This window comes from Archangium violaceum (assembly GCF_016859125.1).
GTDB lineage: Bacteria > Myxococcota > Myxococcia > Myxococcales > Myxococcaceae > Archangium > Archangium violaceum_A.
In genome coordinates this window covers 11743163-11973848 of sequence record NZ_CP069338.1, presented here as the reverse complement: position 1 = coordinate 11973848, position 230686 = coordinate 11743163, and the positions used below count along the sequence as shown (strand labels likewise).

The following is a 230686-nucleotide window of genomic DNA, read 5'->3' as shown; positions in this document are numbered from 1 at the left end:
GTACATCGAGGAGAACGGCATCGTGTCGGTGTCGGCCACCCAGACGAGTGCGACGTGGGGCATTGATCGGATTGATCAGCAGAGCCTGCCGCTCAGCAAGACCTACACCTACGACTTCGATGGGACGGGGGTGCACGCGTACATCATTGATACCGGCATGCGGCTGACGCACTCGCAGTTCGCCGGGCGGGTGGGCGCCGGCTTCGACTCCATCACCACCGGAGGCACCGGAGCGGACTGCCACGGCCACGGCACGCACGTGGCGGGCACGGTGGGCGGCACGACCTGGGGCGTGGCGAAGAACGTGACGCTGCACCCGGTGCGCGTGCTCGACTGCTCGGGTTACGGCTCGGACGCCCAGGTCATCGCCGGCCTGGACTGGGTGACGGCCAACCACATCAAGCCGGCCGTGGCCAACATGAGCCTGGGGGGAGACGCGTCGCAGGCGTTGGATGACGCGGTGGAGCGCACCATCGCCGCGGGCGTGGTGGTCGCCGTGGCAGCGGGCAATGACAGCTCGAGCGCCTGCGACTATTCGCCGGCGCGCACGCCCAACGCCATCACCGTGGGCTCCACGACCAGCAGCGACGCGCGCTCGTACTTCTCCAACTACGGCACCTGCCTGGACATCTTCGCGCCGGGCTCGAGCATCACCTCGGCCTCGAACTCCAGCGACACCGGCAGCACGTCCATGAGCGGCACCTCCATGGCCTCGCCGCACGTGGCGGGCGCGGCGGCCCTGTACCTGAGCGCCAACCCCTCGGCCACCCCGGCCCAGGTGACGGCGGCGCTCACCGGCGGCGCCGTCACGGGCAAGGTGACGAGCCCGGGCACCGGCTCGCCCAACAAGCTGCTCTACACGATGTTCATCACCGGAGGAGGCGGCGGCGGTGACACCACGCCTCCCAGCACGTCCATCACCGCTCCGGCGGCGGGCTCCACGGTGAGTGGGACCACCACCATCAGCGCCAACGCCTCCGACGACGTGGGCGTGAGCAAGGTGGAGTTCTACCTGAATGCCAACATCATTGGCGTCGACACCACCTCGCCATACAGCTTGGAGTGGAACACCTCGAGCGTGGCCAACGGCAACTACTCGCTGACCACCAAGGCCTATGACGCCGCCAACAACGTGGGCACCTCGTCCGCGGTGTCCGTCTCCGTGAGCAACGGAACGAACGGTAACTGTGGCACCACCGAGCAACTCCTGGCCAACCCTGGCTTCGAGAGTGGCAACACGGGCTGGACGGGCTCCTCGAGCGTCATCGACGGCTCCACCTCGGGCAGCGCGCCGCGCACCGGCAGCTACAAGGCGTGGCTGGATGGCTACGGCTCGGTCCACACCGACACCCTCTACCAGCAGGTGACCATCCCCTCCACGGCCTGCGGCGCCACGTTCAGCTTCTGGCTGAAGATCACCACCTCGGAGACCACGGCCACCACCGCGTATGACACGCTGACGGTGCAGGTGCAGAACGGCTCGGGCACGGCTCTGGCGACGCTGGCCACCTACAGCAATCTGAACAAGTCCTCGGCCTACGTGCAGAAGTCGTTCGACCTGAGCGCGTACAAGGGCCAGACCATCCGCGTCTACTTCAAGGGCGTGGAGGATTCCTCGCTGAAGACGAGCTTCCTCATCGATGACACCGAGTTGAGCATTACCCGGTAGTCGCCCGCTCCAGGGCTCGAGGTTCCCAGCGGCGCGGGGCGGCAACAGGGCCCCCGCGCCGTTTTCGTTCTACTTCTGGGTGAACGTCGTCAGCCATTGCAGGTTGGGATCGATCGACCACGAATAGGTCCCGGCGAGCCACTTCTGGTCCAGCATGTTCTGGCTGGCAAGGCATCCGCCCTGACGCATGTAGCATGGTCGCCGCGACGTAGCCGCGGCTCGCCATCTTGTCGACCGCGTTCAGCGCCGAGGCATTGTCATACGACTCCGAGGTGCCCACCAGGTAGACGAAGACCGGGTAGGTGCCCGTCGAAGCCGGCTCCTTGCCCCGGATGTTGTATGTCGTGTTGCAGGAGGAACTGCCGCCCAGGTACGTCGCCGTGAAACTGTTCAGGGTTTGCGCCCCAGCGGAGTTGCTCCACGCCATCGACACGAGCAGCCCCGGAACGATGTTTGCTCCGACCGTTCCCCTCATGATTTCTCCGTTTCTCATGATACGAGAATGGCCGGGATGTAAGGTCAAATCAGGTCAGACGTCAAACTCGGGTTTTCCATGGCGGATGGCGTGGCGCGTCACATCCCCGGTGTGTCTGGGCTTCGCCTCGGGGTCCGGCTCGGTCACCGGCTCCGAGCAGCGGGCGGAACGCAGCAAGATGTCTCGTGCATGGAACCACTCTCCGAAGAGCAGCGGAAGACGTTGGAAGCCCTCTACCGGCGCATCGACGAGCGGGTGTCGTCCATCACCGGGAGCCATGCCTGGTGGCCCTGTCGGAAGGGGTGCGATCACTGCTGCCGCCACCTGGCGGCGCCGCTGACCGTCACCCGGATGGAGTGGACGTACCTCTGGGAGGGTTTCCAGGCGCTGTCCGCCGAGGCGCGAGCGGAAGTCCGGGCTCGCGTGACGGAGCTGCACGGCACGCAGCGGCCCTATACCTGCCCATTCCTCGAGCGCGAGTCCGGCGGCTGCCGGGTGTACGCGCACCGGCCCCTGGTCTGCCGCTCCTATGGCTTCTACATGAGCCGGGGTACGGGCAACTGGTGCCAGCTCATCCAGGGGCTGCTCGAGCAGCACGGGGACGGAGACATCGTGTGGGGAAACCAGGACACGCTGGAGGAGATCCTGGCGCGCCTGGGGGGCGCCACCCTCTCGCTCTTCGAGTGGTTCGAGGCTCCGCCTACAACGGGGTGTTGAGCTCCTTGAGGACCTCGCCCGCGTGCCTCGCTTCTCCCGGCACCATGGCCAGATCGTCCAGGCTGATGAGGCCCACCGGCTTCTTGTAGCCATCGAGCACCACCAGACGCCGCACCGCCTTCTCCTCCATCAGGTGCTCGGCCTCGGAGAGGGGGGCATCCGCGTCGCAGGTGATGACGGCGTGGGTCATCGCCTCTCGCACCAGGGTCCGGTTGGGATCCTTGCCCGCGGCCGTCGCGCGCACGGTGATGTCCCGGTCCGTCAGCATCCCCACGAGCTGCTCTCCGTCCATGACGGGCAGGGCGCCGATGCCATACGAGCGCATCCGCTCGGCCGCCTCGCGCAGGGATTCACTCGCCTCGATGGTCTCCAGGCTCTTCGTCATCAGGTCGCTGATCCGCATCTGGTGCCGCCTCGGTGCGCTCCGGGTCTCCGTGTGTTCCTTCATGCTCACGTGCGAGTCCTCCACCCTGTGTGTCCCGTCCCGGCTCAGGCCGGTGCATGCAGCCCGGGCTCCGCGCCCAGCCACGTGAAGTCCGGCATCCGCTCGTGCAGGTACTCCCGCATGCTCGAGATCAGCCCCGCCTCCACCTGGCGGGCCCGCTCGCGGCTGACGTGGAAGTGTTGGCCGATGGTCCGCAACGTCTCGGGCTCCTCGGCCAGCAGCCGGTGCTCCAGGATGTAGCGCTCCCGCTCGTCGTGCAGCTCGTGGGCGAACGAGTGGACCTTTTCCTGGAACCAGTGCGTGAGCTCCCGTCGTCCGAGCTCCTCATCCACGGCGGGCGTTCCCGAGGGCAGCGCACGTCCCGGAGTGGGGCGGCCGTTGTCGTCCTCGGGGGAGACATCGAGCCGGACCTCGTCGTGCCGCAGCCGCTGGTCCATCTCGACGACGTCCTCCTCGGAGACGCCCAGGCGAGCGGCCAGTTGCCGGGGGGTCGCCTCCTGCCCCGCGGCGAGCAGGCGGCCCTCTTCTTCCCTCATCCGGAAGAAGAGCTTGCGCTGCACGTCCGTGGTCCCCAGCTTCACCAGCCGCCAGTTCTCGATGATGAAGCGCAGCAGGTAGGCGCGGATCCACCAGGCCGCGTAGGTGCACAGCCGCACGCCGCGCTCCGGTTCGAAGCGCTCCACGGCGATGACGAGGCCGAGGTTGCCCTCCTGGATGAGGTCCATCAGGAGGAGGGGGGCGCGGTGGTGCTCGCGTGCCAGCTTCACCACCAGCCGGAGGTTCGAGGCCACCAGCCGGCCGCGAGCCTTCGCGTCGCCGTCCCTCCGGGCCCGCCGGGCGAGCGTCGCTTCCTCCTCCCGGGACAGCAGGGGATGGCGCCTCACCTCCGCCAGCCACGGCTCGAGCAGCATGCGATCATCGGGCGTCAGCTCCCCGCGGTGGGAGCGGCGGGACCGCGATGACCGCACCAGTCGGGCGGGTCGGAAGTGGGGGACCGACAACATGCGTGCACCTCTCGCCGGGTCATGGTCGATCTGCGACCGCCACCGCCCTGATGCAGCAAGCGTGCGAGGTGCGGCTCCTTCGAAGAGGTGCTCGGCCGCCCGCAAATCCTGCATGCGTGCGTGTGGCCGAGCGCAGAAGGTGCGGAGGCCCCGTCAGGCGTCGGTGAGGGCACCGTCGCGGACGCGGAGGGCCTTGTGGGTGAACTTCCCGGCGAGCGCTTCCGGCTGGTTCGCGTAGTTGGTCTTCACCTCGGAGTTGGGGATGAGGTGGAAGGTGGCGAGCGCCTCGTCGGCGCGGACCTCGAGCACCACGAAGCCATGCGCCTCGGCGTTGGTGAAGGCGATGCCGGGGTTGTTCGCGCGCAGGGTGGACTCCATGTCGGTGACGACGCGCCGGTAGACGGAGCTGTCGGCGGGGAAGCCCGCGGCGAGCACCGCGGCGCCGGCCATCTCCTTCACCGAGGTGGACGAGATGGCGGGAGCGGTGAGGGTCGGCACGCCGCCCTCCACCGAGGCATGGGAGGAGTGGATGTCCCCGGAGATGAAGAGCGCGTTGCGCACGTTGTTGTCGCGCAGGTACTGGAGCAGCTCGGCGCGCTTGTTGGGGAAGCCGTCCCACTGGTCCACGTTGAAGTAGAAGCGGGTGCGCAGGTTGGCGGGGACGTCCGTGAGGTCGCTCAGGTTCCACACCATGGAGGTGAGCGACACGGAGCTGACCACCACCTTCCAGGTGTTGTCCGAGCGCACCTTCTCGCGCAGCCAGGCCTCCTGCGTGTCGCCCAGCGCGTTCTCACTGGCGCGCAGCGACTTCGCGTAGCGCCAGCCGGAGTACAGGTCATAGGTCTGCTTCACCACGATGTAGCGGGAGCCCAGCTGGCCGAACAGGTCCGTCTTCCCCATGTGCGCGTAGGCGAGCCCGCGGGGCTTGTCGGTGGGGCTGATGGTCGTGGCGCTCACCTGGGCGAGCACCTGGTTCACGTACAGCAGGGCCAGCTTGCCACGCACATGCTCCCCGGCCTGGGCGGTCGCCGCCCCGGCGTCGAGCCCGGCATCGAGCGCGAGCTTGCCGTAGACCTGCTGCAGCACCGCCTTCTGCTCGGCGTACTCCGGCGCGTCGATGTCCACATAGGCGTAGTCATCGGACGTGAGGACCGTGGCCACGCCCGCCTCCCCGAGCGCCGTGTCGTCCATCACCACGGTGCCGGGGTAGGCGTTCTCGGGGATGAGGTGGTCCGGCCGGTAGGTGCGGTAGTCGGTGAGGAGCAGCCGCAGGTGCTTGCCGTAGTCGAAGTCCCGGTAGATGCGCGTGTCGGGGTAGCGGGGCGTGCTGTCCACGTCGATGGCGCCCGCGCCCGACTGGGTGGTGTCCAGCGGGATGTATTCGAAGAAGGCCTGCTCCGCGTTGCGCTTGCGCTCGTCGGAGCGCTCGTTGGCGCGGCCATCCGAGTACGTCGCCGTCGAGCCCCAGCTGTCGTCGGAGAACTCGTGGTCATCCCAGACGACGATGAAGGGGTAGCGCTCGTGCATCCGCTGCAGGTGGCGGTCCGAGCGCAGCGTCTTGTAGATATCGCGGTAGTTGGAGAGCGCCGCCGCGGCGTGGTACTGCCCTCCGCCCAGGGGCAGCGCCGAGGCGGTATCGCTGAAGCTCACCTTGCGGGCCTCGTCGGGCGTCTGGAACGAGGTGTCGCCGGTGGTCTCGTAGATGTAGTCGCCGAGGAAGACCACGAAGTCGAGGTCCTCGTCGCGCTGCAGCAGGTACTGCCAGGTGTTGTAGTAGCGGCCGATGAAGTCCTGGCAGCTGGCGAAGACGAATCGCACGGGGACGTTCTCGCCCTGTGCCGGCGCGGTGCGGGTGCGGCCCACGGGCGAGGCGTACCGCTTGCCGTCCTGCTCGTAGATGAAGCGGTAGTAGTAGGTGGTCCGCGGCTTCAGGTTCGTGACCTTCACCTTGAGGGCGTGGTCATGCGCGGGCATCGCCTGCAGGTCGCCCAGCTCGAGCACGAGCGTGGCGAGCCCGGCATCCGTGCCCACCTGGAGCGAGAGCGGGGTGGCGGAGTCCGGGCGCTGGGGATCCACGGCGCGTGTCCAGAGCACCACGCTGTCGGAGCGCGGGTCACCGGACGCGACGGACTGGGGGAAGTGCTCCGGGCTGGGAGTGAGAGGGGCCGGGGAGTCGTCTTCGTCCGGGGAGCAGCCGAAGGCGGTGCTGGCGGCGACGGCGGCGATGCACTGCAGGATGGTTCGACGGTGGAGTTTCTGGCTCACGTGGGCCTCCGCTGAGAAGGGCCGTGAGCGTAGCGCAGCCCTTCGCGAGGCATTCGTGACACACGCCTCTCGGTCCGGTGACTTCCGGGAGACCCGCCATGTCGCCGTGCGTCAGGCGCGGTGACGCACCTTCGAATCGAGGCTGTAGGGCCCGGCGCCGATGAGCATGGCCGCGAACAGCACCGAGAAGTAGAGCAGCGCCAGCTCCATGCGCGCGAAGGGGTCCGCCCGGTGGCGGTAGAGAGCCACCACCATGGTGAAGGTCGCGAACGCCGCCGCCGGCCGGGTGAAGAGTCCCAAGGCCAACAGCAGGCCGCCCAGCAGCTCCGCCAGCGCCGCGCACCATGCGAAGAAGGTGGGGTAGGGGAAGCCGAGCGCCGCCACGCCCTCGGCGAAACGTCCCATGCCCCCCGTCACCTTGGGCAGCCCATGAAGAAGGGCTAGCGTCAGGCCGAACACCACCCGCACCACCGTCCACCCCAATGTCGCTCCACGCGAGCCCATCATGACTCACCTCCGCCCGAAGCCGTGTCCTTCTCGCCACCGCGGCGGAGTCCCAGGGCCTTCATCTTCTTGAAGAAGTCTCGCACGTGCACGCTGTTATCGCGTGTTGCTTCCTCTGTAAATGCGGTCACTTACGAGTCCGGCCGGGTTGACGGTGTTGCCGCGTGTTCCTCCCCCGTTGTTGCTGGTGAGCACACGGCGCGCACACAGCCGGCCTACTGGCACGGGGGCGCTCCGGGGCTGAAGGTCGGCGAGTTCATCCTCCCGCCGTCCTCCACTGGCACCACCATCACCCTGGCCGCCTACATGGACGAGGGCGAGAAGGCCCGCGCCGGCTACCGGTCCGATCGGGTGTACGTGGCGACCCAGCAGGAGGTGGCCGAGCTGTACGCCGCCCTGTACCCCAACGGGGGTTGGGTCTACCGCGTCGAGCCGTGGATGCCGCTGGAGATGGACCCCGACTGCACCGAACCGGGCGTGAGCTTCGCGTGCATCGGCGCTCGCATCGTCAAGGCGGTTCCGCTCGACGCGCTGACCGCGTTTCTGATCCTCAAGACTGTCGCCGAGGCGAGCACGTCCTCCGTCCCGGCGGCTCTGCGCTCCCCCGCGAAGACGAACAGAGGTTGACCATGGACTCCATGAAGAGGACGCCCGCGAAGGAGCGCGGGACGGGGGAGTCGTGTGTTCTGACGGACGCGAGGGCTCAAGTCATTGAGGCCGAGCTGGCGGCGGAGCGCAGCGCGGCGGGAGGTGCGGCATGACCTCGCCTCGCTGTGCGCACCAGGCGAACGCCCTGACGCTGGACATCGAGCTCCGGGAGGCCCGGGCCGAGGTGCGGCGGCTGGAGGCTGCCCTGGAGAGCTCGAAGGCTGCCCGGCAGCTGGCGAGCGACAACGCCGAGGAGCTCGCGGACAGGCTGCACCAGGAGTCTGCTGACCACGAGCGGACCCGACAGCTGCTGTCGGATGCCGGGCGCGAGCGGGAGCGGCTGCTCTCGGTGGCTGTGGCCGCGCACCTCGTCCTCGGGGTGACGGACAACCCCACCACGCTCGAGCATCAGTCCGAGCGCCTGCGGGAGCTGGGCGTCGCCCTCGCCAACCTGCGCGCCACGCTGCAGGGGATGGACGTGCCCGCGCTCACTGAGGAGGTGGTGTTCAGCCTCATCATGTTCTCCGCCATGCGCGACGGGGCCCAGGGCCGGGACTTCAACGCGCGGACGGCCGCGAAGCTGGTGGTGGCCTGGCTGTACAGGCGCAATGCCCTGTCCCTGACGCGTGGCCCGGGAGGCAGCTGCCCGCCCGTGCCTGTGAGTCCCGGCAGCTTCGTGCGCACCGACGCTGTCGCCCTCTGGGGCGCGGACGACCCGCGCGGCCTGGTGCCCGACGTCCACGAAGGAGTCAGCCCGAAAGGAGGTGAAAACAATGGCTGAGAATTCCTCCATTGAGTGGACGCACCACACCTTCAACCCGTGGAGAGGCTGCTCGAAGGTGCACGCGGGCTGCACCCACTGCTACGCCGAGAAGAACCAGGGCGTCGCCATGCAGGGCATTACCTGGGGCGAAGTGTGGCAGGGCGGCCAGCGGGTGGTGAAGGCCGAGAGCGGCTGGCGCGAGCCGTTGAAGTGGGCCCGAGACGCGGCCCGCGCGGGCGAGCGGCGTCGGGTGTTCTGTGCCTCTCTGGCCGACGTGCTCGAGGTGCCCCAGTACCCGCCGTCCGGACAGCAGAACCTGGAGCGGATGGCAGCCGTGGGCCGTGCCCAGCGCACCCTCGACGCCGCCCGCGCGCGCCTCTGGGACGTCATCCGGCAGACCACGTCCGTGTGCGGCGAGTGCGGTGGTCGCGAGTCCACCCACGTGTCGCGCGGCTTTTGTGCCAGGACTCGTCCGGGTGAGACACGTCGCCTCGGTGGCCTGGACTGGCTGCTCCTCACGAAGCGGCCGGAGAACTGGCGCCTGGTGCCCGAGGACGTGCGCCCTCTGGTGTGGCTGGGCACCTCCACCTCCGACCAGAAGACGGCGGACGAGTGGGTGCCGCGGTTGCTGAAGGCGGAGGGCTTCCGGCTGCGCTTCCTCTCCGTGGAGCCGCTGGTGGGGCCGGTGGACCTCGGCCTCCTTGGGACTGCACCTGCTGCGTGGGGCTATGGATACCGCCCAATCAGCGACCTGCTGAACTGGGTGATCGTCGGTGGGGAGTCCGGCCCCAAAGCCAGGCCCTGCAACGTCGAGTGGGTGCGCGACATCGTGCGCCAGTGCCGCGAGGCCGGGGTGCCGTGCTTCGTGAAGCAACTCGGCGCGTACCCGACAGACCTCGCCGAGCCGCCAGGGTACGTCCAGAAGACCCTTCGCCGCTGCTCGCTCTCCGACCCCAAGGGCGGGGACATGTCCGAGTGGCCCGAGGACCTGCGCGTCCGCGAGTTTCCGGAGGTTCGGCCATGACGTGCCCGCCCCTGCCCACGCCTGAGCAGCGCCGCGCTGCCGTGGCCGAGCGCATCGACCGCACCCCCGTGGCCGAGCGCGTCATCCTGCGCGCCCGCCTCTACGAGGAAACCCCCGCCGTGGGGCTGCTCGAGGAGATGGGACGCGAGCCCAAGTGCAGGTGCGCCGTGTGCTGGGTGGTGCGGCCCGCACGGTTGCAGTGGAAGGACCAGGACGGGACGCACCGATACACCTGCGAGTCCGACGACTGCCGCCAGCTGTGGCGTCGGCTCTCGTACGCCGAGGACAAGGCCCACGCTCGGGCCCAGGAGCGCCTCGTCCAGGCCGTCCGTGACGGGGTGCCCGCGTGAAGCCGCTCCACCCTCTGGAGGTGGCCTTCCGTCTGGCCACCTCCGTCTTCCTTCTCTCCTGGCTGCCCGCGCTCTTCGGGAGCCGGGTGGCCCACGTCGTCCTCTTCCTCGCATGGCCGGTGGTTGCCGGCTTCGCCCTCACCATCGCCTTCCGGAGGTCCCCGTGAGCTGCGCCACCCCATCTTCCGTGTCACGCGGCCCCGGGCGGGGCTCCAGGCGTAGCCCGAGTATCGCGCGAGGCCTCATCGTCGACCTCTTCGCCGGAGGGGGCGGCGCGAGCACTGGCATCCGGGCCGCGTTGGGGCGCTCGCCCGATGTGGCGCTCAACCACGACGAACTCGCCATGGAGGTACATGAGGCCAACCACCCCGGGACGCGGCACATGCCCGAGGACGTGTGGAAGACGCGCCCGCGTACCGTCACTGCGGGAAAGCCGGTGGCGCTGCTCTGGGCCAGCCCTGACTGCACGCACTTCTCCAAGGCCAAGGGAGGGAAGCCGAAGGTGAAGGGCATCCGCGCCCTCGCTCACGTCGTCACCGAGTGGGCCCGGGAGGTGCGGCCCGCCGTCATCATCGTGGAGAACGTGGCCGAGTTCCTTGAGTGGGGACCGTTGTACGAGGAGGGGCACCCGCTAGAGGGGCATCCCATCCCCGAGCGCAAGGGGGAAACCTTCGAGCAGTGGCGCGGGACGCTGGAGTTGCTCGGGTACGCGGTGGAGTGGCGGGTGCTCGACGCCTCCCACTACGGGGCGCCCACGCGCAGGAGGCGGCTCTTCATCATCGCCAGGTGTGACGGCCAGCCCATCCACTGGCCCGCGGCTACGCACGGTCCCGGCCGACTGCCGTACCGGACGGCCGCCGAGTGCATCGACTGGAGCTTGCCGTGCCCGTCCATCTTCGGGCGGAAGCGTCCGCTGGCGGAGAAGACGCTCTGGCGCATCGCAGAAGGTGTCCGACGGTACGTTCTGGAGAACCCACGGCCCTTCATCGTGAAGGTGAACCACGGGAGTGAGTGGTTCCGAGGCCAGGGCCTCGATCGGCCCCTGTCCACCGTGACGGCCCAGGGGAATAGCTCGGCACTGGTTGCGCCCACGCTCATCCAGACGGGCTACGGCGAGCGGGTGGGGCAGCGGGCGCGCACGCTGGACCTGCACCAGCCCATGGGCACCGTGGTGGCCCAGGGCACCAAGCAGGCTCTGGTGGCCGCCTTCCTGACGAAGCACTTCGGCGGTGTGGTGGGCCATGGTGTCGACCAGCCCGCCAGCACGATCACCGCCACGGACCACCATGCATTGACTGCGGCCACGCTCGTGAAGCTCCGCGGCGAGTGCCACGGGGCGGACGTTGCCGAGCCGCTACCGACCGTGACGGCCTCCGGGACACACATCGCTGAGGTGCGCGCCTTCCTCATGGCCTACTACGGCAACGGATCGCAGCTGCAGGGGCTCGGCTCCCCTCTGCGCACCATCACCGCAAAGCACCGTCTGGGGCTGGTGACGGTGGACGGCGTCGAGCACCAGATCGTCGACATCGGCATGCGGATGCTGGAACCCGAGGAATTGCTCCGCGCCCAGTTCGGCCGCTTCGCCGACGAGTACGACCTGCGCGCAGCGAAGAGCAAGGCGGCGAAGGTCCGGCTCATCGGAAACAGCGTCGCCCCCGAGGTGGCAGAGGCCGTCGTCCGGGCCAACTTCGGCGACCGCGTCTCCGAGCGGAGGGCGGCATGATGCCTTATCCGCGCCGCATCGCCCTGGTGGGCTGTGGCAAGTCGAAGCTGGAGCAGCCCGCGCCAGCGCGCGAGCTCTACACGGGCCCGCTCTTCCGGGCCGCGCTCGATGTGGCCCAGGCGGAGTTCGGCGCCGACGTCTGGATTCTCAGCGCCAAGCACGGACTCGTGGACCTGGATGAGGACGTCGCGCCCTACGAGCTGGCTCTCGGCGACCTGACCTCAGAGGCGCAGGAGGCATGGGCTCGGGATGTCATCCGGAACCTCAGGGACGACGACGACGGCAGCCCGGCCCACCTCACCGTGTACGCGGGCTCCGCCTACGTGGAGGCCCTCCGCGCGCACCTCCCCAGCACTTGGACCCTGGACGACCCGATGAAGGGGCTCAGCCAGGGCGGGCGCCTGGCGTGGCTCTCCGCCCGCCGCGCTGCCCTCTCCGCCAACCCGGCTGCCGCGAGATCGGCGGCCTCTCTTCCTTCGGCGGGACCCTCGGGCCCCGCCCCCGTGGAGCACTCGATGATCGCCACCGCCAACCGACTCACTGACGAGCAGCGCCAGGAAGCCTTCGCCAGGGCCCTGGAGACGGAGCGCGCATTGAAGGAACTGCCCGAGCTGCGGGCTCGGCTGCTGGCCGCGCTGGAGAAGCAGGAGGCAGGCTGGCGGGCGGAGCACACCCGGCTGATGCACGCCGCCATCACAGGCGAGAGCGCCGAGGGTGCGCAGCAGCCGGAGTTGCCACTCGCCGCGCATGCGCTGGCCGCGCTCGTCCAGGCCCCGGCGGCCGTGGCCTCGCCCGACAAGCACGCGCCCTCGGAGCCGCCGAAGGGCAAGCGCCGCACCCGCTCGCGCAAGGAGCCCGCTGCGGAGACCGGGGAGAAGCGCGTGGAGTCCGCGGAGTCGGCCCGGACGGCGATGGAGTCGCCGGCCACGGCGAGCCAGGTGACTGCGGAGGATGACCTCGTTCCCGCCCCGCGCGTGCCCTGCTGCACCTGCACCCATTCGATCGCGGACCACAAGCTCGGCAAGGGCCGGTGTGAGCGCTGCAAGTGCCGAAAGTTCAAGCCGACTGCTGTGGCGACGCCTGAGCAGTCCTCCACGGCCGACTCCACCCCGTGCGAGTGCGATGGGTGCGGCAAGACGTTCAAGGCCTCGGAGCTCGCGCCGCTCGGGCCCGAAGACGCGCGCGGCTACTACTGCGCCGGGTGCAAGGCCGAGGTCGAGGAGATGGACGACGATGCGCCCGCGACGCCGGCGCCCGAGCCGTCGGACTCGTCGGCTCAGGTGGATGCTGCGCCGCCGGAGCCTCCCGCGGAGCCCAAGCGCGCCCGCTCACGCGCCAAGTCGAAGGCCAGATCTCTGCCGGCGGAACCCGCCCAGGCCGAGCTGCTGCCTGTGGCCCAGCCCGTCGCCGCCGAGCCGGGGACCTGGCGCGTGGAGCTTCCGGAGCGGTGCGAGGGCCGCATCGTCCTGCTGTGGTTGGTGAACGAGTCCACCGGAGAGCGGCGAGCGGCTTCCTGGTGGGGCGGCACCAGCTCACTGAAGTGCGGCCACCACCTGGCCGGGAAGCTGGAGGGAGCCGCGCTCGCCGCGCACCTCGAACTGGATGCGTGGTGGAAGGCCAACCTGGAGAGCGTCGTGGCGCCGCTCGAGCAGGCCTGCCGAGACGGGAAGGTGCCCGGACTCAAGGTGTACGAGCCGGAGCCCTCCGCGGACGGGCCGTACCGGTACGCCCTCTCCAATGGCTGGGTGCTGGAGGTGTGGGACACGGGGGAGGCGAGGGTGGCTGCGTACTTCGTCGGCCCCACCGAGCGCGCGGACACGCAATGGCGCTCCGGGCCCTTTCACCTGAATGGCGAGCTGCTCGTTGCCGGCGCGGTGGCTGACATCTCCTGGTCCGCCGACAACGAAGAGGTGGTGAGGGAGGCCGAGGACCTCATCGCGCGGGGCTTCGTCGCCGAGCTGCGGAAGGCGGCTTCGAGATGAGCACCTGCGCCGAACGACATGGCGAGACCTATGGGCAGACGCAGACCCGGGGGGTTCTGGTGAAACAGCACCGCGCCAGTGGGGTTGGCGCACGCTACCCGATGGCTCGAGTCGAGCATTCGGGGGGGAACTGACATGCGACTTCCATTTCTTCAGGTGCCCCAGCAGTCCGTGGCGTGCTCACGCATGCTGGCGCGTGCTCTCCGGGTGCCGGAGTTCCAGGGCATCGGCATCGCCGTGGCGCTGGATGCCTGGGCGCTGGAGATGGCCCCCGAAGGGGACCTGTCCGGCAACCTCCCACCGGGTGAGCCGGCCGCCCTCCTGGCCCTGGCTGTCGGCTGGGAGGGTGACCCGGCGGCACTGCTGTCCGCCCTGCTCACCACGGGCTTCCTCGTACGCGAGGGCGACACGGTGCGCTACCCACACCTCGCCAAGTACGAGGGAGCGCTCTCCACGTCTCCGTCCCGCCGCTCTGCCCACGCGAAACACGCTGCGGAAGCACGTTGGAGCAAAGCCCGAGCAATGCCCAACGATGCTCCAGCATGCCCGAGCATGCCCGAGCAATGCTCAACGATGCCCGGCGATGCCAAGACGCAGACGCAGACGCATATAACTACTCCCCCCTTAGGTCCCCCCTCGCGTTCCGCGAAGGGGGAAACCCCTTCCGGTGGCGAAGGGTCGGGCAATGTCGTACCACTGGCGCCTCCGTCCCCGGTGCGCCGGGCAAGGCCCGAGGCCGCGCGCACGCTCGCCGTCGCCGCAGTCTCGCCGCCGGTGGCCGAAGTCCAGGACGAGACGAACCTGCTGCCCTTCGAGTCCGGCCCGCCTGCGCCCGGGGAGGACCTGCCCAGCCAGCTGCGGGGGGCCTTCCAGGCCGCGCTCGGCGCGCCGTACCGGTGGGACATGCGCCGGGACGAGCGGGCCGTGAACGAACTCCTCGCGGCCGCCGGGGCGGACGGGCCCGCCGAGGTGCTTCGTCGCTGGAGGATTGGCCTGGCCAACCAGGGCTTCCCCCGGGTGCGCTCGCTCGCGGACCTGGTCAAGCGCTGGAACGACTGCGCCCAGTCGGCCGACAGCGGGGCGAAGGCCAGCCCTTCGCGCGCCAGCGACGGGGTGAGCCAGGGCAGCTCGGGCGTGTGCGAGGCCTGCGGCAGGGCAGGGCAGGGCGCCGAGTACGGCGGCGGGACTCAGGGGCGCGTGTGGCTCGGCTACCAGTGCAACTGCTCGGCGACGTGGACGGCCCTGGTTGAGCAGGGGCGCCCGTACACCGAGGCCGCGGCCTGGGCTCGTGAGCGCCGGGCGAGAGGTGCGCCATGAGCTGCGCTGCCATTCCGGCCACGCTGCTCGTCACGCAGGTGCTGGCCGTGCTGCAACTCGCTCGAGAGCGGGTGGTCCACGGGTGGCCGTCCATCCCGCAGGCCCTGGCCTCGGGCCCGGGGGCGAGCGTCGAGGCGCGCCTGGATGCAGCTCGCGCTCGGCCCTCGCCGGGCACCTACGTGCCGCCCTGGGTGACCGTCCTCGCCGAATGCCTCCGGCGCGTCGAGGAAGCCCGCGCGCTGTGGGCCGGCGCCCCCGACACCATGCCCCCGCTCGGGGCGGGACTGGCCCCCTGCGCCATGGAACTCCGCCAGCACCTCACGGGCGCCCGGGCTTGCGCGGAGAAGAGGCTCGCCTGGAGCGACGAGGGCGGGCTTTCCCGGCCCCAGGCCCTGTGCGTCCTGCACCTCGCGGTGACGCTGGCGAAGTGGGAGTCCCAGCAGCAGCGCGCCACCGCGGCCTCGGTCGCCTTCGAGCTTACGCCGCCCCCGCCTCGGGCCCGCCCGGAGCCGAAGCCCCGGCGGCCAGCTCGCGAGGACACGGGCCCGCGGAGCCTGCGCGACCTGGCGCACGTGACGGACGCCTTTTCTGCCTGGGTGGAGGACGAATACCCATGACGCAGATACGCCTCACCCTGCCGTACCCACCCAGCGCCAACACGTACTGGAAGCCCGCCCGTGGCCGGGGGCTGGTGCCCTCGGACGAGGCGCGCCGGTACAAGGCAGCCGTCGCCCAACTCGCCAAGGCCAACGGAGTGCAGCCGTTGAAGGGGCCCGTCCGCCTCACCCTCCGGGCCTACCGCCCGCGCAGGGTGGGGGACCTGGACAACCTGCGCAAGGTGCTGCTCGACGCGCTCCAGGGCTGGGCCTTCCTGGACGACGACCAGGTGTCCGAGGACCACGGGTACCGACTCGACGACGCGAAGAACCCGCGCGTGGAAGTCCTGCTCGAGGCCGACGCCGTTGCCACCCCCGAGGAGGCCCAGGCTCACCGCCACGCCCGCGAGCAGCGCGCGGCGAAGGCCCGAGCCACCCGCAACCGCAACCGCCTCCTGAAGCAGCGCCAGCAGGCGCGCCTCTCGTCCGCCACCCACCGCCCTCGGAGTCCTCGATGAACTGCGCAAGGAAGATGGTGCGGCCCACCACCGTTTCGTGCGGATGTGGCGCCACCCTCAAGGTGAAGACAGGGGGCGGTCCGCTGCCCTCCAAGTGCGCCCGGTGCAAGGAGCTGGCGAGGGCACCCAGCCGGAAGCGGGCCGTGGCGAAGCGGCGCAAGCGACGCCTGCTCCAGCGGGATTCCACCGGCGAGGCCGCGGTGGAACTCGACTGGGCTGAGCAACTGGCGGACGAGCGCGTGGCGCTGGGCTGCGCCTTCGAGAACTTCCGCGCGCAGGTGCTCGCGCTGGCCCGCGACTGGGGACTCCCGGCTCCCGCTGTGCCGTAGCTGGGAAGCGCCCTTGGCCAACTCCGTGCACTTTTTCGCGCCTGTGGCACGGATAGGGAATGGCCTGTCCCGCTCCGTCCCTGTCCCGAGCCACACCGCCCGCGTCCTCTCGCGTGAGGACAGCGCGGCCGCAGGCGCTGGAGTCTCCCACCCAGCTGTCCCTGCCGATCTCCGTCCCCACGCGCCAGGTGCAGCGCAGGGAGCGGGCCCATCGGCCCCACCTGCGCCAGCGCACCCTCCCCGGGGTGGACACCCGACAACGGGTGTTGCCCTTCCGCCGCTCAAGGAGTGACAGCCTCCTCACGCCGGAGCTCGCCGAGGCCATGGAGACGGCCCTCTCCGAGGTGCGCTCCGCGGCGAAGGGTGGCCGCCGCCAGCGCGCCGCCGAGGCCCTGCTGCTGCAACTGCTCACCCCCTTCCTCAGGGGCGAGGTGGAGCACGCCCTGTCCCACCACGAGCGCACCCACCTGGACAGGGACGACCTGATGCAGGAGGCCCTCCTCCGCGCTCAGAAGCTGTGGAAGGGCTTCACCCCCGGGTGGGCCGGGCCGGGCCGTACCCTCTACCCGGCGTACGTAAAGAAGGCCGTCCGGCAGCACCTGGGGAACGTCCTCGAGGACGGCAAGCTGATCGGCCCCACCCACTGGGGCCGCAAGCTCGCCGCCCGCGCGCGCCGGCGCATGAATCGCGAGCCGGAGGTGACGTACGAGGAGGCCCTGAAGACGGAGGGGGCGGACCACGCCACCACGCTCGGGCTCACCCTGGGGGCCACCCGCGCCGACGAGCGCGAGGCCGAGTTGCTCGCCGACGAGCGGGACGAGGAGCAGGCGGAGGAGATGCGGCAGCTCGAGCTGGGCTCCGCCGCGGTGGCCGCTCTCCGACGCCTCCCCCAGCGCGAGCGCCTGGCCGTGGCCGTCCCCCTGGGCCTGTCCCGGGTGCATCTCTCCGATGCCGAGCTCGCCCGTCGCCTCAAGTGCTCCCTCCAGGAGTTGCTGGCCGCCCGGGAACGCGGGCTGGCGACCCTTCGAGAAGACATGAGGAGGGCGGTATGAACATGTCGATTCGAGAGGTGGCCGCGATGATGCTGGGGATGGCGGTGTCCGACCCGGACACGCGGCTCGGCTTCGTGGCCTCGTCCAGGGAGAGCGCCCGGCTCACCGGCTTCGCGGTGGCCACCCTGCTGAAGAGCGCGGGCGTGACGTGGCACCCCGCCTACCAGGAGGTGCGCTGGCCGAGCGGTGCCAAGGCGACGTTCCTCTCCGTGAAGGAGCCGGACAGGATGCGCGGGTACCGCTGGGCGGGGGCCTTCATGTCCGCCGCCGCTGCCGAGCTGGCGGACGACTACGCCCGGCACGTGGTGGACTCCAACGCCCGGCCACCCAGCACCGTCGTCTCGGGGTGCGCCGAGGCAGCCTCCCGGGGCGAGCTCAACGAGTTGCTCCGCGAGGCGGCCTGACGTGCCGATCATCATTGCCCAGAGGGACGGTACCTGCCGGGCCTGCGGAAAGCTCGTCCGCAAGGGCGAGGAGGCGGACTTCACCTCCGAGCTGGGCCTGGCCCATCCCGAGCCCCAGTGTTCCACGGCGCCCGCGCGCCACCGCCCCAATCGCCGGGCGGGGACATGTCGCTGTGGCCAGGCCGTGGCGGCCGGCTCTGGCCGTCTCCGTCTCCTCGAGGACAGGGGCGCCCAGGGCGGCGGGAAGCGCTGGGGTGTCGACTGCGCCCAGTGCGCGAGCTTGTGACGCACTTGGCCAGGCAGATAGGGTCCCCGCCAGGAGGGGACCAGTGCTTCGAACCACGTGCGTCCTGATGATGTGCCTGTTGACGGGTTGCTACCGAGTGGTCGTGGATTCGCCCGCTGCGCGCTCGGGACAACGGGGCTCAGACAGCGGTGTGAGCTTCGTCGGGCTGACGACCGTGACGGCAGATGCCCGGTTGTGCACCTATGGAGTCGCCAAGGTAGAGACGCACATGCCTTTCTGGGGCTGGCTGCTCGGCGTCGTCACGTTTGGAATCGTCCCGGCGATGAGGACGGAGTATCACTGCGCGGCTCCCGCATCGCTTGCTGAGCGAGATGCCCTCCGTGCCGCCCAGCGGAACTCTGAAGAGGCCAAGCGGGTAGCCGAGGCGGCTCAGCGCAAGGCAGAGGATGAGGCCAAGGCGGCGGAGGCGGCGCGCCGCAAGGCCGAAGAAGAGCTCGATGAGGTGCGACGGCAGCTTGAGGCGGTGCGCGCGACAAGCGCGGCACCCCAGCCGACCCCGGTTGCTACCAACGTTGCGCCTTCGCCTGACACGTCCAGCACTCCAGCGTCTGATGCTGTGCAGTCACCGCACAGCGAGGGCGCGGCGTGTGATCCGGGCAGCGCCGCTGCTGCTCTTCAAGGGGGCGTGCGGCCCGCTGCTCCGGATCGCGTAACCCTCATCGAGGAGGCAGAGGTCTATGCCGCATCGAGAGGCGTGCTGTTGCTATGCAAGACTGAGCACAAGGAGCAAATTGTCGCCCCTCGAGCATATGGTTACAGAACCATCAATGGAGTCCGGGTCAGCGTGATACAGTTCCACACAGCAAAGGCCGCATCGCGTTATCGTCAAGCATTTGCGGATGTCCCCCTTGGGGCAGAGACGCACATCCAATTGGGTCGCATCCTCTTCTCTGTTTGGGGGGCGACGGACGCAGAGCGGCAGGCCGTCATTTCCGCTCTTGAGTGAGCCGCGACGTGTCTTTTCTGTGTTCGGCACCTCATGCAGCCCGGAAGCTGATACCGCAGAGGCTCGTCCACGTAGCGGAACCAGAGACAATCCGCACGTCGCCGTTCGATGAGACCTCTGCCCATCCCGGTCCGTCGCTGCAGACGAGTGGAAAAGGGCGGGTTACAGGTGGGCGGTATCCAGAGGGGAGGGTGAATGCGACGGTGTTGCCGATGCCTCCACGAATCATCCCCTCAATGTGCACGCGTCCAGCACCGTCACGATAGTAACAGGCCCCACTGCCGTTGGTTGCGTAGGCTGTCCAACCGTTCTGGTAGCCGTTGATGGTGGATACAGAGGTTGGGGTCTCCTCGACGCTATCAACCTGTGCGAACACAACGGAGTCCACCCATGCGAGAGCCCCGTTCCCGTTCGGTTTGAAGAGACGCACTCTCGCGTATCGCGCCCCTGCGGGAGCTACCACCACCGTTCGCACGTACCCCCACGTGTTGGCCGCGATATCGGCGGATTGCGGATTGGAGCTGTCGATTGTGGCCAGGGTCGCACTCAGCCAGTCCACATTCACCAGCAACCCGGCCAGGGTACTTGCCACCTTCGCCGCCATGTCGATGGAGTAGCGCCCTCCAGGGCGCACGCTGACGGCTCCAGACACCAGCGCTCCTCCGTTGTTCACAAGCACCACCGATCGAGCGCCTGTATAGGCGTCGCTGGACAGTGTGATGTCCGTGCCCCAGGTGCCAGCAGCCATGGTCCATGCATCCGGTGGAGCCCCTACGTCATTGGCGGCCTCGAAGTCGCTGTTGAGCAGCAGCGACTGGGCCAGGGACACGAGTGGCTGGAGCAGTCGAGGTTCCACGTACCTGGGCGTTAGCGCAACCTCGTCGGAGGGCAGGCCGACATTGCCCTTTCTGTCCCGCGAGCGGACCCGAGCGTAGCAGGGGACCCCGGCCGCGAGTCCCGTCAGGTCGAAGCGCGTTGAGCTGCTCACCGCCTTCAACGTCGCCGCGGAGAGCGTGGAGCCGGGCGCAGTGTAAACGTGGAGCTCATACTCCTCAGGTACGGAGCCCCCGGAGGTGACGTTGGGCGCGGTGAAGAGCAGCACTGCGCCCGACACCGAGTTCGTCACGACAAGCCCCGAGGGCGGCGCCGGCCCGGTGAATGCCACCGTCGGCGCCGTGTACCCATCCGCATTGCGGTTGAGCCACTGCCGCGCACCGAGCGAGGGCTTCCCGTTGACGGCTAGGCGCGTCTTCCCGTCCGTGCTGGTGAGGGTGTGCGTCACCTGGCGCACCGCCAGCACCTGGGCCGTGGTGAAGTGGGAGCCGTTGGGGGCGAGCTGCACCAGGTCGGCGAGCTCAATGCCAGGATGGAAGCGCACCTCCACGAAGGCTCCAACGTCCTCGGTGGAGAGGTCCGCGAGCCCTGCCTCCGCGAGGCGTACGGCCTCGGCGTGGGTGCGGATGCCGCTCGTCGTGGCCTCCGCCAGCCACATGGTCCGCGGGAGCGCGACGCCTGCGGAGGTGATGTACCCATAGCGCTTCGTCGCCTCTTCGTTCTCCCGTGGCACCGTCTTGCGCTTGGGCTGACCGGCTGCGTCCAGGTCCTCCTCGTCCGAGTACGTCACCTCCACCCGGGTGCGCACGTTCTCCAGCGAGGTGGTGAACTCACCGAGGTACTGGTAGTCCCTCGGCCCGTACGTCCACACGGGAGTTGTCCCTGCTCGGTCGGGGCCCCACAGCCAGAGTCCCCAGTCCCCGGTGTCCGGCCGAAGCTTCCAGCGCACCTCCCAGCCGCGGCCAATCGCCCGACTCGACAGGGCATCCATGGCTGGCTGGCGCTCCTGCTTGTACTTGCCGAGCAGCTGCCGCGAGGCCTCGGGTGTGTACAGGGCGAAGTCGGAGAGCTGGGCGGCTACGAGAAGCTGGTTGCACACCGTCTCCAGCGGGGTACCCCCATCGCTGCCGTACGTGCCCTCGGGTACCCATACGTCCTGGAGGACACCCGCCATGTCCCGGCCCGTGAAGGTGATGAGCTCCGGGCCGGAGTCCACCCGATCGATTCGGCCGAAGAACAGGGGGCGCCAGGCAGCGGCCTGCGGCTCGAAGCCCAGCGGCACCACCGCCGCCTCCACGCGGAAGGGCCGCCCTGCCTGCAGGAGCGGTGCGTAGCTCCCGGGTAGGTTGTTGGCTCGCGACGTCTCCATGAGTGGGGCGAGGCTGAGCCCCTGCAGCTCGCGCATGACGCGCACCGAGGCCTGCCCCACGGGGTTGTCGAGCCCCTCGTCCACGTCCACGCTGTCGAGGAAGTCGCGGCCGAAGAGGTTGGACAGGTCGTACCAGGTGCTTCCCAGCAACACGCGCACCCGGCCACGAATGGAGTAGGGCGCGGGCGAGCGGAGAAGCCTCAGTTGCTGCTCGAGGAGAGGGCGCATGCCCCGAAAAAGGGGCGCGGGCTCAGGTGCCGTAGAGGGTGAAGTCGAAGCGCTCGGAGATGCTGGTGAGTCGTGGGCCTGCCTTCGCAGTGCCGGCCTGTCCAACGCACAGCAGACCGTTGGGGGGGAAGCGGGGACCCCAGGCATACACCTGAGAGGGCCCGGGCCACGCGAAGAGGCTGTGGAAGTAGTGAAGCCCGGGCACCCATGACTCGGGCACCTCGAATGGCAGTGCCACCACGTCGTCGTAGGCCGTGGCCACACCCTGGCCGTCAATGTCACCGATGAACAGCGAATCGCCCGAGATGTACCCGAAGAGCCACTCGTCAGAGTTCGCCACCCCATCGATATACAGGCGGCCCGCCGTGTTGATGACGTGCCTCCACAGGCCCGTGCCTTCGCGCACCCAACCGATGAACGTTCCAGCCACGTACAGGCTGAAGCCGAGATTCCAAACCACCAACTGGTTGGCCGGGACGGTGAGTCCGGCAAACCCCTTCCTTCGCGCGGCCGTGGACCTCGCCACACCAGCGCCTACAAACGAAGGGGGAACCTCCCGAGAGGTGTAGAGGTGCGACGTCGACGACGAGTTGTCCTCGAAGGTCAGTACGTGGCCCTCGCCGTCAATGAGCGCCCTAAGCGCCTCTGCCTCGCCCTCGGGCAGGGGGCCGGTGGTGAAGCGAAAGTTGCGCTTCGTTGAGATGAGCTGCGTAGAGCGCGGGATGCCGTTGATGCTACGCACCACTTCGCCCAACCGCACCGGCTCCCACTCTGAGTCGGTGCACTCCACCTCCACGCCGTTGAGTGTGACGAGTGCCATGTCAGTCGCCTCCCATTCGCCTGGCTGCGCCCAGGATCCCGCTCACCGAGCCTCGGTGGCGGTACGCGATATCGCCCAGTTTGGTTTGCAGGTCCTGCAGGCCGGAGAAGAGATCGCGCGTGGCAATATTCACGACGCCCACCAACGGAGCCGAGGATGCTGGCGAGCTGCCCGCAGCGGGAGAGGCAGAGGGCGAGCTCGCCGGCTGCGTCGGCGTGACGTACGTGTCCACCGGAAGAGGGCCACGGCTCGTCTGTCCGTCCCGCTCCCTCTGGGCGTTGAAGCGAGCAAGCGTCACCTTCCAAGTGGTGGGCACATTGGACAGGCTCTCGTTTGCCTTCTCCAATGCCGCGCGATTCTTCAAAACCTCCGCTGTCTCATCAGCCTTTGCCCGAGCCGCGTCCCAGGTCATGTCCTTCAGCTTGGAAAGGGAGTCGTTGAGCCCGGTGGTGGATATCTTCGCGTCGTTGAGGGAGCGCGCCCAGTCGTTCATGAAGTCAAACGGTTTGATGCCGGCCACCTCAATGTCTCCAAGGGCCCGAAAGACGCGCTGCACAGCCTTGATGATTCCGTTCCACACGCCAGCGATGCCCTTGGCAATCTCGAGGATGCCGATGGCCAGCCCGCGCACCAACTCGAAGAAGAGCCGCAGGGCCACCTCGGCGAGCAGCCGCAGGGGCACCTCCGTGAGCTGGAGGACACCCGCGAGCATCTGGAAGACGGGCTGCAGCGCCGCAAACACCTCCCCCAGCCCGACCAGGACGGGGATGAGCGGATCCACGGCTTCGAGGAGGTACTGCAGAATGGGTGTCAGGGCGCCCATAATCGACTGCACCAGATAGCCGATGGCGCCCACCAGCGGCTGCAAGGGGCCGAGCAACTGCCCTAGCGAGTCGGCCACCAGCTGGATGAGGGTGTTGATCATCTCAACGAGCGTTCTGAAGCCCTCGGAGCGGGTGAGGATGTCGGCTAAAACCGCAATCACGCCGCCCCAAATCCCGCCCGCGGCCACGCCCTGAGCGAAAGAGTTGAGGATGTCGGCGATGTCACCGATGCGGCTCACCAGCTTGCTCTTGAGACTGTCGCGGGCGTCACGCATGGCCTGGGTGATCTCGTCCGACTTCTTCTTCACCTCCAGCGCGGCCTCCACGAGCGCCCCCGTCACCAGGCCGGCGGCGCTCAGTGCCTGCTTCGCGAACATGGAGAGATAGGCGTCCATGATGTCGTTGCTTCGCTGGACCAGGCGCTTGAGGTAGTCGCTCTCCACCTCTCCGACCGTCTCCGTCTCCATCTCGGTGGGTACCGTGACGGAGTTGGGGTCGCCCACCTCGGGCACAGCACCGAGCAGCTTGTCCTTCAGCGCCAAGAGTTCCTCGAGGTGCAGCGCCTTGACCAGCTCCCGGCCCAGCATCTCCGCACCTTCCAGGCTGTGCTTCAGGCCGTATGTCACGTTCTCCCGGGCGGTCTTTGTTGACTCCGAAAGGGCCTTGCCGGCGGCAGTGGCTGTGTCGCTGATGACGCCGCCGATGGCTGCGACCCCCTCCTCAAGCCTCTTCATGAAGGCCTCGGCTGAGAGGTTCTGAACCTGCGCGAGGTTCTTTGCCAGCGTTTCGGCCTGAAGTCTCCAGGCCACCGCCTCGAGGTACTTGGCGACCGCCTTCACTCTGTCGAAGACGGCGTTGAGCATGGCCGTGGCGAGCTTCGAGATGAAGTCTGTCACGGAGCCCATCAGCTTGCCGAAGAAGTCGGCAGCCTTCTCTCCGAGGTCCTTCATCTTGTCCACGATGTCGGCAGTGCTCTCCTTCCAGAGAAAGACGATGTTGTCCCAGCTCTTGTAGAGCGACCCTGCAAAGAGGACGATGGCGCCAACCGCTGCGGCCACGGCGAGCAGTGGGAGCGCGACGGCTCCGATCTTCGGCAGCAGCGCCGTGAAGGAACTGCCCAGCCCCTTTGTGGCGGAGGGTAGTTCCTTGAGTGTGGCGGTGAAGGACGTCAGTCCCGAAGTCATCTGCGCGAAGACTTGCCCGACGGTTGCCTGTCGCAGGTAGACGAGCGCCCACCCTGCCTTCTCGACAGAGCCGGTGAAGAGCGTCGTCACCGCCTTCGTGGCCATCATGCTGGTGCCCAGGACACGCAAAGCGCGGACGAGCACCACCGTGCCCTCAAAGAAGGACTTGGTGAAGATGAGCGCCCGCACCATGGCGAGACCCACGCCACCGACGATGGCGGAGTACTTCACCATGTCCACGATGTTCTGCTTCTGCGTCTCGGAGAGATTCCGCCACGTAGCGATGGCCGTCTTGACGAGCGTGGTCATCTCTCGGACGAGCGGGAGGAAGACTACCCCCACCTCCCGGCCGAGCAGCATGGTGGCGTCCTTGAGCTTCTCGATCTCCTGCGAGGCCGCGTAGGACGTCTGGCCCGCCACCGCGACGGATGCGGCAGCGAGCCCTGCAACGGACAGCAGACCCTCGGAGAAGTCTCCCAGGGCCGCTGCCGCCTTGCTCATGTTCTCTTCGATCTGGTCCGCAGCCTCTTCGACGGCGTCCACCACCTGGCCGAGCGTCTTCACCATCTCGCCGATGGAGGCCGTGACGGAGACGTAGAGGTCTCCGACCTTGAGCCCGCCCGGTCCATTGCCAGCTCCAGCCACGTTGCTACTCCTCGCGCTGCTACGCCGCGCTGTACTGCGTGGTACGGGTGACCCGTCTGCGTCCCGGGGTTGGACTTGAGGTGACGCCAGGCGGACCGCTGGTGGCGTCCATCCCGTCGCCCTCTTGCTCGAGCAGGTGATCTGCCGCGATGGTCGCAATCCACTCGAAGGACTGGGCCGCCGTCTCCTGCTCCGTCCATCCTTGGATTCTCGCGACCCTGATCTCTAATGCTCGATCGGGGTCGCTTCGGAGTTTCCCTTCATCTTCTCCACCACCGCTCCCGATGCGCCGAGCGCGGCCGTCGCGTCGTCCGAGATGTCCAGGAGCCACGGCGCCGTGGTGATGGTGGTGATGTCTTCCTCGTTCGTCCTGTCGAAGAGCGGCCGCACCGCGCCCGGCTCGAAGAGCACCGTGGCCACCATGCGCGCGAGGAGTCGCATCGCACCGCTCTCGCCCTTGGGATTGTTCTCCTCGTCGACGTCGCCTGTCTTTCTTGCTTCCTCCAGGACCTGCACTGCCACGCCGGGAGGCGCGCGGCGGATGACGACCGCGAGTTCCTCGCCGTCGACATCGATGGTGGTGTCCTTGTACTTGCGCCAGTTGGCATTGCCCAGCTTCGACTTGAGGTCGGTCATTGCGTACGTCTCCTGTGTGAGGGATTGAGAGTGCTGCGGTTAGAAAGGGACGGGGCCGCCCTTGAACCTGAGCGGATAGTTGAACTTGAGCGTGGTGCCGGCCTCGTAGTTCTTCTCGTCGGACTCGATGAAGACCTCGAACCGCTGGCCCTTGCTCCCGGCCACGGCAGCGGGGTTCTCCACCACGTGAATGAAGAAGCTCTCCTTGGCCTTGCGCGCGGCCTCCATCACCGCTTGCGTGGCACTGTCCGACTTCCGCGTGCCGGCAATGGTGCCGGTGATATTCGACCACACGGGCACGTTCTCCGTGTAGCCGTCGGAGTTGAGGTGCTTCAGCTCCTCAAACTCGGTCGCATCGGTGATGTTGAAGGATGAGCCCGCCTCCAGCTTGTTGGCTTCGGAGAGCACCTCGTCGGGTTCAGCGGTGACGTGAATAGGGACCTTGTGCGTGATGATGTAGCCAGACATGTGGTTGCCTCACTTCTGGGGGAAGAGCTTAGCCAGGGACTTCTTCAGCTGAGCTGCCACGCCCTTGCGCAGCAGCGAGCGCACACCGCGTTTGAAGGCGTTGCGCAGCCAGTTGGGCGGGGGATTCTTTGTCTGCTCACCGAAGTGCCAGCCCGCATGGATGGGTCCAGCCTGCGGGTGCGCGTAGCCGCCCGTTGCGGTGGTGGACATGCGCTGCGCGTTGTGGTGCGGAAGGCTGACAAAAGCGGTGTCAGCCAGGTCGAGCGGATCGTTCGGAGCTCCGCCACGCGGGACGCTGAATGCTGCCTGATCCATGCCGCGCTGGGTCGCATCGAGCACGGCGCGATCCAGGTCGCGAAGGACGACTTGGGGTTGCGAGCGCAGCCTTTCTAGGTCGGAGGTATCCACCTCCACCTTCACTCGCGCTCGGTATGCCCGGTTACTTGCCATACCCCTGAGAAGGGGCGGCTCATCAGCGACGAGGGACGTCTTCCGGTGCGAGTTGGGGCACCACGGCGCCCGGGGCGCTGGCGCTCAGGTACTCCAGCTCCACGGAGAAGACCCACCGTGGCCGCCCCTCGTCGTCTGGTGGCTGCCGGGTGGGTCTGCCCTCGGTGGGCTCTACCCGCACGTATCCGTCGGGCTGCAGGTCGTACAGTGCAGACCAGGCCGCGCGCGCCCGGTCCCCCGTCTCCTTGTCGCTGCCCGGCGAGCGGGTGCCGCGCACCAGCACCGTCACCGTGTCCCGGTGGAGGCTGAGTCCCGTGTCGGCGAGGTACTTCTCCGGCGGGTCGCCGCCTGCGTCGATGATGGCAATCATCTCGTCCGGGGCGCTGGTGGGGAAGGGGCCCGGGTACAGCGTGGGCGTGTCGCCGGAAAGCGTGCCCAGGCCCGCGGCCTCGAGCAGCGTGGCCACGTCGAGCTCGATGTCCCGGAGCCTCACAGGACGACCTCGCTGTGGTCGAAGCTGCCGGTCTCCAGGTCCTTGTGGACGAAGCTCTGCACGGGCTTGCGGCTGCGCTTGTAGTCGGCGGGGTCCGCCCCCGGTAGCCAGATCAGCACCTTCTCCAGGTCCTCCTGTGCGATGACGGCGGTGGTGTAGAGGGTGCCAGTGGCCACCACCTGCTTTCCCTCGGCAGACTGGACGCGACGAGCGCCCGGGGCCCAGCGGCACGGGTGCGGCTCGACTGGGCCGTACTCCTCGCGACGGTTGTTGTCCGTCATGCGCAGGAACCGCCGGAGGTGAAACGTCTCGCGCATGTCCTCGAGGAAGAGGCTCATGACTGCTTTCTCCGGGTGGACTTGTGGTGGGGGCGCGCGAGCTGCTGGGCCAGGGCGGGCACCGCGGTGCGGTCAGCCGCCCAGGTGACGGAGCCACCGCCGATGCTCCGGCTGATGACGTTGGGGTCTCTCCCTGCGCCCGAGCGCAGCGCCGTGAGGGTGATGAGCGCGGCTTCCTCGAGCGGCGCCGGCAGGTCGCTGGTGAGGGTGCTCGCCGGGTCCGCCGCGAGGGCCAGGGCCTCCTGGCCGGGCGTGCGCCAGCCCGCGTCGTAGGTGACCACGATCTCTCCCGTGTCGTGGGCACGGAGCGGCATGGGCGCGACACCGTCCGTCCACTGCCCGGTAAAGGGCCAGCCTCCGCGGCGGTTCAGGATGCGCCCGTACCTGGGGCTCTCCAGGAAGTACTCGCTGGCGGGCACCTCGGCGCCGGCCACGGTGACGGACACGATGCGCCGCACCGCCCCGGCCCGGAGGAACAGGACGCGGCCGCCCTCGCTCGGCACCGTCTCCTGGACGTTCTCGCGCAGGTGGGCCTCGTAGCCCAGCCAATCCGCCAGGGCCTGGCTCGCCGCGGTGATGAGGGCTGGCAGCTCGGCGTCCGAGGTGGGCACCTTGAGCCGCGCGGCCGCGCGCGCCAGCGTGGTGAAGTCGAGCTCGCTCGCCATCACACCGCCCCCGAGTATTGCGACGCCAGGTCCTTGCGGATGCGCGTCCAGTCAAAGTTGTCCGCCGGGTCCGTCTTCCGGCCCGGGGCCACGTCGCGATGGCCGAGGACGTACCCACGGTGCCCGCGAGCAGTGGGAATCAGGTCAACCGTGACGCCGTACATGAATGTGGCGCAATCCCACTCCAGCCTTCGCACGATGTCCGACACGAGCCAGGCGAGTGCCTTGTACTGTGCCTCGGTGAAAGGCGTGACGCCATCGCCGGGGTTCACGATCTCGATGCCGATGGAGCGGTCGTTGACGCTCTCGCCCTTCTTCGGCTCCTCCCACGGCATGTGGCTCTCGCCCGCATGCCACGCCTTCAGGTCCTCGGGGACGAGTCGGTAAACGATTCCGCCCGTGGTGATGAGGTAGTGGGCGGACACCATGCTGCCCTTGGTGCATAGCCAGGTGAGCGCACTTTGGTTGCTCCACCGCCCATTGACGTTGCCCGTGTGGTGGATGAGCACCGTGTCCACGCGCACGTTCTCCTCGCGGGCGGAGCGGTTGGGGCTGGAAAAGTCGATGACGAGGGGGATGGTGGGGGAGGGGGTGTCCATGAGCAGCCTCCAGAAACGGCGACGGGGAGACACCCCAGAAAAGGGGCGCTCCCCGGCCGGGAGGGCTGCGTGGGTATTGCGTCAGACGGGCAGGGTGGAGGAGCCGCCCAGCACCAGGAGCGCGCCCGTCACCACGGTGGGGGTGGTGCCGTCGGTGAAACTCACCGTCTCCACCACCCGCAGCTCGTCGTGTCCCACGGGGATGTACTGGAAGTCGATGTCCAACTCGACGGCCTTGGACGCCTGGATCACCGTGAGCTCCACGGCGGCCCCGTCCATGTTCTTCAGCGCCACCCATTCGTTATCGGTGTCGCTGCCGTCCCGCGTCTCCACCTCGTAGGTGACTTCGAAGCCCGTGGGAGTGCCGGTGGTGGCTCCAGTGAGGCCGACCAGCACCGCCGACCCCCAGCGCCCGGGAGCGAAGGTGCTGCCCTGGCGCGTTCCGGCGGAGCGAGCGGCGGGGGCGAGCGCCAGGTTGTCCGTTTTGACGACGGCGCCGATGTTGTTCCTGACGATGAAGTTCATCTCTCGTCTCATCCTTCTCGGGGCGTGCCCGGGTTAGTACTTGACCTTCTTCTTGAACGCGAAGGCGGTGGTGTGCCGCAGCTTCCAGTCGGCGTAGCCCACCACCCGCAGCGTCTGCATGTCGTTGACGAAGTCGCTGGCGTTCTCGCCGATCGTCATCTCCATCTCGGCGGCCGAGCCGAAGTAGAGCTGGGAGGCCAGGCCGAATCCGATGTGCTCCCAGCCGAAGAGGAGCTCGGGGTTTCTCTCCACCGGGAACCCGTTGATCGTCGGGTTCTTCAGGTCGCGCAGTCCCTCGAACACCCACCCGGACGCATCCCGCAGTCCCCGCAAGTGCCAGAAGGTGTCACTGGGCATGAAGTAGAATGCCGAGTCATCCAGCTTGTGCTTCTTCTTCTCCAGCGCAGCCGGAAGGCTATCGAGGTCAGCCAGCTTCTTGGTCGCGTCGGTATCGGAGAGCGCACCCGTGGCCTCGGAGATCATCTCCTTCTCGACCTCCTCGAGGATGCCCAGCGGCTGCTTGTTGCCCTTCCCGAAGAGTCCGGCCTTGTCGAAGAGCAGAGCCATCTCCTGCTGCAACTCGGCGCCGACGTCAGCAGAGGCGGACGAATCCCCACGACGCATCAGATCGTTGGAGAGGCCTACCCGGCCCACGGCCTTGTGCGCACCCAACTCCATCAGCCCGTGCTTGATCTCCGTCTTCTCGACGGGCTCGCCCTCGGCCGCCCAGTACACGACCGCGCGCTCGTTCTGCCTGCCGACCACGAACTTGCCGCCGTACCCGGAGGCTTTGCGCAGTCCCGGCCGGCTGACGAGGAGCGACGGCCCCTTCAGGAATTCGATGATCTCGGCGGACTCCACCACGGGGAGGCGCTCACCGCCCTGGCCGAAGATGCTGGCGAAAGCACCCACTGCCTTGCAGCGGGTCACGTACTGCTCCAGGCGCTGGAAGTGCTCACCCTTCGCCACACCGAGGGCCTTGGCCCGGTCGAGGTAGATGATTTTGATGGCCACGCCCGCGCGGGCCTGCCAGAGCCGCCCCTCGGGCGGGTCCATCTGCAGGTCACGCACTCCGGTCACCACGGGCGTGGGGGCAGCGGGCGCGGCAGCGGCGCGGGAGGCCATCGCCGCCTCAACGGTCTTCACCACGATGGGCTCGATGGCGGCGGCCACCGCAGGAGGGATAGGCGGCGGGGCAGGGGGCTGGGGGTTGGCAGGCGACGGCTGGGGTTTGGGAGACATTGCACGCGGCTCCGTGTGAGAGGGAGGTGTCCGTTCGTCGTGGAGAAGGGGCGGGTGGTTACGCGGCGAGGCTGCGCAGCCATTTCGTGACAGGGTCCTCGTCCTCCGTGCTGGGCGGCGCCTCGTTCTCGCTGGCGCTCTCGTCCTGGGGCACGTCGGTCTGAGGTTTGTCGTCCTTCGTCGCGGGCGGCTCGGTGGCCTTGCCCTCGGACTCGGGCGGTTTCGCCTCGCTCTCGGGCGGGAACATCTTCGCGTGGATGGCCTTCACCATCGTGTAGAGGTCCGCCATGTCGACGGCTGGTGGCTCCGGCTTCTTCTCCTCGGGCTTCTTCGGTTCGTCGGCCATCTTGATCCTCACGGCGCCAGCCTTGGCGCCAACATCGACAAGGCTCACCTCGAGCAGCCTCGCCTCGTGAACGTCTTCACCCTTGCCATCGGGGCCCTTGCCGTTGGGCGTGGCGCGGACGGTCCGGTACCCAATGCTGCAGGCGGCGATGTCGCCCGCGTCGACAGCGCCCTTCACCTTCTGGGAGAGGTCCGTGAGGAGGTTGAAGCAGGGGACGAAGTACCACTGCCCCTCTTCTTCCCAGACGGTGGCGGAGCCCACGGGCAGGCGCTGCTCTGGCGAGGCATCAGGGACGATGCCTACGTGGTACGAGTGCACCCAATAGAGGGGCACCTCGTTCACGCCCTCGGGCAGGCGTAGCGCTCCGGCGTCCATGGTGTCGCCGTGGGCGTCGTCAACGCCTGGCGGGTCCAGCATTGCGAACACGGGCCCCTCCGCCGTCGCAACAGAGAGCCGCGGCGGAGACTCCATCCGCTTGAGGGTGATGCCTCGGGTCCTCATCTGACCCTCACCCAGCCTTGGCGGCGATTCACCGGGATCGCGCTCAACATCCACCAGCCCCTCCCTTTGCGCCGGTAGAGCGCGACTCCATGCCGGGCGCGGTCCAACTGGAGACCGCGGCGCATCTGACGACACGCCTTGCGGCCATCGGGGTGCTTGCGGTGAATGACCCAGAGGTCGCGAGCAGCATCAACGCGTTCGACCGCCGAGGTGCGCTCAATGCCTAATCTGTCCAGGTAACAGCCGCTGATGAGCATGATGAAGAGAAGCGGCGGCTACCTGCGCTCGGCGTCGCTGCGGGGCGGCGGCGGGTTGCTGGGGGTAGCTGGCGTGTCGAGCACGGGCTGGGCCCCAGGCAGCGGGCGCGGGCGCTTCCCTTCGAGCTCCGGGTCCGGCGGGAGCCCTCCCAAGGCGCGCACCTCGTTCCAGGTGACGCCTTCGTTCGGTGCCGACGTCACAACCTTGAAGGTGCGCTCCCAGGACTCTGGGCGCGGGTCATCCGCGATGAGCACCGCGTCCGGGTCGACGCGCGGGACGAGCCCGTGGTTCAGCTCGGCCACGAGCTTGTCGAGCCACGGCGCTATCGCCCTGTCGGCCAGCGTGTACTTCTCCTCCTCTGCGCTCGCGCGCGTGCCGGCGGCTGAGTCGCCCATCATCCCCGGGGGGATGTTGAACACCTTGCGCGCCAGGTGCTCGAGCCCTGCGGCGGCTTCGTCCATCTGGAGGGCGCGGAAATCCTGTTGGATTTGGGAGAGCGTCACTTTCCCGCTCACGAACCAGACGCGTCCGGCGCTCTCCGGTTTGGTGAAGCGTTCCTCGTAATCCGTCTGGAGCTCCTCCGCCCTATCGTCCCCGGCAGTCCCCTCGTCGACGCCCACCACGGCGGCGGGCAGTCCACCCCGCTTGAAGGTGGCCTTGCGTGCGGCCTGAATGGCGGCGCTGGTGTCGAGTTCGTCAGCCAGGGCGGTACCGCGGCCCAGGCCTCGCCCGGCCGGGTTGCGTGGATCCAACCCCTTGAGCCACACGATGTCCGAGGCTGGCACACGCCCAGCGAACAGGTTGTACGAGACGAAGTAGTACGGGTCCTGCGGTGTCGGCGTCATCGTCACGCAGTGGGGCGGGATGGGCTCGTACCCGACGACGGCGCCCGTTGCGGAACGGCGCAGCCACATGAAGGCCTCGCCAGGGAGCATCCGGTACACCGCCAGCAGCTTCAGACAGGACTGCCCTGGGTAGTCCGGGTGGGGCGCGTAGAGGATTCGCAGCAGCTCGTGGTCTTCCAACTCCACCCACTCGCCAGAGGCGGACGCGTCGGCGAGGTACTTCGCGCGGAGTTCCGGTGCCATGGCCCTTACCGAAGCCTGGGCCGCCTTGGCGCGAGAGGAGCCCGGCTGGTAGCGGAGCGGGTTGGGCTTGAAGACCCGGAAGCGGGTGGCGGCCAGCGGGTCGGCCACCGTATCCACTACTGCCTGGAACCACGCATCCTCCGCGTATGCGTCGAGCACGGCGCGGCTGTCGCGGCGCGGGTGGAACGTGGTGATAGGGATTGCGTGGATGACGGGCTGCCCGGTCCCAGGGCCGAGCAGCAGGGCCGACAGTGCGGCACGGAACCGGTAGCGCAGAGAGGAGCGGGCATGCCCGAGAGAAGGGCGCGGCCTACTCGTCGTCCTCGTCCTCCGTGCCAGCCTGGGCCTGCTGCGCACCTCGGCCAGCTGCTCCAGCGTTCTGCCGCTTCGGGCACACGTAGAGATAGATCGGCCACGCGAATGCGTCCGCCCGGTCGTCGCGGCCGTGGCCGCCTTCCTGTCCGGTGAACTCGGAGAGCTGTTTCTCCAGCTTGTGGTGCTTTCCGACCATGTGCACCAAGCCCGCCTCGCACTGCGCCGTCACGGGGGCGGCGCGCTCGGCCTTCGACTGCATGGCGCGCATGCCCTTCACCTTCACCTTGGCATCCACGCCCCGGATGGTGCTCTTCACCATCGACCCGCCCGTGTTTGTCTCGGCGAACACGAACGTCTTCTTCGGCGGCGCCAGGTGCTTCCAACGGTGGACGGCGTCCACGGCGACTTTCGCCCAGGCCGTGGGCTCAGGCTCCTGAAGCGACAGGTCCTGCAGTACGTACGTGTGCAGCAGGCCGTCGTCCTCCTCGCGAATCCCCACCACGACGATGCCGTGCAGGTCCGCGCCCTTCTTCTCGCCGGTGGCCGGGTCCACACTGACCACGACCTTGTCGAAGAGCGGCTTACCCTGGCGCGCTGGGATGGTCTCAATGCTCTCCACGCGGGCGGCGTCCCAGTTGACGCGTTTGTAGAGCGTCGCGTCCATGGGGAAGAAGAGCTCGCCGCCGTACTCCCGCCGGCCATCCGTGGAGTTGGCGAGCGCCAGCGCCTGGCGGATGAAGGACGGATCGAGGTTGGCTGCGTTGTCGAAGGTGGTGGACTGCGCGAGGAAGAGCCTGTCCTTGTCCTTGAGGATTTGCCGGAAGAGCGGGGTGGGCGCTGGCGTGGTGGTGATGACGACGCGCGCCGGCAGGCCCAGTCGCTCCATGCGCGGGGTGATGATGCGCGCGCACTTCGTGCGGCACTGGTCGTAGACGTCCTCGGGGTGCTTCTTCCAGGCCACGATCTCGTCGGCCCAGACGAAGGACACGTTGTAGCCGCGGAACTTGTCGGGGCCGGCCTGGGCCGGCACGTAGTGCGCGACTGCTCCGTTGGGCCATACCAGCATGCGCTTGCTGCGCTTGTGGGCCGGACGGAACCAGGGGGGCGAGAGGGTGAGGATTCCGGACGAGCCCTCGAGCTGGTTCTTCCGAATCTCTGAGTCGGTAGGCCCGACGATGAGCATCACCGCGTTCGGGTCGGCGCGGGCCTCCTCGATGACGGCCGAGGCGCCGGCATGCGTCTTCCCAGTGCCGCGGCCGCCCAGGAAGAACCACGTACGCCACACCTCCGAGGGCGTCTTCTGGACCGGCCGCAGCGAGTAGCGCGGCTCGTAGTACAGGGCGAGCACCTCGGCGGGCGTGAGGCCGAGCGCGTGGGTGAGGGACTCCTTGATGCGCGCGGCCCGGTGCTTCAGGACGAGCTGGTCGAAGAGCGAGAAGCGTCCCTGCGTAGCCGAGGACAGCAGGGTGACGCCCTTGTAGAGGTCCTCCCCGGACTGCTGTATCGCCGCGCTCGCCACCATCACGCACTCTCGGGGGTCGCGTGCTCGGGCTCAGCAGCCGCAGTGGCCTCGGCGATCATCGCGGCGCGCTTGTCCTCCAGCTCGAGGAACTTCCGGGCCTTCTCCTCCAAGGCCTGCATGGCCTGCTCGGGCGTGACCATCTCGAAGGCTGGGCCGAGCGCATTGCCCTGCTGCGCTGCATTCGCCTCTCGCGGAACGGTGAAGACCTTCGGCTCCGTGACGGCCAGCAGCCACGTGGCGAAGCGCGGATTCATATGCCGGTCCGTGATGGACCGCTCGCCGAGGTTGATGAGGTACGCCCGCCGGTGAGCTCGGGCGTACTCGCACTCCATGTAGAGCTGGGTGTAGAGGCTGCGCTTCTTCCGCGCGGCCGCGTCCTTTCCCCTCCGCAGCCATTTATCGAGGCAGTCCTCGGTGGTGCCCGCCATCGCAGCAGCGGAGCGGAGGAGCCCCGTGCGGGCGATCTCTCGCGCGATGACGAGCACCATCTCCGGTGTGAGGGACGTCCGAGGCCCGCGCAGGCCTGTGGGCTCGTACCCGTCCAGAGGGTCCGGGGCGATGGACGCATCCCCGCCGTCGCCCTCCACCGGGCCATCGAGCAGCTCCGGCGGCATTCCCCTCGGACGAGCCATGTCCCGGAGAAGGGGCGGACCTACACCGCCCCTCCCAGGCGGCTCGTCAGGCGTCGGACGGCAACTGGGCGAGGGCCTTCACCCGGGTGTGCAGCGCCTCCGTCACGTCGTCGATAAGCTCGGCGACGGGGCCGTCGCTGTCATCGCAGGCAGCTATCGCCCGCTGGGCCTCGGCCAGGTCGCGCGTGGCGGCGGCGATCTCCGAAAGCCCCATGAGGAACGGGTCGATGCGGCCCTCGTCCTCGACCACACCAGCGGGCACGCTGCCCTGAGCGAGCCTGACCACCGCCGCTCCGGCCTCGGGCGTCCAGGCCGTCAACGTCATCGAGGCGACGGGGCCAGACTCCGGCGTCTCCTGCGTCGTCGTGGCGGCGGTGCTGGCCTCGGACGAGCCGAGCTTCTCCGACAGCGAGTTCGCTCTCTCCAGGGTGGCGCACACGGACGTGGCCCGGGACTCCAGCTCCGCCAGCGACTCCATAGCCTGGGACGCATCGACGTTGATGGTGCCGACGTAGACGGGGCTCTTCGGCCTGGCAGCGGCCTTGCGGCGCTCGTACTCGGCGATGATCGCCTGCGCCGCCACATCCCAGCGCTCCTGGGTCAGGGCACCGCTGCCCGCGGGGATGTTCTGGCCCAGTTCGTTCCAGCTCGGCATGGGCCGACCGTCGAAGGTGGCCCACTTGCCGTAGGGACCCGGGTGGTTGCCGTAGGCGTCGAAGCCGATCTGCCCGAAGCTCACGGGCTCGGTGCTGTGGGTGGGGCTGCTGCTGGTCGGGGTCGTCATGGGTGCCCTCCATGGGCTGACTGCGAGGTGACACCCGCGAGAAGGGGCGTGGATCGCTCCGGTTTTGCGCCGATCAACACCCCCTCCGGGCAGACCCAGGGACGTGATTCCGCGCGTTTACGGCCGGGGTAGGGCCTCAGAACCCAAAAAAACGGGGGGTCGTCCGACAGTTTCGGCTGAAGTGCCCGCAGGGGTAGCGTGGGGTAACCGCGAGCGCAGGATTGCAGGGCGCCGAGCAATCCTGATTTTGGCCCGCAGGCCGTTTTTTGAGGGTGGGGGTGCCCCGGTGTCGCACATGCGCCTCTGCGCGCGCGTCCCACCTCCGGACCGCCCTCCGGCCTAAACTTACCCGGTGAGGTAGGCGGGGCTACATCTCGGGCATGCCAAAGCCCACCCGCACGTCTCTCGAGGTCCGCCGCTTCTCGCCGAGCATGAGCACGCCCCCCGCCCCTGAGTCCAAGCCCTCGCCGTGGCTCACCATGGCCGTGCCCATCGTCGTCACGCTGCTCGGGCTCGCCGCGCAGTGGGGCACGCTGGGCGCAGACGTCCGCAACCTCGAGCGCCGCGCCGCGGTGAGCGAGAGCGAGCTGGCCCGTGTCACCACCGCCCAGTCCAACGCCCGCGAGCAGGCCGCGCGCATCGAGGCCCAGCTCGACGCGATGAATCGCGAGCTCGCCCGCCTCGCCCGCGCCATCGAGAAGCTGGCCGACTCCCCCCGCGCGAGCCGGTGACCCATTCCCAGGCCCGGCTCGCCGAGGCCCCACTCCTGCGGAGGCCGTCAACCATCGGCGCACCGATGTCGTGTCGACTCGCGGGCAGACTTGGAATGCACGCTTTCGTCGGGCACGCCAGCACCTAGTGCGCCTGCCTCAATGCGCTGAAGGCCTGGAGCCCGTGGGCCGGGGCGGCTCAAAGGTTCGAGAGATCGTCGAGCGGCAGCTCGTAGTTCTTCCCGTACCTGGGCACCGCGCGATCGAGTTGTCTCACGAACGTCTTGAAGTCGGGGCTGATCCGCATGAGCGCGCAGACGACGGCCAAGTGCTTCCCGAGATGCTCGTGGCCAATGTCGACGCTGAGGAACTGGTGGTGCTTGTGGCGGCGGCGCCCGTCCTTCACGACTGGGTTCTTGCGCTTCAGTTCGTCGAGCACACCCTCTGGCAGCCGCTCATAGACCAGGTTGTTGGTCAGCTTGCCCACGAGCACCGGCCGCTGGCTGAGCGGATCCGCCTTCCAGCCCAGGAGCCGGAACATCTCCGTGTAGAACTCATCCGGGAAGCGCTTCGCCCAGGGCAGGAGTTCCTTGGCGATGTACGCCTCAAGAATCTTGTGGAGCTCGCCGCGGCGCCTCTCGGCTTCGTAGCCAGTGGCTTCGTCGACCAGCGCCACGATGCCGACACGAGAGAAACCACGCACGAGCACTTCGGCTTGGCGGGCGATGTGCTGCTGCTGCGTCTGGAGGACGCCGGCTGCCCGCGCCTCAAGGATGGCGTCACAGAGATCGACGAGGGCCGACGCCTCGAAACCGAACGCCATTCCGCCGCCCGGGAGGCGAAACTGAAACGGCGCCTGGATCAGACCCGCTAACCCCTCGGAAATATAGGGGGAAATGCTCTTTCCGAGCGAAAAATTGGTGAGTCGATCATACCCCTGCTTGGGGTTGCTGCCGCCCTTCATCCCGAGCGTCGAGATCATGCCAGCACGCGAGAGCACGCGCCGTCCGTCGTTGAGGACGAAGCAGGGAATGACCAACTCGTCGGGCCCACCAGAGGGGATGCGCAGCTCGCCCTCGTGCGTAGCGCGCGGGGTCCGTTCCGTCCCCGGCGACTTCGCCCACCGGGCCTCGGCCGCCGCCTGCGCGATTTCACGGCGGCGCTCAGTAGATAGGGCCGCAGCTCTCGCGCGACCGCCCTTCTTGCCACCGCGTTCGCCCAGCTCCTTGGCTGCATCCTTTGCTTGCTCGGTCATGCATTGAAGCCAATCACCTTATGCCTACTCGGTCAAGCATGGTCCTCGCGCGACGTTCTACGAGCGGCACGCGAGCCGGGGTAGTGCTTGTGGTGTGATGCCAGCCCTCCCCGCGCATCCGTACGGAGTGCGCCACGCGACTGGGGGCGATGGCGCTCGGCCAGCGGTCCGGAGGCCATGGTGATGGCCTCCACGAGGCTGAGCCTGTCATCCCATCGGTTCCGGGCTTGGCACCCATCGTGAAGCAGGGCTCTTCTCTTTACTGCCGCTCCTTCTCCTGGCCGGGGCACACCCGCCCCTCACAACACGGAGCGCCCATGCGTCGCCTGTCCCTGCCGTCCCTCGCCGTCCTGTCGCTGCTGTCCCTCTCCACCCCCGTCTTGGCCGACACCAGCCCGCCCTCGTCCACGGGCGCGGCCGCCGTCACCGCGCACCTGGTGCAGCAGGCCCAAGCCACCCCGCGCACCGTCGCCACCCGCGCGCCGCAGGTGGTGGCCCAGGACGAGGCGCCGCCCGCGACAGAGGTGGGGCTCGGCGAGTGGCTGAAGCTGGTGGTGCAGGCCGTCGCCTCTCGCAACTGGGGCCTGCTCGCCTGCGCGGTGGTGCTCGGCGCCGTGTTCCTGGTGCGGAAGTTCCTGGTGGGCCGGGTGCCCTGGCTGGCCTCGGACGTGGCCGGCGTGGCCCTGTCCATGGTGACGGCCACCGTGCTCTCCCTGGTGGGCGCGCTGAAGACGGGGACGCCGCTCTCCCTCTCGCTGGTGCTGGGCGCCATCCTCACGGCCGCCGGGGCCTCGGGGCTGTGGAGCTGGGGGAAGAAGCTGACCGCCGCGGCGAAGACGTCGAAGGTGGCCCCCCGGACGGCGCTGCACTGAGCCGCGCCTCCTGCTGAAGCACGAAGGGCCCGGTTTCTATCTCGGAGCCGGGCCCTTCGTGTTGAGTCGTCCTCAGGCATATCGCGCCTATTGGGCTGGATTTACCCAGTGCCGTCCTTGCTTACGTACCTGCCTTGTCGTCTGTTGCCTTCGTGTTGTTGCTTGGCTCCGTGGTTTCACTGTCAGGATTGTCGGGATTCTTTGCCTCAAGCAACTTGAGCGGGTCGCCTGAAAACAGGCGCTCTATAGCCTTAGGCGTGGGGAAGTTCGATAGAACCTCGTTAGGTGATGCAGGCGGTGGCAGGAAGAGCATGCGCTTTTCGAGCAATTCCGTCCCCTGTTGAACTGCCGCGCGAAGCGCCGCCTCTGTCTCCCCGTGCACCTTGGAGAAGGGCCTCGTCGTCTTCAATTTCTTAACCGCATCATCGAGCAGATGGGTTCGGATTGTATCGTTGTGTCGAGCAATCGAATCCATCTCCTTGACTAACGTTTCCGTGACCGCGACACGCGCTTGGGCCTGCTTCCACGTTTCCCACACCACAATTGTTTTGAAGGCAGCATGAATTACAGCCCCAACAATCGCGATAGCAGTCGCCGAGGGGAGCAACAACTCGAGGTAGAACGAGCCTGAGTCGAAAGCCATGACATCAGGCCGCACATCCACACGTTCGCCGTTATCAGTCTCGGCCTCAATTTTGGTGAGGATGTCGAAGAACCTCCGGAGGTCTCCCACCTGCCTCTCAAGCTCTTCAATGGGGCCGGGCTCTGGGATCTGAACGACCAATTGGGTTGGCTTTTCTGGAGGGAGAGCACGCCCAAGAATCTTGCGCAGCAAGCTCACAGTTCGGGCTAGCGTGGTGAGGTGCATCACTACCGGATCAAGGTCATTACGCACCCCTACTACAGTATCCCTGCTCTGCCCCATGAATACGCGATTGTCTTCAAGTGGCTTAATGAAAGGCTCCAGCGCGGGCACTTGCCGGAGGGTGCGTAACGCAAGCTTGATCTGATTGGCATCATGTATCCCCACCTCGAGAGAACTGCCTGACGTCGGGCTATATCGCTCGATGTTAAGCTGTTCTGGCAGGGCGGCCGTTTCTATAATGTGCTGGATGTCGCGAAGGCGCATATGAGGGGTCCCAGCCTCTAGTGCACGGCTCGGCGGTTCGCAAGAGGCGGGGAAGCCATTTCAGTTGCTTCGTGCCTGCCATAGGGGGGCACGTAGCCAGCCCCGTGTAGGTGTCGCACCCTGATGAGAGGGGGGCGGTGAACGCAGGGATGGAAGGCCCCTTTCCAGCGCCATTGAAGTCGTGGCAGCGGGTGCGACCCCGAGCGGCGGAGCGGCAGGCGAGGTAGAGTTCCAGCTTGAGTCGCTCGCGCATGCTCCCGACGTCCACGCCCAGGAGTCGTTCACGCTTCCGGTCGGCTCCCCCTCGCGAGTTCCGCCCGCGCGGCCAGTTCCTCCACCCCATGCTCTGCCCGGGCCCTCGCGTACCTCGTCCAGGCATGGGGACTGCCATCCGACCCACGCGGCGCCTGCTGCAACTCAACCTTGGCACCTCCTGATGCGCGAAGGGCCCGGTCTCCATTTCGGAGCCGGGCCCTTCTCATGCCCTGCGTGCTCGCTCAGAACGCCCAGGCGGGCGAGGTGACGAGGAGCCCGATGGCTGCGGCTGCGATGGCAGCGGCCTCGGCCGGGGTGGGCGCACGCCCCTTCCCAATCTCCTTCAGCTCGTCGAAGCGCTCCTGGATGAAGGGCCGCACGATGCTGCGCACCCTCCCGAGCGACTTGGCGATCTTCGTCGCGCCGGCACCGCCACCCTTGCCCTTGCACCACTCGTCATTCATCGACTTCAGGATCTTGCTGGCCTCCTCATGGCCCGCGAGGGTGGTGTCCGGGCCGAAGATGTTCCCCTCCAGCGCCTTCTTCGTCTCCTCGAGGAAGCGCTCGGCTGCGGTGATCTTCCCGCACTCCTCCTCCGCAGGCGTGAAGTTGGTGACCCGCTTCGCCTCCTCCACCAGACGCTTGGCCGCCTGATAGAGGTCCCGCTGGATGTCCGACGACTTGAGCCCGAGCTTCGTGGAGCTGGTGTAGGAGGCGGGAGGCTCGGCGAGGGCGGCGGTTCCGACGACGAGAGCGGCGACCGCCACGGCACTGAACAACGTCTTGAACGACAGCATGTGCAACCTCCTGGAACGCCCGGCTCGCGGAGTGCGGCCGGGTACACGCCCAGAAGGGGTGGTGGCACCACGTGAGGAACGCTGAAGCACGAAGGGCCCGGCATCCGAGGTGGAGGCTGGGCCCTTCATGTTGCCTAGGGTGAAGGCGAGGCCAATACCCCAATTACAGATTGGCGACGAGGTCGTCGATCGCGCCGATGCAGTGCTTGCGGTACTCCTCGTTGACCCTGACGCGTTGGCCGACCAGCGCGACTCGGCCTGCCTGGAGCTTGGTGAAGGGGGCGCCCTTGGCGAATGCCACCACTCCGGTCGTCTGGAAGTCGCGCACGTCAGCGAACAGCTTGTTCTGGGTCGTCGGGACGAACAAGGCGGGCTGGTTCTGGTGAAGCTCCATCACGTTCTTCTCGATGGAGGAGAGGACGTCGGCGTAGGCCGAGGCCGGCCCCATGTACTGAGTCAGGCGATTCTTCACGATGAGACGAATCTTCGGAAGCGGCCTGCCCGCCGCCGTCAAGCGTGTTCCAAACGCATGTTGCGTGTAGATCTCGGACGGAACCTTCAGCCCGTACACCAAGGAAAAGACATTCTGCACGGCACGCCGGGATGAGTCGTCCGCCATGACAGGCAGAACGAGTTCGTCCGCCGCCGCGAGCGCCATCTGCGTGTAGACGGAGAAGCTCGGGTTGGCATCGATGAAGATCATCGTGTAGCGGCTGCGGATCGGTGCGAGGAAGTCCCTGAGCCAATCCATGACAGCGAGCCACGTGTTCGTGCCCGGGATCTGGGCGTTGGACAGCGTCGACATCGCGTTCACCTGAAGCTCAAGTAGCGGGTCGCCGCAGACGAGATCGACATTGCTGGGCACACTGCTGTTGGATCCAGCGGGATTGACGATGAAGTCGTCGCTATTGAACTGCGGCGGAGTGTACGGGCTGGGCAGGCGCAGCTGGAAGTACCCGCCGATCGTTGAGCGGGGAATCGCCCCCTGGAACTTCAACAAGTTGTCCGAGCCCTTGTTGGTGAGCCCCCCGAGGAGGAGTTCGGAGAGATTGGCCTGGGGGCACATGTCAATCGCAAGGATCCGTTCCTCTGGACGCTGTTCGGCATACCGACACAACGACTGGAACACGAGGCTCGTCTTCCCCGTACCTCCCTTGTTGTTCCAGAAGCAGCAGATGGCCGAACGGGGGGGGTTCTTGGTCTTCTTGATGGTCACGGTCATGGTGGCCACTGTAGCGTCCATTTTGGACGCCTGCAAGGCCCGCGAGGCCAGCGTGGCGTCCCGTGGAGCCGGGGATTATCAGGCGCCGGAGGCCGACCTGGCCACGAAACCAGTCCCTTCGCAGGAGTCGCACCCCGAAGGAACGAGGCAGGTGCCTGCATCGAGCATTTCGCCCTCGCCGGTACCGCCGCAGTCCCCGCAGAGCTGGCGGCCCAGGGTGATGGAGCGGCGAGCGAGGTAGACCTCCCGCTCCAGGCGCTCGCACATGACTCCGACATCCACGCCCAGGAGCCGCTCCTTGCTCCGGAGACAGACGGCGTCGCTGTGGCGCTGAGTCCACTCCTCGTAGGCGGCCTGGTCGAGAGTCACCCGCTGCAGCTCGGCCTCGGCGGTGGCGAGCCGGGCCCGGACGTCGGAGAGGCGATTCTGGAGGGCTTCTACCTCAGGGCGCAGGTGCTCGGCGCTGGCGGGGTTGACTGCGGCGAGCTGGGCGAGCAGCTCGGCCAGGGTGGGCGGGGACGGTGGGGCGGGGCAGGGCATGGGCTTCCTCCTGGTGGTGGGCCGGAAAGACACGGGCCCCGGGAGGAGGGGGGATGTCCTCCCGGGGCCGCGCGGAGGCCGGGGCTAGTCGGCCATCAATCGTGAGAGAAGTTGGGACGGCACGGGCTCATCTGGACGCCATGGTCCGGGCACTTCCACCCGGGCGACTGGCAGTAGCACTGCTCCGCCACCGCCTTCTCGCAGCACCGCGGGGGCCCGGGCGGCGGTGGCGTGTGCGTCTCCTCGGGCTCGGGCAGGCCCATCAACCGGAGTTGGCGCTTCGTGAAGAACGTCCCCATGCCGAGGAGAAGGGGTGGCCTCCAGGGGCAGGTGAATATCCACCCGCAGACATCGTCGGTGCGGGAGTGGTACAACCGGGCGCGGGAGGGCCGCGCCTTGGAGAACAACAGCCACCAGCAGAGGGGTAACCAGCTCGGGCAGTACCGCCTCGGGTCGAGGTACAGGAACACGGGAGAACTGGGCCGCGTCTACCGCGCCCACCACGTGGAGACGGGCAGGCCCGCTCTGGTGGTGCAGCGCACGGAGCGCCAGGCCGATGACGCCCCCCTCGCCGACTGGCAGGTGCGCGTCGTTTCCTCCGTGTCCCCGTCGTACCTCGCCCTCGAGGTGGAGCGCGCGCCTGAGGGTGGGGATCCGCTGGATGTGGCTGGGGAGCTCGTGTTCATGCTTGAGGACGCCGCCCAGGTCGCCGACACGACCATCAACCGCCCGGAGACGATGGGGCACCTACTCGGCGCTGCCCGGCCCACTCCGCGCACCTCCCAGGCCCCTCGCGCGGAGCGGGCCTCCTTGCGGCGCCCGGCATTCGCAGCAGCAGCCGCGGCCCTGGCGGCTGCTGCGCTCCTCCACCTGAGTGGCTCCTCCTGGCCGGGCCCGGCCGGGCTGGATGCCGGCGACGAGTTGGCCCTGGCGGATGACGCGGGGTGGGGCGGTAGTGCCGACGAGGTGGCCAATGACCTTGTTCTGACCGCGATGCCTGATGAGGCGCCATTCCTCCTGGCGAAGGCACTTCCTAAGAAGCCGTTTAGCAACCAGAAGCGCCCGCCGTGCGACAAGCAATTGGAGGTCGAGATGAATGGCGGCTGCTGGGTGCGGCTCAAGGTCGATGGCACATGCCCGCCCGACAAGGCTTATGAGCATCAGGGGGAGTGCTTCCTTCCAGCCGCCAAACCAACGGCGTCGCCTGCAGCCGTCTCTCGCCAAGCTCTTGCGTTCGACCGGCAGTAGTAGTAGCTGTTCCCGTTAGTTTCTGCTTCACCGTCGCCGACCCACCTGTGGCCTAGCAGGTACCGGCGCCGCCCCACTAAGACATGGCCGACCGTTTTGTTTCTTTGGTCGGCCCCGAGAAGCCCGCCCCTATGGACTGCCCTGGGGGTCGGCCCAGGACGCCTCGCATCGGTCTAGGCCCCGATGCTGAGGCGTCTGCTTTTTTGGGGTGTGCGATGGGTCGCGTCGGAGGTGTTCAGCCCCCTTTATTCACCCGTTTTCGGCGGGTCTGCTGTCTAGCAGCAGCGGCTCGTCGGCAGTGCACCGGCAGGTGTCTAGCCGCACCTGTCGGTGCGCTGTTTTTCTTGGGCGGCTACCCTCATGTAGCGTCCGCGTGGCACGTCCGCATCGACCGCCGCGCGGCGGCGCAACGAGCGGTGCGTATGGTCTTCTCAGGCCAGCTCATTGCCTTGCATCGCAATCGCTCGCGTCATGGGTCCTCACTGACACGTGGCGCGCTGCGTCCGCCCAAACTCGTCACCACTGCGAGCGCAGCCGGTGACCCGAGCGTCCGAATTCCGAGACAGGTCAGCCAGCCCGTGGACCCGGTGCGCCAGAACGGTGCAGTCACGTGTCCCGTTCTGGCGCAAGTGGATTGGCACACAAGTTGTTACCCGGTGAACACCGCGTAACGTGGGCAGCGCGGGGGAAAGCGGGGGAATCACCAACACAGAGCAGCGCTGGCGCGGAGCCCCCACTCCGCGCGCTGCCGAGGACCGCGTGACGACGATGACGAACTGCAACAATAGCGAGAGGAAGGTGGTTCTGGTGCCCAAGGGAGGGCTCTGGGACTGCGAGCAGGTGGCGGACTACCTGAACGTGTCGAAGTCGTGGGTGTGGAAGCAGTGCCGGGAGAACCTGGGCCTGCCCTTCGTGGAGCTCGGCGCGCGCAACTACCGCTTCGACCCAGAGAAGGTGAAGGCCTGGGTGGACGCGCAGTCTCGGCAGTCCCAGCAGCAGGTGCAGGTGGGCTGACCCGTGACGAGCGCGTACTTCCGGCCCAACAAGAAGGGGAAGGATGTGGTGGCCGCGGGCAAGCGCCTGCAGCGGCGCGCCCCCGACTTCGGCACGTGGTGGATCCGCTACCGGGATGCGGCCGGGCGGACTACCCGCGAGCGCACGGCCGCGCGCATGGAGGCCGAGGCCGAGCGGATGGCACAGGAGAAGGCCCTGTACGCGGAGAAGGTGGCGGGTGGCTTCGCGAACCCAGCGCCGGTTCCGATGACGTGTGAGGAGCTCTTCGAGAAGTACCTCGACGCGAACAAGCACCTGGGCTCGCAGGCCCCCATGCGCTCCCAGGTGAAGAACTGGCTGGTGCCGCACTTCAAGAAGAAGCCGGTGGCCGCCGTGACGCCGGCCGACTGCGACGCGCTGCTGACGAAGTCTCGGGACGCGGGACAGAAGCCGGCCACGGTGCGGCAGCTCCACATTCGCGCGCGACTCGTCTTCAAGTACGCCATGCGCCTGGGCGCCGTCCGGGAGAATCCCTGGGACCGCGTTCCCCGTCCCAAGGTGCCGGTGAAGAGCCCGCGCTTCCTGTCGCGGGACCAGGTGCAGGCGCTGCTCGGTGCTGCCGGCCAGTACCGGCTGCTCCTCCTTACTGCGGTGCTCACGGGCCTGCGCCGCGGCGAACTGGCGGCACTGGCCTGGACGGACATCCACTGGGATGAGGGTCCGTGCGGTGTCCTCCATGTGCGCCGCAGCTGGGATCGTGACACCACCAAAGGCGGCAAGGAGCGCGTGGTGCCCCTCCACCCCGTGCTCCGCGGAGAACTCGAGGCGGCATTCCAGAAGGTGGACCGGGACGAGCGCGGTGCACTCGTGGAGCCTCTGGTGTTCGCCTCGCCTGAGGGCGGGTTGCGCAACGAGGCCTGGCACACCGCCAAGTTGGTGCGCCGCATCGGAGAGCGCGCCGGGGTGGACCTTCCCGAGGGCTTCACGTTCCACGACTTGCGGAAGACCTTCCTCACCCACCTCCTGTCGGACACGGCGGGGAACATCGGCGCGGGCCAGCAGCTGGCCGGCCACTCCACGCCTGCTGTCACCTCCACCTATTACCTGGGGAAGAACCTCACCTTCCTCGCCGAGGCCGTGCAGGCGCTGAAGCTGGTGGAACCAGCCTCGCCGCCCGAGCACACCGCGAGCACACGGCGTCTCCAGGTCGTTCCCACTCCTTCCCGTAGTGCCATGAAAGGCTAGTTATGTCGCGTACTTACGTTTCGCCGCCGCCGCGCTTCAGCCCGAGGGCCTTCATCTTCTTGTAGAAGTGGCCGCGCTCCAGGTCGAGCAGCCGCGCCGCCTCGGTGACGTTGTCCTGCGTGTGCGCGAGCGTGAACTGGATGATCTCCCGCTCGGCGTCCTCCACCTGCTCGCGGAAGGTCCGGTCCACGCGGGGCCGGAAGCCGCTGGCGGGCGTCGCCACGGGAGCCGCCGGAGCCGGAGCCGCCGGAACCCCAGGGGTTGGCATGGCGGGGGAGCTGGTGGGAAGAGGCGGAGGCACGGTGCCCTTGCCGCGAGGGAGCAACTCGGCGGCCTCGTGGCCGGAGACGACGGGGCCCTCACAGAGGATGGCGAGCCGCTCCACCAGGTTGCGCAGCTCGCGCACGTTGCCCGGGTAGTCATAGGCTGCCATCACCGCCAGCGCCTCCGGGGAGAGTGACAGCGGCCGGCGCCCGTTGCGCGCGCACGCCTCCTTCAGGAAGGCGTCGATCAGCGCGGGGAGATCCTCGCGCCGCTCGCGCAGGGGCGGCGAGTGAATCTGCACCACGTTGATGCGGTAGTAGAGGTCCTCGCGGAAGCGCCCCGCCTCGATCTCCTTCTCCAGGTTCTTGTTCGTCGCGGCGATGACGCGCACGTCCACCTTGAGGGTCTCCGTGCCGCCCACCCGCTCCAGCTCCCCCTCCTGCAGCACGCGCAGCAGCTTGGCCTGCATGGCCTGGGGCATGTCGCCGATCTCGTCCAGGAAGAGCGTCCCTTCGTGGGCCAGCTCGAACTTGCCCCGGCGCACGCTCACCGCGCCGGTGAATGCCCCCTTCTCGTGGCCGAACAGCTCGCTCTCGATGAGCTCGTGCGGAACCGCCGCGCAGTTGAGCTTCACGAAGGGCCCGTTCTTGCGTTTCGAGTTCTGGTGCAGCGCCCGGGCGATGAGCTCCTTGCCGGTGCCATTCTCCCCCGTGATGAGGACCCGGCCCTCGGAGGGCGCCGTGCGTTGGATGAGCGAGAAGATGCGCTGCATGGCGGGGCCGCTGCCCACCATGTCGTAGCGGCCCACCTCCGCACGCAGCGCCTGCAGCTCCTCCATCACCGCCTGGTGCTTGAGCGCGTTGCGCAGCGCCACCAGCAGCCGGTCGCGGGCCAGGGGCTTCTCCAGGAAGTCCCGAGCGCCGAGCTGCGTGGCCTTCACCGCCGTGTCGATGGTGCCATGCCCGGACATCATGATGACGGGCAGCTCCGGTTTGAGCTCCATCAATCGGGCCAGCGCCGTGAGCCCGTCCATGTCCGGCATCTTCACGTCCATCAGCACCGCGTCCACCGGGCGCGCGGACACCACGTCCAGGGCCACCTGCCCGCTGGCCGCCAGCTCCGTGCGGTAGCCCGCGAGCTGGAGCGACGTCTGGAGCGTCAGGAGGATGTTCTTCTCGTCATCGACGATGAGGACGGTGGCGGGCATGTCGAGGCACCTTGGGGCGGGACAGTGTGGTCGCCCGGCCACACCGTTCCGGAAATCCGGCCGTCGTTCAAGGATGACGCCATGCGTCATCCGGCGGAACCCGAGCGCTCGTGGAGCGGGAGAGCTGCCCGGGAGGACGGTGCCTCTTCGTCTCGCGGGCTCTCCGTGCTCGGAAAAGGAGCACGTTCCCCCTCTCGTGTTTTGAGATTTTGAATTTGATTGATTTGAGGTGTTCTCGTGTTTTGAGAGATTGGAAGTGATTGACTCGGCAAGCAAGGTTTTGATTGTTCACTGCTTGTCAGCCTTTACGCTCTCGTGATATTCGAACAGGCTCGGCGGTGTGCGAATTGCGAGTAGGCCGGTTCTTCCGGTTTCACCAGCGAAAGCAAAGCACCCGCCGGTTTCACCCGGGCGAAGCCACGAAAGAGCGTGGCCCGCCCGTCTCAACAAGGGGCAACAGCAATGACGGAATCGGCGTACCGGCCAACCGGTATGCGCACTCGCGGCCGTGCCGCGGGGGTGCTTGGCGTGGCCTGACTCGCGACGGCGCTGGCGTGTGGGGGCTCGGGGAGTGAGCCAACCAACCAGCAGCGCATCGAGGGCTATCGTTCGAAGGCGCCGTTCCACAAGGTGCAGTTGAGCGCGGAGAAGGCCGCGGCGCTCGAGCAGAAGGGCGCCAGGGTCATTGGTGACTACGGCTCCTACAAGCTGGTCGAGGTGGATGATGCCACCCTGGACTCGCTGCCCGCTGCACAGGATGTGGAACTGCGCGACGACTACGATCAGATCCTGCTGAACGCGGGGGTGATCGACACCTCGTCCGAGCACGCGAAGTCGATGCGCGGCATGAAGAAGATGGCCGCCGGCAAGAGCTTCCACATCGTGCACTTCGACGGCCCGGTGCGGCCCGAGTGGTACAAGGCGCTGGAGGCCACGGGCGTCCAGGTGGTGTCGTACATCCCCAACAACGCCTACCTCGTCTACGGCGATGTCGCCGCGATGAGCAGCCTGCAGAAGCACATCACCGCGGCCCCGGTCATCCGGTGGGACGGTGAGTACCTGGATGACTACAAGCTGCACCCGACCGTCAACACGGTCACCACGGCCGCCTACACCATCCAGCTCATCGAGGACGACGAGACGAATGGCGAGACGCTGGAGCTGATCCGCAAGTTCCAGACGCGCGAGCCCGTCATCCGCAAGTCGCTGGGCTACGTGAACGTGGTGGCCTATGTGGACCGGAAGGCCGTCAACGAGATCGTTCAGCGTCCGGACGTCCTGTCCATCCAGCCGCGCATCCAGCCGAAGAAGTTCGACGAGCGGCAGAACATGATCCTCGCCGGGCAGGTGACCGGGACCAATCCGACCGGTCCGGGCTACCTGGCGTGGCTGGCGTCCAAGGGCTTCTCCCAGGAGCAGTTCACCGCGTCCGGCTTCGGCGTGGACGTGAGCGACAGCGGCCTGGACAACGGGACGCAGTCGCCCAACCACTTCGGTCTGTACATCGACGGAAACATCACCGGCACCAGCCGCGTCGTCTACAACCGTCTGGAGGGCACGCCGAGCTCCGGTAGCACCATCTCCGGCTGCGACGGTCATGGCAACATCAACAGCCACATCGTGGCGGGCTACGTCAACCTGACCGGCGCTCCCTACGCGGACACTGCGGGTTACAACTACGGCCTGGGCGTGGCGCCCTTCGTGAAGGTGGGCTCGTCGGTGGTCTTCGACCCGGGCTCCTTCACCGAGCCGGACTACGAGGACCTGCAGTCGCGCGCCTACCGCGACGGCATGCGCATCAGCACCAACAGCTGGGGCGCGAGCACCAGCGCGTACACCACGGACGCGCAGCAGTACGACGCGCTCGTCCGCGACGCGCAGCCCACGGGCTCCGCGGTGGCCAATTCGGGCAACCAGGAAATGGTCATCCTCTTCGCGGCGGGTAACGACGGCCCGACGACGAACTCGGTGGGCAGCCCCGGCACGGGCAAGAACGTCATCACCGTGGGCGCCTCGGAGAACGTCCATCCCTTCGGCGGCGCGGATGCCTGCGGCACCACCGACTCGGACGCCAACAGCCTCCACGACGTGGCGGGCTTCTCCAGCCGCGGTCCCACCGATGACGGCCGCAAGAAGCCGGACATCATGGCGCCGGGCACGCACGTGTCGGGTGGCGTGGCCCAGGCCGATGGCCAGCATGCTCCCACTCCGGGCAACCCCCTGGGTCAGGCGCTCTCCTGCTTCGACGCCTCGGGTGTCTGCGCTGGCTTCAACAGCGATTTCCACCCAGCGGGCCAGCAGTGGTACACGGCCTCCTCGGGCACCAGCCACTCCACCCCCGCGGTGGCCGGTGGTACGGCCCTGCTCCGTCAGTACTTCATCAACCAGGGCATGGGCGCGCCCACCCCGGCGATGACGAAGGCCTATCTGATGAACTCGACCCGTTACATGACGGGCTCGGGGGCCAACGATTCGCTCTTCTCCAACAACCAGGGCACGGGTCTGATGGACCTGGGCATGGCGTTCGACGGCGTCCCGCGCCTGCTGGATGACCAGAACCCGGCCAACCTCTTCACCGCCTCCGGCCAGACGCGGACCTTCTCCGGCGTGGTGGGGGATTCGACCAGGCCCTTCCGCGTGACGCTGGCGTGGACGGACGCGCCGGGCTCCACCACCGGTAGCGCCTGGAAGAACAACCTGGACCTCACCGTGACGGTGGGCGGCAACACGTACAAGGGCAACGTCTTCTCCGGTGCCAACTCGATCACGGGCGGCACGGCGGACAGCGCCAACAACGTGGAGAACGTCTTCCTGCCCGCGGGCGTCGAGGGCGCCTACACCGTGACGGTGACGGCGACCAACGTGAACTCCGACGGCGTGCCGAACAACGGCACGACGCTGGATCAGGACTTCGCGCTCATCGCCTACAACTCCTGCGCCACCGCCACCGTTGCGCCCACGGGCGTGACGGCCGCCGCGAGCGGTGACAACACCATCGAGGTGAACTGGGCCACCAACGGTTCGCCCTCGTACAACATCTACCGGGCCACCACGCCGGGCGGGCCGTACACCCGCGTGGGCACCGCGTCGGCCGCGCCGTTCGTGGACTCGGGCGTGTCGGGCGGTACGACGTACTACTACGTGGTGCGCGCGAAGGAGTGCGCCGAGTCTCCCGCGTCCAACGAGGCGTCGGTGACGGCCACGGGCGTGTGCGCGCTGCCTCCCTCCTTCGAGGGCCTGGCCTCCGTGACCAACGCCGCCGCGAACACCTGCGCCACCACCCTGAGCTGGTCCGCGGCCACGCCCATCTGTGGCGGCAGCATCACCTACTCGGTGTACCGGAGCACCACGGCGGACTTCACCCCCTCGGCGGCCAACCGGATCGCCACGGGTGTGACGGGCACCTCGTTCGCGGATGACCAGAACCTGGCGAGCGGCACCGCGTACTACTACGTCGTGCGCGCCACCGAGGTGAGCTCGGCCACCATCGAGGATGCGAACACGGCGCGCAAGTCGGCGATCCCCACCGGCATCATCACCCCGGGGACGTTCTTCGACGACTTCGACGCCAACCGGCCGGCCAACGCTTCCGCGTACTGGGTCCCGACGGCGGGCACGGGCAACGCGGCCACCATGGCCATCGTCTCCGGCTGCCACTACCAGTCGGCCACGAGCGCGTACCGCATGGGCGCGACCACCACGAGCTGCGGCGGCACCTACCTCTCCAGCCAGCAGCACACGCTGGTGCTGGGTGGTAACGGCTCGGTCGCGGCTGGCATCAACGGCTTCCGCATCTCGGAGGGGGGCAGCCCCCAGATGACGTTCAACGTCTGGTACGACTTCGAGAACCGCTACGACGGTGCCTGGCTCGTCTACAGCACCACGGGCGCGAGCGGTCCCTGGACCAACGTGCCCGACGCGGTGTCGGCCACGCAGCCGTACATCTCGGCCGGTGGTTATGACGACACGCTCCGCAGCAGCACGACCACGCGCATCTGGACCTCGGCGAACAAGGGCGCCAACGGCTCGCTCAAGGCGGTCACCGTCAACCTGGGCGCGCTGGCTGGCAAGACGGTGTGGTTCGGGTTCAAGTTCTACAGTGACTCCACCTCCAACGCGGAGGGCTTCTACGTGGACGACGTCCGCCTCCCGATGGACTCGGCGGCGAGCTGCTCCACCCACGTGCCTCCTCCGGGCCCAGCCGTCGCCTACAAGGTGACCGGTCTGCCGGAAGCGGTGCCGATCGACCGTGCGATCTCCTTCAGTGTCACGGCGGTGGACTCGCTGGGTCTGGTGGCCACCGGCTACACGGGCACGGCCACCTTCACCAGCACCGATAGCGCGGCGACTCTGCCGGCGAGCGCGGCCTTCTCCGCGGGCGTGGCGAGCGGCTTGTCCGTCACCTTCAACACCCTTGGCGATCAGTCCATCACCGCGAAGGACGCGGCGGCCCCGTCCATCACGGGCACGGGGAGCACCCTCGTCACCACCGCGAGCAAGCTGGCCTTCACCGCGCAGCCCTCCAACGCGGTCGCGGGAGCCACCCTCTCCCCGGCGGTGACGGTGAGCGTGCTGGACAAGGATGGAAACCTGGTGACGACGGGCGCGTTCAACGTCTCGCTCGCCATCGCCAACAACCCGGGCTCTGGCACGCTGTCGGGCACCACGACCGCGACCACGACCGCCGGTGTCGCCACCTTCAGCAACCTGTCCATCGACAAGGTGGGCACGGGCTACACGCTGAAGGCCTCCGGCCGCGGCTTCGCCGAGGCCACCAGCTCGGCCTTCGACATCTCCGTGGCGGCGGCGTCGAAGCTGGCCTTCGTGACCCAGCCCTCCACCACCGTGGCGGGCTCGCCCATCACCCCGGCGGTGCAGGTGACCATCCAGGACGCGTTCGGCAACCAGACCACGTCCACGGCCGAGGTCACCCTCTCGCTGGGGACCGGCAGCCCTTCGGGTAGCGTGCTCTCCGGCACCACCAAGGTGGCGGCGGTGGGCGGCGTGGCCACCTTCAGCGACCTGTCCATCAACAAGGTGGGCACCAGCCACACGCTGGTCGCCTCCTCCGGCTCGTTCACCACGGCGAGCAGCGAGGCCTTCGCGACCACGCCTGGCGCGCCCTACCGGGCGATCATCACCCAGCAGCCCTCCAACGTGCTCGCGGGTTCCCCCATCGACCCGGCCGTGCATGTCTCGTTCTTCGACAAGGAGGGCAACCTGGCGACGCAGTCCACCGCTTCGGTGACGATGTCGCTGGGCAACAACCCGGGTGGTGCGAGCCTGAGTGGTACGACCACGGTGAGCGCGGTGGAGGGTGTGGCCACCTTCAATGACCTGAAGGTGAGCCGCCCTGGCATCAACTACACCCTGCTGGCGGGCACGAGCGGCATCTACTCGGACACCAGCGTCGGCTTCGACGTGAGGGCGGGCGCGGCCTCGCGGCTCGTCTTCACCAGCACGCCGGCTGACAACACGGCCGTGGGCTCGGCGTTCACGGTGCGCGTGGCGGTGCAGGACAGCGCCGGCAACATCATCTCCGGTGCGACGCCCGAGGTGACCCTGTCGCTCGAGAACGCGGCGGGCGCCACCCTGGGCGGTACGACGACGGTCACCGCCTCCGGTGGTGTGGCCACCTTCTCGGGTCTCTCCGTGGACAAGGTGGGCACGGGTTACGCGCTCAAGGCGGAGGCGGCGGGTCTGGAGTCCGCCATCTCGCCGGCCTTCAACGTCGTCCCGAACGCCTCCGAGACGGGGCGCCTGGTGTTCCGCGGCTCGCTGAGCGGCGTCGCGGCGGGTGCCTCCCTGGGCCCGATCGAGGTGGAGTTGCAGGACGCGCACGGCAACGTGCTCACCGGGAGCAACGCCCTGGTGATCCTGAGCCTCGGCGCGAATCCGACGGGTGGCTCGCTGCTGGGCACGGCCTCGGTCTCCGCGGTCAACGGCGTGGCCACGTTCGATGGCCTCTCCCTGCGCACGGCTGGCACCGGCTACACGCTGGTGGCGGCTGCCCAGGGCTTCACGGGTGCGACGAGCGCGGCATTCGATGTGACGTCGGGTTCGGCCGTCAGCTTCTCGCTGGCGCTCCCCGCGAGCCTCCCCGTGGACCAGGAGATCTCCATCTCCGCCAAGGCGTTCGACGCCTACGGCAACCTGGCCACCTCCTACTCCGGCTCGGTCAAGGTGACGAGCTCCGATGCGGAGGCGGTGCTGCCGTCCAACACGGTCTTCGCGCAGGGCGAGATCTCCGACCTGAAGGTGACCTTCAAGTCCCTGGGTCTGAAGACGCTCACCCTGACGGATACCGAGTCGGCCACCCTGACGGGTGCCGCGCAGACCAACGTCACGCCGGCCAGCACGGGCGGCGATGGCAACGGCGACGGAGACGACAACGGCAGCTGCGGCTGTGGTGCCACCTCGGGCACGGACGCGAGCCTCTACATGGGTCTGTTCGCCCTGGCTCGGTACGTGACCGTGCGTCGGCGTCGTCAGGCGAAGAAGGCCGCCTGAGACGTGACGCGGTCCCGGGCGCCCGCTGAGTCGGCGCGCCGGGACCTGGCCGGGCGGAGAGGCTCGCTCCGCCCGGTTGTCGGGTAGATGAGCCGGTTGACCGGAACGCGCTGGTGTGGGCTCCTCCCATCCGGCGCGTTCTGCTTTTTGAACGAGACGGGGAGGTACTCCATGGCGTTGAAGACTGTCCGGAGGAGCGCGTGGGTGGTGGCGCTGCTGCTGGTGGCGGCGGGTGGGGCGGAGGCGGGGAAGGGCTCGAAGGCGGAGAAGGGCTCGAAGGCGAAGCAGCGGGCCGAGACGCTCGCGAGCGAGGCTCGGGCGCTGGCCAATCCGCGCGGGTGCGGGAAGGTGGAGGAGTGTGAGGTGGCGGGGTTCGGCCACAAGCCCTGCGGCGGGCCGCGCGAGTACATCGCCTACTGCTCGCGGACGACGGATGTGGTGGCGCTCCGGGCGAAGCTCGAGGCACTCGAGAAGGCCGAGCGCGAGTGGCAGGCGGAGGCGGACCTCAAGTCCAACTGTGGCCTGACCCGCAGGCCGCGGCCGCGCTGGGAGGAGGGCGAGTGCCGCGCCCGGTAGAAATGCTTTGTATTCTCAGGGGTTGTGTGGACACTCGTGGGGCCTGGGTGCAACCTTGCCGTCGGGACAAAAGGCTTTGACTCCGCATTCAGGGCCGGGCTAGACGCGGACAGGTCGACTCGTCCGTTGGACGACATCTAATTATTCGGAGGAGAAATGCGTCGGATCTCGATGGTTGCGGGGCTTGCCCTCGCCGTGGCGGTGCTGGCCGGTTGTCCGCCGACCTACCCCAACTGCAAGAGCGACGAGACCTGCCAGGAGCGGGGGGAGGTGTGCGTCAATGGCACCTGCCAGGAGTGCGCCACCGACGCCAACTGCAAGGAGGGCTTCGCGTGCCAGGGCAGCAAGTGCGTGCCCAAGGGCCCCGAGTGCACGACCGATGATCAGTGCACGGGCGGGAGGATCTGCGAGGCCGGCAAGTGCGCGGAGCCGCAGTGCACCTCCAAGGCCCAGTGCCAGGGCGCCCAGGAGTGCCAGAGGGGCCGCTGCGCGCTGCCTCCGGGCGCCTGCAACTCCAGCACGGACTGCGCCGAGGGCCAGGAGTGCCAGGGCAACCAGTGCGTGGCCTCCGCCCAGAAGGCCGAGTGCAACTGGGAGCCGCTGCGCTTCGGCTTCAACGAGGCCTCCCTGACCCCCGAGGCCCAGAGCCGGCTGAGTGAGCTGGCCGAGTGCCTCAAGGCCGGTGGCACCGGCAGCCTGGAGCTCGCCGGGCACGCGGACGAGCGTGGCACCGAGGAGTACAACCTCCAGCTCTCCCAGAAGCGCGCCGCCGCGGTGAAGAAGTACCTGGTGGACCTGGGCGTGCCGGCCAGGCAGATCAAGTCGGTGGGTTACGGCGAGAACCGGCCGGTCGAGCAGGGGGCCACCGAGGAGGCCTGGGAGGCCAACCGTCGCGTCGAGTTCGTGCGCTAGCCGTCCTTGAGGTAGGCTGCGCGCGCAATGGCCTCGACCGAGACCGAGACACGGCAGTCCTACCTCGTATTCGCCTGCGGGAGCAGCTGGTACGCCGTACCGGCTGAATGCGCGGCGGAAGTGGTCAGCTTTCCCGAGCTGACGCGGGTGCCCGGAGCTCCCGGGCACCTGCTGGGCGTGTTCGCCCACCGCGGAGAGGTCATCCCCGTGGTGGACATGAGCATGCTGGTATCTGGAGAGAGTGAGCCCACGCGCCGCGCGGTGCTGGTGCGGCTGACTCGAGGCACCCTGGCGCTCACGGCCAGCCGGGTGGCCGGTGTCTCCCAGGTGGATGGCCGCCTGGAGCCGCTGGGCATCAACGGGGTGCACCTCCACCTGCGGGGGCCTGCCCGCAGCGCCCAGCGCGACGTGGCGGTCATCGATCCCGAGGGCTTGTTCGATCACCTCAGCCAGGGGGTCTGAGCCATGGCCCCGGGCAGCCGCAGTGTCACGGGCATGCTCCTGTGTCGGGCGGGCACCAATCGGGTGGCGTTCGCCGCGCACGAGGTGGCCACCATCGAGTCTCCCAGCACCTTCGGGGGCCGGGCCGGTTGCGCGAACCAGGCCTTCGACGGGGGCGTGGGTTCCGAGCGCATCCTCGTGGCCGCCACGGGTGAAGCGGTGGGCGTGGACGCGCTGGAGATCGACTCCGAGCCGCTCACCGTGTTTCCCGCCCCGGCGTTGCTGGGCCGGGTGGCGGGGGGCAGCCTGCGTGGCTTCGTCCAGGTGCGCGGCGCCTTGTGGCCGATGATGTCGCTGGTCGACTTCGGGCGTTTCCTGGCGCCCTCCACCCAGGAGGCCGCTTGAGCGCGCCGGAGGGACAGACGGGCCCCGAGGGACTCGAGGGCCTGGCGGTCTGGACCACGCGTCCGGCCTGGCTGGCCGGCACGGTGGGCCTGTCGTTGGCGCTGCTGTACGGGCATCTCACCCACTCGGTGCCCGCGGGCAGTGGCTGGCTCTTCCTCGGGTTGCTGGCGGCGGTCCTGGTGCTGCACACCGTCCTGTCCGGCGCCCAGGAGCGGCACGCGCTGCGCGTGTTGAGGGCGGTGGAGCAGGGGCGTCTGCCCGTCAATCCGGAGAATCTGCGCCGGGCCTTGCTGGAGGTGCGTCGCATCCCCGGGCGCTGCTTCTGGTTCACCCTCCAGGCGTGGCTGGGCGGCACGCTGATGCTGGCGGTGACGTTCTCGCCCCTGGCGGACGCCCCCTGGAGCACGGGACTGCGCATCGGGCTGGTGGGCCTGTCGCTCGGGCCGCTGTCCGCCATGCTCGTCTACCTGATGGTGGTGCGCCGGGGCCGCCGGGCCGCCGAGCGCATCGCCGCGCAGGGGCTGTCACCGCAGGAGGTCATCGCGGCCATCCCCGCCGAGCGGCTGCGGCTGCGGCGGCGGCTGGTGATGTTCACCGCGGTGGCGGTGCTCAGTCCGTCCTTCTTCATCCTCGACGTGTCGGTGAGCCGCACCGTGAGCACGCTGGATCAGATCCTGGAGACGAAGGATCCCAAGGTGCAGAAGGAGGTGGTGCACCGGGCGCGCCGGGCCACCGGTCTGCCCCTGGGGTTGCTCGCCGGGCTGGTGGTGTTGTGGGTGGTGGGCACGGCGTACGTGGCCGGCACCGCGCTGGCCGAGCCCCTGCGCGCTCTCTCGGAGGACGCCACCCGCATCGCCCAGGGCGAGGTCCGTACCCCCCGCTTCATCCCCGCCGAGGACGAGGTGTGGGCCGTGTCCGGCGCCTTCACGCGCATGCAGGCGCAGCTCGCCCAGGCGCTCGTGCAGTTGCAGCGCGCGGGACTTCAAATCTCCTCCACCACCGAGCAGCTGGTGGCCACCTCGGCGGACCAGGAGTCCGGGGCGGGGGAGCAGGCCATCTCGCTCAACGAGACGCGCGCCACCACCGAGGAGCTGGCGCGCTCGGCCCAGCAGATCGCCGTCAACGCCGAGTCGGTGTCGGCCATGGCGGAGACCACCTTCGCGGCGGCCCAGAGCGGGCAGCGCAGCGCGGCGGCCTTCCTCGCGGCCATGCACCGCATGAAGGGCGACAACCAGGCCATCGCCGACGCGGTGGTGCGGCTCAACAAGCGCGTGCAGCAGATCGGCAAGGTGGTGGAGTTCATCAACGAGATCGCCGACAAGTCGGACCTGCTGGCGCTCAACGCCGAGCTGGAGGGCACCAAGGCGGGCGAGCCGGGCCGGGGCTTCTCGTTGGTGGCCGCGGAGATGCGCCGGCTGGCGGAGAACGTGCTGTCCTCCACGCTGGCCATCGAGCGGCTCATCGATGAAATCCGCGACGCCACCCAGGCGGCGGTGATGGCCACGGAGGCGGGCCTGAAGACGACGGAGCGCGGCGCCTCGCTGGCGGCGCAGGTGGACCAGAGCCTGGGGCTCATCCTCGAGCTGGCGCGGCAGACGTCCCACGCGGTGCGCTCCATCTCCCTGGCCACCCAACAGCAGCAGACGGGCACGGATCAGCTCGCCACGGCCATGGGCGACATCCTGCGTGTCACCGAGGAGAACGCCGCGGCCACGGAGCAGATGGTCGCCGCCAACACGGACCTGTCCGCGCTGGCGAGGGATCTCAAGGCCACGGTGCAGCGCTTCCGTGTGGCGGAGAAGGAGGGGTGATGCGGGGCCTGCACTACCTCCTGTCCCGGCGCCCCTTCAGCCGGCGCCTGTTGATGGCGATCATCTACGCCAACCTGACCACCTCCGTCCTGGGCGCCCGCTACTCGCAGCTCACCCTCGCGGAGCAGTTGGGCGACCACTTCCCGCGTTTCCTCGAGCTGACAGGGCTGTTCACCCTCGTCACCCTGGGTGTGTCGGTCGCCCTCTGCATTCGCCGGTTGCGCGTGCTGCGGAGCCTGGAGGCGGCGGGAGGGCGGGGCGAGCCGGAGCGGTTCGGGCAGGCGATGCTGGAGGTCCACGGCCTGGCGGACTTCGCCTTCGTCTCCACGCTCGTGCTGTGGCTGTTCACCTCCGTCTTCGTCAACCTGGGGCTGTGGGCGAGCGGCGCGTCCACGAGCCTCCAGCTGGCGCTGCGCGTCGGCTGGCCGGGGTTGCTCTTCGGCCCGCTCTCCGCGCTGCTGACGTACTGCCTCGTCACGCTGCGGGCCCGGCGCGTGACGCTGGAGATGTGCGCCCAGGGGTTGACCGCCGAGCAGGCCATCTCCGTGTTGCCCCGGCGCGCGGAGATCCGTAAGCGGCTGGTCATCTTCACCGCCATCGTCGTGGTGACGCCGGCGGTGCTCATCTGGGACGTGTTCTCATCGCTGGCGGAGCGGGCCTTCGATCAGGTGCTGGCGGAGAGCAGCTCGTCGCGGCAGGCGGAGCTGGCCGAGTTGCTGCGCACCGAGGCCCTGCTGTCCGGTGGAGCGCTGTGCGTGCTCGTCTTCGGGGTGGCCCTGGCGGCCGCCTATCTGGGCGGCACGCTCCTGGGCCGCCCCATGCGCCAGCTGGGCGAGGAGGCCCACCGCATCGCCGAGGGAGATCTCAGCCGTCCGAGCATCATCCCCGCCGAGGACGAGGTGTGGGCCGTCTCCGCCGCCTTCACCACCATGCGGACCCACCTGGCCAATGTGCTGGCGCAGCTGCGGCGTGCCGGTACCCGCATCGGCTCCACCACCGAGGAGATCATCTCCACCTCCGCGCGCTACGAGGCGGGTGCCGCCGAGCAGGCCAGCTCTCTGGACGAGACGAGCGCCACCACCGAGGAGCTGGCGCGCTCGGCCCGGCAGATCGCCGAGAACGCCGGCTCCGTGGCGGAGATCGCCCACAAGACGCTCGCGGCGGCCAAGGGCGGTCAGGCCAGCGCCGAGTCCTTCCTGGAGACGATGAACCGCATGCGCCACGACAACCAGGCCATCGCCGCGGCGGTGGCGAGGTTGAACAAGCGGGTGCAGCAGATCGGGAAGATCGTCGAGTTGATCAACGGGGTGGCCGACAAGTCGGACCTGCTGGCGCTCAACGCCGAGCTGGAGGGCACCAAGGCGGGCGAGGTGGGGCAGGGCTTCTCGCTGGTGGCGGCGGAGATGCGCCGGCTGGCGGAGAACATCATCGAGTCCACCAAGGAGATCGAAGGCCTCATCGAGGAGGTGCAGGACGCCTCGGGGGCGGCGGTGATGGCGACCGAGGGCGGCGTGCGCGCCACCGAGACGGGCACCACGCTGGCGCAGCAGGTCTCCGAGTCGCTGCGGCAGATCGTCGAGCTGGCCGGGCGCACCTCGGACGCGGTGAGGGCGATCTCCCTGGCCACCCAGCAGCAGCAGGGCGGAACGGATCTGCTGGCCGAGGCCATGGCGGACATCCTGCGCATCACCCAGCAGAGCCACAATGCCACCAAGCAGGTCATCAGCGCGAATGGGGATCTGTCCTCGCTGGCGCGTGACCTGAGGGGCGTGGTGGAGCGCTTCCAGATCGACCCTCCGGCCCCTGGGAGCAACGGGTGAGCGCGCGGGAGAGGCTGCTCAAGCAGTTCCGCGAGCTGGTGGGGGTGCGCCTGGAGCGCATCAACCGCCGCATCGTGGAGCTGGAGGCGGGAGCGAGCCCGGAGGCGGGCCGTACCGTGCTGCGCGAGCTCCACGGCTTGAAGGGCGAGGCCCGGATGATGGGCTTCGACGACATCAACGCCGTCGTCCACGAGATGGAGGAGCTGGTGCGCGCCACCGAGCGCGCCGAACATGCGCTGTCCGCCGGCTCCATCGACGCGCTCCTGCATGCCGCGGACGCGGTGCTGGTGCTGGCGGGGGCGTCGCCCGAGCCACAGCAGGAGCCTCCCGCGGTGGGCAAGCTGGTGCGCTGGCTGCAGGAGTGCACCCGCGCCGAGGCTTCCGGCCAGGCGTCCACCCCGGGCGCGACACAGGCTTCCCCGCCCGCGCGCAAGGAACAACCCCAGGAGCGGGACGAGCGGGACGAGGTCACGCCCGCGTGGGGCTCGGCTCCGCTGGGCATCCTGTCCCCTTCGCTGGTGTCCCGGCAGGCGCCTCCCCCGGTGCCGACGCCCGTCGCCTCGCCCCGGACATCCATGCAGGGCCGGACGGTGGCGGTGGAGCCTCCGCGCGCGCAGGGCTCGGCGGCGGCCACGGCCAGCACCACCATCAGCAGGATGCCCCCGGCGACGCCCGAGCCACCACCGGCCCGGACCTCCTCCGTGTCGGGCCTGCGCACCGGGGACAGGGCGGATGGCTCGGTGCGCATCGGCGTGACGAGCCTGGATCGGCTCACGAGCGCGGTGACCAACCTCACCCAGGTGTCGCGCCGCCGCGAGCTGGCCACCACCCGGCGCCTGGAGCTGGCGCGGGAGCTGAGCCTGATGGCGCGGGCGGCGGAGGACCTGGGGCCCGCGGGTGTCATGTTGGCCGAGCGGCTCGGCAAGGCGAAGGAGCTGGCGGCGGCCCTCCACCGCGAGGCGAAGCTGCTGGCCAACGAGGAGCTGCGCGACCTGGGCTACGTGGCCGACGAGGTGCAGCGCCTGCGCATGCTGCCGCTCTCCGTGCTCTTCGAGCCCTACCCGCGCATGGTGCGGGACCTGGGGCGCGAGCTGGGCAAGGAAGTGGAGTTGGTGGTGGACGGCGAGGACACCCGCGCCGACCGGGCGGTGGTGGAGGCCCTGAGGGATCCCCTGCTGCACCTGGTGCGCAACGCGCTGGACCATGGACTCGAGTCGCGGGTGGACCGGGTGGCCTCGGGCAAGCATCCGCGCGGGCGGCTGACACTGGGGGCCGCGCGCGACGGCAACCGGCTGGTGCTCCGGGTGGAGGACGACGGTGTGGGACTGGAGCCCGCGCTGCTGCGCCGGGCAGCGGTGCGCAAGGGCTTCCTGGACGAGGCCACGGCATCGGCGCTGACGGACCAGGCGGCGCGCGAGCTCATCTTCCTCTCCGGCTTCACCTCGCGGGAGGTGGCCACGGACATCTCCGGGCGCGGCGTGGGGCTGGACGCGGTGCGCAGCTCGCTGCGTGCGCTGGGGGGGGACGTGCTGGTGGAGTCCACGCCGGGCCGGGGCACGCGCTTCGAGCTGCGGGTGCCGGTGTCCCTCACCGTGTCCCCGCTGCTCTTCGTGAAGGTGGCCGAGGAGACGCTCTGCCTGAGCGCCGCCCATGTTTCCCGAGCCGTGAAGGTCGAGGCCTCGCAGGTGAAGGAGGTGGCCGGGCGCGCGGTGCTGGAGGTGGATGAGCAGCCCATGCCCTTCGCCTCGCTGGGCGCCCTGCTCGGGTTGGGTCCCGAGCAGGTGGCCAACGAGGGGGCGCTGGTCCTGGTGGTGCGCAGCCAGGGAGCCACGGCCGCGCTCGCGGTGGACCAGGTGCTCGAGGAGAGTGTCCAGGCCATCCTTCCCCTGAAGGGTCTGCTGGCGCGCTTTCCGCACCTCACCGGAGCCACCACCCTGGCGGACGGCCGGCTTGCCATGGTGCTGTCGGCGGCCCACCTGATCGCCAGCGCCCAGGGCGCCATGAGCCTTCGGGTGCAGCGCGCCACCGCGCGGGCCCGTCCCCCTCCCGCTCCCCGCCGCCGCATCCTGGTGGTGGACGACTCGCCCCTCACCCGAGAACTCATCGGCTCGCTGCTGGAGGCCGTGGGGTATGACGTCGTCATGGCCACCGACGGCATGGAAGCCCTGGAGTTGCTCAACGGCACCCGGGTGGACCTGGTCTGCAGCGACCTGGAGATGCCCCGGGTGGACGGGTTGGAGCTGACCCGCCGACTCAAGGCGCATCCAACCCACAAGGTGCTCCCCGTCGTCATTCTCACCACCCGTGGAGGGGAGGAGGACCGGCAGCGTGGGCTGGCGGCCGGCGCGGACGGTTACATCACCAAGGGGGACCTGGTGCGTCAGGATCTGGTGGACGTGGTGGGCCGGCTCCTGGGCTGACGAGCCGCTGGGGGACTCTCGGCCACATTGGGTATACTCGGGGCGCCGCGCACGGGGTATGGAAGCCACATGGGCAAGAAAGTTTCGGTGCTGGTCGTTGACGACTCGCACATCTGCCGACAGCTGATCTGCGAAGCACTGGGTCGGGATCCGGATCTGGAGGTTGTCGGGACTTGCACCAACGGCAAGGAGGCCCTCGAGGCCGCGCGTGAGTTGCGTCCGCAGGTCATCACCATGGACGTGGAGATGCCGGTGATGGACGGGCTCACGGCCGTGGAGCACATCATGGCCGAGGTGCCCACGCCCATCCTCATGCTCACGGCGGATCCCCGGCAGCAGGCGCCGGAGCTCACGTGCCGGGCCCTGGAGCTGGGCGCGCTAGCGCTGCAGATCAAACCGTCGATCGACGCCGGGGCGGAGGCGTGGAACCTGTCGCGCGAGGTGAAGCTGCTGTCCTCGGTGCGGGTCATCCGGCACATCCACAGCAAGCGCCGGCCTCCGCTGCCGGGCAGTGGGACGGTGACTCCGGCGCCGGTGGGCATGCCCTACGGCGTGCTGGCGGTGGCCAGCTCCACGGGCGGCCCGCAGGTCCTCTTCCGGATGCTGTCCGAGCTGCCGGCGGACTTCGCCACGCCCATCGTCATCGTGCAGCACATCAACGCGGCCTTCTCCGAGTCGCTGGCGGGCTGGTTGGCCAACTCCTCGAAGCTGAAGGTGCGGCTGGCGCAGGACGGTGAGCAGCTGCTGCCGGGCAACGTGCTGATCGCCCCTCCGGGACAGCACATGACCATTCCCTTCCGCGGCCGGGTGGCGCTGCGCTCGGGCGTGGAGCGCGACGGGCACATGCCCTCGGGCACGGTGCTGCTGGAGAGCGCGGCCAAGGCGTACGGGCGGCGCACGATGGGACTCATCCTCACCGGCATGGGCGAGGACGGGGCGGACGGCATGCTCGCCATCAAGCAGGCCGGTGGCCTGACGCTGGCGCAGAACGAGGAGTCCTGCGTGGTATTCGGCATGCCGGGCGCGTCGGTGGCGCGCAAGGCGGTGGATCACCTCGTTCACGGCGATGACATCGCGGGAGCGCTGGTGAGGCTGTCCCGCGGTGAATCCCTCGCCGTGGGGCGCTGAGGCCCGGTGGCCCCCACCGCTCCGCCCTACCTCGGTCCCGTCCACGCGCTCGTGGCGCGGCGGACGGGCATGGCCCTGAGCGAGCTGCAGTGCAGGCGGCTCGACGAGAAGCTGGCGGCGCGGCCGGGGGGGATGAGCCTGCAGTACCTGGTGCACCTGCAATCCTCGTCGGGTGCCGCGGATCTGGCCGAGCTCATCGACGCCATCACCGTGCAGAAGACGGAGCTCTTCCGGGACGAGTCGCAGCTGGCGGTCTTGCGCTCCTGCGTGCTGGAGCCGATGGTGGCGCGGCTGCACCGGCCGCTGCGGCTGTGGAGCGCGGGTTGTGCCACGGGCGAGGAGGTGGCCACGCTGCTGGTGCTGCTCGCCGAGGTGGGGGCGGCTCCCTCCAGCACGGTGCTCGGCACGGACATCTCGGAGACGGCCATCGCGCGAGCGCGGGAGCTGTGCTTCACCTCGGAGCAGTTGCAGCGGGTGCAGCCGGGGGTGCGCGATCGTTGGTTCGTACCCGTGGGTGGAGGCCGCTTCACCCTGGTGGGGCACCTGAAGGATCGGGCCAGCTTCCTCTGCCACAACTTGATGGACCTGCCGTACCCGGCGGCGGCGGAGGGGCAGGGCTTCGACGTCATCCTCTGCCGCAACGTCCTCATCTACTTCACCCCCGAGTCCTTCGAGCGGGTGGTGGACTCGCTGGCCGGGCGGCTGGCGCCCGAGGGGCTGTTGGTGCTCTCCTCCGCCGAGCCATTGCTGCGTGCACCTCCGTGCCTGCGCACGGTGCGCTTCGACCAGGCCTTCTTCTATGCCCGCGCGCAGCCGTCCACGCCCTCCACTGAAGCGGTGCCGCCCGGGAACGTGAGGACGCCGAGCTCCAGTGGCCTGCCGGCGGTGGGTGCTCGTTCATCCCCGGGCTCGGGGCGCTTTCCGGCCGTGGGGTCCACGAAGCCCTCGGGCTCCACCCCTTCGGGGAGCTTTCCGGCGGTCCCCGCGAAGACGGAGACTCCCACCGCGGTCCCAGGTGGGGACGCGACTCCTCACGAGGCGGATGCCCTCTTCGCCCAGGTGCTGGAATGGGCCGCTGGAGACGATGCGAGTCCCCAGACGGCTGAGAAGCTGCGGCGCTGCCTCGAGATGGATCCGGACCTGGCGGCGGCGCGCTACCTGCTGGGGATGTTGCTCGAGCAGTGGGGGTCCCTGGCCGAGGCCGCCGCGGAGTACCGGCGGGCCCTGCGCTCGCTGGAAGAGGGGAGGGCCCGTGCCACGCCCTTCTTCCTCAACAACGCCCGGCTCCAGGTGGCCTGCGCGCGCGCCATCGAGCGGGTGGAGCGGGCCTCCGGTTCCACTCCGCCGCGTTGACGGGCAGGCAGGCGGGCCCTGGACGTGAAGAAGCCCACACGGGCCGGAGGGTTTGCCCGTAAGATGCGCCCCCTATGCGAAGGCTTGCACTGATCGCCCTCCCTCTCGCGCTCTCCGGCTGCTTCTACCCCGCGGATCGCGGGCGTGCGCTGGAGACCCGTATCGAGAAGCTCGATGCCTCCCAGGCGCAGCTCCAGGAAGAGCTGAAGCAGACGCGTGCGCAGCTCGACGCCACGCTGCCGCGCATCGACGAGAAGATCTCCGAGGTGTCCAAGGCCCTGCGGAGCCTGGACACCGCCTCGCGCCGCACGGGCGCGGACATCGGCATCCAGCTGCAGAAGACGGTGGAGGACCTGGCCCAGCTGCGCGGCCAGGTGGAGACGTACCTCCACAAGATTGGCGAGCTGGAGACGGCGCTCGCGCAGACGAACGAGGCCACGGAGAAGCGGCTGCTGGCGCTCAAGGGCGAGGAGGCCCTCAGGGAGGCCGAGGCCCGGAAGAAGGCCGAGGAGCTCAAGCGCCCCACGGACAAGAAGGAGTTCCTCGCGCTGGCCCAGGAGAAGGCCAAGGGTGGGGACGTGGCGGTGGCCCGGCAGCTCTACTCGGAGTTCCTCAAGAAGTGGCCCAAGGACGCGCTGGCCGCCGAGGCGCACTTCGGCCTGGGCGAGACGTACTTCGCCGAGGACAAGTGCCGCGAGGCCCTCTTCGAGTACGGCAAGCTGCTGCAGGAGTACCCCAAGGCGGATGCCACGCCGTCCGCGTACCTGCGCTCGTCGGACTGCTTCAAGAAGCTGAAGATGCAGGAGGAGTCGCGGCTGGCGCTCGAGGAGCTCGTGAAGGGCTACCCGAAGTCGGACGCGGCGAAGACGGCGAAGGCCCGGCTGGCGGAGCTGGACAAGGCGAAGAAGGCCGAGCCGAAGAAGGGGAAGAAATGAGGCTGCGTCCGGTGCTGCTGGCCCTGCTCGCGCTGCTGCTGACGCCCCTGGTGGCGGGCGCGGCGCCCCGGCAGGTGGTGCTCCTCTTCACGGGAGACAACGGGGGCGAGATCGCCCCCTGTGGTTGAAGCCACAACCCGTCTGGCGGTCTGGCCAGACGAAAGACGGCCCTCTCGCAGGAGCGCGCGCGGGGTGTGCCGGTGCTGGTGTTGGACTCGGGCAACGCGCTCTTCAAATTCCCCACGCCAGGAGCGGACCCCAAGGAGAAGGAACGTGCCGGGCTGTTGCTCGAGCAGATGGACGCGCTGGGCACCACGGCCATGGCCGTGGGCGCGCGCGACCTGACGCTCGGGACGGGCTTCCTCCTCCAGAGGACGAAGGGCAGGAAGATGAAACTCCTGTCCGCCAACCTGGTGGACGCGAAGGGCAAGCGGCTCTTCCCCGCCTCCACGGTGGTGACGGTGGGCGAGGTGAAGTTCGGTCTGGTCGGCATCTCCCCCGAGGGGCCGGTGCTCCAGCAGGCGGGCGTCGTGGGCCATCCACCCGCGAAGGCGGCCATCGCCGAGGCTCGCAGACTGCGCGAGGCGGAGAAGGTGGACGTGGTGGTGGTGCTCGCGGCCGTGCCCTACGACGAGGCCGTCCTGCTCTCCAAGGAGGCGGGCAACGCCGTGGACCTCATCCTCCAGTCGCACGAGAGCCGGAGCCCGGGCGTGCCGCAGCGCAATGACTTCGCCTCCCTGATCTCCTCGGGAGAGCGGGGACGGCAGCTCGTCCGCCTGGCGCTCTCCGTGGGTGGCAAGGGCCCCTTCGTGGATCTCGGCGAGACGTCGCGTGCCCAGCAGAGCCTGCGGATCCTCGACAAGAACCTCCAGCAAGCCCGGCAGAGCCTGGCGGCCGCGAAGGACGAACAGACCCGCAAGACGTGGCAGGAGACCATCACCAGCTTCGAGGCCCGACGGAAGGGCCTGGCGCTGCAAGCGGAGGGGACCGGGCAGGGGTCCGAGCGCACCCTGAGTCTCTCGACGCTCACACTGGGGAGCGGCTTCGTGGATGATCCCGAACTGAAGAAGCGGGTGGAGCGAATCCAACCCCCGGGTTCCGCATCCCACTAGTCCTGGACGGGGCCCGGTCTGCGGGCCTTGTGCCAGGGCCGGTCCGCCGTTATAAGCGCCGGCCTACCTCTAGAACGCCAGACCTCCCACTTTTGGGGTGGGGGCAAGGCTCAGGAGTCGAACATGAAGGCTGAACTGCACCCGGTCTACCCGCCCTCCCGCATCACCTGTGCGTGCGGCAACGTGGTCGAGACCAAGTCCACCCGTGGCTCGTTCACGGTGGAAGTCTGCTCGAACTGCCACCCCTTCTACACCGGCAAGTACAAGCTGCTCGACACCGCGGGCCGCGTGGAGAAGTTCCGCAAGAAGTACGAGGCCAGGCCGGCCGCTGGCGCCGCCAAGGCCGCCGAGGGTGGTGCTGCTCCCGCCGAGGGCGCCGCTCCCGCCGCGAAGAAGACCGCCAAGAAGGCCAAGGCCTAGTCTCTTCACTGCGGCTTCGCAGCACCCGCCGAGCACGGCGCTGGAGGCCTCTCCCCGAGGCACCCCGCCGTGCTCGCGGCGTTTCTGGCGCTCGCGTTTCCGCGTCAAGTTTCAGGGTGCTACAGACCAGAAATTGGACGTAGCAGCGTGTTGACCGCACAGTCCGACCCGTCACGACGACCCCTGACGGAGGCGAGATGTCCGCGGAAGCCGCTCCTGCCCTGAAGCTTGTCCAGCAGCCCTCGCTGCGTGAGAGCCTTTTCGCCAAGAGCGATGCGTACCGGCTCTATCACGGCGACAGCCTGGCCCTGCTCGAGCAGTTCGAGCCTGGAACGTTCGACATGGTGTTCGCCGACCCGCCCTACTTCCTGTCCAACGGTGGCTTCACCTGCAAGAACGGCAAGCGCGCCGCGGTGAACAAGGGAGGCTGGGACGTGTCGCGCGGAGTGGAGGAGGACCACGCCTTCACCACGGCCTGGCTCAAGGCGTGCCAGCGGGTGCTCAAGCCCACGGGCACCATCTGGGTGAGCGGCACGCAGCACGTCATCTTCTCGGTCGGCTTCGCGATGCAGAAGCTCGGCTACAAGCTGCTGAACACCGTCACCTGGTACAAGCCGAACGCGAGCCCCAACCTGGCGTGCCGCTACTTCACGCACTCCTCCGAGCTGCTCATCTGGGCCTCGCCGAAGCCGGCCTCGAAGCTTCAGCACACGTTCAACTACGCCAAGATGAAGGCGGAGAACGGCGGCAAGCAGATGCGCGACGTGTGGGCGCTGCCGCGCACGGGCGACGAGGAGCTTTCCGCCGACGAGTCCGGCCGCGTGTGGACGATGACCGCGCCGCGCCGCGAGGAGAAGGCGCACGGCAGCCACCCCACGCAGAAGCCGGTGTCGCTGCTCGAGCGCGTCATCGAGGCGAGCACCCCCGAGGACGCGCTGGTGTTGGACCCCTTCAACGGCAGTGGCACCACGGGTGTGGCGGCGCTCAAGCTGGGCCGGCGCTACGTGGGCATCGACATGGACGAGCAGTACCTGAAGCTGTCCCAGAAGCGCCTGGCCGAGGCCGAGCGCGCGGCCCGCTGAGCCCTCACTTCGTGACGAGCTGGAGGGGCTGTCCCTCCGGTACGTGCTTCATCGCCACCGAGTTCATGCAGTAGCGCAGCCCCGTGGGAGGCGGGCCATCCGGGAAGACATGTCCCAGGTGGCCATCACACCGGCCGCAGCGCACCTCGGTGCGAATCATCCCGTACGAGCGATCCTGGTACTCCGTCACCGCGTCGGCCTGCACGGGCTTGGTGAAGGAGGGCCAGCCGGTGCCGGACTCGAACTTCTCGCCCGACTTGAAGAGCGGGTTGCCGCAGCCGGCGCAGACGTACGTGCCGGGCTCCTTCGTCCCGACGAAACAGCCCGCCCAGGGGCGCTCCGTTCCGTGCTGGCGCAGCACCTGGAACTCCTCGGGTGTCAGACGCTTCCGCCATTCCTCGTCACTGAGGACCAGTTTGTCGACCATGCGGTCATCCTGCGTTCCTGCCCGCTCGGGGGCAACGGTTTCCGAGGCCCTCCAGACCGGGCGTTGACACAGGGAGCAGGCGGGTTCATTTTCGTTGGGTAGCTCGCGCATTCGGACCTCGCGCGGCGGGAGGTGTGCCATGGGACGTGTGCGAAACGGTGTCTCGGGACTCTCCACGCTGCCGCTCGTGTGACCGGGCGCGTTCCGTTTCATCGCTAGAACGGACCGCTGACTCCGGCGCCCTCGCGCCGGTGTGGAGCCTCGTCTTTTCCTGACTCAGCGCGCCGTGCCCGGGTCCGGGTGCGGCGTCCAGGGAACCGTTCGCTCCATGAGCTCGAAACCCCGCCGTACCCGTTCTTCCGAAGAAGCTTCCGTTCCGGCGCGCCACCTGCGCCTCCAGTCCACCCTCTTCGAGGAGGTGTCCCTCCTGTTCCGAGGTGAGCTGTCGGACCCTCTGCTCGAGGGCGTCGTCGTGACGACGCTCGAGCTGTCGCCCGACGGCCGCCATGCCCGTATTGGCTTCACCCTCCCTCCCGAGCGCCAGGAGTCCGGCCCGGCCCCAGTGGAGGAGGCGCTCGACCGCGCGATGGGCTTCATCCGCTCGCAGCTCGCGCTCGGCTTGAACCTCAAACGCGTCCCGCACCTGCGCTTCGTCTGCGTGGGCGTGGCGCCGCGCCTGGCCCCTGGCGGGGAAGGAGACGAGTCATGATGCCTCATGTCCTCGAGAGCCCGCCCGGAGCCGTCCCCATCCTCGCCTGGGCGCGCGAGGTGCCCGCGGGGGCGGTGAAACAACTCCAACACATCGCCAGCCAGCCATACGTGGTGGAGCACGTGGCGGTGATGCCAGACGTCCACGTCGCCCAGGGCGTGGCCGTGGGAACCGTCTTTGCCACCGAGCGCACCGTGGTCCCGGGTGCACTCGGGGGCGACCTGGGGTGCGGCGTCAGTGCGCACCGGTTCGCCTTCCCGGCGGCGTCACTCGGGAGGGCGGACCTGGAGCGGCTGATGGCGGCCGTGGCGCGGCGGGTGCCCGTGGGAGACGCCGTGCACCGGGGCGCGGGCCTGCCCCTGCCTCCCGAAGTCCAGGCCGCGAGCCTGTCCACCCACCGGCTCCAGAAGGACTGGGAGCGCCTCGCGCCGAGGCACCTGGCGACGCTCGGGGGTGGCAATCACTTCCTGGAGCTGGACCGGGACGCGGGGGGAGACCTGTGGCTGCTCATCCACTCGGGCTCGCGAGGCATTGGAGGAGCCATTGCCTCGCACCATCTGCGGGTGGCGACCTCGATGGGAGAGGGCTCGCTGCCGGGCCTTCGCACCGACTCTCCCGAGGGAGCCGCGTGCCTGGCGGACATCGCCTGGGCCTGCCGGTTCGCCCGAGCCAACCGGGACGCCCTCGCGGCACGAGCGGTGGATGTGCTGGCCGAGGCGCTCGGGTGCGAGCCGGAGCCGGGAGCGAGCGTGGACGTACACCACAACCACGTGGAGGAGGAGACGCACTTGGGCCGGGTGCTGCTCGTCCACCGGAAGGGCGCGGTGGGGCTCGAGGCCGGACAGCGGGGCTTGATTCCCGGCTCGATGGGAACGGCCTCGTACGTGGTGGAGGGGAGGGGAGAGCCGAGGGCCTTCCGCTCGTGCTCGCACGGGGCGGGGAGGGTGCTGACGCGAGGAGAGGCCCGTGCGCGCATCCGCCCTGCGGCGCTGGAGCAGGCGCTGCGCCGGGTGGTGTTCGACCGGGGCCGGGTGCATGACCTGGTGGAGGAGGCGCCAGAGGCCTACCGTGACATCGCGGAGGTGCTGGAAGACGAGGCGGAGCTGGTGACGCCCCTCCTCCGGCTCACGCCTATCGCCGTGCTCAAGGGCTGAGACCTGAGGGGGCGGCGGGAATCGTTCCCGCCTCTCGGCGCCCCCCGGCAAGATCAAACCTATTAGGACGGCCTGCGCTGGCGTGTCAGGCCGGGCGGCACCCGTCAGAGCCCGCCTCGGCTCCGCTGCGCACCAGCCCGCTTCCCCCACAATCCTCTCATTTTTCGCTACGTCGCTCGGTACTCCATGCACGATCATCGGTAGGGGGTGGCTCTAATAGGAGGCGGGATGGTCGCTTTGGATGAGGGGTTTCCGAGAACCTATCGCGGCGTGATATAGTTAAGTTCCCAGGTCATGGATGAACCATGGACCGTGAAAGCATGGACGGCTTTCACATGACTTCTCGTCCACTGTGGAGATGCGATGTCCAGCGTGAGGGAAGTCATAAACGCTTTTGAGCTGCTCTTCACGAGCTTGCGTCGGAGGGAATTCCGCAAGTCCTTCCGATTCGATCTCTGGTCGGAACGCGACCTTCTACCTCTCGTCCGGACGTTTCTTCTCGGCTATTTTGGCCCACGAGCCGAACCCGAACGGGTGACGCTCCTCCCCGGCAAGCTGACCGGCTACGGTCGTTTCGACTTCATGGTCTACGATGTTGCGGTCGAATTCGTGGTCAGAAGGCCTGGGTGCCCCAAGACAGACGTCCTGCCGGAGAAGAACGCAGACGAGGTCAAGAAACTCTTGAAGCATGATGGTAGAGGCGTTCTCGTCCTCTTCGATCTCTCGAAGACGCCGCTTTCGACCGAGGAACTCAATAGGTATCGGGTCCTCCCGTCGCTCGGACGCGGCTCTCACAACAAGTCCGCTTTCAGCGTGGCCTACTTCTGCCTCGCGGCGAAGCCCTACAGGCTCAACGTCCGAGTTTCGTGACCTGAGCGGGAAGGCTCACCTTGGACCGCTGCCTGATCCCGAGTCTTCAGAACGGCTGGTCAGGCGGGCCAGGGCCGCTCTCCGAACCACGCCGCCACCGCCCGACTGGGGACCGCTCGGGCCTGACGACGATTTGCTGCGCACGCTCTTGCCGGACGAGGAAGTCAGAGCCTCAACCGTTGGAAGGCGCGGCAACTGGAGGGTCCGCCGGTGTGGCCAGACACCTACCGGAGTCGAGCCATAAGCCGACGGAAGGCCTCGGGCGTTTCGTAGGTGCTCCAGTTCAGGAAAATCTTCCGCAACTCGGCCTCGCTCCACTCGCCGCTCCATCGCTCGTCCGGGGCACCCTCGTGCTCGAGCACGAAGACGCCTGCGGTGGCATCCCAACGATAGTGGGTCGTGATGTGCTCATAGTTGTTGTGATCTTCGAACGTGCGGCCGCTGCGCAGGGCCTTCAGAAGGGTGTCTACCTGGGCGGGAGTCATGAGCGAGTGCCTTCGTGGGAGAGCCGTCTCGGGGGGGCGGGAGAGGCAGGGAAGGTGGACGAGCTGACGCGGAGCAATCAATTCGCTCCTCGGGTGAAGCTGCGCAACAGGATGGTGAGGAGCGCGCCGCCAGTCATGCCAACGACAAGGGCCTTGTACACTGGCTCGTATTGCACGAACCGGGATGCCAGTTGTTGGCCACCGCCGAGGCAGAGCAGCGCGAAGAAGCCCAGCCCGTACAGGGTCGCCTCTCCGAGCAGGTCGTTGAAGAAGAATTCGAGCGTCTCCGCCTGGAACGGCAGGGCCAGCACGTAGAGGACGGCCGAGCCGAGCACCACCATGGCAATGGACAGGTGCAGCGACATGGCGCCAGAGCGGTCGCGTGAGAAGACCAGACCCAGCGGGATGCCGATGAGTCCCAGGAGCGCGCCCACCCCGAAGGCCCGGTCCATGTGGTCCGGGAAGAACATGGGCAGGAGGAACGCTGGCACCAGCGCGAAACCCACCGCCAGGCCGTACGAGAGCCATCGCTCGGAGGACTGGCGCACGAGCGCCCCCCACAGGAGGGCCGCCATCACGGGGGCGCTCGCCAGCCCGACCTCGTGCACCTGCGTGGGACCGAGCAGGACGGACGTGTCGAGGACGGTGAATCGACTCGCGTCGAGCAGTCTCATGCACACGAACGCCGCCAGGAGCCAGGAAACGGCCAGGGCTCGGTGTGAGATGGGCGGCATGGAAGTGGTACCGAGGGTGGGCGCGTGTGCTGCTGGCATGGCAGCCCTCGATTCTCTTCGAACTGAACTTCACCTGCCAGGGAGGGCCGGGTCTTGCCGCCTGGAGGGCTTCGGTCGTATGGACGTCAGCATGCCCCGGACTCCGGAATCTCCGCCGACGTATGCAGCCCATGAGTCGGGCTGGCGCCGTGTGCAGTCGCTGCTGCCTGGCCACCTTCAATTGGGGACGGCGAATGCTCCGATGCCGGGTGAGGAATGGCTCGACGTGGGGGCCTTCCGCGTCCACCTGGACTGCTGGCGTCGTCCGGAAGCGCCCGCCACGCTCGTGCTGGTCCACGGGGGTGGAGGCAATGGTCGGCTGCTGGCGCCCTTCGGTGCCATGGTCGCGTCGCTCGGCTACGAGGTCGTGGCGCCGGACCTGCCGGGCTACGGGCTGACGCGGGTCCCCGACAAGCGCTCCCTTGTCTACGACGACTGGCGCGACACCCTGGCCGCCGTGCTGGAGGCGGAGGCCGGCCGCTCGCGGCGCCCGCTGGTGGTCTTCGGTGCCAGCATGGGAGGGATGCTCGCCTATGACGTGACGGCGCGGACCCGCCTCCCCGTGGGCCTCGTTTCGACGTGCTTCCTCGCTCCGAGAGACCCGGAGGTGCGGCGCCGCATGGTTCGCTGGCCCTGGATGAGCGGCCTCGCGGGACCGATGCTGACGGCGCTGCCCTTCCTCACGGACCCGTTGCCGGTGCCCATGCGGCTGGCGGGCAACATGCTCGCCATCGCGAACAAGCCGGAGCTCGCGCGGGCCATCGCCTCGGACCCGCTGGCGGGAGGGACGTGGATGCCAGGGCGGTTCCTGCGCACGTTCCTCGAGTCCGAGCCCCTCGTGCCGCCGGAGTCCTTCGACGTGTGCCCCGTCCTGCTGACGCATCCGGCGGATGACCGGTGGACGAACGTCTCCCTTTCAAAGCCCTTCTTCGAGCGCCTGCGGGTGCCGAAGCGGCTCGTGCTGCTGGGGAACGCGGGCCACTTCCCGGTGGAGGAGCCCGGGGTGTCGCGGCTTCGGCAGGCCCTGCTCGACTTCCTGGCCGAGCTCGGCGCGGCCGTGGGGGCTACGCCCTCTCCGTGAGGGGCACGGTCCGACGTGGCCTGGCCAGGGTGACACTTCCGCTGACCCCCGGTGTTTCCTGAGGAATTCATCATCGGGGGAGACGTGCACATGGTTTCCAATCGATTCATCGCGGGTTTGACCATTGCGACGGCATTGGGTGGGCTCGCGAGCTGTTCGAACTCCGCTCTGGATGTGGACGCCGCGCAGGCAACCGAAGCCCAGTCCATGACCGACTCGCGTGTCTCTCCGGGGCACGCGGCCTCCGGCAAGCAGCTCTTCAGTCAGGCGTTTCCCCACACCAACGGGCGCTCCTGCGCGACGTGCCATCCCCTCGGCGAGCACACGACGCTGAAGCCAGCGAGCGTCGAAGCACGGCTGGCCGCCAACCCGGCGGATCCACTCTTCCATCGCATCGACGCGGATGACCCCGACGCGGCGGTCCCCACGTATGAGCATCTCAAGAAGGGCCTCGTCCGTGTCGTCCTGCCACTCCCCAGCAACATGGATGTCATTGACACCGCTGGCAACGTCATCACCCCTTCCGACCGGAAGATCTCCGTCTGGCGTGGAGTGCCGACCATCGAGGATACGGCGCTCTCCGGGCCGTTTCAGCTCGATGGCCGCGAGGCCACGCTGGAAGACCAGGCGCAGGCCGCGATCCTCAGTCACAGCGAGGGACGAGAGGTGGGGCGCGCGCAACTGAAGCGGCTCGCCGATTTCGAGCGGAGCGTGTTCTCGTCACCTCGAGCCCGGTTCGTCTCGCAGTTTCTCGCGTCCGGAATTCCCCTCGACCAGATCCCGATTCCCGAGGACTTCATGCCGCTCACAGTGCAGGAGCAGCGCGGCCGCGAGGTCTTCAAGGTGGCCTGCGAGGCGTGTCATGGAGGCCCCACCACGAATCAAATCACGAACCGCGCCGTCCACGCGGCACTCTCCGCCGCGCTCAAGCCAGACGGCAACGTCGTGTTCACCCAGGTTCCAGGTCAAGGGCCCGTTCCCGTGCGGGTGCCTCGGCCGAACAACGAGTTCGTGAACATCGGGTTCGGGGCTCTTTCCTATCTCGGGCAGATCGGCCAGCTCCCGCTGTACACCTCCTCCGTGGAACTGCCGCGATACCGCTTCCGCTTCTACACGGACGGCACGCGCCAGCACGCCGTCACCGAGCTTCCGCCCATCCCGGTCACGGCGAGTGGCGAGCCCTTCGACCCGACTCCGGCGCTCGACGGGAACGGACTTCCCATCGTCGGTCCCAACGGACTGCCGCAGTGGTTCACCACCGATCCCGGCCGCGCCCTCATCACAGGAGACCCAGGGGATTTCGAGGCCTTCGACGTGCCGTCGCTCCGAGGCATCGCGCGGACGGCCCCGTACTTCCACGACAACAGCCACGAGACCCTGCGGGACGTCGTCGACGGCTACAGCCGGCTCATCCTGCCCTTCACCGCGGAGATGAACCTGCCGCCCGTCCACCCACCCGAGACCCCCGGGGGCCTGCCCGAGGCGCTCAGCCCCGAGCAGAAGCGGGATCTGCTCGAGTTCTTGAACCGGCTCTGAGCACCGTGTTGACCGTTCATCACGGGACTGCCCTTCACGGCCATGGTTCCCGCTCGAACCTCTCGCCAGATTCCCAAGGGCTCGAGCGGGCCGTGGCGAGAGGTGAGCCCGGATGAAGAAGCTGGAAAGAGCCTTCGAGTCGGCCCTCTGGGCCAGCCGCTTCGTCATGTTGGGCGGCGTTACCTTCAGCTCCTTGATGGCGCTGGCAGCCTTCTACATGGCGACGGTGGATGCCCTGTCGCTCCCAGGGCTGATGCGGGACTACACGGACCTGACTCTCACGGCCGAGCAGCGCTCGGAGGTGCGTGCCAAGGCCCTCACCCTCATCGTCAAATCGGTGGATGGCTACATCATCACCGCCATCCTCATCATCTTCTCGTTGGGCTTGTACGAGTTCTTCATCAGCAAGCTGGACGTGGCGCGGCAATCGCCTCTCGCCCCCCGCCTGCTCCACATCGGCGGGTTGGAGGACCTCAAGGAGCGCATCGCCAAGCTGCTCGTGTTGGTGCTCGTCATCGAGTTCTTCCAGCGCGCCCTGCTCTTGCGCATCGACCATGCGATCGACCTCCTCTACCTGTCGTTGGGCATCGTCCTCATCGGCCTGACGCTCTACCTGGGCAAGCTCAAGCCCCGAGAGCCTCCTGAGGTGCATTAGCGGGGTCCGGGGCGTTGGCCGATTCAAAGATGGCCAGCCCCAACGAGGGGAATCGCCGATCACGTCCGGCGCCGAAGGACAGTTTGACAGCGGTGAGCGGAACCCGGTTCGCCTTGCTGATCCGACAATGTCTTGCACAGGCGATGAATCGAGTCATGGCGCTCCAGGATTGGGAGGATCAGGACTCCGGTCCCCGGGCGGAGGATGTAACGGAGGTGCACAGGGTGGAGCGGGCTCAACGCGGTCGAGTGTTCAGCGCTCCTGCCAGAGCGACCTGGTGTAGGGCACGACCCTGAAGCCCCGTCCCTCCGCGCCTCGCCGGACCCACGTCCGACTTGGGCGTCAACGCCCCTGACATGGGGAGGGCACGTACCTGCTGCTTGACAGGACGCGGCGATGGATTTAACACGTGTTGAAAATGAGAATGCGTATCAATTTCATGTTCGAGCGCTTGTCCGGAGGCGTTCGCCACGAGGGGCGCGGCAGCGGCGCGGAGAAGGGGCACCCGCGCCATCCGCCCTCGACGTGCTGAGGCTCCTGGTGGAGCACCGCCCCCCCCACTTCCCCCCCACGGCAGAAAGGCAGTTCCCATGAAGCATCCTGTTTCCGTCCTCCCCTCGAGACTCTCCTCCGCGATGCTCGCCTTCGCCCTGCTCTCCGGTTGTGGTGACACGGAGGGCCCGGGCAACGGCGATGACGGGCCGCTGTACGCCATCACCACGCAGCTGTTCTCCTCGGATCCGATGGAGAGCTACGTCATCGTGACGGACCAGGCGGAGCAGACCGCGACGCTCTCGCTGGACAACGCCGTCAAGGTTCCCGGCCGCGCGCTCGGCGTGGGCATTCCCAAGTCGGGCTCGCTCTATGTGGTGAGTGACGAGAGCGCGACGATCACCCGCTACGACCTGACGAGCAGCGGCGGCCTGGAGCAGGCGGGCACCCTGAGCCTCGAGGGCCAGGGCATCTCGTCGCTCGGGGAGTACCAGAACAACTTCCAGTTCATCTCGGCGACCAAGGCGTACTACTTCGACGGGACCACCGCCCAGTTCGTCATCTGGAATCCCACCGAGATGACGGTCACGAAGACCATCCCCCTCGACGCGCTGAACATCCCGAACACGATCCTGTCCTTCTCGGGGGCGATCGTGCACCTCGACAACCAGATCATCATGCCCGTGGGCTGGCGTCCGGTCTCGGGAGTGGGAATCACCAAGAAGGCGGGCGTCGTCTCCGTCGACACGCGGACGGATGAGCCCACCATCGCGATGGATGACCGGTGCGGCTACACGCACGATGCCGCCGTCGGCCCTGATGGCAAGGTCTACATCGCGACGGAGGCGTACGGCGCCGCGGTGTTCCGGGTGGAGGGAAGGGACACGCCGGAGCCGTGCCTGCTCAAGTTCGATCCCCAGACGCGCACCTTCGATCCCTCCTTCTACAAGGAGCTCGACTCGCTGGTGGGCGGAGGCACCGCGGGCGCGCTCATCCCCGGTCCCCAGGGGACGGCCTACGTGCGTGTGCTCGATGAGAGCATTGCCCCCGTGAACGAGGGCACCCATCCCCGTACCGTGGCGAGCGGGACCGGTTGGCAGTGGTGGCAGTTGAAGCTCGACACCCTGACCGCGACGCGGAGGACGGACTTCCCGTCCACCACGGGCAGTGTCTTCCTCTTCGAGTCGCAGAATCAGACCCTCTACTCCGAATTCGGGGCGGGCAGCGCGTCGACGACCCTGCACGTGCTGGGCGAGAGCGGCAGGCCCACCGTGACCACGCAAGGGCTCGCCTTCTCCTTCCTCCAGCTGCGCTAGAGCACCCGCGCTTTCGAGGACATCCCGTGGCTCCCCTCGCTCCTGATGGGCAAGACCCGTTCGGATGGGGGGAGCCATCTCCGTTGTGACAACACCATTGCGTTAACCAATCATGGAGGTCCGATGCGTTTTGCCTTCCGTACCGCGGGCGTGGTTGCTGTCTGGTTGTCGTCGACTCCTGCCCTTGCCACCAGCACGGGCATCACCGGGCAGTCCGGCAAGGAGGGGGCCGCGTGCAACATGTGTCACAAGGGGGGGCCGAGCCCCACCGTCGAGTTCCAGGGCCCCACGACGCTCGCCCCGGGAGAGACGGGCCAGTTCTCGTTCATCATCCGGGGTGGGGCCGCGAAAGTGGGAGGTGTGGACATCGCCGTGGACAACGCGGCGGCGATCCTCCAGGCCGGAGAGGGCCTGAGGAAGCTGGGGGGCGAGCTCACCCACTCCGCGCCCAAGGCCTTCAATGGCAACGAGCTTCGTTTCGACTTCTCCCTGGTCGCGCCCTCCACGGATGTCACCCTCACGCTCTTTGGTGCCGGCAATTCCGCCAACGCGGACCTGGGCAGCGATGGCGACAAGCCCGCGGCCACGAAGTGGAGCGTGACCGTGGGCAACGGCTCACCTGACGCGGGCACGGACTCACCCGACGCGGGCTCGGGCGGCACGGGCGACGAAGGTGATGATGACCAGGGCGGTTGCTCCGCCACGGGGAGCTCGCCCGTGTGGATTCTCGCGATGGCGGGAACCTTCCTGGCCCTGCTCCGCCGCCGAAGCAGGCGCTAACGCGGATTGCTGGCGAGGACGAAGGGGCGGAGGCGATGCCCGTCCGGGTCCTCGACCACGAAGGTGAAGCCGAAATCCATGTCGGTGGGCTCCTGCACCACCTTGAGGCCGAGCCGGGTCCACTCGGCATAGGTCGCGCGGACGGCGTCCTTGCTCTCCTCGCTGAAGGAGATCTCGACGCCTCCAGCGGGCTTCGGTTTCGGCTCCACCTCGTCGGCGAGCCAGAGGCCGATCTTCAGGCCGTTCGGCAGCACATAGAGAACGAAGGACCTGGTCTTCTCGACTGGCTCGCGACCGAGGAGCTTCGAATAGAGCTCGGCGCTCTTGAGTGGATCGCGGACGGCAAGCAGCAGGTAGTTGAGGGTACGCATGTGCATCTCCATCGGGTGGATGGGGATGGTTTGCGCCTTGCGACTGTCAGTTTCCGGCAGTAGCGGGAAGGTGCTGCCTGGCCCGCCACTCCTTGACCAGGGAGGCACGGCGGCGCGGATAGCGCTCGTCCTTCGGCTGGACCGACTGGATGCGGTCGACGCGGAAGGCGCGGTAATCCTTCCGGAGCTCGCACCAGGCGGCGAGCACCAGCACCTTGTCGAAGAAGCCGATCAGCAGGGGCCAGATGGTGCGGGTCGTGTCGGCGCCGTCATTGTCGCGATAGGTGATGAGGAGCTTCTGCTCCTCGCGGATCGCGTCACGGATCACCGAGGCATCGATGGAGACCGGCTCGCCGCGGATCATCGGCACGGTGAGGGTGGCGGCATCGACGCGCTCGCGGAGGTAATCGGGCAGCACGGCGCGGATCTTCGCCACGGCGTTGTCCGCTGCGGCCCCGAGCCGCGCATCGCCCCGCGCCGCGACCCAGCGCGAACCGAGCACCAATGCTTCGATTTCGTCGGCCGAGAACATCAGGGGGGGGAGGGTGAAGCCGGGGCGCAGCACATACCCGAGGCCCGGTTCACCCTGGATATCGGCGCCCTGCGCCTGCAGTGTTGCGATATCGCGATAGAGGGTGCGGATGGAAATGCCGAGCTCCTCGGCCAGCGCCGGGCCGGAGATCGGCGCGCGGTGGCGGCGCAGCAACTGGAGGAGATCGAGCAGGCGTGAGGCACGGGACATGGAGGGAAGGTAGCCCGGATGCACCAGCCCCCGAACACCGCCGTCAGCAGCCCCGGCCGAGACGGAGCCGCCACCTCTCGGGCCGTGTGCTCGAACCCTCCTGGTGGGAGCGCGGGTTCATGCCCGAAGCCTGGCGATGTCATGCGCCGTAGGAGGCCGCGAAGGCATGAGGAGCTCTTCCGACGGGTGGGGCTCGGCCCAGCCTCATCATCACCTCGCCCGTGGTCCGGCTGGTGGTGACGTCATCTTCCACCTCAAGCCCATGCCCGCCCCGTACTATGTCGCTCCCACCATGGCGGCGGCGCTGGATTGGGTCCTCGCACAACTGGAAGCTGCGGGGCTCACCGAGGAGGCCGCCCGCATCCGGCGGAGCTCCGAGCGGCTCGCCTACGGACGGACGGGTTGAGCCGAGGAATCGGTGTAGGTCGGGGTGGAGGTGGGAGGCGGCGCGCCTACGATCGGTCCGGCAGCAGTCGTGGGAGGAGCTCGGCCGCGGCCTCCGCGAGCGCATCCATCTGCAGCCGCTTCGGGTCCCCCAGGAGGATTGCCCCGGCCTCTTGATCCAGCACGTGGGCGGCCAACAGCTCCAGGGTCTGTCCCCGGTTGAAGTCCTCGGTGACGACCAGCCGACCTTCCGAGGAGGCGCCCTCACCCATGCGCTCGCCGAGCACCCGCTCGAAGTACTGCACGGAGATCTCCCGCGCCCGCGCCTGACGGGCCACACTGACCACCACGTGGACCCGGGCCCACTCCGCCTCGCCGAGCTCCGCCCGGAACTCCGTCACTCGCTGGTGCAGGTTGCCCAGAAGCTCGTGCGCCGCCGCTCGGAAGTTGGTGTGGAGGGTGGGGCGAACGCCCGCCGCGAAGGACTCGAGCCGCTCCCGGCTGGGCGGCCCGGAGGCGAGCACTTCCTCGATGAAGTCGCCGGTGGTCTTCAGCAGGGCCTGCTCCTGGGGCACCAGCTCCGCGGGCACCCGCGGCCGCTGCTCGGGCACCTCACTCGTCAGGGCCGCGAGGGCATCCGTGACGAGCTGCCGCTGCCGCACGAGGCTCGCCCGGGTCGTCTCGGTGAGCGTGGGGCCCTCATTGCCCAGCAGCGTGATGACGAGCAGGAAGGGCGCGTGGCTGATGCTCTTGACGGCGTGGTAGGTGTCGCCCGCCACCGTGTGCTTCCGCTCCACGCCCTGGTGTCGGAGGATGAGCTGGCTGCCTCGCATCCACACCAGGGGCGCTGCCTTCAGTTGCTCGACGTGGGCCGCCAGGACGCGATCGTAGTCGGTGTGAAAGTGCTCGTTGAGCTTGCCCAGGGGGGTGGTGGCGGGCTTGCGCGTGGGCGCGGCGCTGGTGGCGGGTGTTTCGAAAGACGGAGAGCGGGGCTGACCTCCATGCTTGCAGCCGGTGGAGAGTAGGAGCACGAGGAGCAGCGAGAACCCGACGCGTTCAAAGAGACGGACCATTCACAGCCTCCGAGCAGTGGGCCACGGTAGCTCGCGGAAGACCCACGAGCCGTGGGACATGCGCGAGACTACTGCCCACTGCGGGTTGGGCGACACCGTGGAGGCCGTCACGAGAGCGCGGCCATGGCCACGGCCCACTGTGCCACTCTTCCACCGGGAGACGAGCGGGATGGCGTGATGCGACGGGTTACCGAGGTGTGGCCGTGGATCGTCGAGGCCATCGCCGCGCTCGGGCCCGCGCTCCCGCGAGCACCTCCATGCGTTCGGAGTAAGAGCCGTTGGCACGCGGAGCGAGCTGACCAGGCAAAGGTGGAGTCCCTGGACGTATATGATTGGGCTTGAGAACTCGCCCGCGCGCCAATTGTGCCGGGCTCCTGGAAGGAGAGGGTGATTCCAGCCTTCTTGGAATTCGGAGCGCTCGAGATTCAGTGCGGCCCTTACCGAAATCAATTGCGCTGCGTGTGTCCACGAAGTCGAGTCTGGCTCTCGACTCATCGTTTTAGATTGAGTTCCTGCTTTGGCATGTTATGCAGAGAACGCTCACTGGAACACGCTCTCGGCCCAGGGCAGCGCTGTCCATTCGCGCGTGAACTGGCCGGATGCGTCATGGATTCAAATCGCCTGACTGGCAAGGAAATGAGAAACCATGATGACCCACAAGACACTACGTACGCCCTCCCTGCTGCTCATGGTGAGCGTCTTCGGAACCGGGTGTTTGCTTGACGGAGGGATGACGGCGGAGGAGGGCGTCTCCGGCGAATGCTCCGGCGGCGAGTGCATTGGCGATGGCACGAGTGGCAGCGGTGAGTCCAAGCTAGCGGCCGCGTGTGATCCCGGAACCACGACGACGGCCTGGGCGACGAACTGCCCGACCTCGCCGCCGGCTTGCACCGCCGGCACCTGGACGGCGGGCGGACCGGATCCGGATCACGCGAACTTCAAGTTGATCAAGGAGTCCGCGCACTTCGCCATCTATTCGGACGAGTCAACCCACCATATTCGCGACGACTGGCTCAAGACATGCATGAAGGCTGAGGTCGAGCGCGTTGGGTTGAGTTATCGGGCACAAGGCAGAGGAAGCCCGCCCCGGGGCAGCGGGTAGCAAGCAGGAGGAGATGGAGAGGGGAGTGGGGAGAGTGCGACACGTGAGCTGCAATTGACTCCAGGCAGCTACGTGATTTGCGCTGTGCTCAGCGAGCCCAGCTTCGTCCACAGCTTCTGCCAGAGGCTGGCCGACTCCCGGCCAATGACCAGCACCACTCTTCTGGCGTGTAACAGCACCCGCGCGGCTACTTTGAGCACCCGCTCGCGCACACGGAGCAGCCCCAGCCCTCGCCCGTGGCCTGCTCCATCAGCACGCGCGCGGCGTGCACCAGGTTGTAGGCCAGGGCATTGAGCAACAGGCGTACCTCGTTGTTGGCGAAGGCGTCGATGGACACCGCGCGCTGGACGGGCGGCTGCCCCCGGTACTTGGACTTGGGCCGTCTGGCCGAGGAGAGCGCCGGGGCCAGCACGTCCATGAGCTCTCCGAAGTGGCCCTCCGCCGTGCCGCGTTGGCGGTAGTGCTCCAGCAGCGCCTCGGCCGGCATCTGCTCCTTGCTCCAGCTCGTCACCAGCCAGAAGGCGTGCGGGAAGAGCTCGTCCTTCCTCTCCAGCACTACCAACACCACGCGCCGCGCACGGCTCCAGCCCTGCGCCTGGTACTCCCATTCGTACAGGTGGGTGCCCGGCTCCCCTGCGGCACTCCCGAATTCATGAAGCGCGGCAGCGCCGCCTCCCGCTGCAACACGCTGGTGTTGCGCACGCGCGCCACGTAGGGCGTGCCTCGCTCCTCCAGCTTCGCCAGCAGCTTCTCCTCGGGAAAGCCCGCGTCGAAGCGCACCGCCGCCACCTCACACACCTCCTTCTCCACTCGCCCCAGCAACTCGTCGATGAATTCCAGCGCTCCATTGGCGCTGTGCACGTTTCCCTCGCGCAACCTCACGTCCAGCAGGTCTCCCGTCTCGGCCAGACTGGCGACAATCGGGTGGTACATGCGTACTCCGTAGTGCCCGTTGTACGCGCTGCCCTCCTGGTGCCCATGCACCTCCACCGGCAACCCGTCCACGTCCACCGTCACCTGCTTGAGCTTCTGGCCCTTGGGCTGCTGCGCCTCAGCCTCCGCCCCGTCTGCCACACCAGCGCCTCGTGCAGCACCTTCCGGTTTTCCTCTCGCGCCAACATGGCCGTCAGCCGCGACAAGGTGGGCTGTGAGGCCAACCCCTCCGCTCCCCCCTCTTTCCCCCTCAGCGGCACGCTGCTCTTGCTGTCCGACACCGCCAACCTCAACGCCGCGTCCCTCCTGAGCGCGTCCGCGTCGTCGTGGTCTCTCCACCCTTGCCCCAACAGCAGAAGGTCCGTGCGCACCAACTCCCTCAGCGAGTGGGTTATCCGCTTCTCGTCTCGCGTGTCCGTCAACATCTCCCCCAGCCAGCGCGTCAGCCCCAACCGCTCGTCCACCTCCCTCAGCAGCACCGCACCTGCCTCCGACGTCAACCGCTCCGCCCTCGCCTCCAGCTTCACGGAGCCGTTGAACTCCAGCCCGAAGTCGTTGAGGATTTCACCCATGACGCGCCTCCTGCCTTGTGGTGGTGGATGTCTGAACAACACCCCTCTACCACTCGGGAGGTCAGGCGCGTCACCCTCCTTTTCCGGTCATCCTCCTGCACCTCTCGTGAATAAGGCGGGGTCAATCTCCAGCTCCCTGGCTCAGGCCGCGCTCGACACGCTCGAAAATACCATCTGGAAGGTCTACTTCGGGGCGCCGATCTACTTCAAGGAACCGCTCTGCAACCTGTCGAAGAAGACCAAGGTCAGCATCCACGTTCATTCCGACTGGGGTCTCACCGGCGGCGCCTGGAGCTCGACGCGGATGGGAATGTGGATCGGAACCGGCGCGCTCAATGATCACTGGGGGCTCGCGCACGAGTTCATGCATGCCGTGCAGAGCGTGAGTGGCGGCATGACGTGCAACCAGTCGAACACCTGTGGCTGGATTTACGAGAGCCACGCCAACTTCATGCCTCACCAGCTCCCCGAGTACCGCAACGAGGTGCACTGCTCGGAGATGTCCGTGAACGCGCCGCACGTCTATCTGGGGTCGACGCGCGATCGCTACTGCAACTGGCAGTTCATGGAGTTCTTGAAGGACAAGTACTGCTACAGCGCGGTCAACGAGATCTGGACGAGCAGCCCGAGCAACGATCCCTTCTCGCAAATCATGAAGACGCGCGGCTGGAACATCAGCCAGATGAACGACTTCTTCGGCGAGTGGGCGATGCACAACGTGACCTGGGATTACAAGGATCCGCCCCCGACCAGCGGCGGCAACCAGGGTCCGACCTATCGTGCGAAGTACGGCTCGATCATGAGCAAGTCGAGGTCGGAGCAGCGCCTCCGGCTGACCCAGCTCGAACCGCTGGATGGGAACTACGCGACGAATCGGCGCTTCGTGACGCCGAGCGGCTGGGCGCCGCAGCGCTGGGGCTACAACATCGTGCGGCTGTACCCGGACACGGGCGCCACGAGCGTGACCGTGACCTTCCGCGGTGTGACGCAAAGTGGCGCGGACTCCGATTGGCGTTGGGGCCTCGTCGCCACGGACAGCGCCATCACCACGCCACGCTATAGCGCCCTGCAGCGCGGCTCGGACGGCGAGCTCCATTTCTGCGTCAATCCCGGCGAAGCGCTCTTCCTGGTCGTGGTTGGAACGCCCTCCGTGCAGAAGCAGATCGTCTGGGATCAGATGTACAACACCATCCATCGCTATCCGTGGATGGTTCAGCTCACGAATGCCTGGCCCGAGGGGTTCAAGAGTGGCAAGCAAGACGCCTGTCCTTCGGGAACGCAGCGTCACTCGAACGGCGGCGGCTGCGTTGTCAGCGGCGTTCCGGCGAGCGTGTACGTCGGCCCCTACGCGCAGGTGCTCGGCGGGAGCGTGAGCGGCTCGGCGCGCATCGAGGATCACGCGGTGGTCCTGTCGGGCAACGTCTCCGGTGGCACCGTCACCGGCCTTTCGGTGCTGACGAACGGCTTCCGCGTGAGTGGCTCGGCCAAGGTCGCCTCCACCTTCTATCCGCTCGGCTTCTACGAAGGCCAGCAGTCGGTGTCGGGCACGGCGCAGCTCCTCGGTGACATCGAATACCGGGGCGTGGGCTTGAACAAGTCGAGCGGCACCTACTTCGGTTTCGTCGATTCTGGCACCTCGGCCGCCTCGAACACGACGGACGTCACGATCGCGCCGCCCTACACTTGGCGGCCGTAGCTCCGCGGGGGAGCCCGGAGTCAGGGAGGCGGCGGGAATCGAAACCGCGCCGGGCGGTGCGAAACTCCCAGCAGAATCGCGCCCTTACCTCGTAAGCGCTCGGAATGCTTGGGAGTCGATATGCCGCATCCCTCCATCTACAAGCGGTTGCCTGTCCCGGCACTGTCCGCGAGAGCGCGCCCGCTGGCATAGCTACCGCCCTGGGGCCACGCACAGTCCCGAATGAGGCTGACGTGTGCCGTTCCCTTCACCAGCCCCGAGCCCCAGCAGCGGCGCCGCTGGAGCCGCCTAGCGCGGTCCAGGTGCGCGCCTCACCGTTCCACCGGCCCGGGACACGGGGCGTGCAACCTAGCGCCCTAGAGCCTGCACTGCCCCCGAGCATGGGCTGCCTGCTGTGTTCGCGCTCGCCCTGGCCCGAGTTGCGGCTGCGGCACCCTGGCCCCTTTCGTGCCCCCGGCGCGCTCGTCCGTAGTGTCGGGGCGCCCTGTCATACTCCGAGCGGCCCCGCCAGGACCCGCCAGGTCCTAGCTCGAATGGAGGACCTTTCCATGCGTTTCCGAGCCTGCCTTGTACTTCTGCTCTTGGCCTCAGCCTGCGCTAGCGCGCCCGCCCCGCAGTCGATGCCACGGCCCCATGCCTTCGCGTCGACTCCCACCCCGGGCCCGCGCATCCGGCTCGTTTCCTCGCCGATGGAGCCGACACCGGAACGGTCGTGGATTGGAAAGGCGGACCTGGACAAGGCCAGGGCACTGCTATCTCGGGCACGCCAAGACATCGAGCCGCGTCAGTGGGAACAGTTGAACCGCAAGCTCACCGCGGCGGAACGGGCCTTCGAACGCTTCTCGCGCGCCGCGAAAGCGAGCGGGCAGGCCGCCGAGGTGGTGAGGGGGGCGGAGGGCGTCGCGCAGGCGGGACGCGCCAGGACGCTGGCTGAATTCCTCCCCCGCGTGGGCCCGTTGCTCGTGGGCCTCGTCCTGCTCTACCCCTCCAGCACCGCCGGGCCGGACATCGACCGTCACCCGGAGTGGGTCGACGCTCAAGGGGAGTATGAAGCCCGTCTGCGGGAGGTGGCGGAGGAGTCGCGGCGGCTCATGGAGGAATTTGAGCATCAGGAAGCAGAGGAGGTCGTGCCGGACGTTGATTCGGACCCGGTTGCGGCGGTCACGGCTCCCACCCCTTGGTGGAAAAAAACCAATCCGGCGACGGGTAGGAACTACACCAGCATGGAGGAGTACGACCGGGTTCCCCGCCACCCGGATCAGACCTGCAAGAACAGCCGGCTCGACGAGCTTGAGGCGGAAAAAAAGCTGCTTATGAAGTTAGTTCCTCCCTACGATCCGAAGGCGCCTAGATCGAAGAACGTAGAGAAGCTGGACAAGGTGCCGTGTTCCAGGATCCGGCTGCGTCTTGAATCGATGAAAAGAGTTCTGGAGAAACGGTGGGAGATTGAGAAAGAATGCTTTGGAGGCAAGCCCGACCCGGGCCACGATACAACAATGACCGAACTCGAACAGGGCATTGCGAATATCAAGAAACTCGAAGCAAAGAATTGTGCCCCTGGTCATCCGATGGCGGAGAAGTGAATCATGTCGAAAGAACTCTTCGCAGCGATCGAGCAGCACGATACGGCCCGGGTCAAGGCGCTGCTGGCGGGAGGGGCCGATCCGAACGAGCCACAGCAGGAGTGGCCGGGACTGCTTCCGTTGCAAGTGGCCATCCACGCACTCGCCGATGGAGGCGAACTCAGTGTGCTCCTGGCGCTTCTTGAGCACGGCGCGGATGTCAACGCATGGGATGCCGAGCGGGACAGGACCCCTTTATTGGAGGCGGTCTGCGAAAACCAGCTAGCGGCAGTCGACGTGCTCGTGAAAGCGGGGGCCGAACCCAATGTGCGCAGCAGTGAAGGCGATACGCCGCTGCGGGCGTGCGCGGAGCTGGGCAATGTGGAAATGGCTTCTCTCCTGCTGGGCGCGGGTGCCACACAGACTATCAATGACTGGGGCGGATTGACTGGATGCACCGCACTCGGGATTGCGATATCGCGGCTGGACATTCCGATGATGAGACTACTTCTCGACGCGGGCGCGGACCCAGAGGCCCCAGACGATAACCGACAGCCCACTCGTGACCGCCTGCCGCCACGCGATGACTCCGACCCTCAGAAATGGGACGCCGCGTTCGAACTGCTCGGAGGAGCGAAGGACCGCATGCCGTTGTAGAACGGAGGTCGCCCGCCTCGGGCTCACGGACGCGCCGCTCGACCTGGACAACCCCGCGCACCTGGACGCGCTCAAACGGGCCAACGAGCGTTTCCCGGAGATCTGCGGGCGCGCAGCCCTTGAGGCTCGGCACGGCTCGCGGTGGCCGTGCTCAGGGCCCCGCCTGCTGGCTCACCGGGAAGGTGACGTTCCCAAGGGTGACGGTGCGCGGCCCGGCTGCCTCCCACAGCTTGAGGGTGCAGGGGCAGCCGAGCTGCGCGCGCTCCCCCTCGATGCCCACCACGACGGCACCGGCCCCATTCGCGGGGATAGGCGCCAGTGGCCAACGGGCTAGCTCCACCTGTTCCCCCGCCGAGTCCACCAGCGCCGCCCCCGCCAGCGTCCAGGGCTCCGCGCCGGGGTTTGACAGGCTCAGCCGCACAGCCACGCTTGCCGGGTGGGCCTCACCCGGGCGGGTGTAGCTGTAGCTCCAGGCTTTATCCCACCTGAGCGCGTCTGCCGGATGGCGCTTCAACTCCCCGCCAAGGGGCAGAGACGCGAGGCTGTCAGGCGACAGGAATTTTTGACCCCCTTACGTCACTAAAACTGACCCCCTCCCAGGACCCGTTTTCCTACATCGAGAGGCTACGTCGTTCTGCGTCCTTCGTCCGCCGGAGCTCGCCCTCGCTGCTTCTCGAGCGAGGGCGAGCGGAGGCGTCTTCCGAGGCTCATCGCTCGGATTCTGCACCTGCGCCGGTGGCCTGCGGCGTGCCTCGGCCCATCAGCCCGGCCTTCCTCTTCTGCCTCAACCGGTAGCTGTCTGCGCGCGTCGGCCCATCGTGATCACCAGGATCGGAGCATCGTGATCAGCGAGATCGGAGCATCGTGATCACCGGGATCGGCCATCGTGAGCAGCGGGCCTTTGGGTCCGAGGACTACGCTGGAGGTCAGGTGGTTCGCCCTACGGGGCCCGTCGGCTGGTAGCAACCGGACGCGGGAGGGCGGGCGAGCACGCTGGACGGCATTCGTCGACAGCCCTCCGCGAGGAGGGCCGATGGCCACGGAGCGACTGTCCATGCGTCACATACGAGAAGTGCTACGGCAGAAGTGGGTGCAGAAGAGAAGCCACCGGGAGGTGGCCAGCAGCCTGGGAATCAGCGAGGGGGCGGTGGGGAGCGTGCTGGCGCGCGCCACGGCGGCGAAGCTGGACTGGGAGCAGGTGGAGCAGATGCGGGAGGAGGAGTTGGAGGAGCGGCTGTATGGCGCCGCGCCGAAGCCAGCGGCCCAGCGGCCCCTGCCCGACCCGGTGTACATCTACACGGAGAGAAAGAAGCCGGGCGTCACTCTGGAGCTGTTGCACCTGGAGTACCTGGAGAAGCATCCGGACGGGTACCGCTACACGCAGTTCTGCGAGTACTACCGGCAGTGGCTGGCCAGACACCGGCTCACCATGAGGCAGGAGCACCGGGCCGGAGAGAAGCTCTTCGTCGACTACTCGGGAAACAAGCCGCACCTGGTGGACCCCAATACGGGCGAGCGCGTGGAGGTGGAGCTGTTCGTGGCGGTGCTGGGGGCCTCCAACTACACGTACGCGGAGGCCACGCGCACGCAGCGAGGGCCGGACTTCATCGCCAGCCACCAGCGCTGTTTCGTGTACCTCGGTGGGGTGCCGGGAGCGCTGGTGCCCGACCAGCTCAAGAGCGGGGTGACGCGAGCGTGCCGCTACGAGCCGGGAGTGCAGCGCACGTACGAGGAATTCGCGCGGCACTGCGGCACGGTGGTGCTGCCAGCGCGTCCGCGCTCGCCCCGGGACAAGGCGAAGGTGGAGGTGGGCGTGCTGGTGGTGCAGCGCTGGCTGCTGGCGAGGCTGCGCCACCACACCTTCTTCTCGCTGGAGGCGCTCAACGAGCGCATTGGCGAGCTGCTCGAGGACATCAACAACCGGAAGATGCGGCTGTACGACGCGAGTCGGCGCGAGCTCTTCGAGCGGCTGGACAAGCCGGCGCTGCGGCCGCTACCGGCCGAGGCCTTCACCTACGGCGAGTGGAAGCAGGTGCGAGTCAACATCGACTACCACGTGCAGGTGCACCACCACTTCTACTCGGTGCCGTACGCGCTGGTGCAGCAGGTGCTGGAGGCGCGGGTGACGGCCACCTCGGTGGAGCTGTACCAGCGCGGCGAGCGCGTAGCGAGCCACGTGCGCAGCGACGAGCGGGGACGGCACACCACGCAGCCGGAGCACATGCCCAAGGCGCACCAGAAGCACCTGGAGTGGACACCCTCGCGGCTGGTGCACTGGGCCGGCACCATCGGCCCCAACACCCGGAAGCTGGTGGAGAGCATCCTCTCGGAGCGTCCCCACCCGGAGCTGGGTTACCGCTCCTGCCTGGGGATACTGCGGCTGGCCAGGCGCTACGGTAACGAGCGGCTGGAGGCGGCGTGCACGCGAGCCCTGGCAGTGAGCGCCCGCTCCTTTCGGCACGTCGACTCCATTCTCCAGAACGGGCTGGACCGGCTCGCCCCACCAACGGACGAAGTGCAGCCGGAGCCCGCCGCGCAGACGCACGAGAACGTGCGCGGCGGCGACTACTACCACTGACCCTCACGCCACCTGGGAGCCTCGTGCGTGAGGGCGCGCCGTCGCACTGCGTGCGCCGGCGCGCGACGACGAGGCCCTCCAACACCGCGGCACCCGGCAGGTGCCTCACACCCGAGGAGAAGCACATGCTGAACGAACCGACGATGCAGAAGCTGCACTCCCTGAAGCTCTCCGCCCTGGCCGCCGAGTGGGAGTGGCAGCAGAAGGACACCGAGCTGTCGAAGCTGTCCTTCGACGAGCGGCTGGGAATGCTGGTGGACGCCGAGTGGCTGCACCGGGAGAACGCGCGCACGGCGCGCTGCCTGCGCGAAGCGAAGCTGCGGCTGAGCAGCGCGAGCTTGGAGGACATCGACTACGCCCCCAAGCGCGAGCTGGACAAGAGCTTGGTGCGCCAGCTGGGCTCGTGCCGCTGGGTGGCCGAGCACCAGAACGTGGTGATTACGGGAGCCACGGGCACCGGCAAGACGTACCTGGCATGCGCGCTGGCGCAGACCGCGTGCCGCAAGGGCTACAAGGCGCTCTACCGCAGGGCGCCGCGCCTCTTCGATGAGCTGACACTGGCCCATGCGGACGGCTCGTACGCGCGCGTGCTGGCGCGTCTGGCCAAGGTGGACGTGCTGGTGATTGACGACTGGGGGCTGGCGCCGCTCAAGGAGCAGGAGCGTCGCGACATGCTGGAGATTCTCGAGGACAGGTACGGCAACCGCAGCACCCTCATGACCAGCCAGCTGCCCACCACGAAGTGGCACCACCACCTGGGTGACCCGACGGTGGCCGATGCCATTTGCGACAGGGTGCTACATAACTCCCATCGGGTCGTGCTAAAGGGCCCCTCCCGCAGGAAGGAGGAGTCCGCGGAGAAGTAGGTCCCCGGTCAGCGTCGCTTCGCTCCGATCACGATGACCGATCCAGGTGATCACGATCGACCGATCTGGGTGATCACGATGGCCGGAATACGCAGCCGCCTTGGATGAGCAGCGTGTGGCTGTGGTGCAGCAGCCGGTCGAGGATGGCCGCGGCCAGCACGTCATCTCCGAAGACGCCGCCCCACTGGCCCACCATCTGATTGGTGGTTAGTAGCATGCTGCCCTTCTCGTAGCGACGCGCCACCAACTGGAAGAAGAGGTGGGCGCTGCGCTTCTCGAAGGGCAGGTAGCCCAGCTCGTCCACCACCAGCAGCTTCGGCTTGGCGAAGTAGTTGAGCTTGTCCTTGAGCGCCCCTTCGCTTTCGGCCTTGGCCAGCGCCGCCAGCAGCGCCGTGGCACTGGTGAAGAGCACCGGGTGCCCGGCCTCCACCGCCGCCCGGCCCAGTCCAATGGCCAGGTGCGTCTTACCCACGCCCGGCGGGCCGAAGAGCAGGACGTTTTCCGCCTGGGCGATGAATCGCCCCGTGGCCAGTTCCCGCACCAGCTTCTGGTCCACCGAGGGCTGCGCCTTGAAGTCGAAGTCCTCCAGCGTCTTCACCGTGGGGAAGTGCGCGATGGTGATTCCCATGCTCACCCGCTTGCGCTGCTTGGCTCCCACCTCCTCGCGCAGCAGCGCGTCGAGGAAGTCCAGGTACGTGGGCTCACCGCGCGCCGCCTCCGCCAGCATCGCGTCCAGCCGCTCGGCCAGGTGTCCCAGGCGCAGTCTCTCCAGGTGCTCGAGCACGCGCGCGTGCACCAGCTCGTGGCTCATACCGCACCTCGCTTCGCGCCCTGCTCCACCACGTCGGCGTAGGCCTCCAGCGAGCGCCCCAGCGCGGTCAGCTTGGAGCCTTCCTTGGTGGGCTGCTCCGCGCGCGCCCGCCACAGGCCCTTCCAGTGGGCCGAGTCCACGACGCGCGCGTGCGGCTCCTTGCTGCGTGCGTGCGTGGCCACCAGCTTGCCCGCGTGGAAGATGCGCACCTCGTCCTCGCCCACCTGCACCTCGACGCTCTCGCGCACCAGCCGGTGCGGCACGCTGTAGCGCACCGTGTCCACGTCCACCAACGCGTCATTGGCCACCTTGCGCTTGAGCCTCTGCTGGCGGCTCGGCACTGGCCGCGAGGGCAACGGGCGCAGCGCGGCCTTCTCCTCGCGCTCGTACCTCTCCCGCGGCCGCTCGTGCGTGGTGCCGTGCACGCGCTCATCCGCTTCGGCCATCCACTGCTCCAGCTGCTTCTCCAGTGCCCCGAAGTCCTCGAAGTCCCGGCCCGCCAGCGCGTTGCGCTTGACGTACTTGACGCCCGACTCCGTCTTGCCCTTGGTGCGCGCGCGGTACGGCCCGCACGCCTTGGGCGTCACGTCCCAGTCCCGGCAGAACTCCAACCAGGCCGGGTGGAAGCGCACCGTGCCCGCCTTCCTGTCGTGCTTGTCCACCAGCGGCCGCGCATTGTCCCCGAGCACCTCCAGCGGCACCCCTCCGAAGTGCACGAACGCCGCCGCCACGCCCTCTCTCCAGTCGTCTCCTCGCTGGTTGAGGACGGCTCGCACGAACAGCCGGCGCGAGAAGCTCAGCACCGCCACCAGCAGGAACACCTTCACCAACTGCCCGCCCAGGCGCACTTGCTTCTCCCCGAAGTCCACCTGCATCTGCTGTCCCGGCTTCGTCTCGAAGCGCACCGTGGCCACTTGGGCCGCGTGCGCCTCTCGCCGTCTGTCCTCCACCGCTCGCTGCACGGTGCGCACGCTGGCCTCCACTCCCTCTTGTGCCAGCAGCGCCTTGACGACGACCGCGTTGCCTTCGGCTGCGCCGTTCCACAGCTCCGCCGCGCGCTCCTGCTCAGCCGCGGTGAGCCGCCGGGCCTTCGGCCGCACCTGCTTGTCGGCCTCGCTGCCCCCGCGCAGATAGCGCCGCACGGTGTTGCGCGCCACGCCCATCTCGCGCGCTATCCGCTTGTGGCCCCAAGCGGCCTGCGCCAGCACCCGTATCCGCCGCACCACTTCCTGCTCGACCATCGGCACCTCCGCTGCGCGGGGTGCCACAACTGCTGCCGTCTCTCCCATCGAGGTTACCTCCCTGGTTCAGGGGGCTCCGGGAGGGGGTCAGTTTTAGTGTCGCCAGGGGGTCAATTTTGCTGTCGCTCTACAGGAGAGAACAGTCCGGAGCGTTCGAGGGCGGTTTTCCTAGGAGCCTGTCGGAGTATCGACCAAAAACGACTCCTACATACCAACTGTGGCGGTGCGTTCAGCTCGCACTACCCGATATGTAGTGGGTCGTTGAGATATTCCGACAAGCTCCTAGGAATTCTGGAACCAGAGTCAGTCTGCCCTTGATGCGATGAGGGCGATGTTGCGAGGGGAGAGGCTCGGTTCGAAGACCTGCAGGAGTTCGACCTGAAAGCCCATCTCTTCGAGGAGTAGCGCGCGATCGAGCAGAATCACGATCTCCAGGGCCCTCGCGAAGCGCTCCCTCAGCAGATGACAGAGGAAGATGCGCCTCGTCTCGGGGCGAGCGGACAATTCGAAGGAATTCAGCTCGGCGTCCGTCATGCCGACATCGAGTCGCAGGCGCTCCAGACGATCACGCGCATAGACAGCGAAACTCCCGGCATAGAGCGTCTTGGGTGCATCCCCCGCCCGCACGAAGCCGAGAGCGGGAAACTTCCGCCTCAGCAGGAGATCGAGCGCGAACCGTTGCTCGTTGACGCGTTTCATCAGCGCGAACTCAGCCTCGGTCTTGTGGTGTCTTCCACGCGTCGCCAGGAACAGGGCTCGTCGGGTGATGGGAAGCTCATGCACCTTCCCGAAGCGGGAGACAGGATAGTCCCGTGCTGCATCCATCTGGTCGTAGCAGCAGCCAAAGTTCAGGAGGAGTCCTGCCTTCTGGCTCTTGCGGATCTGCTTCAGCGCGAGCGACCCGCAGGTGTGCAGGCCAATCGAGACCCGGTCCTGACCGGAAAAGAGCGGATCAATCTCGCTCTGCGGCCCGTCTTCGACGGAAGAGTGGATGAACCACAGCTTTTCCCGCGGCAGGCTCCGGGTCCTTCGCAGCCAGTCTCGGCCTTTCTCCTGTAAGGCGGCATCACGATCGATGCTGTGGAAGGTCCAATCGAAAGCCCTGACACAGAGACGAGCGAGATGTCCCATGCCGCCACCGATGTCGACCGCCTGCCGGATCGTCTTTGTTCTCGACCCGAGCAGGGCGAGGACCCTTTCGATCTCATGGGCTTTCTTGGTATTGAGTCCCTGCGCGTCCGCGGTCGTCAGACGTTGAACGCCTTCATGCCAGGGCAGCGCTGTCAGTTCACGAAGAGCGAGCACGAGCGAATGCAGCGACGCGGGAGGCTCACCTGGAAGCTCCCCATCATCCAGCATCCTTTCGCCCTCTTCGTCGAGTGATTCAGCATAGGACAGCCAGGATTCGAGATAGGCGGCTCCGGACTCCGGCCAATTCTGGAGGATGGAGCGTGACCAGAGCTCCGACCAGGGCCTGAGCAGGTCGGTGAGCGCTTTCAGTCGATCTTGAAGGTTCATCCTATTCCACGTCACTCACCACGAACGAGTACCTGAATGCAGGCTGCGTATCCCGTGAGACGGAAAAAGTATAGGCGGGATGGGGGTGTTAGCGCGGAACGTGCGGGGTCCTCAGGTGGAGCGAGGTGGGTGAGCTGACGCCTTCGCGGTGAGCCGGATGCGCCACCCTCTCGGAGCGGGTCCAAGAGCGTCTACAGGACCTGCAGCTTCCCATTCGTCTCGCGCGTCCGTGCGACGGGCTGGGGACCCACGGGCTCATGGTTGGGATTGATCGTCTTCAGGAGTTCCCCCATGTCGTCACTGCTGGTGTCCCTCTTGTCGAGTTTGGGCTGATAGCTCGTCCACGCGCTGCTGAACCGCTGATCAAGCCAGGGGGCCTTGACGGCTTTGAACTCGTAGGCATCGACCATCTCCCAGAACTGGACGTGATTCGAGACGGCGGCGAAGTCCCTGTGGCGGTAGATCCACCGCATCTCGGACCAGGTGATGCGTTTCTCTTCGACCTCCACGACGTCATCGGCCAGGGAACTGGCATACTTCTTCGTGAATCTGGCGTACTGCGCATGGCTCTTCGAGCCCCTCACCACGATGTCGTAGTCCATCTTGCCGTCCACGATGAAGTGGACGTTGTAGCCTTTCACGAAGAGCGTCCAGAACAGGCCGGCCTTGCTCGTCCGCTTGAAGCGCGTGTTCCAGTTCTCTGGCAACCTGGACAGCCCGGGTGAGTAGCGGGTGCTCGAGATCCACTGAAGGTATTCCGCCTGGTCCTGGATCCGAAAGTCACTCTTTTGCTTGGTCATCCTTCCCTCCCACCCGTCTTTCAGACCCGCCTTCTCGGAGGCCTCTCTCGACTTCTTGAGTATATCCACTGCCAGCATCGTGTTGGGCAGCAGCATGATGTCCTTGGGAGGTGTCGGACCAAGCCCCTGCGTCAGGCAATCGATTTTGTGGGAGTCCACGTGGTGATCCTTCCAGATATTCCCATCCTCCTTCAGTGGCCGGACGAAGTTCTGGAAGAAGAGCGAGCGGGGCCTGAGGGCTCCGGTGTCCAGCCCATACAGGAAATCATGAGCCGTGAACTCAATCACGTCGTTTGGGTTGTAGTTGAGTGGCATCCGCCTCTCCCATCTCCAAGGGTAAATCCCGGATTAGAGGGGAGTCGGAAAGGGTGTCCAGAAAAAGTCCGGCCCACGAGGTGTCAAAGGAATCGTTCCAACGACGTCCTCCCCACGAATCGTTTGACACCTGTTCCCCGGGGCCGGCTCGGCCCAGCCCTTGCATCTCATCGACCCGAGCACCCCACGTTTCGAGAAGAATCCCTTCTGAGGGAACCATGCTGAGGACCAACGATGCTCCTGCTCATTCCGGGCCCCGTCCAGACCGATCCACGCGTGCGCGCCGCGATGACCGCGGACATTGCTCCCTGGGACCTGGACTTCCGCGCCGAGTACGCCGCCATCCGCGCCAAGGTGACCGAGATCGCTGGAGGCATCCCGGGTAGGCACGCCACCCTGCCGCTTCAGGGCTCGGGCCACTTCATCGTGGAAGCGGCGATCCGCACCTTCATTCCCGCGGGTGGCTGCTTCCTCCTGCCGATGAACGGTACCTATGCCGCGCGCATTCACCGCCTCGCCAGCGAGGCCGGGCGTGTCCCCGTGACGCTCGAGCTGCCGGACACCCGGCCCGTCACCGAGGCGGAGCTGGACGCCGCGTTCGCCGCACATCCGGAGGTGACTCATCTGTGCGCCGTGGTCAGCGAGACCGGCACGGGCATCATCAACGACCCGGAGGTGCTGGGTGCCGCCGCCCGCCGTGCCGGCAAGCGTGTGCTCCTCGACGCCGTCAGCGCCTTCGGGGCCTGGCCCTTCCGCCTCGCCGATCACCCCGAGGTCGATGCCATCACCTTCACCCCCAACAAGTGCCTGGAGGGACTGCCGGGCTGTGGCTTCGCGGTCTGCCCTGTCGAGCACACCCGCGCCCGCCTGGGGCAGGCCGGCAGTTGGAGCCTCGATCTCGCGGACGTGCTGTTGAGGGCCGAGCGCAACGGTTCCGGTTCCTCTCGCTTCACGCCGGCGCCGCAGGTGCTGCGGGCCTTCGGCGTGGCCATGCGCCTCTATGAAGAGGAGGGCGGCCAGCCCGCGCGCCTCGCCCGCTACCGCGAGAACATGCGCATCCTGCGCGAGGGCATGGAGGCGCTGGGCCTGCGCCCCTACCTGGCGGTGGAGCACCAGGGGCCCATCATCGGCACCTTCCACCAGCCCGGCGGCGGTTTCGAACTCCAGCGCTTCGTGGACGCGCTGAAGCGTCGCGGCGTGCTGATCTCGAACTTCTACAACACGGAGGAGCCCACCTTCCGTGTCGGCTGTATTGGCGCCGTGACGCCCGACGATATGCGCCGTGCCGTTTCCGCCATGGGCGACGCGCTTCGGGAGCTGGACGCCCTGCCGCACACCGCCTGAAGTGCCTTCTGGCTGGCGGTAGCCGTGGATGTTCTTGACGCGTCCGCCGACATCGCTGTCGTGTCATCAGAGGCTGGCTGACGTGTCAGTTCTCGTCTTCCGGAGCCAGGTCAAAGGGACGTGAGGTTGGCGCGGCTCGTGCAACAGCCGGTCGTCGCGGCTCGTCACGGTACGGACGAGCCTTGGACAGGCAAGGCCATCGAGCCTGAAGGGGAGCGCCTTCACCGATGGTGAGCTCAGGGCGGAGGAGAAGACGTTCGCTTCGATGGGCATTGTCAGCAGGGCAGTCCGTTTCAGCTGACCTTGTCCGAACGGACGCTCGAGACATTCAGACATGCTGATGAAGAAGTATCTCACGCCAGAAATAAAGGCGGCGCTTGAAAAGCTGACGACCCGGAGCGGCTGGAGTCTAAAGAAAGCCATACGGAGCGGAGTCGAGAATCCCGATTCCAGCATCGGCATCTATGCGGGCGATAGCGAATCATATAGGGTATTTTCACCCCTCTTCGACCCGCTCATCCGTGACTACTCCAGGTATGACATGAGTGGGCACCCAAGCGACTTCTCGCTCGATGGGCTCCCCGCGAAGAACCTGGATCCCGAAGGAAGGTTCGTCATCTCCACCCGGGTTCGAGTTGGGCGAAACCTCGCGGAGTATGCTTTTCCTCCGGCAATCCGCGCTGAAGACCGCGCGAGAATGGAGGCCGAAATCCTCGACGTGCTTTCGGAGCTCACGGGCGGATTGGCGGGCGAGTACCACCGGCTGAGTGAGATGACCGAGGAGAGGCGCCAGGAGATGGTGGATGGCCACCTCTTGTTCAAACAGGGAGATCGTTTCCTGGAAAGCGCGGGCGTAAACCGGGATTGGCCCCAGAACCGCGGAATATACCATTCGTCCGACAGAAGATTCCTGGTGTGGGTTGGCGAGGAAGATTCCATGCGGATCATCAGCATGCAACGGGGTGCTGATATCAAGGCGGCATTCATCCGGCTGAAAGCCGCACTCGACCACATTCACAGCAGGCTCGAGTTCGCCTGTGACGAAATCCTCGGCTTTCACACGACGTGCCCCACGAATCTTGGCACGGCAATGCGAGCCTCGGTCCATATCAGAATCCCCTTTCTCTCCCAGCGGCCCGAATTCGAGGGCCTCTGCGAAAAGCTGGGGCTCTCGATTCGCGGTATCCACGGAGAGCACTCCGACCCCTCCGATGGCATCCATGACATTTCGAACAAGCGCCGGCTTGGCGTCACGGAGCGCGACATCTATCAGACACTCTATAGGGGCGTCGAGACGCTGATCGAATGGGAGTCCAATCTCATGGGGCGCGCAACATCCCGAAGGCAAGCGGCGGCATAGAGGGCATCAGGGAGAAGCAGCGGGAATCGAAGCCGCCGCCCCGTCCTGCTTGAGAACCATCAGGCGGCGGGGGCGGCCTTCGCGGGGGGCTTGCGGCCCACGCGGTGCTTCCGGGACTTCGTCAGCACGTGCTTGAGGTAGCGCCCGGTGTGGCTCTCCTTCACCTCGGCCACCTGCTCCGGCGTTCCCGTGGCGAGCAACTGTCCTCCGCCCGCGCCGCCCTCGGGACCCAGGTCGATCACCCAGTCCGCGCTCTTGATGACGTCCAGGTTGTGCTCGATGACGAGCACCGTGTTGCCCGCCTCCACCAGCCGGTTGAGCACCTGCAACAGCTTGCGGATGTCCTCGAAGTGCAGACCCGTGGTGGGCTCGTCGAGGATGTACAGCGTGCGGCCCGTGGCCACGCGCGCCAGCTCGCGCGCCAGCTTGATGCGCTGCGCCTCTCCGCCCGACAGCGTCGGTGAGCTCTGCCCCAGCCGGATGTAGCCCAGCCCCACGTCCTCGAGTGTCTGCAGCACGCGCATGATGTCCTTGTGCGCGCTGAAGTGTTGCATCGCCTCGCGCACGCTCATCTCGAGCACCTCGGCGATGTTCTTCCCCTTGTAGAGCACCCGCAGCGTGGCCTCGTTGAAGCGCTTGCCGTTGCACACCTCGCAGGGCACGTACACGTCCGCCAGGAAGTGCATCTCCACCAGCTTCACGCCATCGCCCTCGCACGCCTCGCAGCGTCCGCCCTTGATGTTGAAGGAGAAGCGTCCCGGTGTGTACCCGAACGCCCGGGCCTCCGGCGTCATCGCGAACACGTCCCGGATGGAGTCGAACAGCTTCGTGTACGTGGCCGGGTTGCTGCGCGGCGTCCGTCCGATCGGCCGCTGGTCGATGTCGATGACCTTGTCCAGGTGCTCCAGTCCGGTGATGGCCTTGTGCTTGCCCGGTACCTCGCGGCTCTCGTACAGCGCGCGCGCGGCGGCGGGGTAGAGGATCTCGTTGATGAGCGTGGACTTGCCCGCGCCGGACACGCCGGTGACGGCCACGAACACCCCGAGGGGAATCTCCACCGTCACGTCCTTGAGGTTGTTCTCCTTCGCGCCCTGGATGACCACCTTCGCCTTGCCGGGCGCGCGGCGCGTCTCGGGAATCTCGATCTCCTTGCGGCCGGAGAGGTACGCGCCGGTGGAGCTCTTCTCGTTCTCCATCACCTGCGCCGGGGTGCCCTCGGCCACCACCTGGCCGCCCAGCTCGCCCGCGCCCGGACCGAAGTCCACGAGCCAGTCCGCCTCCTCCATCGTCTCCTCGTCGTGCTCCACCACGACGACGGAGTTGCCCAGGTCTCGCAGCCGCTTGAGCGTGGCCAGCAGCTTGCCATTGTCGCGCTGGTGCAGGCCGATGGAGGGCTCGTCGAGGATGTAGATGACTCCCGTCAGCTCGCTGCCCATCTGCGAGGCCAGCCGGATGCGCTGGCTCTCTCCGCCCGACAGCGTGGACGCCGTGCGGTCCAACGTCAGGTACGCCAGGCCCACGTCCTCGAGGAAGCCCAGGCGGCTGCGGATCTCCTTGAGCAGCTCGGTGGCGATCTTCCGCTCCGTCTCCGTGAGCTGCAGGTCCTTGAGCCAGCGCAGCGCGTCGCCGATGGTCTGCCGGCTCAGCTCCACGATGGAGCGCCCGTGCACCTTCACCGCCCGGCTCTCCGGCTTCAGGCGCGCTCCGTCGCACGTGGGGCACGGCTTGTCGCTGAAGAACTTCTGGTAGTAGGCGCGCATTGCCTCGGACGTGGTCGTCTTGAAGCCGCGCATCAGCTTGTTGACCAGGCCCTCCCACTCCATCTCGTAACGGCCGCCGTCACCCCACTGGACGGTGAAGCGCTTGCCCTCGACGCCGTACATGATGATCTTCTTCGCCTTCGCGGGCAGCTTCGCGTACGGCGTGTCCAGGTCGATGTCGAACGCCCCGGCCAGGCTCTCCACGAAGTCCGCCGTCCAGCCCTCGCCCTTGTTCATGCCGCTGGCCCACGGCTCCACCGCGCCCTCGCGCAGGCTGCGCGAGGGGTCCGGGACGATGCGGTCCGGATCCATCTCCGCCTTCGTGCCCAGGCCGTTGCAGTCCGGGCACATGCCCAGCGGGTTGTTGAAGGAGAACGACGAGGGGGACAGCTCGCCGAAGGACAGGCCGCACGCATGGCAGGCATTGAGCTCGCTCATGATGCGATCGCTCGCCGGGCTGCCCGTCTCGTCCGTGATGATGAGCATGCCCTTGCCCTCGCGCAGCGCCGTCTCCACGGCATCCGTGAGGCGCGTGCGGATCTCCGGCTTGAGCACCAGCCGGTCGATGACGAGCGCGATGTCGTGCTTGGACTTCTTGTCCAGCTCGATGCGCTCCTCGAGGCTCTTCACCTTGCCGTCGACGCGCGCGCGGGAGAAGCCTCGCTTCTGGGCCTCGGTGAGGATGTCCTTGTGCTCGCCCTTGCGGTTGGAGACCACCGGCGCCAGCACCATCACCTTGGTGCCCGCGGGCGACTCCATCAGCGTGTCGACGATCTGCTGGGCGCTCTGCTTGCCCACGCGCTTGCCGCAGTTGGGGCAGTGCTGCACGCCCACGGAGGCGAAGAGCACGCGCAGGTAGTCATGCACCTCGGTGACGGTGCCCACCGTCGAGCGCGGGTTGTTGCTGGCCGCCTTCTGCTCGATGGAGATGGTGGGCGACAGGCCCCGGATGGTGTCGTACTTGGGCTTCTCCATCTGCCCGAGGAACTGCCGCGCGTAGGCCGACAGGCTCTCCACGTAGCGGCGTTGGCCCTCGGCGTAGAGCGTGTCGAACGCCAGCGAGCTCTTCCCGGAGCCGGAGACGCCGGTGAACACCACCAGCTTCTTCTTCGGAATCTCCAGGGAGATGTTCTTGAGGTTGTGCTCCTTGGCTCCTCGGATGGAGATGACGTCGGGCTCGGACATGGGGGCGCGATCTACCACTGAAAGGGCGCGCAGGTAGGGAGAATGTGGGCGCGCCGTGGGTTGAATGGTCCTGAACGAACGGATTTTCAAGGCGAATCCCTCCCCGTGAGGGGGGAGGGCAGGCGGGCGCGCGGGGGCTGGGGAGGTAGAGGGTTCCGGGTTACGGTGTCGCCGCGATGCCCCCCCTCCCCGAGCGCCTGCGCGGCTCTCCGTTGCTCGTTGTCTCCAGCCTCATGTTCGCGGTCATGGCCCTGTGCGCGAGGAGCGTGGCGGGCCGGCTGTCGGTGGGGCAGGTGGTATGCGCGCGCTTCGCCATCGGGCTGGTGTTCCTCGCGTTCTACTTCCCGCTCATCGGGCGTCGGCCGCGCATGGGTCGGCCCGGGCTCTGGGCCCTGCGCGGCATCTTCGGGGGCGGCGCCGTCTACTTCTATTTCATGGCCATCGACCGGCTCGCGGTCGGGCCCGCCACGCTGCTCAATGCCTGCTGGCCCATCTGTGCCGCCATCCTCGGCATCTTCATCTTGAAGGAGCAGGTGAACGGGTACCTGGCGTCCGGGCTGGTGGCTACCACCCTCGGCGCGGGACTCGTCATCTGGAGCGCGGTGCAGGGAGGCATGAGCCTCACGTTGGGGGCCTGGGCCGCGCTGCTGCTGGGGGAGCCCCTCCACCCGCTCTCCCTGGTGGGTTCCCTGGTGTGTATGGGGGGCGTGCTGTGGGGCACGGGCCTGGTTTCCCGCCTGCTCGTTCCAGACTCCAGACCTTCTTCCTGAGCGGGGAGTTCTCGGGAGTTCGTGTTTCCCTTCCTTGCCCCATCGGGAGCCGGTTTTTCCCGTCATCTGGCGAGCACTCCGGAAATCTTTTCAGGAAACAGGATCCGCGGGGCAGGTTGGTTCTCACCTGAGTCCAATACTTTTCCCTGCACCCCCGCGATTTGTCTCTGGCGTGTGTCATTTGCTTGCCAGGGCCCCGAGGTTGCAGAGCCCTCACCCCAGGTGTGGCTGGTGATCGTGCGGACGGTGTGTGCGTCGCCGATTGGGGAGGCTCCAATGTTGGGTTTCAGGTGGGTTTGCACGGCAGCGTGCCTGTTGGCCCTGGCCATCGTGGGCTGCGAGAGGCCGTCGTCGCAGCGAGCCCAGTCAGGTCTGGGGGCGTCGCCCGAGAAGTTGGAGTTCGGCCTCTCGGCGGTGGGTGTGACCAAGACGATGAAGGTGCGGCTGTCGAACCGGGGTCGCGCGCCGTTCACGGTCCATGGAGCCACGGCCACCCTGCCGAATGTGGAGGTGGTGCCCTTCGAGGCCTTCGAGCTGAAGGCGGGCGGAGAGCATGAGGTGGAGGTGCGCTTCACGCCCGCCGTGGAGGGCGAGGTCGCGGGCGTGCTGCAGGTGCTCACCGACGCCGACAACGTGAGCAAGGATGGCATGGCGCAGCTCGACCTGGCGGGCCGGGGCGTGAAGGCGTGGGTGGATGTGCCGGTGCGCTCCATCGAGTTCGGCAACGTGGAGCTGGGCCACGTGGAGATGCGCGAGCTCTTCGTGCGCAACCCCACGGAGGTGGAGAGCCCGGTGCGCCTGGACTTCGACGGAGCGGACGCGGACGAGTTCGGCTCGAGCGAGTCGGAAGAGCTCTTCGTGCTGCGGCCCGGAGAGGAGCGCCGGCTGCCGCTGACCTTCTCTCCGACGCGGCTGGGCGCGGCCTCGGTCCAGGCGCGCGTGAGCGTGGCGTGCCCCACGTGCGAGCCCATCGTCGTGACGCTGTCGGGTACCGGTATCGCCACGCGCCTGGAGGTGACGCCGCTGCGGGTGGACTTCGGCCGCGTGGCGCTGGGGGCCACCGCCGAGGAGCGCATCACCGTGCGCAACCTGGGCTCCGAGCCCATGTCCTTCGGTGGGGTGAATGTGGTGGACGACACGGGCAACGTCTTCCGCGTGATGAACGCGCCCTCGCTGCCGGGCAACGTGCTCGCCTCGGGCGCGATGGTGGAGGTGCGGGTGGCCTTCACGCCCACCGTCAGCGGCCCCGTGCCCACGGCGCGGCTGGAGCTCGACGTGCGGCCCGTGGGCACCACCAACCCGGGGCCCAAGGTGACGCTCACGGGCGAGGGAGGCACCTCATGCGTGGTGCTGCAGCCGGATCCGCTCGACTTCGGCACGGTCGCCGAGGGCATGAACGCCACCCGGGAGGTGCAGGTCCTCAACCGCTGCCGTACCGACGTGCTGCTGAGCGATCTGAAGCTCACCACGAAGAAGGGCGGCTACTTCATGCTGGCCACGGCGCCCTCCAGTCAGCCCATCCCCGCGGGCCAGTCCGTCTCCGTGCCCATCACCTTCATGCCGCGTGCTGGCGTGGGGGCGGGTGAGGCGGAGCTCGTCGCGAAGATCCTCAACGGCAACAGCACCTCCACCGAGGTGGTGCGGGTGCTGGGCTCGGGCAAGGTGTTCACTCCCTGCCAGTACAGGCTGGAGCCGGCGACGGTGGAGTTCGGCCGAGTGCCGGTGGGGTCCGAGGTGACGCTCGGCGCGGCGATTCGCAACGTCGGCCGCTCCGAGTGCTTCGTGGCGGGGATGCAGGTCGCCGAGGGGTCGGATGCGGCCTTCTCGGCGGACAAGACGGGCAACGAGGTGCTCCTGCCGGGGCAGCGCGCCGTGCTGCGCGTGCGCTTCAAGCCGGGCTCGGAGGGGGAGTTCTCCGGTCTGGCGGAGGGCTGGGTCAACCACCCCAGCAACGGCCACCTGCTGATTCCGTTGCATGGCCAGGGCGTGCAGGGCTGCTTCTCCGTGCAGCCCACCCACCTGGACTTCGGCACCATGCGGCTGACGTGCGGCCCTCGCGAGCGAGAGGTGATCGTCTACAACAAGTGCCCCGGGCCCACCGAGCTGAGGAACCTGAGCCTCGAGGGGGACGCCAGCGACTTCAAGGTGGCGCATCCCTTCGTCTTCCCGGCGGTGCTCGCCGCGAACAGCGAGGTTCGCGTCAAGGTGACGTACGCGCCGCAGAGCGACGGGGTGGACGCCGCCGCGCTCCGCTTCGACCTGGGCCCGGGCGCTCCCTACACCGTGAGCATGGTGGGCGAGGGCGTGCTCAAGAACGAGCAGACGGACCAGTTCATCCAGCAGTCGCAGGCCAAGGTGGACGTGCTGTTCGTGGTGGACAACTCGGGCTCGATGATGGACGAGCAGCAGGATCTGGGCTCGAACTTCTCGGCCTTCCTCACCCACGCGGCCGCCGCGGGCGTGGACTACCACATCGCCGTCACCACCACCGGCCTCGAGCGCTCCTCGGGCGGCTGGTCGGTGTGCCCGGGTGGCGCCGAGGGGGGTGAGAACGGCCGCTTCTTCCCCGTCGACGGCTCGTCCCCGCGCATCATCTCGCCCACCACGCCGGCGGCGGACGTCGTCTTCGCTCGCAACACGAGTGTGGGCGTGTGCCACTGGAACGAGCAGGGCCTGGAGGCCATGTACCGCGCCCTGGCGGATCCGCTGGTGTACAACATGGATGACCCGCGCTCGCCGCAGCCGATGGACGGCAACGCCGGCTTCCTGCGAGACGACGCCAAGCTGGCCATCATCGCCGTCACCGACGAGGAGGACTTCTCGCCGCAGCCGGTGTCCTTCTACGAGTCGTTCCTCCTGGGTCTCAAGGGACAGGACCGCTCCAAGGTGCTCTTCTCCGCCATCGCCGGGCCGAGCGACCTGAGCTCCTGCCCCCGCGCCAGCAGCTTCGGCAGCCGCTACATCCAGCTCGCCCAGAACACCGGGGGCGTGGTGGAGAGCATCTGCACGGCCAACTGGGCCGCCTCGCTCGAGCGGATCTCGGAGAACGCCTTCGGTCCCAACCGCTCCTTCCCGCTCAGCGACAAGCCGTCGGATGTCTCGCGCATCGTGGTGCGGGTGGACGGCGCGGAGGTGACGAGCGGGTGGACGTACGACCCGGCCACCAACACCGTCATCTTCGACGCGGACGCGGCTCCGGCCCCCGGGGCGACCGTGGAGATCACGTACCCGGTGGGCTGTTAGCCAGGACTGGCGGGAAGCGAGAGGGGCGCTCTCCGGGGCGCCCCTTTTCCTTTTTGACACACTGCGAGGTAATCCCACTCGACAGGACGCGTGGGGCCGTGCAGGGTGATGGGCACGATGGCTCCGGAATCGCTCCTGGTCGCCGGTGTGGGAGACATCCATGGTCGCTTCCACCGCGTGGAAGCATGGCTCGACGCGCTGGAGGCGGCGCGGGGCCGTCCGGTGGACATGGTGCTGGCCGTGGGCGACGTGGAGGCCTTCCGGCACGCGGACGACCACCGGCGCAAGGCGGCCAAGCGCGCCATGCCCGCCGAGTTCGCCGAGTACGCGGACGGCGTCCGGGCCATGCGGCGCCCGCTGTACTTCATCGGTGGCAACAACGAGGACTTCGAGGCGCTGCACGACGCGCCGGACGGTTTCCAGCTCGCGCCCAACGTGCACTACCTGGGGCGGGCGGGTCTCAAGGAGCTGCACGGGCTCCGGGTGGGGTACCTGTCGGGCATCCACGCACCGCGCTTCTACGAGCAGCCGCTGAAGCGTCCGCGCTCACTCGACACGGCGAAGCAGGCCGGGTACTTCCGCGTGTCCGAGGTGGAGAAGGTCTCCGCGCTGCGTGACGTGGATCTGATGCTGTTACATGAGTGGCCCCGGGGCCTGCCGCAGCGAGCGCAGGAGCGTGATGTGCCACCGCCGGGCCGGCCGCTGCCGTCGTCCTGGATTGGGAACCCCATCACCCGGGATCTGGTGGAGAGGGTGCATCCGAAGTGGGTGTTGTGCGGGCATTCGCACCGGGCCTTCGCGGTGACGCTCGGATGGCAGGGGGGACGGACGGTGACGCGCGTGGCGTGCCTGGATCAGGCGGCGCGGCCCGAGGAGTCGGTGTTCTGGATGGAGTTCCAGGGCCGCGAGGTGGTAAGCGCGGGCTGGGGCCTCTCCGGTCAGGTGTCCTGGCGGGCAGGGTCGCCGTGGGGGCTGGGCTCGCTGCCCTCACTCCCCGAGCCCGAGCCCCTGGGCACGGGTATCTGAAGGAGAACCAACTTGGCGGATGGGACTCTCTGGCCTCGGGCCTACCTGCGTCATTTCCAGTGCAAGCCGTCCTTCCGGTTCGCCGCGCTCACGTGGGGCTCGCGGGGTGATGTCCAACCCTTCGTGGCGCTCGGAGCGGAGCTCGTGCGCCGGGGTCACCGGGTCCTGCTCGCGGCGAGGGCCCCCTTCCGCTCCTTCATCGAGGAGAACGGGCTCGAGTTCTTCGAGATGGAGGAGGACGGTACCGAGGAGCTCATGCACTCCCTCGCGAGCAGCACCGGGGGAGCCGATGGAGTGAAGCTCATGGTGACGTGGCAGCGGCGCATGGTCCCGTCACAGCTCCGGCAGTTCTGGAAGGCGAGCGAGGGGGCCGATGTCCTCCTCAACAACGCCGCCTTCACGGGTCCGGCGATCCCCATCGCCGAGCGGCGCGGCATTCCCATCTTCCAGGCCTTCTTCGATCCGGGCTTCATTCCGACGCGGCGCTACTGCGTCCTGGACAACCGCATCCAGGATCGGAATGCGTTCCTCAATGTCGCCGCGACCCGGCTGAAGAACATCGTCGGCGGGTTGTTCTCGTGGGACCTGGTGAATGCGTGGCGGAGGGAGCACCGGTTGCCGGTGGACCTGCTCGGAGAGAACCACCGGCCGGGGCTGCTCTTCCGGTTGCCGGTGCTGGTGGCGTGGAGCCGGCATCTCGTGGAGCGGCCCGATGACTGGCCCGAGTGGTTCGCGCAGACCGGGCGTTGGCGCCTCGTGACGCAGCAGCGGCCCGGCCAGCGGTTGATGGACTTCATGGCCGCGGGAGAGGCCCCCGTGTACATCGGCTTCGGGAGCTGGGGCGTGCACGACAAGAAGGCCGTGACGGACATCCTGCTCGAGGCCCTGCGCGTCACGGGCCAGCGGGGCATCCTGCACCGCAACACCGTGGATGGGCGGAGCGAGCTTCCCGCGAACGTGTACGTGGATGACAACCTGCCGCACGACTGGCTCTTTCCGCGCGTGAAGGCCGTCGTCCACCACGGAGGAGCGGGGACGACGGGCGCGGTGGCCTCGGCGGGAGTGCCCTCGGTGATCGTCCCAGCCTTCTTCGCGCAGGACGTCTGGGGACACGTCGTGCGCCAGAAGGGTGTCGGGACGCTGCTGCCGCGGCGCGAGCTCCGGGTGGACAGCCTGGTCGCGGCGCTCCGGGAGGTGGCGCAGCCGCATGTCGTCGAACGGGCCAGGGCTCTCGGGGTCAACGCGAGCAAGGAGGGCGCCGAGGTGCTCGCGGCGGATGAGATCGAGCGGCGCCTGCGGGACGCGGCGCGGATGGCGTAGGCTCGTCAATCCACACGGGGGTGAAGAGGACCTCGTTGGCCAGGCGGGTGAATCCGAACGTGGACTCGATGAGCCTGGCGAGCTTCGCCTCGTGGGATTGGAACTCGGGCGGAACCGGTGGGAAGCGGAGCCAGGCCTTCCGCTCGGGGGGCTCGTCTTCTCCACATGGGACGCGTAGAGCGCGTACACCGGTGCGAGTTGACTCAGAAGGCAGACGACACCGTCATACCGAGTGGCTCCTAGAATTGCCCGGACAGCACCACGCCGCCGAGGCCGCCGGACACGTTCATGGACATGTCCGCGGCTCGCGGCTGCGCCTGCTGTTGGCGCCCGTGGAGCAGCAGGGGCACGCCCACGCCGAAGAGGGTGCCGGCCGCCGCGCCCACCAGTACGTCGGTGAGGTAGTGCTTGTCCGCGCCCATGCGCAGCAGCCCCACCGACGCCGCCGCCGGCAGGCCCACCGCCCAGATGAGCCAGCGGTTCTTGTAGCCCCGCAGTTCGGACACCGTGCCCGCCGCCGTGACGATCGCGAAGGCCATGTTCGTGTGTCCGCTGTAGAAGGACAGGTTGTTGTCGTTGGGGTGCTCGGTCAGGCCCTTCTGGTCCTCGGGCAGCACGTGCACGAAGGGGCGCTCGCGGCCGACGGCGAACTTCACGCCCTGGTTCACCACGGAGGCGATCACCACCGACTCGATGATGATGGTGGCGTCCTGCGCGAAGTAGCGCGGCGGCGCCCCGCTCGCCGAGCCCAGCAGGTACTGCGCCCCGAGCACGCCCACCGGCAGCACGCCGAAGTCGATGACGTCACTCCACGTGTCCCAGCGATCACGGCCCTCCGGGGTCTTCGCCGCGATGCCCCGGCCCCATCGGTCCAGTCCGTTGAGCGTGTCCGCGCCGTCCGCCGAGCGATCGCACCAGCGGCAGGTCTTCGGGACGAGCTGCTCCTTGAAGAGGGCCTCGCTGCCGATCCACAGCACCCCCGCGACGCCCGTGATGAGCCCGTCGCGCGTCCAGTTGAAGTTCAACTCATGGAGCGTAGGGGCGTCCGCCGCCTGTTGGGCCCGGGGCGGGGCCTCGGCCAACACGGGGGAGGTGGCAAGCAGGGAGGCGAGCGCTAGAACGTAGAGGGCAGAAGGCATGTCGGCGAGCATAAATGCGCCCCTCGCCCCGTTCTAGAATCCCCGCCCCCGTATGTCCTCTCCCCGTCGTACCCTCCAGGTCTACCCCGATACCGGTCGCCGACAGGCCGCCTTGCGCGCGGCCCGGAGCGCCGCTGGAGTCGTCCGGGGAGATGCCTTCCTCACCTGGGACGGCTTCCTGGAGGCACTCGGCGGGGCACGCGAGTTGGGACGGCGCCCGTGCCCGCCCCTCGCGGCGCGCACCGTGGTGGGCTCGCTGGCGCAGGGGCTGGGCGCCACGCCCTTCGGCGACTTCGTCCACGAGCCCGCCTTCGCCCGAGCCGCGCTGGACGTCCTGCTGGATCTCAAGGCCGGCCGGCTCTCCCCGCGCGAGTTGCAGGATGCGCTGGAGGTGCTCCCTCCCGAGCGGCGCAACCGCGTCCGGACGCTCGCCCTGCTGCACCACGCCTACGAGCAGAAGATGGCCGAGCTGGGCCTGGCGGATCGCGAGGACGTGGTGCGTGGCGCGCGCGAGGCGCTGGAGCGCAACGCCTGGCCCGCGGCCTGGGATGACGTGGGCACGCTCGTGCTGCACGGCGTCTACGACGTGCGCCCCTCCAAGCTGGAGCTGTTGATGGCCCTGGCGGCCGCCTGTGATGCGCGCCGGGTGACCCTGCGCGTGGAGACTCCGGTGGGTGGCTCCCCGGTGGCGGACGCGGCCCTGGCGGCCCTCTTCCGCGCCTTCGAGAACCGCGGCGAGACACTTCCCCACGTGGACCTCTTCAAGGCGGACGTCACCTTCGAGTCCCGCCCGATGGTGGAGCTCGGCCGTCACCTCTTCTCGCCCCGGGCTCGGAAGGACGTGCTCCGGGACGCGGTGGAGGGCCTGCGGATGTGGAGCGCCGGGGCGGCTCGGGACGAGGCCCGGCTCATCGCCCGGGACGTGCGCCGGTTGGTGTCCGACGGGGTTCCTCCTGGGAGCATCGCCGTGGCGTGGCGCGACCTGGGGCCCGAGGCCCGCTGGTTGGCGGATGCGCTCACGGAACTGGGAGTGCCCGTGCGCCTGCCCTGGGGCGAGCCGCTCGCGTTGGCCGGCCCGGTACGTCTGGCGTTGGAGCTGCCGCTGCTGGTGGAGGATGGCTTCCCCGCCGAGCGCGTGGCGGAGCTGGTCTCCAGCCGCTATGCGCCCGCGCTCTCCCGGGGGGCACCCGAGGCTCCGGCGACGCTCCTGACGCTCGCGGCCGTCCGGGACGACCGGCTGGGCGCGACGCGAGGGAAGGGGGCGTATGAGCTCCGCCTGGAGGCCCTGGCGAAGCGGCTGGAGCCGCTGCCGGAGCAGGTGCGCCCGAAGGAGCAGCGGCGCGCCCACGAGGCCCGGGTGCTGCGCGAGCGGTGCCTCTTGCTGCTGGAGTCCTGCCGCCGCATTCCGGAGCAGGGGCAGGCCTCGGAGCTGCTCGCCGCCTGGTGGCAGGTGGTGCAGCGGCTGGGGTTGATGGACTCGGAGGGCGCGCTGGATGCGCCCTCGGACGAGGGGTTGGGCGCGCTGCGGCTGGATGCGCGAGCCCGGGACGATGCGGCGCGGGTCGCGCTCGCGACGCGGGTGCGGGAGCTGGAGCGGACGCTCGCGGTGGTGGGCGGCGGGCCCCGGTTGAGGCGGCGCACCTTCGGCCGTTGGCTGCAGGACGCGATGCGCGACGTGCACCTGCCCGCGCGTGGGCCCGCGACGGGCGCCGTGGAGGTGCTGGACGTCTCCGAGCTGGAGGGGCGCTCCTTCGCCCATGTCTTCCTCGGAGGACTGGCCGAGGGCCGCTTCCCCGGCCGCGAGGAGCCCAATCCGCTGCTGGGTGACGCCGAGCGCATCGCCCTCAACAAGCACCTGAGCCGGGACATCTTCCGTCTCACGGGCGGCGAGTTCGAGGATCGCGCGCCGTGGCGCCTCACCGAGGACCGGCTCCTGTTCGCCAGCGTCCTGGCCGCCGCCGAGGAGACGGTGAGCCTGTCCTTCTCGGTGGAGGGCCCGGGAGGTCAGGAGCAGGCGCCCTCGGCCTTCCTGGAGGAGGTGCGGCGGCTGACGGGGGCCTCGTGGGTGGCGCGCTCGCTGCCGGCCATCGCACCGCTCGACGAGGTGCTCACGGAGTCGGAGCTGCGCCAGCGCGTGGTGTTGGAGTCGCTCGCGATCGAGCGGTTGCGCGTCTCCGCGCCGGATCCCGCCCGGAACGTCATCAGGAGCCGCTTCGAGGGCGCGCCGTGGCTCGCCGCGGCGAAGGAGATGGTGCAGGTGGAGATCGAACGCCTGCACTTCTTCGGCGACACGCGGAAGGGCGCTGGCCGCTACACCGGAGCGGTGGATGACCCGGCCCTGAGCGAGGCCGTTCGCGAGGCCTTCCGCTTCGACGCGGACCGGCCTCTGTCGGCCTCGGCGTTGGCCCGCTTCGGCAACTGTGGCTTCCAGGGGTTCGTGTCCTATGGACTGAAGGTGCCCGAGCCGGAGCAGCCCGGAGAGGATTTCGACCGCCGGGGGCAGGGCATCTTCTGGCACCGCGTGCTGGAGGAGTTCTTCAAGCGGCTCAAGGAGCGCAAGCTGCTGGGCCGGGGTCTCGACGAGCTGCCGGAGGAGCTGTTGGACGCGGTGCTGGACGAGGTGCGGGCGCACTTCGAGCAGCGGCACTACGTGGGTCACCCGGCGCTGTGGCGCCTGGCGCGCGAGCGGGCGAAGAACATGGTTCGCCGCATCCTCATGGACGAGCGGCGGGGGCTGCCGTTCGAGCGCTTCGAGCCCGCGGGCTTCGAGCTGCGCTTCGGGCCTCGCAACCCGGCGGAGGGGTGGAACGAGGTGACGCTCCAGGTTGGTGAGGAGGTCATCCACTTCGAGGGCACCATCGACCGGTTGGACATGGCGGGCGGCGAGGTGGGCGTCATCGACTACAAGTCCGGCAAGCTGTCGAAGTCGGAGCTGAAGAAGAAGCTGCTCGATTCGGACTTCCAGCTCCCGCTGTACCTGTACGCGGCCCGGGCGAGTGGTCACCGGAACACGCGCCAGGCCGCGTGGTTCTCGCTGCGGACGGGAGAGGTCATCTACCTCTCGGAGGTGTTGGAGAAGGACGCGGTGGAGCTGGAGGAACTGCTGTCCACCGAGCCGGAGGTGCGGGCGCGGATGGCGGCGGAGGCGAAGCCCAACCTGGCCAACGCGGTGGAGGCGCTGATCCGCACGGTGAGGGCGGGGCAGTTCGCCATGAGACCGAAGGACTGCGGGAGCTGCGGCTACCGCCCCGTGTGCCGCATCACCGAGCGGCGGCTCGTGGAAGAGGAGGGCTCTTCGTATGAGTGAGGCCTCTCCCCTGGCGCTGGAGAAGAACCTCGCCCTGATGGCGGGTGCCGGCGCGGGCAAGACGTACAGCCTGGTGACGATGACGCTGCACCTGTTGTCCGGTGCGCGCGAGGGGGCGAAGCCCCTGCGTCCCTCACGGCTGTGCATGGTGACGTTCACCGACAAGGCCGCCGCGGAGATGCGCGCGCGTGTGAGGGATCGTCTGGATGTGCTCGTGCAGTCCGAGCCCAAGGACGTGAAGGAGCCGGTGCTGCGGGCCTCGCTCGAGCGGCTGGACCGTCCCTTCCCCTCGCGGGACACCTGGCGCGCCCTGCGCGAGGAGCTGGGCTCGGCATCCGTGGGCACCTTCCACTCGCTGTGCGGTCAGTTGCTGCGCCGTGCTCCGCCGGGCTCGGGCGTGGACTCGTCCTTCGAGGTGCTCGATGAGCTGGAGGCCCGCACGCTCGTGGTGGACGTGTGTGAGCGCGTGGTTCTGGACGCGCTGGAGGCCGGTGACGCGGGCGTGCGCGAGCTGTGCCAGGAGCTGACCTTCTCGGGGTCGGACTTCACCGAGGGCCTGGTGTCCTCGCTGGCCGCCACCTACGGCAAGCTGCGTGAGGAAGGACTGCGCGCGGCGGAGGCTCGTATCTCCGACGCGGACGAGGCCCGTGCCGCACTGGAGAAGCTCGTCGAGCGGTGCCGTCAGCTCTGCGCCACCGTGCGCGAGCTGGATGCCAAGGGCGAGTGGAGCAACCTGCGCGAGGCGCTCGAGGGCGCGCTCGAGGGTCTCACGCCGGAGAACTGCTTCGAGCCCGAGCGGTTGCCTTCGCTCAAGGCGGCCTTCCTCGATGACGGCCGTGACGTGCGCCGGCTGAGGAAGGAGCCGGGCAACTCGATGAAGGAGCTGTACTGGCTCCTCTTCGGGAAGAGCGACGGCTCGGTGATGCGTCTGGAGGACGCGTACGCCGGGTGGCGCACCGCGCCCTTCGAGGCCTCGTTCCGCTCGCTGCTCGCGCAGGTGGAGGCGCGCCACGAGGAGGAGTTCGTCCGGCGCAACGCCCTGGACTTCACCGCGCTGCTGGTGAAGACGCGCGACCTGCTGCGAGACCTCCCGGACTTCCGCCGTCAGGTGCAGGAGCGCCTGGGAGCGTTGCTCGTGGACGAGTTCCAGGACACCAACCGCCTGCAGCTTGAGCTGGTGCTGCTGTTGGCCGAGAAGCGCGATGGAGGCCCGCGCCCGCTGCGTCCGGACGAGGACCTGGTGGCCGCGCTGCCGTTGGAGCCCGCCTTCCTGTGCGCGGTGGGTGACCGCAAGCAGTCCATCTACGAGTTCCGCGGCGCGGACGTCTCCGTGTTCGAGGTGTTGGCGAAGAAGATCGAGGCCGAGGGCGGTGTGCGCGACTACCTCCAGCACAACCGGCGCTCGGTGCCGCCGCTGCTCGACTTCTTCAACCAGGCCTTCGCGGGCGTGCTGGTGGCGGGGGAGGGCGGAGCGCGCTCGTACGAAGTGGTCTATGACCCCAAGGGGGATGACCTGCTTCCGGTGCGCCCGGCGCCGATGCCCGCTCCCGTGGTGGAGCGGCTCCTGCTGGATGACGAGGAGCTCTCCACGGGCGAGCTGCGCCTGGCGGACGCCGAGTCGGTGGCGAAGCGGCTGAAGGTCATGCTGGCCCCGGGCGCGGAGCCCCTGGTGGCGGTGGGCAAGGAGAGCGCGGAGCGGCGCCCCGTGCGAGGCGGGGATGTGGCCATGCTCTTCCGGACCTTCACGCACCTGGAGGTGTACCGGCAGGCGCTCATTCGTCACGGGATTCCGCACCGGGTGCTGCGCGGGCGCGGTTTCTACGGCGCTCAGGAGGTGTTGGATCTGGCCTCGCTGCTGTCGCTGCTGGCGGATCCCGAGGACTCGCTCGCCTTCGCGGCCGTGCTGCGCTCTCCGTTGGTGGGACTGTCGGACGCTTCGCTCTTCAGGCTCGCCGGGCCCGAGGGCCTGACCCTGCCCGCCGTGGACAAGGCGGGCTCCTCCGCCCTGGAGAAGCTGCCCGAGGGAGAACGGGCGAGGCTGGAGCGTTTCCTCACCGCACTGCCCTCGCTGCGGGAAGAGAGGGATCGGCTCGGCGTGCGTGCCCTGCTGCAAGCCGCGCTGGACGTGACGGGATACCGCGAGGCCCTGGCGGGGACTCCATACGCGGAGCAGTCGAGCGCCAACGTGGAGAAGCTGCTCGCGCTGGCGGGCCGGCGCGACGAGCGTGGCACGGGCGGCTGTGTGACCTTCGCCCGCGAGCTGCAGCGGCTGGCCAACGAGGAGCCCACCGAGGCCCAGGCGGATCTGCTGGAGGCGGGCGACCCTCGCGCGGTGCAACTCCTCACCATCCACCGCGCCAAGGGCCTGGAGTGGCCGGTGGTGGTGGTGCCCTCGCTCGGCAGCCTGCGGCGCTTCAGCAGCGGGCGGGCCCTCTTCGAGCGCACCCATGGCCTCTGCCTGCGACCGTGGTTGCCGGACAGCCTCGACAAGTACCGCTCCCCCCGCTTCGACCAGGTGAAGGACGAGCTGAAGCGGCGCGAGACGGCCGAGTACCGGCGCCTGCTGTACGTCGCGCTCACCCGCGCACAGGACAGGCTCATCCTCTCTGGAGGCGAGGAGCGCGGCGCGTCCGACTCGTGGTGGTGCCTGCTCGACAAGCGGTTGGAGGAGGACACGCGGCTGCGCGGGCTCGTCGAGGACCTGGACGTGGACACCCTTCCCGCGCCCCCGGAGGCGGACGAGCCGGAGGACGTGGACCTGTCGGAGCAGGAGGCTCGCGTCGAGGCGGCGTTGCAGCGGATCCACGAGGGCACGGCACTGTCCGCGCCCGGGGTGATCTCCGTGGGGACCGAGGCCGTGCAGGACTTCCTCGTCTGCCCGCGCCGCTACCGGTACGTGCACCGGCTCGGTCTACGCGCGGAGGGGGCGCCCTGGGAGCTGCCGCCGCGCGATTCCTCGCCGTACATCGAGAGGGACGCCTGGGGCGCACCCACTCCGAGCGTCTCGGATCGGGTGCTGACCCTGCTTCGGGTGGTGGACTTCCGCCTCGCCGGGACGCCCGCCCCCGAGCAGCGGTCCCGCCTGGAGGCGCTCGTGCGGGAGGTCGGCTGGGAGGTGGGCGAGGACGGGGTGGCGGAGGCGCTCGCCACGGTGGAGCGCTTCCTGGGCACCGCGTTCGCCCGCCGTCTGGCCTCGGCGCCCGTGTCGAGTGTGCATCGCGCGTTGCCCTTCGTGCTGGCGTTGCCGGGTGAAACGTCGGCGGCCCTCGAGGGCGAGGTGGACCTCCTGTGGGAGACGCCGGCGGGCGAGGCTCGGGTCGTGCTCTTCAAACCGGGCCCGCGCTCGCCTCGGGGGACGGCGGCCCATGCGGACGCACTGGCGACCCTGTCGTTGGCCGCTCGGCGGCTGGTGCGCGAGGGCGTCCCCGTGGAGGTCGGTGTGGCCTTCCTGGGAGACGATGTCCCGGAGCCTGAGTTCCCCGCACCCACCGTGGACTTGGCGGCCATCGCCGAGCGCCTGCGAGAGGCGGCCCGGGGGCTGGTGGAGGCGGACGTCCGCGGTCGCTGGCCTGGCAGGGAGCCATCGGTCTGCCAGACGATGGCGTGTGGCTACGTTGGACACTGTCATCCCGGGGCTCGGGCCTGACCGGGGGATCCTCCTTCTTCCCATTCCATCCCGGTGACGGCCCGTGTCGAAGCGTGCTAAGCGGGGCCCAACTATGCCGAACGTCGTCGTCATCGGAGCGCAGTGGGGAGATGAGGGGAAGGGCAAGGTCGTGGACCTGCTCACCGAGCACGCCCAGGTGGTCGTGCGCTTCCAGGGGGGCAACAACGCTGGCCATACCCTGGTGGTGGGTGGCCAGAAGACGGTGCTGCACCTGATTCCCTCGGGCATCCTTCACGCGGGGAAGACCTGCGTCATTGGCAACGGGGTGGTGGTGGACCCCGCCGTGCTGGTGAAGGAGATCGACGCCCTCAAGGAGCGCGGTTTCCTGAAGGACGAGTCGCACTTCCTCATCTCGGACAACGCGCACGTCATCTTCCCCTGGCACAAGCTGCTGGACTCGTACCGGGAGAAGGCGCGTGGCGTGAGCGCCATCGGCACCACGGGGCGCGGCATCGGTCCGGCCTACGAGGACAAGGTGGCCCGCCGGGGCATCCGCGTGCGAGATCTGCTCAACTCCGAGCGGTTGCGCAAGCGCATCGACGAGCGGCTCCCGGGTGTGCGTGACGAGCTGCGCGAGCTGTGCCGCGCCGCCAACGAGCAGGTTCCCGAGCTGGACGCGCAGAAGTTCCAGGAGGAGTTCTCCGCGCTGGGCGAGCGGCTGCGCCCCTACGTGCACGACGTGTCGCTCTACCTCGCGGGCCAGGTGCAGCGCGGGGCGCGCATCCTCTTCGAGGGCGCCCAGGGCACGCTGCTGGACGTGGACCACGGCACCTATCCGTTCGTCACCAGCTCCAACTGCGTGGCGGGCAATGCCGCGGTGGGCTCGGGCCTGGGCCCCACGGCCATCGACAAGGTGATGGGAATCAGCAAGGCCTACACCACGCGCGTGGGTGGGGGTCCGTTCCCCACGGAGCTGACGGACGAGACGGGCGATCGGCTGCGCAAGGTGGGTGACGAGTTCGGTGCCACCACGGGCCGTCCGCGCCGCTGCGGCTGGCTGGACGGCGTGGTGCTGCGCTACGCGGTGCGCGTCAACGGCCTGTGGGGCCTGGCGCTCACGAAGCTGGATGTGCTCTCCGGCCTGAAGACGCTGCAGATCTGCAACGCCTACGAGCTGGACGGCAAGCGCATCACCGAGCTGCCCGGGGACTACGAGGACCTGGCGCGCGTCAAGCCCATCTTCGAGACGATGCCGGGCTGGGACGACAAGCTCGCCGGCGTGCGCACCTTCGACGAGCTGCCGGAGAACGCCAAGCGCTACGTGCGCCGCGTGGAGGAGATCTGCGGCGTGCCCGTCGTCTGCATCTCCGTCGGCGCGGACCGCGGCGAGACGGTGCTCCTGCAGAACCCCTTCCGGAGCTGAGTCGCCCGGAGTAGAGAAACTCCGGACACCCGGAGTTTCCTGGAAGTCATTCCATCGACTCCCTTGCCGGGAAAGCGAGGGAGCCGGTGGCGTATGTCAGCCTCCCGTCTTAGCTTCATGGGTATGAATGGGGGCGATCAGAAGGCAGGCAAGCAGGTGTTCCGCCCACACGCTGTGCTCGCGGCCATCATGGGCGCCGCGACGCTGCTCTGGCTGGGCGTCCTGGTGTACCTACTGCGCTTCGAAGGAGTTCCGGTCCAGACGTTCCTCTCGGCGGTCTTCTTCGTCCTCTTCTTCGGTGTGTCGGTGACGTATTACGGCCGCACCCGCATCGTGGTGGACGCGGGAGGCATGACGTACCGGGGGCTGGTGCGCACTCGGCGCTTCTCCTTCGCGGACATCCGCAAGGTGGAGGTGCTGCCCGGGCCGGTGACGGTGTACGCCGTGCGTGGCAGCCGGGGCTTCGTGCACTTCACCAGCCTCTTCGCGCATCACCGCCACCTGGCGCACCTGCTCATCGAGCGCTCCGGTCTCACGCCGCTGCGCGCCTGAGCTTCAAGCCGCCATGGCATAGGTGGCGAGCAGCCCCACCAGGGCCAGCGTCGCCCCGAGGCCGATGAGCCACCACTCCCAGCGCACCCGCGGGCGCTCCGGCATGTCCTCGCCGGAGAGTGCCGCGGGGGTCGCGTTCTCGACGGGGGCCTCGCTCGGGGCGGGGGTCGCGTTCTCGACGGGGGCCTCGCTCGGGGCGGGGGCCGGGGGAGGAGGCTCCGCCATGGGGGCCTGGAAGCGCAGCAACGTCCGGCCCATTTCGATGACGTCGCCTTCGTGGAGGGGGGAGGGCTTCAGTACCCGTTGGCCGTTCAGGTAGACGCCATTGGGGCTGTCCAGGTCCTCCAGGAGGAAGGTGCCCTCCTGGTGGCGGATGCGCGCATGGCGTCGTGATACGGCGGGATCCCTCAGGCGTACGGACACCTCCCTGCTCCGGCCGAGCTCGGTGTTCGCCTCGGCGAGGGCGAAGGCGCGGCCCACGTCCGCCCCGGTGAGGCAGATCAGGGCGGCGGCCCGGGAGGGCGGTGGCTGCTCCGTGTCCATGAGGAGGTGTTTGAGCACGGCCACGGTGCCCACCTGCCGCTCGGTCTCCGCGTGGGAGTCCATCACCCGCAGGCTCATGCTCTCGGGCAGGCCCAGCACCTCGCCGGGCAGCACGAGGCGGGGGACTCCCGGCGGTACCATCACGCCCCCCACCGTGAAGGTACGGGTGGCCTCCACCATCAGGCGTTGGCTCTCGATGCGCAGCGTCAGGAGGCTCGGGGGGAGTCCCTCCAGTCGCACCTGGTCCTCCTCGCCTCCGCCCAGCAGGTGGATGCCCTCGGGGAGCTCGAAGGGGGTGGCGGTGCCCATGTGCTCGAATTCGAAGTTCATGGCGCTGGCGTGGCAGCAAGCCGGATGCCGGGACGGACTGGAGAAATCGCGAGGGGTTGCCGCCTCCCGCCCGTCCCATCTCCCACCCTCCATCCACGTACGCGGACGCAACGGGCGCCCCTTCTCCGAGACATCGGCCGGGGGGGGGCCTAGGATTCGCGGCCCCGATGCGCCCCGCCTCCCGCCTCCTGATGCTGCTGTCGCTCACGTTGCTCGCCACCTCCTGCCGCGACGAGCAGGCTGGTCCGAAGCCGCGCAACAAGGCCCTGCCTCCTCCCGCCCAGGCCCGCGTGCTGGATGCCGCGCCGGCGGATCTCACCTGGCGCAGCGGGGCCACGTTCGCAGGGGGCGCGGTGCGCTACCTCGGCACGCGTCTCACTCCGCCGGTGGCGGTGCCCGGCCAGCAGGTGCAGCTCGCGCACTACTTCGAGGCCCTGCGTCCCATGCCTCAGGGCTGGGAGTTCTTCGTGCACGTGGTGGACCCCGCCACCGGGCAGATGATGGTCAACGCGGACCATGCCTTCGCGGGCGGCGCGGCCCCGCTGGGCTCCTGGCCCGTGGGCAAGGTGGTGGAGGACGTCCACACGGTGCCGATGCCTCCCTCGCCCGGCCAGGTGGTGTTGGGATTCTGGCAGGGGGACTCGCGCCTCCCGGTGGACGATCCGAACGCGCACAAGGGAGACAACCGGATGTTGGGGCCGCAACTCGGGGGGGCCGCTCCGTCGCTGCCCGAGTACACCGTCCGTCGCGCGGCGAAGGCTCCGGTCATCGATGGCGAGCTCGATGACGCGGTGTGGAAGGACGCCGCCCCGGTGGTGCTGCGCGGCAGCTTCGACGGCCGCCCGGTCTCGTTGCGCACCGAGGCACGTCTGGCCTACGACGACCGGCACCTCTACGTCGCGTTCGACGTGGAGGATCCGGACATCTGGGGCACCCTGCGCGAGCGGGATGAGCCCATCTACGAGCAGGAGGTGGTGGAGATCTTCCTCGACGCCAACGCGGACGGACGCACCTACAACGAGATGCAGGTGTCCCCGCACAACGTCAACTTCGACGCCTACTTCCCCGCGCGCCGCAAGGGAATGGACCTGGGCTGGGACTCGGGGATGACGACGGCGGTGAAGGTGCGCGGCACGCTGGACAATCCCGAGGACCGGGATGAGGGCTGGCGGGTGGAGATGCGGATTCCCTTCGCCCGGCTGGCCGAGGTGCCGAACCTACCGCCGAAGAAGGGGGAGCGCTGGCGCTTCAACCTGTACCGGCTCGAGCACGTGAAGCGGCGGCAGGTGGAAGGTCAGGCCTTCTCCCCACTCTTCGTGGGGGACTTCCACGCGCTGCCGCGCTTCGGGTGGCTCGTCTTCGAGTAGACGCTACGAGTGGGGAGAGAGCTCCCACGGGGCGTCCGCGACGGACCGCTCGGTGGGGTCTCCCAGGAAGCGCAGGAAGCCGCGCAGCTCGAGGGTGTCGATGAGTTCTTCGGCTTCCAGCTCGGAGAAGCCCTTCGTTTCCACGAGCAGGTTGCGCATGAGGGACTTGCCACGCAGGTAGCCCACGGGCTCGCCCGGGCCCAGCATGTGCTTCAAGTCAGCGGTCAGCTGCCGCAGATCGAGGTCGTCGGAGATCATCGCCTCAACGGTGGTGATGGGCGGTCACCGGGGCAACCGGGGTCTCGGGTGCCGGGCCCTCGGGTGCCAGGAAGGTCCTCAGGCGGACATCGTGCCCATCGCTCTCCAGGGTGATGGCACCGTGCACATCCGTGCGCAGGCACTCGGTGCCCAGGTGCTGGTAGCGCGCTTCCACCTCGGGATGGGGGAAGCCGAAGCGGTTGCGGCGGCCCACGCAGAAGACGACGAAGCGGGGACGCAGCCGCGCGAGGAATTCCTCCGTGGAGGAGGTGCGCGAGCCGTGGTGCGGTGCCTTCATCACCGACACCGGCCCGAGCCGTCCGCTCGCGAGCAGCGCGGCCTCGCCCTCTTCCTCCACGTCCCCGGGGAGGAGCACGGTGACATCGCCGTGGCGCACGAGCAGCACCACGCTCTTGTCGTTCACGCCCTCCATGAGCTCGCGGTCCTCGGGAGGCCCGAGCACCTCCAGGCTCGCCTCGCCCAACGGGAATGCGGGATGGCCGAGCTGCACCTCCTCCACCCGCGCGCCGGTGGCCGTGTCGATGAGCTTCCGGGACAGGGGCCCGTCCGCGCTGCCCGCGGAGAGCCAGAGCCGCTCGGTGGGTACCCGCTCCAGCGTGGAGATGAGCCCGAGCGCGTGATCCGGGTGGGGATGGGAGAGGACGGCCAGGTCCAGCCGCTCGATGCGTGAGGCCTTCAGGAAGGGGACGACGATACGTGACCCCGGGTCCGCGCCACCGGGCACGCCGCCGCCATCGACGAGGGCATGGTGTCCCTGGGAGCTGAGCACCACCGCGTCTCCCTGGCCCACGGAGAGGAAGGTGATGCGCAGGCCGGGCTCGGGCACGAGGCGTGGCACGAGGAAGACGAGCACCAGCCCCACGGGAGCGAGGAGCCCACCCATGCGCCAGCGCCGCTCGCCCAGGGCCCAGCAGGCGAGCCCCGCGGCGTAGAGCAGGGAGGCGGCGAGCCCGAAGGAGGGCAGCTCCAGGGTGGCCAGTGGCACGTGCGCGAAGAAGCGGGTGAGCCACAGGAGCAGCTGCGAGGCCCACGCTCCTCCCCACAGCAGCGGGGTGGCCAGCACGGGCGCCACGACATAGAGGGCCGCGCCTCCCGCGGCGAAGCCGGTGAGCAGGCCGCACAGGGGCATGCAGACGATGTTGGAGACGAGCCCCGCGAGGCTCGCGCGGCCGAAGGTGCCCGCCACCAGGGGCAGGCTGGCCAGGGTGACGGCGGCGCTCGCGCAGAACGTCTCCAGCACCGTCTCCCGGGTGCTCGCGAGCAGTCGCTTCAGCCGGTGGTCTTCCCGTGGATCCGGAGGCGGAAGCGGGATGGCCTCGCGCAGGGCGGGGGTGAGCAGCAGCAGGCTGAAGACGGCGAGGAAGGAGAGCTGCAGCGACAGGTCCGCGACGCTGGAGGGCGCCCAGTCCACGAGGAGCGCGGCGGCGGAGGCGAGGCTGTTGAGTCCATCGGCTCGTCGCCAGAGGGCGAGTCCCAGCAGCACCCCGGTGGCCATCACCGCCGAGCGCACCGCGGGCGGTTGGTTGCCGGTGAAGACGACATAGGCCCAGACGAAGGGCACGGAGGCGGGGGCCGCCAGACGGCGGGCATCCACGCGCCGCAGGCTTCGCAGCCGGGCCCCCGCCAGGACGAGCAGCCGGCGCAGCAGGGCGAGCGTCATGAGCGCCAGCGCCGCGACGTGCAGCCCGCTCACGCTCAGCACATGCGCGAGCCCACTTCGGGAGAAGTCCTCCTCCAGGTCATCATCGAGCGCGGCGCGCTGTCCGGCCGCCAGGGTGAGGAAGAGGGCCGCGGCATCGGCCGAGGGAGCCACGGCACGCACCGCCTCGGCGAGCCCCTCCTGCGTGCGCACCAGCTCCAGGCGCCAGCGCGGGGGAGGGGAGAGCACCAGCATCCCCGCGGCCTGGAAGCTGCCGGTGAAGGCGAGCCCCTGCCGCCGCCGGGTTGCGGAGAAATCCTTTTCTCCGGGATTCGAAGCGGACTCGAGCGGCTTGAGCCGGGCCTCCACGCGCAACCTTTGCCCGGGCAGCAGCGACGGAGGCTCGCCCTGGGCGTAGAGGCTCGCGTGGAAGCGGGCGGGGCTTCCGGTTCCGGTACCCACGCGGGCCACGGCCAGGAGAATGCGGGTGGCGTCCTCGAAGCGCTCCACCCGCTCCACTTCTCCCTCCAGGACCGCGGTCCCTCCCTGTTCGAGCGGCAGGGAGGGCGGCACATCGGCCCCCGCTTCCAGGGAGGCGAGCCCCGCGCCCGTGAGCCCCAGACAGAGGAGCACGCCCAGGTGAGAACCAGGCAGGCGAGCGAGCCACAGGGCGGCAGCACCCAGGGCACCAGCTGCCATAAGTTGGAATAATCCACCAGCGCTGCTGGTTCTGACCCCAAATCCCGCGCCGAGTATCAGGCTCACAGCGGGGAAGAACAAAGGACGCGCGGTCAGATCGCGCCACGAGTAACGGCCCACCTACCACCCCCACCACCCATCCGATCCGTCCCGTCGTGGTGCACCGCCCTACCGAGCGAGCGCACACACGCAAAGGTACCCAGGCTAGTCGGGAAAATCCGAGCGGGTCAAGGCTTCAATGTTGCTGGTGGGGGTGAATTGTGGTACTCGTGGTGCGCTTTCCGAGGCCGGGTGTCGAGTCGAGCCAAGCCATCCCAAGGAGGCGGTAACGAGTGCAGACGAGCTTCAAGACCGGCGATAAGGCGGTGTACCCCGGACAGGGCGTGGGCGAGGTGATGGGCATCGAGCACACCGAGGTCGCCGGGCAGCGCCAGTCCTTCTATGTGCTGCGCATCCTGGAGAATGGGATGCGGATCATGATCCCGATCAACAAGGTGGGCTCGGTCGGCCTCCGGGAGATCATCAGTGAGGAGGACGTCAAGCAGGTCTACTCCATCCTGAAGGAGAAGGACATCTCGGTGGACTCGACGACGTGGAATCGTCGGTACCGCGAGTACATGGAGAAGATCAAGACGGGCTCCGTATTCGAGATCGCCGAGGTTTTGCGCGACCTCTACCTGCTGAAGGGAGACAAGGATTTGTCGTTCGGTGAGCGCAAGATGCTGGATACGGCGCGCTCGCTGCTCATCAAGGAGCTGTCGCTGGCCAAGGACTGCTCCGAGGAAGAGATCGAGTCGGATCTCAAGAAGATCTTCAACCTCGCCTGATCCCCGTCGGGTGGAGGTAGAAAGCCCCGGTTCCCTGAAGATGGGGACCGGGGTTTTTTCATGTCCGACGAGTCGCGGGAGCTGCGGGAGGAGCGGGATCGGCGCATCGCGGAGCTGGAGGCGCGGATCCAACGGCGCGGGGTGGGGGTGAAGGCTCCGGTGGCGCTGCTGGCCATGGCGGTGGCCGGGGTGCTGCTGGGGATGATGTGGAAGGACCTGGTGTACTTCTTCTCCCCGGGGACGCCCCTGACGTTGGGCGCGGAGGGGGCGTACCGGTACGACCTGTTGGAGTCCAACCGCTACGTGCAGTTGCACGGAATCCCGACCTTGCGAGGTGCCTATGGGCGCGAGGGCGAGGACGTCTACGTGGTGGTGGGGTTGCGCGAGTCCCCGTTCCTGGTGCGTCGGCGGGCGCTGCCAGGGGAGGAGTGGGCGTCAGGGCGTGCGCCGAGGCAGCCGGATCAGCGGCCGTTCGCGATCCGGGGACGACTGCTGGCGGAGGAGGACGCCGAGCGCTACCGGGAGGGGTTCAAGCTGCTGCGGGAGATGGGAGAGGTGCAGCCCCGGGACGGGCGACTGTGGATGGTGGTGGAGGGAGCGCGGCCGGGAGGGGACAAGGGGTTGCTGCTCGTGGCGCTGTTGCTGACGGCCTTCATCCTGACGAACGCCGCACTGCTCCTGCGGAGCTTCAAGAGAAAGCCCGCGTCGCTCCGATAGCCCTCTTCCACGTGCACGAGCGCACGAATCTACGGCGTGCTGGCCTGCTTGTTCCCAGCCTGCTGGTGGGCCTGCGCGAGCGCCTTGCGGATCCTCGGCGCGAAGGAGCCCCACCCCTTGGAGATCCGTTGGTCGAGCTCGAGCGCGGTGGAGAGGTGCTGGATGGCGGAGGAGGGATCCTGGGCCGCCAGGGCGGCATTCCCCGCACTCCATTCCTCCTGGAAGCGCGCGAGCGAGGAAGCCAGGTCCTCCAGGTGCGCACGCCGGGCCAGCGAGAGCGCGGACTCGACATTCCCCGTCTCATAGAGGGCGATGGCCTCGGATTCGGCCGCTCCCGCCTCTCCCCTGTGAACCGGAGTGACTGCGGGGGCGGGCTTCTCGGCGGCGACCTTTGCCCGGACACCGGGCTCCCGAGACCTCGAACCCGCTGCCTTCGGGACCTGGGACGTCGCCGACAAGGCGATGGCCTGGGCGCTGATCGCACGTGCTCCCGTGGCGCCCCTCGGCTTCCCATCTGGAGCCGCGAGAGCGGGCGTGACGGGCACGGGGTCCGCGTGGGCCTCGACGACGGACGAGGCCTCGGCGCGCACGGCCGGTTCGGACTCGAGGCTCGGAGGCCCCTCGCGTTCCTCGCGGACCTCGACGCTCTCCACGAGGTTGGAAGGCTCGCCGCGCGAGCGCATGAACCGCACGGCGGCGAGCGTGAGGAACACGGCCACGAGAGAGCCGGTGGCGGCCGCGAGCAGGACGAGGCGGTGGGTGCTCAGGCCCACCCGGAGCGAGGAGGCGGAGCGGCTGGAGGTCCCCCGAGCGCGCTCGGCGGTGGAGCCGGGCCCGCGTACCCGGAGGAGCGCGTTGCCGAGGGCGATCTCATCCCCGGCGCACACTTCCACCTCGGAGGAGAGGCGGGTGCGGTTGACGTAGGTGCCGTTCTGGCTGCCGAGGTCCTTCAGGGAGAGGCGGTCCCCGCGGCGGGTGAGCTGGGCGTGCCGGCGGCTGATGGAGGGGTGCTGCAGACGCAGGTCGGACGTGGAGGCCCGGCCGAGCACGAGCACCCCCTGCTTGACGGGGATCAGCTGACCGGCACCGGGGCCGCGCTCGACGTACAGGAAGGCGGGGGAGTGGCCCGGATCCTCGTACTCGCCGGAGTCGAAGCGGGCGGGCAGCTCACGGTCACGTCCCTCGCGCGAGGCACCACCCGGGCCGCGGCGAGGGCGGCGGCGGGGGCCGGCGGGGAATTGGGGGACGCGCTGGGGGCGAGGGTCGTCCGCCTGGAGGGGAGCCACCTCGTCGTCATCGAAGGGGAGCTCGACCTCCGGCTCCGGGCGCGACACCGTATCCCCGGGGGGAAGGGGCGAGCGGGGTGGGCGCTTGGGATTGGGAGGACTCATGGGGGGTATTCTCCCAGATTCAACGGCCGGCGGAGATGGGGGCGGGTCGGGAGACGAAGGATAGTCCTTTTTCGACGGCCTGGAGTGCCAACAGGGCACCAGAGTCGCCGGGAGTGTCAGGCATTTGTGGTCCAGTCCGTGTGGAAGTCCTAGAGTCCTGCTTTCCAAGCCTGGATCCTGACCAGCGGAGGTTCTCGCACGTGGCCGCAGCATCGATTCGCCTCTTCAACACGATGACGATGCAGAAGGAGACCCTGGTGCCCGCGGTGCCGGGCAAGCTGGGGGTCTACGTCTGCGGCCCGACGGTCTACAGTTACATCCACATCGGCAACGCGCGGACGTTCACGTCGTTCGACGTGGTGGTGCGCTACCTGCGCTACCGCGGCTTCGACGTGAAGTACGTACGTAACTACACGGATGTGGACGACAAGATCATCAAGGCCGCGCAGGAGACGGGCGAGCAGCCGGTGGAGCTGGCGGCGCGCTTCGTGAAGCTCTTCGAGGAGGACGCGCGGGCCCTGCGCCTGCGTGCGCCGGACGTGTCGCCGAAGGTGAGCGACCACCTGGCCGAGATCATCGGCATCATCCAGAAGCTGGTGGAGAAGGGGGTGGCGTACGAGTCCCAGGGGGACGTGTACTTCTCCGTGAGGCGCTACCCGGAGTACGCGAAGCTGTCCAAGCGCAACCTGGACGACCTGTGCGCGGGCGAGCGGGTGCAGCCGGGCGAGCAGAAGCACGAGCCGCTGGACTTCGCGCTGTGGAAGGCCGCCAAGCCGGGCGAGCCCGCGTGGGACAGCCCGTGGGGCAAGGGGCGACCGGGCTGGCACATCGAGTGCTCGGCGATGAGCGCGAAGTACCTCGGGGAGACGTTCGACATCCACGGGGGCGCGTTGGATCTGATCTTCCCGCACCACGAGAACGAGATCGCCCAGAGCGAGGCGGCCAGCGGGCAGACGTTCGCCCGGTACTGGATGCACTGCGGCTTCCTCGATCTCGAGGGGGCGAAGATGTCCAAGTCGCTCGGGAACGTGGTGCGGCTCCGGGACGCGATGGAGAAGGTGGACGCGGAGGCGCTGCGCTTCTTCTTCCTGTCGACGCACTACCGGCACCCGCTGGGTTTCACGGACAAGGGGCTGGCGGACGCGGAGCAGCGCATGGAGTACTTCTACGAGACGCTGCGCAAGGTGGACGAGCGCGTGGGCGGGAAGGACTTCGGGAAGGGCGCGCTGCACGGCGAGCCGGGCAGGTTCCTCACCGAGTTCGAGTCGCAGATGGACGACGACTTCAACACGGCGGGCGCCCTGGGCGCGCTGTCGGGCCTGTTCGCGTTGATGAACGAGCTGACGGACAAGCCGCCGGTGAAGGACAAGGCGCTGGTGGGCAGGACGCTGCAGGCGCTGCGCGAGGACGTGCGGAAGGTATCCGGGGTCCTGGGCCTGTTCGAGGACGAGCCGACGCAGTGGCTGTTGCGGCGTCGTGACCGGGCGGTGAAGGAGCGGGGCATCGACGTGGCGCGGGTGGAGCAGCTGCTCCAGGCACGGGCGGATGCACGCAAGGCGAAGAACTTCGCCGAGGCCGACCGCGTCCGCGAGGAGCTCAAGGGGCTCGGGGTGGAGATCATGGATACCGCGGGCGGCACCGTGTGGAAGGTGGCCGCGCCGGCTGCCTGAGCCCTCTCCCCCAGGGAAGGCGTGGGAGTGAGGGTCCACCGCTCAACCATCCGAGCGAAGATCCCCCCTGCGAGGCCGGGCAGGTCATGTTAGGGGCACACCCGACATGACGCGAACGCTGGTGCTCCTCCCCCTCCTGCTCGTCCTGCCGCTCGCCGCCCACGGTCAGCTCACGACACCGGCGGAGAAGTCCGCTTCCCGGACCATCGAAGCCGGAGACCTCCGGGCCCACATCGGCTTCCTGGCCTCGGATCTACTCGAGGGCCGGGGCCCGGGTACGCGCGGCGACGCGCTGGCCCAGCAATACATCGCGACACAGTTCCAGCTCCTGGGGCTGAAGCCCGTGCTGCCGGACGGGAGCTACCTGCAGCCCTTCGAGCTGGTGGGCCTGACGGGCCATCCCGAGACGCTGACCTTCACCAGCGCCTCGGGTCGCCTGGAGTTGCGGTACCTCGACGACTTCATCGCGAACCCGGGCGTGCAGACTCCGCAGGCCGTGCTGCAGGACTCGGAGCTGGTCTTCGTGGGCTATGGCATCCAGGCGCCCGAGTACGAGTGGGACGACTTCAAGGGAATGGACCTGAGGGGCAAGACGCTCCTCATCCTGAACAACGACCCGGAGGATGATCCGAAGCTCTTCGGGGGCAAGGCGCGGCTCTGGTACGGCCGCTGGGATTACAAGTACGAGCAGGCCGCGAAGGTGGGGGCCGCCGGGGCGATCATCATCCACACCACCCAGAGCGCCGGGTACCCGTGGCAGGTGGTGCAGACGTCCTGGTCGGGCGAGCAGCTCGAGCTGCCGGCCTCGGCCGAGACGCCGCGCCTCCAGGTGAAGGCCTGGACGACGGAGCAGGCCACGCGCCGGGTGATGCAGCTCACGGGGACGGACCTCGACACGTTGCGCACGGCGGCGCGGAAGCGCGACTTCCGCCCGGTGCCGCTGCGGGTGAAGGTGTCCACGCGCTTCGCCAACCAGGTGCGCCGGCGGCCCACGGCCAATGTGCTGGGCCTGCTCCCGGGGAGTGATCCGAAGCTCTCCCGGGAGGTGGTGCTCTACACGGCGCACCATGATCACCTGGGCGTGAAGGCGGACGCGAAGCCGGGCGAGGACGCCATCTACAACGGCGCGGTGGACAACGCGTCCGGGGTGGCGGCGATGCTGGAAGTGGCGAAGGCCTTCACCGCCCTGCCGAAGGCGCCGCCGCGCTCCATCCTCTTCGCGGCGGTGGCGGCCGAGGAGCAGGGGCTGCTGGGCTCGCAGTACCTGGCCGAGCACCTGCCGGTTCATCCGGGGCGGGTGGCGGCCAACGTCAACATCGACGGGCTCAACATCCACGGGCGAACGCGGGACGTGACGGTCATCGGGCTGGGCAAGTCCTCCCTGGACAAGCTTCTCTCCTCGCTGGTGCAGGCCCAGGGTCGCCTCGTGAGGGGAGATCCGCTGCCGGACCGGGGGTTCTTCTACCGCTCGGACCAGTTCAACTTCGCGAAGCTGGGCATTCCCTCGGCCTACTTCAGCAGCGGCATGGACTTCATCGGCCGGCCGCCGGGGTGGGGCAAGGAGCGCCGCGAGCAGTGGGAGGCCCAGCACTACCATCAGCCCTCGGACGAGCTGAGACCGGACTGGGACTTCTCCGGCGCGGTGGAGGACGTGCGGCTCTTCTTCCTGCTCGGCGCCAACGTGGCCCGCACGAAGGAGCTGCCCCGCTGGAACCCGGGAGACGAGTTCGAGGCCCCCCGGCTCCAGGCGCTCGAGGCCCTGAAATCCGAGGGGCCGAGGTAGCGCGCGCTTCGTCCACTCCCCGTCGAGCGGATGATTTGGTTCCGGCATCCCTACATCCGGGGTGTTAAACCTCTGGCCATGCCTGAGTTCCAGCTCGTCAGCGACTACAAGCCCCAGGGCGACCAACCGCGCGCCATCGGTGAGCTCACCGAGGGAATCCTGCGCGGGGACCGCTACCAGACACTGCTTGGCGTCACGGGTTCGGGCAAGACGTTCACCATGGGGAACGTCATCGCCAACGTGAAGCGGCCCACCCTGCTCATCGCGCACAACAAGACGCTCGCCGCCCAGCTCTACGGTGAGTTCAAGGCGCTCTTCCCGCACAACGCCGTCGAGTACTTCGTCTCGTACTTCGACTACTACCAGCCCGAGGCGTACATCCCCACCACGGACACGTTCATCGAGAAGGACTCCTCGGTGAACGATGAGATCGAGCGCATGCGCCACTCGGCCACGCACTCGCTGCGCACGCGCGACGACGTGCTCATCGTGGCCAGCGTGTCCTGCATCTACGGCCTCGGTACGGCGCGCTCGTACGTGGACATGGCCGTGCACGTGAACGTGGGTGCCGAGCTGGGCCGCGACAGCTTCATCCGCAAGCTGGTGGAGAGCCAGTACGAGCGCAATGATCTCGACTTCCACCGCGGCACCTTCCGCGCCCGGGGCGACACCGTGGAGGTGTTCCCCGCCTACGAGGAGGAGCGCGCCGTCCGCGTCAGCTTCTTCGGCGACGAGGTGGAGAAGATCACCGAATTCGACCCGCTGCGCGGCGTGACGCTGGGCGCGCTGGAGAAGGTCGTCATCTTCCCCGCCAGCCACTACGTCACCGAGGTGGACACCCGCAAGCGCGCGCTGCAGACCATCCGCGACGAGCTGTCCGAGCGTCTCCAGCAATTCAAGCGCGAGGGCAAGCTGCTCGAGGCCCAGCGGCTGGAGCAGCGCACGATGTACGACCTCGAGATGATCGAGCAGGTGGGGTACTGCAACGGCATCGAGAACTACTCGCGGCACTTCTCGGGGCGGGTCGCGGGCGAGGCCCCGCCGTGCCTGCTGGACTACTTCCCGCGCAACATGCTGGTGCTCATCGACGAGAGCCACCAGACGGTGCCTCAGATTGGCGCCATGTACCGCGGCGACCGCTCGCGCAAGGAGACGCTGGTGGAGCACGGCTTCCGCCTTCCCAGCGCCCTGGACAACCGCCCGCTCAAGTTCACCGAGTTCGAAGACATGGTGCAGCAGGCCGTGTTCGTCTCCGCCACCCCCGCCGAGTACGAGCTGCAGAAGTGCAAGGGCGTGGTGGTGGAGCAGATCATCCGCCCCACGGGCCTGACGGATCCCGAGGTGGAGGTGCGCCCGGCGCGCAACCAGGTGGACGACGTGCTGGAGGAGGTGCGCAAGCGCATCGCCAGGAAGGAGCGCGTGCTCGTCACCACCCTCACCAAGCGCATGGCGGAGGACCTCACCGAGTACCTCACCGACGTGGGCGTGAAGGTGCGCTACCTGCACTCGGACATCGGCGCCATCGAGCGCACCGCCATCATCCGCGACCTGCGCAAGGGCGAGTTCGACGTGCTGGTGGGCATCAACCTGCTGCGCGAGGGACTCGACATCCCCGAGGTCTCCCTGGTGGCCATCTTCGACGCGGACAAGGAGGGCTTCCTGCGCAGCCACGTGTCCCTCATCCAGACCATCGGCCGCGCCGCGCGCAACCTCAATGGCCGCGTCATCATGTACGCGGAGTCCATGACGGACTCGATGAAGCTGGCCATCGAGGAGACCAACCGCCGCCGCGAGGTGCAGCGCGCCTACAACGCGCAGCATGGCATCACCCCCAAGGCGGTGAAGAGCCACATCCTCGACCTGTCCGAGCACCTCTACGACGCGGATCCGTCCGAGCTGCCCCTGGCCGCCGACTCGGCCAACGACGTGCTGGAGCCCAAGGAGATCAAGCGCCTCATCGGCGAGTTCACCAAGGACATGCAGCACTACGCGGACGAGATGCAGTTCGAGAAGGCCGCGGAGATCCGCGACCGCATCCTGGTGCTCAAGGACATGGAGCTGGGACTCAAGCCGCCCAGCCGCTCGCTGCTCAAGGCCGCGCCCAAGGCGGCCGATGAGAAGAAGCCCGGGACGCCCGGGGCTCGCGGTGGGAAGCGTGGAGCCCCATCGCGAGGCAAGGGCGGGGGGCCGCCCCATGGGAAGACGGGCATCGGGCCGAGGAGGAGCCGCTAACCCCGTATGGACGCGAAGCTCGAAGCGAAGCTGGACGCCCTCCCCACCGAGCCCGGCGTGTACCTGATGAAGGACCGCCGGGGGGAAATCATCTACGTGGGCAAGGCGGTCAATCTGCGCAACCGGGTGCGCTCCTATTTCACCCGCACCGGGGACACCCGCGCCTTCGTATCGCTGTTGGATCAGTTCCTCGGCGACATCGAGACGGTGCTCGTCCACAACGAGAAGGAAGCCCTCCTCCTCGAGAACGAGCTCATCAAGAAGCACAAGCCGCGCTTCAACGTCCTCCTCAAGGACGACAAGCAGTACATCTCGCTGCGGTTGGACCGCACCCAGGCCTATCCCCGGCTGGAGGTGGTGCGGAAGTACCAGAAGGACGGCGCGCGCTACTTCGGCCCGTACTCCAGCGCGAGCGCCATCCGCGAGACGCTGCGCATCATCAACCGCTACTTCCACCTGCGTACCTGCACGGACCACGTGCTCGCCAACCGCAAGCGGCCCTGTCTGCTGCACCAGATCGGCCGCTGCCCCGCGCCCTGCGTCTACCCCGTTCCGGAGCAGGAGTACCGCAAGAGCGTGGACGAGGTGGTCCTCTTCCTGGAAGGCAAGGCCGGGGAGTTGGTGGACGGGCTGCGCGCGCGCATGAAGCAGGCCGCCGGTGAGCTCAAGTTCGAGGAGGCCGCGCGCATTCGCGACCAGTTGCTCGCCATCGAGCGCAGCCTCGAGCGCCAGAAGGTGGCCACCACCGACTTCAAGGATCAGGACGTCTTCGCCTTCCACCGTGAGGGAGACCGGCTGCTCGTCTACGTCCTCTACGTCCGCCAGGGCCGGCTCAACGGTGGCCAGGCCTTCCCGCTCGGCAGCCAGGAGTTCCCCGACGAGGAGCTGCTGCCGTCCTTCGTCAACCTCTACTACGACCAGGGCAACTTCGTGCCCGAGGAGGTCCTCCTCCCGCTGGACATCGAGGAGCGCGAGGGACTGGAGGCGCTGCTCACCGAGCGCAAGGGCGAGCGGGTCCGCGTGATGGTGCCCAAGCGGGGCGAGAAGCGCGACCTGGTGGACATGGCGCAGAAGAACGCCGAGCAGGCCGTCCTCGAGCGCCGCCGCACCAAGGACGAGACCGAGGTGGTGCTGCGCCGGCTCCAGGAGCGGCTGCACCTGCGCCACCTGCCGCGCCGCATGGAGTGCTTCGACATCTCGCACTTCCAGGGCTCCAGCATCGTCGCCTCGCAGGTGGCCGCCACCGACGGGGAGATCGACAAGTCCCGCTACCGCCGCTACCGCATCAAGACGCTGGAGAAGCAGGACGACTTCGCCAGCATGCACGAGGTCATCACCCGCCGGCTCAAGCGCGGCCAGGAGGAGGGGGACCTGCCCGATCTGTTGGTCATCGACGGAGGCAAGGGACAGCTCGCCAGCGCGCTCGCCGCCGCCAAGGACCTGGGCATCGAGGACGTGGACATCATCTCCCTGGCCAAGAGCCGCGACCTCGAGGTCCACGACCGCGACGAGGAGAGCGCCCGCAGCCCCGAGCGCGTCTTCCTCCCCCACCGTAAGGAGCCCATCGTCCTGCGGCAGAACTCGGCGGAGCTCTACCTGCTCACCCGCCTGCGCGACGAGGCCCACCGCTTCGCGATCACCTTCCAACAGAAGAGCATGCGCAAGGGCAACTTCCACTCCGTGCTGGAGGACATCCCGGGGGTGGGGGAGACGCGCAAGAAGCTGCTCCTGCGCCAGTTCGGCTCGCTCAAGCGGGTGCGCGAGGCGACCATCGAGGATCTCGCCGAGGTGCTCGGGCCCACGGTGGCCGAGCGGGTCCACGCCGCTCTCCACGGCCACCCCGAGGACGACCCGGAGGATCCGATCCGCGAAGCCTCCCTGGCGGATGCGGGTGCCCTGGTGGACGAAAAGTCAGAAGAAGGGTCGCCACCCGGCTCGCCGTGATTAATTTCCGCTCGAAAGCGGAGCAGCGAAAAGCCGCTGAATCCGCGATGTTCTTGGGGTTTTTAATTGCGGCTGGGCTCGGCGCTGATTTATAGCGGACAGGTCCAGTCGAGACGTCTTCAAGGGGCGAGGGACCGACATGAGGCTCTATCCAAAGGTGATCCCGATCATCTCCCGGGAGGTCGTCCAGAGGCTGATGCAGGACGGGGATATCGAGGTGGAGCCGATGCGCGTGGCTGACGCCGAGATGGACCTTTCCGCCATCATGCGTGAGTACCTGGCGAACGAGGAGCGCGTGAATCAGGCCACGCGCGAGGCCCTGGAGCGCAGGGGTTACGACTACTCCAAGTTCAACCAAGTCAAACGTGAGATGGCCGACGTCCGCGGCTTCAAGATGGGCGACGAAGGCATCGAATACGTCATCAACCAGATGATCGAATTCCTCCTCATCAGCCGCAACGTCGAGGAGGTCTATGCCGCCGACAACGTGCTGCGTCAGAAGATCCACGCGGTGATGAAGAAGCACCTGGACGTGGATGAGGAGATCGACAAGGAGGCGCGTTCCCGCCTGAAGCACCTGCAGGAGGGCACCAGCGCTTTCGACATCGAGTACAACAAGACGGTGGAGCAGATCCGCCGGGCTCGCGGTCTCATCTAGGGCAGGCAAGAGGGCGAGTCCCTGCTCGCCTGGTTGCTTCGAGCCGGCATCCGAGACCTCCGCTGCTTACCCTCTCCAGGAGGAGGCAGCGTCGATGGCGGGATTCCTCTCCAGCTTCGTGCTGACCGGGCTGCTCGCGGCGGGTCCGGTTGGCTTCACCTTCGATGGTCCCGAGGCCACCGCTCGGACGGTCGGCAACGTCGGATTCTTCACACAGGGCCCAACACCCTTCACGGACCTCTTCGAGCGGGGCACCGGCTCGGCGGAGCTGTCCGCGCGGGACCGTATCTCGGACGCCCGTGCGCTCTATGGCGACGCCGGGAGCCTGGTTGCCACCTTCGACATCGCGGGGGACTCGTACCGGGTGGAGTTGGACCAGGTGGGCTTCCCGCCGGCCCAGGCGCTCGCGGGGAAGTCCATGACGGGGGCCTTGCCTCCGCCCCCTGCCCAGGCCATCGCGGGAGGGGTGGTGCTGAATCAGGACATGCACGGCGGCGCGCCGCTCGGCGCCCCCAACATGTCGCGGGTGCGGGCGGCGGTGGCGCTCTGGGGCGTGGGCCGCGTCTGGCGCAACGGGCAATTGCTCACCGACACGGCCGTCATCCACGCCGCCGCCCTGGAGCGGGGGGCCCACGCGGACGATGACACCTTCCGAACGTTGCCCGTGGCGCGTCCGGGAGACACCGAGCTGGACGTCCTGGTGTGGAACCTGCCTCGCGAGGCCGAGCCGCGTGGCTTCATCCAATTCGATTTCGAGGACGTGGCCATCACCGTGGATGGCGTCGACGTGCCCGCGGTCGCGGTGGTGCCCACGGCGGGGGTGTTCGTCGGGGTGGCGCCGCCGTCCTCGCCGGTGCCGGGTGGGGCTTCTCTGGGCGCCGTTTCCAACACCTCGCTTCAGGAGCAGCAGGGCGTGGGGGGCTCCGGCCTGGCGGGCGTGGACTCGGGACAATCCGGCGCGGGACAGGGGCAGTTCGGCGCGGGGCAGGGGCAGTTCGGCGCGGGGCAGGGGCAGTTCGGCGCGGGGCAGGGGCAGTTCGGCGCGGGACAGGGACAGTTCGGCACGGGGGCCGTGGCGGGAACGCTACCTGGCGGTGGAGGCTTCCCCGTCCTGACGGGGACGCAGCTGGTGGACCCCAATGACACCACCCTGCCGGGGGTCGCGGCCGAGGCGGGAAGAAGCGCGCTCGAGCCCTTCCAGAACCCGGGCAGGGTGACGCGTTCCACGAATGCCAATCAGCCCGAGGTCGGGACTCCTGGTTTCCCGGCCACGCCCATCGTTCCCGATGCATTCCTGGGTCCGGAATTTCCGGGACGTGTCGCGCTCAACGCGAACGAGCCCGCGCCAGCGGGTCAGCCCGAGGCGCGGCTTCCCGCCTTTTCGGGGACCCCCGTCGTCCCGGATGCCTTCCAGAACGCCGATCGGGTGAGGATCGCCAGCCAATTGCCCCCGGCCTCGGTGGGGGGCTTCGTACCGCTGAGCCCGGCACCGCAGTCCTCCTTCCTGTCCACCAGTGGCTCGTTCTCCGTGGTTCCGCTGGTGCCTGGCGTGCCCGGGCCGGAGTTCGCCTTCGGTGGTGTCCGGGTCTCGCCCGGAGTGGTGAGCACGCCGAGCCCGGGGCAGGTGCAGTCCCCGGCGGTGCCGCTCGTCGCGACTCCGCAGCCGCTCAACGGTCAGAGCGCGGTGCCGCTGGTCTCCAATCCGCTGCCGCTCAATGGTCTGCCCGCGGTGCCGCTCATCTCCACTCCGACGCCGCTCAACGCGCAGCCCATCACCACGCAACCCGGCGCCACGACGGCGGCTCCAGTGGGTACGACGGCGGCTCCCGGGGGCGCGGCTCCCTCGCCCTGAGCTCTACCGGCTCGCCCCCGCTCCTCCCGGAGGAGGGCGGGGGTGACGCGAGGCGAAAAATTGACCCTCTGCTACCGGGCTGTAGCTTGGCGCACATGACAACACCCGCTGCCGCCCTCGTTGCCGCTCCCGCGACGCTGCGCCGCGCGGGGGCCGATCCCCTCCGCCAGGCCGTGGAGCACCTCGGCCACTCGCTGCCCAGACGTGCCGATGCCACCGTCCTGCTGGACTTCCTCGAGGATGACCTGCGCGAGGGGCTCGAGGCGCTCGGTGATGTCGAGGCGCACTTCTCCGACGTGCTCGAGGCCCTTCAGCCGGACACGTTGTCCCAGCTGTCCCTGCTCCAGGCCGGGGATGACTACCTGGTGCTGGAGCGGCTGGAGATGTTGATCGACGTGGTGACGCGCCTCCGACGCCGACTGTCGCAAGCGGCGGGGCTGATGCGTCAGACGCCTACCACTTGAGGCTCTCCTTGCCCTGGGCCTGACGGCTCTTCTCTCTCGGGCGGGAGAACGAGGTGAGGGTGGCGCGTACCGCTCCGAGGTCGATGGTGCCCAGGGCCGCGAGCGGCAGCCGGCGCTCATCATCGGTAATCCACACGTGCACCTCGCGGCTCATCGAGGGCTTGTCCAGGCGGACCGCGGTGCCCGACAGGTGCCAGGCGTCGAACTCGCCGAGGGGCGTGGACACGTGCTCGCGCTTCACCACGCTGCCCGTCATCCGCCACATGCGGCGCACGCCGTAGACGTCGAAGCAGATGGGCATGCCCTCCTTCATGGGGAGCTGGCGCATCATGTAGATGGCGCCGGCCACGTCCATGCCCTCGTGGTCGTAGGAGTAGTTGCTGTGGCCCTTCCTGCCTCGCTGGACGTAGTCCACGCGGACGCGGCGTTCCTTGGAGTTGAAGGCCACGTCCACCGAGCGGTGCTGCTCGTTCTCCATGGCCTCCTCGGTGTAGCGCGAGGGCCGTAGCGTCTTGGGGTGCAGGTAGCTCATCGCGGTGGCGTCCACCCGGCGCACCTTGGAGAAGAAGGAGTTGGTCTGCACCTTGACCTGGACCGGGAGCGAGCCGTCCTGCTTCTTCTGCACCTTCATGGTCATCCTGCCAGCGGTGGCTCCCATGGCATCGAGGTCGAACTCGAGCAGCTCGCCCGGAGCGAAGGCGAACGGGCTGCGCAGGGGGGGCAGGGGCTGGGCGCACAGGGGCACGGGGGTCTTCGCCGCCTTCGCCTCCGCTGGTGTGGGGGGCTTGTTGTCCTCGGGCCCGTCCGCGTCTGGCAGCTGCGCCCAGGCCGCGGAGGTGAAGCTGAACAGGAGGGCTGCGAGGGCTGTGCGCATGGCGGTCATCCTTGATTCCAGGTGAAGGGTCTCCACGTCACTTCGGACGGACGCCCGAACGTTTCGCGTATTCGGACGCTTCCCAGCGCTTCCTCAACCGTGTGGTCATCTCGCGCCGCACCTGCTCCCATTGCCGGGGATCCGTCTCCACTTCATACCCCGAGCGGGTGAGCCGTCGCGCGGCCTCTCGGGCGAATGTCTGCTCTCCGAGCGACTCCAGCAGCCGGAGGTATTCGTAGTCCTCGAGTCCGTCACGGAGGTGTTTCAGGCGCAGGGAGACCACGGGCTGGTGGCGGGTGAAGCCCGGCCGGGACGGAGTGCCCGGGTAGAAGAAGGTGCCGTCGCCGTTGCCGCCGAACTCGAAGAGGTCCTTCCAGGGGTCCTTCGTGTTGTAGGCGAAGACGGTGTCGAAATAGAGCTCGCCGTCCACGCCGGAGAGGAAGGCCAGCGGGCCCATGGCCCGGTTGAGTGGGGCGGGGTGGTCCACCATGTAGGAGGCCCAGCCGCTGTAGACCTTCTCCACGGCGGGATCCTCCGCGGGGCCGCCGGTGCAGCCGTGCGAGTTGCAGCTCTGGTACCACCACACCTTCACGTGGGGGTCGAGCTTGCCGCGCAGCGTCTTCAGGGGGAGGACGTTGCGGCACGTCTGTGGCCCGGGGCGAGGGAAGAAGCAGTTGAGGGTGGGCGCGAGGATGTCCGCCGAGCCCCGCAGCGCTTCATCCAGAGGGGCGGTGACGAGCACCGGCACGTCCTTGTTGGCCGCGCGCACCCGCTGCGCCTGGGCGCGCACGAGCGGCACGTCCTCCGGCTTCGGCTCGTCCTTGGCGTAGAAGAAGAGCCGCGCGCGCCAGCCCTTCTCTCGGAAGTGCTCGGCCAGGGCGCGGTAGTACGCGGCCTTCTCCTTGTCGGTGCGGGCCGCCGGGTTGTCGCGCACGTCGGTGGTGGTGAAGCGGGCCCCCGAGGGCAGGGCCGTCCCCTCCAGGAAGGGCGCCAGCTCCGCGTCATACGTGCTGAAGTCCACCACCGGCTTGCCATCCTCGAAGCGCACCGGAGGCGGGTTCATGCTCATGCCATGGGCGCTGACGCGGTGGGCGAGCAGGGCGAGCGCGTAGTCCCGCAGCAACTCGCGCGCCTCGGGGGACTCGGGCTTCAACCCGTGCCCCTTGGCGATGCTGTAGAGCGAGATGCCGAAGCTGTTCGGCAACGAGGAGGTGGCCGGCAGCACGAAGGGCTGAACCTCCGCAGTGAAGGGCACGGGCGAGAGCGGCTTGCCATCCGCCTCCAGGCTCAGCGCGCCCTGGTACGTGCCCGGCACCTGCTTCTCCGGCGCGCACAACTCCACGTAGAGGACGGTGGGTACCCCCTTGGGGCCCGGTGGGGCCTCCACCGGCACGAGCGGATCCGGCCACGGCCCCGTGCCTCCCTGCGAGTTGGAGGGCGTCTTCACGTCCAGGAAGGCCTCGCGCCACACCGAGGCCTCCAGCGTCTTGCCGCCCGGCCCTCGCAGCGCCAGCGGCTTCACCCGGATGCGCGAGACGTCCGGGGGGAGCACCACCTGGGCGGCCTCGCACTCACCGCGCGCGAGGCTCAACCGGGCCTCCTTCTCACCCTTCAGCGTGACTCCCGGCCGCACCTTCTCCAGCGCGGACACCACCCGAGGCCCTGGTGCCGCGGCCAGCATCGCCGCGAGCAACCCCTGCGCCGCCCAACCCGCCCCCATGTCTCCCCCTGTCCGCGGCGACCTCGTGGTGCCGCTCTAGATTCCGTTCCTCGCCGTCGCCGCCGGATTCGGCGCGATGGCCTTGCCCTGCTCGTACTCCGTCAACTCCGCGACGAGGGAGCCCAGGGCGAGCTCCGCCTCGATGCGCACCGGCAGGCGGCGCGCGTCCGCCGTCAGCCAGGCCGTCATGTCGCGCTTGGAGGCCAGATTGCCGGAGAACTCGGTGTGCACGCGCAGCCGGTACACCTCCCGCTTCCCCAGCTTCGTCTCGAGCGTCTCCTTCGCCTCCACCTTCGCCTTCATCAGGAAGTTCTTCGAGCCGGTGAAGACGGGGTAGGAGTACTCCTGGCCCACGTCCAGCGGGCGGTTGCGCAGCGCGAAGGTCGCCCCGGCCACGTCGAGCGTGCCCGCGGCCAGCTCGTGGTTGTACTCGCGAGGCGCCTCGCCCTCCTTCTGCTTCACCACGAAGGCGGACCTGCCGTCCTCGCCCATCTTCACGCGCACGCGGCGGCGCTTGTGGTTCTGGTCCTCGTGCATGTCCGAGCCCAGCACCCGCTGCGTGTTGAAATCCCAATAGGAGACGTACTTGTCCTTGATGGGCCACACCCCCGCCACCGACGCCGACCTCGCCACCGACACGATGGGCCACACCTCCTTGCCCCACTGCTTCATGGGCGCGCCCACCGTCACCTGCGCGGAGCCCGCGGTGATTCCAAGGTACTGGACGCGGTAGCGCGCCTGCTCACCGGGACCGAACGCGGCCCGGTTCTCGCCCTGAGCCAGGGCAGCCCCCGACATCAGGAGGCTGAACAGCAACCCGGTGAACACTCCCTCGCACAGCTTGCGCATCGATGGCTCCTGGCTCGGTCCCCCGCGACCTGACCAGTTGGCAGGTGCGGAAAGTAGGCAGCCGCGTCCTGGCGCGCCAACTCCCCCGCCAGACAGCAACCCCCCCGGCTGCATCCTCATGGACGAATCGCCGTGGGGCCCATTCAACCGCGAATTCCCCCCTTTGTGCCCGCCCGGGTGGATGGGGTGAGGGGCCCGGCCGGCCTACATGCGAGCAGGCGCGGCCCCGAGCCCTGCGGGGTGGGGGAGCCGTTCCCCTCGCGAGACTGCTAGCCTGGAGACGGTCCGGCCGGTGTGCCGGAGCCAACACCTGGCCCAGGAGGGACGCGATGCCGTTGGACTACTACGAGGACGAGGACGACAAGGACGCGGGTGCGAAAGGGGCCCGCAAGGACTTCGACTGCCCCGAGTGCAACGCCAACAACCCGCTCGAGGACGCGCTCAAGGATGGCCAGGAGGTGCTCTGCAACTACTGCGGCTGCGAGTTCCTGGTGAAGGCCATGGACAACGGTCGCTTCAAGTTCAAGGAGCTGTGAGGCCCCCGGAGAGGGGCCCCTCGGCTCAGGTCCGCTCTCCGAAGATGGCGGTGCCCACCCGGACCAGGGTGGCCCCTTCCTCGATGGCCAGCTCGAAGTCATGGGTGGTGCCCATGGACAGGCCCGTCAGCCCGTGCCGCTGGGCGAGCTCCCTCAACGTGCGGAAGTAGCCGCGCGCCACCTGCTCGTCCTCGGTGGGCGGGGGCAGGGACATGAGGCCCTCCACCCTCAGGCCCGGCAGCGCGCGCACGGACTTCAGGAAGGGCCCGAGCGCCTCCGGTGCCAGCCCGCTCTTGCTGGCCTCGCCGCCCACGTTCACCTCCACGTAACAGGGGATGGGCGCGTCCTGCCGGCGGCGGGACAGCTCCTGGGCCACCTCCAACCGGTCCAGCGCGTGGAACGACAGCGCGGCCTTCGCCACGTACTTCACCTTGTTCGTCTGCAACGGCCCGATGGCATGCCAGCGCAGGCCCTCCAGGTCCGCCAGCTCCGCGGCCTTGTCCCTCAACTCCTGCGCGTAGTTCTCTCCGAAGTCCCGCTGCCCCGCCGCATATGCCTCGCGGATGAGGGCCGCCGGCTTCAGCTTGGACACGGCCACCAGGGTGACGGAGCCGGGCTCCCGCCCCGCGCGGGCACACGCCTTCTCCACCCGCGCTCGTACCTCCGCCAGCCGCTCGGCGACGCTGCTCATGGGGTGCTCCAGGGAAGGGGAAGGCCGGCCCGGGCGAGCAGCTCCAGCGTCTCACCCAGGGGCAGGCCGATGACGTTGGTGGGGCTGCCCTCGATCGCCGCTACCAGGAATCCACCCTTTCCCTGGATGGCGTAGCCACCCGCCTTGTCCAGGGACTCGCCGGTGCTGGCGTACCAGGCGATCTCCCCCGCGCTCAGCGCGCGGAAGGTGACGCGGGTCCTCACCACGAGTGAGTGCTCGGCCGAGGGTCCGGCCAGCGCCACGCCGGTCTGGACCTCGTGTGTCCTGCCCGACAGACGGCCCATCATCTCCCGGACCTCGGCCTCGTCGCGGGGTTTGCCGAGCAGCTCGTCGCCGAGCACGACGGTGGTGTCCGCCGCCAGGACCCAGGCGCCGGGAGTGCGGGCCGCCACCGTTCTGGCCTTTTCCCGGGCCAGACGGAGCACGTAGGCTTGTGCAGCCTCGCCCTGATGGGGGGTTTCGTCGATGTCCGCGGCGGACACCTCGAAGGCCAGTCCGAGCTGGCCGAGCAACTCGCGCCGACGCGGCGAAGCGGACGCGAGAACGAGCCGGGTTTGACCCACTGATGTGTGCATGTTACGGCTCGCCTCTAGCAGAACTGCGCCTTGGAGTGGACTCTGGATGAATCCCGCGGACCTGCTCGCGGCCATGACGCGCACGGTGGAGCAGCTGGCCGCCTATAACGACATCGCCAAGGCACTGACCTCCACGCTCGAGCTGCGTGAGGTATTGAACTTGATGATGGAGAAGGTGCGCAGCCTGCTCCGGCCCCGCAACTGGTCGCTGCTGTTGCAGGACGAGCGCACCGGCAAGCTCTACTTCGAGATCGCCGTGGGGGAGGGGGCGGACGTGCTCAAGGGCCTGCAACTGGCCCCGGGCGAGGGCATCGCCGGCGCCGTCTTCTCCACGGGGGCGGCGCGGTTGGTGGAGGACGTGTCGCACGATCCGACCTTCGCCTCCCGCTTCGACGCGGCCTCGGCCTTCCGTACCCGCTCCATCGTGGCGGTGCCCCTCATTGCGCGGGGCAGGGTGCTGGGCGTCATCGAGCTGGTGAACGGCGTGACGGACCGGCCCTTCACCCAGGATGACCTGATGGCGCTGACGGCCATCGCGGACTTCGCGGCCATCGCCATCGAGAACGCGCGCAACTTCCGGCGGGTGCAGGAGCTGACGATCACCGACGAGCACACGGGCGTCTACAACGCCCGGCACCTGCGCGCGCAGCTGGAGCACGAGGTGCGGCGCTCGCAGCGCTTCCACCACCCGGTGTCGCTCGTCTTCCTGGACCTGGACCGCTTCAAGTCCATCAACGATGCCCATGGGCACCTGGTGGGCAGCGCCGTGTTGAAGGAGGTGGGCGAGCTGCTCGTCTCGTGCTGCCGGCAGCTGGACTATGTCTTCCGCTATGGCGGGGACGAGTTCGCCCTGCTGCTGGTGGAGACGGGCACGGACGGGGCGATGACGAGCGCCACCCGCATCCGCGACGCCTTCCGCGCCCGGCGCTTCCAACAGTCGCAGGGGTTGGATCTCCAGGTGACGGCGAGCCTCGGCGTGGCCACCTACCCGGAGCACGCCCTGTCGTCGGTGGACCTGGTGCGGGCCGCGGACTTCGCCATGTACGCCGCCAAGGCCCGGGGCCGCGATGACATCTGCATCGCCGTGCCCCACGCGGACATGCCCGGGGGCCCGGCCATGAGGCCCGGTAGGAAATGAAGAAGGGGGCGCCTCCCCGAAGGGTGACGCCCCCCTGGACGAGAGGCCGGGCCTCTCGCGGCGACTACCCGCCGACGACCTGGTCGATGGCGGCGGGGTTGGTCTCCACCTTGCCGCTCTTCTTCAGCTGCTTGAGGAAGGAGTCGGCCACCTCGTACTGCTTGGCCTGCCGGGCCTGCTTGCGCAGCTCGTCCTTCTTCTCGGCGAACTTCGCGTCATCCGGCAGCTGGCGCTCGGTCACCTGCGCCACCACGAAGCCCTCGCCCACGGGGTAGGCCTGGTCGAGCACCTGCGGGCCCTTGGTGGCGAACACGGCCGTGAGCAGGTCCGGCGCGGGGCCCAGGTGGGGCACGTTGGTGCTGGCGGCGTTGAAGGTGTCCGTCTGCACCGCCTCCGGACGCGTCTCCGTCTCGAAGCGCAGCAGCGCCGGCTGGCCTTCCTTCTCCGGCGGGAAGAGCTCGGTGAGCGTCTTGCCACCCTTCACCGCGGCCAGCGCCTTCTGCGCCTCGGCCTGGGCGAGCTCCTTGGCCTTCTCCCGCTTGTAGAGCGTGGTGGCGATCTCGTCCTGCACCTCCTCCAGCTTCTTGTCCTGGGCCGGCTTCTTCTCCTCCACCTTCACCAGGTGGATGCCGAACGGCGTCTCGATGGGCTGCGTCACCTGGCCGGGCTCGAGCGCGAAGGCCGCGGTGGCCAGCGCGGGATCCCAGTTGCCACGCTCCACCCAGCCCAGGTCTCCGCCCTTGGCCTTGGTGCCCGGATCCTCGCTGTTGGCGGCGGCCACCTCGGCGAAGTCCTTGCCGCCCTCGAGCTCCTTGCGCAGCGCCTGGGCGCGCTCCATCACCTGGGCCTTCTGCTCCGGCGTGGCGTTGGGGGCCACCTTGAGGAGGAGCTGCCGCGCGCGGATGCGCTCGGGCTGCTGGTACACGAAGCGGTTGGCCTCGTAGTAGTCCTTGATCTCCTTCTCGTGCGCCTGACGGTAGGCGGCCAGGTCCGCGGCGCTCGGGGCCGGCACCTTGTCGGCGTACATGGTGGGCAGGAAGCGGGCGAACACGATGCGAGCCTGGTTGCCCTCCTTCTCGAAGCGCGCGCGGATCTCATCCTCGGAGACGACCGCGCCGTTCTGCACCACCTCCAGCATCTTCTGCGCCGTCAGGCGCTTGCGGATGTCCTCCTCGTAGTCCGCGGGCGTCTGCCGGAAGTAGTCGCGCAGCACCTGCTGGTAGGTGGCGTAGTCGAACACACCGTCCTTCTGGAACTCGGGGCTGTTGTGGAGGATCTTCAGGATCTCCTCATCCGAGGCGCGCACCCCGTGACGCTCGCCCGCCTGGGCCAGCAGCTCCGTGTTCACCATCCGCTCCAGCACCTGCTGCGGCAGACCGAACTGGCGGGCGACCGCCTCGGTGACCGGGCTGCCCTGCTGGCGGAGGTACTGGAGCTGCCCCGCGTACTCGCGGCGGAACTCCAGCACGGGGATCTCCTTGCCGTTGACCGTCGCGGCGGCCGAGGGCGTCGCCTGGCCGCCCGGATTGGACGCGCCGAACCCCGAGCTGCCTGGGCCGAACTGCAAGGTGAACACCACCGCGATGGCGATGATGAAGAGGATCGAGAAGACCTTACGCGGCTCGAGAGCGTCCTTCATGATGCCGTGACCGTTTCTGTGCCTTGAGACGCGCCACGTGATTCCCGGTGGAAGGATTCGCGACGCGCGTGTGTTGGGTGCCCGGTCGGATGGTGGACGATGGAACGCCACCTTCCGTGAAGACCTTGACTGCCTAGAGCAACACCCCGGAAAATGCAAGCGATTCAGAGTAGTTAGCGAGCCCCCTGTCGTTCCTGCCGCTCCCTCTCTCCCACACGGACCTTCACGAAGTGCTGTCGCTTCTCAAGCGCTACCGAACGCTTCTCATCGTGGGCGTGCTCCTGCTCTACCCGTTCGGGGCTTTCCTGACGACGGGGCGGCGCGGGCGGGACCCCAATTTCGTGGACCGGGTGGTCATTGGCTTGACCGCCCCCTTGCAGCGTGGATTGGTGGGCCTCATCGACGGGGTCAAGGCCGTGGTGTTCGGCTACATCGATCTGCGCGAGGTACGGCAGGAGAACGAGCAACTGCGGGCGGAGAACCTGCAACTGCGGGCCGCCGTACAGGCCCTGGGCGAGGCCCGGGTGGAGAACGAACGGCTGCGAGGCCTGCTCTCCTACGCCGAGGCGGTGCCGGGGCCGGAGATCGCCGCGCGGGTCATCGGGGTGAACCCGGTGGCCAAGCTGCTGTCGGTGCGAATCAACCGGGGCGAGACGGACGGGGTGTACCGCGGCATGTCCGTGGTGACGCCGGACGGCATCGTCGGCCAGGTGGTGCGCACCACGGGCGGGTGGGCGGACGTGGCCCTGGTGACGGACGCGCAGAGCCGGGTGGGTGTGCGGGTGCAGCGCTCGAGGGCGCGGGGCACGGCGGCGGGTGAGGGCAAGGGCCCGCTGCGGCTGGAGAACATGTTGCGCACCGAGGATGTCCAGGTGGGAGACCTCATCATCACCTCCGGTACGGACGGCGTGTATCCGCCGGGGCTGGTGGTGGGGAAGGTGACGCAACTGGAGAAGACGGAGCACGGCATGTTCCTGGGCGGAGACATCGAGCCCGCGGTGGACACCACGCGGCTGGAGGAGGTGCTCGTGCGTGGCAACCCCTTTGGGGCCCTGGTGCAGGGGTCGGCGGGTGGTTCCGGAGGTGAGCGTTAGATGAAGTTCCTGGTCACCATGGGACTGGCGTTGTTGCTGCTCACCCTGGAGTCGGTGGTGGTGCAGCAGCTGGGCCTGGCCATCAGCCGCATCGACGTGACGGTGGTTCTGGTGGCCTTCCTGGCGGTGCGCGCCAACACCCTGGAAGGCGCCATCTCCTCCTTCTCCGTGGGCTACCTGCTCGACTTGATGAGCGGTCAGCCGACGGGCCTCTTCACCTTCCTGGCCGTCTTCACCTTCCTGGTGGGCAAGCTGGTGGTGAGCCTGGTGGAAGTGCGCAGCCGCGCGGCCTTCGTCCTCTTCGCCATGGGCGCGGACATGGGCCACGGCATGCTGGCGAGCTTCTTCACCTGGCTCACCATGAAGGAAGGCTCGGCCCTGGCGCTGTTGCCGGGCCTGCCCCTGCAGGTGACGCTCACCGGCCTGGCGGCCATGTTCCTCTATCCCTTGTTGCGGCGCTTCGAGGCGTCGCAGGACCGTTCCTCTTCCGCGGGGTTGCTGCGTTGACGCCTCCGACTCTGTCCGAGACGACTCCCGGGCGCGATCTCAAGCGCCGGTTCGTGTGGGTGGGTCTGGCCATGATCGCCGGGCTGGTGGCGCTCGCCGTCCAGCTCTACCGCCTCCAGATCACCCAGGGCGAGGAGTACGCCGCCAAGAGCGTGGCGAACTTCGTGAAGGAGGTGCGCCTGCGCGCGGACCGGGGCCTCATCAAGGATCGGCGCGGCACCATCCTGGTGGACAGCCGTCCCTCCTTCGACGCCTTCGTCACGCCCGCCTTCTGTACCAACTGCGCGGAAGAGGTGCTGCCACGCCTGGGCGAGCTGCTCGGATGGGACGAGGCCTCGCGCAAGAAGGTGGAGGAGCAGGTCCGCCTGGCGAGGCGTACGGCGCCCTTCCAGCCGTTGCCGGTGCGCATCGACCTGACGCGTGACGAGTACGATCGCATCAACGCCCGCCGCGACATGCTGGACGGCGTGGAAGTGGTGCCCGTGCCCCACCGCAACTACCGCACCGGGAGCGTGCTGTCTCACGTGCTCGGGTACATGAACGAGATCACCACGGAAGAGCTCGCGCGGCTCAGGTCCGAGGGGGCTCACTACGCGCTGGGCGACTACATCGGCCGGCGCGGCCTGGAGCGCTACTTCGAGTCCACGCTGCGCGGCACGGACGGCGTGCGCAAGGAAGTCGTCAACGCGCGCGGACGCATCATCGAGGAGTTCAGCGACAAGCTGGGCGAGGATGCCGTGGTGTCGTCGCGGCCGGGCAACAACCTGATGCTGTCCATCGACATGCGGCTACAGGAGGCGGCGGAGCGCGCCTTCCCCGCCGCCGCGGGGGCGGTGGTGGTGGTGGACGTGAAGACGGGCTTCATCCGCGCGGTGGTGTCGCGCCCGGGGTTCGATCCCAACCTGCTCACCGGCCGCATCACCCCGTCGCAGATGGCCGCGCTGGCGAAGGATCCGCTGCAGCCGATGATCAACCGCGTGTCCGCGGATCACTTCAGCCCGGGCTCCACCTTCAAGGTGATTACCGCGCTGGCGGCGTACAAGTCGGGCCACTTCCGGCCGGAGACGGTGGTGAACTGCTCGGGCAGCTACCGGCTGGGTGCTCGCAGCTGGCGCTGCCATAAGGAAAGTGGCCACGGGCCGGTGAACGGCAAGACGGCGATGCAGTACTCGTGTGACAGCTGGTTCTACAAGGTGGCCGACACCATCGGGTTGGATCCCATCGCCGAGATGGGCAAGGCCCTGGGCCTGGGTGCGCCCACGGGCATCGGCGTACTCGCCGAGGTGCCGGGCATCATGCCGTCCAGCGAGTACCACAACAAGCTGTCCCCGGGTGGTTACACCAAGGGCATGGCGCTCAACAGCTCCATGGGGCAGGGCGACGTCAACGTCACGCCGCTGCAGCTCGCCCTGGTGTACGCGGCCATCGGCAATGGCGGCACGTTGTTCAAGCCGCAGCTCGTCGAGCGCATCGAGGGCCTGGACGGCGAGGTCGTGCAGAGCTTCGAGCCGCAGGTGGTGAACAAGGTAGACATCCCCACGGAGCACCGTCGTGCGGTGATGGAGGGGCTGATCGCCACCGCGATGGTGCCGGGCGGTACGGCCTACCGGGCGATGGTGCAGTCGGGCGTGAAGGACCTGGGCGTCACGGTGGCGGGAAAGACGGGCACCGCGCAGGTGGTCACCATCGGCGCGGTGCGCCTCAAGGCGCACCAGATGGACTTCTTCCAGCGAGACCACGCGTGGTTCGCGTCGCTCGCGCCCGCCGAGGATCCGGAGATCGCCGTGGTGGTGCTCAACGAGCACGGTGGTCACGGTGGTCCGGATGCCGCGCCCACCGGCATGGCGGTCATCAGGAAGTACTTCGAGCTGAAGAAGGAGGATGCGGCCAACCCGCCGCCCCGCCAGAACACGCCCTACGTCTCGACGCTGCCCGCGGCGCCGAGCCTGGACAACGTCGCGCTCACCCGGGGGACCCAGGTGGCTGGAGGGGACGATGCAACTTCGGATTGAGCGGCGAATGGTGCCCCACATTCCGTGGGGGCTCATCTTCAGCGTGCTGGCGGTGGCGGGGTTGGGCATCTTCAACCTGGCCTCGGCCTCGCGCGCGCAGTCCTCGCCTGTGTGGACGAGCCAGGCCATCTATCTGGGCGTCAGCCTGGTGGCCGGGCTCATCGTGTGTCTGGTGGACTACCGGGTCCTCCAGCGGATGGCGCTGCCCATCTACATCCTCAACATCCTGGCGCTGCTCGCGCTGCGCGTCTTCGGCCACAAGGCCAAGGGCGCGGAGAGCTGGTTCGTCCTGGGCCCCATCCGCATCCAGCCCGCAGAGTTCATGAAGATCGGCGTGGTGCTGATGTTGGCCAAGGTCTACCACGACGACTTCAAGCCCGGAGACGGCTCCTACGGCCTCAAGCGCCTGGTGAAGCCGGTGGCGGTGGTGATGGTGCCCTTCGTGCTGGTGCTGGTGCAGCCGGACCTGGGCACCGCGCTGATGATCTTCCTGTCCTCGCTCACCGTCATCCTGTTCGGCAAGGTGCGCTGGTACCTGGTGGCCATCATGGTGGCGGGGATCCTCGCCGGGGCGATCATCATCTGGAACGACTACGTGCGGGACGTGCCCGAGCCGCGCACCACCATCGTCCGGCACCTGCTCAAGGCGCACCAGAGCAAGCGCATCTCCGGGTGGTTGGATCCGGAGTCGGACCTACGCGGTAGCGGCTACCACGCGGCCCAGTCGAAGATCGCCGTGGGCTCCGGGGGCCTGCATGGCAAGGGGTGGAAGGAGGGGACCCAGACGGGCCTGTCCTTCCTCCCCGAGCAGCACACGGACTTCATCTTCTCCGTGTGGGCCGAGGAGCACGGCTACATCATGTGCGTGCTCCTGCTGGTGCTCTACGGCCTCGTCTTCACCCTGGGGCTGGGAGTGGGCTTCAACGCCCGGGACAGATTCGGCGCCTTCGTGGCGGTGGGCGTGGTGGCCATGCTCTTCTGGCAGGTGTTCGAGAACATCGGCATGGTCATCGGCCTGCTGCCGGTGACGGGCATCACCCTGCCGCTGCTGAGCTACGGCGGCTCCTCGCTGCTCAGCGTGATGCTCAGCATCGGGCTGCTGGTGAACATCAGCATGCGCCGCCACATGTTCTGAGCCGCCGTGAGCTCCCTCTCCGCTCCGGCCGGGGCCCTACAGCCCGCGGCCGGTGAGGATGAGGGTGACCACGGTGAAGTAGATGACCACGCCGGTGACGTCCACCAGCGTGGCCACGAAGGGCGCCGAGGCGGTGGCGGGATCCAACCCGCACCGCCGCAGCAGGAAGGGCAGCATCGAGCCGCACAGCGTGCCGAACGTCACCACGCCCAGCACGCTCAGTCCCACCGCCACGCCGACCCAGAAGAAGTGGGGGCCGTAAAGGACCTCGTGCTGCGGCCACACGAGGATGCGCAAGAGGCCCAGCAGCCCCAGGAAGAGGCCCAGCGCCACGCCACTGACGACCTCGCGCATGGCCACCTTCCACCAGTCATTCAGCGTCACATCGCGCACCGCCAGCGCGCGGATGATGAGCGAGGTGGCCTGCGAGCCCGAGTTGCCTCCCGAGGAGATGATGAGGGGCACGAAGGCGCTCAGGAACACCGCCTGGGCGATGGCGTCCTGGTAGTGGGCCATGGCCGTGGCCGTGAACATCTGCCCCACGAAGAGCACCGTCAGCCAGCCCACGCGCTTGCGGAGCATCTCCAGGATTCCGCTGTCCAGGTAGGGCGCCTCCAGGGCCTCCATACCGCCGATGCGCTGGATGTCCTCGGTGGCCTCTTCCTCGGCCGCGTCCAGCACGTCGTCCACCGTGATGATGCCCACCAGCACGCCCTGTGAGTCCGTCACCGGCAGCGCCACCCGGTCGTACTTCTCGAACATGCTGATGAACTCCTCGCGGTCCGCCGTGGCCGGGATGCTCACCATCTGCCTGTCGTGGATGTCCGTCACCTTCGTCTTCGGCTCGGCCAGCACCAGCGAGGCCAGCCGCACGTCGTCCAGCAGCCGGCCCTTCTCATCCACGATGTAGAGCACGTGCAGCGTCTCGCGGCCCTGCCCATGCGAGCGCACGTACGCGAGGGCCTCGCCCGCCGTCAGATTCCCCGGGATGGTGAGGTACTCCGGCGTCATGTACCGGCCGGCGCTCTTCTCCGGGTAGCCCAGCAGGTTGCGGGCGACCTTCAGTTCCTCCGGCGACAGCGAGGTGAGCAGCCGCTTCGTCACCTCGGCTGGCAGCTCCTCGAGCAGGCGCGTGCGATCGTCCGGCGCCATCTCGTCCAGCAGGTTCTTCAGCTGCTCCTTGCCCAGCGTCTCGACGATCTCCGTCTGCTGATGGGGCGGCAGGTACTCGAAGACGAGCGCCGCCGTGTCCCGGGGCAGCAGCCGGAAGATGATGCCGCTCTCGTCCGCGGGCAGATCCTCGATGACCTCGGCCATGTCCGCCGGATCCATGTCCGAGAAGGCATCCCGCAAGGAGTTCCAATCCTTGGCGGCGATGAGCGCGTCGAACTCTGGTTTCAGGAGGTTTCCCAGCATGCAATCTCCGCGCGCGGACGGGCGCGCGCATGGTGTATGAAACGCGCCGGTTGGGGTATGGAAATCTGTCCATTCCCCCCGGAGGTGAAGATGGACAGGAAGGGCTCCCGGAAGAAGGCACCCGCGCAGGCGGATGACACCGAGGTCAAGGAGGTAGCCCCTCCAGCGGCCCCACGGACGGAGGTGGCCGCGCGTCCCGAGCCGGCCCGGCGGGTGGAACCCCCCGTGGCGCCCCGGGTCGAGCCGGCCCGGACGACGCCGCCCGCCACGCCCGCTCCTCGCGTGGATCCGTTCCGCCGGGCCGTCCCCACGCCACCGCCCGCCAGGCCCGGGTTTCCCTCCCGTACCCCGGCGGCACCTGCCGCTCCCCGCTCCTTCTTCTCCCCCGTCATCGAGCCGGGCACCCCGGAGGAGGTGGAGCACCGGCACTTCCCCCGCGCACGGCTCGCCACGAACTTCGAGCTGTGGATCGACGATGAGGACGGCGCGCGGCGCTTCACCGCCACCCTGCGCTCGGCCAACGTGAGCGTGGGAGGGGCCTTCCTGGAGAGCACCTTCTTCCTCCCCATGGATACCGAATTCCGGGTCCGCTTCTCCCTGGAGGAGGGGGCGGCGCCCGTGGAGGCCCGTGCCCGCATCGTGCGCGAGCAGCGCCCCCGCCGGGAGGACGAGCCCACCGGTTTCGGCATCCGCTTCGAGGAGTTCTACGGTCAGACGGAGGTGTCGCTGGCGCGCCTCTTCCTGGACATGCGGCTGCGCACCTTCGCCGAGGAGTACCTGCGCTCCAATCGCGCCCGGGGCCTGCCCAACGAGCTGGAGCGGGTGGTGGACGCGCTCGCCGCGTGGGAGCTCCTCAAGGCGAACAACCCCACGGATACGTGGCGGGGCGAGTGAGCCCACGCCGACTTCGTCCCGCGCGGAGACCCGGGAGGGCATTCCGCGCGGGACGAGGAACGGCTCAGGTCGAGATGGCCTTCTGGAGCGCGGCCTCGAGCTTCGCCTTGGGCACGGCGCCGACGATCTGCTCCACCACCTTGCCGCCCTTGAAGACGAGCAGGGTGGGGATGGAGCGGATGCCGTACTGCTGCGGCGTGTCCTGGTTGTCGTCGATGTTGATCTTCGCGACCTTCACCTTCCCCTTGTACTGGGTCGCCAGCTCCTCGATGGAAGGAGCGATGGCCCGGCACGGGGCGCACCACGTGGCCCAGAAATCCACCAGCACGGGCTGGTCGGACTTCAGCACTTCCTTATCGAACTCCCCATCCCCGATGTTCATCACGTCAGCGCCTGCCATGTGTCTCCTCCGGCATGCAGGTAAGCAAGGAGGCGCGTGCTCTAGTACGCGTCCGCCGGGCCTGCAAGGACGGGATTTTCCCGCCCCTTCGCTTGCTTAGATGCGGATGGGGCACGGGGGTCGCAAGCCGTTGTTCTCCCAATGGTAGATGGCGCTTCGGCCTGGAGCGCGGAGGTGTAAGCTAGCGCCGTGATGAGGCTCTTCCTTCCCCAGACCCAGCTCGAGGAGTGGGCACTGGAGGACAAAGCGGATGTGAAGGACGGTGTACTGGTGGTGACCGGTGAGGAAGGTGTGTACCCGGTCATACCGGCGGTGCACATCGTGCAGCTCGTCACCGGAGAGGACTCCAACGCCCTGGTCACCAAGGTGAAGACCGAGGAGCAACTCAAGTCCCTGGGTGCCGAGCAGATGGCCGACTCGGTGCTGCTCGGAGATACGGCATACGAAGTGGTTCCCGGTTATGTGGCCGAGGTGCCCTCCTCACCCTCGGATGCCGCCTCGGCGGACGGCAAGCCTGGTTCCGAGGCCGATCTCCTCGCCGCGTTCCTCCTGAACAAAATGGGCTGACCCCCTCAGCCACTTTGGGTTGTGTCTCCATGAACCACGCGCTGGTCTCCCTCGCCTGCCACGCCTATGTCGTCGCGGCGTTGGTCTATCTGGCCTACCTCGTCCGACAGATGGGGGCGCTCGCCACCACCGGTCGGGTGCTGGTGGGCATGGGATTGGCCCTGCACGGAGTGGCCCTCTTCGGGCTCTTCGGGGCGCAGGGGGGTCGTCCCGTGGGCATGGCCCAGGGCTTCTCCACCTTCGCCTTCCTGCTGCTGGCCATCTTCCTGGTGGTGGATGTGCGCTACCGCAGGCCGGTGATTGGCGCCTTCATCACCCCGCTGGCCGTGGCGGTGCTGCTGCCGGGTCTGCTGCTGGATGGTGGAGGCCCGCTGTCCCCGGACGTGCAGCGTCCCCTGTTGCCGGTGCACATCACCATCGCGCTGCTGGGCGTGGCCGCCTCGGCGGTGGCCGCGGGGGTCGCGGGGATGTACCTGCTGATGGAGCGGCAGGTGAAGGGCAAGCGCTTCGGCCTGCTCTTCGCGCGCCTGCCCTCGCTGGAGTTCCTCGACACCCTCAACCGCCAGCTCGTGGTGGTGGGCTTCATCGCGCTGTCGGTGACGCTCGTCACCGGAGCGTTCTTCTCCAGCGCGGCGCCGGGCTTCTTCTGGGCCTGGCAGTCCAAGCAGATCGCCACGCTGGTGGCCTGGGCTGTCTTCGCCGCGCTCGTCGGCGCCCGCTCCTTCGGCGGGTGGCGGGGCCGGCGTGTCGCGCTGTTGACCATGACGGGGTTCGGGTTGCTGCTGGTGTCCTTCCTCTCCTCGTATGACTTCATCCATGTCAGCGGAGGTTGGCGCTAGCCATGGAGTTCCTCTGCATCGGCATTTCGCACCGGACCGCGCCGCTCTCCGTTCGTGAGCGGCTCGCGCTACCGGAGAACCAGCAGGTGGAGCTGCTGCGGCGGCTGGCCCAGGCGCCCAACGAGGCGCTGCTCGTGTCCACCTGCAACCGGGTGGAGCTGTACCTGGCCGCGCCGGACATGAACCGGGTGCGCGAGGGCGCCCTCGACGAGCTGCGGCGGCTTGGCGGCCCGGAGGCGCTCGAGCACCTCTACGAGCACCGCGGCGAGGACGCGCTGGTCCACCTCTTCCGGGTGGCGGCCAGCCTGGACTCCATGGTGCTGGGCGAGGCGCAGATCCTCGGCCAGGTGAAGGACGCCTTCGAGCGGGGCCAGGGCGCGGGCGCGGTGCGCGGCGAGTTGACGCGCGTGTGCGCCTCGGCCTTCGGTTGCGCCAAGCGGGTGCGTACGGAGACGGCCATCGGCCGGGCCGCCACCTCCATGGCCAGCGCGGCCGTGGCGCTCGCGAGCAAGGTGTACGACGGGCTCCGCGACAAGACGGTGCTGCTGGTGGGCGCGGGCGAGATGGCGGAGCTGGCCGCGCGTCACCTGAAGCAGGCGGGCGCCACCCGGCTCTTCGTGGCCAACCGCACCCTGGCCCGCGCCGAGGCGCTCGCGGCCGAGGTGGGCGCCACCGCGCGTCCCTTCGAGGAGCTCTTCACGCTGCTCACCGCGGCGGACGTGGTGGTGTGCAGCACGGCGTCGCCGGTGCCCCTCTTCACCAAGGAGAACGTGGGCGCGGTGGCCAGGGCGCGCAAGCACCGGACGCTCTTCATGGTGGACCTGGCCGTGCCGCGCGACATCGCCCCCGAGGTGGGGGAGCTGGACTGGGTGCACGCCTACGACGTGGACGACATCCAGAAGTTCGTGGCGGAGAACGCCGCCGCCCGTGCCGAGGAAGCGCAGAAGGCCGGTGTGCTGGTGGCCCAGGAAGTGGCCCGCTTCGTGCGCGAGCGGGCCGTGCGCAATGGTGTGCCCGTGCTCGCCCAACTGCGTCAGCGCGGTGAGGCCATCGCCCGTGCCGAGGTGGAGCGCACGCTCGCCGCCATTGGCGACGGCCTCACCGACAAGCAGCGCAAGAGCGTCGAGGCCATGGCGCGCGCCATCGTCAACAAGCTGCTGCACGAGCCCACGGCCCGGTTGCGGTCGGTGGGTCCCGAGCACGAGGGCAATCGGCTGGCCGGAGCCGCCGCCGAGCTCTTCGGTCTCGATGAAGTGCCCGCGCCCGGCGCGGGGACGGCCGGCCCCAATGTGGTGGCCAACGGAGGCAAGGGATGAAGGCCGTACGTATCGCCACCCGGCAGAGTCCGCTGGCGCTCTGGCAGGCCCGTCACGTGGGCTCGCTGCTCACCCAGCAGCACCCCGGGTTGGAGGTCTCCTTCGTGGAGATGACCACCGCGGGAGACCGTTTCCTCTCCGCGCCCCTGTCCACCGTGGGCGGCAAGGGGCTGTTCGTGAAGGAGATCGAGCAGTCGCTGCTCGATGGCCGCGCGGACCTGGCCGTCCACAGTCTCAAGGACATGACGTCCGTGCTGCCCGCGGGCCTGCTGCTGGCGGCGGTGCCCCGGCGCGAGGATCCGCGCGACGCGTTCTGCAGCCCGGCCGGGCTCTCGTTGGAGATGCTTCCCAAGGGGGCGCGGGTGGGCACGTCCTCGCTGCGGCGCAGCTGCATCCTGCGCTCGCGGCGGCCGGACCTGGAGATCATCAGCCTGCGCGGCAACGTGCAGACCCGGCTGGCGCGCATGCGCGAGCTGGAGCTGCACGGCGCGGTGCTCGCCTACGCGGGCCTCAAGCGTCTGGGGCTGGAGACGGAAATCACCGAGGTGCTGCCCACCAGCCTCAGCCTGCCGGCGGTGGGGCAGGGCGTGCTCGCCATCCAGTGCCGCACCGAGGACGCCGAGGTGCGCGGTCTGCTGGCGCCGCTGGAGGACGCCACCACGCGCATCGCGGTGACGGCCGAGCGCGCCTTCATGGCCCGGTTGGAGGGCGGGTGCACCGTCCCGCTGGCCGGACACGCCTCGGTGGAAGGCAACACCGTCCGTCTGCGTGGACTGGTAGGGCGGCCGGACGGCTCGAAGGTGGTGGAGGCGGAGCGCAGCGGTCCGGTGGAAACGGCTCTCGCCGTGGGTGAAGCGCTCGCCGAGGAACTGTTGTCGCTCGGCGCGGCGGAGATCCTTCGTGATTTTGGTCGCGCCTCGCCCGTGCCGGAGTCCTAGAGTGCGCGCCCGTGGAAAAGCGACTCGAAGGCATCCGTGTCCTGGTGACGCGCCCCCGTGAACGTTCGGAGGAGCTGTGCTTCCTCCTGGAGGACGAGGGGGCGCACGTGCTGCATGTCCCGCTGCTGGAGTTGCTGCCTCCGGAGAATCCGCGCCCGTTGAAGGCGGCCGCGGAGTCCGTTCAACGCTACAAGTGGGTGGTGTTCGCCAGCCCCTCGGCGGTGGATGCGCTGATGGAGGCGCTGCGTGAGGCCGGTACGACGGCGCGGCTGGCGCAGGTGCGCATCGCCGTGGTGGGGCCTCGGACCGCGCGCGCCGTGGAGGGCTACGGGCTGAACGTGGCCGTCGAGTCCCCCGAGGGGACGGGTGCATCGCTCTACGAGGTCATGCGCCCCACGTTGGAGCCGGAGGACGAGGTGTTGCTGCCGGCGGCCGAGGAGGGGCGACGCGAGCTGGAGGACGCCTTGCGCGAGCATGGCGCGAGGGTGACGCGGGTGACGGCGTACCGTTCCGCGCCCGTGTCGCTGCCGGCCGAGACCCAGGAGCAGCTCCAGTCCTCACCCCCGGACGTGGCCCTCTTCGCCTCGCCGCGCACCGCGGAGGCGTTCCTGGAGGCGGCGGGGCGCGAGCGGCTGGGCGCGGCCCGGCTGGTGGCCATCGGTCCCACCACCGCGGCGGCGCTGGCCCGGCTGGGTTTGACGGTGGCCACGGTCGCCGAGCGTCCCACCCCCGAGGCGCTGGTCGAGGCGACCATCCAGGCGATTCGCGGATAGACTGCCGGCAGGGCAGCCAGGATTCCGCCGTGTGTCAGTGCCGGGATGCCTCGGCCCTCTCTTTTTGTTCTTCGTGGCCGCAAGGAGACGCCGTTGCCAGCGCCCGTGACCCCGCCCGCTTCTCCTCCTCCGTCGAGGAGCAAGACCGACTTCTCCCTTCCCTTCGTCCTCGAGGCGCTCGTCACGCAGCGGGTGCTCACCGCTGATCAGGGGCAGAACATCCTCGCCCGCGAGCAGGCCGCGCGGGCCCGGGTCCTCAAGAACCAGGGCATTACCGGCAAGGACGCGGCGCGCTACGAGGTCTCTCCGGTGGAGATCGTCGCCGCCTTCCAGGTGCCCCTGGCGGATGGGCGCGGCGTGCTCGACGAGGACCGTGTCACGGAGATCGCCGCCCGTGCCGCCGGCGTCCCCTACAAGAAGGTGGACCCGCTCAAGCTGGACATGGCGCTGGCCACCCGCACCGTGTCGCGTCCCTTCGCGCAGAAGCACGTGCTGCTGCCGCTGGAGCGCGGTCAGGATGGCCGGTTGCTGGTGGCGGTGGCCAACCCCTTCGACAAGGAGCTCTTCGAGAGCATGCACGTGCTCACCGGCATGCCCATCGAGCCGGTGCTCTCCGCGAAGACGGACATCCTCAAGGCCATCGCGGACATCTATGGCTTCAAGCGCACGCTGGCGCGCGCCGCGGATGACTTCAACACCAATCCCCAGAACTCGTCGCAGATCGGCAACTTCGAGCAGCTCGTCTCGCTCAGTGGCCGTCAGGAGCTGGACGCGGGAGACCAGCCCGTGGTGCAGGCCGTGGACTACATGCTGCGCTACGCCTTCGACAACCGCGCCTCGGACATCCACATCGAGCCCAAGCGCAACACCTCGCTGGTACGTCTGCGCATCGATGGTGTGCTGCACCCGGTGTACACGCTGCCCGCGGGCGTGCATCCGCCCATCGTGTCGCGCGTGAAGACGCTCTCGCGCATCGACATCTCCGAGAAGCGCAAGCCACAGGACGGCCGCATCAAGACCGAGCGCGATGGTCGCGAGGTGGAGCTCCGCGTCTCCACTCTGCCCACCGCCTTTGGCGAGAAGGTCGTCATCCGTGTGTTCGATCCGGAGACGCTGGTGCAGGACATCGCCCAGCTCGGCTTCGACCCGGACGAGAAGAGCGTCTTCGAGTCGTGGATCGATCAGCCCCACGGCATCATCCTCGTCACCGGTCCCACGGGCAGCGGCAAGACGACCACGCTCTATTCGGCGCTCAAGGCGGTTGCCGGTCCGGACGTCAACGTCACCACCATCGAGGATCCGATCGAAATGGTGTGGGACGGCTTCAACCAGGTGCAGGTGCAGCCCAAGGTGGGGCTCGACTTCGCCGGCGCGCTGCGCAGCATCCTCCGCCAGGATCCGGACGTCATCATGGTGGGCGAAATCCGCGACGCGGAGACGGCGGAGAACGCCGTGCAGGCCGCGCTCACGGGCCACCTGGTGCTCTCCACGCTGCACACCAACGACGCCATTGGCGCGGTGGCGCGTTTGATGGACCTGGGCGTGCCACCCTTCCTGCTGGCACAGAGCCTCATCGGGATGATGGCCCAGCGCCTGTTGCGGCGCGTGTGCCCGCACTGCGCGCAGCCGACGACGCTCACGCAGGACGAACTGGCCATGCTGGGCGCGCCCATTCCGCTACTGCCGGGCGGAGTGCGCATCGTGAAGGGCGCCGGGTGCGTGCGCTGCCGCGGCACCGGGTACTGGGGTCGCACGGGTGCGTTCGAAATCGTCAACATGAACAACGAGCTGCGTGAGTTCATCTCGCGTGGGGCCAACCACCGACAGATGTTGGATGCGGCACGCCGGGGCGGTACGCGGACGCTGCGCGAAGCGGCGGTGCGCAAACTGGCAATGGGACTCACGTCGTTCGACGAAGTGGTGCGCATGACGTCCGTGGCGTGAACGCGTTGAGCGGGTGACAGGGAAGGGGGCGGCGGGACACCGTCCACGCCGAGCACTCCCTATTAAGGATGTGCGCTCGACGGGCGCCACCTTCCCAGGAGACCCGCTTGATGAACCCGCCAGGTATCCTCGAGCACCCTCGCGTGCATGGGGCGTGCTTCGCGCTGTGCCTTCTCGTCCTGCTGGCCGAGTCTCCTCCCGCGAGCGCGAGCCTGCTGGCGGACCGGTTGGAGCTCACCATGTACGGCCGCGTCGGGCTGGCCTGGGCGCCCAACTCGGGGCGGTTCATCCAGGGCAGGACGTTCAACCTCACGGAGAGCGCCATCGGCGGACGCCTGGAGGAGGGCGACTATCTGGAGCCCACCATCCGGCTGCACATGTTCGAGAAGAGCGAGGACCCGGCCGCGCCCTATGCGGACATGGTGCTGACGCCCGCGATGTACGCCAGGAACGGGCTGTTCATCGGCATCTTCAGCAACAGGTTCACCGACACGCTGCAGATCGAGCTGTTCCAGGCCTACGTGGAGGCGGGCAACGTCCTGATTCCGAGGCTGAAGCTGTGGGCCGGCGCTCGCTTCTACCGCGGCACGGACGTGCACATCGCGGACTACTTCTACTTCAACAACCTGACCGGCCAGGGCGTGGGCGCGGCGTATGGCCCCTTGGACGTGGCGGTGCTGCTGCAGACGTCCGGCACGGGCGCGCAGTACAACTTCGACGTCGACGGGGACGGGGACCTGGACCTGCGTCGCCAGCGCACCGTGTTCGTGGGGCAGTACGTGCACAAGGTGGAGGCCGGACACTCGCTCCACCTGCTGGGAGAGCTCCACCTGCTGCCGGAGCTCCAAGCGCGCCTGGAGACGGGTGAGGAGGTCGGCCTCCCGTCGGACTTCGGCTGGGTGGCGGGAGTCAAGGCCCACTTCAGCCTGGGCAAGGACAACTTCAATGACGTGTCGGTGCGCTATGGCAGCAGCATTGCCTCGGGCAGCCGCGCTGGCGCGCAGACGTGGGTCTCGTTCGGATTGCCGGGAGAGGACCGTCTGTACGCGGACGCCGCTGGCGTGGAGGTGGTGGACCACTTCCTCTACAACTTCAGCTCCCTGCTGAGCCTCAACGCCTACGGCATCCTCCACTGGAACCAGGGGGCTCGCGAGGCGCCGTCACCCCGTTCAATCGACTTCGCGGTGGGCGCTCGGAGCACCCTGTACCTGGCCGATCAGTTCCACCTCATCAACGAGGCCACCTTCCAGGGCCTCCGGACGGGCTCCGGGCCCATGGCCACGGCGGTGAAGCTCACGCTCATGCCCACCATCGTTCCCTCTGGGCTGCGCAGCGTCTGGGCCCGTCCCCACCTGCGGCTCTTCTACACGGTGGCGTTCTATGACGATGACGCCGTGGCCGGGCTCGTCTCTCGCTATCTGCAGACGATTGGGCCCACCTCCGTGGGGCACTACCTGGGGGCCCGCGTGGAGTGGTGGTTCTGACGAGCCCCGGTCCGTGGCATGGGGTAGCGTCCACTGAACAGAGGGCAAGCGCGAACTCTGGAATACCCCCCTGGAGGGGAAGGTTACGCTCCGAGTACGGTGCACCCTTCACGAGGGGGGAACCCATGTCGAAAGGAAAGACCGGGATGACGCGACGTGATTTCGTCGGCTACGGCACGACGGCCCTGGCGGCGGCGGGCGCGGGACAGCTGCTCGGCTGTGCAACGGCACAGCGGGCGGGCCCGGGTGGGCCTGGAGGTGGCTCGGACGGGCCGTCGAGCTCCATCGGGTACTTCGCCCGCTTCGGTGTCACCGAGACCCTCATTCGCGAGACCCTGGCCGCCGCCCTGTCGCGAGGCGGGGACTACAGCGACCTGTTCTTCCAGCACCGGGTCTCCACCGCCATGGCGCTCGAGGACGGCGCGGTGAACAAGGCGTTCACCACCGTGGAGCTCGGCGTCGGCGTGCGCGTCGTCAAGGGCGACCAGACGGGCTATGCCTTCACCGAGGAGCTCACCCTCGAGGCGATGCGTAGCGCGGCCCGGACGGCGGCGGCGATCGCGGATGGCCCCTCGCGGCCCGGCCCCCAGTCCTTCCACGTCTACAAGGACATTCCCCAGCGCTACGTCCTGAAGGCGGGCTGGGATGCCGTGCGGCCCGAGCAGAAGCTGCCCATCCTCGAGGGGCTGAACGCGGCGGCCTTCAAGTCGGATCCGCGCATCTCCAAGGTGACCCTGTCGTTCTCCGACGAGTACGGCGCGGTCCTCGTGGCCGACAGCAACGGGCGGCTCGTCGAGGACGTGCAGCCCATGACGTCCCTCTACCTCTCGTGCGTGGCCGAGCAGAACGGCAAGCGCGAGCAGAACACCTACGGCGTCGCCGGCCGCGCGGGGCTGGAGTTCTACTCGCCCGAGCGGTTGGACCGGATGGTGCGCGAGGCGGTGGGCCGGACCACCATCCTCTTCGAGGCCACGCAGCCGCCCGCGGGCGAGATGCCGGTGGTGCTCGCGGCGGGCTCGTCGGGCATCCTCCTGCACGAGGCGATCGGCCACGGCATGGAGGCCGACTTCAACCGCAAGGGCACGTCCATCTACGCGGACAAGCTCAACAAGCCCATTGCCCACCCCTTCGTGAACATCGTCGATGACGGCACGAACGAGTACGCGCGGGGCGCCATCAACGTGGATGACGAGGGCAACGTGCCCGACAAGACGATGCTCGTGGAGAACGGCGTCCTCACCACGTACCTGCACGACTCCATCTCCGCGAAGCACTACAAGGTGAAGCCCACGGGCAACGGGCGCCGCGAGAGCTACCGGCACGCGCCGCTGCCGCGCATGCGCTCGACGTACATGCTCCCGGGTCCGCACAAGCGCGACGAGATCATCGCCTCGGTGAAGAAGGGCATCTACTGCTCGAACTTCTCGAACGGGCAGGTGAACATCGGCGCGGGCGACTTCACCTTCTACGTGAAGAACGGCTACCTCATCGAGGACGGGAAGCTCACACGGCCCATCAAGGACGTGAACATCATCGGCAACGGGCCGAAGGTGCTCGAGAAGGTGGACATGGTGGCCGACGACCTCGTCATCGACGAGGGCGGCTGGACGTGCGGCAAGGACGGCCAGGGCGTGCCGGTGTCCCAGGGCATTCCCACGGTCCGGGTCGCGTCGATCACCGTGGGCGGGCGCAACGCGTGAGGGAGACCGACATGAGCACGACGAACACGAACCTGGCGGATGCCGCGCGGAGCGCGGTCGCCCTGGCGCGCGAGAAGGGGGCCAACGAGGCCTCGGCCACCGTGGGCCGCTCGCGCCAGGTGGAAGTGCAGTGGCGCGATGGCCGGTTGGAGAAGGTCTCCGAGGCCACGACGCGGGGCCTGTCGCTGCAGCTCTACGTCGACGGGCGCTACTCCGCGGTGTCCACCAGCGACCTGCGTCCCGAGGCGCTGGAGCGCTTCATCTCCGACTCCATCGCGATGACGCGCGCCCTGGCGCGTGACGAGTACCGCCGGCTGCCGGATCCCGAGCTCTACGAGGGGCGCTCGCTCATCGATCTGTCGCTCGAGGATCCGCGCCAGGAGAAGCTCACCGCGGACGAGCGCCAGCGCTTCGCCCGGGAGCTCGAGGAGGCCGCCCGCTCCGTTGACACGAAGGGTGCCATCCTGTCCGTCACCACCGGCTTCGGGGACTCGCACCGGGAGATGTACCGGGTCAGCTCGAACGGCTTCGAGGGCGGTTCGCGTGGGACGCAGTTCTTCGCCTCCGCCGACGTGAGCGCGAAGGACTCGGATGGACGCCGGCCGGAGGAGAGCGACTTCTCCGTCGCGCGTTTCTTCGAGGACCTGACCGACGCGGCCACCCTGGGCCGCCGCGCGGGAGAGCGGGCCCTGGGGCGGCTCGGCTCGACGAAGGGCGCGTCGGCGGTGCTGCCCATGGCCGTGGACAACCGGGCCGCGGGCCGGCTCGTGTCGATGCTCCTCGGGCCCATGTCGGGCGCGTCCATCCAGCAGAAGCGCTCGTTCCTCGACGGGAAGCTCGGCCAGCAGGTGGGCAGCGAGCTCCTCGCGCTCTCGGACGAGCCGCACGTGAAGCGGGGCCTCGGCTCGCGCCTGTTCGACGGGGAGGGCATCACGGCCCGGCCGCTGCCTCTGTTCGAAGGGGGCACGCTCCGCTCCTACTTCATCGACAGCTACTACGGCCGGAAGCTGAAGGCCCGTCCGACGACGGGCAGCGCCTCCAACCTCGCCTGGAAGCTCGGGACGAAGGGGCAGCCCGAGCTCCTGGCGGACCTGAAGGAGGGCATCCTCGTGACGGGGTTCCTCGGCGGCAACTCCAACGGCGTCACGGGTGACTTCTCCCTCGGCGTCCAGGGCTTCCGCGTGCGGGGCGGGAAGCTCGCCGAGCCGATCGGCGAGATGAACATCGCGGGCAACCAGCTCGATCTCTGGAAGCGGCTCGTCGCCGTGGGCAACGATCCGTTCCCGAACAGCGCCATGCGTACGCCCACCCTCGTCTTCGAGGGCGTGCAGTTCGCGGGCATGTAGTCCCGAAAGGGTCCGCCTCCTCTCCCTGGCGAAGGATGGGCCGGGGAGGGGAGTGCCTCCGGACGCTACGCGGGCTCGATGAAGTTCAGCCGGTAGCCGTCGGGATCCGTGACGACGATCTCCTTCGTGAACCAGGGCTGCACGGTGGGCCCATCGACGTGCGCCCCGTGGGCCCGCGCACGCGAGGCCACCTCGTCCACGCTCATGGCGCCCACCCGGATGCCGATCAACACGCCCACGCCTCGCGGGCCCTGAAGGGCCATCGCCGCGGGCACGGCGACCAGGTACACCTCCGCCTGGTTCTCCCACCGCATGTGGACGAAGGGCGGATCCGCGTTGAGCCGCTTGAACCCGAGCGCCTCGTAGAACCGCACCGACCGCTCGGAGTCCGACACGAGCACCTTCACGAAGGATGACAGCAGCTGATCACTCTCCATGCGCGCCGTCTGTAGCACGAGGCCACGTCAGGCGCTCATGCACACGGCACGTGGGGCCGCTCTTCCTGCTCCGCGCGAGACAGCCCGTTCCCGAAGCTGTCACACTGCGAACCATGATGGATCTCTTCAGCCTGCTCTTCCTGAGCTTCTTCGCCATCTCCCTCGTGACGGGCACGGCCTATCACCGGGGGGCCATCCATCGAAGCGAGAGACCCCTGGACTACTGGGTGACCACCGTGGGCTATCTGCTCATCGGGCTGCTGATCGCGTTCCCGGGGATCATGAGGAGAATCAAGGGGCTGTGAGCCGGCGGAAATGAAAAAGCCCCAGGTTCCGGAGAACCTGGAGCCAGTGAACCGCACGGGGTGACGGACGGCTAGAAGCGCGCCTGGAGCAGCATGTTGAAGCCCAGCGCGTGGGGCTTCTCGAAGCTGGGCTGCGCGATGCCGAAGACGTCGTCCCGGAAGGTCGTCCGGTTGCGATCGTAGGTGTAATAGATCTCACCCACCGCGGCGACGCTCTCGGAGAGATCCCACCGGAAGGTGCCCTTGGCCGAGATGATGGGCTCGGCGAGGCAGATGGCGTTGTCGTCGCCGCACGTGGTGGGGAGGATGCTCAGCGTGTTGACGTCACGCACCACCACCGTGCGCGTGCCCGTGAGCCCCTGCGGCGGGTTGTTGCCACCGAAAAGCGGATCCGGGCTGCGGAACGAGGCCGGCTGCTGCACGCCGACGATGAAGCCCGGGGTGAAGTGCAGCGCGGGGAAGTGGTAGTCCGCGCCCGCGGCGATGAACATCTCCGGGTTCAGCTCGGTGCCTTCCGGGAAGTCGCTGAAGGGCGGCAGACCGGGCACCTCGAACTGGATGAAGGACAGGTCGCGGTAGAGACCCAGCACGTGGAAGCGCCAGTAGTCCAACTTGGCGCGCATCTGCAGCGCCAACGCCTTGGCCTCCTGCGGCACCGTGCGGCCGAACACGTCCGGATCCGACAGCGTCTGCACCAGGTAGCTACCCTCGACGGACACCGAGTAGGCCAGGCCACCCGGGTACTGCTCCGGAGCGAAGAAGCGCTGGTAGACGTCCGGATCGTTCTTGTACAGCTTGAAGTCCACGCTGGTGCCCACCGGCACGCCCACGTGGTAGACGGCCTGCGCGGACACGCCCGCCGAGTTCACCGGCGCCTCGACGCCCAGCGCGGCCAGGCCCGGGACGATGCCCTTCTGGAAGTAGCCGCCGCCCGCCTCGAGGCGCAGCGTCTCGAAGGGATCCCATCCCGCGCCGGCCATGAAGCCGTAGAGCGTCTCCTGCTCCTTGATGAGATCGTTGAGCACCAGCGCCGTCTTGGCGCCCGCGAACGCGTACCACCTGTCGCGGGTGATCTGCAGCTTGGCGCCCGGCACGCCCGCCGCGGTGGCGCGGGTGGTGAAGATGCCGCTGCCGCCCCAGGAGATGCGGTAGGCGTAGCCCAGCCGGAAGCGATCCGCGGACACGGGGAAGCCGGTGAGGGACAGGCCCTCGTTCTCGTTCCAGCCCGCGGGCCGGTAGTTGAGGCGGATGTAGCTGGAGTTGTCCCGGAGGGTGATGCCACCCGAGGGCTGCTCGAGCATCAGCACCGTGAGGGCCGCCTCGGTGGTGAGGCCCTCGAAGAACGCCGGCATCTTCTTGTAGAGGACGATGTTGGACAGCGTCTCGAAGCCGGAGAACCGGGTGTTGAAGTTGTCGTAGAACTGGGTGTTCTGGATGCCCGCGCCGAAACGGGCCGTGGGGCTGTTGGGCGTCGTCTCTCCCGCATTGGCGAAGACGTTGTCGTCCGCGAAGGCGAACGACAAGCGGGTATCGACGAAGTCTCCGGCCCAGGCGGGTGCGGAGAGGGTCATCAGCCCGGTCAGGGCCAGCGTGCGCAGCGTTCTCAAATTCCCTCCAAGGGGCGGCGGGGGGGCCGCTCCTCCCGGCGCCCCTGGGAATGGGGCGCTCGACTCCGGTTACGGCATTACGTCACTTACAAGTTTGGATCGGGCTCGGGCACTGCATGTCCGGACCCGGGTAGCAGCAGATGTCGTCCGCGTCGCGCGGCAGCACCATCCAGCGCGGCCGTGCCGCCTGGATCTGCTTGAGGTGGCCCACCACGTCATAGGTGGCGGCGTGCAGGTAGCGGCACTGCCGGGCGCGCTCCGCGTTCGAATCGTTCTCGTCGCAGTCCACCTTCAACTCAGGCACGGCGTCCTTCGTCATGACGAGCACGCGGGAGTGGGTGTTGCGCGACACGTAGCAGCGCGGCGCGGGGGTGCCCGGCGACGAGGGCGGGGGCTGGTGCGACATGAAGGCCACGAAGCCCTGTCCCTTGTCGATGATGACGTCCTTGCGCGTCTTCGCCGGCAGCAGCTCGTCATCGGGGGTCGCGGTGACGGTGGTCGTGCCGAACCGGAAGTACGAATCCATGTCGCACCAGACGCTCACCTCCGTGCCATCCTCGTAGGCCGTCCGGGTCTTGTTGGAGGCGGTATTGGAGAGGACGACTTCCTGCCAGCGGGAGGGCAGCGTGTCATCCAGACCGGCCTCGCGCGGCCCGGGGCCGGCCATCTCCACCACGAACTGGCCGAAGCTGTTGAACTGGGTGAGCTCGCTGCAGACGGTGTTCTGGTGTTCGCCGGAGCCGGTGGTGCAGTCGATGTTGCACTGGATCTCCGGCTTCTCATGCTCGGCGGGGGTGCCGCAGGGGACCCACGCGCCGCTGCTGTTGCAGAAGAAGGGCACCTCGCCATCGCCGTTGAGGTCGCAGTTCTTGAAGACCTTCGGGAACCGAGCGCGGCGCAGCTTCACGAGCCCCGACTCCATGCTCTCCAGCTTCAGGTTGCTGTTGTAGTAGCCGCAGAGGACGTCGACGCCCTGGGGGGACAGCTGGTTCTTCAGCCCGCAGTGGCGGAGGTTGAGCTCCACCGGTGGGTTGAGCGCCAGGTACTTGTTCCACTGGTCCGGGGGCAGCTGGCGCACGTGCTCACGCACCGTCCACGACGGGAAGGTGATCTGCGTGGTGGAGGTGAACTCCTGGACGGAGCCGGACAGCGTCCACAACAGATCGCCCGCGTTGAGTCCCTCGGGGAAGTTGTAGTTGTAGACGAACATGGAGCCGTAGCTTCCGGGCAGGTAGCCACTGGGCTCGGGCACGTTCACCTGCGCGGCGGAGCTGGTGTCCTCGGGGATGGGGCAGGAGGTGATGTCCGTGACGAAGAAGCCGGAGGGATCCGTCCCCGTGACGAGCAGCGTGACGGGCTTGGCCGGCTCGGGGTCCACCTTGCCGTCGCCATCCAGGTCCCGGTCCGGACAGTCCTGGTACTGGATGGAGCCGGACTCGGGGGCGCGGCCGAAGGTGACGAACTGCCCCGCGAAGGGCGAGTCGCGGTTGTCGTAGATCCGTGGCGTCTGGATGGTGGCCAGCGAGGGCTCCTGGAAGAAGAGCGTCTCGGAGGCGCCAGCGGCGTAGGTGCGCGAGGAGGGCTCCGTCGGGAGCTTCGTCGGATCACCCGCGATACCGCCGTCGGTGTAGTTGGGCTCGACGGGCTCGTCCAGCGCCCAGACGCGCACCTCGCCATAGACGTGCTCGGCCCGCAGCGTGCCCACACCGCGGCCATTGACGACATTCACCCAGTGATACGAGTAGTCACCGGAGAGGTCGCCCGGCACCACCTTGAAGGCCACCGGCCCGTTGAAGGCGAAGATCCTGCCGCTCGTGTCCAGGGCGAGCACGTCCACCCGCAGCTCCACCTGGCCATTGGGGACGACGTAGCGGCAGTCCTTCGTGCCGCGCACCCCGGCCGGCACCTGATCCAACCGGGTGCCATACTGTTTGATGCAGGAGGGGACGACGGAGAGCGGCTGGAGGCTGCCGTTGCTGGCCACCGCGGAGATGGTCTGCACGGCCACCTGGAACGAGCCCACGCGTGAAGCCGCGGGCGATTCCACGCTGTAGCAGCCGGACACGGAGGCCGCGGTCGCGGCCATGAGGAGCCAGTGGATCTTCATCACTTCACCTTGCGGCCGATGCGGCCGTCCTCGATGGCGTTGGCAACGGGCATCTCGGTCGGGTTCTCACAGAAGTTCCTCAGCTGCAGGGTGACCGAGCCGCACTCCTGGGCACCCGCCAGCGCCTCGCGGCAGTAGCAGCGCCCGGTGTACGGGCCCTGGGGCACGTTGCACGCGTCGCGGATCTTCTCCGGCGTGAGGCCCTCCACGTGGCAGCGCTCGGCCGCGTCCTCGGGGAGCGAGAGGAGCTCCCGGCAGGTGCAGTCACCCAGCTTGCGCGCCAGCGCGTCCTCGAACGCCTGGGCCTGCTGGCAGTAGTTGATGAGCTGCGTGCTGACCTTCCACTCGCCGTCCACGAGCGAGCCGCAGCGCTCGCCCGTCGAGGAGGTCGTCCGGCCCGCGTTGATGTCGTCGCAGTTGCAGAAGCCCTGCATGTAGCCGATGAGCGAGTCGCGCAGGGAGATGCCCGTCTCCACGCGGGTGGTGTTGCGCTTGAGGACGCTGAAGCCCGAGCCACCCTTGGCGATGTAGTCGTTCACCGCCACGCGGTACATGCCGTTGGCGTTGATGGGGCTGCCGTTGATGGAGACGTCGGTGGCGGGGTGGGCGTAGCAGCGGTCGCCGTCCTGGTCCTGGAGGCACTGCCAGGGCGCGTGGCCCTCGCGGCCCTCCCGCGGGCAGTCCGTGGCGTTCTTCGCCGGGTCGCAGGGGATGCGCAGATCGTTGAGCTGCACCTGGGCGCAGTCCATGGTGAAGCGCGCGCCGGAGATCTGCGCCTGGCTGACGCAGCCGCGCTCGGCGGAGCGCTCGGCCACGAAGTCGAACATCTCCTGAATCTCCGTGCCCGACAGGTACATGATGTTGATGGTGTTCTCGAACGGGAACACGTTGAACATGGACTCCTGCGTCACCACGCCCGCGTAGAGGCTGTCGCGGATGCCGAGCGAGTTGGTGAGGGCCATCTCCGCTTCCACGGCGCGGCGCTTGCGCATGGAGTCCGCGGTGATGTTGCCCAGCGGCGAGTCACCGCCCGTGGACGTATTGCGGCGCGACACGTCGGTGGGCGCGTAGGAGAAGATGGAGGTGAGCTGGAGGTTGAAGTCCATGCCCAGCAGGTAGGGCTGCAAGAGGTCCGTGGTCTCCCGGTCCTCCTGTTCCTGGCACTTCGCGAGCGCCTCGCGCACGCCCGGGGCGTTGATGAACTGGCCGGGGTCCCAGAAGTTGTCCTGGTAGTACGCGCGCATGGCGTCGTTGCACCACATGCCGTCCAGCGGGGAGACGCGGTAGGAGTTGCTGATCACCTCGGCGCCATCCAGCGTCCGGTCCTCGTCCTTCGGGACCTTCACCACCAGATCCAACCGGCCCACGTACTTGGCGAAGGCACCCGAGTGCGCGAGGATCACCTTGCGGCCGCTGGGATCGGCGAGCTGCTGCGGCGGGTTGAGCACCACGTGCAGGTGGCCGCCGAGCACCACGTCCAGGCCGGACACGCCGGGGATGAACACCTTCACCACCGCCTTGGGGTTGCCCTCCAGGTCGGGGTCGGCCCACTCGAGGAGCTGCCAGCGGTCGTGATCGCGCTCGATGAAGGGCCGGGCGCGCTCGTACTCGTAATAGGCCTCGTAGCCGCGGATGAGATCCTGGTCCTCGGTGAGGCCCAGGTGGCTGACCACCACGATCAGATCCACCACCGGGCGGAGGATCTCCACATAGGCCCGCGCCGCCTCGTTCTGCTCGAGCGGGGTGACCTGCAGCGAGTTGCCACCCTCCACGATCGAGTTGAGCGAGGAGATGTTGGCCATGCCGATGATGCCCACCTTCAGACCCTGGACGTTGCGGATGACATACGGGGTGCTGTTGAGCGCGGCCTCGGCGTTGCCGGGATCCTTGGGGCTGTCCCAGGCGTAGTTGGCGGCCATCAGCGGGAACTTGGCGAAGTCGCGCGCCTTCTGGACGAAGTTGAGCAGGCCGGCGTCGAACTCGTGGTTGCCGATCACCGCCGCGTCCAGGTTCATCTTGGACAGGAAGCGGAACTCGGCCTCGCCGCTGAAGACGTTGAAGATGGGCGCGCCCTGGAAGCAGTCGCCCGAGTCCAGGTGCAGCACGCGCTCGGAGCGGGCGCGCTCGCGCTTGAGCACGGCCCCCATGCGGGTGGCCCCACCGAAGGGACCCGCCTCGGGGATGATTCCGAGGTCCGTATCCGTCTTCAAAGGAGCGAAGTCGTAGGGGATGAGCCGCGAGTGGATGTCAGAGGTGTGCAGTAGGGTCAGCCGGACTTCCTGGCCGCGGAGATCGATCTCCTGGCCCTCCATCACGGGCATGCACGAGGCGCAGGTCAGCGCACAGAGGAGTCCCAGCAGGAGACGTCGCATCGGGGGCGGATCCGGGGGGCTTGAAGAATTTGACCGCTAGACGACGGCGCAAGGTACGGGATCCTCAGAAGGTGAGCAAGCAACGCCCCTGCGTCAGGCTCTTCCGGTAAGGGAACAGGCATGCGTTCGAGCAGTCATTCTTCCGTGACGGATATCGAGATTATCGAGGATTTCACGTCCACCGCGAAATGTGACGAGGGCTTCCTGCGGGTGCGGCGGCTGCGGTGCCAGAACCGGCGGGCCGACGGGACGGCCTCCAAGGTGTACCGGGTGGATGTGGTGGATCGGCCGCGGCTGGACGCGGTGACGGTGCTGGTGTTTCGCCGCGGTGCGTCGGGGTTGGAGGTGCTGACGCGGATGAACCTGCGGCCGGCGGCATACTTCCGGCGCGGCAAGGACATGACGGTGCCGGATGGGGCGACGTACCTGCGGGTGGAGGAGATCGTCGCGGGGCTGCTGGAGCCGGAGGACAAGGGCGAGGCGGGGCTGCGGCACCGGGCGGCCGAGGAGGTCCGCGAGGAGGCCGGCTTCGACGTGAAGCCGGAGGAGATCCAGCTGTTGGGGGCGGGCTTCTTCCTGGCGCCGGGCATCCTGTCGGAGAAGGTCTTCCCGGCGGCGGTGGACGTGACGGGCAAGGAGCAGGGCGTGCCGCGGGGGGATGGTTCTCCTCTCGAGGAGGGCACGCAGCTTCAGTGGAGGCCCATCCGCGAGTTGCTGGCCATGTGCCGGCGCGGGGATGTTCCTGACGCGAAGACGGAGATCGCCATCCTGCGGTTGCTCGCCGAGCAGGCGTGAACCAGGCGGGTGTGATTGTCGGGAGCGCGCCGGGCGGGTAGGGTGCCCGGCGCCATGCACGACGCAGCCCCCTCGTCCTCGACACCGCGGCCGGAGTATTCGCGGGCCTTCCGCTTCCGCCGGGCCCAGAACTGGCTCACGCTCGGAACCATGTACGCGGCCATGTACATGGGCCGCTACAACTTCTCCTTCGCCAACGCGAAGCTGTCGGAGACGTACGGCTGGAACAAGGCGCAGGTGGGCGCGATCATCAGCGCGGCCACCTTCATCTATGGTGTGTCCGCCATCTTCAACGGGCCGCTGGCGGACCGCATCGGTGGACGCAGGGCGATGCTGGTGGGCGCGGGCGGCGCGGTGGTGTTCAACCTCGCCTTCGGCCTGGGCGCGTACCTGGGCTTCCTGGGCACGGGGACGTTGCTGCTCGGCTACCTGGCCACGGTCTGGTCGCTGAACATGTATTTCCAGTCCTACTCGGCCCTGGCGCTCATCAAGGTGAACTCGGGCTGGTTCCACATCAGCGAGCGCGGCGTGTTCTCCGCCATCTTCGGCTCGATGATCCAGGGTGGCCGGGCGCTCATCTACTTCATCGGGCCGCTGCTGGTGCTGGCGCTGCCCTGGCAGTTCGTCTTCTTCGTGCCCGCGTTGGTGATGACGACGCTGGGGCTGCTCACCTTCCTGTGGGTGCGTGACGCGCCGGACGAGGCGGGCCTGCCCGCGCTGGACACGGCGGACGCCTCCAGCGGGTACACCGGCAAGGTGGACTTCAAGTACGTGGCGAAGGTCGTCTTCACCAACCCCGTCATGATCACCATCGCGGCGGCCGAGTTCTGCACCGGCTTCGTCCGCCACGGCTTCGAGCAGTGGTTCCCCCGCTACATGCAGGAGGCGCAGAATCTGTCGCTCGACAGCCCCATCTTCCAGAAGGGCGCCACGGGTGTGGTGCTCGCGGGCATCGCGGGGGCCTTCGTCGCGGGCTTCATGTCCGACCTGCTCTTCAAGGCGCGCCGGCCGCCGGTGGCCTTCATCGGCTACATGCTCCAGGTGGCGTGCATGGCCGTCATCTGGAAGGCCCCGAGCATCAACCTGGTCATCGCCGCCTTCGTGGTGAACTCGTTCTCCATCAGCATCGTGCACTCGATGCTGTCGGGTACCTCGTCCATGGACTTCGGTGGGAAGAAGGCCGCGGCCACGGCGGCGGGCATGTTCGACGGCATGCAGTACGTGGGGGGCTCCGTGGTGGGTGTCGGCATGGGCTGGATGCTGGACCACTTCGGCTGGGGCGCCTGGGGTCCGAGCATGATTGGCTTCTCGGCCATTGGCGCCGTCCTCATGCTCACCCTGTGGAACGCCCGCCCCAAGGCGCACGCGGCCCAGACGGCTCCGGCGGTTGTGGCTCCAACGAGTGTCCCCGCCGAGGAGCGGGAGTCCTCCCGGACCGGCACGCAGGGGTAGGGTTGTCCACCGGTCATCGGCCCCTTGCGTTGGCCCGGGGGTCACTAGGCCGTGACAGTCCCGTGACCTAGAGTGCGGGTGTGTCCCAGGCCCCCGCACCCTTGCTGCAGACCCGGCTCGACGTCCACGACCGGAAGCAGTTCGAGATCAAGCTCGAGTATCAACCCTCCGGGGCGGATGACGAGACGCGTTATCTCGTCGAGACGTACGTCTTCCTGCCAGCGAGCCTGAACATCGACTCGGAGACGTACCCGCGAGCGAACTTCTACGCGGACATCCACAACTACGTGCGCTTCAAGACGCCGGTGCTGAGCCTGGCGGAGCTGTTGAGCACGGACAGCGCGCCGCTCGCGCGGTTGGAGGCGGGGCTGCTCACGGGGCTCGTCAGCGAGTCGGAGCTCGTCTACCAGGCGAAGCTGTTGTCCTGCATCTTCCGCGGGGCGCTGCGGCGTTTCGCCAACGGCGTGGACGAGCAGTGCGAGGGTCTGAGCCGGAGCCCGGGTGACGGGGTGTGCGATCGGCTGGAGGGCGAGGCGCGAGCGGCGGCGGACGGGGCGCGCAAGGTGCTGGAGCGCTTCCGCGCGTGGGCGCGCTCGGCCAACCGCTACCGGCTGCAGGAGAAGACGCGCGCCTCCATCCGTCTGGTGGACGAGTACCTGAGCCTCACGGTGGAGCAGTTCTTCCGCAAGGCCGTGGCGGACATGGACGCGCTGCCCCGCTCGGGCGTCTACATCGAGGTGCGCAAGGAACTGATGGACGAGGTGCTGCGCGAGGAGGAGTACCGCAAGGCGAACCAGCTGCGCTCGGTCATCAGCCCCACCGGTGACAACGAGGAGTACATGCACCGGTTCGGCTTCCTGAAGAAGTTCTGCATGAACATCCTCTTCCTGTCGGCGCGGCGGGCGCAGAAGCGCCAGGGCTGGGAGGAGGTGCTGTTCGCGCTCGCGGCGGGTGTGGCGATGTCCTTCGCCACCGCGGTCGCCTTCTGGGCGCAGGTCCGCTACACGCAGGTGAGCCTCAACTTCTTCCTCATCATGGTGGTGGGCTACATGATGAAGGACCGCATCAAGGAAGGCATGCGGCGCATCTTCAGCCAGGTCGCGTCGCGGCACCTGTACGACCGGACGGCCCGCATCGTGGATCCGGTGACGGAGCGGTGCCTGGGCACCTGCGAGGAGAAGGTGGACTACGGGCGCGCGGTGCGCGTGCCCGTGGAGGTGGCCGCGTTGCGCTCCCGTGACGACTTCATCACCGTGTCCCAGGGCGAGCTGACCGAGACGGTCATCCGCTACCAGAAGCAGGTGGTGCTGGACGTGGAGCTGTTGCCTCGCACCGAGCGCGGGGTGAGCGGAATCACGGACATCATCCGGCTCAACGTGGAGCGCTTCCTGCGCGACATGGACGAGCCCGAGTACGCGCTGGAGTACGTGGACCTGGAGGACTTCTCCGTGGGGCGGGTGCGCGGGGCCAAGAGCTACCAGGTGGACATGGCCTTCCGCTTCATCGTCCACGAGGCGGGACAGGAGCGGGGCTCGTTGCAGCTCGTCCGGCTCGTCCTGGACCGCAACGGCATCAAACGGATGCTCCGGCTGTACCCGGAACAGCCCCATCGCCCCGAGCCCCTGCGCTCGGCCGCCTGATTGGCGGAATTCCGCGCGAGGTGGGGCCCGCGTGCCCTATACAAAGGGCCATGGCTTCGGACCTGAGAACCCGTGTGAGGGAGGGCTGGCAGCGCACATTGCGCGACATCCTGGAACAGGCACGTTCGCTGGGCACCCAGGCGGTGCTCGCGTTCGACCTGGACTCCACCCTCTTCGACAACCGCCCCCGTCAGGCCCGCATCCTCCGCGAGTTCGGTCTGGCCCGTGCGGTGGAGAAGTTGAGCGCCTGCGAGCCGCACCACTGGGAGAGCGGCTTCGACATGCGAGGGGCCATGCGCAACTGTGGCCTGTCGGAGGAGGAGGTGGAGGGCCTCTACGACGCGGTCCGGAGCTTCTGGCTGGAGCACTTCTTCACCAGCGACTACTGCGTGGACGACGTGGCCATCCACGGGGCGGCGGCCTTCACCCATGCGGTGGTGGCCACCGGGGCGCGCCTGGTCTACGTCACCGGCCGCCACGAGGGCATGCGGGCGGGTACCGTGGAGTCCATGCGTCGCAACGGCCTGGCCGTGCCTGGAGAGGGGCGGGTGGAGCTGCTCATGAAGCCTTCCGAGCGTGACAATGACGACGCCTTCAAGCGCGAAGCCCACGCCCGGCTGGGGGAGATGGGGACGCTCATCGCCGCCTTCGACAACGAGCCCACCCACGCCAACGACTACCTGCTCCGCTTCCCCGAGGCCAAGGTCGTCCACCTCGCGACCGACCATTCAGGTAGGCCGGTGACCCTTCTCGACGAAATCGTGTCCGTGCCGCACTTCTCTCACGAGTCGTGACGCGGTGCGCCCAATGGACGGGATCCGGGCTTTCCCGCCTGTTCGGTGTACGAAACCCCTTGCAGTCCCATGTCCGCGCGCTATGGAGGCGCACGGCGTCTGCCGTTCCCGTCCCCGGGGCGGTCTCTCACTGTACGGAGGCATTGGCGGTGGCCAGCAAGTACTCGAAGGACCTGCTGTTGACGATGTACCGGAAGATGTACCTCATGCGCCGCTTCGAGGAACGAGCGGGCCAGCAGTACGGTCTCGGGAAGATCGCCGGCTTCTGCCACCTGTACATCGGCCAGGAGGCCGTGGCGGCGGGTGTCGAGGCGGCCATCCGTCCCGATGACTACATGCTCTCGGGCTACCGTGACCACGCCCAGCCGCTGGCGCGTGGCTCGGACGCGGGCATGGTGATGGCGGAGCTCTTCGGCCGCACCGGCGGCTACAGCAAGGGCAAGGGCGGCTCGATGCACATCTTCGACATCGAGAACCACTTCTACGGCGGCTATGGCATCGTCGGCGCGCAGATTGGTCTGGCCGCGGGCATGGCCTTCGCCAGCCGCTACCGCAACGAGGACCGCGTCACCGTGTGCTACTTCGGTGACGCCGCGGCCAACCAGGGCATCTTCCACGAGACGTTGAACATGGCGGCCAAGTGGAAGCTGCCCGTGCTCTACATCTGCGAGAACAACCGCTACGGCATGGGCACGGCCATCGCGCGCGTCGCGGCGGTGCCGGAGATCCACAAGCGCGGCGACGCCTATGGCATCCGCCACGAGGCCGCGGACGGCATGGACGTGCTGAAGATGTACGAGTCGGTGAAGGACGCGGTCGAGTACATCCGCGCGGGCAACGGCCCGGTGCTGATGGAGGCCAACACCTACCGCTTCCGTGGCCACTCCATGGCCGACCCCGCCACCTACCGCACCAAGCAGGAGGTGGAGGACGAGCGCAAGAACGACCCGATTCCCCGCCTCAAGGACTACGCGATCAAGCAGGGCCTGGCGAAGGAGGAGGAGTTCGACGCCATCGAGGCCGAGGTGAAGGAGCAGGTGGACGCGGCGGTGAAGTTCGCCGACGAGTCGCCCGAGCCGAGCCTGGACGAGCTGTGGAAGGACACCATCGTCGAGGAGGGCGAGGAGGATGTGCGCCCCCGCGAGCGCGTGCTGGGCGTGAAGGTGACCAGGTGGCCGAAGTACCCGTCTGGCCAGGAGCTGAAGGTGACCTGGGATCTCGAGCCGCGCGAGCAGGCCGAGAAGGCGGACAAGGCGGCGGGTCTCAAGCGCTAGCCCTCTTTCACCAACCACTGACTGCTTACGGATTTCGCATTCGGAGCCAACAATGGCCGAGTTGATGTACCGCGAGGCGCTGAATCAGGCGCTCGCCGAGGAGATGGAGCGCGACGCCAACGTGTTCCTCATTGGTGAGGAAGTGGGTCGCTACCAGGGCGCCTTCAAGGTGTCGCAGGGTCTGCTGGACAGGTTCGGAAGCGCGCGCGTCATCGACGCGCCCATCTCCGAGCTGGGCTTCGCCGGCCTGGGCGTGGGCGCCGCGATGGTGGGCCTGCGTCCGGTGGTGGAGATGATGACGTGGAACTTCGCCATCCTGGCGATGGACCAGATCGTCAACAACGCGGCGAAGCTGCGGCACATGTCGGGTGGCCAGCTGCGCTGCCCCATCGTGTTCCGCGGTCCGGGCGGCGCGGGTGGCCGGCTCTCCAGCCAGCACAGCCAGGCGCTCGAGTCCAACTACGCGCACTTCCCGGGCCTGAAGGTGATTGCCCCGGCCACGCCGGCGGACGCCAAGGGCCTGCTCAAGTCCGCCATCCGTGATGACAACCCCATCATCATGATCGAGGGCGAGCGCCTCTACGCCCTCAAGGGCGAGGTGCCCGAGGGCGAGCACATCATCCCCATCGGCAAGGCGGACGTGAAGCGCGAGGGCAAGGACGTCAGCATCATCACCTGGTCGCGCATGTACTACTTCTGCGAGGAGGCCGCGAAGCAGCTGGAGGCCGAGGGCATCTCCGTGGAGATCCTCGACCTGCGCACGCTGCGTCCGCTGGACGAGGAGGCCATCCTCGCCACCGTGCGCAAGACGAACCGCGCGGTCATCGTGGAGGAGGGTTGGCCGCTGGCCGGTGTCGGCGCGTCGGTGGTGGACATCATCCAGTCCAAGGCCTTCGACGAGCTGGACGCCCCGGTGCTGCGCGTGACCGGCCTCGACGTGAACATGTCCTATGCGGCGAATCTGGAGAACGCGATCCAACCGGACGCTCCGAAGATCATCGCCGCCGTCAAGAAGGTCCTCTACCGCGAGGGAGCCTGAGAACCGTATGGCCACGCCCATCCAGATGCCGGCCCTCTCTCCCACGATGAAGGAGGGCAAGATCGTCAAGTGGCTCAAGAAGGAGGGGGACAAGATCTCCTCAGGCGAGGCGATCGCCGAGTGCGAGACGGACAAGTCCAACCTCGAGATCGAAGCCTATGACGACGGCTACCTGCTGAAGATCGTCGTGCCCGAGGGAGACATGGCCACCGTCGGTGCGCCCATCGCCTTCATCGGCGAGAAGGGCGAGAAGGTGGACGCCGGTGGAGGAGCCAAGGCCGCCGCGCCCGCCGCTCCGAAGGCCGAGGCCCCCAAGGCCGCCGCTCCGGCTCCCGCGCCCGCCGCGCAGCCCGCTGCTCCCGCGGGTGGGGGTGAGGGCATCCCCGTGGTGATGCCCGCGCTCTCCCCGACGATGACGGAGGGGAAGCTCGTCAAGTGGCTGAAGAAGGAGGGGGACAAGGTCTCCTCCGGCCAGGCCATCGCCGAGGTGGAGACGGACAAGTCCAACCTCGAGGTCGAGGCCTACGATGACGGTGTGCTGGCGCGCATCGTGGTCCAGGAAGGCGAGATGGCCAAGGTGGGTGCGCCCATCGCGTTCCTGGCGGGGAAGGGTGGGGCCAAGGCCGCCGCCGCTCCCGCCCAGGCCCCGGCGCCCGCGCCGAAGGCCGCCGCTCCCGCTCCTGCCCAGGCTCCGGCGCCCGCGCCGAAGGCCGCCGCTCCCGTTCCCACTCCGGGAGGCCGTTTGCGCGCCAGCCCGCTGGCGAAGCGGATGGCTCGCGAGCGGGGCCTGGATCTCTCCCAGGTCCAGGGCTCAGGTCCGCTCGGCCGCATCGTGAAGAGCGACATCGAGAAGGCGCTCACCCAGGCGCCCGCTCCGGCCGCCGCGCGCAAGGGTCCCGCTGCTCCGGCGGCGGCTCCGGGCGAGCGTCCCGAGCCAAGGGCGGTGCCCGTCACCACCATGCGCAAGGTCATCAGCCAGCGCATGGCCGAGGTGAAGCCCGGCGTGCCGCACTTCTACCTCTCGGTGGACGTGGAGATGGACGCCGCGCTGAAGATCCGCGAGGAGGCCAAGGCGCTCGAGTCCAAGGTCTCCGTCAACGACATCATCGTGAAGGCGGCGGCCATGGCGCTGCGCCGCTACCCGAAGATCAACGTGGCGCTGCAGGGTGACACCATCCTGCACTTCGAGACGGTGGATGTCGGCATCGCGGTGGCCATCGAGGACGGCCTCATCACCCCCATCATCCGCGACGCGGACAAGAAGGGGCTGTCGGCCATCTCCGCCGAGGCACGTGACCTGGCCGAGCGGGCTCGCAAGCGGGGCCTCAAGCCGCACGAGTACTCGGGTGGTTCGCTGACGGTGTCCAACCTGGGCATGTACGGCATCGACTCGTTCATCGCCGTCATCAACCCGCCCCAGGCGGCCATCCTCGCGGTGGGCTCGGTGTCGGACAAGGTGGTGGTCCGCGATGGGCAGATGGTGGTGCGCAAGCTGATGACGGTGACGCTCTCGGGCGATCACCGCGTCATCGACGGGGCCATCGGCGCCGAGTACCTGCGGGAGCTCAAGGCGCTGCTCGAGCACCCGATGCGGCTGCTGTTCTAGTCTGTGCCGCGCCTGGCGGGCCGCCTTCACGGGCGGCCCGCCCCGGACGCCGGCCTACTGCTACTCGCGGGTCGGCTCCTTCTCGTCGTGTATCTCGTGCTCCAGCTTGCGCTGGGCCTCGGTGACGCTGGCCTGATCCTCGCGCTTCGTGCCCGTGGGCAGCTCCGTCTCGCGATCCTCGGAGCGGCCCTGGATGCCGGGCCATGGATCCGGGTGCGTGGCCTGAACGTGCTCGATGCGCTCCGCGTAGTTCGGGTCCTTTTTGTCCGCCATGTCGTCTCTCCTCAGACGTGTGGGAGTACCTGGATAGGGTGGGGCCCAGGTGGGAGAAGGCCAATGGAGGCTGCTCCCCTGCTTGCTGGGCGAGGAGTCGAAAAGGGCGCGCAAGTCCTTCGTGAGCTGCTTAACCTTGAGCCGATGAACGACGAGGACAGACGCAGTCGGCTCGAAGAGGGAATCAAGGAGCTGGAAACGCGCATGGGTGGACCCGCACCGCTGGCACAACCCCTCCACAAGGCCCTGCTCGGGGCCGTGTTCCCACTCTCCACGGAGCAACTCGTCCTGCTGGCCCGTGAGAACGAGGCTCCCTCTGTCGTCCTCTCCCTGTTGGGCAACCTGGCCCCGCGGGAGTTCGAGTCCTTGGACGCGGTGCAGCATGCGCTGGAGTCCCAGGCTCGAGAGACCGAGGAGCCGACCGAGCCCTCCCTGACCCCCATGCCACATCGCTGAGCGCTCCTGCCTGGTCGCTTCACCTCCTGGCTCAGGGGGCGGTTGACCGCAGGTATGCCGGGGATTCCGGTACGTCCAGGGCTTCTCATGGCTTGAAACACGGCCCATCGGGTTTTGCTCGTGACGTGGTATCTCTTGGGTGTGGGCGCAGTGGGTTGGCAGGGCGGGAGTGTGGATGGTCGGCCTGGCCCGGAGAGGAATTACATGAACCCGTCTGACCTCCCCGCCGTCCTCTATGTCGACGACGACGCGCTCAACCTGAGGGTGTTCGAGGCGAACTTCGGCTCGAAGTTCCGCATCTTTCGCTGCTCGACACCGGCCGAGGCGCTGACGCTGCTGGAGCAGAAGCGCAGTGAGATCGGCGTCATTCTTTCAGACCAGCGCATGCCCGGAATGACGGGCGTGGAGTTGCTGGAGCGCGCGCGCACACTGGCTCCGGATGCCAAGCGCATGCTCGTCACCGCCTACTCCGACATGCAGGCGGTGATCGACGCGGTGAACCGCGGCCAGGTGAGCCGCTACTTCGTCAAGCCGTGGGATCGCGCCGAGGTGTTGGCCGCGCTCGAGGACGGCTTGAAGATCGCCCGGCTGGAGCTGCGCATCCGCGAGGTGGAAGGGCGGATGATGAAGGCCGAGCGTCTGGCCACGTTGGGCCAGGTGACGGCCGGCATCGCTCACGAGCTGATGGGCCCGGTGGGTTACCTGTCGCAGAACGTGGCCTCGCTGCGGCGCGATCTGGAGTGCGTGGTGCAGTACGCGTCCAAGCACCTGGCGGCGGATCCCTCGCCCGAGGTGGCGAGCGTGCTGGAGGATCTGCCGTCGCTGCTGTCGGACCTGGCCACGGGCGCGGATCACCTGCGCGGGGTGGCGTTGGGGCTGAGGGCGCAGGCGCGCGGCGAGGACATGGAGGTCTCGGCGGATGTGGCCGAGGTGGTGTCCTTCGCGGTGAAGCTGGCGCGCGCCGAGGTGCGTGACCGGGCTCGCATCACCACCATGGGCGAGCCGGTGAAGGTGACGTTCGGCCCGGTGAAGCTGACCCAGGTGCTGCTCAATCTCATCGTCAACGCCGCGCAGGCCATGGAAGGCACGGGCCGGCCGGGCCGCATCGAGGTGCGGTGGGCTTCGCGTGATCAGGACGTGCTGCTCACCGTGGCGGACAACGGCTGCGGCATCCCCCAGGAGATGATGGAAAAGGTCTTCCAGCCGCTCTTCACCACCAAGCCGGTGGGCATCGGCACGGGCCTGGGCCTGTCCATCTGCAAGGAGCTGGTGACGCAGGCCGGTGGCGGAGTTCGGCTGTCGTCGAAGGCGGGGGAGGGCACCGAGGTGGAGATCACCCTCCGGCGAGTCCAGCTCCCCTGAGTCCGAAGGCGTTGTGCAGCAGGCGCCACACACGGAAGAGCGCCTCCTGCTCGCTGGCGCCGATGTGCTCCACCAGCACCTCGCGCCAGTGCTCTCCCTCCATGCCACCCGGGCGCCACACCACCACCAGCGCGTAGCGCCCGGGCGCGCGCTCCACCACCTCCACCGCGGACACCTCGTCGAAGGGCACCCACTGGACGCGGGTGGCTCCCGGAGCCCAGCGCAGCCGCTCGAGCCGCAGGCGTTCGGTGGGGAAGTGGAGCACGAAACGGCGCCGGCCGAGCTGTCCCTCCAACCGCAGCGCGAAGCCCATCAGGGCCACCGCCAGCACGCCCAGGGCCGCGGGCGCGGGGGGCGTTCGTTCGTCGCCTCCGCCCAGCAACACGCCCACCACGGCGCCCAGTGCGCACAGGGCCGCCAGCACGACGCAGAGGCTCGGGAGCTGCCGTCGCCAGAATGACGGCGCGAGGGACTCGCCCAGCAGACGGCCGGGCTCGTACCGCAGCCGTATGTCTCCCAACCGACGCGGCGCGGGATTCTCCTCCAGTGCATCCGTGAAGCTCGCCACGTTTACAGCATAGGCCTCACGTGGCGTTGCTCGAAGTCCGACGCGAGCTGTGCGATTCTGGAAAGCATGGATCTCCCCTTCGAGACGGATGAGGGCGGCGGGGGTGAGGAGGGTAGGGGAACCCTCGCCTCGACCGTCCTGGTGGTGGACGACGAGCCCGTGGTGCGCGACGTGTGCGCCCGGTTGCTCGCGCGTGAGCCGGACCTGGTGGTGAGCCTGGCCGAGGACGCCGAGGAAGCCCTGGTGCTGCTGCGCTCCCAGCGCTTCGATGTGCTCATCACCGACAAGAATCTCCCAGGCCTGGGCGGCGTGGAGTTGATCGCCGAGGCCCGGGCACTGCAACCCGCGCTGGAGGCGGTGATGATCACCGGCTACTCCAGCTCGGAGTCCGTCATCGCGGCCTTCGCGGCCGGAGCGAGCGACTACATCCTCAAGCCCTTCGAGGACCTGCGGCTGGTGCGGGCCAAGGTGCGCGCCGCGCTGGAGCGCCGCTCGGAGCGGGTGAGGGGACGCGAGCTGGCGAGGCGCGTGGCCCGCGAGGCGGCCGAGCTGCTGTACGCGGGTGGACAGGCCTCGGACGAGGCGCGCGAGCAGTTGGAGACGCAGCTGCGCGCGTACGAGCAGGCCAGCAAGGTGGCTCCTGGCGGGCAGGTGGCGGTGGTGGGGAGCGCCGAGGCCTTGAGGACCCTGCTGGATGAGGGGCTGGAGGCCGTGGCGCTGCCTCCTGATTCGCCGGCGCTGCTGGGGGCGGCCGTGGTGGTGCTGGAGACGGGGGCGCCGCACTGGTGGGAGCTCGCCGAGCGGCTTCAGTCCGCCTCGCCGGACGTGGTGCTGCTCGCGGGCCCGCACGCGGACCTGGCGGACCTCCTGGACGCCATCACCCTGCGCCTGGAGTTGGTGGGGTTCGGCACCTCGTCGCCGCAGTCGCTGCCGGAGCGGGTGCGCATGCTCCTCATGCGGCGCAGCCTGCAGCGCGCCCAGGCGGCCCTGGCCTCGGCCCTGGCCGTCTTCCGCGAGAGCCTCGAGCAGGGGTAGTGGGGCAGGGCGCTTCAGCCCGCAAAAGCGAAGCGCCCGCTTCTCGGAGAGAGAAGCGGGCGCCTCAGTGACCCTGCCGGGATTCGAACCCGAGTTTGTGCCGTGAGAGGGCACCGTCCTAACCGCTAGACGACAGGGCCGTGAAACAGAACACCCACCTTCCCAGGAAGGTGGGCGCCTTTGCTACGAGTGACCCTGCCGGGATTCGAACCCGAGTTTGTGCCGTGAGAGGGCACCGTCCTAACCGCTAGACGACAGGGCCGGCTTGCTACGACCGGGTACAGCGAGCTGGGGAACTAGGATTCGAACCTAGATAAGCAGAGTCAGAGTCTGCTGTCCTGCCGTTAGACGATTCCCCAAGAACTGCTCTGTGACTACCGCAACCGCTTCAGCACTTCAACTGCCTTTTTTCCGAACCGCCGGGCTACCTCGACTTCTTCCCGCCCTTCGATTCCGACTTCTTCGTCGGTTTCGCCGGAGTCGACTTCGCCGGCGCCGGTACTGACTGCAGCGGAACGACGTAGATACGGACTTCGTCGTTCGCCTCATAAATGTTCAACCCCTCGAAGTTCTTCCCCGATGGGTTGACGATGTGGACCGCCTTCACGCCAGGCTGATTGACGATCGACCTTCGAGTGAAGGTGCCTGCCGGGTAGACGGCCTTGTAGTACTCCAAAGTCTTCTCGAAGTTCCCTGGCGCCCGATACCTGTTCTCGCCCACCTTCCGCGCGCCATCGGGGAGTTGCGCCCCGCTCACCACTTCCGCCGCCGCCACCGACATCCAGAGCGCCGCGACCACCGCCCCGAACGGGCGCGCCTTATAGGAAAAGCCCTTCAAGCTGTCAAGCGCTCGTGTCATCGGGTTGGAACAATAGGGCCCACGGGCGAAGGTGTCCACCCCAACCTGTAGGCCCCGTTGAATGTCCGCTACGGCCGGGAGAGTGCCGCGTCCAGACGGTGGAGCGTCTCCTCGCGTCCCAGCAGCTCGAGCGTCTCGCCGATGCCCGGGCTCACCGTGCCGCCCGTCACCGCCACGCGCACCGGCTGGGCCACCTTGCCCATGCCCACCGAGGCCTGCTCGCTCACCTTCTTCACCACCTCGTCCAGCGCGGCGGCGCTCCATTGGGGCAGCGCGGCCACCTGCTCGCGCACCTGGGTGAGCAGGGGCCTGGACTCGGCGGTGAGGTGCTTGGCGGCGGCCTTCTCGTCCAGCGTCACGCCGTGCTGGAAGTACTTGAGGGCCATGTCGGCCATCTCCTGCAGCGTCTTGGCGCGCTCGCGGAAGGCCATCACCACGCGCTCCAGCCGCGGGTCTCCCAACTCCAGTTGCACGCCCTTCGCCGCGAGGAAGTCCACCAGCCGCTCGGCCACCACCGCGGGAGGCAGCAGCTTGAGCCATTGCTGGTTGAGCCACATCAGCTTGTCCGGGCTCCACACACCGGAGGTGCTGCCCACGTGGTCGAAGTCGAACCACTCCACCATCTGCTCGCGCGAGATGACCTCGTCGTTGCCGTGGCTCCAGCCCAGGCGGATGACGTAGTTGAGCAGCGCCTCGGGCAGCACGCCGTTGCGCTTGTGCAGCATCACGTCCGCCTCGGGGTGCTTGCGCTTGGACAGCTTCTCGCGGTCCGGCCCGAGGATGAGCGGGAAGTGGGCGAACTCGGGCGGCTGCCACCCGAAGGCCTTGTAGAGCATCAGCTGCGGGAAGGTGGAATTGACGTGCTCCTGCCCGCGACCCACCAGGTTGATGTCCATGGTGTGGTCGTCGATGACGCAGCCGTAGTTGTAGAGGGGGATGCCGTCGGCGCGCATCATCACCCAGTCATCCAGGTCCGAGTACGCCTTGGTGATGGGCCCGAGCACCTTGTCGTTGAACGTCACCTCGCCCTCGCCGTCCGGCATCCGGAAGCGCACCACGGCGGTGCGGCCCTCGGGGATGTCCTTGCGGTCGCGGCAGGTGCCCTCGTACTTGTAGGTGCCCGGCTTGCCAGTGGCCTTCTCGACGGCGGCGCGGCGCGCGTCGATCTCCTCGCGCGTGCAGTAGCAGCGATACGCCTTGCCCTCGGCGATGAGCTGGTCCACGTACTTCTTGTAGAGCTCCAGGCGCTGCGTCTGGAAGTAGGGCGCCGCGGAGCCCTCCTTGCCCGGACCCTCGTCCCAGTCGATGCCCAGCCAGGTGAGGCCATCGAGGATGGCCTTCACGGACTCGGGGGTCGAGCGCTCCTGGTCCGTGTCCTCGATGCGCAGGATGAAGACGCCGCCGTGGCGCTTCGCGTAGAGATAGTTGAAGAGGGCGGTACGGGCCCCGCCGATGTGGAGATAGCCGGTCGGAGACGGCGCGAAACGGACGCGAGGTGCAGGTGCCATAGGGAATGGGCGCGGATAGCAGGAGCGAGCTTGGGTGGTCAACGAGCGGTCGCGAGTCCACTGCCCGCGGCCCGGCGAATGCATTAAACTGCCGCGCACCGAGGGCTCTTGCATGAATCTTCCCAATGCGCTGCGCGCGCTCCTTCCGGCTGTTCTCCTGCTCTGCCTGCCCGCGAGCGCCACGTCGATGCTGCGGGCCGACCTGCCGGAGCTCGCCCAGACAGCCGATTCCATCATCCATGGCACGGTTCGCCGTGTGGAAAGCCGGTGGAGCGGAGATGGACGCCGTATCGTCACGGATGTGGAAATCCAGGTCACCGAGGCCCTCAAGGGGCAGGCGGGCAGCACGGTGCTCGTCACCCAGCCCGGTGGGCGGGTGGGTGATATCGGTCAGAGGGTGAGCGGCCTGGCGAGCTTCTCCCCCGGGGAGGAGGTGGTGCTCTTCCTGGAGCGCCGCGGGCCCCAGGCCTTCCGCGTCTCCGGCATGGCCCAGGGCAAGTACAAGGTGCAGCGCACGGAGGGCGGGACGAGCGCCATGGCCGTGCCGGAGCCCACCGGAGACTCGCTCCTGTTGGATCCAGAAACGCGGCAGCCCACCCGTTCCTCCCTCCGCGCCATGACGCTGCCGGAGCTCAAGGCGTCCATCCGGACCGCGCTCCAGCAGCAGCCTCCCGTTCGTGCCCAGGAGAAGCGGCCGTGATCCTCACCTCGTTGTTGGTTTCGCTCGCCCTGGGGCAGGAGGGCTCGACGCCCTATGTCCGCAGCCGCGTGGCGGCGGGTAATGCGAGCGCCCAGTGCCTCTACTGGACGGTGCCGACCATCACCTGGCACAACAGCAGCGTGGGCAATCCCGACACCGCCCTGGAGGCCCAGAAGCAGCGCGAGTTCGAGGCCATCCGCGCCTCCTTCCAGAGCTGGCAGCGGCTCTTCGTGTCCTGCGGCAACCTCCGCTTCTCGGAAGGGCCCCTCGTGGACGACCGCAAGGTGGGCTACGAGTTGAGGGGCGACAACAACCGCAACCTCGTCCTCTTCCGCTCCACGCGTTGCTCGGACCCGGACGTGGTGCCCGCCTCCGACGCGTGCTGGATCGACGACACCTGCGGTAACGACTACGATTGTTGGGACAGCGACGCTCGCACCATCGCCCTCACACTCACCACCTACGACGAGAAGTCCGGCATCATCTACGACTCGGACATCCAGCTGAACGCGAGCGGCTTCGTCTTCACCACCGTGGACTCCCCGCAGTGCATCCCGCCCGCCACCGGTAGGGACAACACCTGCGTGTCCACGGACCTGCAGAACACCATGACGCACGAGATCGGCCACCTCATCGGCCTGGACCACGTCCCCGATGACCCCCGCTCCGTCATGTTCCCGAGGGCTCCTTCGGGCGAGACGTCCAAGCGCACCATCGATGAGGGCTCGCATCAGTTCGTGTGCGAGGTGTACCCGAAAGGCCAGCCCAGCCAGAGCTGCGTCACCCCGACATTGGACTCGAGTGGGAACACGACGGTGCTCGGGAAGCAGTCCATGGGTTGCTCCAGTTCCGGCGCGGGGGCGGCGTGGTTGCCCTCGATGGCTGGCTGGGCCCTGCTCGCGTGGCGCCGCCGTCGGGGAGGCGCCCGCTCGTGAGGCGCTCTCTTCCGTGGCTCGCCGTCTCGGTGCTCGCCCTCTTCACTCCCCGGGCGGAGGCCCAGACGTACCATCGCACCCTGGTGCCCGAGCGGCCCTTCTGCCTCGTCTGGCCCGTCCGTGAGTACGTGTACCGGCTGGACGCGGCCGGCTACAGCCGCACGCCCGGAGACTCGGAGATCGCCGCCATCGAGGCCGCGGTGGCTTCCTGGCGCGCGGTGTCCCATACCTGCAGCGACTTCACCTTCACCCGCGGCCCGGACATCCAGAATCCCCAGGTGGGGTACGTGAAGGACAGCGAGGACAATTACAACGTCTTCACCTTCCGCGAGGTGGACTGCAACGACGTCGTCGAGCCGGATGATCCGTGCATCGAGGACGACACCTGCGGCAACAAGTACGCGTGCTGGGAGCACGGCGTCGGCACCATCGGGTTGACCACCACCACCTTCATCTTCCGCACCGGCTACATCCTCGACGCGGACATCGAGTTCAACGCGAGCCGTGAGGGGAAGGGCATCACCTTCACCACCGTCGACTCGCCGCCATGTGAGGGAGAGCAGACCTCCAACTGCGTCTTCACGGACATCCAGAACACGGCGACCCACGAGTTCGGACACGTGGTGGGGCTGGATCACGTGCCCGAGGTGTCCGGCTCCACCATGGAGCCCACCGCGAATACGGGGGAGACCCACAAGCGCATCATCGACGCGGGCAGCGCCGCGGGTTTCTGCGACGCCTACCCCCGGGGCCTTCCCCCCACCCAGTGCGGCGAGCTTCCCAACCTCGGCCGCCACTTCCAGACCGTATCGACGGGCCCGGGCCTGGGGTGCGGCGCCGCTCCCGGGTTCCTCTTCCCCGCAGCGGCGCTGTGGGGATTGCTGGCGCTCGGCCGGCGACGTGAGCGGGCAGGCAGGCGTGGAGCGGCTCCTCGCGCTTTCCGTGATTAAGAAGAGAAGGCGCATGGCCATCGCCTTCTTCGATCTGGACAAGACGTTGCTCGCGGTGAACTCGGGCTCCCTGTGGGTCCGCCGCGAGCTGGCCAGGGGCCACATCACCCGGATGCAGGCCCTGCGAGCCAGCGTGTGGCTCGCCCGCTACCACCTGGGCTTCGTCGCCATGCAGGACGCGTTGCGGCGCGCCATCACCCACCTCGAGGGCATGGGCGAGCAGCACGTGCGGGAGCGCACCGTCCAGTTCTACGAGGAGGTGGTCCGCTCGCAGTTCCGCCCCGGGGCGCTGCGCACGCTGGATGAGCACCGCTCGGCGGGGGACAGGCTCGTCCTGCTCACCTCGTCCTCTGGCTACATGTCCGAGCTGGTCGCCCGTGACCTGGGCCTGGACGCGGTGCTCTGCAACCGCTTCGAGGTGGATGCCTCGGGGCTGCACACCGGCCGGCCCCTGGGTGAGGTGTGCTTCGGTGAGGGCAAGCTCTTCTACGCGCGCTCCTACGCCGCGCAGGCCGGCGTCCTGCTGTCCGAGTGCACCTTCTACACGGACTCGTACTCGGACCTGCCGGTGATGGAGGTGGTGGGCCGCCCCGTGGCCGTCCACCCGGATCGCCGCCTGCGGCGCGAGGCGCTCCGCCGTGGCTGGTCCGTGGTGGACTGGGGCGTGCCCGGCGTCCTCATCGACGACGCGGCGCCACCAGCCGGATGCTGAAGGTGTAGTCCACCGCCACCGGCTTGCCCCGCAGGGTGATGGGCTTGTAGGTGCGCGACTGCAGCGCCTGCACCACCGCCTCGTTCATGTGCGGCAGGCCCTTGATGACGCGGCAGTTCTCCACGCCGCCCTTCTTGGTGATGACGCACTTCACGATCATCGTCCCCTCCACGCGGGCCGCGAGCGCCTCGCGCGTGTAGACGATGTCCTTGCCCTGGAGCTCCACCGGCCGCGACATGCCCTCCTGGAAGGGGATGGGGCCGTCTCCGGTGGGCTCCGCGTTCTTGGCGAGCGCCAGCACCGGCACCGCCAGATTGCCGGCTGGCACGGCCCGCGCCGCCGAAGTGGGGGCCGCCGGTTTCTCGGGCTCCAGCATCACTGGCGCCGAGATGGAGCCCATGGCCGAGATCGTGGAGGACCCGCCCGCGGAGCCCGAGGCACGCTCCACCCGGCTCGCCGCGCTCCGGCTGGAGGAGCCGCCCCGCGCACGCTGCATCTTCTGGGCGAACACCACCTCACCCGAGCCGCCCGTGATGACCGTCTCCAGTTGATAGCCGTCGAGCGCGAAGGTGAACTCGGCCGTGACGGTGTCCTGGCCCTTCTCCTTGGGAATCTCCAGCAGCAGCGGTGTCGTGCCGCGCTCCTCGCCCTTGTAGATGACGCGCGCGCCCGTGGGCTGGCTCATCAGCCGGAAGCGCACCACCTGATCCACCGCGGGCTTCTCGGCGGGCGCCACCTGGGCGACCGGAGCCACCGTCTCCGTCTTGGGTGCCGCGGAGGAGAAGACCCCCGAGGACAGCAGCAGGCCGCCGGTGAGGGCCACGGCGATGGTTCCACCCACCAGGCCGCCCAGCAGCAGCGTGCGCCGGCGCGCGTCCTTCATGTCGGGGGGCACCACCACGCTGATGTCCACCGCGAGCGTGTTGTTCTCCCCCTGGGCGTCCCCCGTGATGCCGGCGAAGAGCGGCGTCTTGTGCGGCCCCGTGGTGTTCTGCCCACCCGGACGCTTGAAGATGCCGCTGTGGCCACCCGCCGCCATGCTGGCCTCGCGCATCGCGTCCAGCAGCTCGTCCATCGTCTGGTGGCGGCGCGCCGGATCCTTCTCCAGGCTCTTGCGCACCAGCGACTCGATCTCCGGAGGAATGGAGATGTCCGGCCGCACCGAGCTGAACGCGGGCGGCAGCTCCTTGTGGTGGGCGAAGATGAGCTCGATGTGATCCTTCGACACGAACGGAGGCCGCCCCACCAGCATCTGGTAGAGCACCACGCCCAGCGAGTACACGTCGCTGCGCAGGTCCGCCTCGTTACGTGCCTGCTCCGGGGCCATGTACGCCGGCGAGCCCAGGAACGTGCCGCTCTGGGTGATCTCCGGGTTGGGGGTACCCTCCGCGGCGGAGATGGACTTCACCAGTCCGAAGTCCAGCACCTTCACGAGGTCCTGATCGGCCTCGTTGAGCAGCATGATGTTGGCCGGCTTCAGATCCCGGTGGACGATGCCCTGGTTGTGGGCCTCGCGCAGCGAGCGGCAGATCTGCTGGGCGATGTTGAGCGCGCGCGCCCAGGGCAGCGGCCCCGACTCCGCCACGACCTGGCCGAGGGTGCGCCCCTCCAGGTACTCCATGGCGATGTAATAGATGCCGTCGTCCGTCTGCCCGTAGTCGATCACCGTGACGGTGTTGGGGTGGCGGAGCTTGGAGGAGAGCGAGGCCTCGCGCAGGAATCGCTTCTGGAAGCCCGGATCCTTGCTGGTGGGGAAGTTGGGGTTGAGCACCTTGAGTGCCACCACCCGATCCAGGGGGGTCTGCTGGGCCCGGTAGACCCGACCCATTCCTCCGACGCCGATCGGCTCGAGGATGCTGAAGCGGCCGTTGAGCGTCCGCCCGATGAGAGGATCCGAGCCGCTGTCGCTCGGACCCTGCGAGTCGCCGGTGACCATGTTTATCCTGCTCCCCCGGTCAATGCCTGGGTGGGAACCATCCGCACGGGGTGCCATGAAACCACATCTCCCGGAAACACGCGACTTGGGAGATTGGCGCCTGCTCGCCGCCTGTTCACCCAACTCCACCGCGTGCTGGGGGAGCGGCCGGATGTGCCGCCCGCATTGACGGGTCCCGCAATGTCGGACTACCGTCCAATGCTCCCGCGCATGTGTTCAAGCGGGCCCGCGATGGTCGATTCCCCTTCGATGACGGCTGAAGCCCAGGCGAAGCGCGCGTCAGTACAGAAACGCCTGGCGTTGCTGGAAGAGGAGATCGTCCGGCTACGTCGGGAACTGGCCACGCTCGGCGTGGATCAGCGGCTGCCCGGTCTCTACCTCACGGTGGAGGTGGCCGGCTCCACTGCCCTGTTGCCCGTGGAAGCGGTGATGGAGGTGGTCCGGCTGGTGGCCATCGAGCCGCTGCCGGCCGCGCTCCCCCATGTGCGGGGCACCATGCTCTACCGGGGCACGCCCGCGGTGGTGGTGGATCTGTCCGCGATGCTCGGGGTGCAGCGGGAGCCGGATCTGGACGCACACCTGGTCATCTGCGGAGGCGCACGCACCGTGGCGGTGCTGGTGGACCGGGTGAGGGATCTCGTCGAGTCCCCGGTGTTGGTGGAGGGTTCCCTCTCGGGCGAGGACACCAACCCCTGGGATCGGACGGGGTTGATGGCGGGCCTGTGCCGTACCCCCGAGGGCATCCGTCCGCTGATCAGGGCCTCGGCCATCCTGTCCGTTCCGGAGGGGGCGTGAAGGAGCGGGTGCGCGTGGAGCGCCTCGACGAGGCGACGTTGGGAGGGCTGGAGTCCGTCCTGCGTGCCGCGTGCGGCATGGTGCTGGCGCCCAGCGTGCGCCGCTCCCTGGGGACCGCGCTCTCTCGCGCGGCCGAATCCCAGGGGATGCCCACCCCCGAGTTCCTCCAGCGGCTGCTGGCGCGCGACACCGCCGCCGTCGAGTGTTTCATCGGCTACGCCGTCATCGGCGAGACGTACTTCTTCCGCCATCCGGAGCAGCTGCGCGAGCTGGGGCGCCTCGCCTCCACCCACTTCGGACCCTTCCAGGTGTGGAGCGCTGGCTGCGCGAGTGGGGAGGAGCCCTACAGCATCGCCATGTCCCTGCTGGCGGCCGGTGTTCCCCCCGACTACATCCGCGTGGTGGGCACGGACGTGTCCGGTCGGGCCCTCGAGAAGGCGCGGCAGGCCACGTACTCCCCCTGGTCCGTGCGGCGCATGGAGCCGGAGCTGGAGCGGCGCTTCCTCACCCTCAAGCCGGAGTCCGTCACCGTTCCCGCCGAGGTGCGCGCCCGGGTGGAGTTCCGGCGCCACAACCTGGTGACCGACCCTCCGCCCGTGTCCGGCGCGCAGGCCGTCTTCTGCCGCAACGTCCTCATCTACTTCCCGCCCGAGGTCATCCCCGAGGTGATGGCGCGGCTCGTCCTGGCGCTCGCGCCAGGGGGGTGGCTCTTCCTCGCGCCCGCCGAGCTGCCCTTCGCCAAGGGCATGGGGCTCGAGGAGCGGGAGGTGGAGGGGCTCCCCGTGTTGCGCAAGCCCCTCCCCGGAGAGAAGGCTCCCGAGCGCGTCTCCGCGCGGACGGCTCGCTCCGGGCCCATCCGGGCCGTTGCCCGCGCACCGAGCCCGCTGCGCAGGGTGCAAGCTCCGGCTCCCTCGAACACTCCGGCTCCCCAGGCCACGTCCACTCCGGAGGCGAAGTCCGACCGGGCGGCCCAGGCCTCACTCCCCCCTGCGTCCACCCCTCCGCCCACCGGGTCCTCGGTGCCGGACATGATGGAGCAGGCGCGCTCCGCGGCCCGGGCCGGTCAGTACGACCTGGCCGAGGAGCTCGCCCGTCTGGCCGCGCGCGAGCTGTCACCCGAGGCCTACCTGCTCCTGGCCATGGTGTCCGAAGGGCGGGGGGACGTGCAGGGGGCCGTGGCCGCGGTGCGCAAGGCGCTCTATCTGGAGCCTCAACTGGCCATCGGTCATGCCATGCTCGTGGCGTTGTATGGCCGGCTGGGCCAGCCCGAGGAGGCGGAACGGGCCCGGCGCAACGCGCTTCGGGCGCTGGAAGGTTTGGACGACGAGCACGTGCTGCGCGGGGTGGAGACGATGACGGTGGGCGGTCTGCGGAGCGCGCTCGTGCCGGGAGTGAAGATGGGAAAGTCGGGTGCCCGATGAACAGCGCTCGTCGGAGTTGGGAGGACCTGTGGAAGCCCATGGCATGAGCCCGCCCACCATCCAAAGGCTGGACATGCGTCGGCTCAGCCTGCGGACGAAGATGGTGGCCATCACCGGCGTGTCGGGTGCGCTCGTCACGGGCATCCTCGTGGCGGCCTTCTCGCTGCAGATGCGCAACTCGCTGAAGGAGGAGTTCGCCAAGCGCGCCGCGGCGGCGAGCCACGAGCTGGCCCACCACCTGGCCATCGCCACCTGGTCCCGGGACGAGGAGGGCCTGCGGATCGCCACCGCCGCCACCCTCCGCAACAACCCGGACGTGGCGTACGTGGTGGTGCGCGACCGGCAGGGCGACATCCTCGGCCATGCCACGGTGCCGCGCCTGGTGAGCCCGGCGTTGCTGCCCGCGATGTCTCCGCAGTCCAGCCGTCGCGATCTCTACGTGGGCGGCAGGCCGGTGCTGGAGACGTCCGCGCCCGTCCTCTTCGAGCCGCGTGGCCCCCGGAGCGATGGGACCCCGTCCCAGGCACAGGTGGGCTCGGTGCAGGTGGGCCTGGAGCTGGACGTCCTCAACGAGGCCGTGTCCCGCATGGCCCTGCGCGGGCTGGGCCTGGGCCTGCTGGCGCTCGCCGGTTGCCTCGTGGTGGTGGCCGCGCTGTGCCGCATCCTCATCATCCCCCTGGAGCGCCTGGCGCGGGCGGCGGCCGGCATGGCCGCGGGAGACCTCCGTCAGCAGATCGACGCCAGCAGCACCGACGAGGTGGGCGATCTGGCGCGCAGCTTCTCCACCATGGCGGAGATGCTGACGAACCTGCTCAAGGACCTGAAGAGCGCGGCGGCGGACATGGAGCGCGAGGCCACCAACGTGCTGGCCACCTCCTCGCAGCAGTCCGCCATGGCCAACGAGCAGGCCTCCGCCATCCACGAGACGGGCGCCACGGTGGCGGAGATCGCCCAGACGTCCAAGCAGGCCACCTCCTTCGCGGACACGGTCATCGGTGGCACCAGCCGCTCGGACGCCCTGGGCTCCGAGGGCCAGAAGGTCGTCGACGAGAGCGTGGCCGCCATGGAGAAGCTCAGCGAGCAGGTGAAGGCCATCGCCCTGGCCATCACCGATCTCAACGAGCAGACGCTGCAGATCGGCGACATCATCACCACGGTGAAGGACGTGGCCGAGCAGTCCAACCTGCTGGCGCTCAACGCCTCCATCGAGGCGGCCAAGGCGGGAGATCAGGGCCGCGGCTTCGCGGTGGTGGCCATGGAGATGCGCACCCTGGCCGAGCAGTCGAAGATGGCCGCCAACCAGGTGCGCGCGCTGCTGGGCGAGGTGCAGAAGGGCACCCGCGCGGCCGTGTCCGCCACCGAGGAGGGCAGCCGCCGGGCCCTGGCCGCCATGGCGCTGGCCCAGAGCGCGGGAGCCGCCATCAAGGGACTGTCCGACGTCATCCGGGACTCCTCGTCGGCGGCGCGGCAGATCGCCGGCAACACCCGTCAGCAGACCATCGGCGTGGAGCAGATCGCCGCGGCGATGAACGAGCTGACCATCGCCATGCAGGACAACGTGGAGGGGACCAAGCGCATCGAGCAGGTCGCGGGCAACCTCTCCAACCTTTCCAAGCGCTTCTCCGACCTCGTCGGGAAGTACCAGCTATGACCGGGGGCGTGTTCGTGGAGGAATGGGCCGTATGAAGGTTCTGATCGTCGAGGATACGAAGACCATCACCAACCTCATCCAGGTGTACCTGATGGGGTGGGGACTGGAGTTCTTCGAGGCGAGCAACGGAGTGCAGGGGCTGGCGCGCGCCCGGGAGATCAAGCCGGATCTGATCATCTCGGACGTGCAGATGCCGGAGATGGACGGGTTCGCGCTGTGCGCGGCGGTTCGCGCCGATCCCATCCTCTTCGCCACGCCCTTCGTGATGCTGACGTCGCTCAAGGATGACGCGAGCCGGCAGCGGGGCCGGCTGGTGGGAGCGAGCGCGTTCCTCAACAAGCCCGTGGCGGTGGATGATCTGCGCGAGAAGGTGCGCAGCATCCTCAAGCTCCCCGCCACCAAGCACTGACGAGGGATCATGGCCGGCGACGCGTCGAGCGGGAAGATCGACTACACGGCACTGCGCCGCAAGCTGGACGAGGCGCAGGCGGTGCTCGAGGGGGCCCAGGTGCTCAGCCCGGAGCGCCGCCGCGAGGTGCTGGCCGAGCGTGCACGCGCGCTGGCCGAGTCGCGCCACGAGGAGCGCCGCGAGACCCTGTCGGTGCTCGCCTTCCGCGTGGGCGGCGAGCGCTACGCGGTGCCCATCGACGCGGTGGACCATGTGCTCGAGTCCAAGGGGCTGTGCCCGCTGCCGGGCGCGCCGCGGTACGTGCTGGGAGCGTTGGTGTCCCGTTCGCGGGTGGTGCCGGTGTTGGATCTGCGCCAGGTGCTGGGCCTCGAGGGAGGCGGCATGTCGGACCTGACGCGCGTCGTCGTGGTGGAGGTGTCCGAGGAGTTCTTCGGTCTGGCGGCGGAAGAGGTGGACGGACGGCAGGAGCTGCCTCGCGCGGACCTGTCCCACCCGCCGCCAGGACCTTTCACGTTCCTCACCCGGAATCGGTTGATGGTGCTCGATCTCGTGCAACTCAGCGATCCCGCCGTGGTGGGACGAGGATAGGACGAGGGACGCATGGATCCTCGGGTTCTGCGCAGCCTCTGGCCCATCTTCGCGGCCGAGACGCGCGAGCAGCTGCAGACCATCGGCACGGCGGTGCTGGGGTTGGAGCAGGGGACGGCCGATGAGGCGTCCGAGCAGCTCACCGCCCTCAAGCGGGAGGTGCACAGCCTGAAGGGGTCCGCGGCCAGCCTGGGCCTGTCGGACATCGAGCAGCTGGTCCACGCCATCGAGGACGGGCTGGCGCGCTGCGCTCCCGGCCACGTGCCGCCTCCGGGCCTGGTGGAGTGCACCCTGCGCAGCCTGTCGGCCATCGAGTCCGCGCTCAACCGCGGGGACGCCGGCGACATGCCGACCATCGAGGGCCTGGGGGCGTTGCTGTCCGCGCTCGGGAAGGGAGGGTTCGAGCAGGTCGTCGAGACGAAGCCCAAGGTGCCGGTGCACTTCCGGCGCGATGGTCTGCAGACACTGGAGAAGCTGGAGATCGCGCTGGGCCGGCTGTGCTCGCCGGGCCTGGAGGATCGTCCGGGCGCCGTCTGGGAGGCGGTGGGCCTGGCGGAGCTGTTGAAGGCCGCGGCCAACACCGTGGGCGTCACCGCCGTGGAGTCGCTGGCGAGCTCCATCCGCGCCGGCTTCGCGCGCATGGAGGAGGCGGGTGTCGGGGCCAGCGTGGCGGCCTCGGACATCGCGGGCGCGCTGGTTCAGCTCCGGGGCGCGCTGGAGTCGCTCGCGGAGGAGACTCCGGCCGAGCCCGCGGTGGCCCCGGTGGAGCCCGAGGTGACGGCGCGCTCGGCGGCCGGCCGGCGCCAGCAGGACATGGATCGCGCGGTGCGCGTGTCGGTGCGGACGCTCGACTCGCTGGCGCTGCAGGTGGAGCAGCTCGCGGCGGGCCGGGCGCAGCAGCTGCGCCGCGCGGAGGCGCACCGCGAGCTGATGGAGCAGACGAACCAGGCCCTGCTGCAGCTGGAGCGCGCGGCCCAGCAGCTCGCGCTGTCCGGCGGTGGAGGCGGGGCGCTGGAGACCCTGCGCGCGGGCGTGGGGCAGGTGCGCGGCGTGCAGAAGCGGCTGCTGCAGCTGTCCAAGGACGTGCACCGCGAGGGCGAGCAGCTCGCGCTGGTGGCCCAGGTGGTGCGCGACGACCTGAGAGATCTGCGGATGGTGCCGGCCTCGCAGATGCTGGAGCCGCTCAAGCGCACGGTGCGCGAGCTGGCCGCGCGGCTGGGCAAGGACGTGGACCTGGTGCTCGCCGGTGGGGACGTGCGCATCGACCGGCGCATCGTGGACGTGCTGAAGGATCCGCTGCTGCACCTGGTCCGCAACGCGTTGGATCACGGAATCGAGCCGACGGCCGAGCGTGTCGCCGCGGGCAAGGGCCCACGCGGGACGCTCACGGTGCGGGTGGAGCCCCGGGGCACGCGCCTGGCGGTGGTGGTGGAGGACGACGGCGCGGGCCTGTCCCCGGAGAACGTGAAGGCCACGGCCGTGCGCCGCGGGCTGCTCGCCGAGGCGGAGGCCGCCAAGCTCACCGACATGCAGGCGGCGCGGCTCGTGTTCGAGCCGGGCTTCTCCACCCGCGAGCAGGTGACGGAGACGTCCGGGCGCGGCGTGGGGCTGGACGTGGTGCAGACCACGGCCACTCGGCTGCAGGGCGCGGTGGACATCTCCTTCGAGAAGGGCCAGGGCACGCGCTTCACCATCGACCTGCCGTTGATCCTGGCGGGCGCGCTGGGGCTGCTGGTGCGCTCGGGGACGGCGGTGGTGGCCATTCCCTCGGACGCGGTGGAGCGCGTGTTGCGGCTGGCGCCGTCGGACGTGGGCACGGTGGCCGGGCACGTGGTGGCGAGCGTGGATGGAGAGCAGCTTCCCTTCCACCCCCTCTCGCTGGCCATCGGACAGCCCCGGCTGCCGCTGGCACTCGAGTCGGGCAAGCCACAGACGGCGATGGTGCTGGCGCTCGGAGGCGTGAGGGCGGTGTTCGCCATCGACGCGGTGGTGGGGCAACAGGAGATCGTCGTCCGCTCGCTGGGGCGGCACCTGCAGAGCGTGTCACACCTGGCCGGGGCCGCCATGCTGGACGACGGCAGCGTGGTGCCCGTGCTCAACGCGCCCGAGCTGCTGCGCGCGGCCGCCGCTCCGGTGCTGCTGCGCGCCGCCACCGAGGTCCGTCGTTCGCACATCCTCGTGTGCGACGACGCGCTGACCACCCGCTTCGCCATCAAGTCGCTGCTGGAGATCGCCGGCTACTCGGTGGTGACGGCGGGGGATGGCGAGGAGGCGCTGGGCATCCTGGAGCGCACGCCCTGCCAGCTGGTGGTGAGTGACTGGCAGATGCCCCGATTGGACGGCATCGGGCTCACCCGGCGCATCCGCTCGCATCCCAAGCTGTCGCACATTCCCGTCATCCTGTGCACCTCGCTGGACAGTCCGCAGGAGCGGGCCGCCGGCCTGGAGGCGGGCGCGGACGGCTACCTCGTCAAGCGCGAGGTGGAGCGCGGTAGACTGTTGGAGTTGGTGCGCCAACTCCTGCCCACGAGCGCCTGAGCGAGCGATCGAGCGGGCGGGGGCTCGAAAGGCACCCCTTCTCCTTGCCCCCTGGGATGAGCAGCTTGCTGGGATCCCAGGAGGCTGAGTGGAGGCGCAGGTCGCAGCGTGGATCGCGGGTTTCTCGTACCCGGCGGTATTCCTTCTGCTCGTGCTGTGCGGAGTGGGAGCGCCGCTGAGTGAGGAGCTCGTGGTCATCACCGGAGGGTTGGTGGTCGCGCACAGTGGCGCGAGCCTCTCCCTCATGGGACTCGCCGCCTATCTGGGCATCCTGGCCGGGGACAGCGCGCTGTACCGGATCGGACGGGCACTGGGGCCGAAGGTGTTCTCCCACCCCAAGCTGTCGAGGATGCTGACACCAGCGCGGATGGACCTCCTCCAGAAGCTCTTCGCGAGGCGTGGGGCGGTGACGGTGTTCTTCGCGCGCTTCCTGCCGGGGCTGCGTGCTCCGGCGTTCCTGCTGGCGGGAGCCACGGGGCTGCCGTACCGCCGGTTCCTCCTGGCGGACGCGGCGGCGGCGTGGATCCCCGCCATGGGGATGACGTGGCTGGGCTACCGATTCGGTCCCACGGTGCTCGCGGACGTGCGGGGTGGCTTGCGCTGGCTGCTCATCGCGGCGGTATCGGTGGTGCTGGTCGTGCTCTGCGTCCGCTTCGTGAGGCAGCGGGCGGTGCGAGCGGCGACCCGAGTCGTGCGAACCCCCGAGAGCGAACCCTGAGTCCGTGTATGCCCCCTCTCCCCCTGGGAGAGGGCTGGGGTGAGGGTATTGCCTTCCCGTGTCCTCCCCTCTCACTCCTGGAGACGAGGCAGGAGCAGGATCAACTCGATCCCAGGCGCTTCACCCAGGGAGATCCGGGCCTCACACCTCCGGGCGAGCCGCGCCAGCGACTCGCGCGCACGCTCCGGCAAGGGTCGCTCCGCACGCGCCTGGACGAGCAGTCGCCACATGTTCATCTCCTCGGGCACATCCACCCGCAGCACCACGTCGGAAGCACCCGCGCCGGACAGCAGTCGCACCAGGGCGCGGATCAGCAGGGTGAGACCCACCCGGGGCGCCCGGACGCGCACCGGCCCGGAAGGCAACTCCAGCCGTGAGGGGCCATGCCGTCCGGAACCAAAGGTAGCGCTCAACAAGGGACGCAGATCCTCCGCCGGTGCATCCCCGCCCGAGGGCCGATGCTGGAGGCGGACGTTCATCTCACCCGCGGCCCGGGCCATGCGCTCGAGGTAGCGCTGCATGGCGGGAGTGAGCGCGCCCGCCATGCCCTTGGCCATCATGTCGATATAACCCTGCATCACGAGCAGCGGCGTGCGCAGGTCATGCGCCGCTCGGGACCACGCGCGATCCCGGTGCGCCAGCTGCTCCCTCAACCGCAACCGCTCCTGACGCAGCCGCGTCCTTTCAGCTCGGGCCTCCTCTTCCCGGGCCTGGCTCGCGAGGAGCGCGGTGGCGAGGACCGCCAGACGGGCGAGGTGCTGCCGATCCGCGGCATCCACACACGGCTCGCCCAGCACCAGCGCCGTGTGCCCGTCCGTCAGGAGTTGCTGAGGGTGGGCATGAGCTGGAGCTGGAGGCTCGAGGCCCACGAGTGCCACACGCTGGCCGCCCGCGTACAAGGCGGCCCCGTGTGTCTCCGTGAGACGCATCACCTCTTCCATGAGCGCATCGAGGCCTGCCCGCGCTCCGTGGTGCAGCGCTCGCTCGGCGATCGCCGAAACCGTTCGCTCCACCTCGGAGGCGCTGACACTCCGTCCCACGCGCCACCCGCTCCAAGCACCCGCCTGCACACAGGGAGGAATGGCCACGGTGGGCGGATGGCGCAATGCACCTCACTCATGAGAACGCGAGGGGTGCCGGAAGGAAAACCTTTCCCCATTGTGGCACCCGTCCACCTGACTTTTTTACTGGACTACAGGGAATCTCCAGCGCCGACGCTGGCACTTCCCTCTGAGGCCGCTGGCCGGCCAATTGCTTTGGCTGCCGTCCGGGATGGGACGGAGCGGCGGAATGGGGACACTGGGGTACTACTCGACGATCGCGCGGCTCGCGCCGGGAGGACTCGCCAAGGGCGTGGCGCGGCGAGTCCAGGGAGTGGCGCGGCAGGCCCTCTACAAGAGGCGCGAGCGGCTCGACGAGCCGGGGCTGCTGCTGGCCTTCGGCGCCACCAACACGGACGAGCTGGCGGAGCGTGCGTTGTCGGCGCGTCCCGGCCGGGCCTGGTGCGAGGTGGGGCAGCGGACCTCCGTCCTGGAGGCGCTCGAGGCCCTGCCCGGCGCCAGGGCGCGTGCCCTGGAGAGGGCCCGGGCCGCCCTGCGGGGTGAGTACGACGTCTTCGGCACGCGCGTGTGCTTCGGCGAGGGCCAGCCGGTGGACTGGTCCAGGGATCCCGTGAGCGGCTACCGCTACCCGGTCGTCCCGGTGGAGCGGCTGCGGCTGGCGCAGCCGGGCGTGGATCCGAAGTACCCGTGGGTGCTGGGCCGATTGGACTGCCTGGTGGCGCTCGCGCAGGGGTACTGGGTGGAGCGCGACGAAGCGGCGCGCAGGACGTTCGCGCGGACCTTCGTGACGCGGACGCTGGACTTCCTGCAGGCCAACCCGGTGGGGCAGGGCGTGCACTGGACGTGCGCCATGGAGGTGGCGCTGCGAGCGGCCAACCTGGCGCAGGCGCTGGTGATGTGCGCGGACGCGCCCGAGGCGCGCAGGCCGGAGTTCCTCGTGCCGGTGCTGGAGTCTCTGGCCGAGCACACCGCGTGGGTGGAGGCGCACCTGGAGGATCACGGGGCGGTGCCCAACAACCACCTCGTCTCGAACTACGTGGGCCTGCTGGTGGTGGGCCTGCTCTTCCCGGAGCTGCCGGACGCGCCGAGGCAGGTGGCGCGCGCGGTTGCGGGACTCCGGGCGCAGATGGTGGCGCAGGTGCACGCGGAGGGCACCTCCTTCGAGGGCTCCGTGCCGTACCACCGGCTGTCGGTGGAGCTCTTCACCCTCGCGCTCGTGGTGGCACGGGGCCACGGGGTGGAGCTGGGCCTCCGGTACGAGACACGGCTGCGCCGCATGTACGCGGCCTCGCGCGCCTGGAGCTCCGAGCAGGGGCTGGCGCCACAGATAGGTGACAACGACTCGGGCCGCGTCTTCCCCTTCCAGGAGCGAGAGCCACGGGAGCAGGGCTACCTCGCGCCATTGGGGGCGGCGCTCTTCGGTGACGAGTCGCTGGCGGAGGGCTCCTTCCCGGACGAGGCCGCGTGGCTGCTGGGACTGCCCGGGCTCGAGCGCTTCCGCTCACTGCCTCGTGCCCGGCCCGCGGCGTCGGTGAGCTTCCCGGCGGGCGGCTTCCACGTGTTGCGCGGGGCGGGCGCGGTGGTGACGGTGAGCGCCGGTCTCCAGGGACAGCATGGAGTGGGCGGACACAGCCACAACGACAAGCTCTCCTTCGAGCTGCACCTGGGCGGGCGCCCCGTCATCGTGGACCCGGGCACGGGCACGTATACGCGGGAGCCGACGGTGCGTAACGCCTTCCGCTCCACGGCCGCGCACAACACGCTGCAGGTGGACGGCCAGGAGCAGTCGCCGCTGGAGCCGGGCCGGCTGTTCGCGCTGCCCGAGGCGGCGCGGGCGCGGGTGCAGGTGTTCCAGCCGGGGGCCGAGCTGGATCGCCTCACCGTGCGGCACGATGGCTATCGCTCGCTGTCCTCGCCCGTGGGCGTGGAGCGCACCTTCGTGCTGGACAAGCGCGAGCGCGCGCTCGGGGTGACGGACGCCTTGGTGGGGGTGGGGCTTCACGATGTCGTGGGGCGGATCCACCTTCCGGACCGCGAGGCGAGGCCGAGGGCGCCCACGAGCGAGGAGCTGGCGCGGGCGCTGCGTGTACCGGCGGCCCCGCGGAGTTTCGAGCCGCTCGGCGTGGAGCTGGGACCGGCGGAGGCGCCAGTGGCCCTGGTGCTCTTCGCGGAGGGCCTGGGTCCGCGATTGGAGCCGTCCCGGTACTCGCCGGGTTACGGCCTCGTGGTGCCGTCGCAGGTCGTGGTGTTCGGGGTGCGGGTGTCGCCCCCGGTTTGGTTGAGGTGGGTAGTCGTCTTCAAGTGAAGGCAATGAACGGGGCGTGACGGGGCGACCCGGCATCCCTTCATGGGAGAGGTGAGTCAGATGCGCGTGATGGTGAGCCCGCTGCTGGAGCGTATCCGCCGGCGGGAGGCGAGGGTTGGCGTGGTGGGGATGGGCTACGTGGGTCTGCCGCTGGGCATGGCGTTCGCGGAGGCCGGCTTTCCCGTGACGGGGCTCGACGTGGACACGCGGAAGGTGGAGAACATCACCAAGGGGGTGAGCTACATCAAGCACATCCCCAGCGAGCCCATCCATGAGCTCACGAGCAAGGGCAAGCTCAAGGCGACGACGGACTTCTCGAAGGCCCGCGAGATGGACTGCATCATCATCTGCGTGCCCACGCCGCTCACGGCTTCGCGTGAGCCGGACATGAGCTACATCATCAAGACGGGCGAGGCCCTGGCTCCGCACGTGCGGCCCGGCCAGCTCTTCATCCTCGAGTCCACCACGTACCCGGGGACCACGGATGAGGTGCTCAAGCCGCTGCTCGAGAAGAATGGCCTGAAGGCGGGCGTGGACTTCCACCTGGCCTTCAGCCCCGAGCGCGAGGATCCGGGCAACAAGAACTTCAACACCAAGACGATCCCGAAGATCGTCGGTGGCCACTCTCCGGCGTGCCTCGAGGTGGCGCAGGCCCTCTACGCCAGCGCGCTGAAGGAGACGGTGGCCGTGTCCTCCACGCGCGTGGCCGAGCTGGCCAAGCTGCTGGAGAACATCTTCCGGTGCGTGAACATCGCCATGGTCAACGAGATGAAGATGCTCTGCGACCGGATGAACATCGACGTGTGGGAGGTCATCCAGGCGGCGGGGACGAAGCCCTTCGGCTTCATGCCCTTCTACCCGGGTCCGGGCCTGGGCGGTCACTGCATCCCCATCGATCCCTTCTACCTGACGTGGAAGGCGCGCGAGTACGAGTTCCACACCAAGTTCATCGAGCTCGCCGGCGAGGTGAACCAGCAGATGCCGTACTACGTGGTCACCCGGACCATGGAGGCGCTCAACAAGAACAAGAAGACGCTCAACGGCGCGAAGGTGCTGTGCCTGGGCGCGGCGTACAAGAAGGACATCGACGACATGCGCGAGAGCCCGAGCCTGCGGGTCATCTCGCTGCTCAAGGAGAAGGGCGCCGAGGTCGAGTACCACGACCCGTACGTGCCTCGCCTCGAGGAGGGCCACGGCTTCCACTTCACCATGCAGTCGGTGCCGCTGAACCCGGAGACGCTCGGCCAGTACGACGCGGTCGTCATCCTCACGGACCACTCGTGCATCGACTACAACATGGTGGTGAAGCAGTCCCAGTGCGTCGTCGACACCCGCAACGCCTGCAAGAACGTGGGCCCGGGTCGCGAGAAGGTCACCAAGGCCTAGCGTGAAGTCCGGCCGGCCCGGTTGCCGTCCGGCTCGCGCAGGAGGCCCTGCTGCGGCGCCATGAGGGGGGGCGCCGGGGCGGGGCCTCCATTTTTTTCATCGCCCGGGGATGAGCAGGTCCTCGGACGAGTAGTACGCGATGACCTGCTGCCGGTACTCGGGCCGCGAGTACACGTCGGGACGCGGCCGTTCGATCACCTCCAGCAGGACGGAGGCGGCCTCCTCGACGGACTGGGCGCCTGGAATCTCGCGCGAGTCCACTCCGCCGCCGAGCGCGTTCACACCGAATTCGGTGGCTACCACTCCAGGAAGGAACGTGGTGACGTGGATGCCGGGGAAGCGCTCGCGCAGCTCCTGGCGCAGGTTGGCCGTCAGCGCGTTGAGGGCGTGCTTGGCCGCGTTGTAGGCCGAACGCTGGGGGACGTGCGGCACCCGCCCCAGCACGGACGAGACGTTGATGATGTGCCCGCTCCCGCGCGAATGGAAGTGCGGCAACACGGCCTGGATGCCATAGAGCGCCGACTTGACGTTGACGCGCATCATCTCGTCGAAGTCCTCGTCGGTGAGCTCGGAGACGAGCTTGCTGATGCCTCGCCCCGCGTTGTTCACCCAGACGTCCACCTGGCCGAAGCGGGCCAGCGCCGCCTCCATCACGCGTTGGACGTCCTCTCTCTTGGAGACGTCGGCGACCACGGGCAGCGCCTCGGCTCCCACGCGTTCCGCCACCTGGCGCAGCTCGGGCTCGCGCCTCGCGGCGAGCACCACCTGCCATCCCTTCCTGCCCACCTGCTCCGCCAGGGCGGCGCCAATGCCCGCGCTCGCTCCGGTAATCACCACGACCTTCTTGCCCATGAATACCTCCTGGGCGGCGCTGTCTACCGCCTCCACCCGGGTGGTGTCCAAGCGAGCTGTCTCGCCGGGTTGTCCACCCGTCGTTCACACCAGGTCGGACCTGCCGGCCGGAGCGGGGTCGGGTAGAGTCCGGGGCGTGCGAATCCGAAACTGGCCAGTCCTTCCGTTGCTCGCCGCTTCCGTCGTCCTCACCGCCGCCGCGCCCGCTCCGGACGCGCGCGTGACGCTGATGAACGCGATGGCGGAGGAGCTCCAGCGCAACCAGCAGCAGCTCAAGCTGCAGAACCACGAGCCTCCGTACTTCATGAGCTACCAGCTCAAGGAGGCGGAGCAGTACGGCATCGTCGCCCGGTACGGGGCGATCTTCCTGGATGACACCTACCACGAGCGCAAGCTGTACGTGGACGTGCGGGTGGGCTCCTACGAGTTCGACAACTCGGGCCCCGAGGAGTACGAGTTCTTCGTCGGCGGCAAGGGCTCCAGCTACATCTCGAACAAGGACGCGCCCATCGACGACTCGCCGATGGCCTTGCGCACCTCGCTGTGGCTGGTGACGGACGAGAAGTACAAGGCCGCGCTCTCCCAGTTCCTCAAGAAGAAGGGCGACAACGTCTACGCGGTGGAGGATCCGAAGCAGCCGCCGTCCTTCTCCAAGGAGAAGCCGGTGCAGTACGTGCAGCCGCCGGTGGCCTTCCCGTTCGACCATGACCGCTGGGTCCGCGTGGCGCGCGAGGTGTCCGAGCGCTTCAAGGCGCACCCGGAGATCTTCGACTCGGAAGTGCGGGTGACGGCGGACAAGGTGACGCGCCTGTTCGTGTCCACCGAGGGCAGCCGCATCGTGACGGAAGAGACGATGTACGGGCTGCACGTGACGGCGGTGACGCGGGCGGACGACGGGCAGCTGCTGGACAACTCGCGCAACTACTACGCGCCCACCGAGGCGGGGCTGCCGGACGACAAGACGCTGTCCGCGGCCACCACGAAGATCATCACCGAGCTGCTGGCGCTGCGGAAGGCGCCCGCCATCGATCCGTACACGGGGCCGGCGATTCTCGCGCCGGAGGCCGCGGGGGTGCTGTTCCACGAGGCGGTGGGGCACCGGCTGGAGGGGGACCGGCAGGATGGGGAAGGGGAGGGGAAGACCTTCCGGGGCCAGGTGGGCAAGCAGGTGCTGCCCACGTTCATCAGCATCGTGGACGACCCGACGGTGCGCACGCTGCGCAACGAGCCCCTCAACGGCTACTACGAGTACGACGAGGAGGGCGTGAAGGGGCAGAAGGTGGTGCTGGTGGAGAAGGGCGTGCTGAGGAGCTACCTGCTGTCGCGGAGGCCGGTGGAGGGCTTCCTGCAGTCCAACGGGCACGGGCGCAGCCAGGGCACGCGCAAGCCGGTGGCGCGCATGGCCAACCTCATCGTGGACTCGACGAAGCAGGTGGATGACGCGGAGCTGAAGAAGCAGCTCATCGCCGAGGCGAAGCGGCAGGGCAAGCCGTACGGGCTGATCATCCGGGACATCACGGGAGGGAACACGAACACGTCGAGCTACGGCTACCAGGCGTTCAAGGGTGTGCCGCGGATGGTGTACCGGGTGGACGTGAGGACGGGGCAGGAGACGCTGGTGCGCGGGGTGGAGATCGTGGGCACGCCGCTGTCGTCGGTGAACCGCATCATGAGCACGGGCCGCAGGCAGGGCGTGTTCAACGGGTACTGCGGCGCCGAGAGCGGGAACGTACCCGTGTCCACGGTGGCGCCAGCGGTGCTGCTGCAGGAGATCGAGCTGCAGCGGGCGATGGAGGGCAAGGACCGGCCGCCCATCCTGATGAGCCCCGCGGCGAGCACCACCGCGAGCGGCGAGGTGAAGTAGCAAACCTGGGGAGGATTCGAGAGGTCCGGGAGGTCGGGCTTCACGCCCGTGTTTCGCCGATGCATGCTGGGACCAGGCGCTCTCTCCAGCTTCTTCTGGACCTGCTCGGAGTAGTCCCGAGGGAGGGCCGCAGCTCCACGAGGAATGCGGGCTTCATGGAAAGGATCCACTCAGTGGATTCGACCATGGCTGGTGGAGCAGTCTGGCACTCAGGAGGTGAGGGGCCAGCCATTACACCCGCAGTGCGCCAGCGGGTGAGGGACTCACGCTGGCGGCACACGAACCAGTCAAGCTCGAGATCGAGGGGCCTTCCGGAGCGGAGCGTCAGCTCCAGGACCGTGCGGCTCCGCGCTGCCCGCGAGCTGTGTGGATCTTCCAGTTCCTCCAGGCATCCCTCGAGGGTGAATCGTCGGCCGTGGCGCCAGCGGTGCCCCCCTTCGAAATGACGCCCATGCGCCTCCCACCACTGGCGCCAGTCCCGTGGATGGGTGCTCCACTGTTCCCTTTCAAGGCCTTCTTCTTCGTCATCGTCGGTAGCCACCAGAACCTTCTGCTTGAGCTCGGCGCCACTGAGCAGCCCGAGTGCCGAGGCTGCGGCCTGGCGGTGCCCTGGATCTTCTGCCTCCAGGTGCTCCATCAACTCGGGCACGGCGGCGAGCAGCCCGAGCAGGCCCAGAGCTTCGAGCGACGCCTCGGTGAGGGCCGGGCGCGTACACAGCCGGCGCAATACGGGTAGGTCCTGGGCGTCTCCGGCCAGGGCGAGCAACCGAGGGATGCCAGGGGGCGGCGTGCCGGAGTTGCAGAGCTGGCGGCAGAACGGCAGCGCCCGGCGTGAGCCCAGCAGCAGCGCGGCTCGTGCCAGCGGCTCTGCCTGCTCGGGGAGTGAATGGGCGAGCAGGGTCTCGATGAGTGGAAGAGCGGGTCGATGATCCAGTTGGGCGAGGGCCAGGGCGGCCGAGCTGCGTACCATGCCCTCCCCATCCTTGAGCAGGGGGATGAGGTGGGAGGGTTCTCCCTCCCGCCGGTGGCCCAGGAGGGCAGCGGCAGCGGCACGCACCAGGGGTCGCTTGTCCTCCAACGCTCGGGTGCAGCAACCCGCCACCTCGGGGTGTGGGGCGAGTGCGAGCGCCTCGGTCCAGGTGGGCAGTACCTCCGCGAGATCGGCCTCCCGGGCCTGGAGGAGGGTGTCGATACCTGCTTCCTGGGGAGCCAGTGAGGCCAGGACATGGAGCCCCGCGAGGAACTGCCCGGCGTCTCCTGCGGCCACGGCTTCTCGCGCACAGCCCAGGGACGCCTCGGAGGAGGCACGCAGTGCGGCGAGTTGGAGGGCGAGTCGGGTTTCGAGTGGCTCGGTATCCGTCCAGCGGGCACCCGGCTCGTGAAGCAAGCATAGAAGGCGGCGTCCCCTCGTTCGAACAGGGGATTCAGTTCGCTGGTGTACGACTGCTTCTCGAAACCCAACATCGTCAGGACCTCGCCCAATGAGTCCATCAGCCCGGGAGGAACGCGCGACAACCCGTCTTCTCCTTCCTCGAGTGAGGACGTGAACTGCCGCCGATAGGGCAGCAGTTCCATTCGTTTGACACTGAAGGCGAGGACAAAGAGCATGTCCTTGAGCGACGGAAAAGATACCCAGAGATGGTCGGTTGTCTTGAATGACTCCTGGGGATCGGCCCTGAGCACGGGGCCGTCTGGGCGTTGGCCATCACCGCAGTCGAGGAGGTACTGGTCGTAGGGATCCTCGACCTGTGCGCCAATGAAGACATAGGGGGCAGGGGGCTTTCTCTTGCCTGTTTCGTAGAATTTCAGGATACGATGGATGCGGAAGTCGGTCTCTGGAGTTTGGAGATCACCCAAGTCCTTGCCCAGGAGGCGGAGGAACTCTGTATAGCGTACCGGCAATGGGTGGCCGACCAACCGCTCGAGCAGTGCCAGTTCCTCAATGGAGGCCCCACGCACCTTCAAGGGGTAGGCCGGATCGTATTGACGAATGAATTCAATCAAGTCCTGCATCGTCCTATCCACTCCGGTCTACTCATTTGCTCAAACAAGGATCGTCTGGTCACGCAGGACTTCACATACCTTCGAGAGTTGTTCCTTGTCTGTGGCTGCTGCTCTTGCGTCGAACCCACCACGAGGGGGGAGATGTCCATAGATGGTTGCATCCCCCCGCTCCAGAAGTAGGCATTGGGGACTGGTGTGTTGCAGGCGTTTGAATCCCATGCGGCATGCCAATTCCTCCAAATCTTTCACCAGTGCTTCCTGGGATTGTCCGGTTCTTCTTTGCTTGGTCAGAGAGGCCTGCAAATCCATCTGAAAAGGCAAGGTGTTCATTCTTTTGTAAATAAATCCGAAAGAAAACAGCATGTCTCTGAATGAGCGAAACCAGGGGTGGACCTTCCCCTTGAATACGGCATTCCCCCAGCTCTCGAACCGGACTACGCAGAAGTCGGAGTTGTTCGGTTGCTCTAGATCCAGATAGCAATCGAAGTACGGATCCTGTACCTCTGCGGCAATCACGACATAGCGCGAGGGGGGACGCCACTCCTCGGCTTCATAGAGTTCGATGATATGCTCGATATCGAAGCTCAAGTTGGGGATCTCCAAGTCGCCCATGCTGCTGCCCATGCAGCGTAGGAATTCCTCATGAATGGGTGGGAGCGCTCGGCCAATGGTGGCGGAGAGTCGTCCGATCATCTCCTCCGATGTACCCCGCACGCTCGCGGGATAGTTGGGATCATAATTGGTAAGGAATGAGAGAAATTCATTCATCATGAAGTGGCACCTCAGGACTTGCAGGGGTTGTCGGTCGGACACAGCATGGGGGTGAGATGGATTTGGCAGGTCGCACACGAAGGTACAACGTCGCCGTGGTGAAACTTGTTCGTGACCTTGTTCGTGACACCCTTCAGTGTCTCCATATAGGTAACCTCGACGGCTGTGTTGGCCGGCTTTGTCTTGCTTTTCTTTTGAGCGCGGCTCACGGCTGTCGGTGGGAAGTAGAAGACCTCACTCATGGAACTCGGCTTGTGCCCGTCCTCATTTGCTTTCTGAATGAGCTTGGGGGCAGCACAGAGGCCTGGACGGTTGGCGGGCGCCTTCAAATCTACCAGGAAGAGCTTCTGCCCGTCGGGAATCTCCCCCGTTGCGTCCCGTATCTTCGAGAAATTGACCGGGCCACACAGGGTCCATCGCTTCTTCTCGTCGTTCTCATTCAATAAATCGATGGCTCGTTTGAATCCATCCAGAGGGGCACCCTCACCGGACATGGCCGCGTAGATTCTCTGCTGGCACTTGCAAAGGAGAACACCAATCATGTACCCACCACGTTCTTTGAATACTCTCAGATTGCTCATCTTGGGATTCGCGCTGATCTGATCGAGCGTACCCAGGAGTTGCATGGCGAGTCCCTGGCTCGTGTAGGTTTCCAGGAGGCGATGGCTCGCCTTGTCCTTCTCGCAGTCTTCTCTGGGACACTCGTTGCTTTCGCCTACCGGATCATCTCCGTAAGCCCATCCCGTCCCGCCATCTTGCATGAAAGCCGTGTTGAAGGTGTTCCCGTTGTGCTGGGTGACGTCCATGAAGCGCACCACCCCCTTGCCCTCGATCTTCACGTCCAGGCTGTAGGTGCCCCAGGTCATCTTTCCCTTCGTCTTGGATGAGATGAGCCCTCCTCCTGCCGTTCCAGCCTCGTCCCCTGTGCTGGTGCTCAAGGCGGAGCCCTTCAGCGCCACCGGATTTCCTTCGATCTCCACCGTGTTGCTGCCGTCGGACAGGTCGCTGTCCTTGGCCACGTTGACATACGGCACCGGCACCGGCCCTCCCGGAGAGGGGGTCTTACACACGTCGGGTGCCGCGGAAACGTTGGTTTTGCCGTCGCCCTTGTGGACGATGGTGCGCCCGTTCGCGAACGTCTTACTCATGTTCCCCTCTCGATGATGATGGCTCCGACCTGGCCCTCGTCGGAGCAGCCGTACACCAGGGCCCGGGGGGCCTGTCCGTGCACCGGTTTCAGCTCCCCCAATACATGGAGCGCATGGCCGATTTGGATGGCACCAGAGCCCGCTCCCACGTCCCCCAGGCTTTCCGCGATGAGATGGCCCACCAACGGCTCGGGCATGAGGGCCGCGTTGCGCAGGTAGGCCCGGTTGAACTCATGGCCCCAGAGGGTCTCTCCCGTCTGGCAGGAGAGCACATGCGCGACCCGCCGGAGGCCGGCGACCGGGTGGTTGTGGAGCTGACGGAAGGCCGATGTGAGCCCCTCGGCCAGGCTGGGCTCGGACTGGTACCTGTGGCGAGGCTCCTTCGCCAGTGCGAGGGCGAGGATGCGTCCCTGGGCCCGTGGCTCGTCGCGTCTGTGCATCGAGGCTCGCGTGAGCAGCACGAAGCCGGCCCCTTCTCCCGGCAGGATGCCCTCTCGTACCGAGGAACAGAGCAGCTGCCCCTTCGCCAGCAGGTTCTCCAGCGAGCCCGGATCGCACAGCGAGTCCACTGCTCCCACGAGCACACGCCTCGCTTTCCCCGACAGGAGCAACTCCGCGGCGCGGGCCAGCGCCACGAAGAATCCCGCGCGCCCCACGCGGCAGAGCCCTTCGGGCCGTACCTGGAGTCGGGCGGGAGACGCCACCTCCGCGAGCGCCCGCAGCAGTGGCTCCTCGTCAATGACCGGGCCGTTCCCTGGCGCAGGCAGCGCCAGCACCAGGGGTAGGTGCTCGGCTTTCTCCACCCGTGCTTCCTTAAGCATCCCTGGAGCGCCGTGGTTGCCAGGGCCAGCATGCGCTCCGTGCGCGAGAGGTGGGCTTCCAGCATCGTGAGCTGGGAGGTCCGGAGCGGCTCCCCCCTCCAGTCCTGCACCTCGGTGAGGATGAAGCGCACGGTGCCGGCTGCCATCTCCACCTGGGTGGTTCGTGCGGTCAGTCCTAGCGGTGTACATAGGCCCAGCCCGAGCACCACCAACTCCTCCGGCCAGATGCTCATGGGGTTGCCTCCTCCCAGGGCTCCAGCTCGCGCACCACGCTGTACTCGTGCCGGGACAGTTCCCCATGAGCGGTTACCGCCGCGCGCCAGATGAGCGTCAGGGCTCGCTCGTCGGGCTCGATGTGGACGGCATCCAACACCAGGGGTCGCCGCTCTGCCCGGTGTTGGAAGACCACCTTGACGGTCAGTCGATGCCGAGGCAGCGGAAAGGCCCATTGCCCGTCTGGCGACAATCCGGTGAGGACCACGGACTCACCCCCCGTCAGCCAGGGGGAGGCAACGAGGCCAGGGGCCGCCGCGATGGAGAAGCGGTGGTCGAAGTCGGGTGGCCACAGCGGGGCTCGGTTCTTGATCCAGGCCTCGTCGTACGTGCCGGCGTAGGCGAGCCGAGGTTGCCAACTCCGGGCAATGGGGCCGAACCCCACGGGCGTCACCCGATCGGAGTGGCGGCGGATGAGTTGGAGGGGGTCTTCCAGATTGGGAAGCGGCTGCTCCACTGCGGCCCGTGCCGAGGCGTAGAGGCCCCTTCCCACCGGATTGCGCGGTTCCGAGGCCCCGCCGAAGCTGCGCTCGTAGACGAGCGGCATCGACTCGAAGGGTCGGGGATCCAAGGGACGCAGCTCCAACATGCCCTGTACCCATACCCGCTCGCCAAAGACCTGGAGGACCTTCCGACAGGACCCGAGCCGGACTCCTACTTGCATCTCCTTGACGGGGCGGCCTCGCGGTGACCAGGCATTTCCTAGAGACGTAAATGTCGGTGGCCGGGCGGAACCAGGTGCTCTGTCCCTCCACGCGAAGGCTGGAGGTGTCTGGCTGTCCCCACCAGGTATCCGCCATGGGAGGAGGAAGCTGTCTGTCGCTCGGCTTGGGTGGCGCCTCCGAGGAGCGGCCAGCGGGTGGCAGATCGAAACGGCCAGCGACGCAGGCGACCAGCAGTTCCCGTCCTTTTTCGTCCAGAGATGGGAAGGTCACGGCCTCGAAGGAGGTGAGGTTCTCGAGGTTTGGAATGGAATTGGTGTCATCCCCCCGGTGACAGCAACGTCTTTCCTGTTGCTTCTGCGTCTCTCCGCCCTTGTCTGTCAGGCGCACGACTTCGTAGGGGTGGTCTTGAAGCGAGAGACCACGGAAGCGAACCAACTCAGGCGCTCCTCCAGATCAGTCCAGCGCTCGGAGACATCCGGCCCATCCAGCTTGATGATCCGCGCATGTCGTGTTTGTTCTGGGGAGCCGAGTCGAGGCCATTAGGAGCGAAGGATGGTCTGACGAGATGGTGAAGGGAGCAAGAAGCGAGAGCGCACGGTGTGTTGGGAATACTCCAGCGCCCCTCGGCAGGCCCTTGGCTCTGCTGTATGTATTCCCTCATCGATTGGACGAGTGCTCTACGGTCCTTCACCCCGAGATTGTCGACGCTCATTGTGCCCCCCCAAGAACTTCAGGCTGGCCACATCAAACCCTATGTGTCCAGCTTCGGAATAGCCTCCTCGTTTCACTCGAAGAATTCAAGTGCTTCGTTCTTGGTGGCGGCACAGGGCCAGGGACGAGGGCATCATCAGAATTTAGAGGCGGTCACGATTTGTGGCTTTCGTTCCCTTTTTCGATCTGGTCGAATGCATGGTGGAGACTTGGGGACCGTCTTGGGCTCTGGGGTTCTTCCCCTTGCTCGAGGTGTCATGAAGGCCGACAACACGCATTGATTCAATTGGACATACAGATTGCGATGCTGGTCAATGTCCGGATTGTGAGTGTCCGGGTCGTGAAGGAGTCCATACAGTTTGGAGAGACCTCCTGACTCCGCTGCTCCTTCCAACCCCTGCCCACGAAGTAGGTGGATGAGTACCTCGGAGGCGCGTTGCCGCGCCCGTGCCGGTCGATGTGGCCGTCGCGCTGCTCCATGCGGTTGGGGTTCCACGGAATCCCGTAGGACGAGTTCGTGGCCACACGCCTTGGCGGATGCGCTGGTCGTCGAGCAGCTTGAGGTTCCCTGGGCAGCTCGCTGTCGCCGATGCGGAACTCCAGATTGTCCCGCATCTGGTCACGCCACTAGAGCTGGATGGCGGCGGGGCAAGAGGGGCTCATCATGGGGACCCAAGTCTGGCAGTTTGGGGACCGAGAGGGCGGCATCTACCGGACTTTGACGCATGGTCCCAGCCAGAGTACGGATCGTGGAGGGAGAGGACCGGCCGCCCATCCTGATGAGTCCCGTGGCGAGCACCGCCCGCGAGCGGCGAGTGGAGTAGCAAGCCCGAGGAGGAGCTGGATTCGCGAGGTCCACTTCTGCTCCTTCATGGCCGCCAGGAGCCCAGGTCAGCGGTCGTCTTCTCCAATCGAGTCCCCCTCCATGCGCCTGGAGCCTACCATGTGCCGAGGTGTGTGGAGCTGTTCGAGGCACACGCACGTCTGGGCTGTTCCCCATGAATCCAGCGAGTACCATGCCGTCTAGGAGTTCGAATCCGGCATTCATGCGGTCGCGTGGACAACGGCCAAAAGCCCATGCCATCGTCGTTCTCTTCCAGCTGTTTTTCAGGACCACTGAAGATGCAAACGCTGCTGATTTCCCTCCTGCTTGCCACGGCTGCGGCCGATGCTGCGGCGGAGCAACGGGTCTACGTCCTCGGCTCCTCCCTCAACCTCCGCAAGAAGCCCTCCGCGGAGGCGGAGATCCTGGAGAAGCTCCAGATCGGCACGGAGTGCCACGTCACCGAGAAGCCCGACGGGACGTGGCTGAAGGTGCGCTGCGGAGAGAGGGAGGGCTACGCGTCCGCGTCCCTGCTGGGGCCGGAGAAGCCGTCGGCCGAGAAGCTCAAGGCCGAGGCGCAGGACACGCGCCTCACGCTCAAACAGCGCGAGGAGAGCGCGCTGCGGGCCGCGACCCTCTCCCCGGAGGATGTCGAGCAGCAGAAGCTGCTGGGGAATCTCTTCTTCGAGCGGAACCTCGAGCTGGTGGCCGGCATCAAGAAGCCCAAGCCCCTTCGGACGTTCAAGCACACGTGCTTCAACCAGAGTGACAGCTCCTGTATCGGAGATGCCTCCGGGGCCGGGGTGAAGGACGTGAAGATCCGGGCCGCGACGAAGGGGAACCTGTTCGTGGTGGCCATTGGGAGTACCGAGCGTGTGGCCGTCTATCGCGGTAGGTACAAGATCAACAAAGTCCATGAGCTGACGGGGGAGGTCCTCGAGTCCGCTGGTTTCACCGCGACCCCGGTGATGGAGAAGGCGCTCTTTTCCGGTATCAAGCCGCGCGATTCCGGAAACTGGGACCTGGCTCTCGGTCAATTCACCCTGGACGAGACCTCTCATGCCATCCTGGACGCACTTCCCAGGGAGTGGGGCCGCCTGGAGCCGAGTCCCCCCGAGAACTTCTTGATGATGCAGTGGAACGATTGCCTGAAGAGGCCTTTCCTGTTGACGTTTACGCCGGACATTCACGGTCGCTGGCGCCTCTCGGTCGAGACCGTTGGCTCCGATAATGCGTCGGAGAACTACTGGATATCTGCAGTGTCGAAACGTGACAGCGACCTCGAGCTAACGCTCGAGAAATATTATGGGGGCACGAAGCGCGAGCTGTTCAAGCTCCCGGATGGCCGCAAGGACATCGCATACCTGGGGGACAAGGCGTACTCCTTCAAGCTCGACAGGTATTCAGAGGTGCATCACCGTTGCATCCAGGGCGGCCCCTAGGCCAGCGCCCCACGAGGGCACGTCATGAAAAAGAACAGCAGGTATTGGCCAGATTGGAAGTACGAGCTTCCAGACAAGCTGCTGGCCGCGCTGGACGAATACCACATCCTCAAGATCCCGCTCCTCGGACAGCACTATCCAGGAGGACCCTCGGACTGGTGCGGGCGAACGTCGTGTTCCATGGCGTTCAACTACTACCAGTTCGTACAGGGCGGCGATTTTGAATCGAAGTTCATCACGCACTGGGATGGAGGGCAGCAGGGCCGCTTCGTGGACCTCCGCTACCCGGGTGGCCAAAGGGCATTTCACACGAAGCCAATGGCTGACCCTCAAACCGCCAATCTCGAGGGGTATGCGGTTTCAGACCCCAACTACACCGCGGGCGATGTCGCGGTGGTCAGAGCTCCGTCTGACTTCACCTCGGGGGCATTCAGCGCATCCCCCATTCTGGGCTTCTCGCGAGGCGTGGTATTGCCCTACGACCTGCCCAACCGGAAGGAGTTGGCGGCCCGGATCACGAATGACCCCGCTCTCATCGAGTCGCGGCTCGCGACCATTCTCAAGGCCGTCTCTTCCAACAACCCGGTCATCTTCTACTCCGGGTTCTCCATGCGGGGCAGCGCGCCCATCCATCTCATCCTGATCGCTGGCTACGCCTATTTGAAGGACGACACGGGCCGGCACCTCTGGCTGGCGGTGGCGGATCCCGCGACCCACGAGAAGAAGATCAAGAGCGGCATGTACTCGGTGCCCTCTCCAGCGACGAAGACCGATGTGGATGCGCTTTCCCAACTCACCGGAAAGCACGACATGGTTCGTGTGATTACCGGTAATTGGGATTCCGCCACGGCTTCGCTGGTGTTGATCCGGGCCCGGAAGTTCTTCGAGGAGAATACCCTCAGCAGCGTCCGCGATGACCTGTTCATGGATTACTGTGGGCCCAACAAAGGGGGGGCTTTCATCTATTCACACCGGCCGACGGTCGCGCCTCCCGAGTGTGTCTTCTCCAATGTGTCATATTCCGTCGCCTACCCCATGGATGGCCGGAAGGAGCGCTTCCGCCCGGTCAACTGCTACGCGATGACGGAGGCGTCCGCGAAGGGCCTCTTCCCCCTGGGCAGTCACCGGAATCTCCACTCGGGGGTCCACCTGGAACTGTCCAGCTTCTCCCGGACGCCACCACCGCCACCTCCTCCGGCGGAGAAGAAGGAGCAGCCCGCGGCGAAGGACTCGAAGACGAAGGCCCAGGAGCCCAAGAAGGCCGAGCCCACTCCGCGGGTCTTCCAAAGAGAGGTACGCTGTCTCGCGCCGGGATACATCGTGGCCGTCCGGCTGGCGAACGCCCTTCCCGAGCCCAAGCAGACGGAGGGGAGCTCTGATCCCGCCGCGGAGAACGAACTGGCCGAGCTGGCGAAGAAGGGCCTCGAAAAGAATCAGCTGTCCAAGGAGTTCGCGGGAAATCACAACTCCTTCATCCTGGTCCGCCACGATGTCGAGGAGTTCATCCCGAAGAAGGAGCAACCGCCGAACGGCGGAGCGGCGGAGCCGGAGGGAGCGCAGGCGCAGACGCCCAAGCGCTTCACCTTCTACAGTCTCTACATGCACCTGGTTCCCCCGAATTGGAAGAAGGCGGGGACGTACCAGGACGTGGCCTGGCTCAAGGTCCTCGCGCGCCGCGAGGGCTCTCTGGCCGTGCTCGATCCACAGCATGAGGCGTTCCAGCAGGTCCGGTGGCTCCAGGGCCCGTTGAAGGGCTCGGAGGAGGAGGCGGAGATCATCCCGATGATGGGTGGCACCTTCGCCACGATCGGGTCGGATCTCTCCAATCCCCAGACGTTCCAACTCGGCGACGAGACGGGGGACTCCATCCGCGCGGTCTACAAGAAGCCGGAGAGTGATCTGGCCGAGCTTCACAAGGCCCTCATTGGCGGCGAGATCGTCACCCTGTGCCATCCCTATCTCAAGGTCAGGGCCGGCGAGTTGCTCGGCTATCTCGACGACAAGAGCGAGGCGGTGGGCGATGGCTTCCTCCACTGGGAAATCCTCGCGCCCAGTGAGCAGGGCCAGCTCGAGCAGTTCCTGAAGTTCGCGGAGGAGAAGCTCGGGCTGTCGAGTGGCGGCAAGCCCTTCTTCGAGTTCTTCGAGGAGAAGGATCAGAACAACTTCTTCGATCCCCCCGCGCTGCAGTCCGGCTCCGAGGGTGAGCTCGACTCCCTGGTGAAGCTCGCGCCCGTGTTGGAGCAGATGGGGGATGACGAGAAGCGGCTCCTCGCCGGCTTCAAGGACACCTACAGTCAGGGTCTGCTCCAACGGCTCATGGGTTCCTCCAGGGCATTGCCGTTCTATGCCCCCAAGTCCGAGGACAAGCCCGCGGAGGAGAAGGTCCTCAGCTATCCCGTCGATGTCCTCCTCGAGAACTTCAAGGATTGCCTGCCCGAGGGGTCCTACAAGCTCCGGTTCACCTTCGATCCTCCGTCCTGTCCGGAACAGGTGGTCGAGTACGACGGGAAGAAGACCCGCGTCCGCATCTACGTGCCCGCCGGGGCGAGGAAGATCTTCGTGCAGCCGGCGACGCCAGGGAGCCTCTTCCTCCAGTCCGGGGGCTATCCGAGCAAGGAAGAGAGCCTGAAGAAGGATGTCGAGCACTTCAAGACCCTGGCCTCCGTCCGCTGGCGCAACGTCGTCCTCCGGCACCTCAATGACTGGAGCCCCGAGAGCATCGAGAAGCAGGTGCTGGAGCACCTGAAGACCCGGCCGGAGTTGGTGCTCGGCTCGGACATCCTGGACTCCACGGACGAGCAGCAGGCGAAGGAGCTCATCAAGAAGCACGCGGAAGCGATCGGCTGGTGGGCGAACAACGAGAAGCCGGTGCTGGGCCCCAAGGGGGAGGAGAAGCCCCTGTTCGCCGACAATCCGGACGGTGAGCAATTGCCCAGGAACACCTTCCTGGACAACCCGCACCCCGTCACCTTCTCCTGGCTCCTGATGCTCTTGACCCGGCACAACCTCCTCCAGTTCGCCGACGTGCCGCTCTGGCATTCGGAGGAGCTGAAGAAGATCGCCGCGATCGGGTGGTTGCCGGCACGAGAGCGGTATGGGCCCCAGCGCGTCGGCGAGCTCGTCTACGTCGGCGCGGTGCAGCGGGGTCATGGCAAGGACAAGGTGGCCTTGCATGTCTCGGCAGCGAACCCCGGGGGCTGGCGGCTCGAGATCGCCGCGGGGACGTTCAACGAAGGCGTGTTCGCCCAGCCCGTGGAGATGCCCGGTTGGGGCGAGTGGAGCCTCGACGAGCCTGGCGCGCAGGCGCTCGGCGAGTTGAAGCTCGAGGGACTCGAGCCCGTCCTCCTGAAGACCTCCGGGCCGCCGGGAGAGAATGGCTCCCTCCCCATCGCTCCCGATGCGGCGCTGTCCAGTGGGAAGGATGGCACCTTCTCCTGGCGGATCGCGTTCCGGGCGAATTGTCCGAGGCTCCTCCGTGGCTGGATTCTCATCCGCAAATGGAAGGGCAGGGTGGCCGACGAGCTTCCGAAGGATGCCTCTGCCTTCGAGACCGCCGACGTGGCGATTCCCGTGGTTGCGCGCGAGGACACGGCCTTCAAGGAGGAGGCTGGCTTCGCGGTCGTCGACGGCTTCATCAAGAAGGGCAACGTCAAGAACGTCAGCACCTACGTCACGCAGCATTTCACGTACAAGGAGTTCCTCGATGCGGCCAAGGGGCAGAAGCTCGCCGCGGGCGCCGAACCCCTGATTGCCTGGGACCTCGTCGAGGCGGTGGAGCGCATCCGGAGCGGGTATGCGGCACGGCAGCCCATCTCCCTGCTCGGGCTCTTCGAGGACGGACTCTCCATCCAGCTCCGGGCCGCCAATCTGGAGAAGCTGCGAGAGGTTGTGGCCAAGGCGAAGGAGGATGGTTGGATCGACGATGCGGAGGAGGTAGGAAAGAGTGACATTCGCATCCGGGTGAAGGCGTCGCAGGAGGGCAAGCACCCCGGCGAGCTCATAGTGGAGTTCGACGCGAACGAGGCCTTCACCGAGCTGCGCAAGGGAATGACCCACGAAGACCAGCTGGCCGTGCAGTTCGGATTCTTCTTCCCGAACGGTGGCAGCGCGCAAGACGGACGCCTCCTGGCATCGGACACGATCGGCACGAGGTGTGAGGCGGTGAAGGTGGAGGAACTGAAGAGCCTGGCCCGGGGTGGTTACCTGGAGCAGTGGTCGCCGGATGTCGCGGAGGTGTTGCACAGCCCCATGTTCGGAGAGCCCGAGCTCCAGCTCACCAGCAAGGGCGCCCAGGTTTGCGTGCCGCTCCTGGGTGGTACCGCGAGCTTCTGGAACGCGGCCGGGCCGAGCATCAGCTTCGGGAAGGAGGAGCTCGACAAGAAAGCAAAGTCGGCCGTCCTGCCCAATCCACTGCGAGTCGTGCGGGCGTTGGATTTCAATGACAAGAATTTGAAGGGCAAGCAGCTCGTCATCTCGGCTTCCGTCAAGAAGAAGGACGTGCCCTTGAAGACCGAGCGGATCGACGTTCGTCCGTCGAAGAGGATTCAATACGACATGGCGCCGAACGTCGAGCTCGAGGCGCAGCCAGCGCTGTACGATCCATTCATCCTGAATGTCTCCCTGCGCACGAACGCGCTCCCCGCCAGCAGGGGCTTCAAGATCGAGATCGCCAATTCCTCGGGGAATCTCCTGACGCTCCCGAAGGACTGCGTCACCTACGAGCTGCGGACCAAGGAGGCGGGCGTCACGGATTCGAAGGGCGTCTTCCGCGCCAAGGTGGATGTGAGCGACATCGCGGAGGCGCTCAAGGGCGCGAAGGAGTACGTGGTTCGTGTCGTCCCCTTGAACAAGGCGGACAGGGAGCTGGAGCTGACCAGCAGCAAGAGCCTCACCGTCCCCGAGCCGCTCCAGCAGGAAGAGGCGGAGAACGTGATGGGTGATTTCCCCGGCATGTGGCCGGATGGGCGGGAAGTGCCCATGAAGAGTGGGAGGGTCTAGACATGGCGGATTCAGCACAGGCTACTCCCCCTCCTCCTCCTGCCCTCGAGGTGCGGCTCGAACCGGGCTCGGAGGGGGTCATCCGCCTCGTGGCCGTGGCCCCCATCACCCTCGAGCTTTCCCTCTCCCCGGAGGATGTCCGGCAGGAAGGGCCCAAATACAAGATCACACTGCGGGGGACGCAAAAGAACCTACCGAAGGACGCGACGTGCCGCGTGTTGATCAAAGCCTCGTCGCTCGGCGAAGTGAGGGACTCCGAGCTCGGCGCCCAGCCCCTGCGGATCAGCGGGGAGACCTGCACCCTCGATCTGGAGCTCGACACCTTCGCGTCGGGCTTTTTCGGGACGGGCACCGCGCGCCTCTCCGTCGTCCCGGATTTCCCGTTCGCGACCCCGTGCGATGTCCCCACCCCGTTGGCGTTCGACAACCCGTTGAACGTCACGGGGGCCAACCCCGGCAAGGTCATGCTCGGCAAGCTGCTCGAGCTCACGCCCGTGTTCAGCGACAAGTTCGCGAAAGCGACGCTCAAGCTCTCCGTCTTCCACGGCGGGGCGATCGAATCGGGAAGGATCGCGGACTCCCTCGCCTACTCCATTTTCGAGTGGACCCAGGAGGACGACGACACGAAGGAGTGGCGCGTCGGCTGCGCGCACAGCGGTGGTGACTACCTGCTGACCTATCTCGAGACGAACAAGGCCGAGTACAGCTTCGATCTCCGGCTCGAGGTCATCCAGGAATCCGAGGGGCAGGAGGTGAGCTATGTCGTCTGGGACAAGCCCAAGGCCGTCTCGTTCCCGAAGCCGAAGCTGACGAAATTCGAGATCGGCTCTGGGAGAGCCATCGCGACGGTGGAGAACATCGATCCAGGCTTCAGTCTGCCGCTGGAGCTGACGCTCTGGCAGTACGGGCTCCATGATCTCGATCCCATCGTCCGGACCTCGATGATGAATCCCATCTCGAGGCCGGTGTTGGCCGAGGCCTCGTCCTCGGAGTATTTCTGGCAGTTGCTCGTCCCCTCGGTGACGATGGAGAAGGTGCAGATCTTCGCACTGCTGCGTATTCCCAAGACACTGTCGGGCACCGATACCTATGTGCCGGTCAGCGCGGTGATGGACTACGACGAGTCGAAGTTCCGCACCTTCGATGATGACCAGCTCTGGATCGAGCCGCCCGCGAAGAAGGGGAGCAAGAAGTCCAAGCAGAAGAAGACGCCGAAGGACCTGGCGACCGCGATTGCCTCCCAGGAGCTGAAGGACACCCCGACGCGAGCCCCGCACTTCGGGTCGATCACGACGGGGGTCCGCGAGAACAACCTGCTCGTCTCCATCAAGCTCGTGGGAGATAGCGGTTACTGGAAGGCCGCCGAGCCCGTCTTCTCCCTCTACGACGAGGCCTGCAAGACCGAGATCGTCAAGCTCAAGACCCAGCCATCGGCGCAGAACCCCCGGCTCCACGAGGCGCTCGTCCCCCTGGAGGACCCGAACCTCCTCGGCAAGAAGGTGAGCATCCGTGGCCAGGTCACCCATCCGGACGCGAACCTCTGGGGGGAACTGGTCGCCGCTCCGCCGGCCTTCTCCGTGGCCTACGAGGGCGTTCCTCGCTTGAGCGGGCTGACGCTGCGCACCGTGGAGCTCACCGACGCCACGTCCTACATGCAGGTGCGCTGTCAGACCCACCATGTGCCGAACGGGAAGAAGGGCAGCACACTCGGGTTTCGCCTCTACGAGTACTTCGTGGACATGAGTGAGCCGGTGCTGCTGTCCCAGGTGCCAATCCGGTACGACGTCTCCAAGGGGGCGGGCGGCCAGTGCGACTCGCAGGGCCGGCTGGTGGCCCGAATCACGGACCAGGACATGGTCAAGAAGCTGCGGGGCCAGGGGAAGTTCAAACTCGAAGCCTGCGTGCTGGACAAGGAAGGCAAGGTCCTGTCCTCCGAGGTCCGTCCCATCTTCATGGAGTTCGGGAAGTCTCCGCGGAGGATCGAGGGCACGATGGTCTGGGGCGAAAAGGTTTCGCCTGAGTTCAGGAAGAAGGTGCTGGCCATCTGCGAGCTGCTGAAGATCAAGCCGGACTACCTGATGGCCTGCATGGCTTTCGAGACAGGACGTACGTTCTCGGCCAAGAAGCAGAACAACGCGGGTCATCACGCGTACGGACTCATCCAGTTCACCAAGAGCGGCTCGGAGGGCCTTGGGAAGACGGTGGATGAGCTGAAGGTGATGACCGAGGTCGAGCAGCTCGATTACGTCAACAAGTACATGGCCCGCTGCATCGAGCGGAAGGGGCCGCTCAAGACGCTGAGCGACGTCTACATGGCCATCATCTGTCCCGAAGCCGTGGGCAAGCCGGAGACCTACGTCTGCTACTCGAGGGCGGGCAGCCCGAAGGCCTACGAGGCGAACAAGGGATTGGACAGGGGCAAGAAGGGCTTCATCACCAAGGAGGACGCGACGGTACCCGTGGACGAGCAGTACAAGGCGGGTGAGACGTACCGGCTGTGAGCCGGCTCGGCGTGGACTGAGTACGACGTCCCCTGCCAGGCCTCGTTCAACGCCATGCCACGGCAGAGGACGAGCGAAAGGGAAGGAGCAGGGTCGCGGTGGCGCCGCGGCCCGGTCCTTCGCTGTCCAGGGAGAGACGCCCGCCCATGAGCTGTGCGGCGAGCGCGCTGGAGTGCAGGCCAATGCCGTGGCCGTGGGGCCGGGTGGTGAAGCCCTGGGTGAAGAGGCGCGGGAGGATGTCCGGGTTGATGCCTGCTCCCGTGTCCACCACCTGGAGACGTACCCAGCCGTCCTCCCGCTCCAGGCGGACCGTGAGCTGGGGGGCGGGTTGGGGGCGGGCCTCCAGGGCATGAAGCGCATTGCTCAGCAGGTTGAGCAGGATGGTGAGCACCTTGTGCTTGTCTGTCTTCACCGGAGGAAGGGCTTGTACCTCCCGGGAGACGGTGACCTGTGCCTGGAGCAGGGCACCATGTTGAAGCCGCAGGGCCTCGTCCATCAACTCGCCCAGATCACACTCCTCCAGAAGGAGGGTGGAGGTGGCATGCGCCATCTGGCCCTCCACGATGGAGCGCACCCGTGACACATTGGAGTCCATCGCCTCCAAGCGTCTGGCGAGAGACGATTTCTCCTGCTCCAGCTCCTCGGCCAGCTGGATGAGGTAGTCCTCCAACTGGCGGCCGCGAGCGTCCTGGGTGAGGAAGTCCGCCAGGTTCGAGCGGTTGTCCGCCAGGAGGGCGGCGACCCGCCGGATGCGGCTCACGCGGGACGTGGCCACGGCATCGCGCATCAGCGTGGTGTCCACGACGATGCTGGTGAGGGCGTTGCCCACGTCATGGAGGACATTGGAAGCGACTTCCGCCATGCCCGCCCTGCGGGCGCTCTCCACCAGGCGGGCCTGGGCCCGCTTCAACTCGTGGGTGCGCTGCTGGACGCGGGCCTCCAGCTCCTCATTGGCCTGGCGCAGGGCGGCTTCGGCCTTCCGCACGTCCGAATAGAGACGCGCATTCTCGATGGAGATGGTGGCCTGGGTGGCGAGGTGCTCCAGGAGCGAGATGCGATTGGGGGAGAATGCCTCGGGCGTCAGGGAATTCTCCAGGTAGAGCAGGCCGTAGAGGGATTCCTTGCGGCGCAGGGGAAGACACAGGACGGATCGGGCGGAGGACGAGGTGAAGTAGGCGTCGGAAGAGAAGGGGTGTGGTTGGGCGGTGTCGTTGAGCAGGACGTGCTCGCCAGTGCGGCGCACGTAGGCGAGCAGGGAGAGGGGCAGTGAGTCGGCGGAGAGGCTCTCGCTGTCGGAGGGGCAGGGGGGCTGGCTCGCGACCAACTGGAGCGAGTCGTCCTGGAGGAGGAGGAGGGCACCGCGTTGGGCACCGGCGCTCTCCAGGGTGACGCGCATGAGGGTGGCCACCAGGCGCTCGAGGCGGATTTCGCTGGAGATGGCCTGCTGGGCCTTGATGACGGCGAGGGAATCGACGCGCTGGGAGCCCGTCCCCTGGGTCGTGGTGGTGTCCTGGGCGGAGGCGGGCGCGGAGAGGAGCTGGGGCCACAGCTCCTCCAATTGGCGAACCTTGCCGTGGGCGCCCCACTGCGAGTAGGCCGCATGGGCCTGGCGGATGTAGGAGCTCGCGAGGAAAGGCAGGCCCAGGCTCTTGCCGAAGCGGGCGGCCAGCTCACTGGCGAGGCCCACGTACTGGGGAGTGTCGTATTCGCGAGCGGCCTGGATGGCGGCCTCGTAGGTGCGCAGGGCCTCCTCGGTGTTGCCGGAGAGCCGGGCCAGCTCGGCGGCCACCATCCTCTCGGCGGCGAGGAAATTCGCCGGGCACCCGTTGGCCCAGTCCGCGAGTTGTTGATGGTGCTTCTCGATGGCGACGAGGAACTCCTGCTGTTCGGCGGGGGACGCGGTCCGATGGCAGGCGGCCAGTGTCAGTGCCCCATACAGCTGGTACATGAACGTCATGGTATCGCCCGGTCCTCTAGAGACCGTCGGCGAGGCCATGGCTCGAGCCTGACGTGCCTGCTCATGGTCACCACACATGAAGCGCGACTGCATCTTGATGTAGAGGAATGGGCCGTAGAACTGAACCGAGCCATTCCCGGCGAACTGTGCTTCGACGCTCACCTCGTCGAACCCATCTCCGTCGACCGAGGAGAAGGAGGGCGTGAGCCCTCGCATCTGCTGCACGACCCGTTGGATGTAGTGGGTCAGGTGGGCAAAGGTTGGATAGATGGACTTGCGTGCGAAATCGACGAAGGCCCTCGTCTCCTCGTAGAGCTCGGAGAGCTCATGGCCTTCGAGGAACAGGATGCGGATGAGGGAGAAGCAACACGTACTGGCGATCGCGGAGTCTCCCGCCAGGACTGCTTGTTGGAAGGCGGAGAGGAGGAACTCCCGGACCTGGGCGAAAGGAGTGGACAGACACTGGATGGGGGCGAGGAGGACCAGGACCTTGATCTTCTGGGAGGAGCGCGGGTAGCGCTCGTTCAGATCGCGGGCGAGTCTGCCAAGCGCCCGTGCTTCACCGTATTTCTGGCGGTTGGAGGCATACCAGTTGGCACAAATGACGAAGCCGATCGCGGAAGCTTCCGTGCTGCCGTCGCGGATGCTCGAGATCGCCAACCGCATGGCGGAGAAGGAGCACAGCAGGGGATTGAAGAACAACGCCGAGGAACTCAATCCCGACAGGACATCGAGGGTCGCCGCCAGGTCGGGATCCGTCCGCGAGGGCCGTGAGAGGAGCTCCTCGACGGAATGCCGCTCCAGCAGGTGCCCCAGCTCCGCCTCCGCCCGGAGCATCTCTTCGAGGGAAGGGGTCATCGGCACGGCCACTCCAAACTTCTCCAAGCACTCCAGGAGGAGGGTGACACCGGCCTGGGCATTGCCATTGATCGTGTGGATGCGGCTCCTGAGAAGGGAGGCGGCGGCCATGTCGGAGCGCGTCCGGGCGTGGGACAACGCTTCCTCCGCCAGTTGGACCGCCCTGTCGGAATGGCCCAGCATCAATTCACAGGACACCTGGGCCAGGCGCGATTTGAAGGTCAGTGCATGGTGGGATTCCCAGGGGTTGCCGGGCAGCAGGGAAAAGGCCTGGTTGAAATAGCCCTCGGCCGAGTGGTGGGCCGTGGATTCCAGGGCCCGGAAGCCCGCCTCGGCGTTGAGGTGCGCCAACCGCGTGCGCTCCTCTTCGTCCATCATCAGCTCCGCGCCCGCGTTGAGCTGGCCCACGACATCGAAGAGGCGCTCCTCGAGCTCTTCCGCGGACAGGTCTCGCAGCATCAGGCGGCCGATGCGCAGGTGCAGGACCTTGCGCTCCTCGTCCGGCAGGAGGCCGTAGGCGGCTTGTTGGATGCGGTCGTGGAGAAAGCGCAGGTGCTGGGGACCCGCCTGGATCACCAGCCCCTCCAGCAAGGCCGGCTCCAGGCCGCTCTCCACCCGCGGGGCCTCCTTCTGGGCCAGGATCGTGAGGAGGGACAGCGGGAAGGGGCTGCCCACACAGGCGGCCAGCTGGAGCAGATGTCGTGTGTCGGCGGGCAGCTGGCGCAGCCGGCCCGCCATGAAGTCCACCACGTTGTCCGAGTAGCCACGCGCCTCGACGCCCGCCTCGTCCCAGCGCCAGCCTCCCTCGGGCGCACGTGTCACCAACTCTTCCTGGTGGAGCGTCTGCAACAGTTGCAGCAGGAAGAAGGGATTGCCCGCCGTCTTCTCCCATACCAGGGCGGAGAGTGGCGTCACCACGTCCGGACTGGCGCCAGGCAGGGCATCCGTCACCAGTTGGCGGGTCTGCTCGAGGGACAAGGCTCCCAGGTGGAGGTCCTCGAGCCGTGCTCCCGCTTTGCGTACCTCGGCGAGCGTCAGCATGAGCGGATGCGCGGGGTCCACCTCGTTATCCCGGTAGGCTCCCACCAACAACAGGGGCGGCGTGCCCGGATGGGTCGTCAGGTACCGCAACAGCTCGAGACTGGCGAAGTCCGCCCACTGCAAGTCATCCAGGAAGAGCACCAGCGGGCGCTCGCTCGTGGCGAAGACACCCAGCAGGCGCTGGACGAGGCGATGGACGCGGTCTCGCGAGGCCTCGGGCGGTAGCTCCGCCACCGCGGGCTGCCTCCCCAGGACGAGCTCCAATTGCGGCACCATGCTCAGCAACACCTGTCCCTGCCCGTCCAGGGCTTCCAGCAGGCGCTGGCGCCAGTCGGCGACCTCCTCGTCACTTCCAGCCAGGAGGTGCTGGACGAGGCCTCGGAGCGCCTGCACGAGGGTCTTGTAGGGCACGTCCCGCTGGAACGGGTCGAACTTGCCCTGGAGGAAGAAGCCGCGGCGCCGCAACACGGGCTTGTGCAATTCCTGCACGACGGAGGATTTACCAATGCCCGAGTAGCCGCGGACCAGCACCCACTCGAGCCGGCCTTCCCGCTCCACGCGCTCGAAGGCGGTGAGCAGCGTCTGAACCTCGGCCTGCCGGCCATACAACCGCTGGGGCAGCAGGAAACGCGCGGGCACGTCCCGCTCCCCCAGGGGGAAGTCTTTCTCTCCGCGCCGGATGCGCTCCAGGTCGAACGACACGCCCTCCGCTCCCTGGTAGCGCTCCTCGGCCCTCTTGGACAGGAGCTTCATCACCAGGGCGGAGAGGATCGGCGGCACCTCGGGTACCACCTGATGGGGTGGCTGGGGCTCCCTCGCCAGGTGGGCGTGAAACCACTCCAGCAAATCCCTGCCCTCGAAAGGCAGACGTCCCGTGAGCAATTGATAGAAGGTCACGCCCAGCGAATAGAGGTCGGTGCGGTAGTCCAGCGTCCGGTTCATCCGCCCTGTCTGCTCTGGAGACATGTAGGCCGGCGTTCCCTCCACGAGGGTGGCGGGAGACGCCTCCACATGCTGCGTCCGCTGGAGGGTGGAAATGCCAAAGTCGATGAGCCAGGGCTGGCCGGAGGCGGACAGGAGGATGTTGGCGGGTTTGATGTCCTTGTGGATGACGCCCCGGCGGTGGACCTCGGCCAGGGTGCTACACAGCTCCAGGGCGATGGGGAGGAATCGGGCGGGAGGGAGCGGCTCATCCAGGCGTTCCGAGAGCGTGGTGCCACCCACGTTCGCGAGGACGAGGACCGGACGCTCCTGGAGCAATTCACAGCCGTGAAGCTGGATGACTCCAGGTGTCCCTCTCAGGCGCTGGAGGATCGTGGACTCGCGCTGGAGTTGGGCTCGTTCGCGAGCACCTGGAAGATCGGAGCGGAGGGTCTTGAGGATGACGGTCTGGCGGTCCGCCTCGCGCAGTGCACGGTACAGCAGGTTGGATGACGTGGACTGCAAGGGCTCGAGGATCGAGTAGCCAGGGAGCTGATGCATGTGGGTGTTCCGAGCATAGAACATTCAGTGGAGCTCCTGGTGTGCTCAGATCCGATGGCCGCTGGCTCTGGGGGGAAGGATCGCCGCCACCAGGCGCCGGGCCGATTCGCGAGCGAGTGCTTCGCCCGAGATGAGTGCTTTGAGTACGCGCTCCATCGCGTCCTGCTGTTCCGTCATCGTGCCCTGGCTCCACCAATGGGGGCGCATGCTCGCAGAAACGATGCTTGATGGCGTTTATAACAGCGTTACAGGCAGGGCATCGTTGCCCCGTTCGCTATCGCGCGTTGGGAAAGGTGTGCCATGCGGACCTCTCGTCTCGCGCCCCGGTGCGGGCTGTTATTGCTTTCTTGTAGCTCGATTGAAAACGAGGGGGTGTTGCCGGACAACGCGCACGACAACACGCGTGTCGCCCGGTCCTCCGCCGACGGCCGGTTTCTCATGGAATGGGATGCGCGAGGATGCGTCCGGAGCGGCGTGGCCCTGGGAGCTGGGCGCTCTCTCGGTTGCCTGGGTTGGTTACGTCAGGCCGCGAATCAATGGGAGGTCCGGAGTGCTTAGCGTGAAGCTTGAACGGAGCTGCACGCTCCACTCTCAAGGAGAGCGACAATTCCTCCCATCAGCGGAAATACCCCGGGACTCAAGCCGAGTCAGTTGAAGCGTCTGGAGGCGACCTACCGTCGCCGGGTACGACCCGAAGAGGTGACGAGTCCCGAGCTCGCTCGCCACCTTACCGAGCTCTCCCTCGAGATAAGCCGACAGGTGGGGGCGCTCATCAACCGGCGCGGTGACATCGAGCACGTCATCGTGGGGGATGCGTCCAAGCTGGAGCTTCCCGAGATGGGGCGCGTCCGCGCGGGTGACACGCGTCTGCGCGGGCTGCGTCTCGTCCACACCCATTTGAAGGACGAGCCTCTCACGCCCGACGACCTCACCGATCTCGTCCTGCTCCGGCTCGACCTCGTCTGTGCGATCGTGACACGGCCCGAGGGTCTTCCGGGTAGGGTCTACCTCGGTTACCTCGATCCCGAGGCGACCGGCGAGCGCGCGAAGTTCTGGAAGACCGAGATGGTCGATGACGTCCATGGGCTCGATTTCGATCCCGTGGCCAGGGCCGAGGAGATCGAGGCTGCTTTCGGCCGCTCGATCGCCGGCCGGGAAATCGCCACCCAGGGGCGCGCCATTCTCGTCGGTGTCGCGACCGACGACCGCAGGCAGGCAGATGCCTCGATGGCCGAATTGAAGGAGCTGGCTCGCACGGCCGGTGTCCATGTCCTCGACACATTCATCCAGACGCGGACGAAGATCGATCCTCGCTTCGTCATCGGTCGAGGGAAGCTCGAGGAGCTGAACCTCCGGGCGATGCAGCTGTTCGCGGACACGATCATCTTCGACCACGACATGACGCCGTCCCAGGCCCGGCACATCGCCGACCATACGAACCTGAAGGTGCTGGACCGCACCCAGCTCATCCTCGACATCTTCGCTCAGCACGCGCACACCGCGGAGGGCCGGTTGCAGGTCGAGCTCGCCCAGCTCAGGTACAGGCTGCCGCGCCTCGCCCAGCGGGATGAAGGCCTCTCCCGGCTCGCGGGCGGCATTGGCGGACGAGGTCCTGGCGAGACGAAGCTCGAGATCGATCGTCGTCGCGTGCGCGATCGCATCACGATGCTCGAGAAGCGAATCGACGCGCTGAGCGCCAGCCGGCAGGTCCGCCGCCAGCAGCGTGCACGGCACGAAGTGCCGGTCATCTCGATCGTCGGCTACACGAACGCAGGCAAGTCCACGCTCCTCAACCGGCTGACGAACTCGGACGTCGTGGCGGAGAACAAGCTGTTCGCCACGCTGGATCCGAGCAGCCGGAGGTTGCGCTTCCCACGCGATCGCGAGGTGATCATCACCGACACGGTGGGCTTCATCCGCGAGCTGCCCCGGACGCTGGTGAATGCCTTCCGCGCCACGCTCGAGGAGCTCACCGATGCCGACCTGCTCCTCCACGTGGTGGATGCTTCGGACCCGGAGCATCCGCAGCAGATCGAGGCCGTCGAGCGCATCCTCAGGAGCCTCGACCTGCACGAACTGCCGCGCCTGCTCGTCTACAACAAGAGCGAGCTCCTCGAAGGGGGCGTGGATGGGTATGTGGCCCACTCCACCGCGCAGGCCCGGGATGGCATCCCGATCAGCGCGGAGACGGGAGAGGGGTTGACGGAGCTCCTCCACCGGGTCGAGGAGCTGCTATGGCGCGAGGGCAAGTCGCTCACGACCAGCGGTGTCTCCATCCAGGATGAGCCGCATCCTCATCATTGACGAGGCTTCGGGCGCCGGGCCCCCTTGCCCCGCCCGGCTCGTCCACCGCCGCCTTCGTCGCGCGCTGCCTCGAGCTCGTCGGGCATCCACGGCAGGTCGAGGAGCTCCTGCAACTCGAGCAGCGTGTTGGCGCGCAGGGCACCACGCCGGCCGCGGCCCACGACGAAGCGCACCGGCCGGTCGAACAGCGGAAGCTCCTCCTCCACGAGCGTGCGTGCGAGCTTCTCAGGCAGGTGGAGCCGTACCACACCGACGGGTTGCCCCGCCTCGTCCTGCTCCACCTCGTAGTCCAGCTCCACCTCCCGGTCGCGGATGAACACCTCGTCCGGCAACGACAGCAGCTCCTCGCGTGTCTCGGGCGGCACCAGTGCGTCCAGGTCGAGCGTCAGCGGGCGCGCGTGGAACTCGTCCATCGTGGTAACCCCCTCGAGTCGTTCTTCGTAGAGGGCGGTCAACTCCGGCACTCCGAGCTTCGCCGTGCGTCCGCCCGAGCGGCGCCACAGCTCGCGCACTTCATCGATCGCCGGCTGGTTGCGGCGCACCGCCGGGTGCTCGGCCTCGCCACGTGCCATCGCCTCCGCGAGCGCGTGGCGTGCGCGGTCGGCCAGCTCCGGCCCCCACGCGCGGAGCACCTCGACCTCGCGCTCCAGTTCGAAGCCGGAGTATTCCACGCGCCAGTCGAGCACGAGCGACATGTGCCACGAGTCGTAGACGAGCTCGGCATCGGTGCGACGCGCGTACTTCCTCAGCACGTCGAGCGGGATGTGCGTGCCCTCGATGGACGCATGCTGCGTACCGGAGCGGTCGGCGAAGTAGCGGAGCATCCCCGCCACCGCGCCCCAGCTTCCGCACACGCTCGTCTTCGCGACGCGAGCCTGTTCGCCCGAGGCCGTCCGCTCGTCGATGACGAGGTCGAAGGGCATGAAGCACGCGAGCAGGTCGGCGAAGCGGCGGTGTACGGGCTCCTCCGCGAATGGCATGTGCTCGGGCAGGCTGGCGCCCACGCTCCGATAGACACTCGCCATCACCAGCGCCGCGTCCTCGATGGCCTTCACCAGCACGCCACGCCGCTCGGCCCAGCGCTCCACCTTCTCCGGGTGGAACAGGTGGCGCGTGAGTCCGTACACCTCTCCCATGAAGCCCGCCTCGCGGTAAGCGTCGGCGTAGAGGTTGTAGGCGGTGAGGTGATCGCTCCCGGCGACGAGTACCCCCTCCAGGTCGCGCTCCTCACGCGTCATGCGATGGAGCGACTCGATCGCGCTGCACACGGCGAGGAAGGGGAGCAGTGCGTCCTCCGCGTTGACGATCAACTCCGCCCAGGCCCGCTCCACGGGGAGGGCCTCGACCGCGCGACCGTAGGGCGAGAGCCGTCCCCGCTCGTCGACGATGTTGCGCTCCCGCAGCCGCTGGAACACGCGGCGATAGGCGATGCGGTCGAGCGGCACGGGGAGGTCCAGCTCATCGGCCCTCACGCCGAGGGCCGCGGCGGTGAGCGCCACGCGCTCCGGGTCGCCAGCGAGCTGGAACTCGGGCTCCGTCGGCTGGAGGGCGAAGAAGTCGATGTCGCGGTTGCTCAGGATGAAGACGCGCCCGCCCTCCACGCGGCCGTGCACCCGCCCGGCCATCTGGAGCAGCTCGTTGTTCCCGAGGTGGACGCGCGTGAGCACGTTGCGCCCGCGCTCGACGAGATTGGCGAAGCGCGTGTCATCGATGACGATGGTGTCGAGCCCCTGGACGTTGAGTGCGCTCTGTCCCGCGGCCGTCATGGCG

194 protein-coding genes, 3 tRNA genes and 2 pseudogenes (2 of these 199 cut by a window edge) are annotated in these 230686 nt (G+C 68.0%); 118 read left to right on the top strand and 81 right to left on the bottom strand.

Features of this window, described 5'->3' with window-relative positions; genetic code table 11:
- Nucleotides 1-1669 carry the 3' portion of a S8 family serine peptidase gene (locus JQX13_RS50515; RefSeq protein WP_203406520.1) on the top strand. Its footprint begins 341 nt before the window's first position, so 1669 of the gene's 2010 nt are visible here — the last part of the coding sequence; its start codon lies beyond the left edge, outside the window; its stop codon occupies nt 1667-1669.
- 529 nt (nt 1670-2198) lie between these two features.
- Here JQX13_RS50515 and JQX13_RS55790 read toward each other — a convergent pair.
- A complete protein-coding gene (locus JQX13_RS55790; RefSeq protein ID WP_275424969.1) occupies nt 2199-2321 on the bottom strand; it encodes a hypothetical protein in 123 nt (40 codons plus the stop codon).
- A 12-nt stretch (nt 2322-2333) separates the two neighbouring features.
- Between JQX13_RS55790 and JQX13_RS50510 the strand changes: the two genes are divergently transcribed.
- Complete coding sequence (locus JQX13_RS50510; RefSeq protein WP_203406519.1) at nt 2334-2861, top strand: YkgJ family cysteine cluster protein; 528 nt, start codon at nt 2334-2336, stop codon at nt 2859-2861.
- Here the strand turns inward: JQX13_RS50510 and JQX13_RS50505 are convergent.
- From JQX13_RS50505 to JQX13_RS50490, 4 genes are all read right to left on the bottom strand, one after another.
- A complete protein-coding gene (locus JQX13_RS50505) occupies nt 2845-3309 on the bottom strand; it encodes a CBS domain-containing protein (protein WP_239014358.1) in 465 nt (154 codons plus the stop codon). The genes JQX13_RS50510 and JQX13_RS50505 overlap by 17 nt on opposite strands.
- Nucleotides 3310-3350: 41 nt before the next feature.
- On the bottom strand, nt 3351-4310 hold the full coding sequence (locus JQX13_RS50500; RefSeq protein ID WP_203406518.1) for a sigma-70 family RNA polymerase sigma factor: 960 nt from the start codon (nt 4308-4310) through the stop codon (nt 3351-3353).
- Nucleotides 4311-4463: 153 nt separating this feature from the next.
- On the bottom strand, nt 4464-6575 hold the full coding sequence (locus JQX13_RS50495) for an alkaline phosphatase D family protein (RefSeq protein WP_203406517.1): 2112 nt from the start codon (nt 6573-6575) through the stop codon (nt 4464-4466).
- A 111-nt stretch (nt 6576-6686) separates the two neighbouring features.
- The gene (locus tag JQX13_RS50490; RefSeq protein WP_203406516.1) at nt 6687-7082 is read right to left on the bottom strand and encodes a DoxX family protein; all 396 of its coding nucleotides are present in this window, start codon (nt 7080-7082) and stop codon (nt 6687-6689) included.
- Nucleotides 7083-7148: 66 nt separating this feature from the next.
- Here JQX13_RS50490 and JQX13_RS50485 point away from each other — a divergent pair, with 66 nt between their 5' ends.
- The 16 genes from JQX13_RS50485 (at nt 7149) to JQX13_RS50415 (ending at nt 19041) form a co-directional block, all read left to right on the top strand.
- Nucleotides 7149-7706 (top strand): hypothetical protein, encoded by a 558-nt coding sequence (locus JQX13_RS50485; RefSeq protein ID WP_203406515.1) that lies wholly within the window; start codon nt 7149-7151, stop codon nt 7704-7706.
- A 2-nt stretch (nt 7707-7708) separates the two neighbouring features.
- Nucleotides 7709-7840, top strand: coding sequence for a hypothetical protein (locus JQX13_RS55785; protein WP_275424968.1), 132 nt, complete (start codon nt 7709-7711; stop codon nt 7838-7840).
- On the top strand, nt 7837-8508 hold the full coding sequence (locus JQX13_RS50480) for a hypothetical protein (protein ID WP_203406514.1): 672 nt from the start codon (nt 7837-7839) through the stop codon (nt 8506-8508). The genes JQX13_RS55785 and JQX13_RS50480 overlap by 4 nt, the downstream gene beginning before the upstream one ends.
- A complete protein-coding gene (locus JQX13_RS50475) occupies nt 8501-9514 on the top strand; it encodes a DUF5131 family protein (RefSeq protein ID WP_203406513.1) in 1014 nt (337 codons plus the stop codon). Before JQX13_RS50480 ends, JQX13_RS50475 begins: the two co-directional genes overlap by 8 nt.
- Nucleotides 9511-9864 (top strand): hypothetical protein, encoded by a 354-nt coding sequence (locus JQX13_RS50470; RefSeq protein WP_203406512.1) that lies wholly within the window; start codon nt 9511-9513, stop codon nt 9862-9864. The genes JQX13_RS50475 and JQX13_RS50470 overlap by 4 nt, the downstream gene beginning before the upstream one ends.
- Complete coding sequence (locus JQX13_RS50465; protein WP_203406511.1) at nt 9861-10031, top strand: hypothetical protein; 171 nt, start codon at nt 9861-9863, stop codon at nt 10029-10031. The genes JQX13_RS50470 and JQX13_RS50465 overlap by 4 nt, the downstream gene beginning before the upstream one ends.
- The gene (locus tag JQX13_RS50460) at nt 10028-11590 is read left to right on the top strand and encodes a DNA cytosine methyltransferase (RefSeq protein WP_203406510.1); all 1563 of its coding nucleotides are present in this window, start codon (nt 10028-10030) and stop codon (nt 11588-11590) included. The genes JQX13_RS50465 and JQX13_RS50460 overlap by 4 nt, the downstream gene beginning before the upstream one ends.
- The gene (locus JQX13_RS50455) at nt 11587-13572 is read left to right on the top strand and encodes a DUF6884 domain-containing protein (protein WP_239014357.1); all 1986 of its coding nucleotides are present in this window, start codon (nt 11587-11589) and stop codon (nt 13570-13572) included. Before JQX13_RS50460 ends, JQX13_RS50455 begins: the two co-directional genes overlap by 4 nt.
- A gap of 714 nt (nt 13573-14286) precedes the next feature.
- On the top strand, nt 14287-14889 hold the full coding sequence (locus tag JQX13_RS50450; protein ID WP_203406509.1) for a hypothetical protein: 603 nt from the start codon (nt 14287-14289) through the stop codon (nt 14887-14889).
- Nucleotides 14886-15506 (top strand): hypothetical protein, encoded by a 621-nt coding sequence (locus tag JQX13_RS50445; protein WP_203406508.1) that lies wholly within the window; start codon nt 14886-14888, stop codon nt 15504-15506. The genes JQX13_RS50450 and JQX13_RS50445 overlap by 4 nt, the downstream gene beginning before the upstream one ends.
- A complete protein-coding gene (locus JQX13_RS50440; RefSeq protein WP_203406507.1) occupies nt 15503-16003 on the top strand; it encodes a RusA family crossover junction endodeoxyribonuclease in 501 nt (166 codons plus the stop codon). The genes JQX13_RS50445 and JQX13_RS50440 overlap by 4 nt, the downstream gene beginning before the upstream one ends.
- On the top strand, nt 16000-16332 hold the full coding sequence (locus JQX13_RS50435; RefSeq protein WP_203406506.1) for a hypothetical protein: 333 nt from the start codon (nt 16000-16002) through the stop codon (nt 16330-16332). The genes JQX13_RS50440 and JQX13_RS50435 overlap by 4 nt, the downstream gene beginning before the upstream one ends.
- A 59-nt stretch (nt 16333-16391) precedes the next feature.
- Nucleotides 16392-17384, top strand: coding sequence for a hypothetical protein (locus JQX13_RS50430; RefSeq protein ID WP_239014356.1), 993 nt, complete (start codon nt 16392-16394; stop codon nt 17382-17384).
- Nucleotides 17385-17386: 2 nt separating this feature from the next.
- Nucleotides 17387-17788 carry a hypothetical protein gene (locus JQX13_RS50425; RefSeq protein ID WP_203406505.1) on the top strand — a complete coding sequence of 134 codons (402 nt, stop codon included), beginning with the start codon at nt 17387-17389 and terminating at the stop codon, nt 17786-17788.
- A gap of 1 nt (nt 17789) precedes the next feature.
- Entirely contained in the window at nt 17790-18074 is a 285-nt protein-coding gene (locus JQX13_RS50420) for a hypothetical protein (RefSeq protein ID WP_203406504.1), read from the top strand.
- A gap of 151 nt (nt 18075-18225) precedes the next feature.
- A complete protein-coding gene (locus tag JQX13_RS50415; protein WP_203406503.1) occupies nt 18226-19041 on the top strand; it encodes a hypothetical protein in 816 nt (271 codons plus the stop codon).
- Nucleotides 19042-19072: 31 nt separating this feature from the next.
- Here the strand turns inward: JQX13_RS50415 and JQX13_RS50410 are convergent, their stop codons facing one another.
- The 17 genes from JQX13_RS50410 to JQX13_RS50330 form a co-directional block, all read right to left on the bottom strand.
- Nucleotides 19073-21472: a fibronectin type III domain-containing protein gene (locus JQX13_RS50410; RefSeq protein ID WP_203406502.1), complete on the bottom strand. Its 2400-nt coding sequence runs from the start codon at nt 21470-21472 to the stop codon at nt 19073-19075.
- A gap of 22 nt (nt 21473-21494) precedes the next feature.
- On the bottom strand, nt 21495-22292 hold the full coding sequence (locus tag JQX13_RS50405) for a hypothetical protein (RefSeq protein ID WP_203406501.1): 798 nt from the start codon (nt 22290-22292) through the stop codon (nt 21495-21497).
- A gap of 1 nt (nt 22293) precedes the next feature.
- Nucleotides 22294-24945, bottom strand: a complete 2652-nt coding sequence (locus JQX13_RS50400) for a hypothetical protein (RefSeq protein WP_203406500.1) — start codon at nt 24943-24945, stop codon at nt 22294-22296.
- Nucleotides 24946-25170: 225 nt separating this feature from the next.
- Complete coding sequence (locus JQX13_RS50395) at nt 25171-25581, bottom strand: hypothetical protein (RefSeq protein WP_203406499.1); 411 nt, start codon at nt 25579-25581, stop codon at nt 25171-25173.
- 39 nt (nt 25582-25620) lie between these two features.
- The gene (locus tag JQX13_RS50390; protein WP_203406498.1) at nt 25621-26049 is read right to left on the bottom strand and encodes a hypothetical protein; all 429 of its coding nucleotides are present in this window, start codon (nt 26047-26049) and stop codon (nt 25621-25623) included.
- A gap of 9 nt (nt 26050-26058) precedes the next feature.
- The gene (locus JQX13_RS50385; protein WP_239014355.1) at nt 26059-26469 is read right to left on the bottom strand and encodes a hypothetical protein; all 411 of its coding nucleotides are present in this window, start codon (nt 26467-26469) and stop codon (nt 26059-26061) included.
- Nucleotides 26470-26521: 52 nt separating this feature from the next.
- A complete protein-coding gene (locus tag JQX13_RS50380; protein WP_203406496.1) occupies nt 26522-26992 on the bottom strand; it encodes a phage tail terminator protein in 471 nt (156 codons plus the stop codon).
- Complete coding sequence (locus tag JQX13_RS50375) at nt 26989-27330, bottom strand: hypothetical protein (RefSeq protein ID WP_203404472.1); 342 nt, start codon at nt 27328-27330, stop codon at nt 26989-26991. The genes JQX13_RS50380 and JQX13_RS50375 overlap by 4 nt, the downstream gene beginning before the upstream one ends.
- Nucleotides 27327-27995, bottom strand: a complete 669-nt coding sequence (locus tag JQX13_RS50370) for a hypothetical protein (protein WP_203406495.1) — start codon at nt 27993-27995, stop codon at nt 27327-27329. Before JQX13_RS50370 ends, JQX13_RS50375 begins: the two co-directional genes overlap by 4 nt.
- The gene (locus tag JQX13_RS50365) at nt 27995-28594 is read right to left on the bottom strand and encodes an N-acetylmuramoyl-L-alanine amidase (RefSeq protein WP_203406494.1); all 600 of its coding nucleotides are present in this window, start codon (nt 28592-28594) and stop codon (nt 27995-27997) included. Before JQX13_RS50365 ends, JQX13_RS50370 begins: the two co-directional genes overlap by 1 nt.
- An 81-nt stretch (nt 28595-28675) precedes the next feature.
- A complete protein-coding gene (locus JQX13_RS50360; protein WP_203404475.1) occupies nt 28676-29119 on the bottom strand; it encodes a hypothetical protein in 444 nt (147 codons plus the stop codon).
- Between the two features lie 33 nt (nt 29120-29152).
- Nucleotides 29153-30268 (bottom strand): phage major capsid protein, encoded by a 1116-nt coding sequence (locus JQX13_RS50355; protein WP_203404476.1) that lies wholly within the window; start codon nt 30266-30268, stop codon nt 29153-29155.
- A 151-nt stretch (nt 30269-30419) separates the two neighbouring features.
- A complete protein-coding gene (locus tag JQX13_RS50350; RefSeq protein ID WP_239015443.1) occupies nt 30420-31124 on the bottom strand; it encodes an HK97 family phage prohead protease in 705 nt (234 codons plus the stop codon).
- 359 nt (nt 31125-31483) lie between these two features.
- Nucleotides 31484-32713, bottom strand: a complete 1230-nt coding sequence (locus JQX13_RS50345) for a phage portal protein (protein ID WP_203406493.1) — start codon at nt 32711-32713, stop codon at nt 31484-31486.
- 151 nt (nt 32714-32864) lie between these two features.
- Complete coding sequence (locus tag JQX13_RS50340; RefSeq protein ID WP_239015528.1) at nt 32865-34391, bottom strand: terminase large subunit domain-containing protein; 1527 nt, start codon at nt 34389-34391, stop codon at nt 32865-32867.
- Nucleotides 34391-35023, bottom strand: coding sequence for a hypothetical protein (locus JQX13_RS50335; protein ID WP_203406492.1), 633 nt, complete (start codon nt 35021-35023; stop codon nt 34391-34393). The genes JQX13_RS50340 and JQX13_RS50335 overlap by 1 nt, the downstream gene beginning before the upstream one ends.
- A gap of 46 nt (nt 35024-35069) precedes the next feature.
- Nucleotides 35070-35807, bottom strand: coding sequence for a hypothetical protein (locus tag JQX13_RS50330; protein ID WP_203406491.1), 738 nt, complete (start codon nt 35805-35807; stop codon nt 35070-35072).
- Nucleotides 35808-36187: 380 nt separating this feature from the next.
- On the opposite strand from JQX13_RS50330, the gene JQX13_RS50325 reads away from it, so the two are divergent.
- Complete coding sequence (locus tag JQX13_RS50325; protein ID WP_239014354.1) at nt 36188-36538, top strand: hypothetical protein; 351 nt, start codon at nt 36188-36190, stop codon at nt 36536-36538.
- 178 nt (nt 36539-36716) lie between these two features.
- Here JQX13_RS50325 and JQX13_RS50320 read toward each other — a convergent pair whose 3' ends face one another.
- Nucleotides 36717-37772, bottom strand: a complete 1056-nt coding sequence (locus JQX13_RS50320) for a P63C domain-containing protein (RefSeq protein WP_203406490.1) — start codon at nt 37770-37772, stop codon at nt 36717-36719.
- 317 nt (nt 37773-38089) lie between these two features.
- On the opposite strand from JQX13_RS50320, the gene JQX13_RS50315 reads away from it, so the two are divergent.
- Complete coding sequence (locus JQX13_RS50315) at nt 38090-38644, top strand: hypothetical protein (protein ID WP_203406489.1); 555 nt, start codon at nt 38090-38092, stop codon at nt 38642-38644.
- A gap of 121 nt (nt 38645-38765) precedes the next feature.
- Here the strand turns inward: JQX13_RS50315 and JQX13_RS50310 are convergent, their stop codons facing one another.
- From JQX13_RS50310 to JQX13_RS50290, 5 genes are all read right to left on the bottom strand, one after another.
- Nucleotides 38766-39773, bottom strand: a complete 1008-nt coding sequence (locus tag JQX13_RS50310; protein ID WP_203406488.1) for a hypothetical protein — start codon at nt 39771-39773, stop codon at nt 38766-38768.
- 497 nt (nt 39774-40270) lie between these two features.
- A complete protein-coding gene (locus tag JQX13_RS50305) occupies nt 40271-40825 on the bottom strand; it encodes a hypothetical protein (protein WP_203406487.1) in 555 nt (184 codons plus the stop codon).
- Between the two features lie 163 nt (nt 40826-40988).
- A complete protein-coding gene (locus tag JQX13_RS50300; RefSeq protein WP_203404487.1) occupies nt 40989-42047 on the bottom strand; it encodes a ParA family protein in 1059 nt (352 codons plus the stop codon).
- A gap of 78 nt (nt 42048-42125) precedes the next feature.
- Complete coding sequence (locus JQX13_RS50295; protein ID WP_203406486.1) at nt 42126-42587, bottom strand: hypothetical protein; 462 nt, start codon at nt 42585-42587, stop codon at nt 42126-42128.
- Between the two features lie 95 nt (nt 42588-42682).
- Nucleotides 42683-42994, bottom strand: coding sequence for a hypothetical protein (locus JQX13_RS50290; protein WP_239014353.1), 312 nt, complete (start codon nt 42992-42994; stop codon nt 42683-42685).
- Here JQX13_RS50290 and JQX13_RS50285 point away from each other — a divergent pair.
- The 3 genes from JQX13_RS50285 (at nt 42984) to JQX13_RS50275 (ending at nt 46073) form a co-directional block, all read left to right on the top strand.
- Nucleotides 42984-43835: a hypothetical protein gene (locus JQX13_RS50285; protein ID WP_203406485.1), complete on the top strand. Its 852-nt coding sequence runs from the start codon at nt 42984-42986 to the stop codon at nt 43833-43835. The two genes, JQX13_RS50290 and JQX13_RS50285, sit on opposite strands and share 11 nt — an antisense overlap.
- 768 nt (nt 43836-44603) lie before the next feature.
- Nucleotides 44604-44849 carry a helix-turn-helix transcriptional regulator gene (locus JQX13_RS50280; protein ID WP_203412583.1) on the top strand — a complete coding sequence of 82 codons (246 nt, stop codon included), beginning with the start codon at nt 44604-44606 and terminating at the stop codon, nt 44847-44849.
- A 3-nt stretch (nt 44850-44852) separates the two neighbouring features.
- Nucleotides 44853-46073, top strand: a complete 1221-nt coding sequence (locus JQX13_RS50275) for a tyrosine-type recombinase/integrase (protein WP_203406484.1) — start codon at nt 44853-44855, stop codon at nt 46071-46073.
- Nucleotides 46074-46086: 13 nt separating this feature from the next.
- Here JQX13_RS50275 and JQX13_RS50270 read toward each other — a convergent pair whose 3' ends face one another.
- Entirely contained in the window at nt 46087-47544 is a 1458-nt protein-coding gene (locus JQX13_RS50270) for a sigma-54-dependent transcriptional regulator (protein ID WP_203406483.1), read from the bottom strand.
- Between the two features lie 636 nt (nt 47545-48180).
- Here JQX13_RS50270 and JQX13_RS50265 point away from each other — a divergent pair.
- The 15 genes and pseudogenes from JQX13_RS50265 to JQX13_RS50200 all read left to right on the top strand — a co-directional run bounded on the left by JQX13_RS50265 (nt 48181) and on the right by JQX13_RS50200 (nt 68469).
- The gene (locus JQX13_RS50265; RefSeq protein WP_239014352.1) at nt 48181-54054 is read left to right on the top strand and encodes a S8 family serine peptidase; all 5874 of its coding nucleotides are present in this window, start codon (nt 48181-48183) and stop codon (nt 54052-54054) included.
- A gap of 171 nt (nt 54055-54225) precedes the next feature.
- Nucleotides 54226-54630 carry a hypothetical protein gene (locus tag JQX13_RS50260; protein ID WP_203406482.1) on the top strand — a complete coding sequence of 135 codons (405 nt, stop codon included), beginning with the start codon at nt 54226-54228 and terminating at the stop codon, nt 54628-54630.
- Nucleotides 54631-54786: 156 nt separating this feature from the next.
- Nucleotides 54787-55542 carry an OmpA family protein gene (locus JQX13_RS50255; RefSeq protein WP_203406481.1) on the top strand — a complete coding sequence of 252 codons (756 nt, stop codon included), beginning with the start codon at nt 54787-54789 and terminating at the stop codon, nt 55540-55542.
- 27 nt (nt 55543-55569) lie between these two features.
- Nucleotides 55570-56004 carry a chemotaxis protein CheW gene (locus JQX13_RS50250; protein ID WP_203406480.1) on the top strand — a complete coding sequence of 145 codons (435 nt, stop codon included), beginning with the start codon at nt 55570-55572 and terminating at the stop codon, nt 56002-56004.
- A 3-nt stretch (nt 56005-56007) separates the two neighbouring features.
- Nucleotides 56008-56388 (top strand): protein CrdC, encoded by a 381-nt coding sequence (locus JQX13_RS50245; RefSeq protein WP_203406479.1) that lies wholly within the window; start codon nt 56008-56010, stop codon nt 56386-56388.
- Nucleotides 56385-58199 (top strand): methyl-accepting chemotaxis protein, encoded by a 1815-nt coding sequence (locus JQX13_RS50240; RefSeq protein WP_203406478.1) that lies wholly within the window; start codon nt 56385-56387, stop codon nt 58197-58199. The genes JQX13_RS50245 and JQX13_RS50240 overlap by 4 nt, the downstream gene beginning before the upstream one ends.
- Entirely contained in the window at nt 58199-60019 is a 1821-nt protein-coding gene (locus JQX13_RS50235) for a methyl-accepting chemotaxis protein (protein WP_203406477.1), read from the top strand. Before JQX13_RS50240 ends, JQX13_RS50235 begins: the two co-directional genes overlap by 1 nt.
- Nucleotides 60016-62439 (top strand): hybrid sensor histidine kinase/response regulator, encoded by a 2424-nt coding sequence (locus JQX13_RS50230; RefSeq protein ID WP_203406476.1) that lies wholly within the window; start codon nt 60016-60018, stop codon nt 62437-62439. Before JQX13_RS50235 ends, JQX13_RS50230 begins: the two co-directional genes overlap by 4 nt.
- Before the next feature lie 69 nt (nt 62440-62508).
- Nucleotides 62509-63567 carry a chemotaxis-specific protein-glutamate methyltransferase CheB gene (gene cheB, locus JQX13_RS50225; protein ID WP_203406475.1) on the top strand — a complete coding sequence of 353 codons (1059 nt, stop codon included), beginning with the start codon at nt 62509-62511 and terminating at the stop codon, nt 63565-63567.
- A 6-nt stretch (nt 63568-63573) separates the two neighbouring features.
- Complete coding sequence (locus JQX13_RS50220) at nt 63574-64920, top strand: CheR family methyltransferase (RefSeq protein ID WP_343211056.1); 1347 nt, start codon at nt 63574-63576, stop codon at nt 64918-64920.
- Nucleotides 64921-64994: 74 nt separating this feature from the next.
- Complete coding sequence (locus JQX13_RS50215) at nt 64995-65855, top strand: tetratricopeptide repeat protein (protein WP_203406474.1); 861 nt, start codon at nt 64995-64997, stop codon at nt 65853-65855.
- Nucleotides 65852-65983 (top strand): hypothetical protein, encoded by a 132-nt coding sequence (locus JQX13_RS55780; protein WP_275424967.1) that lies wholly within the window; start codon nt 65852-65854, stop codon nt 65981-65983. Before JQX13_RS50215 ends, JQX13_RS55780 begins: the two co-directional genes overlap by 4 nt.
- A gap of 66 nt (nt 65984-66049) precedes the next feature.
- Nucleotides 66050-66967 (top strand): 5'-nucleotidase, encoded by a 918-nt coding sequence (locus tag JQX13_RS50210; protein WP_239014351.1) that lies wholly within the window; start codon nt 66050-66052, stop codon nt 66965-66967.
- 123 nt (nt 66968-67090) lie between these two features.
- Nucleotides 67091-67297, top strand: a pseudogene (gene rpmE / locus JQX13_RS50205) (50S ribosomal protein L31); the annotation flags it as partial.
- Between the two features lie 287 nt (nt 67298-67584).
- Nucleotides 67585-68469, top strand: a complete 885-nt coding sequence (locus tag JQX13_RS50200) for a DNA-methyltransferase (protein WP_203406472.1) — start codon at nt 67585-67587, stop codon at nt 68467-68469.
- 4 nt (nt 68470-68473) lie between these two features.
- Here JQX13_RS50200 and msrB read toward each other — a convergent pair whose 3' ends face one another.
- Nucleotides 68474-68896 (bottom strand): peptide-methionine (R)-S-oxide reductase MsrB, encoded by a 423-nt coding sequence (msrB, locus tag JQX13_RS50195; RefSeq protein WP_203406471.1) that lies wholly within the window; start codon nt 68894-68896, stop codon nt 68474-68476.
- A gap of 328 nt (nt 68897-69224) precedes the next feature.
- Here msrB and JQX13_RS50190 point away from each other — a divergent pair, with 328 nt between their 5' ends.
- From JQX13_RS50190 to JQX13_RS50180, 3 genes are all read left to right on the top strand, one after another.
- Entirely contained in the window at nt 69225-69605 is a 381-nt protein-coding gene (locus JQX13_RS50190; RefSeq protein ID WP_203406470.1) for a ribosome-binding factor A, read from the top strand.
- Nucleotides 69602-70759, top strand: a complete 1158-nt coding sequence (locus JQX13_RS50185; RefSeq protein WP_203406469.1) for an RtcB family protein — start codon at nt 69602-69604, stop codon at nt 70757-70759. Before JQX13_RS50190 ends, JQX13_RS50185 begins: the two co-directional genes overlap by 4 nt.
- 363 nt (nt 70760-71122) lie before the next feature.
- The gene (locus JQX13_RS50180; protein WP_203406468.1) at nt 71123-71629 is read left to right on the top strand and encodes a hypothetical protein; all 507 of its coding nucleotides are present in this window, start codon (nt 71123-71125) and stop codon (nt 71627-71629) included.
- 224 nt (nt 71630-71853) lie between these two features.
- Here JQX13_RS50180 and JQX13_RS50175 read toward each other — a convergent pair whose 3' ends face one another.
- Both JQX13_RS50175 and JQX13_RS50170 read right to left on the bottom strand, forming a co-directional pair.
- On the bottom strand, nt 71854-72114 hold the full coding sequence (locus tag JQX13_RS50175) for a hypothetical protein (RefSeq protein ID WP_203406467.1): 261 nt from the start codon (nt 72112-72114) through the stop codon (nt 71854-71856).
- A 77-nt stretch (nt 72115-72191) separates the two neighbouring features.
- A complete protein-coding gene (locus JQX13_RS50170; RefSeq protein ID WP_203406466.1) occupies nt 72192-72788 on the bottom strand; it encodes a hypothetical protein in 597 nt (198 codons plus the stop codon).
- Between the two features lie 301 nt (nt 72789-73089).
- Between JQX13_RS50170 and JQX13_RS50165 the strand changes: the two genes are divergently transcribed.
- The 5 genes from JQX13_RS50165 (at nt 73090) to JQX13_RS50145 (ending at nt 78747) form a co-directional block, all read left to right on the top strand.
- On the top strand, nt 73090-73968 hold the full coding sequence (locus tag JQX13_RS50165; protein WP_203406465.1) for an alpha/beta hydrolase: 879 nt from the start codon (nt 73090-73092) through the stop codon (nt 73966-73968).
- 207 nt (nt 73969-74175) lie between these two features.
- Nucleotides 74176-75504 carry a cytochrome-c peroxidase gene (locus JQX13_RS50160; RefSeq protein ID WP_239014350.1) on the top strand — a complete coding sequence of 443 codons (1329 nt, stop codon included), beginning with the start codon at nt 74176-74178 and terminating at the stop codon, nt 75502-75504.
- A gap of 112 nt (nt 75505-75616) precedes the next feature.
- Nucleotides 75617-76159, top strand: a complete 543-nt coding sequence (locus tag JQX13_RS50155; RefSeq protein WP_203406463.1) for a YqhA family protein — start codon at nt 75617-75619, stop codon at nt 76157-76159.
- A gap of 590 nt (nt 76160-76749) precedes the next feature.
- A complete protein-coding gene (locus JQX13_RS50150; protein ID WP_203406462.1) occupies nt 76750-77967 on the top strand; it encodes an MxcI protein in 1218 nt (405 codons plus the stop codon).
- 123 nt (nt 77968-78090) lie between these two features.
- Nucleotides 78091-78747, top strand: a complete 657-nt coding sequence (locus tag JQX13_RS50145) for an MXAN_6652 family MXYO-CTERM-anchored protein (RefSeq protein WP_203406461.1) — start codon at nt 78091-78093, stop codon at nt 78745-78747.
- Here JQX13_RS50145 and JQX13_RS50140 read toward each other — a convergent pair.
- Together JQX13_RS50140 and JQX13_RS50135 are read right to left on the bottom strand one after the other, a co-directional pair.
- The gene (locus tag JQX13_RS50140) at nt 78744-79118 is read right to left on the bottom strand and encodes a VOC family protein (protein WP_203406460.1); all 375 of its coding nucleotides are present in this window, start codon (nt 79116-79118) and stop codon (nt 78744-78746) included. The two genes, JQX13_RS50145 and JQX13_RS50140, sit on opposite strands and share 4 nt — an antisense overlap.
- Before the next feature lie 46 nt (nt 79119-79164).
- A complete protein-coding gene (locus JQX13_RS50135) occupies nt 79165-79884 on the bottom strand; it encodes a helix-turn-helix transcriptional regulator (RefSeq protein WP_239014349.1) in 720 nt (239 codons plus the stop codon).
- A 142-nt stretch (nt 79885-80026) separates the two neighbouring features.
- Here JQX13_RS50135 and JQX13_RS50130 point away from each other — a divergent pair, with 142 nt between their 5' ends.
- On the top strand, nt 80027-80266 hold the full coding sequence (locus JQX13_RS50130; RefSeq protein WP_203406459.1) for a hypothetical protein: 240 nt from the start codon (nt 80027-80029) through the stop codon (nt 80264-80266).
- Between the two features lie 46 nt (nt 80267-80312).
- Here the strand turns inward: JQX13_RS50130 and JQX13_RS50125 are convergent, their stop codons facing one another.
- Nucleotides 80313-81317, bottom strand: coding sequence for a hypothetical protein (locus JQX13_RS50125; RefSeq protein WP_203406458.1), 1005 nt, complete (start codon nt 81315-81317; stop codon nt 80313-80315).
- Between the two features lie 646 nt (nt 81318-81963).
- On the opposite strand from JQX13_RS50125, the gene JQX13_RS50120 reads away from it, so the two are divergent.
- Nucleotides 81964-82419: a hypothetical protein gene (locus JQX13_RS50120; RefSeq protein WP_203406457.1), complete on the top strand. Its 456-nt coding sequence runs from the start codon at nt 81964-81966 to the stop codon at nt 82417-82419.
- A gap of 68 nt (nt 82420-82487) precedes the next feature.
- Here JQX13_RS50120 and JQX13_RS55775 read toward each other — a convergent pair whose 3' ends face one another.
- Genes JQX13_RS55775 through JQX13_RS50105 form a run of 4 tightly spaced genes read right to left on the bottom strand, consistent with a single transcriptional unit; the run spans nt 82488 to nt 83924 of the window.
- Nucleotides 82488-82619, bottom strand: coding sequence for a hypothetical protein (locus JQX13_RS55775; protein WP_275424884.1), 132 nt, complete (start codon nt 82617-82619; stop codon nt 82488-82490).
- The gene (locus JQX13_RS50115) at nt 82607-82987 is read right to left on the bottom strand and encodes a hypothetical protein (protein WP_239013989.1); all 381 of its coding nucleotides are present in this window, start codon (nt 82985-82987) and stop codon (nt 82607-82609) included. Before JQX13_RS50115 ends, JQX13_RS55775 begins: the two co-directional genes overlap by 13 nt.
- The gene (locus tag JQX13_RS50110; RefSeq protein ID WP_203403353.1) at nt 82975-83493 is read right to left on the bottom strand and encodes a transposase; all 519 of its coding nucleotides are present in this window, start codon (nt 83491-83493) and stop codon (nt 82975-82977) included. The genes JQX13_RS50115 and JQX13_RS50110 overlap by 13 nt, the downstream gene beginning before the upstream one ends.
- The gene (locus JQX13_RS50105) at nt 83433-83924 is read right to left on the bottom strand and encodes a transposase (protein ID WP_203403352.1); all 492 of its coding nucleotides are present in this window, start codon (nt 83922-83924) and stop codon (nt 83433-83435) included. The genes JQX13_RS50110 and JQX13_RS50105 overlap by 61 nt, the downstream gene beginning before the upstream one ends.
- Nucleotides 83925-84030: 106 nt before the next feature.
- On the opposite strand from JQX13_RS50105, the gene JQX13_RS50100 reads away from it, so the two are divergent.
- From JQX13_RS50100 to JQX13_RS50090, 3 genes are all read left to right on the top strand, one after another.
- Nucleotides 84031-85620 carry a DUF6055 domain-containing protein gene (locus JQX13_RS50100; RefSeq protein ID WP_203406456.1) on the top strand — a complete coding sequence of 530 codons (1590 nt, stop codon included), beginning with the start codon at nt 84031-84033 and terminating at the stop codon, nt 85618-85620.
- A gap of 797 nt (nt 85621-86417) precedes the next feature.
- Complete coding sequence (locus JQX13_RS50095; RefSeq protein ID WP_203406455.1) at nt 86418-87203, top strand: hypothetical protein; 786 nt, start codon at nt 86418-86420, stop codon at nt 87201-87203.
- A 3-nt stretch (nt 87204-87206) separates the two neighbouring features.
- A complete protein-coding gene (locus JQX13_RS50090; protein ID WP_203406454.1) occupies nt 87207-87839 on the top strand; it encodes an ankyrin repeat domain-containing protein in 633 nt (210 codons plus the stop codon).
- 151 nt (nt 87840-87990) lie between these two features.
- Here JQX13_RS50090 and JQX13_RS50085 read toward each other — a convergent pair whose 3' ends face one another.
- Nucleotides 87991-88266, bottom strand: a complete 276-nt coding sequence (locus JQX13_RS50085) for a DUF2381 family protein (protein WP_203406453.1) — start codon at nt 88264-88266, stop codon at nt 87991-87993.
- Between the two features lie 606 nt (nt 88267-88872).
- Here JQX13_RS50085 and istA (JQX13_RS50080) point away from each other — a divergent pair.
- Complete coding sequence (gene istA, locus JQX13_RS50080) at nt 88873-90417, top strand: IS21 family transposase (protein ID WP_203406452.1); 1545 nt, start codon at nt 88873-88875, stop codon at nt 90415-90417.
- A gap of 125 nt (nt 90418-90542) precedes the next feature.
- The gene (gene istB / locus JQX13_RS50075; RefSeq protein ID WP_203406451.1) at nt 90543-91283 is read left to right on the top strand and encodes an IS21-like element helper ATPase IstB; all 741 of its coding nucleotides are present in this window, start codon (nt 90543-90545) and stop codon (nt 91281-91283) included.
- Between the two features lie 73 nt (nt 91284-91356).
- Here istB (JQX13_RS50075) and istB (JQX13_RS50070) read toward each other — a convergent pair whose 3' ends face one another.
- From istB (JQX13_RS50070) to JQX13_RS50055, 4 genes are all read right to left on the bottom strand, one after another.
- Complete coding sequence (gene istB, locus JQX13_RS50070; protein WP_203406450.1) at nt 91357-92094, bottom strand: IS21-like element helper ATPase IstB; 738 nt, start codon at nt 92092-92094, stop codon at nt 91357-91359.
- Entirely contained in the window at nt 92091-93335 is a 1245-nt protein-coding gene (gene istA, locus JQX13_RS50065) for an IS21 family transposase (RefSeq protein ID WP_203406449.1), read from the bottom strand. The genes istB (JQX13_RS50070) and istA (JQX13_RS50065) overlap by 4 nt, the downstream gene beginning before the upstream one ends.
- 303 nt (nt 93336-93638) lie before the next feature.
- Nucleotides 93639-94853 carry a methyltransferase gene (locus tag JQX13_RS50060; RefSeq protein ID WP_203406448.1) on the bottom strand — a complete coding sequence of 405 codons (1215 nt, stop codon included), beginning with the start codon at nt 94851-94853 and terminating at the stop codon, nt 93639-93641.
- A 191-nt stretch (nt 94854-95044) separates the two neighbouring features.
- Nucleotides 95045-95968, bottom strand: a complete 924-nt coding sequence (locus JQX13_RS50055; protein WP_203406447.1) for a hypothetical protein — start codon at nt 95966-95968, stop codon at nt 95045-95047.
- A 234-nt stretch (nt 95969-96202) separates the two neighbouring features.
- On the opposite strand from JQX13_RS50055, the gene JQX13_RS50050 reads away from it, so the two are divergent.
- Entirely contained in the window at nt 96203-97312 is a 1110-nt protein-coding gene (locus JQX13_RS50050) for a 2-aminoethylphosphonate--pyruvate transaminase (protein ID WP_203406446.1), read from the top strand.
- A 334-nt stretch (nt 97313-97646) separates the two neighbouring features.
- Nucleotides 97647-98672: a phosphagen kinase gene (locus JQX13_RS50045; RefSeq protein WP_203406445.1), complete on the top strand. Its 1026-nt coding sequence runs from the start codon at nt 97647-97649 to the stop codon at nt 98670-98672.
- Nucleotides 98673-98731: 59 nt separating this feature from the next.
- On the opposite strand, the gene uvrA is transcribed toward JQX13_RS50045, so the two are convergent.
- Nucleotides 98732-101617 carry an excinuclease ABC subunit UvrA gene (gene uvrA, locus JQX13_RS50040; RefSeq protein WP_203406444.1) on the bottom strand — a complete coding sequence of 962 codons (2886 nt, stop codon included), beginning with the start codon at nt 101615-101617 and terminating at the stop codon, nt 98732-98734.
- Between the two features lie 176 nt (nt 101618-101793).
- Here uvrA and JQX13_RS50035 point away from each other — a divergent pair, with 176 nt between their 5' ends.
- The 4 genes from JQX13_RS50035 to JQX13_RS50020 all read left to right on the top strand — a co-directional run bounded on the left by JQX13_RS50035 (nt 101794) and on the right by JQX13_RS50020 (nt 107976).
- Nucleotides 101794-102387, top strand: a complete 594-nt coding sequence (locus JQX13_RS50035; RefSeq protein ID WP_203406443.1) for a DMT family transporter — start codon at nt 101794-101796, stop codon at nt 102385-102387.
- Between the two features lie 315 nt (nt 102388-102702).
- Nucleotides 102703-105630, top strand: coding sequence for a choice-of-anchor D domain-containing protein (locus JQX13_RS50030; RefSeq protein ID WP_239014348.1), 2928 nt, complete (start codon nt 102703-102705; stop codon nt 105628-105630).
- 117 nt (nt 105631-105747) lie between these two features.
- On the top strand, nt 105748-106656 hold the full coding sequence (locus tag JQX13_RS50025; protein ID WP_203406441.1) for a metallophosphoesterase: 909 nt from the start codon (nt 105748-105750) through the stop codon (nt 106654-106656).
- 12 nt (nt 106657-106668) lie between these two features.
- Nucleotides 106669-107976 carry a glycosyltransferase gene (locus tag JQX13_RS50020; RefSeq protein WP_203406440.1) on the top strand — a complete coding sequence of 436 codons (1308 nt, stop codon included), beginning with the start codon at nt 106669-106671 and terminating at the stop codon, nt 107974-107976.
- 239 nt (nt 107977-108215) lie between these two features.
- Here the strand turns inward: JQX13_RS50020 and JQX13_RS50015 are convergent, their stop codons facing one another.
- Nucleotides 108216-109127 carry a phosphatase PAP2 family protein gene (locus JQX13_RS50015; RefSeq protein ID WP_203406439.1) on the bottom strand — a complete coding sequence of 304 codons (912 nt, stop codon included), beginning with the start codon at nt 109125-109127 and terminating at the stop codon, nt 108216-108218.
- Between the two features lie 40 nt (nt 109128-109167).
- On the opposite strand from JQX13_RS50015, the gene JQX13_RS50010 reads away from it, so the two are divergent.
- From JQX13_RS50010 to JQX13_RS49995, 4 genes are all read left to right on the top strand, one after another.
- Nucleotides 109168-112422, top strand: a complete 3255-nt coding sequence (locus JQX13_RS50010; RefSeq protein ID WP_203406438.1) for a PD-(D/E)XK nuclease family protein — start codon at nt 109168-109170, stop codon at nt 112420-112422.
- Nucleotides 112415-116068, top strand: coding sequence for a UvrD-helicase domain-containing protein (locus tag JQX13_RS50005; RefSeq protein WP_203406437.1), 3654 nt, complete (start codon nt 112415-112417; stop codon nt 116066-116068). The genes JQX13_RS50010 and JQX13_RS50005 overlap by 8 nt, the downstream gene beginning before the upstream one ends.
- 73 nt (nt 116069-116141) lie before the next feature.
- Complete coding sequence (locus JQX13_RS50000) at nt 116142-117452, top strand: adenylosuccinate synthase (protein ID WP_203406436.1); 1311 nt, start codon at nt 116142-116144, stop codon at nt 117450-117452.
- A gap of 189 nt (nt 117453-117641) precedes the next feature.
- The gene (locus JQX13_RS49995) at nt 117642-118004 is read left to right on the top strand and encodes a PH domain-containing protein (protein WP_430384234.1); all 363 of its coding nucleotides are present in this window, start codon (nt 117642-117644) and stop codon (nt 118002-118004) included.
- Between the two features lie 3 nt (nt 118005-118007).
- On the opposite strand, the gene JQX13_RS49990 is transcribed toward JQX13_RS49995, so the two are convergent.
- The gene (locus JQX13_RS49990) at nt 118008-118877 is read right to left on the bottom strand and encodes an FHA domain-containing protein (protein ID WP_203406434.1); all 870 of its coding nucleotides are present in this window, start codon (nt 118875-118877) and stop codon (nt 118008-118010) included.
- 167 nt (nt 118878-119044) lie between these two features.
- Here JQX13_RS49990 and JQX13_RS49985 point away from each other — a divergent pair, with 167 nt between their 5' ends.
- Nucleotides 119045-120244, top strand: coding sequence for a carbohydrate-binding family 9-like protein (locus JQX13_RS49985; RefSeq protein WP_203406433.1), 1200 nt, complete (start codon nt 119045-119047; stop codon nt 120242-120244).
- Nucleotides 120245-120247: 3 nt separating this feature from the next.
- Here JQX13_RS49985 and JQX13_RS49980 read toward each other — a convergent pair whose 3' ends face one another.
- Both JQX13_RS49980 and JQX13_RS49975 read right to left on the bottom strand, forming a co-directional pair.
- Nucleotides 120248-120502 (bottom strand): hypothetical protein, encoded by a 255-nt coding sequence (locus JQX13_RS49980; protein WP_203406432.1) that lies wholly within the window; start codon nt 120500-120502, stop codon nt 120248-120250.
- Nucleotides 120503-120506: 4 nt separating this feature from the next.
- On the bottom strand, nt 120507-122861 hold the full coding sequence (locus JQX13_RS49975) for a DNA internalization-related competence protein ComEC/Rec2 (protein ID WP_239014347.1): 2355 nt from the start codon (nt 122859-122861) through the stop codon (nt 120507-120509).
- Between the two features lie 332 nt (nt 122862-123193).
- Here JQX13_RS49975 and JQX13_RS49970 point away from each other — a divergent pair, with 332 nt between their 5' ends.
- Together JQX13_RS49970 and JQX13_RS49965 are read left to right on the top strand one after the other, a co-directional pair.
- Nucleotides 123194-123688, top strand: coding sequence for a CarD family transcriptional regulator (locus JQX13_RS49970; RefSeq protein ID WP_013939202.1), 495 nt, complete (start codon nt 123194-123196; stop codon nt 123686-123688).
- Between the two features lie 60 nt (nt 123689-123748).
- Entirely contained in the window at nt 123749-124405 is a 657-nt protein-coding gene (locus JQX13_RS49965) for a hypothetical protein (RefSeq protein ID WP_203406430.1), read from the top strand.
- A 29-nt stretch (nt 124406-124434) separates the two neighbouring features.
- On the opposite strand, the gene JQX13_RS49960 is transcribed toward JQX13_RS49965, so the two are convergent.
- Nucleotides 124435-125796 carry an FHA domain-containing protein gene (locus tag JQX13_RS49960; protein WP_203406429.1) on the bottom strand — a complete coding sequence of 454 codons (1362 nt, stop codon included), beginning with the start codon at nt 125794-125796 and terminating at the stop codon, nt 124435-124437.
- 233 nt (nt 125797-126029) lie between these two features.
- On the opposite strand from JQX13_RS49960, the gene cysS reads away from it, so the two are divergent.
- The 7 genes from cysS to JQX13_RS49925 all read left to right on the top strand — a co-directional run bounded on the left by cysS (nt 126030) and on the right by JQX13_RS49925 (nt 136399).
- Nucleotides 126030-127466 carry a cysteine--tRNA ligase gene (gene cysS, locus JQX13_RS49955; protein ID WP_239015526.1) on the top strand — a complete coding sequence of 479 codons (1437 nt, stop codon included), beginning with the start codon at nt 126030-126032 and terminating at the stop codon, nt 127464-127466.
- Between the two features lie 106 nt (nt 127467-127572).
- Entirely contained in the window at nt 127573-129249 is a 1677-nt protein-coding gene (locus JQX13_RS49950) for a M20/M25/M40 family metallo-hydrolase (protein WP_203406427.1), read from the top strand.
- Between the two features lie 78 nt (nt 129250-129327).
- Entirely contained in the window at nt 129328-131481 is a 2154-nt protein-coding gene (gene uvrB / locus JQX13_RS49945) for an excinuclease ABC subunit UvrB (protein WP_203406426.1), read from the top strand.
- A gap of 6 nt (nt 131482-131487) precedes the next feature.
- Nucleotides 131488-133425 (top strand): excinuclease ABC subunit UvrC, encoded by a 1938-nt coding sequence (gene uvrC / locus JQX13_RS49940; RefSeq protein WP_203406425.1) that lies wholly within the window; start codon nt 131488-131490, stop codon nt 133423-133425.
- A 139-nt stretch (nt 133426-133564) separates the two neighbouring features.
- Nucleotides 133565-134083 carry a DUF507 family protein gene (locus JQX13_RS49935; protein ID WP_203406424.1) on the top strand — a complete coding sequence of 173 codons (519 nt, stop codon included), beginning with the start codon at nt 133565-133567 and terminating at the stop codon, nt 134081-134083.
- A 94-nt stretch (nt 134084-134177) separates the two neighbouring features.
- Entirely contained in the window at nt 134178-135935 is a 1758-nt protein-coding gene (locus tag JQX13_RS49930) for a hypothetical protein (RefSeq protein WP_203406423.1), read from the top strand.
- A 95-nt stretch (nt 135936-136030) separates the two neighbouring features.
- Nucleotides 136031-136399 carry a hypothetical protein gene (locus JQX13_RS49925; RefSeq protein WP_203406422.1) on the top strand — a complete coding sequence of 123 codons (369 nt, stop codon included), beginning with the start codon at nt 136031-136033 and terminating at the stop codon, nt 136397-136399.
- On the opposite strand, the gene JQX13_RS49920 is transcribed toward JQX13_RS49925, so the two are convergent.
- From JQX13_RS49920 to JQX13_RS49910, 3 genes are read right to left on the bottom strand one after another with little or no spacing between them, the layout of a single operon-like run.
- On the bottom strand, nt 136389-137273 hold the full coding sequence (locus tag JQX13_RS49920; RefSeq protein WP_430384133.1) for a DUF3108 domain-containing protein: 885 nt from the start codon (nt 137271-137273) through the stop codon (nt 136389-136391). The two genes, JQX13_RS49925 and JQX13_RS49920, sit on opposite strands and share 11 nt — an antisense overlap.
- Before the next feature lie 37 nt (nt 137274-137310).
- The gene (locus JQX13_RS49915) at nt 137311-138993 is read right to left on the bottom strand and encodes a DUF4091 domain-containing protein (RefSeq protein WP_203406420.1); all 1683 of its coding nucleotides are present in this window, start codon (nt 138991-138993) and stop codon (nt 137311-137313) included.
- 36 nt (nt 138994-139029) lie between these two features.
- Nucleotides 139030-139842 (bottom strand): DUF3108 domain-containing protein, encoded by an 813-nt coding sequence (locus JQX13_RS49910; protein WP_203406419.1) that lies wholly within the window; start codon nt 139840-139842, stop codon nt 139030-139032.
- 329 nt (nt 139843-140171) lie between these two features.
- Here JQX13_RS49910 and JQX13_RS49905 point away from each other — a divergent pair, with 329 nt between their 5' ends.
- Nucleotides 140172-140378 carry a hypothetical protein gene (locus tag JQX13_RS49905; RefSeq protein ID WP_203406418.1) on the top strand — a complete coding sequence of 69 codons (207 nt, stop codon included), beginning with the start codon at nt 140172-140174 and terminating at the stop codon, nt 140376-140378.
- Between the two features lie 25 nt (nt 140379-140403).
- Here the strand turns inward: JQX13_RS49905 and JQX13_RS49900 are convergent, their stop codons facing one another.
- Nucleotides 140404-141069: a YggS family pyridoxal phosphate-dependent enzyme gene (locus tag JQX13_RS49900; protein ID WP_203406417.1), complete on the bottom strand. Its 666-nt coding sequence runs from the start codon at nt 141067-141069 to the stop codon at nt 140404-140406.
- On the bottom strand, nt 141066-141665 hold the full coding sequence (locus tag JQX13_RS49895) for a Maf family protein (protein ID WP_203406416.1): 600 nt from the start codon (nt 141663-141665) through the stop codon (nt 141066-141068). Before JQX13_RS49895 ends, JQX13_RS49900 begins: the two co-directional genes overlap by 4 nt.
- A gap of 46 nt (nt 141666-141711) precedes the next feature.
- On the opposite strand from JQX13_RS49895, the gene JQX13_RS49890 reads away from it, so the two are divergent.
- Entirely contained in the window at nt 141712-142803 is a 1092-nt protein-coding gene (locus JQX13_RS49890) for a GGDEF domain-containing protein (RefSeq protein ID WP_203406415.1), read from the top strand.
- A gap of 64 nt (nt 142804-142867) precedes the next feature.
- Here JQX13_RS49890 and JQX13_RS49885 read toward each other — a convergent pair whose 3' ends face one another.
- On the bottom strand, nt 142868-144442 hold the full coding sequence (locus tag JQX13_RS49885; protein ID WP_203406414.1) for a peptidylprolyl isomerase: 1575 nt from the start codon (nt 144440-144442) through the stop codon (nt 142868-142870).
- Nucleotides 144443-144672: 230 nt separating this feature from the next.
- Between JQX13_RS49885 and mreC the strand changes: the two genes are divergently transcribed.
- From mreC to rodA, 4 genes are read left to right on the top strand one after another with little or no spacing between them, the layout of a single operon-like run.
- Nucleotides 144673-145536, top strand: a complete 864-nt coding sequence (gene mreC, locus JQX13_RS49880; protein WP_203406413.1) for a rod shape-determining protein MreC — start codon at nt 144673-144675, stop codon at nt 145534-145536.
- Nucleotides 145537-146043, top strand: a complete 507-nt coding sequence (locus tag JQX13_RS49875) for a hypothetical protein (protein ID WP_203406412.1) — start codon at nt 145537-145539, stop codon at nt 146041-146043.
- Nucleotides 146040-148055, top strand: a complete 2016-nt coding sequence (mrdA, locus tag JQX13_RS49870) for a penicillin-binding protein 2 (protein WP_203406411.1) — start codon at nt 146040-146042, stop codon at nt 148053-148055. Before JQX13_RS49875 ends, mrdA begins: the two co-directional genes overlap by 4 nt.
- The gene (rodA, locus tag JQX13_RS49865; protein ID WP_203406410.1) at nt 148039-149190 is read left to right on the top strand and encodes a rod shape-determining protein RodA; all 1152 of its coding nucleotides are present in this window, start codon (nt 148039-148041) and stop codon (nt 149188-149190) included. Before mrdA ends, rodA begins: the two co-directional genes overlap by 17 nt.
- A gap of 36 nt (nt 149191-149226) precedes the next feature.
- Here rodA and mgtE read toward each other — a convergent pair whose 3' ends face one another.
- Nucleotides 149227-150606 (bottom strand): magnesium transporter, encoded by a 1380-nt coding sequence (mgtE, locus tag JQX13_RS49860; protein WP_203406409.1) that lies wholly within the window; start codon nt 150604-150606, stop codon nt 149227-149229.
- Nucleotides 150607-150696: 90 nt separating this feature from the next.
- Here mgtE and JQX13_RS49855 point away from each other — a divergent pair, with 90 nt between their 5' ends.
- Nucleotides 150697-151500 (top strand): PilZ domain-containing protein, encoded by an 804-nt coding sequence (locus tag JQX13_RS49855; protein ID WP_203406408.1) that lies wholly within the window; start codon nt 150697-150699, stop codon nt 151498-151500.
- Between the two features lie 64 nt (nt 151501-151564).
- Here JQX13_RS49855 and trxA read toward each other — a convergent pair whose 3' ends face one another.
- Nucleotides 151565-151900, bottom strand: coding sequence for a thioredoxin (gene trxA / locus JQX13_RS49850; protein ID WP_203406407.1), 336 nt, complete (start codon nt 151898-151900; stop codon nt 151565-151567).
- A 192-nt stretch (nt 151901-152092) separates the two neighbouring features.
- On the opposite strand from trxA, the gene JQX13_RS49845 reads away from it, so the two are divergent.
- The 9 genes from JQX13_RS49845 (at nt 152093) to JQX13_RS49805 (ending at nt 162807) form a co-directional block, all read left to right on the top strand.
- Nucleotides 152093-152467, top strand: coding sequence for a hypothetical protein (locus JQX13_RS49845; protein ID WP_203412579.1), 375 nt, complete (start codon nt 152093-152095; stop codon nt 152465-152467).
- A gap of 29 nt (nt 152468-152496) precedes the next feature.
- Nucleotides 152497-153306: a cytochrome C assembly family protein gene (locus JQX13_RS49840; RefSeq protein ID WP_203406406.1), complete on the top strand. Its 810-nt coding sequence runs from the start codon at nt 152497-152499 to the stop codon at nt 153304-153306.
- Nucleotides 153307-153308: 2 nt separating this feature from the next.
- Nucleotides 153309-154622 carry a glutamyl-tRNA reductase gene (hemA, locus tag JQX13_RS49835; protein WP_203406405.1) on the top strand — a complete coding sequence of 438 codons (1314 nt, stop codon included), beginning with the start codon at nt 153309-153311 and terminating at the stop codon, nt 154620-154622.
- The gene (gene hemC / locus JQX13_RS49830; RefSeq protein ID WP_203406404.1) at nt 154619-155560 is read left to right on the top strand and encodes a hydroxymethylbilane synthase; all 942 of its coding nucleotides are present in this window, start codon (nt 154619-154621) and stop codon (nt 155558-155560) included. Before hemA ends, hemC begins: the two co-directional genes overlap by 4 nt.
- An 11-nt stretch (nt 155561-155571) precedes the next feature.
- Complete coding sequence (locus JQX13_RS49825; RefSeq protein ID WP_203406403.1) at nt 155572-156333, top strand: uroporphyrinogen-III synthase; 762 nt, start codon at nt 155572-155574, stop codon at nt 156331-156333.
- Nucleotides 156334-156426: 93 nt separating this feature from the next.
- Nucleotides 156427-158277 carry a GspE/PulE family protein gene (locus tag JQX13_RS49820; protein ID WP_203406402.1) on the top strand — a complete coding sequence of 617 codons (1851 nt, stop codon included), beginning with the start codon at nt 156427-156429 and terminating at the stop codon, nt 158275-158277.
- Nucleotides 158278-158387: 110 nt separating this feature from the next.
- Entirely contained in the window at nt 158388-159761 is a 1374-nt protein-coding gene (locus tag JQX13_RS49815) for a carbohydrate porin (protein ID WP_203406401.1), read from the top strand.
- A 146-nt stretch (nt 159762-159907) separates the two neighbouring features.
- Nucleotides 159908-161461, top strand: coding sequence for a TldD/PmbA family protein (locus JQX13_RS49810; RefSeq protein WP_203406400.1), 1554 nt, complete (start codon nt 159908-159910; stop codon nt 161459-161461).
- An 11-nt stretch (nt 161462-161472) separates the two neighbouring features.
- Nucleotides 161473-162807: a TldD/PmbA family protein gene (locus tag JQX13_RS49805; RefSeq protein ID WP_203406399.1), complete on the top strand. Its 1335-nt coding sequence runs from the start codon at nt 161473-161475 to the stop codon at nt 162805-162807.
- A 65-nt stretch (nt 162808-162872) separates the two neighbouring features.
- Here JQX13_RS49805 and JQX13_RS49800 read toward each other — a convergent pair whose 3' ends face one another.
- Nucleotides 162873-163244: a VOC family protein gene (locus JQX13_RS49800; protein WP_239014346.1), complete on the bottom strand. Its 372-nt coding sequence runs from the start codon at nt 163242-163244 to the stop codon at nt 162873-162875.
- Between the two features lie 113 nt (nt 163245-163357).
- Here JQX13_RS49800 and JQX13_RS49795 point away from each other — a divergent pair, with 113 nt between their 5' ends.
- On the top strand, nt 163358-163549 hold the full coding sequence (locus JQX13_RS49795) for a hypothetical protein (protein ID WP_203406398.1): 192 nt from the start codon (nt 163358-163360) through the stop codon (nt 163547-163549).
- Nucleotides 163550-163620: 71 nt separating this feature from the next.
- On the opposite strand, the gene JQX13_RS49790 is transcribed toward JQX13_RS49795, so the two are convergent.
- The 3 genes from JQX13_RS49790 to JQX13_RS49780 form a co-directional block, all read right to left on the bottom strand.
- The gene (locus JQX13_RS49790; protein ID WP_203406397.1) at nt 163621-165156 is read right to left on the bottom strand and encodes a hypothetical protein; all 1536 of its coding nucleotides are present in this window, start codon (nt 165154-165156) and stop codon (nt 163621-163623) included.
- Between the two features lie 82 nt (nt 165157-165238).
- A complete protein-coding gene (locus tag JQX13_RS49785; RefSeq protein ID WP_203406396.1) occupies nt 165239-167263 on the bottom strand; it encodes a hypothetical protein in 2025 nt (674 codons plus the stop codon).
- A complete protein-coding gene (locus JQX13_RS49780) occupies nt 167263-169635 on the bottom strand; it encodes a bifunctional metallophosphatase/5'-nucleotidase (protein ID WP_203406395.1) in 2373 nt (790 codons plus the stop codon). Before JQX13_RS49780 ends, JQX13_RS49785 begins: the two co-directional genes overlap by 1 nt.
- 120 nt (nt 169636-169755) lie before the next feature.
- Between JQX13_RS49780 and JQX13_RS49775 the strand changes: the two genes are divergently transcribed.
- The 7 genes from JQX13_RS49775 to JQX13_RS49745 all read left to right on the top strand — a co-directional run bounded on the left by JQX13_RS49775 (nt 169756) and on the right by JQX13_RS49745 (nt 178235).
- The gene (locus JQX13_RS49775; protein ID WP_203406394.1) at nt 169756-170430 is read left to right on the top strand and encodes an NUDIX hydrolase; all 675 of its coding nucleotides are present in this window, start codon (nt 169756-169758) and stop codon (nt 170428-170430) included.
- A gap of 54 nt (nt 170431-170484) precedes the next feature.
- Entirely contained in the window at nt 170485-171882 is a 1398-nt protein-coding gene (locus JQX13_RS49770; protein WP_203406393.1) for an MFS transporter, read from the top strand.
- An 80-nt stretch (nt 171883-171962) separates the two neighbouring features.
- The gene (locus tag JQX13_RS49765; RefSeq protein WP_203406392.1) at nt 171963-173522 is read left to right on the top strand and encodes a hypothetical protein; all 1560 of its coding nucleotides are present in this window, start codon (nt 171963-171965) and stop codon (nt 173520-173522) included.
- A gap of 98 nt (nt 173523-173620) precedes the next feature.
- On the top strand, nt 173621-174316 hold the full coding sequence (locus JQX13_RS49760; RefSeq protein ID WP_239014345.1) for a hypothetical protein: 696 nt from the start codon (nt 173621-173623) through the stop codon (nt 174314-174316).
- A 149-nt stretch (nt 174317-174465) separates the two neighbouring features.
- Nucleotides 174466-175590, top strand: a complete 1125-nt coding sequence (pdhA, locus tag JQX13_RS49755) for a pyruvate dehydrogenase (acetyl-transferring) E1 component subunit alpha (protein WP_203406390.1) — start codon at nt 174466-174468, stop codon at nt 175588-175590.
- Nucleotides 175591-175642: 52 nt separating this feature from the next.
- Nucleotides 175643-176629: a pyruvate dehydrogenase complex E1 component subunit beta gene (locus tag JQX13_RS49750; protein ID WP_203406389.1), complete on the top strand. Its 987-nt coding sequence runs from the start codon at nt 175643-175645 to the stop codon at nt 176627-176629.
- A gap of 7 nt (nt 176630-176636) precedes the next feature.
- Nucleotides 176637-178235: a pyruvate dehydrogenase complex dihydrolipoamide acetyltransferase gene (locus JQX13_RS49745; protein WP_203406388.1), complete on the top strand. Its 1599-nt coding sequence runs from the start codon at nt 176637-176639 to the stop codon at nt 178233-178235.
- 60 nt (nt 178236-178295) lie between these two features.
- Here the strand turns inward: JQX13_RS49745 and JQX13_RS49740 are convergent, their stop codons facing one another.
- On the bottom strand, nt 178296-178508 hold the full coding sequence (locus JQX13_RS49740) for a hypothetical protein (protein ID WP_203406387.1): 213 nt from the start codon (nt 178506-178508) through the stop codon (nt 178296-178298).
- Between the two features lie 204 nt (nt 178509-178712).
- Between JQX13_RS49740 and JQX13_RS49735 the strand changes: the two genes are divergently transcribed.
- Both JQX13_RS49735 and JQX13_RS49730 read left to right on the top strand, forming a co-directional pair.
- Nucleotides 178713-178964 (top strand): DUF2795 domain-containing protein, encoded by a 252-nt coding sequence (locus tag JQX13_RS49735; protein ID WP_239014344.1) that lies wholly within the window; start codon nt 178713-178715, stop codon nt 178962-178964.
- A 204-nt stretch (nt 178965-179168) separates the two neighbouring features.
- The gene (locus JQX13_RS49730) at nt 179169-180326 is read left to right on the top strand and encodes a sensor histidine kinase (protein ID WP_203406385.1); all 1158 of its coding nucleotides are present in this window, start codon (nt 179169-179171) and stop codon (nt 180324-180326) included.
- On the opposite strand, the gene JQX13_RS49725 is transcribed toward JQX13_RS49730, so the two are convergent.
- Entirely contained in the window at nt 180298-180894 is a 597-nt protein-coding gene (locus JQX13_RS49725; RefSeq protein ID WP_203406384.1) for a hypothetical protein, read from the bottom strand. The two genes, JQX13_RS49730 and JQX13_RS49725, sit on opposite strands and share 29 nt — an antisense overlap.
- A gap of 66 nt (nt 180895-180960) precedes the next feature.
- Between JQX13_RS49725 and JQX13_RS49720 the strand changes: the two genes are divergently transcribed.
- On the top strand, nt 180961-181929 hold the full coding sequence (locus JQX13_RS49720) for a response regulator (RefSeq protein ID WP_203406383.1): 969 nt from the start codon (nt 180961-180963) through the stop codon (nt 181927-181929).
- Nucleotides 181930-181997: 68 nt separating this feature from the next.
- Here the strand turns inward: JQX13_RS49720 and JQX13_RS49715 are convergent.
- The 5 genes from JQX13_RS49715 to gltX form a co-directional block, all read right to left on the bottom strand.
- Nucleotides 181998-182069 (bottom strand) — tRNA-Glu (locus JQX13_RS49715).
- A 50-nt stretch (nt 182070-182119) separates the two neighbouring features.
- Nucleotides 182120-182191 (bottom strand) — tRNA-Glu (locus JQX13_RS49710).
- 26 nt (nt 182192-182217) lie between these two features.
- A tRNA-Gln gene (locus tag JQX13_RS49705) sits at nt 182218-182288 on the bottom strand.
- A gap of 65 nt (nt 182289-182353) precedes the next feature.
- Nucleotides 182354-182788: a hypothetical protein gene (locus tag JQX13_RS49700; RefSeq protein WP_203406382.1), complete on the bottom strand. Its 435-nt coding sequence runs from the start codon at nt 182786-182788 to the stop codon at nt 182354-182356.
- Between the two features lie 68 nt (nt 182789-182856).
- Nucleotides 182857-184296, bottom strand: a complete 1440-nt coding sequence (gene gltX / locus JQX13_RS49695; protein WP_203406381.1) for a glutamate--tRNA ligase — start codon at nt 184294-184296, stop codon at nt 182857-182859.
- Nucleotides 184297-184408: 112 nt separating this feature from the next.
- On the opposite strand from gltX, the gene JQX13_RS49690 reads away from it, so the two are divergent.
- Genes JQX13_RS49690 through JQX13_RS49675 form a run of 4 tightly spaced genes read left to right on the top strand, consistent with a single transcriptional unit; the run spans nt 184409 to nt 187593 of the window.
- The gene (locus tag JQX13_RS49690; protein ID WP_203406380.1) at nt 184409-184996 is read left to right on the top strand and encodes a hypothetical protein; all 588 of its coding nucleotides are present in this window, start codon (nt 184409-184411) and stop codon (nt 184994-184996) included.
- On the top strand, nt 184993-185931 hold the full coding sequence (locus tag JQX13_RS49685; RefSeq protein ID WP_203406379.1) for a myxosortase-dependent metalloprotease, MXAN_2677/MXAN_2678 family: 939 nt from the start codon (nt 184993-184995) through the stop codon (nt 185929-185931). Before JQX13_RS49690 ends, JQX13_RS49685 begins: the two co-directional genes overlap by 4 nt.
- Nucleotides 185928-186881: a myxosortase-dependent metalloprotease, MXAN_2677/MXAN_2678 family gene (locus tag JQX13_RS49680; protein ID WP_203406378.1), complete on the top strand. Its 954-nt coding sequence runs from the start codon at nt 185928-185930 to the stop codon at nt 186879-186881. The genes JQX13_RS49685 and JQX13_RS49680 overlap by 4 nt, the downstream gene beginning before the upstream one ends.
- A 13-nt stretch (nt 186882-186894) precedes the next feature.
- The gene (locus JQX13_RS49675) at nt 186895-187593 is read left to right on the top strand and encodes an HAD family hydrolase (protein ID WP_203406377.1); all 699 of its coding nucleotides are present in this window, start codon (nt 186895-186897) and stop codon (nt 187591-187593) included.
- Here the strand turns inward: JQX13_RS49675 and JQX13_RS49670 are convergent.
- Nucleotides 187559-189529, bottom strand: coding sequence for a TonB family protein (locus JQX13_RS49670; RefSeq protein ID WP_203406376.1), 1971 nt, complete (start codon nt 189527-189529; stop codon nt 187559-187561). The genes JQX13_RS49675 and JQX13_RS49670 overlap by 35 nt on opposite strands.
- A gap of 231 nt (nt 189530-189760) precedes the next feature.
- Between JQX13_RS49670 and JQX13_RS49665 the strand changes: the two genes are divergently transcribed.
- The 7 genes from JQX13_RS49665 to JQX13_RS49635 all read left to right on the top strand — a co-directional run bounded on the left by JQX13_RS49665 (nt 189761) and on the right by JQX13_RS49635 (nt 197649).
- Nucleotides 189761-190324, top strand: a complete 564-nt coding sequence (locus JQX13_RS49665; protein ID WP_203406375.1) for a chemotaxis protein CheW — start codon at nt 189761-189763, stop codon at nt 190322-190324.
- Nucleotides 190321-191745 (top strand): CheR family methyltransferase, encoded by a 1425-nt coding sequence (locus JQX13_RS49660; protein ID WP_239014343.1) that lies wholly within the window; start codon nt 190321-190323, stop codon nt 191743-191745. The genes JQX13_RS49665 and JQX13_RS49660 overlap by 4 nt, the downstream gene beginning before the upstream one ends.
- A gap of 43 nt (nt 191746-191788) precedes the next feature.
- Entirely contained in the window at nt 191789-193396 is a 1608-nt protein-coding gene (locus JQX13_RS49655; protein WP_203406374.1) for a methyl-accepting chemotaxis protein, read from the top strand.
- A gap of 31 nt (nt 193397-193427) precedes the next feature.
- Nucleotides 193428-193805, top strand: coding sequence for a response regulator (locus JQX13_RS49650; RefSeq protein ID WP_203406373.1), 378 nt, complete (start codon nt 193428-193430; stop codon nt 193803-193805).
- A 9-nt stretch (nt 193806-193814) separates the two neighbouring features.
- Nucleotides 193815-194393 carry a chemotaxis protein CheW gene (locus JQX13_RS49645; RefSeq protein ID WP_203406372.1) on the top strand — a complete coding sequence of 193 codons (579 nt, stop codon included), beginning with the start codon at nt 193815-193817 and terminating at the stop codon, nt 194391-194393.
- A 12-nt stretch (nt 194394-194405) separates the two neighbouring features.
- The gene (locus tag JQX13_RS49640; protein ID WP_203406371.1) at nt 194406-196931 is read left to right on the top strand and encodes a hybrid sensor histidine kinase/response regulator; all 2526 of its coding nucleotides are present in this window, start codon (nt 194406-194408) and stop codon (nt 196929-196931) included.
- 88 nt (nt 196932-197019) lie between these two features.
- Nucleotides 197020-197649 carry a DedA family protein gene (locus JQX13_RS49635; RefSeq protein WP_203406370.1) on the top strand — a complete coding sequence of 210 codons (630 nt, stop codon included), beginning with the start codon at nt 197020-197022 and terminating at the stop codon, nt 197647-197649.
- Nucleotides 197650-197720: 71 nt separating this feature from the next.
- Here JQX13_RS49635 and JQX13_RS49630 read toward each other — a convergent pair whose 3' ends face one another.
- A complete protein-coding gene (locus tag JQX13_RS49630) occupies nt 197721-198689 on the bottom strand; it encodes a histidine kinase dimerization/phospho-acceptor domain-containing protein (RefSeq protein WP_203406369.1) in 969 nt (322 codons plus the stop codon).
- A 250-nt stretch (nt 198690-198939) separates the two neighbouring features.
- On the opposite strand from JQX13_RS49630, the gene JQX13_RS49625 reads away from it, so the two are divergent.
- Both JQX13_RS49625 and JQX13_RS49620 read left to right on the top strand, forming a co-directional pair.
- The gene (locus JQX13_RS49625; protein ID WP_203406368.1) at nt 198940-201015 is read left to right on the top strand and encodes an alginate lyase family protein; all 2076 of its coding nucleotides are present in this window, start codon (nt 198940-198942) and stop codon (nt 201013-201015) included.
- Nucleotides 201016-201075: 60 nt separating this feature from the next.
- Nucleotides 201076-202401 carry a nucleotide sugar dehydrogenase gene (locus tag JQX13_RS49620; protein ID WP_203412576.1) on the top strand — a complete coding sequence of 442 codons (1326 nt, stop codon included), beginning with the start codon at nt 201076-201078 and terminating at the stop codon, nt 202399-202401.
- Nucleotides 202402-202497: 96 nt separating this feature from the next.
- Here JQX13_RS49620 and JQX13_RS49615 read toward each other — a convergent pair whose 3' ends face one another.
- A complete protein-coding gene (locus JQX13_RS49615; RefSeq protein ID WP_203406367.1) occupies nt 202498-203253 on the bottom strand; it encodes an SDR family oxidoreductase in 756 nt (251 codons plus the stop codon).
- A 136-nt stretch (nt 203254-203389) separates the two neighbouring features.
- Between JQX13_RS49615 and JQX13_RS49610 the strand changes: the two genes are divergently transcribed.
- Nucleotides 203390-205117, top strand: coding sequence for a TldD/PmbA family protein (locus JQX13_RS49610; RefSeq protein WP_239014342.1), 1728 nt, complete (start codon nt 203390-203392; stop codon nt 205115-205117).
- Between the two features lie 40 nt (nt 205118-205157).
- On the opposite strand, the gene JQX13_RS49605 is transcribed toward JQX13_RS49610, so the two are convergent.
- The 6 genes and pseudogenes from JQX13_RS49605 to JQX13_RS56045 all read right to left on the bottom strand — a co-directional run.
- Nucleotides 205158-206384: a HEAT repeat domain-containing protein gene (locus JQX13_RS49605; protein ID WP_203406365.1), complete on the bottom strand. Its 1227-nt coding sequence runs from the start codon at nt 206382-206384 to the stop codon at nt 205158-205160.
- A 776-nt stretch (nt 206385-207160) separates the two neighbouring features.
- Nucleotides 207161-207892, bottom strand: coding sequence for an SMI1/KNR4 family protein (locus JQX13_RS49600; RefSeq protein ID WP_203406364.1), 732 nt, complete (start codon nt 207890-207892; stop codon nt 207161-207163).
- 11 nt (nt 207893-207903) lie between these two features.
- Nucleotides 207904-209040, bottom strand: a complete 1137-nt coding sequence (locus JQX13_RS49595; protein WP_203406363.1) for a DUF4150 domain-containing protein — start codon at nt 209038-209040, stop codon at nt 207904-207906.
- On the bottom strand, nt 209037-209843 hold the full coding sequence (locus JQX13_RS49590) for a beta-ketoacyl synthase N-terminal-like domain-containing protein (RefSeq protein WP_203406362.1): 807 nt from the start codon (nt 209841-209843) through the stop codon (nt 209037-209039). Before JQX13_RS49590 ends, JQX13_RS49595 begins: the two co-directional genes overlap by 4 nt.
- 247 nt (nt 209844-210090) lie before the next feature.
- Nucleotides 210091-210798, bottom strand: coding sequence for a DUF2169 family type VI secretion system accessory protein (locus JQX13_RS49585; RefSeq protein ID WP_239014341.1), 708 nt, complete (start codon nt 210796-210798; stop codon nt 210091-210093).
- Nucleotides 210799-210904: 106 nt separating this feature from the next.
- Nucleotides 210905-211069, bottom strand: a pseudogene (locus tag JQX13_RS56045) (DUF2169 family type VI secretion system accessory protein); the annotation flags it as partial.
- A 1563-nt stretch (nt 211070-212632) separates the two neighbouring features.
- Here JQX13_RS56045 and JQX13_RS49580 point away from each other — a divergent pair.
- From JQX13_RS49580 to JQX13_RS49570, 3 genes are read left to right on the top strand one after another with little or no spacing between them, the layout of a single operon-like run.
- Nucleotides 212633-213775, top strand: coding sequence for an SH3 domain-containing protein (locus JQX13_RS49580; protein WP_203406361.1), 1143 nt, complete (start codon nt 212633-212635; stop codon nt 213773-213775).
- A 24-nt stretch (nt 213776-213799) separates the two neighbouring features.
- Entirely contained in the window at nt 213800-218773 is a 4974-nt protein-coding gene (locus JQX13_RS49575) for a hypothetical protein (RefSeq protein ID WP_203406360.1), read from the top strand.
- A gap of 2 nt (nt 218774-218775) precedes the next feature.
- Complete coding sequence (locus JQX13_RS49570) at nt 218776-221274, top strand: hypothetical protein (RefSeq protein WP_203406359.1); 2499 nt, start codon at nt 218776-218778, stop codon at nt 221272-221274.
- A gap of 46 nt (nt 221275-221320) precedes the next feature.
- Here the strand turns inward: JQX13_RS49570 and JQX13_RS49565 are convergent, their stop codons facing one another.
- Both JQX13_RS49565 and JQX13_RS55770 read right to left on the bottom strand, forming a co-directional pair.
- Entirely contained in the window at nt 221321-226612 is a 5292-nt protein-coding gene (locus tag JQX13_RS49565) for a trifunctional serine/threonine-protein kinase/ATP-binding protein/sensor histidine kinase (RefSeq protein ID WP_203406358.1), read from the bottom strand.
- 45 nt (nt 226613-226657) lie between these two features.
- Nucleotides 226658-226789: a hypothetical protein gene (locus tag JQX13_RS55770; protein ID WP_275424966.1), complete on the bottom strand. Its 132-nt coding sequence runs from the start codon at nt 226787-226789 to the stop codon at nt 226658-226660.
- Nucleotides 226790-227218: 429 nt separating this feature from the next.
- On the opposite strand from JQX13_RS55770, the gene hflX reads away from it, so the two are divergent.
- Nucleotides 227219-228916 carry a GTPase HflX gene (gene hflX / locus JQX13_RS49560; protein ID WP_203412575.1) on the top strand — a complete coding sequence of 566 codons (1698 nt, stop codon included), beginning with the start codon at nt 227219-227221 and terminating at the stop codon, nt 228914-228916.
- On the opposite strand, the gene JQX13_RS49555 is transcribed toward hflX, so the two are convergent.
- Nucleotides 228910-230686, bottom strand: partial view of a DEAD/DEAH box helicase gene (locus JQX13_RS49555; protein ID WP_239014340.1) — the 3' portion only. 842 nt of this gene lie beyond the right edge of the window; the window shows 1777 of its 2619 coding nt (coding positions 843-2619); its start codon lies beyond the right edge, outside the window — the gene reads right to left on this strand; its stop codon occupies nt 228910-228912. The two genes, hflX and JQX13_RS49555, sit on opposite strands and share 7 nt — an antisense overlap.

Excerpts from the sequence above, each read along its gene's own strand:
- trxA (WP_203406407.1), bottom strand. The coding sequence starts at position 151,900 with ATGGCAGGCGCTGACGTGATGAACATCGGGGATGGGGAGTTCGATAAG.
- JQX13_RS50280 (WP_203412583.1), top strand. The coding sequence starts at position 44,604 with ATGACGAACTGCAACAATAGCGAGAGGAAGGTGGTTCTGGTGCCCAAG.
- JQX13_RS49735 (WP_239014344.1), top strand. The coding sequence starts at position 178,713 with ATGGGTGGACCCGCACCGCTGGCACAACCCCTCCACAAGGCCCTGCTC.
- JQX13_RS50490 (WP_203406516.1), bottom strand. The coding sequence starts at position 7,082 with ATGATGGGCTCGCGTGGAGCGACATTGGGGTGGACGGTGGTGCGGGTG.
- JQX13_RS49935 (WP_203406424.1), top strand. The coding sequence starts at position 133,565 with ATGAGGCTCTATCCAAAGGTGATCCCGATCATCTCCCGGGAGGTCGTC.
- JQX13_RS50505 (WP_239014358.1), bottom strand. The coding sequence starts at position 3,309 with ATGAAGGAACACACGGAGACCCGGAGCGCACCGAGGCGGCACCAGATG.
- JQX13_RS49960 (WP_203406429.1), bottom strand. The coding sequence starts at position 125,796 with ATGAGTCCTCCCAATCCCAAGCGCCCACCCCGCTCGCCCCTTCCCCCC.
- JQX13_RS50010 (WP_203406438.1), top strand. The coding sequence starts at position 109,168 with ATGTCCTCTCCCCGTCGTACCCTCCAGGTCTACCCCGATACCGGTCGC.
- JQX13_RS50000 (WP_203406436.1), top strand. The coding sequence starts at position 116,142 with ATGCCGAACGTCGTCGTCATCGGAGCGCAGTGGGGAGATGAGGGGAAG.
- JQX13_RS50270 (WP_203406483.1), bottom strand. The coding sequence starts at position 47,544 with ATGCCCGCCACCGTCCTCATCGTCGATGACGAGAAGAACATCCTCCTG.
- JQX13_RS49700 (WP_203406382.1), bottom strand. The coding sequence starts at position 182,788 with ATGACACGAGCGCTTGACAGCTTGAAGGGCTTTTCCTATAAGGCGCGC.
- JQX13_RS49890 (WP_203406415.1), top strand. The coding sequence starts at position 141,712 with ATGAATCCCGCGGACCTGCTCGCGGCCATGACGCGCACGGTGGAGCAG.
- JQX13_RS49690 (WP_203406380.1), top strand. The coding sequence starts at position 184,409 with ATGAATCTTCCCAATGCGCTGCGCGCGCTCCTTCCGGCTGTTCTCCTG.
- JQX13_RS50365 (WP_203406494.1), bottom strand. The coding sequence starts at position 28,594 with ATGGACACCCCCTCCCCCACCATCCCCCTCGTCATCGACTTTTCCAGC.
- JQX13_RS49845 (WP_203412579.1), top strand. The coding sequence starts at position 152,093 with ATGAGGCTCTTCCTTCCCCAGACCCAGCTCGAGGAGTGGGCACTGGAG.
- JQX13_RS50455 (WP_239014357.1), top strand. The coding sequence starts at position 11,587 with ATGATGCCTTATCCGCGCCGCATCGCCCTGGTGGGCTGTGGCAAGTCG.
- JQX13_RS49840 (WP_203406406.1), top strand. The coding sequence starts at position 152,497 with ATGAACCACGCGCTGGTCTCCCTCGCCTGCCACGCCTATGTCGTCGCG.
- JQX13_RS50215 (WP_203406474.1), top strand. The coding sequence starts at position 64,995 with ATGCGAAGGCTTGCACTGATCGCCCTCCCTCTCGCGCTCTCCGGCTGC.
- JQX13_RS50130 (WP_203406459.1), top strand. The coding sequence starts at position 80,027 with ATGAGGAGCTCTTCCGACGGGTGGGGCTCGGCCCAGCCTCATCATCAC.
- JQX13_RS50440 (WP_203406507.1), top strand. The coding sequence starts at position 15,503 with ATGACGCAGATACGCCTCACCCTGCCGTACCCACCCAGCGCCAACACG.
- istA (WP_203406452.1), top strand. The coding sequence starts at position 88,873 with ATGGCCACGGAGCGACTGTCCATGCGTCACATACGAGAAGTGCTACGG.
- JQX13_RS49990 (WP_203406434.1), bottom strand. The coding sequence starts at position 118,877 with ATGAACTTCGAATTCGAGCACATGGGCACCGCCACCCCCTTCGAGCTC.
- JQX13_RS49795 (WP_203406398.1), top strand. The coding sequence starts at position 163,358 with ATGATGGATCTCTTCAGCCTGCTCTTCCTGAGCTTCTTCGCCATCTCC.
- JQX13_RS50315 (WP_203406489.1), top strand. The coding sequence starts at position 38,090 with ATGCGTCGCCTGTCCCTGCCGTCCCTCGCCGTCCTGTCGCTGCTGTCC.
- hemC (WP_203406404.1), top strand. The coding sequence starts at position 154,619 with ATGAAGGCCGTACGTATCGCCACCCGGCAGAGTCCGCTGGCGCTCTGG.
- JQX13_RS50295 (WP_203406486.1), bottom strand. The coding sequence starts at position 42,587 with ATGCCCTGCCCCGCCCCACCGTCCCCGCCCACCCTGGCCGAGCTGCTC.
- JQX13_RS49740 (WP_203406387.1), bottom strand. The coding sequence starts at position 178,508 with ATGGCGGACAAAAAGGACCCGAACTACGCGGAGCGCATCGAGCACGTT.
- cysS (WP_239015526.1), top strand. The coding sequence starts at position 126,030 with ATGACGATGCAGAAGGAGACCCTGGTGCCCGCGGTGCCGGGCAAGCTG.
- JQX13_RS49925 (WP_203406422.1), top strand. The coding sequence starts at position 136,031 with ATGACAACACCCGCTGCCGCCCTCGTTGCCGCTCCCGCGACGCTGCGC.
- JQX13_RS49745 (WP_203406388.1), top strand. The coding sequence starts at position 176,637 with ATGGCCACGCCCATCCAGATGCCGGCCCTCTCTCCCACGATGAAGGAG.
- JQX13_RS50430 (WP_239014356.1), top strand. The coding sequence starts at position 16,392 with ATGGCCTGTCCCGCTCCGTCCCTGTCCCGAGCCACACCGCCCGCGTCC.
- JQX13_RS49595 (WP_203406363.1), bottom strand. The coding sequence starts at position 209,040 with ATGAGTAAGACGTTCGCGAACGGGCGCACCATCGTCCACAAGGGCGAC.
- JQX13_RS49885 (WP_203406414.1), bottom strand. The coding sequence starts at position 144,442 with ATGAAGGACGCTCTCGAGCCGCGTAAGGTCTTCTCGATCCTCTTCATC.
- JQX13_RS50510 (WP_203406519.1), top strand. The coding sequence starts at position 2,334 with ATGGAACCACTCTCCGAAGAGCAGCGGAAGACGTTGGAAGCCCTCTAC.
- JQX13_RS50350 (WP_239015443.1), bottom strand. The coding sequence starts at position 31,124 with ATGCTGGACCCGCCAGGCGTTGACGACGCCCACGGCGACACCATGGAC.
- JQX13_RS50480 (WP_203406514.1), top strand. The coding sequence starts at position 7,837 with ATGACCTCGCCTCGCTGTGCGCACCAGGCGAACGCCCTGACGCTGGAC.
- JQX13_RS50310 (WP_203406488.1), bottom strand. The coding sequence starts at position 39,773 with ATGCGCCTTCGCGACATCCAGCACATTATAGAAACGGCCGCCCTGCCA.
- JQX13_RS50335 (WP_203406492.1), bottom strand. The coding sequence starts at position 35,023 with ATGGCTCGTCCGAGGGGAATGCCGCCGGAGCTGCTCGATGGCCCGGTG.
- JQX13_RS50060 (WP_203406448.1), bottom strand. The coding sequence starts at position 94,853 with ATGAACCTTCAAGATCGACTGAAAGCGCTCACCGACCTGCTCAGGCCC.
- JQX13_RS50340 (WP_239015528.1), bottom strand. The coding sequence starts at position 34,391 with ATGGTGGCGAGCGCGGCGATACAGCAGTCCGGGGAGGACCTCTACAAG.
- JQX13_RS50260 (WP_203406482.1), top strand. The coding sequence starts at position 54,226 with ATGGCGTTGAAGACTGTCCGGAGGAGCGCGTGGGTGGTGGCGCTGCTG.
- JQX13_RS50105 (WP_203403352.1), bottom strand. The coding sequence starts at position 83,924 with ATGGGTGAAATCCTCAACGACTTCGGGCTGGAGTTCAACGGCTCCGTG.
- JQX13_RS50045 (WP_203406445.1), top strand. The coding sequence starts at position 97,647 with ATGCTGATGAAGAAGTATCTCACGCCAGAAATAAAGGCGGCGCTTGAA.
- JQX13_RS50325 (WP_239014354.1), top strand. The coding sequence starts at position 36,188 with ATGCCAAAGCCCACCCGCACGTCTCTCGAGGTCCGCCGCTTCTCGCCG.
- JQX13_RS49950 (WP_203406427.1), top strand. The coding sequence starts at position 127,573 with ATGACGCGAACGCTGGTGCTCCTCCCCCTCCTGCTCGTCCTGCCGCTC.
- mgtE (WP_203406409.1), bottom strand. The coding sequence starts at position 150,606 with ATGCTGGGAAACCTCCTGAAACCAGAGTTCGACGCGCTCATCGCCGCC.
- JQX13_RS49855 (WP_203406408.1), top strand. The coding sequence starts at position 150,697 with ATGGACAGGAAGGGCTCCCGGAAGAAGGCACCCGCGCAGGCGGATGAC.
- JQX13_RS50025 (WP_203406441.1), top strand. The coding sequence starts at position 105,748 with ATGGCTCCGGAATCGCTCCTGGTCGCCGGTGTGGGAGACATCCATGGT.
- JQX13_RS49810 (WP_203406400.1), top strand. The coding sequence starts at position 159,908 with ATGACGCGACGTGATTTCGTCGGCTACGGCACGACGGCCCTGGCGGCG.
- JQX13_RS49800 (WP_239014346.1), bottom strand. The coding sequence starts at position 163,244 with ATGGAGAGTGATCAGCTGCTGTCATCCTTCGTGAAGGTGCTCGTGTCG.
- JQX13_RS50500 (WP_203406518.1), bottom strand. The coding sequence starts at position 4,310 with ATGTTGTCGGTCCCCCACTTCCGACCCGCCCGACTGGTGCGGTCATCG.
- JQX13_RS49675 (WP_203406377.1), top strand. The coding sequence starts at position 186,895 with ATGGCCATCGCCTTCTTCGATCTGGACAAGACGTTGCTCGCGGTGAAC.
- JQX13_RS50330 (WP_203406491.1), bottom strand. The coding sequence starts at position 35,807 with ATGACGACCCCGACCAGCAGCAGCCCCACCCACAGCACCGAGCCCGTG.
- JQX13_RS49785 (WP_203406396.1), bottom strand. The coding sequence starts at position 167,263 with ATGAAGATCCACTGGCTCCTCATGGCCGCGACCGCGGCCTCCGTGTCC.
- JQX13_RS50185 (WP_203406469.1), top strand. The coding sequence starts at position 69,602 with ATGATGCCTCATGTCCTCGAGAGCCCGCCCGGAGCCGTCCCCATCCTC.
- JQX13_RS49620 (WP_203412576.1), top strand. The coding sequence starts at position 201,076 with ATGCGCGTGATGGTGAGCCCGCTGCTGGAGCGTATCCGCCGGCGGGAG.
- JQX13_RS50155 (WP_203406463.1), top strand. The coding sequence starts at position 75,617 with ATGAAGAAGCTGGAAAGAGCCTTCGAGTCGGCCCTCTGGGCCAGCCGC.
- istA (WP_203406449.1), bottom strand. The coding sequence starts at position 93,335 with ATGGTCGAGCAGGAAGTGGTGCGGCGGATACGGGTGCTGGCGCAGGCC.
- JQX13_RS49665 (WP_203406375.1), top strand. The coding sequence starts at position 189,761 with ATGGTCGATTCCCCTTCGATGACGGCTGAAGCCCAGGCGAAGCGCGCG.
- JQX13_RS50410 (WP_203406502.1), bottom strand. The coding sequence starts at position 21,472 with ATGCGCCCTCTCCTCGAGCAGCAACTGAGGCTTCTCCGCTCGCCCGCG.
- JQX13_RS50370 (WP_203406495.1), bottom strand. The coding sequence starts at position 27,995 with ATGGCGAGCGAGCTCGACTTCACCACGCTGGCGCGCGCGGCCGCGCGG.
- JQX13_RS49750 (WP_203406389.1), top strand. The coding sequence starts at position 175,643 with ATGGCCGAGTTGATGTACCGCGAGGCGCTGAATCAGGCGCTCGCCGAG.
- JQX13_RS49655 (WP_203406374.1), top strand. The coding sequence starts at position 191,789 with ATGAGCCCGCCCACCATCCAAAGGCTGGACATGCGTCGGCTCAGCCTG.
- JQX13_RS50200 (WP_203406472.1), top strand. The coding sequence starts at position 67,585 with ATGTCCGCGGAAGCCGCTCCTGCCCTGAAGCTTGTCCAGCAGCCCTCG.
- JQX13_RS49805 (WP_203406399.1), top strand. The coding sequence starts at position 161,473 with ATGAGCACGACGAACACGAACCTGGCGGATGCCGCGCGGAGCGCGGTC.
- JQX13_RS49900 (WP_203406417.1), bottom strand. The coding sequence starts at position 141,069 with ATGAGCAGCGTCGCCGAGCGGCTGGCGGAGGTACGAGCGCGGGTGGAG.
- JQX13_RS49965 (WP_203406430.1), top strand. The coding sequence starts at position 123,749 with ATGTCCGACGAGTCGCGGGAGCTGCGGGAGGAGCGGGATCGGCGCATC.
- JQX13_RS50120 (WP_203406457.1), top strand. The coding sequence starts at position 81,964 with ATGATGACCCACAAGACACTACGTACGCCCTCCCTGCTGCTCATGGTG.
- JQX13_RS50180 (WP_203406468.1), top strand. The coding sequence starts at position 71,123 with ATGTCCAGCGTGAGGGAAGTCATAAACGCTTTTGAGCTGCTCTTCACG.
- JQX13_RS50470 (WP_203406512.1), top strand. The coding sequence starts at position 9,511 with ATGACGTGCCCGCCCCTGCCCACGCCTGAGCAGCGCCGCGCTGCCGTG.
- JQX13_RS50255 (WP_203406481.1), top strand. The coding sequence starts at position 54,787 with ATGCGTCGGATCTCGATGGTTGCGGGGCTTGCCCTCGCCGTGGCGGTG.
- JQX13_RS55785 (WP_275424968.1), top strand. The coding sequence starts at position 7,709 with ATGGACTCCATGAAGAGGACGCCCGCGAAGGAGCGCGGGACGGGGGAG.
- JQX13_RS50015 (WP_203406439.1), bottom strand. The coding sequence starts at position 109,127 with ATGCTCGCCGACATGCCTTCTGCCCTCTACGTTCTAGCGCTCGCCTCC.
- JQX13_RS49980 (WP_203406432.1), bottom strand. The coding sequence starts at position 120,502 with ATGATCTCCGACGACCTCGATCTGCGGCAGCTGACCGCTGACTTGAAG.
- JQX13_RS49770 (WP_203406393.1), top strand. The coding sequence starts at position 170,485 with ATGCACGACGCAGCCCCCTCGTCCTCGACACCGCGGCCGGAGTATTCG.
- JQX13_RS49580 (WP_203406361.1), top strand. The coding sequence starts at position 212,633 with ATGCAAACGCTGCTGATTTCCCTCCTGCTTGCCACGGCTGCGGCCGAT.
- hemA (WP_203406405.1), top strand. The coding sequence starts at position 153,309 with ATGGAGTTCCTCTGCATCGGCATTTCGCACCGGACCGCGCCGCTCTCC.
- JQX13_RS49985 (WP_203406433.1), top strand. The coding sequence starts at position 119,045 with ATGCGCCCCGCCTCCCGCCTCCTGATGCTGCTGTCGCTCACGTTGCTC.
- JQX13_RS49730 (WP_203406385.1), top strand. The coding sequence starts at position 179,169 with ATGAACCCGTCTGACCTCCCCGCCGTCCTCTATGTCGACGACGACGCG.
- JQX13_RS49930 (WP_203406423.1), top strand. The coding sequence starts at position 134,178 with ATGGCGGGATTCCTCTCCAGCTTCGTGCTGACCGGGCTGCTCGCGGCG.
- JQX13_RS50305 (WP_203406487.1), bottom strand. The coding sequence starts at position 40,825 with ATGCTGTCGTTCAAGACGTTGTTCAGTGCCGTGGCGGTCGCCGCTCTC.
- JQX13_RS49895 (WP_203406416.1), bottom strand. The coding sequence starts at position 141,665 with ATGCACACATCAGTGGGTCAAACCCGGCTCGTTCTCGCGTCCGCTTCG.
- JQX13_RS50320 (WP_203406490.1), bottom strand. The coding sequence starts at position 37,772 with ATGACCGAGCAAGCAAAGGATGCAGCCAAGGAGCTGGGCGAACGCGGT.
- JQX13_RS50050 (WP_203406446.1), top strand. The coding sequence starts at position 96,203 with ATGCTCCTGCTCATTCCGGGCCCCGTCCAGACCGATCCACGCGTGCGC.
- JQX13_RS50170 (WP_203406466.1), bottom strand. The coding sequence starts at position 72,788 with ATGAGACTGCTCGACGCGAGTCGATTCACCGTCCTCGACACGTCCGTC.
- JQX13_RS50245 (WP_203406479.1), top strand. The coding sequence starts at position 56,008 with ATGGCCCCGGGCAGCCGCAGTGTCACGGGCATGCTCCTGTGTCGGGCG.
- uvrA (WP_203406444.1), bottom strand. The coding sequence starts at position 101,617 with ATGTCCGAGCCCGACGTCATCTCCATCCGAGGAGCCAAGGAGCACAAC.
- JQX13_RS50475 (WP_203406513.1), top strand. The coding sequence starts at position 8,501 with ATGGCTGAGAATTCCTCCATTGAGTGGACGCACCACACCTTCAACCCG.
- JQX13_RS49600 (WP_203406364.1), bottom strand. The coding sequence starts at position 207,892 with ATGATGAATGAATTTCTCTCATTCCTTACCAATTATGATCCCAACTAT.
- JQX13_RS50190 (WP_203406470.1), top strand. The coding sequence starts at position 69,225 with ATGAGCTCGAAACCCCGCCGTACCCGTTCTTCCGAAGAAGCTTCCGTT.
- JQX13_RS50165 (WP_203406465.1), top strand. The coding sequence starts at position 73,090 with ATGCCGGGTGAGGAATGGCTCGACGTGGGGGCCTTCCGCGTCCACCTG.
- JQX13_RS49875 (WP_203406412.1), top strand. The coding sequence starts at position 145,537 with ATGAAGTTCCTGGTCACCATGGGACTGGCGTTGTTGCTGCTCACCCTG.
- JQX13_RS49905 (WP_203406418.1), top strand. The coding sequence starts at position 140,172 with ATGCCGTTGGACTACTACGAGGACGAGGACGACAAGGACGCGGGTGCG.
- uvrC (WP_203406425.1), top strand. The coding sequence starts at position 131,488 with ATGGACGCGAAGCTCGAAGCGAAGCTGGACGCCCTCCCCACCGAGCCC.
- istB (WP_203406450.1), bottom strand. The coding sequence starts at position 92,094 with ATGAGCCACGAGCTGGTGCACGCGCGCGTGCTCGAGCACCTGGAGAGA.
- msrB (WP_203406471.1), bottom strand. The coding sequence starts at position 68,896 with ATGGTCGACAAACTGGTCCTCAGTGACGAGGAATGGCGGAAGCGTCTG.
- JQX13_RS50090 (WP_203406454.1), top strand. The coding sequence starts at position 87,207 with ATGTCGAAAGAACTCTTCGCAGCGATCGAGCAGCACGATACGGCCCGG.
- uvrB (WP_203406426.1), top strand. The coding sequence starts at position 129,328 with ATGCCTGAGTTCCAGCTCGTCAGCGACTACAAGCCCCAGGGCGACCAA.
- JQX13_RS50395 (WP_203406499.1), bottom strand. The coding sequence starts at position 25,581 with ATGACCGACCTCAAGTCGAAGCTGGGCAATGCCAACTGGCGCAAGTAC.
- JQX13_RS50250 (WP_203406480.1), top strand. The coding sequence starts at position 55,570 with ATGGCCTCGACCGAGACCGAGACACGGCAGTCCTACCTCGTATTCGCC.
- JQX13_RS50150 (WP_203406462.1), top strand. The coding sequence starts at position 76,750 with ATGAAGCATCCTGTTTCCGTCCTCCCCTCGAGACTCTCCTCCGCGATG.
- JQX13_RS50235 (WP_203406477.1), top strand. The coding sequence starts at position 58,199 with ATGCGGGGCCTGCACTACCTCCTGTCCCGGCGCCCCTTCAGCCGGCGC.
- JQX13_RS49650 (WP_203406373.1), top strand. The coding sequence starts at position 193,428 with ATGAAGGTTCTGATCGTCGAGGATACGAAGACCATCACCAACCTCATC.
- JQX13_RS50405 (WP_203406501.1), bottom strand. The coding sequence starts at position 22,292 with ATGGCACTCGTCACACTCAACGGCGTGGAGGTGGAGTGCACCGACTCA.
- JQX13_RS49615 (WP_203406367.1), bottom strand. The coding sequence starts at position 203,253 with ATGGGCAAGAAGGTCGTGGTGATTACCGGAGCGAGCGCGGGCATTGGC.
- JQX13_RS50435 (WP_203406506.1), top strand. The coding sequence starts at position 16,000 with ATGAACTGCGCAAGGAAGATGGTGCGGCCCACCACCGTTTCGTGCGGA.
- JQX13_RS49720 (WP_203406383.1), top strand. The coding sequence starts at position 180,961 with ATGGATCTCCCCTTCGAGACGGATGAGGGCGGCGGGGGTGAGGAGGGT.
- JQX13_RS49975 (WP_239014347.1), bottom strand. The coding sequence starts at position 122,861 with ATGGCAGCTGGTGCCCTGGGTGCTGCCGCCCTGTGGCTCGCTCGCCTG.
- JQX13_RS49910 (WP_203406419.1), bottom strand. The coding sequence starts at position 139,842 with ATGCGCAAGCTGTGCGAGGGAGTGTTCACCGGGTTGCTGTTCAGCCTC.
- JQX13_RS50005 (WP_203406437.1), top strand. The coding sequence starts at position 112,415 with ATGAGTGAGGCCTCTCCCCTGGCGCTGGAGAAGAACCTCGCCCTGATG.
- cheB (WP_203406475.1), top strand. The coding sequence starts at position 62,509 with ATGGGCAAGAAAGTTTCGGTGCTGGTCGTTGACGACTCGCACATCTGC.
- JQX13_RS49775 (WP_203406394.1), top strand. The coding sequence starts at position 169,756 with ATGCGTTCGAGCAGTCATTCTTCCGTGACGGATATCGAGATTATCGAG.
- JQX13_RS49670 (WP_203406376.1), bottom strand. The coding sequence starts at position 189,529 with ATGGTCACCGGCGACTCGCAGGGTCCGAGCGACAGCGGCTCGGATCCT.
- JQX13_RS50055 (WP_203406447.1), bottom strand. The coding sequence starts at position 95,968 with ATGCCACTCAACTACAACCCAAACGACGTGATTGAGTTCACGGCTCAT.
- JQX13_RS50140 (WP_203406460.1), bottom strand. The coding sequence starts at position 79,118 with ATGCGTACCCTCAACTACCTGCTGCTTGCCGTCCGCGATCCACTCAAG.
- JQX13_RS49625 (WP_203406368.1), top strand. The coding sequence starts at position 198,940 with ATGGGGACACTGGGGTACTACTCGACGATCGCGCGGCTCGCGCCGGGA.
- JQX13_RS50175 (WP_203406467.1), bottom strand. The coding sequence starts at position 72,114 with ATGACTCCCGCCCAGGTAGACACCCTTCTGAAGGCCCTGCGCAGCGGC.
- JQX13_RS49995 (WP_430384234.1), top strand. The coding sequence starts at position 117,642 with ATGGGCGCCGCGACGCTGCTCTGGCTGGGCGTCCTGGTGTACCTACTG.
- JQX13_RS49780 (WP_203406395.1), bottom strand. The coding sequence starts at position 169,635 with ATGCGACGTCTCCTGCTGGGACTCCTCTGTGCGCTGACCTGCGCCTCG.
- JQX13_RS50300 (WP_203404487.1), bottom strand. The coding sequence starts at position 42,047 with ATGACCGTGACCATCAAGAAGACCAAGAACCCCCCCCGTTCGGCCATC.
- JQX13_RS55780 (WP_275424967.1), top strand. The coding sequence starts at position 65,852 with ATGAGGCTGCGTCCGGTGCTGCTGGCCCTGCTCGCGCTGCTGCTGACG.
- JQX13_RS50375 (WP_203404472.1), bottom strand. The coding sequence starts at position 27,330 with ATGAGCCTCTTCCTCGAGGACATGCGCGAGACGTTTCACCTCCGGCGG.
- JQX13_RS49585 (WP_239014341.1), bottom strand. The coding sequence starts at position 210,798 with ATGCAAGTAGGAGTCCGGCTCGGGTCCTGTCGGAAGGTCCTCCAGGTC.
- JQX13_RS50145 (WP_203406461.1), top strand. The coding sequence starts at position 78,091 with ATGCGTTTTGCCTTCCGTACCGCGGGCGTGGTTGCTGTCTGGTTGTCG.
- JQX13_RS50445 (WP_203406508.1), top strand. The coding sequence starts at position 14,886 with ATGAGCTGCGCTGCCATTCCGGCCACGCTGCTCGTCACGCAGGTGCTG.
- JQX13_RS55770 (WP_275424966.1), bottom strand. The coding sequence starts at position 226,789 with ATGACGGAACAGCAGGACGCGATGGAGCGCGTACTCAAAGCACTCATC.
- JQX13_RS50125 (WP_203406458.1), bottom strand. The coding sequence starts at position 81,317 with ATGGTCCGTCTCTTTGAACGCGTCGGGTTCTCGCTGCTCCTCGTGCTC.
- istB (WP_203406451.1), top strand. The coding sequence starts at position 90,543 with ATGCTGAACGAACCGACGATGCAGAAGCTGCACTCCCTGAAGCTCTCC.
- JQX13_RS49565 (WP_203406358.1), bottom strand. The coding sequence starts at position 226,612 with ATGCATCAGCTCCCTGGCTACTCGATCCTCGAGCCCTTGCAGTCCACG.
- gltX (WP_203406381.1), bottom strand. The coding sequence starts at position 184,296 with ATGGCACCTGCACCTCGCGTCCGTTTCGCGCCGTCTCCGACCGGCTAT.
- JQX13_RS49640 (WP_203406371.1), top strand. The coding sequence starts at position 194,406 with ATGGATCCTCGGGTTCTGCGCAGCCTCTGGCCCATCTTCGCGGCCGAG.
- JQX13_RS49645 (WP_203406372.1), top strand. The coding sequence starts at position 193,815 with ATGGCCGGCGACGCGTCGAGCGGGAAGATCGACTACACGGCACTGCGC.
- JQX13_RS50425 (WP_203406505.1), top strand. The coding sequence starts at position 17,387 with ATGTCGATTCGAGAGGTGGCCGCGATGATGCTGGGGATGGCGGTGTCC.
- rodA (WP_203406410.1), top strand. The coding sequence starts at position 148,039 with ATGCAACTTCGGATTGAGCGGCGAATGGTGCCCCACATTCCGTGGGGG.
- JQX13_RS49815 (WP_203406401.1), top strand. The coding sequence starts at position 158,388 with ATGAACCCGCCAGGTATCCTCGAGCACCCTCGCGTGCATGGGGCGTGC.
- JQX13_RS49570 (WP_203406359.1), top strand. The coding sequence starts at position 218,776 with ATGGCGGATTCAGCACAGGCTACTCCCCCTCCTCCTCCTGCCCTCGAG.
- JQX13_RS50160 (WP_239014350.1), top strand. The coding sequence starts at position 74,176 with ATGACCGACTCGCGTGTCTCTCCGGGGCACGCGGCCTCCGGCAAGCAG.
- JQX13_RS49575 (WP_203406360.1), top strand. The coding sequence starts at position 213,800 with ATGAAAAAGAACAGCAGGTATTGGCCAGATTGGAAGTACGAGCTTCCA.
- JQX13_RS50035 (WP_203406443.1), top strand. The coding sequence starts at position 101,794 with ATGCCCCCCCTCCCCGAGCGCCTGCGCGGCTCTCCGTTGCTCGTTGTC.
- JQX13_RS49915 (WP_203406420.1), bottom strand. The coding sequence starts at position 138,993 with ATGGGGGCGGGTTGGGCGGCGCAGGGGTTGCTCGCGGCGATGCTGGCC.
- JQX13_RS50360 (WP_203404475.1), bottom strand. The coding sequence starts at position 29,119 with ATGAACTTCATCGTCAGGAACAACATCGGCGCCGTCGTCAAAACGGAC.
- JQX13_RS49920 (WP_430384133.1), bottom strand. The coding sequence starts at position 137,273 with ATGCGCACAGCCCTCGCAGCCCTCCTGTTCAGCTTCACCTCCGCGGCC.
- JQX13_RS50390 (WP_203406498.1), bottom strand. The coding sequence starts at position 26,049 with ATGTCTGGCTACATCATCACGCACAAGGTCCCTATTCACGTCACCGCT.